Origin of the sequence: Pseudomonas sp. MIS38, from assembly GCF_019891575.1 — a bacterium.
Taxonomy (GTDB): domain Bacteria; phylum Pseudomonadota; class Gammaproteobacteria; order Pseudomonadales; family Pseudomonadaceae; genus Aquipseudomonas; species Aquipseudomonas putida_A.
Genome location: NZ_JAFLXF010000001.1, coordinates 628,156 through 803,054 on the forward strand (window position 1 = coordinate 628,156; position 174,899 = coordinate 803,054).

The window sequence follows — 174,899 nt, forward strand, 5'->3', positions numbered from 1 at the left end:
GCGGTGACAACCAAGACGCCTTCGCGAGCAAGCCCGCTCCCACAAGGATTGTGCTGTCCCCTGTGGGAGCGAGCCTGCTCGCGAAGCTTTTAAGCTCTTGGCTTCACGGTGCCGCAATCCTGACCCAACCACACCGCGCGGGTTTCCAGGCTGCCCTTCTGGTTGATCCCGATCGCATTGAACGTGCCGTTGGCTACCGTGGTGAACTCACGATCACTGAGGAACGTCGCGACACCCGTGCCTTGCGCTTTAGGGCAGCTAAAGCGGAATTTCCAATGGTTGCCCGTGCGTTCGGTGATCTGCTGTTTGCAGCCCGATTGCGGATCGGCCAGCGGAATATCGTTGGTCGCCACTTGCTGCGGCGTCAGGCAGGCACGAATGCCCTTGCCGCCGATGTTGATTCCGTTCTTTTCCAGCGCCGCACGCTGCTGTGGGGTCATCTGGCCTTGCAACTGGCCAAGGATCGATTGCACATCCATGGGCTGGTCATCGACCTTGACGTTGCTTGAGGTCATTTCCCATAGCCCCGGCTGCAGCATTTGCGCCTGCGCAACCACCGGCATTGCCAAACCCAGGCCCAGCGCCAAACCCAGCAGACGAACGTTCATCGAAAAACTCCTGATCAGTAGTGGCCGTTAGACGTCGGCCGATTGCTTCGGTTCATGCACCAATTAAATAGCGACATTCGCCTCGGAACATGGTCTGTTACGCATTGAGTCTTCAGGAGCAAGGCTGCCCCATGGATTATTTTGGACCGCACATTTTTGGTTATCTGATCGCCCTGATACATAGCCTCGGCTTGATCGCCGCCATCCATGCGGTGCTGACCGTACGCACCGCCCAAGGCTCGATCGCCTGGGCATTGTCGCTTATTTTCATTCCCTACCTGACGCTCATCCCTTATCTGGTCTTCGGTCGCAGCACCTTCGACGGCTATATCAAGGCGCGGCGTCAAGCCAACGAACAGATGCGTCAGGCGATCTCCGAGTTGAACTGGCGCCCGTGGGTCGAAGAAGCCCTCACCGCTCGCGCCTCGAATGCCTACGCCTCGCTGCGCGCCATGCCCAAACTGGGGCGCATGCCGTGCCTGGCGAACAACCAGGTGCAACTGCTGGTGAATGGCCACGCGACCTTTGAGGCGATTTTCCAGGCTATCGATCAAGCGCGCGAAGCCGTACTGGTGCAGTTTTTCATCATCCATGACGACCGCCTCGGGCAGCGCCTGCGCGACCTGTTACTGAAGAAGGCCGCGGAAGGTGTGGCAATTCATCTGCTCTACGACCGCATCGGCAGCCACGCCCTGCCCCACAGTTATGTGCAGGCGCTGCGCGATGGCGGTGTCGAGGTCAAAGCCTTCGCCACACGCAGCGGCTGGCTCAATCGCTTCCAGGTGAATTTCCGCAACCACCGCAAAATCGTAGTGGTCGATGGCGTACTCGGCTTCGTCGGCGGGCATAACGTCGGCGATGAATACATGGGCGCGAAACCGCCCCTGGCGCCGTGGCGCGATACCCATGTTCAGGTGCGCGGGCCGGTGGTGGCCTGCATGCAGGAGTCGTTTGCCGAGGACTGGTTCTGGGCAGCACGGACGTTGCCACCGCTGATCCTGCCGGATGTCTACCCGGAAGATGGCGTGCTCTGCCAATTGCTGGCGAGCGGCCCGGCGGATGCCTACGAAACCTGTTCACTGTTCTTCGTCGAAGCCATCCACGCGGCGACGGAACGAGTGTGGATCACCAGCCCGTATTTCATTCCCGATGAGGCAGTATTCGCCGCGTTGCGCCTGGCGGTGCTGCGCGGCGTCGACGTGCGCCTGCTGCTACCCTCGCGTCCCGATCACCGCATCGTCTACGCCGCGTCCAGCCTCTACGCGTTCGAAGCAGTACGCGCCGGCGTGCGGGTATTCCGCTACGAGCCGGGGTTCCTGCATCAGAAAGTGGTGTTGATCGACAGCGAAATCAGCGCCATCGGCAGCGCCAATCTGGACAACCGCTCGTTCCGGCTGAATTTCGAAGTGATGCTGCTGACCGTCGACAGCGAATTCGCCGCCCACGTGGAACAGATGCTCAACGAAGACTTCGAGCAGGCTTATGAAGTCGCCAAAGAAGAAAGCCGGGAGATCCACCGCCTGCAACAGCTCGGCATGCGGATCGCCCGGCTTATTTCACCGATTCTTTGACTGACCGCTCGCTCGAACGAGCGAACGGTCGTCAGGCCTCAGGGGTGATAAATGTCGTCGCGGGTCCAGGGTAGTTCATGGCTGCCATCCGGATGCGCCTTCACCGCAAGAATCTGGTGCAGGTTGATCCAGCCACGCGCGAACGCGTAGGCACATCCAGCCAGATACAGCCGCCAGATACGCAACGCCTGATCCGGTACCAGTTTCCCGGCCGCTTCGAGGTTGTCCTCAAGACGCTCGCTCCAGTGATCCAGCGTGCGCGCGTAATGCAGGCGCAGGCTTTCGACGTCGACGATCTCCAGCCCGGCTTCGCTGATCTCGGCCGAGATCATCGCCAGGTGCGGCAGCTCGCCGTTGGGGAACACGTATTTCTCTATGAAGTCGCCAGCACCGCGTCCCACGGGACGGCCATCGGTGTGTTTGGCGGTGATGCCGTGGTTCATCACCAGACCGCCCTCCTTCACCGCGCCGAACAGGACCTTGCAGTACTCGGCGAGGTTGGCGTGGCCGACGTGTTCGAACATGCCGACGCTGACTACCTTGTCGAAACGCCCGTCCTGCGGCAGATCGCGGTAGTCGAGCAATTGCAGCTCAACCTGATCTTCCAGGCCCTCGGCCTTGACCCGCTCCCGGGCCAGTTCCAGCTGTTCCTTGCTCAAGGTGATGCCGAACACTTTGGCGCCGAATTCACGTGCCGCGTAACGCGCCAGACCACCCCAGCCGCAACCGACATCCAGCAGATAATCACCGGGCTGCAAACGCAGTTTGCGACACAGATGTCGGAACTTGGCCTGCTGTGCCTGTTCCAGAGTTTCACTGCCGGTTTCGAAATACGCGCAGGAATACGCCATGTCGCTGTCCAGCCACAGCTGATAGAACGCGTTGGACAGGTCATAGTGATAGGAAATGGCTTTGGCGTCGGTTTCCTTGTCGTGCACCGCACGCACTGGCTGCGCGCTTTCGCCTTCATCGAGCAAGGCGCTGCTCAATTCGTCGCAGACCCGGATGACCTCGCTGATCGAGCCCTCCAGTTCCAGCCTGCCTTCGACAAACGCCGCCCCCAGCGCGTCGAGACTCGGATGGGTGAACTGGGTGACCATCGTCGGGTCCTTGACCACAATGGTGACGCTGGGCGTCGGCCCCAGGTTGAACTCATGGCCATCCCAGAGTCGCAAGCGAAGCGGAAGCTGCAGATTCTGTAAGGCCGGTGGAAGTTGCGCGAGCATGGAAAATCCCCCTTGTTTCAGACGTCAGATCTGAGGGTAGACCATCCTTGAAAAATAGCAGGCTATCGATTTAATTAGCCGAGGCTATCGTTCCAGGCGCTCCTGCATGCCGTCATGCACCCACTACTGCTTTAGCCCAGGTAACAGCGTGAAGTGTGCGCCCTCTCCATAGATGACTGCCTATTCGGCGCACAGTTCGCTGAAACTCACTTCAGTGATCATCCTTGAGCTTGAGCAATGGCTCCTGAAACCGCAGCAGTCGTCCGGCATTGCCCAACACCAGCAACGTACTGAGGTTGTGCAACAGCGCGGCGATCATCTCCCCGGCGGCGCCGAGCCAACCGAATGCCGCAAACACCACGATCGCCAGGGTCCAGCCCAGACCGATGATCACATTGACCTGCAAGGTTCGACGGCACTGACGACTCAGCCGCACACAGGTGCCGAGGCGGCGTAGGTCGCTGCCGATCAACACGATATCCGCCGAGGCCAGCGCGATGTCGGCACCGCCGGCGCCCATCGCCACTCCGACTACACCGGCCTTGAGCGCCAGCGAATCATTGATGCCGTCACCCACCACCATCGGCCGGAAACCGTTGTCGATTTCCTTGAGCACGCGATTGAGTTTGTCCTCGGGCAGCGCTTGGGCTTCCACCTCTTGCAGGCCGACTTCGCGGGCCAGTGTCTGGGCGACACTCTGGCGGTCGCCGGTCAGCAGCAACTGGCGACCCAGCCCCAGTTCGCGCAATTCAGCGAGGGCTAAGCGCGCTTCCGGTTTGACGCTGTCGGCCAGCAACAGCCAGGCGACAAATTCGCCGTTCAGTGCCAATCCGGCAATCGGCCCGTCGTGCTCGGGAACGATGGTAGTGACGATGCCCAGTTGCGCGAACAGTTCGGGACGCCCCAGCGCCGCCTCGCCCTGTGTGGTCATGGCGACCACCCCAAGACCCTGACGCTCGTGAATATCTGTTAGCGACAGGCTCTGCTCTTGACTCACCAGCCCCGCCAACGCCCGGCTGACAGGATGACTGCTGGCCGCACCGAGACTGGCGGCCAGCGCCATCACCGAGGCCTGATCCAGACGCGGGCTGCTGATCGATTGCAAACGCAAGGTGCCGTAAGTCAGCGTGCCGGTCTTGTCGACCACCAGTGATGTGAGGTCTGCCAACTCCTCAAGGAACGCCGAGCTGCGGATCAGAATACCGTGGCGCGCCGCCACCGCCACTCCGGCAATTGCCGTGGCCGGTGCCGACAGCACCAAGGCGCAAGGACATGCGGCTACCAGCACCGCGAGCATCGCTTGCGCGTCATGGGTGACAAACCAGGTCACCGCCGCCAACAGCAACACCAGCACCATGTAGCTGCCGGCATAGCGTTCAAGCAGACGGGTGATCGGCGGCTTCGAACGCTCGGCGTTCTGCATCAGCGCGATGACTTTGCCCAGCGTCGATTGATCACCGGTGCGGGTCACTTCAATGCGCAGCAAACCGTCGAGGTTGATCGCGCCGCCGAACACCGTCATGCCCACTGCCGTTTCCACTGGCACCGACTCGCCGGTAATTGACGCCGTGTCGAGGCTGGCCTGGCCCAACAACACCCGGCCATCCGCCGGCACCCGATCGCCCGCGCGTACCTCTACAGTGTCACCGGGTTCCAGCGTGCCGTTATCGACTTCGATGATCGAGCCATCTGCCTGAATCTTGCGTGCGTGGCTGCGGGTCAATTGGCCGAGAGCGTGAATCGCTTCCTGCGAGCCGATCACGCTGCGCTCTTCCAGCACGTGGCCGAAGATCATGATGATCGGCAGCAACGCGGCGGTCAGCAGATCGCCAGTCGCCCACGCACCGAGCATCGCCAAAGCAATCAGTTGATCGGTGATGCCGTGCAGGCTCGGATAACGCAAGCTGTACCAAGCAGAGCGCATCACCGGCACCGCTACTAATAAGGAGGCGAAACCCAGCAGCAACTGACTGACACCAGTTTGCTCCGGCACCATCCAGCGCCAGATCAAACCGAGGCCGAGCAAGCCCAAGGCGAGCATTGCCAAAGTCAATTGGCGCGCAGCGCGGCGCTGTTCGGCCGAGGACAACAGGCTCGGTGCAGCGGTGGTCGCAGTCATTTACTGGCTCCCTGAATGATCAGGCGGGAATCGTCTTTCGGATCGACCGTGGTCACCGAACCGGCCTGACCAAGAATTTTCGGCATGCGTTCGCGGTACAGACGCAGGAGCATCTGCGGGTCGGTGCCCTGTTGTTGCGCCTTGGCCAGGCTCATTACCGTGGCAGTGTCGGCAGAGGCTTTTGCCAGCCGTTCGCCGGCCTGAGCATGGGCCACTTGCAGAGTACGGTCGGCTTGTTCGTTGGCGGTTTGGGTGAGTTTTTCCGCCTCGGTGCGTGCATTGGCGACGGCTTTATCGGCCTGCTGACTGGCGGTCAAAACGGCATTGAACGCGCTGACGGCCGGATCCGGCAGACTCGACTGAACGTCGACCCGCGCCACTTCGATGCCGATGCCCTGCCCGCTCGTCTTCAATTCAGCCAAGCGCTTGTTAATGCCTTGCACCAGATCACCGCGCAGACGCTCACGACGTTCAGCCGCTTGATTGTCGGCGCCGATCAACTCCGGCCGAGCGACCAGAATCGTATCCAGATCCCGAGCAGCGGTCAGGGCCACAGCGCTGCGGGTGACCAGCCGATCCAGTGCTGGCAGCACATGATCACCCTGCAGCACGAAGTCATAGGGATCGCTGACTTTGTAAAACACCCGCACATCCAGTTGCACCACGCCGGCGTCGCCGGTCAGCAGATAGCCGGAACCGGCCAGTGCATCGCTCAGTGGCGTGGCGAAGGTTGCTACACGATCAGCCTTGATCGCCTCACTGCTGCGCAGCAGGTTTTCCACTCGGCGCTCGATGACCCGATCCGCTGCCGGCAGCAAAACCACCTGCTCGAACGGCTGCGGCCAGGCCAGCAACAGCCCGGCATTCTGGACGCGTTGCAGTGCGCCAAAGTGCAAGACCACCGCGCGATTTTGCGGATCAATCTGCCGCACATTGGAAAACGCCCACGCCAACGCAGCCAATACCGTCACCGCATATAAGGCGAAAAACGCCAGGCGTCCGGCCTGAATCCACGGACTGCTCAACGAATGTGTTCCACGTGGAACTTCATCACTCATGGCTGCGATCCGAATTTATTTTCAACATTCGGCGGGCCGTCCACGAGCACGCGGAATGGCGCGGCATCGGTACGGAGGATCAGCTTGGTGTCCGGCGTCACGATGGTGCCGAGGGTATCGAGCGAGCGCAGCAGGTTGTACAGCTGCGGCGAGCCAGCGTAGGCACGGCCGTAGATTTGCGCGGCTTCGACCCGCGACTGTGCTTCGATTTCTGCGGCCTTCACCGTGGCATCGGCTTGGACAATTCGCGCATCGCGCTCGGCGGCGGAACGAATTTGCGCGGCTTCTCGCTTGCCAATGGCGGTGCGTTCGGTGGCAATTGTTTCACGCTCGGCGCGCATCCGATCGACTGTGGCGGTGAGCGTGACCGAAGGCAAGGTCAGGCGTTCGATGCCCACCTGCACCACACGCACACCGTAGGTGGCGAGCAGTTGCTGGTCGATCTGCTGACGCAGTTGCGCTTCGAAATCGGCAATACGCACTTTGCTGGCATCGGTGTTCACCAGATCCGCCAGGTCGAAACTGCTGGCGGTGTTCTCCAGCGCCGAGCCGACAAAGGTGCGAATCTGCCGCGCCGCTTCGTCCGGCTGGTTCTGCACCGCGCGCATGAAACGCTGCACATTGTCCGGGTCGCCCTGCACCTGCCACGCCACGTAAGCCTGAACGATGATGCGCAAGCCATCGCGGGTGCCGACATCCTGCAAACCACTCGAGGTGGTACGCAGGCGCAGATCCACCGGGATCGCCGCTTCGAACGGCGCCGGCCAACGCCAGCTCAAACCCGGCTCAAGCAGCACCCGCGACGGATTACCGAAACGGGTGATGACGGTGGCCTCGCCCGAGCGCACCTGGACCAGGCTTGCCGCCGCGATGGCAAACCCCACCAGCAACAACGCCCAGCCCATGCGCCGCCACGGGAATGGCCCCGCCTCTTCCGGCACACCGTGGTGATGATGCCCATGATGATGGTGATGCCCGGCGTGGCCATGATCGTGGCCGCTGTGGTCATGCGAATCGTGAGTGTGCGACTGGCTCAAGGGGCAACTCCTGGTTGAGCGGTAGTGCGCGCAGGCGTCGGATCAGCCGGCAGCGTAAACGTACGCAGATCGATGGTCGGCGCATTGCTGCTGCCGCCTAAACGGTGGTCGAGTACCAGCAGTTTGGCCTTGCTCAGGCCGAGGCTGAGCTGACTCAGATATTGTTCCAGCACGAATGCCTGGCCGGCGCTGGCGTAGGCTTTCTGTTCCGCGCTGAACTTCAGATCCGCCGCCTGCGCTGTGGCGTTGATTTCACGGGCGCTGGCACTGGCCTGATCGCGGGCGAGACGGGCCTGCAATTGCGCCTGATTACTGGCTTCGGCCGCCGCGCCACGCTCACGGGAGATCAACGCCTGCGCGCCGATCTGCGCCGCCTGCACGCTGTGGTAAGCATTGGCAGCACCGGCGGGCGGGTGAATCGCTTCGACCACCGTGGCGAGGATCTCTACGCCGCTGTTGAGTTGCTGCAGATCATTTTGCACCGCGCGGCCGATTTCCTCGCCCAGCCCTACCCGGTCAGCACCGAGTAGACCGTCGAGGGTGCGCGAGGCAAAATCGTGCACCAGAATCCGGCTCGCGGTGCTGCGGATCAGCGTCGGCACATCAGCGTTGTTGTAGGTTGCCGCCAAGGCGTCCTGATCCCGCAGGCCGATGCGATAGACGAAGCGCACGTCCATGTTGACGATCTGGAAGCTCTGCTGATCGCCACGACTGCTGGCGATCACCTGGGATTTGTCGTTGACGTGGCTGGCATCCCACAAGCGGTTGGCAGTCATCGGCGCCGGGCCTTCGGCTGGCTCGGCCTGGATCGGCGCAGGCACATCGCCGACGCTGGTTGCCAACTCGTGCACCACGCCGTTCTCGACGCTCAATACACGGCCCAATGGCCACGGCAGACCGGCGTGCAATCCGGGGCCAAACACTTGCACCGGTTTGCCGAAGCGCTCGTAGATACCGCGCCCTTGCAGCGGGATTTCGTGGATACCGGTCAGTAACCAGCCGACCGCAGCGACCAGCGCCAGCACCGGCAGAAAGGCGCGGCGCATGTAACTGAACGCCCAGATCTGGCGCAGATCGATGCCGAAACGATTGTGCAATTCGTGCTGCAAGGCCAGCAGCGGCTGCGGCGGCCAGCGCAGCATGTCAGCGACAAAACTGCGTGCCAGCAGGGTCGGTTCGAGCTGTTCACGACGAGGACTGAATATCGACAGGACTGCGCGCAATAGCAACTCGATCGCGACGAATCCCGGCAAGATCCCGATCAACACCGCAAGCCGTACTGGCCACACCGAAGCCTCGCTGGCGAACAGCAGGCACAACGCGCCCAGCACCAGGCTGATGATCGCCACCCGCGCCAGTTGCGCGAGAGACCCGGCTTCCGGCCATTGCGCTGGACTCTCCTGAGCCAGTTGCCGCTCCAGCACCAGCAAGCCGAAACCCAACAGCAACATCAGCGCCGCGCCCACCGTGGCCGACAACCCGACCGCAGCGGCAGGCAATGCCAGATTCCACACCTGCCCGACGGCGAGCACCACCAGTACTGACCAGCCGCCCAGCCACAACGTGGCCGCGCCAATCTGACCGAGCAGATGCAGGCCGCACTGACTCAACCGCTCCAGCAGCCGTTCGTACCAGCCATCCGGCGCTACTGGCTCCAGCGCCTCGGTCAGCGCCACCGATACCGGCGGGTCAATCACCCCTGCACGCCATTGCGTCACCCACCACGCCGACTGCAAGCCGGCGACCAACACCAGCAACGCCGCGCCCAGATTCATCAGCAACGCCGGCCATATCGATTGCGCGGCAAACAGTTCGACAAACAGCGCCAGCAGCCACCCTGCCCCGGCCAATCCGCCGAGACCGATGGCCAGACGACGCAAACGTCGCCCCTGCGTGGACGCTTGTTGAAAGCGCGGCAACCCGGTCACTTGCGTGCCATCGACATCCAGATCGACTTGCATATCACCCCAAAGCCATTGATTCACCGGTCTTATCGTTACGATATAACGAAAAGCGTGAAATATTCGTACACAAATTCGCTTATCTAAAGATGCGCAACCTGTCGCTTGCCTGAAGCCTTGACCGAAATGTCCGGAAACGCACATATTACGTTCGTAATTTTATCGACCGACTACTTTTAGCGATCCGCATCCCCAACGAGGAGCAACAGCATGAGCAACTACGACGTGGTCATTCTGGGCGGCGGCCCCGGTGGTTATAACGCGGCGATCCGCGCCGGCCAGCTGGGCCTGAAGGCAGCCTGCGTGGAAGGCCGCGCCACCCTCGGCGGCACCTGCCTGAACGTCGGTTGCATGCCGTCGAAGGCCTTGCTGCATGCTTCGGAGCTTTACGACGCGGCCATGGGTGCGGAATTCGCCAACCTCGGCATCGAGGTCAAACCCACGCTCAACCTCGCGCAAATGATGAAACAGAAAGACGAAAGCGTGAGCGGCCTGACCAAAGGCATCGAGTTTCTGTTTCGCAAAAACAAGGTCGACTGGATCAAAGGCTGGGGTCACATCGACGGCCCGGGCAAAGTCACGGTGACCGACGATCAAGGCAACAAAACCGAGCTGAGCGCCAAGGACATCATCATCGCCACCGGCTCCGAACCCACGCCCCTGCCCGGCGTCGAGATCGACAATCAACGCATCCTCGACTCCACCGGCGCGCTGTCGCTGGGTGAAGTGCCCAAGCATCTGGTGGTGATCGGCGCGGGGGTGATCGGCCTGGAACTGGGCTCGGTCTGGCGGCGTCTCGGCGCCCAGGTGACCGTGGTCGAATACCTCGACCGCATCTGCCCGGGTGTTGATGGCGAGGCCGGCAAAACCCTGCAGCGTGCGCTGAGCAAGCAAGGCATCAGCTTCAAATTGAGCTCGAAGGTCACCAGCGCCACCCCCTCGGTCAACGGTGTGCAGCTCAGCGTCGAACCCGCCGCCGGTGGCAGCGCCGAGTTACTGGAAGCCGACTACGTGCTGGTCGCGATCGGCCGGCGCCCGTACACCAAAGGCCTGGGCCTGGAGAACGTCGGCCTGAGCACCGACAAGCGCGGCATGCTCGCCAACCGCCAGCACCGTACCGAGGCAACCGGCGTATGGGTGATCGGTGACGTGACATCAGGCCCGATGCTTGCGCATAAGGCCGAAGACGAAGCGATGGCCTGCGTGGAACAGATCGTCGGCAAGGCCGGCGAGGTCAATTACGACTTGATTCCCAACGTCATCTACACCCGGCCCGAGCTGGCCAGCGTCGGCAAGACCGAGGAGCAGCTCAAGGCTGAAGGGCGCACCTATAAAGTCGGTAAATTCCCGTTCACCGCCAACAGCCGGGCCAAGATCAACCATGAGACCGAAGGCTTCGCCAAAGTCCTCGCCGACGAACGCACGGACGAGATCCTCGGCGTGCACCTGGTCGGACCGAGCGTCAGTGAAATGATCGGTGAATACTGCGTGGCCATGGAGTTCAGTGCGTCTGCCGAAGATATCGCGCTGACTTGCCATCCGCACCCGACCCGCTCCGAGGCGCTGCGTCAGGCGGCGATGAATGTCGAGGGGATGGCGACGCAGATGTAGGTGGTCACCCAAACCCTGTGGGAGCTGGCTTGCCAGCGATGGCGTCAGTCCTTTAACCGTTGCGGTCGCTGACACACCGCTATCGCTGGCAAGCCAGCTCCCACAGTTGACCGTGTTCCTGCTGGAGGATTGCGGTCGAATGTGGGAGCAACCCGCTCTACAGCGGAAGATGCCCCAACGGCAACGCCCCCGGCGTCTTCACCGTGTGAATCGCAAAGTTGCTGCGAATGTCACTCACCCCCGGCAGCTTCAGCAGGCAGCCGCTGAGAAAGCGGTCGTATGCGCGCAGGTCCGGCACCACCACCTGCAACAGAAAGTCCGATTCGCCCGACACCAGAAACGCCGAGATCACCTCCGGCAGGGCGGTGACTGCCGCGTAAAAGGCTTCGGCCTGCTCATCGTTGTGGCGCTCGACCTTGACCCCGACAAACACCGTCAGCCCCAGTCCCACTTCATCGCGATCGAGGTTGGCCTGGTAGCCACGAATCACCCCGGCCTCCTCCAAAATCCGCACCCGGCGCAAGCAAGGTGACGCCGACAGGCCGATCTCGTCCGCCAGCTCGACATTGCTCAGCCGTCCGTTGCGCTGCAAGGCAGCGAGAATCTTGCGATCAAAAGCGTCAAGTTTCATGTTTGGCAGATCCTGCGGGTCAAGGCGCAAAAAGAAAGCAGGTTATGCCAATCCCAAGGGTTTTTGAAGCTGACTTCGCAAGCACCTGCCCCGCCCTTGCGCCATAGACTTTGCTCACCGAATCGATAACGAAAGGGCTGCGACATGACGAGTTTCTGGCTGTTTTTTCTGGCATTGGCGGTGGTCTTCCTGTTGCCCGGCCCGGACATGATTCTGTTGCTGCAAACCGGTGCCCGCCAGGGTCGCGGTGCGGCGCTGGCAACCGCCGTTGGCCTGGCGATCGCCCGGGGCTGTCACGTGGCATTGGCGGCATTGGGTCTGGCGGCGCTGTTCAAGGCGGCGCCGTGGACGTTTGATCTGGTGCGCCTGGCTGGTGCGGCGTACTTGCTGTGGATCGGCATTCAATGCTTGCGCAGCAGCTTGCTGCCGAACCTGAATACGGCTGCCGTGACTGACACCCAAGGACAATGGCGCGAGGCGATTCGCCGTGGCCTGCTGACCAATCTGCTCAATCCCAAGGCCTTGCTGTTCTGCTCGGTGCTGTTGCCACAATTCATCGTCAATGACGGCGCAGCAGTGCTGACCCAGTTTGCCACCCTCGGCGGGTTGCTGGTGGGCATCGGGCTGCTGTTCGACAGTGCCTATGCCCTGACCGGCGCGGCGCTGGGCCGTTGGCTGCAACACAGTCCAACCGCCCAACGCGTTCAGCAATGGCTGTTCGGCAGCCTGCTGATCGGCTTCGCCGTACGCCTGACGTTTATCCAGCAGGCCTAGGGTTTGCGGGACTTGCGTTGGCGCCGGCTGATCAGCGCCAATGCAACGCCGACCGCCAGTACGATCGCGCCGATCTGTACCGGCCATTTGTAAGGCCGCAGAGCCATGCGCGCGGCATCGGTCACTTGGGTGACGTAACGCTTGTCGGCGTTTTCGAAATCCGGATAGGGGCACTGATTACCGAAGTCCACCGCCCACGGCACGTACGGGCCTTCATTGACGTAGCGTCGATACAGCGCGCTCTGCTCTTCCAGGCTGCTGTTGAAACCCGCAGCGTTACACAACACCGCCGCAAACGCCTGACTGGTGTGCGGCAAATTATCGGCGGCCCGGCTGGCCAGCGCGGTGGCGACAAAACGGTAGTGATAACGCTCATCCGGCTGCGCTTCACTGGCCTTCTGGCGCTGGACTTCAGCCTCGGCCACCAGCGGCCCGACTTTCAGCTCGGTGTTTTCCAGGCTGTAGTTGCCGCCAAACGTGGCGTAGTCCGGCGCCATCTCGTAACCGAGAATGTCCATGCCCCATTCACGCGCGGTCCACGCCGCGTTGTACAAGGCGCTGGCGCGTTTGGTCGGCCACCACGCAGCGTCAGCCTTCATCCGTTGCTCGCCGTACAGACGGGCCTTGTGCTGCAGATCGGGATTGTCGAAATAGCCGACCGCTTCCTCGTAATGCCCTTCACGCAGTAAGCGCCGTCCCAGCAGATTGCGCAGGCTGGCGGCGACCGGCAGCGGCACGTAGTTGTCGCGCTGCTGCTGGGTCAATGCCGGCGGCGCCGGTACGTTGTCATCGACATAGCGCTTGAGCTCATCGACCGTCAGCACGCGCTCGGCCACCGTCGCCGCGTCGAACCAGTAGATGCTGTTGCTGCGATACAACTGCACGAACGCTTGCAGGTATTCGCCACGTTGCAGCGCCAGAATCGCACTTTCGCCCTCGACCCGGCATTTCGGCTGGACGGTTTCGAAGTCCCAGTCAGGGGTGCGCCGGTAGCCCCAATCTTCGCTCTGCGGGAACGCCTGCGCGGCTTTGGCATAGGCGGCAGCCGCGGCATTTTTATCACCGTCACGCACCGCCAGCTTGGCCCGCAACCACCACGCCAATCCGCCGTCACCGGCGTTTTCAAGGAAGGCTTTGGCGCTGGCGTAATCACCCTGTTGATAATTCATCGCCGCCAGTCGATCGGCGTTTTCCAGGCTGCCACGGGTGCTGTCCTGCAGCAGCTTGATCAGTTTCTTCTCGTTCGGCGGTTGTTCGTCGAATGACCAACCCATGCGGCTGATCAACGAAGCGGTAACCAGTTGCTGCACGGCTTTGCGCTCCAGCAACTTGGCCAGTTGCGGCTCGGGCAGTTCGGCCAGCTCATTCATCAGTTGTTTCAGCGAGGTGTAACCCACGGCCGAACCGTGCAGGTTCTGCGCTTCATACAGTTCGATGGCGCCGTTCCAGTCGCCGGCGTTGCGCAGCACCCGCGCCTCTTCACCGAGGCTGGCCACACCGAGTTCCAGCGGATCACTGAAGCCATCGATGCTCAGTTGTCGAGCCTGACGGAAGGCCGCACGTGCGTCCTCCAGCACTTCGATGACATCGCCCGCCTCGGCACTCGTGGCAAACCAGGCACGGCCCAGGGAATACGCCGCCCAGGTGCTGCGCAGCGGGCGCTGATCGGCCGGCAGTGCCAGCACTTTGTTGAAGTATTCGATCGCCAGCGGATGATCGCCAGTGGCAAACGCCACCGCGCCGGCCACGTACAAACGGATTTCCGCCGGCAGACTGGCGCCCTGCGCCTCGACCTGACGCGCATCGCTCAGGCCACGCAGTTGCTTGACCAGCGCCTGTTGTTCGGCGCTCAGACCGACCTGCTCGGCTTTTTCTCGCAGCGCAGCAGGCTCGCTAGCGTCGCCGTACATGTCGTCGGGATTGTGCGTCGCAGCGGTGACGTTCTTCAGCCCGGCAATGGTCTTGCCGAGGCGGCTGATCTCGAAGTTGAAGTTGCCCTCCGGCAAATCGGCCAGGGTTTGCCCGCGATTGTCGAGCAGGCGCATCGGGAAGTCCGGGCCGCAGGCCAGCGCCGAACCCAGCGGCAGGCTGAGGCTCAGGCAGAGCAGATGGCGGGGCCAGTTACGGGTCAACATGCGAACCTCCTTGATCAATAAATGCACAGCGCGCCCAACCGATGGCGCGTTGTCCACCCGCCGGCAAACGACCGTCGCGCAGGCGGGTGAAGGTAAGCAGATCCGCGCTCTGTTGCAACGAGTAACCGGCGAGCGCATCGGCGCCTTCGCAAGCGCTGGCCTTGACGATGATCCGTGCGGGCCAGGCACTGTCGAGGTTTCCGACATTGCGCAGGGCGATGTCCTGCAGGCCATCGTGGTCGCTGAACGCCAGACCGAGCCGGCTGCTCAACGCATCGCCGCGGGCCACGGCGCGCAACGTGGTCAGGCTCCAGGCGCGGCGATCATTGGCCAGCGGCAGGCGAAACCAGATCAGCCCGGCCAGATGTTCCGGCGGGTCCTCGCGCAGCGCTTTTGCAAGTCGGCTCAGTTGCAACGGATCGGCGAGCAGTTCCCGGCGTTGCCCTTCACGTTCGATCGGTACTTCGCTTTCCACCACCGGGGCACCGTCGGCATCCGGCAGCAGCGCCACGCCATAGGCCGGCAACGCCAGATAGAACGGTTTGCTGCTGATTTTGCCCCAGGCGCTGGCCCAGCGCCGAGCCTGCTCGGGGTCGAACAAGCCGCGTCGCGGATCGCTGACGGCGTGCACCTGCAGCACGCTGCTGTCGACTGTGGCCAACAACGCCGGCAGCTGTGAACTGCCGAGCCACGCCGGCAGCGCGGTGATGCTCAGCGGCAACGATGCGGGCAACACGGAATGCAGATGTGTCAGGAACTCGGTGTATTCCGGCAGACGCGCATTACCCGCGTCATGATCGATCTCGACGCCACTCAGGGTCAGCCCCTGCGCCTGCCAGTCGGCGACAACCTGAAGAATCTGCGCCGTGACCTGCGACTGATCCAGACTTTTGAGCTGACCGTCGAGACGAATCACCGCGATCAGAGGCCGGCCATCGTGCTTGAGCAACGGCGCATCGATCCGCGCCCGATGCCAGCCGTCACTGGGGAATGCCTGCAAGGCCAGCACGCGCAAGGTCGAAAAGTCGCTGCGACTGTCTTTCAGCGCGAGCTCATGGGCGGACGTCCATTGCCGTTGCCAGACGTAGAGTTGCTGATCGAGTGGCGCTGCGTCCTGTCGTTCACAAGCACAGAGCAACAACACCGCCAGCATGGCCGACAACCCGACGATAACGCGCATACCTTGCAGATCCCTGAGACATCAGGCTGCAAGGGTACACAAAAGCACTCAAGGCTTGCGGGCAATGATCACCTGACTCTTCGCCACCACGGCGTCCAGCGCCTGCTTGATCTGTGCACCACGGGGCGAATCGAGCACCGCTTGCCAGGTATTGGCCCAATGCTCGAGCAACGGGTGATCGGGGTTACTGAATTCGACCTTGGCTTCCCAGAACAACAGCATCCACATCGACCAGTAAAAGCCGTACTGACTGTGGCTGATGATCTCCAGCCCGGCGTCACTGACCATCGCCTTGAACTGCTCTTCACTGATGATGCGAATGTGGTTGGGTTTCTGGAAATAGTCCGGCGAGGCAATGTCTTTCTGCAAATCTTCCGAGCTGGGATGCGGCACGCTCAGCAGGTACAGCGCTCCCGGCTTGCCGACACGTACCAGTTCGGCGAGAAATTGCGCCGGATCGTCGACATGCTCGATGACTTCGGTGGAGACCACGCGGGTGGCGGTGGCATCGGCAATCGGCAGCGGGTTGCAGTCGGTCACGTGGCATTCGACGCTGCGTGCCGGGGTATCGCTCAGACGCTGGCGGGTGGCCTCGACTTTGGCCGCGTCGATGTCGGCAATGATGATCTTCGCCCCGCGCATGCCGCAGAAATGCACATTACCGCCGTCGCCACAGCCGACATCGAGCAACGTGTCATCGGCGCTCACCCGAAAGCCTGTGAACAGCTCGTCGGTCTCTTGATTGAACCAGCCACTGAGCTTTGCGTCGTACAGGCCGAGCATGTACGGATCAACCTTGTCGGCGGCAGATGGCACAGCAACCGGTGCGGGAGACGTTGCCGTGAGTTTCTTCAAAAGGCTCAGCATGAGGTAGCTCCAGAGGATGGGACGGCGGTTCGCGACGTACCGAGGCGGCGCACCAGCGCGGCGCCGCGATTGCGCATCGGCATTTCGATGAATCGGTAATTCAATTCGCTGAGCAGCGCGATCAGACCGCCGGCGATCAGCACCGTGAGAATCGGGTGCCCGGCCGGACTGGGCAGCCCCGCGTCCTGCAAGCGGAAGATCAATTCACGGACCAGCAGATAGGCCGGAATATGGATCAGGTAGATGCCGTAGGAGCGGCTGCCGATCCACGCCATCAGCCGTTGCAACCTTCCGGGCGGCAGCAGGTAATCGCGGTTGTACGAGGCAATCCACACCAGCAGCGCGCTGAGCACGGCGATCGTGCCGATGCGGTAAGAGGCGAACGTGAAGCGGTCGGTGGCCATGTAACTCAGCAGCAACGCCAGCACAGTCAGTACCGAAACTCCGGCCCACGGCCGCCGCAGGAACCTCGGTTCCCAACGGGAATAACCCGGCTGCGCGCTCCACATCGCCAGCAATACGCCGAGGGCCAGGGCATCGGTGCGCACCACCATCAGCAAGGGGGTGCGCAACGTGAACAGTTGCACCGCGACCAGCGCCAGCAATACCCAGCCCAGATGTCGGCGGCACACGACAATCAGCAGCGGGAACAGCAAGTAGAACTGCTCCTCCAGCGCCAGGCTCCAGTAGACGAAACTGCTGCCGTATTCGTACTGAAAGAAACTGTCGGCAAAACGGAAATTGGCGTACTGCAACACCCCGGCCAGCGTTGCCTGCAGGTTGGCGTGCAGCGTGCCGAACGCACCTGAGCGATTGAGCAAGACACAGGCCAGCAACATCAGCGCCAGCCACAGCCAGGCCGAGGGCAACAAACGAAAGGCCCGGCGCAGCCAGAAATTGCGTGTCTGCTCCCAGCACTGTCGACGGCTCGTGCAGCCTTGCAGCACGGGGATCAGGCTGCGGGCGATGACAAATCCGGAGATCGCAAAAAACAGGTCAACGCCCCACCAGGACTGCGCCCAATGGTGGACTGTTTGCAGCAGCGGCACGGTGTCGGTGAACAGGCTGCCCTGCAGGTGATGAAACAGCACACCGAGCACCGCGATCGCGCGCAGTACCTCGATGTCCATGATCCGTTTGCTGTTCATGCCCCGCGCATCTCGGGGTCTGCGGCAACCCGGCGTTCGAACAACTGCCCCAGAAACACCTGCAACCGCTGCTCGGCCACTGCCTGACTGCAGAAATCCTGCAGGCTGCTCACCGCCTGAGCGGCCATCTGTGCATAACGTTGCGGATCGTTTTTGGCGACCGCATAGCTGGCGCGATAGGCCGTGCACAACGACGTCCAGTTAGTCACATAACGCAGGGTGCGGAAGGCCTTGCGCGGGTCATGCGGCCAGGCCGTGAGCTCGTCGGTGGAGTCGATCAGAAAGGCGTTGTCGGCACTCAGGTAATCGATCATTGCCGTCGTACGTGGCGCCACCGCCGGTTTGCCGCAGGACATGAATTCCATCAACGGCAGGCACTGGCCCTCGCCATAGGACGTGTTGACCACATAGCGGGTCGCCTGCACCAGACGCTCATAATCGGCGTCCGCGAGGTAGCCGTAGATCAGCACGATCCGGCAGCGGTAGGACTGATTCTTGTACAGGTGGTGGAGGATGTCGCTCAGCGCTTCTTCGGCATCGTGGTGCGTCAGTTTCAGCACGAGCGTTGCGTCCTCGACCTCGCGGAACGTCACGCAGAATGCACTGAGCATGTCCTCCCAGTTCTTGCGCCCATCGCCGGGATTGAACACTGAGGTGTAGACCACGCCGTCGAGCAGCAACTCCTGCTCCCTGACCGGCGCATGGAAATCGAGTCCCTTGCCCGTGCGCAAAGGCCGGGGGGCGAATGCGTTCAAGTCAAGTTTGCGACTGTCGGCCACCAATCCCTTGATCTTCAACCGTACCGGTCCATTCGGTGGCTGGCCCTGCAACGGCGCACCGCGGGCGGCAAAGCGATCCCATACCGGCGCAGGCACCGCGACGATCGGGTAATCGCTGTCCATTGCCTCGCGCACCGCGTTAACGGTGTAGCTGGAATGGGTGATCGCCGCTCCGCAAGCCTGCAGCACCGTGCGCCAGTCGTTGCGCGGCTCACCGGCAAACGGCTCATTGGGGATGGTGCTGAACTCCCACGCAAACACCGGCAAAGTCGGACACATCAGGTGTACCGGCGTGCGATGGGGCGGCGAGAACGACAGGAAGACGCACGGCTCGCCACTGGCGCGGCATTCCTCGTAAAGCGCGTCGACTTCGGTCAGTGGATCGGCCACTTCCACCACGCGTCCGAGACGCTCGAGTACCGGGCGATACTCCTTGAGCACGAAGTAATAGCTGTACTCCGAGCGCCCCAGATTCTGGGCAATGGTGTGCTGGTTGGTTTCCGAGTGAATGATGATCAGCATGAGGCGTTTTCCGTCACTGACGCAGCATTGGCGGGATGCGGTGCAAGCCCGAAAAATTCCGCCATGCGCGTTTGCACGGGGGCAAAAGCGCAGTAGTCATGCATGCGCTCGACCGCTGCCGCCGACATCTGCCGGTACCGCTCCGGCTGGTCTTTGGCCATGCGGTAGCTGTCCTCGTAGGCTTGTTTCAGCGAAGCCCAATCCGGGCGGTGGCGCAGGGTGCGGTAAATCAGCCGCGAGTCCTGCGGCCAGATGGCGGGTTCTTCGCTGGACTTGATCACGAAGGCGACGCTGTCGTCGATGTAGTCTTCCATGGCCGTGTGATCCGGGGCGATTACCGGTTTGCCACTGGACATGAACTCCATCAACGGCAGACAGAGGCCCTCACAGCGCGAGGCGTTGACGTAGTAACTGGCAGCAGCGTAAAGCCGGGTGTACTGGGCGTCATCCAGATAACCGTGCAACACCACCACCCTGCAGGCAAAGGGTGAGAGCTGCGCCAACAGGGTCATTAATTCGCTGTAGTAAGACGCCAGGTCGTTCTGGGTGATTTTCAATACCAGCGTCGCATCGGCCGTTTCCCGAAACGCCCAGCAAAACGCGGTGATCAGTTGATGCCAGTTCTTGCGGCCATCTTTGGGGTTGAACACGGTGACGTAGACCACACCGTCGACCGTGGTGTCGACCACCGACGTGGTGTCCGGCAGATCCAGCGGCGGCGGTTCGGCCACTGCCACCGCCTGTGGACCGGCGATACTCGGCAGCTGTCGCTCCAGCCAGGCATGCGCCCTGCGTGAGAAAAGATCACGCAGTCCCTCCCAATACCAGTGATGCAGAAACTTCACCCGCGGCTGTTGCTGTTCGCGGCCTGCATCCAGGCGCCACTGGCGCAGGTAGTGCCGGGCGATGACCAGGCGCCGTTTGAAGGTCAGCGGAGGAGGTCGCTGTGCCTCGATCGCGGCCAGTTGCTCGGCGGTCAGTGGTTTGGGCAGCAGGTCATCGGCTGAGAGCGCCAGCGTACGGCTGTCGAAAATGCAGCCCTTGATCGCCAGCGGCGTGCCTGGATTGACCGGCGCCGGAACTTGCTGCTGACGAATCGCCGCAAAGTTCTCCCACAACGGTGTCGGCAACACCAGTACCGGAAAGTCCTCGCCCAGCGCCCGGCGAATCGCCCGGGCAGTATGGCTGGACAGAGTAATCACCCGCCCTTGTCGGGCCAGCATCTGCGTCCAGTCGTGGCGCGGATCGTTGTCCCAGATCTCGTCCGGGATCGAATCGAACTCCCAGGCAACCACACACAGGGTCGGACACTCAAGATCGGTCGGCGTATTTTGCGGCGGGGTGAAAGAGAGAAACAGGCTGTCTTCGCCCACCTCGCGCAATTGGCGAAAGAGCGGATCAACCTCGGTGATGGCGGACACCACATGCACCCGCCCAAGGCTTTCCAGCACTGGGCGATAAGCCTTGAGCACGAAGTAGTAACTGTATTCGGGACGCCCGAGACTCTGGCTGATGGAACGGTCGTTGACGTCCGAGTAAAGAATGAAGTTCATGGCATCCCACGATGAAGCCGCCATCCCGGCTGCTTCAATCCATGACGGCGAAGCGCTGAATCGTGGTCGGCATGCCGACACTCGTCCTGCATCTTCCAGCCCGTCTTTGTTCTTGTTTTTAGTGGTCGGTCTGACTGGGGCTGAACAACCCCTGTTGAACGCGACGAGGGGCATTCTAAACACATCCGTCGCGGATTCGTGAACCGCCCGGCGAGAATAAATCCGTCTACTCTGACGAGAACTGACCAGTCACGGTTTGCACTGTTGAAATTGCCAAGCATTTGGCACAGATTGGTAACAAACAACTACAACAACGACTTCGCCTGTCATCCTGTCGGCCTTTTTCATGAGGCCTGACAGACTTCCCCTCAAAGCCTGTGGGAAAGTGGCGAATGTTAAAGACCAAGGGGTCGCTGTTTGAAAAAGCGTCTGTTCGTCACGGGCCTCAGTGGGTTCGTGGGACAACATATCCAGTCGCGTCTGGCCCAGCCTGACTCGACGTGGGAACTGCTGCCTGCCACCGCACCCTACGATCTCACGTCAGCGGCGAGCCTCGTCGACCTGTGGCCACAATTGCCCGACGCGGTGATTCACCTCGCTGGTCAGACCTTCGTTCCCGAAGCCTTCCGTGACCCGGCCCGTACGCTCGAGATCAATCTGCTAGGTACCCTCAATCTGTTGCAGGCCCTCAAGGCCCGCGGATTTCGGGGGACCTTCCTGTATGTCAGCTCCGGCGACGTCTATGGGCAAGTCGACGAGAGCGCCCTGCCCATCACCGAACTGCAACCGCCCTGCCCGCGCAACCCCTATGCGGTGAGCAAGCTCTCGGCCGAGTTTCTCAGCCTGCAATGGGGCCTGAGTGAGGGCTGGCCGGTGCTGGTGGCGCGGCCGTTCAACCATATCGGCGCCGGACAGAAAGACAGCTTCGTCATCGCCAGCGCCGCACGCCAGATCAACCGCATCAAGCAAGGCTTGCAGGCAGCACGACTGGAAGTCGGCGACATTGACGTCACGCGCGACTTCCTCGATGTCGGCGATGTGATCGCGGCTTATTTCGCCCTTCTGGAAAAAGGCACACCCGGGCAGGTCTACAACATCTGCTCGGGCCGCGAACAAAGCATCCGCAGTCTGATCGAGCAGTTGGGCGATCTGGCGCAGGTCGAAGTGCAACTGGTGCAGGATCCGGCACGCATGCGGCGCGCCGATCAGCGTCGCGTTTGCGGCAGTCACGCAAAGCTGGTCCAGACCACGGGCTGGGCACCGGCAATCACCACACAACAATCCCTGCGGGCGATCCTGTCCGACTGGGAGCAGCGAGTAAAACAACAATGAAAAGTGCACTGATCACGGGGATCACCGGCCAGGACGGCGCATATCTGGCCAGGTTGCTGCTCGACAAGGGTTATAAGGTTCACGGCCTGGTAGCACGCCGTAGCAGCGATTCGCGCTGGCGCTTGCGCGAGATGGGCGTCGAAGGCGACATCGTCTACCTGGACGGTGACATGGCCGATGCCTGCTCGGTACAACGTGCAGTCATTCAGTCGGCGCCGGACGAGGTCTACAACCTCGCTGCACAAAGCTTCGTTGCCGCTTCCTGGAATCAGCCGGTGACCACCGGCATCGTCGATGGCCTGGGCGTCACCCACTTGCTCGAAGCGATCCGCCAGTTCAGCCCGCACACACGTTTCTATCAGGCCTCCACCAGCGAAATGTTCGGTCTGATCCAGGCCGAACAACAGGACGAGAACACCCCGTTCTATCCGCGCAGCCCCTACGGCGTGGCCAAACTCTACGGTCACTGGATCACCGTCAACTACCGTGAAAGCTTCGACCTGCACGCCAGCAGCGGCATCCTGTTCAACCATGAATCGCCGCTGCGCGGCATCGAATTCGTTACCCGCAAGGTCACCGACGCCGCCGCCCGCATCAAACAGGGCAAGCAGCAGGAACTGGCCCTGGGCAACATCGACGCCAAGCGCGACTGGGGCTTTGCCGGCGACTACGTCGAAGCCATGTGGCTGATGCTGCAACAGGACAAGCCTGACGATTTCGTGGTCGCCACCGGCGTCACCACCACCGTGCGCGAGATGTGCCGCATCGCCTTCGATCACGTCGGCCTGAACTACCGCGACTACGTGAAGATCGACCCGGCGTTCTTCCGCCCGGCCGAAGTCGAAGTGCTGCTCGGCAACCCGGCCAAGGCTCAGCGCGTATTGGGCTGGAAGCCGAAAACCGACCTCGACACCCTGATCCGCATGATGATGGATGCGGATATGAAACGCGTCGCCAAGGAGTAGGTCATGCTCATCCCAGTGATTCTGTCCGGCGGTGCCGGTACGCGTCTGTGGCCGGTGTCCCGCGAGGGCCATCCCAAACCGTTCATGACCCTGCCCGACGGGCAGTCGCTGCTCGGCAAGACCTACCAGCGGGCGGCAGCATTGCTCGACGGCTGGGGCGACATCGTCACGGTGACCAACCGCGAGTACTACTTCCAGAGCAAGGATCACTATTGCGCCGCCCACGTGTCGCGCCATCGCGGGCACTTCCTGCTGGAGCCGACCGGGCGCAACACCGCCCCGGCGATTGCCGCCGCCGCCCTGTCGCTGCAGGCGCTGCACGGCGACGATGCAATCATGGTGGTGATGCCCGCCGACCATCTGATCGTTAATCAGGAAGCGCTCAAGAGCGCCGTCGAACACGCGGTCAATCTGGCGAAGGACGGTTATCTGGTGACCTTCGGTGTGCTGCCGACCGCCCCGGAAACCGGCTTCGGCTACATCGAAACCGGCGCACCGCTGGACGCCAAAGGCGCAGCGAAAGTGCAGCGTTTCGTGGAAAAGCCCGACCTGCAAACCGCCACCCATTACCTGGAAAGCGGCAACTTCCTGTGGAACTCGGGCATGTTCTGCTTCACCACCGCGACCCTGATCAACGAACTGCAATTGCACGCGCCAGAGTTGCTGGAACAGACCCGCGCCTGCATGCAGGCCAGCGCCGCGGTGGAAACCGTCGGCTGTCTGCAACAGGAACTGTCGCCGACACTGTTTGCTGAAATCACCGACATCTCCATCGATTACGCCTTGATGGAGCGTTCGGAGAAAGTCGTGGTGGTGCCCGCCGGTTTCGACTGGAGCGACATCGGTTCGTGGGGGGCCGTGGCAGCGCTGGTACCGGCCGATGCCGACAACAATCGCGCCAGCGGCGAAGCGGTGTTCATCGACAGTCACAACAACTTCGTGCAGAGCGAAGGCCGGCTGGTGGCTGCCGTGGGTGTGGATAACCTGATCATCGTCGACACCGCCGACGCCGTGCTGGTGGCCCACGCCGATCGCGCCCAGGATGTGCGGCGCGTCGCCAAGCAACTCAAGGAAAAATCCCACGAAGCCTATCGCCTGCATCGCACGGTCAGTCGTCCGTGGGGCACCTACACCGTGCTCGAAGAAGGCCCGCGCTTCAAGATCAAGCGCATCGTGGTCAAGCCCGGCGGCAAGCTGTCGCTGCAAATGCATCATCACCGCAACGAACACTGGGTGGTGGTCGAAGGCATGGCCAAGGTCACCAACAACGGCAGCGGCACGCATCTGGTGGCCAAGAACGAATCGACGTTCATTGCCGCCGGCCATCGCCATCGCCTGGAAAACCCCGGCGTGATCGACCTGGTGATCATCGAAGTGCAAAGCGGCGAATACCTGGGTGAAGACGATATCGTGCGCTTCGAAGACCAATACGGCAGGACGGTTTGATGCTGCTTTCCCTGTACCGTTCGCTTTACAGCTATCGAGGATTCATCCTCGGCAGCGTACAGCGAGAGTTTCAAGCGCGTTATCGCAATTCGCTGCTCGGCGCCTTGTGGCCCGTGTTCAATCCACTGTCGATGATCATCGTCTACACCGTGATCTTTTCTCACATCATGCGCGCCCGCCTGCCGGGCGTGGATGACAGCATGGCCTACAGTGTCTATCTCTGCGCCGGGCTGCTCGCCTGGGGAATGTTTTCGGAAATCACCCTGCGCAGCCAGACCATGTTTCTGGATAACGCCAACCTGCTGAAGAAAATCAGCTTCCCCCGCATCTGCCTGCCGGTGATCGTGCTGTGCAATGCGGCGATCAATTTCGCCATCATCATCGGCCTGTTCCTTGGATTTCTATTGATCAGCGGGCGTTGGCCCGGTATGGCGCTCCTGGCGCTGATTCCCCTGATTGCGCTGCAGATGCTGTTCTGCGCTGGTCTGGGCATGATCCTCGGCGTGTTGAATGTATTCTTTCGCGATGTCGGCCAGCTCTTCGCCATCTGCCTGCAGTTCTGGTTCTGGCTGACGCCGATCGTGTATCCGATCACCATCCTCCCGGAGTGGGTCCAGCGGCTGCTGCAACTCAACCCGATGACCAGCCTGATCGGCAGCTATCAGAACCTGTTCCTGTATGGGCAATGGCCGGTCTGGAACTCGCTTTTACCGGTGTTCATCGTCACGGTGGTGATGTGTCTGATCGCCCTGCGGTTGTTCCGCCAGCGCGTCGGTGAAATGGTGGATGAACTCTGATGGGACTTATACGCGTAACGGGCCTGGGCAAGGCTTATAAACAGTATCCGACACGCTGGAGCCGTCTGGCGGAATGGCTGATCCCGTTTTCCCCGGTGCGCCACCGCGAGCATTGGGTGCTGCAGGATGTCGCTTTCGAGATTGCCCCCGGCGAGGCCGTGGGTATCGTCGGCGCCAACGGTGCGGGCAAAAGTACTTTGCTGAAGATGATCACCGGTACCACTCAACCCACCTGCGGCAAAATCGAGATTGAAGGGCGCGTAGCGGCATTGCTGGAGCTGGGCATGGGTTTTCACCCGGACTTTACCGGGCGCCAGAACGCGATCATGGCCGGGCAGTTGCTGGGCCTGCAGGTTGGCGAAATCGAAGCGCTGATGCCTGACATCGAACACTTCGCAGAAATCGGCGAAGCCATCGACCACCCCGTGCGCACCTACTCCAGCGGCATGCAGATGCGCCTGGCCTTCAGCGTCGCCACCGCGCGGCGTCCGGACATTCTGATCGTCGACGAGGCCCTGTCGGTGGGCGACGCCTACTTTCAGCACAAGAGCTTCGAACGCATTCGCAGCTTCCGCAAGGCCGGCACGACCCTGCTGATCGTCTCCCACGACCGCTCGGCCATCCAGTCGATCTGCGATTCGGCGATCCTGCTCAAGGACGGCCACATGGCCATGTACGACAAACCGGAAGTGGTGCTCGACTATTACAACGCCTTGATGGCCGAGCGCGAAGGTCAGATCGTGCGCCAGGAAATGCTCGCCGGCGGCGAAGTGCAGACCGTGTCCGGCACCGGCGAGGCAGGCATTCTGAGTGTGCGCCTGCTGGACGAACAGGACCGCGCCATCGACGCTGCCGAAGTCGGCCAGCCAGTGGTACTGGAAGTGCAGATCGAAGTTCGCCGCGACATTGAACGGCTGGTGCTCGGCTTCATCCTCAAGGATCGTCTGGGCCAGATGATGTATGGCATCAACACCCATCGCCTGAACAAGGCCCTGACCGATCTGCGCGCCGGCGAACGCTTCACTTACCGCTTCGCCTTCGTCATGGGGCTGGGCAAGGGCAACTATTCGGTATCGTTGAGCCTGTCGCGCCTGGACTCGCATCTGGACCGCAACTTCGAATGGCGCGATTACGGTCTGGTGTTTCACGTGATCAACAACCGCCAGGAAGATTTCGTCGGCTGTTCCTGGCTCAATGCCAAGACGACGATCACCCCTCACACCGAGGCAGCGCTGACCGAGCGTGCGCCATGACCCGCCTCTTGGTCGAGTGCACCCACGTCTTCAAACACCCGAAGATCAACTCCGGTATTCAACGCGTGGTGCGCAACGTCATCAAGCAATTGCCGGAGCGGGTGGGTGATGTCGAGTGCCTGCCGGTCATTTCGCTGAGGGGCCGGCTGTATCGGGTCACGCGCCTGGCCCCGCTGGACGCGCCGCTGTTCAACGCCATTGCGACATTCGGCGAACGACTGGAACGCCTTGCGCACCGTTTCTGGCAATGGCATCAGCGCCTCGACAGCCGCCTGCAGGCAAAAACCCCACGACGCCTGTTGTACGTCGGCTATCGGCTGAGCGCTTTCGCGGCATTTGGCGTACCCCTGCGGCTGATCGAGCGGATCAACCGCCAGCAACTGCCAAAACGCTGTGCCCCCTTGCAGCATCAGCCCGGAGACCAACTGGTGCTGCTGGATTCGTCCTGGCACTCGGACTTTTTCTCCCACGCCGAACAGCTCAAGCGCGAGGGTGTCGGTATTGTCGCGGTCATCTACGACTTGATACCGCTGACCCACCCGCAGTTCTACGACACGCGGCTGGTGCAGGTCTTCAGTGAATGGTTCGACTGGATCACCCGCACGGCCGACGGCTACCTGGCCATTTCCGCCACGGTACGCGATCAGGTGCGCGCCGAACTGCAGCAACGGATCGGCACGGTACAGGCCGAAAAACGCTGGTTCGATTATTTTCACCTCGGTTCCGAACTGGATCTGCACAGCGCCGGGGAAACCGTCGAACCGCGCCTGCAACAGCTGTTCAATACACCGGAGCCGCTGTTCCTGATGGTCAGTACCATTGAGCCGCGCAAGAACCACGCATACCTGCTCGATGCCTTCGAACGGGCCTGGACCGCCGGCTCCCCGGCGCGTCTGTGCATCGCCGGGCGCATCGGCTGGAAGTGCGACGCCCTGCTCGCCCGGGTGCGCAGTCATCCCGAACTGAATCGCCGCCTGTTCATGTTCAACGACTTGAGCGACACCAGCCTCGAACATGCCTACGCCCACGCCAGTGCGCTGGTATTCCCTTCGTTTGTCGAAGGCTTTGGCCTGCCGCTGGTGGAAGCCATGCAGCGTGGCTTGCCGGCGATGGGCAGCGACATTGCGGTGTTCCGCGAAATCGGCGGCGAATTCATGGCCTATTTCGATTTGCAGGATCCGCAAAGCCTCGCTGACTTGATCATGCGTTTCCTGCAGAGTGGCCAATTCCCCGCTGCTCGCGATGTGGCGGACTGGCGCTGGATCGACTGGCACGAGGCGAGTGCGCAACTGGCCGAGCGCACCGTACGCAATGCAGTGCAAGCGCCATTGGCGCCAGCGAGGCCGCATGCGCATTGCCCTTAATGCCCGGATCCTGCAGGCACCGCGCACCGGCATCGGCCACTACGTCGCCGAGTTGGTGAATGCGTTGCGCAGCGATACCGATATCGAAATTGAGTTGTTCCACGGCTGGGGCTGGAGTTCGGCCTTGCCGGAGGCGGCGATGCCCGGTTATTCGCGCCTGACGCCACTGCTGCGGCAGATCCCCGGGGCTTATCAGGCGCGGCGCTGGCTGGAACAAAAGCGTTTCGATCAGGCGCGCGCGCATGGCATCGATCTGTATCACGAACCGAGTCTGTGGCCACTGGCCTTCGACGGCCCGACCGTGATCACCCTGCACGACCTGACGCACCTGCATTACCCCGAAACTCAGCCGCCGGCACGTTTGCAAGAGATCGAGCGCCGACTGGCTACCGGCGTACGGCAGGCACAAGTGATCCTCACCGATTCACAAGCGATCGCCGACGAAGCTCAAAGCTGTTTCGGCCTGCCCGCTGAACGTTTCGTGGTCGCTCCCTTGGGCGTGGCCGAGCGCTTTCGTCCGCGCGACGCACACACCATCGACCCGGTACTCAAGGCCCATGCCGTTACGGCGCGGGAGTATTTCCTCTGTGTCGGGACGCTGGAGCCACGCAAGAATCTGCGGCTGGCCCTGCGCGCCCATGCCTTGCTGCCGGAGGCCGTGCGCCAACGCTTTCCGCTGCTGATCGTCGGCATGGCTGGCTGGCAGCGCGAACAGTTCAGCGCCGAACTGCGTCAGGCATTGGCAAGCGGGCATGTGTGCCTGCTCGGCTACTTGCCCGATGAACACCTGGCCCAGCTGTTGGCTGGTGCCCGGGCGCTGATTTTTCCTTCGTTATACGAAGGCTTTGGCCTGCCGGTGTTGGAGGCGATGGCCAGCGGCACGCCGGTGGTACTCACCCGCGCTTCGGCCATGCCGGAAGTCGCGGGCGACGCGGGCAACTATATTGAACCTGACAATGCAGACGGCTTGCGCGACGCGCTGATCCGTCTGCTCGACGATCAGGTGCATTGGCAAGCATGCCGAGAAGCCGGATTGCAGCGGGCGCGGCTTTTTTCCTGGCAGCGCTGCGCACAGGCCACGGCCGGTGCCTACCGCCAGGCCATGGGAGGTTGAATGCGAGTTCTTCATTTTTTCAAAACCTACTTGCCTGACTCGGTCGGCGGTATCGAGCAGGTGATATTTCAGCTGTGCGAAAGCGGTGCGCATCACGGTATCGACGGCCAGGTGCTGACACTCAGCGCCGACCCGACCCCGCCGGTGGTGCAACTGGGTCAACACGAAGTGCATCGCGCCAGACTCGACATTCAGTTCGCCTCCACCGGGTTTTCCTGGAGCGTGTTCAAACAGTTTCGCGAGCTGGCCGCCGAAGCCGATGTGGTCAACTATCACTTTCCGTGGCCGTTCATGGACCTGGTGCACTTTGCCAGCGGCATGAACAAACCGAGCGTGGTGACCTACCACTCGGACATTATTCGTCAGAAGCATCTGCTCAAACTCTACCGACCGTTGATGAACCGCTTCCTCGCCAGCGCCGACCGGATTGTCGCGGCCTCGCCGAACTACCTGCACACCAGCGACGTGTTGCAGCAGTTTCAGAACAAGACCCGGGTGATTCCATACGGTTTGAACAAGGCCGGTTATCCACAGGCCGACAGCGAACGGATGAATCGCTGGCGCCAGCAGCTTGGGGATAAGTTTTTCCTGTTCGTCGGGGTCATGCGTTATTACAAAGGTCTGCACATCCTGCTCGACGCCTTGAAGGACGTGGACTATCCGGTGGTGATCGTCGGTGCCGGGCCGCTGGAACTGGAGTTGCACGCCCAGGCTGCTGCGCTGGGGCTGCGTAACATCCACTTTCTCGGGCGCCTGGGCGATGAAGACAAGGTCGCCCTGCTACAGCTGTGCTACGCCATCGTGTTTCCGTCGCACCTGCGTTCCGAAGCGTTCGGCATTTCGCTGCTCGAAGGCGCGATGTACGGCAAACCAATGATCTCCAGCGAAATCGGTACCGGCACCAGCTACATCAACATCCACAACGAAACCGGGCTGGTGGTGCCGCCGAGCAACCCTCAGGCGTTTCGCGAGGCAATGCGCAGCCTCTGGGAAAACCCCGAACGCGCAGCAGCCATGGGCATAAAGGCCGAGGCGCGTTACCGGCAGTTGTTTACCGCCGATGAAATGGGCCGCAAGTGGACCGAGTTGTATCAGGAGTTGCTCGAAGAGAAAGACCTGTCTTACGCCTGATCCCGTTGCTGAAACACATCACCCTGTGGGAGCGGGCTTGCTCGCGAAAGCGGTCTTTCAGTAAACAATGATGTCGACTGATCTGACGCCTTCGCGAGCAAGCCCGCTCCCACAGGGGGGTGTAGTGATTTCAAATGAGCCGTTAGAGATCTAGCACCAACAACTGCTCACTCTGCGCCGGCACCGCGCAACAAATCAGCACCTGCCCCGCTTCCGGCAGGTCTGCCGGGGGCTGTGGATAATTCACCGCGCCACTGACCAGACGTGTCTTGCAGGTGCCGCACGAACCTCCACGGCAACTGAACTCGGGGCGCAGGCCACGGCTTTCTGCGAGCTCCAGCAGACTGCCGCCGTCCGGCTGCCAGCGCGCCTCTTTGGCCGAACGCTCAAACATCACCGGCACAGACGTGATGGCCGCCGGTGGTTGCTCGATGACCGCCGCATCCGGGTCCGGCTGGCGCTTGAGCGTCGACGGGCCGAAGGTCTCGGCATGGATCCGCGCGTCGCGAATGTCCAGCTCGCGCAGACTGTCGTAGACACTTTGGGTAAAAGCGCCGGGCCCACAGACAGCAAAATCGATCTGGTCGTAATCTTCGACCTCCAGCAGATCACGCAGCAGTGCCCGATCAATGCGCCCATGGCGGTCGAAATCTTCGCCTTCATGCACGTCGGCCTCCGGCTGACTGAGCAGGCGAATCACCCGTACCGCATCGCCAGCACTTTCCAGCACGCGATCGAGTTCCTCGCGAAACGGCTGATCGGCCAGGCTGCGCGAACTCTGCAGCAACCACGTCGGCCGAATCCGCCGGGTGCGCAGACCTTGGTACACCACCTCACGCAGCATCGACAGCAACGGCGTGATGCCAACCCCCGCCGCCAGCAGCACCAGCGGCCGGTGTTCCAGTGGCGCCACCGTGAAGTGCCCCTGTGGCGCCCGTGCCTCAAGAACATCGCCGACCCGGATCTGCTGGTGCAAATGGCCTGAAACCAGGCCCTCGCGTTTCACACTGATGCGCAGGAAATCATCCGATGGCGCACTCGACAGGCTATAAGTGCGAATATGCGTTTCACCATCCAGAGTGAAGCGCAACGGCAGATGCTGGCCAGCCTGAAACACCGGCATCCCTGCGCCATCGTCCGGTTGCAGATAAATCGAGCGGATGTGCTGGCTCTCCCTTTCGATGCGGGTCACCCGCAGCGGCCGCCAGCGGTCACCCAGCGCTTTGGCCTGCAAACGTGCATCGGCCTGGGCCCAGGTGCCGGTCAGCAGACTGGTGGGCGACATGCCGTCGAAGCGCCAGCGCAGGGCCAGTGCCGCCGGGCGCCGCACCAGTCTCTCGACCTCGAATGTCCAGAGGCGCTCGGCGCCCTGGAACGCTTCGATCTGCGGCCCGTCGAGGATGATTTCGGTCCGCCCGCTCAGTTGCAGCACATCGCCTGTGGAAAAGTCGATGAACAGCAGGCCGGCCTTGGGATTGAGCAGCAGGTTGCCGAGCGTGTTGAAGTGCAGGTTGCCGGCAAAATCCGGGATGGTCAGACGATTACCTTCAACCCGGACAAACCCGGCCTGCCCGCCACGATGGGAAACATCCACCGCACGTTGTCCGTCCACATCGACGTAACTGGCGACAAAGAAGGTATCGGCGCCTTCGATCATGGCTCTGGCTGCGTCATCAAGACCGTCGTCGTGCTGCGCTGGCCGCGTCTGCGGATCGCTCAGCGGCACGCGCTGGAACTGGCGCAGTTGAATGTATTGCGGACAGTTGCCGAAAGCCTGATCCACGCTCACCTCGAAACCCTGCACGGTCAGATTGTCGACATGACCGTTGAGGCGATTGCGGCGGCGGGTATGCAATTCAATGCCGAGCAACCCGATCGGCTCGCCATTGCGCAATTGCGCCGGATCATCGGCAGCGGGTTGGCTGGCGAAATGCAGATGCTCGGGATCAGGCGAATGCGCAAACCCCGGCGCGCCTTCGAGCACACTGGCCCAAGGACGCCCGTCGGTATCGACCGCGCCGTACAGCATGAACGGTAACTGCTCATAAAAGGCGCGGTGCTGATCCGGCATCCAGTCACGAATCACTTTTCGGCCGAAGGCCTCCATGCGCTCGGCAACGCCGACATGGGTCTGCAGTTGTTGCTCGCCAGCGTGCCACGGTGAACGTTCCATCACGCATCTCCCCGCGCCGCCGGCGCATTGTGGATAACTCGATCAGATCGGGCCGACCTCTCAGGCAGTCTTTTGCAGACCGGCGACCGTGCGCGGCATGCCGACAAAACCGGGCAAGGCCTCGATATGCGCCAGCCAGGCGCGCACGTTGGCGTAGTCGTCCAGCGACACGTTGCCTTCCGGCGCATGGGCGATGTAGCTGTAGGCGGACACGTCGGCGATGGTCGGCTCGCTGCCGGCCAGATACGGGGTCTTGCCCAGTTCCACCTCCATCACTTTGAGCAGGTTGTGCGCACGGGTAATCGCTTCTTCAGCATTCAACTGTGCGCCAAACACCGTTACCAATCGTGCAGCAGCAGGTCCGAAAGCAATCGGCCCTGCAGCGGCCGACAACCAGCGCTGCACTCGCGCCGCACCGACCGGATCGGTTGGCAGCCAACGGCCGTTGCCGTATTTGAGCGCCAGATACACCAAAATCGCGTTGGAGTCGGCCAGCACCACACCGTCATCGTCGATCGCCGGCACCTGGCCGAAACTGTTGATCGCCAGATACGGCGCCTGCTTGTGCTCACCCTTGGCCAGATCGACCAGGATCAATTCGGTCGGCAATTGCAGCAGGGACAACATCAGTTCTACCCGATGGGCGTGGCCGGAACGCGGGAAGTTGTAGAGTTTGATCGCTTGCATGGTCGACTCCGCTGGAGAGGGCGCCGTTCGGGATGGCAGCGCCGATGGAGGCCATCTTCCACCCATCTTCAAATCAACAGAATCACCAGCAATCGCAATCAATTATTTCACTGGATGAAATAACGCCGCGTTCTGCAGCGCCGGATGTTCTCGCAGCACCTTCACCGCGTGGTCGACAAAACTGCGCACCCGCGCCGGTGCCTTGCGCCCGCCCTGATACACCACATGAATCGGCAGCGGAGGCAGTTCGAAATCGGCGAGGACAATTTCCAGTTCACCGGAAGCCACCTTGCCGGCGACCTGATAGGACAACACCCGGGTCAGCCCCAAGCCCAGGCAAGCCGCAGTAATCGCCGCCTGGTTGGCGGTGACCACCAGCCTCGGTTCTGGCCGCACGCTGATCGCTTCGCCCTGATCCACAAACGGCCAACTGCGCAACTGGCCGATGGCCGAGGTCGCCACCACCGGCGCGCCGGCCAGCGCCTGTGGATGCTCGGGGCGGCCGTACCGGGCCAGGTAGGCCGGCGACGCACAGATCACCCGTCGCACTTCGCCGACCCGGATTGCATGCTGATTGCTGTCCGGCAACTCACCAATGCGCACCGCGACATCGATGCCCTCCTCGACCATGCTCACCACCCGATCGACCAACAGCGCATTGATCGAAACATCCGGGTATTGCGTCAGATAAGCCGCCATCAGCGGTGTGACAAACAGCTCGCCGAACAATACCGGCGCCGTCACCGTCAATTGCCCACGAGGCTGGGCATGACTGCCCGCCGCCGAATCCTCAGCTTCCTGCACCTCGGCGAGAATTCTCCGACAGTCTTCCAGATAACGCTGACCCGCTTCGCTCAGATGCACACTGCGCGTGGTACGGATCAGCAACTGCGTGCCAATACGCTGCTCCAGCGCTGCTACCGCGCGGGTGACACTGGCCGCGGACAAGCCAAGACGCCGCGCCGCTGCCGAGAAGCCCTGCTCCTGGGCCACGGTGGCGAAGATCTGCATTTCCTGGAAGCGGTCCATGGAGGTCCTCGATTCAGATACAAAAATCGCAGCCGAGGCTGCGATTTTTGCGGGTCAATGTCAGCTGTGGATAACTTATTCCACCGTCACCGACTTCGCCAGGTTGCGCGGCTGGTCGACGTCGGTGCCCTTGAGCACGGCGACGTAGTAAGACAGCAACTGCAGAGGGATGGTGTAGAGGATCGGCGAAAGAATGTCGTGGATGTGCGGCATCTGCACCACATGGGTGCCTTCGCCGTTGGTCATCCCGGCTTTCTCGTCAGCGAATACGATCAGTTCACCACCACGGGCACGGACTTCCTGCAGGTTGGACTTGAGCTTCTCCAGCAGTTCGTTGTTCGGCGCCACGGTGACCACTGGCATGTCGTTATCCACAAGCGCCAGAGGGCCGTGCTTCAGTTCCCCAGCCGGATAGGCTTCGGCGTGGATGTAGGAGATTTCCTTGAGTTTCAAGGCGCCCTCCATTGCGACCGGGAACTGCGCGCCACGGCCGAGGAACAGGGTGTGATTCTTCTCGGCGAACAGTTCGGCGATTTTTTCCACCGTGCTGTCCATCGCCAGCGCTTCGCCCAGACGGGTCGGCAGGCGACGCAACTCTTCCACCAGCGTGGCTTCAACGCCTTTGCCGAGCGTGCCGCGTACCTGACCCAGAGACAGGGTCAGCAACAGCAGGCCGACCAGTTGCGTGGTGAACGCCTTGGTCGAGGCTACGCCGATTTCGCGACCGGCCTGGGTCAGCAGCGTCAGGTCGGATTCACGCACCAGCGAGCTGATGCCGACGTTGCAGATCGCCAGGCTGGCGAGGAAGCCCAGCTCTTTGGCGTTGCGCAGCGCGGCCAGGGTGTCGGCGGTTTCACCGGACTGGGAGATGGTGACGAACAGGGTGTCCGGCTGCACCACCACCTTGCGGTAACGGAATTCGCTGGCGACTTCGACCTGGCACGGGATACCGGCCAGTTCTTCGAGCCAGTAACGCGCGACCATACCGGCGTGGTAGCTGGTACCGCAGGCGACGATCTGCACGTTGCGCACTTTGGCGAACAGTTCGGCAGCCTGTGGACCGAAGGCCTGCACCAGCACCTGATTCGGACTCAGACGGCCTTCGAGGGTGCGTTGGACAACGGATGGTTGCTCATGGATTTCCTTGAGCATGTAGTGGCGGAACTCGCCCTTGTCGGCAGCTTCGGCACCATCACTGTACTGCACGGTCTGACGCTCGACGGTTTTGCCATCTACGTCCCAGATCTGCACGCTATCGCGGCGAATTTCGGCGATATCGCCCTCTTCCAGGTACATGAAGCGGTCAGTGACCTGGCGCAGGGCCAATTGGTCGGACGCGAGGAAATTCTCGCCCAGGCCCAGACCGATCACCAACGGGCTGCCACTGCGTGCGGCAACCAGACGATCCGGCTGTTGTGCGTTGATCACGGCCAGACCGTAGGCGCCGTGCAGTTCTTTGACGGTGGCTTTCAGCGCGACGGTCAGGTCAGGCTGATCCTTGAGTTTATGGCTCAGCAGGTGCGCGATGACTTCGGTGTCGGTGTCCGAAGTGAACACGTAACCCAGCGCTTTCAGTTGCTCACGCAGGGCTTCGTGATTCTCGATGATGCCGTTGTGCACCACCGCGATATCACCGGAGAAATGCGGGTGCGCGTTACGCTCGCACGGTGCACCGTGGGTCGCCCAACGGGTGTGGGCGATACCGAGACGGCCGACCAGCGGCTGTGCGGCCAGCGCCGCTTCCAGCTCGCTGACCTTGCCCGGACGGCGCATGCGCTCGAGCTTTTCATCGTTGGTGAAAACTGCCACACCGGCGCTGTCATAGCCGCGGTATTCAAGGCGCTTGAGGCCTTCGAGCAGGATGGCGGTGATATTACGTTCAGCAACTGCGCCAACAATTCCACACATGCTTATTTCTCCTGACTGACAGCCGCGCAAATCACGCTGATACCGCGGGCCTGTATCTGATCGCGGGCCTCTTGTGGCAGGCGATCATCGGTAATGAGGGTATGGACGCTGCTCCACGGCAGCTCCAGGTTGGGAATCTTGCGGCCGATCTTGTCGGCCTCGACCATCACGATGACTTCACGCGCCACGTCGGCCATCACCCGGCTCAGGCCAAGCAACTCGTTGAACGTCGTGGTACCGCGCACCAGATCGATGCCATCGGCGCCGATAAACAACTGGTCGAAGTCGTAAGAGCGTAGTACCTGCTCGGCCACCTGGCCCTGGAAGGACTCCGAATGCGGATCCCAGGTGCCGCCGGTCATCAGCAGCACCGGCTCGTGTTCGAGTTCGCTCAAGGCGTTGGCCACGTGCAGGGAGTTGGTCATCACCACCAGACCCGGCTGCTGGCCAAGCTCGGGAATCATCGCCGCAGTGGTGCTGCCACTGTCGATGATGATGCGGGCGTGCTCGCGGATACGTTTGACGGCGGCGCGGGCAATCGCCTGTTTGTACTTTGAAACGCTTTGGCCCGGTTCAGCGACCAATTCCTGCGGCATGGTGATCGCCCCGCCGTAACGGCGCAGCAACAGACCATGGCTTTCCAGTGCGGCCAGATCCTTGCGAATCGTAACTTCAGAAGTTTCGAAGCGCTTGGCCAGTTCATCCACACTGACTTCGCCCTGCTCATTGAGCAAGGCGAGGATATTGTGTCGGCGCTGGGGTGTGTTGCGTTTCGACATGGCGGCTTAAGTTTCGATTCGAAAGATAACGGAAGCAATCAAAACCTATCGGCCATAAATCGTCAAGCGACAGATCGAAAATTTTAGAAACGACCCAGACGAATGTGGGAGCGTGCTTGCTCGCGAATGCGGAGGGTCAGTCACTGAAATGTGAAACTGAAACACCGCATTCGCGAGCAAGCCCGCTCCCACATTTGGATTCAAGCAATAAGTGCAGCTGTGGATAACTCAGCTTTTCTTGATCTTCTCAGGGCGCTTCCAGCCATCGATATTCTTTTGCCGCGCCCGACCAACGGCCAACTGGGCGTTATCCACATTCTGGGTGATGGTCGAACCAGCCGCGGTGGTTGCCCCGGAAGAGATATCCACAGGTGCCACCAACGAGTTATTGGAGCCGATGAACACATCTTCGCCCAACACGGTTTTCCACTTGTTGGCGCCATCGTAGTTGCAGGTAATGGTGCCCGCGCCAATGTTGGTGCGGGCGCCGATTTCCGCGTCGCCCAGATAGGTCAGATGCCCGGCCTTGGCGCCCTCACCCATGCGCGCGTTTTTCAGTTCGACAAAGTTACCCACATGCGCGCGTGCTTCGAGCACCGTGCCCGGACGCAGACGGGCGAACGGACCGGCATCGCTGCCTTCACCCAGCACCGCACCTTCGATGTGGCTGTTGGCTTTGATCACCACGCCTTTGCGCAGGGTGCTGTCCTTGATCACGCAGTTTGGGCCGATCACCACGTCGTCCTCGATGACAACATTACCTTCGAGAATCACGTTGATGTCGATCAGCACATCGCGACCGACGGTGACTTCGCCACGCACATCGAAACGCGCCGGGTCACGCAGGGTCACGCCTTGCGCCATCAGCCGGCGGCCGGCGCGCAGCTGGTAATGCCGCTCCAGTTCCGCCAGTTGCTTACGATCATTGGCGCCCTGCACTTCCATCGGGTCGTGCGGTTGTTCAGTGGCCACCACCAAACCATCGCTGACCGCCATTTCGATCACGTCGGTCAAGTAGTACTCGCCCTGGGCATTGTTGTTCGACAGGCGGCTCATCCAGTCGGCCAGGCGATTGGCCGGGACGGCGAGAATGCCGGTATTGCCTTCGGTGATTGCGCGCTGGGCTTCGCTGGCATCTTTGTGCTCAACGATGGCTGCGACCTTGCCGTCAGCATCACGCACGATGCGGCCGTAACCGGTCGGATCTTCCAGCTCGACGGTCAACAGGCCCATCTGCCCCGGTACGACGTGTTTAAGCAGGCGCTGCAGGGTTTCGACCTCGATCAATGGCACGTCACCGTAGAGGATCAACACGGTGTCGGCGCTGATGAACGGCACAGCCTGAGCCGTTGCATGACCAGTGCCCAATTGCTTGTCCTGCAGCACGAAATTCAAATCGTCAGCCGCCAGACGCTCACGCACCACATCGGCACCGTGGCCGATCACCACATGAATGCGCTGTGGATCGAGCTGCCGTGCGCTGTGGATAACATGCCCAAGCATGGAATTGCCGGCTACCGGGTGCAGCACTTTCGGCAACGCCGAACGCATACGGGTGCCTTGACCGGCCGCGAGGATAACGATTTCGAGAGACATGACTGGCTACCAATCCTGGGTGGTCAGCAACTGCGACCGGGTTGTAAAAATCGGAAAAGAAAAAAGGGTAGCCGAGGCTACCCTTTTTTATCAATCGCACAACAAGTGGCTGACGGATTAACCGCCAAACTTCTTGCGGATCTGCTGGACGGTGCGCAGCTGAGCTGCAGCCTCGGCCAGACGTGCGGACGCAGCTCCGTAGTCGAAATCTGCGCTCTTCTCGTGCAGAGCAGCTTCGGCAGCCTTGAGAGCTGCCTGGGCTTGAGCTTCATCCAGGTCGGCGGCACGTTGCACGGTATCGGCAAGCACCTTGACCATGTTCGGCTGAACCTCGAGGAAACCACCGGAGATGTAGAACACCTCGGCTTCCCCGCCTTGCTTGATCAGGCGGATCGGACCTGGCTTCAGATTAGTGATCAGCGGCGCGTGACCCAGAGCGATACCAAGATCACCCAGTGCACCGTGCGCAATCACCATCTCGACCAGGCCGGAAAAGATTTCCCCTTCCGCGCTGACGATATCGCAATGGACTGTCATAGCCATCTGATTGCCTCAACCTAAATTAGCGCCCGTTGCCGGGCGCCGGGATTACAGTTTCTTGGCTTTCTCGATCGCTTCTTCGATGCCGCCAACCATGTAGAACGCTTGTTCTGGCAGGTGGTCGTAGTCACCGTTGAGGATGCCTTTGAAGCCAGCAATGGTGTCTTTCAGGGAAACGTATTTACCCGAAGCACCGGTGAAGACTTCAGCCACGAAGAACGGCTGCGACAAGAAGCGCTGGATCTTACGAGCACGGTTAACCAACTGTTTGTCGGCTTCCGACAGCTCGTCCATACCCAGGATCGCGATGATGTCTTTCAGCTCTTTGTAACGTTGCAGAACGTACTGAACGCCGCGAGCGGTGTCGTAGTGGTCCTGACCGATTACGTTCGGATCCAGCTGGCGCGAAGTCGAATCCAGTGGATCTACCGCTGGGTAGATACCCAGGGAAGCGATGTCACGGGACAGAACGACGGTGGCGTCCAAGTGGGCGAAGGTGGTCGCTGGCGACGGGTCGGTCAAGTCATCCGCAGGTACGTATACCGCCTGGATCGAGGTGATCGAACCTTCTTTGGTCGAAGTGATACGTTCTTGCAGAACGCCCATCTCTTCAGCCAGGGTCGGCTGGTAACCTACTGCCGAAGGCATACGGCCCAGCAGTGCGGATACTTCAGTACCGGCCAGGGTGTAACGGTAGATGTTGTCGACGAACAGCAGAACGTCGTTACCTTCGTCACGGAACTTCTCGGCCATGGTCAGGCCGGTCAGGGCTACGCGCAGACGGTTTCCCGGCGGCTCGTTCATCTGACCGTAAACCAGTGCCACTTTGTCCAGAACGTTGGAGTCCTTCATCTCGTGGTAGAAGTCGTTACCCTCACGAGTACGCTCACCCACACCGGCGAACACGGAATAACCGCTGTGCTCGATGGCGATGTTACGGATCAGTTCCATCATGTTTACGGTTTTGCCTACACCGGCACCACCGAACAGACCGACTTTACCGCCTTTGGCGAACGGGCAAACCAGGTCGATAACCTTGATGCCGGTTTCCAGCAGGTCGTTGCCGCCTGCTTGCTCAGCGAACGAAGGTGCTGCGCGGTGAATGCCCCAGCGCTCTTCGGTGTCGATTGGACCGGCTTCGTCGATCGGGTTACCCAGAACGTCCATGATCCGGCCCAGAGTCGCTTTACCGACCGGTACGGAGATGGCTGCGCCGGAATCGGTAACTTCCAGACCGCGCTTCAAGCCCTCGGTGGAACCCATCGCAATGGTACGAACCACGCCGTCGCCCAGCTGTTGCTGAACTTCCAGAGTGGTTTCGGCCGCGCTGACTACTTTCAGCGCGTTGTAGATGCTCGGTACGCTGTCGCGTGGAAATTCCACGTCGATAACGGCGCCGATGATTTGAACGATACGTCCGCTACTCATAGCTGGATCCTCTGAATATTTGAACCGTTAAACCGCGGCAGCGCCGCCGACGATTTCCGAGATCTCTTGGGTGATCGCAGCCTGACGCGCCTTGTTGTAGATCAGCTGCAAATCGCTGATCAAATCACCGGCGTTGTCGGTAGCGTTCTTCATCGCGATCATCCGCGCAGCTTGTTCAGCTGCGTTGTTCTCGACCACCGCCTGGTACACCTGCGACTCCACGTAGCGCACCATCAAGCCGTCAAGCAGCTCTTTGGCGTCTGGTTCGTAGAGGTAGTCCCAGTGGTGCTTGAGTTCTTGATCCGGGGTTGCCACCAGTGGAATCAACTGCTCCACGGTAGGCTGTTGTGTCATGGTGTTGATGAACTTGTTGGATACCACGGACAGGCGATCGATACGGCCCTCCAGGTAGGCATCCAGCATCACCTTGACGCTGCCGATCAAATCATTGATCGACGGCTCTTCACCCAGGTGGCTGATAGCTGCAACGACGTTACCGCCGAAGTTGCGGAAAAAGGCCGCACCCTTGCTACCGACTACACACAGATCAATCTCGACGCCGTTTTCGCGGTTTACCGCCATGTCCTTGACCAGGGCCTTGAACAGGTTGGTGTTCAAGCCGCCGCACAAACCACGGTCACTGCTCACGACGACATAACCGACGCGCTTTACTTCACGGTCGATCATGAACGGGTGGCGGTATTCCGGGTTGGCGTTGGCCAGATGCCCAATTACCTGGCGGATACGCTCCGCATAAGGACGGCTGGCTGCCATGCGCATTTGTGCCTTGCGCATTTTGCTCACCGCCACTTTTTCCATGGCGCTGGTAATTTTTTGCGTGCTTTTGATGCTCGCAATCTTACTGCGAATCTCTTTTGCGCCTGCCATGTAACACCTATCAGGTTAGCAAGCGGGAGCCTTGCGGCTCCCGCTGCGGCTTACCAGGTTTGGGTGGCCTTGAACTTCTCGATACCGGCTTTCATGCCAGCGTCGATTTCGTCATTGAAGTCACCTTTAACGTTGATCTTAGCCATCAAATCGGCGTGATCGCGGTTGAAGAAAGCAATCAGCGCTTGTTCGAAGCTGCCGATCTTGGCGATTTCAATGTCAGTCAGGAACCCACGCTCAGCGGCATACAGCGACAGCGCCATGTCAGCGATCGACATTGGTGCGTATTGCTTCTGCTTCATCAGCTCGGTAACGCGCTGACCATGCTCAAGTTGCTTACGGGTCGCTTCGTCCAGGTCAGAAGCGAACTGGGCGAATGCCGCCAGTTCACGGTACTGAGCCAGAGCGGTACGGATACCACCGGACAGCTTCTTGATGATCTTGGTCTGAGCGGCACCACCCACACGGGATACCGAAACACCGGCGTTCACTGCAGGGCGGATGCCCGAGTTGAACATGGCCGATTCCAGGAAGATCTGACCGTCGGTGATGGAAATCACGTTGGTCGGAACGAACGCGGAAACGTCGCCAGCCTGGGTTTCGATGATTGGCAGTGCGGTCAGGGAACCGGTTTTGCCGGTCACTGCGCCGTTGGTGAACTTCTCTACGTATTCTTCCGAAACGCGGGATGCGCGCTCCAGCAGACGGGAGTGGAGATAGAACACGTCGCCTGGGTAAGCTTCACGGCCTGGTGGACGGCGCAGCAGCAGGGAAATCTGGCGGTAAGCCACTGCTTGCTTGGACAGATCGTCATAAACGATCAGCGCGTCTTCACCGCGGTCGCGGAAGAATTCACCCATGGTGCAACCGGAGTACGGTGCCAGGAATTGCAGCGCAGGAGATTCCGAAGCACTGGCAGCCACGATGATCGTGTTGGCCAGGGCGCCGTTTTCTTCCAGCTTGCGAACCACGTTGGCGATGGTCGATTGCTTCTGACCGATCGCTACGTAGACGCAGAAAATGCCGCTGTCTTTCTGGTTGATGATCGCGTCGATCGCCAGAGCGGTTTTACCGATCTGACGGTCACCGATGATCAGCTCACGCTGGCCACGGCCGACAGGGATCATGGCATCGACAGCCTTGTAGCCAGTCTGTACAGGCTGGTCTACCGACTTACGCCAGATCACGCCCGGTGCAACTTTCTCGACCGCGTCGGTCAAGGTGTTGCCCAGTGGACCTTTGCCGTCAACAGGGTTACCCAGTGCATCGACTACGCGACCCAGCAGTTCCTTACCCACCGGAACTTCGAGGATGCGGCCGGTGCACTTGGCGCTCATGCCTTCAGCCAGACTGGTGTATGCGCCCAGTACAACGGCACCTACGGAGTCTTGCTCCAGGTTGAGGGCCATACCGTAGACGCCGCCCGGAAACTCGATCATCTCGCCGTACATGACGTCGGCCAGACCGTGAATCCGCACGATGCCGTCAGATACGCTGACGACAGTGCCTTCGTTACGGGCTTGGGAGGTCACATCGAGCTTGTCGATGCGGCCCTTGATAATTTCACTTATTTCGGAAGGATTGAGTTGCTGCATTGCTCTGCTGCCCCTTCAAACTCAAGATTTCAATGCTTCGGCAAGTTTCGCGATTTTGCCGCGAATCGAGCCATCGATAACCAGGTCGCCGGCGCGGATAACGACACCCCCTATAAGGGCAGCATCCTCCGCAACTTGCAGGCGCACTTCCCGGTTGAGTCGTGCACTGAGAACCTTGGCGAGTTTGTCTTGCTGTTCTTGGTTCAATGCGAAAGCACTGGTCACTTCAACGTCTACCGACTTCTCTTGTTCGGCCTTGTACAGGTCGAACAGAGCGGCGATCTCCGGCAGAAGCGGGAGACGGTCGTTTTCGGCAACGACATTGATGAAGTTCTGTGCCTTGGCATCAAACTTGTCGCCGCACACGTCAATGAACGTGGCGGCCTTTTCTGCGCTCGTCAGTCGCGGGGCCTTGAGCACGCGCTGCATGGTGTCATCTTGTGACACCGCTGCAGCCAGGCCGAGCATGGCTGACCAATTGGCCAGTTGCTGGTGGGCCTGAGCGTGCTCGAAGGCCGCCTTAGCGTAAGGTCGGGCCAACGTGGTCAGTTCTGCCATGATCGCCCTCGCTTAGATTTCAGCAGCCAGTTGGTTAACCAGCTCTGCGTGCGCGTTTTGATCGATTGTGGCACCCAGGATCTTCTCGGCGCCGCCGACAGCCAGCAAGCCCACTTGGGCGCGCAGCTTGTCTTTGACACTGTTCAGTTCCTGTTCGATCTCGGCTTGAGCCTGAACCTTCACACGGTCAGCGTCGATACGGGCTTTTTCAACAGCCTCTTCAACGATCTGGTTACCGCGTTTCTTGGCTTGCTCGATGATTTCAGCTGCCTGAGCTTTCGCTTCGCGCAGTTGCTGACCCGCTTTCTCTTGGGCCAACTCCAGGTCGCGAGCTGCACGGCTGGCAGCGTCCAGACCATCAGCGATCTTCTTTTGACGTTCGTGCAGAGCAGCGATGACCGGAGGCCATACGAACTTCATGCAGAACAGTACAAAAATCAGGAACGCAACGGACTGGCCAATCAGGGTCGCATTAATGTTCACGCCAACACCTCGCAGTTACGTTGTCCATCACATCAAATTACTCGGAAGAATCCGGGTAATTAGCCAGCGATCTGACCAACGAACGGGTTCGCAAAGGTGAAGAACAGAGCGATACCAACACCGATCATGGTTACGGCGTCGAGCAGACCGGCAACGATGAACATTTTAACTTGCAGCATTGGAACCATTTCTGGCTGACGCGCTGCGCCTTCCAGGAACTTGCCGCCCAGCAGGCCGAAACCAATTGCGGTACCCAGTGCGCCCAGGCCGATCAACAGTGCAACAGCGATAGCGGTTAGACCAACTACAGTTTCCATCTTTCCTCCCGACTTTTACGTCGTATGGTTTAGGTTTTTTAGATTAAAGCGGTAAAACAAATCGTTTCAGAGGCCCGGTTAAGAGCCCCCTCCCGTTTGACCGGGAGGGACATCAGATCAGCCGAGGCTGCTCTTAATGGTTTTCTTCGTGCGCCATCGACAGGTAGACGATGGTCAGCATCATGAAGATGAACGCCTGCAGGGTGATGATCAGGATGTGGAACACAGCCCACGCCCACTGCAGAACAACGCCCAGGCCACTCAGCCAGAGCAGGCCGCTGCCGAACATCACAGCGATCAGAATGAACACCAGCTCGCCGGCATACATGTTGCCGAACAGACGCAGGGCCAGAGAGATCGGCTTGGCGATCAGGGTCACGAATTCCAGCAGGAAGTTCACCGGGATCAGCAGGGCCTGAACGAAGATGTTCTTGCTGCCGAACGGGTGCAGGGTCAGTTCGCCGATGAAGCCGCCGATGCCCTTGACCTTGATGCTATAGAAAATGATCAGTGCGAAAACCGAGAACGCCATGCCCAGGGTCGCGTTCGGGTCGGTGGTCGACACGGCACGGAACGGGATGTGGTGGTCGCCGGTGATCAGGATGGCCAGCTGAGGAATCCAGTCGACCGGTACCAGGTCGACGGCGTTCATCAGGAACACCCAGACGAAGATGGTCAGTGCCAGCGGTGCGATCACCGGGCTACGGCCATGGAAGCTGTCTTTCACGCTGCCATCGACGAATTCGACCAATACTTCAACGAAGTTCTGCAAAGCACCTGGCTGACCCGATGTTGCTTTCTTTGCCGCCATGCGGAAAAGGAAAACGAAGATCAGACCCAGCGCGACCGACCAGCCGAGGGTATCGACGTGGAAAGCCCAGAAGCCCATTTCCTTGGCTTCTGCTGCGGTATGGGCAAAGCCCCAGCCGCCGTTAGGTAGCTGACCGAAGGTCAGGTTCTGCAAGTGGTGCTGGATATAGCCCGAAGCGGTTGTTTCTGCCATGGTTGCCTCAAACGCCCTAAGGTCTCGAAAGTCTTGTTCTCATCAGCAGGGGAGCGAACCAGCTGACCGACTGAGTCAGCACGAAAGCGCCGAATACTGCGATCGGCGCCAATGGCTTCACACCTGCAAACACCAGTGCAAACAGCACTGCCGTCAAAATCAGTTTGCCTGCCTCGCCGGCATAAAATGACCGGACGATGGACTGGGCTGCTCGGGCGCCGGAAAACCGAAATGCCTTGTGAGCGAAATAAACATTGGGCAGCAAGGCTATCAGGCCTCCGCAAAGTCCCGAGTATCCGGCAACGACTCCGTGCCATTGCCAGAGCGCCAAAGCGGCAATGAGCAAAATGACAAATTGAGCCATCAACACCGGAAAAACCGCCAGGCGATGGAACGGCAGGCGGTTTGGCTTGCGGGTTTCCATCACATTTGCTCTCCAATGGTCGGCTGCCAGAATTCAATAACTTGGCATAATTTGTGCCGACAAAATGCGCGCAGAGTATAGGGGCGGTTCTGCCCCTATTCAACTGTCAGGTAGTGATTTCCGACTGCGCGCTACATGAGGAAATGTTTCAGCGGATGTGTGCGAGCACACCTTGAAGCTCATCGAGGGAGTTGTAACCGATCACCAGCTGACCTTTTCCCTTCTTGCCGTGGCGAATCTGCACCGCAGAGCCTAGGCGCTCGGCCAGACGCTGTTCGAGCCGGGCGATATCCGGGTCGGGTTTGGCCGCTTCCACAGGCTCCGGTTTGCCACTCAACCACTGACGAACCAGTGCCTCGGTTTGGCGCACAGTCAGGCCGCGTGCGACAACATGTCGCGCCCCTTCCACCTGCTGATTGTCCGGCAGACCGAGCAAAGCACGGGCATGACCCATTTCCAGGTCACCGTGGGACAGCATGGTCTTGATGACTTCCGGCAGTGCAATAAGTCGCAACAGGTTAGCCACAGTCACGCGGGACTTACCCACAGCCTCGGCCACCTGCTGTTGAGTGAGCTGGAATTCCTGCTGCAGACGCTGCAAGGCGACGGCTTCCTCAATCGGGTTCAGGTCTTCACGCTGGATGTTCTCGATCAGCGCAATGGCGATCGCGGTCTCATCCGGCACATCACGAACCATCGCCGGGATGGTTTCCTGGCCGGCCTGCTGGCTGGCGCGCCAGCGGCGTTCGCCGGCGATGATTTCGAAACGGCCACCGCCAATCGGGCGCACCACGATCGGCTGCATCACGCCTTGCGCCTTGATCGACTGCGCCAGCTCTTCCAGCGCCTGCGGGTCCATGTCGCGGCGTGGCTGGTATTTGCCACGCTGCAGCAGATCCAGCGGCAGGTGTTGCAGTTCACGGGTATCGGCCTGCGCCGCCTGTTCTTCCAGCGCGCTGACGGTCGGACCACTCAGCAGTGCATCCAGTCCACGTCCGAGACCTCGTTTCTTGACGGCCATGGGGATTCCTTAAGTTGGCTGGGCAGCGGCGATGCGTGAATTTTTGCGCTGACGGCGAACCATCTCGCCCGCCAGGGCCAAATAGGCCAGCGCGCCGCGCGATTGCTTGTCGTAGGCCAGTGCCGGCATACCGTAGCTCGGTGCTTCGGCCAGGCGGATGTTGCGCGGGATCACCGTGTCGTACAGCTGCTCGCCAAAGTGTTCCTTGAGCTGCGCCGAAACATCGTTCATCAGGCTCAGCCGCGGGTCGTACATGGTGCGCAGCAGACCTTCGACCTTGAGGTTGGGGTTCAGCAGTTCGGCGATGCGCTTGATGTTATCCACAAGGTCGCTCAAGCCTTCGAGCGCAAAGTATTCGCACTGCATGGGGATAATCACCCCGTCAGCGGCGACCAGTGCGTTCAATGTGAGCATCGACAGCGACGGCGGGCAGTCGATCAAAATGTAATCGTAGTTTTCACGGATCGGCGCCAGCGCGCTGCGCAGACGGCTTTCCTTCATCTGCATTTCCAGCAGAACCACTTCGGCCGCGGTCAGGTCGCGGTTGGCCGGCAGCAGTTGATAACCGCCGTGCTCGGAGTAGTGCATGGCCTGGGCCAGATCGCATTCGCCGATCAGCAGGTCGTAGACCGAGTTTTCCAGGCCATGTTTATCCACACCGCTACCCATGGTGGCGTTGCCCTGTGGATCGAGATCGATCAACAGCACCCGGCGCTTGGTCGCGACCAGGGATGCTGCGAGGTTGATGCAGGTGGTGGTCTTGCCCACACCACCCTTCTGGTTCGCTATCGCGAATACCTTAGCCATTCTTGCTTGTGTTCCCAATCATGCCGTGCGGCGCAGTATCAGCAGATGGCGTTGGCCTTGGCAACCGGGTACGGCCAGGGCGTGTTCGCTATCGAGTTTGAAGTCTGCCGGCAATGCTACCAGCTCATCGGCCGGATGAACGCCCTTCATTGCCAGCCAGCGCGTGTCGGCATCGCCGAGGTGGCGAGTCCAGTTGGTGAAGTTCTCCATACTGCTGAAAGCCCGGGAAATGATCCCGTTGAATGGCTGGGCAGGCTGGAAGGCTTCGACGCGACTGTGGATAACTTGCAGGTTATCCAGTTTGAGTTCGAGTTTGACCTGAGTCAGGAAGCGGGTTTTCTTGCCGTTGCTGTCCAGACAGGTGACTTGCGAGTCCGGATACAGGATCGCCAACGGGATCCCCGGCATGCCGCCGCCACTGCCGACGTCGAGCCAACGGCCGTTTTCGATGAACGACATCACGCTCAAGCTATCGAGCAGATGCCGCGAAACCATTTCATCAGGATCGCGCACTGCAGTCAGGTTGTAGGCCTGGTTCCATTTGATCAACAGGGCCAGGTAACCCAGCAGCAATTCGTGCTGGGCTGCGCTGAGATTGACACCGAGCTCGCGGGCTCCTGTGGATAACTCTTCGGCGTGTTGCGAAGTGACCTTAGAACTCAAGCGCTTTGCTCCAACTGACGGCCCGCGCCGCGTTTTTTCAAATGAATCATCAACAGCGAAATCGCTGCCGGGGTCACGCCCGGGATCCGCGAAGCCTGGCCGAGCGTCTCCGGACGCGTCGCACCGAGCTTGCTCTGAATCTCCTTGGAGAGACCGGAAATGTTGGTGTAATCGATATCCACAGGCAATTTCGTGTCTTCACTGGCGCGCAGACGGGCGATTTCGTCCTGTTGACGGTCGATGTAACCGGCGTATTTGGTCTTGATTTCAACCTGTTCGGCGACCTGTGGATCTTCGGCGCCCTGCCCGGTCACTTCGACCAGACCAGCGTAGTCGATTTCCGGACGGCTCAAGAGGTTGAGCAAGTTGTATTCGTGAGTCAGCGGCGTGCCGAATTTTTCCGCAATCGCATCGCCCTGCTGGGTGCCCGGGCGAACCCAGGTGCTCTTCAGGCGCTGCTCTTCGAGTTCGATGCTTTCGCGTTTCTTGCAGAAGGCCGCCCAACGCGCGTCATCGACCAGACCCAGTTCACGACCTTTTTCGGTCAGACGCAGGTCGGCGTTGTCCTCGCGCAGAATCAGGCGGTACTCGGCACGGGAAGTGAACATGCGGTACGGCTCTTGGGTACCGAGGGTGATCAGGTCGTCGACCAGCACGCCGATGTACGCTTCATCGCGACGCGGGCACCAGGCTTCTTTGCCCTTGGCACGCAGCGCGGCGTTGGCCCCGGCAAGCAAACCTTGCGCACCAGCTTCTTCGTAACCGGTGGTGCCGTTGATCTGACCAGCGAAGAACAGACCGCCGATGACTTTGGTTTCCAGGCTGTATTTCAGGTCACGCGGGTCGAAGTAGTCGTACTCGATCGCATAACCCGGACGCACGATGTGCGCGTTTTCCATGCCGCGGATCGATTGCACGATCTGCAATTGCACGTCGAACGGCAAGCTTGTGGATATCCCGTTCGGGTACAGCTCATGGGTGGTCAGGCCTTCCGGCTCGATGAACACCTGATGGCTTTCCTTGTCGGCAAAGCGATGAATCTTGTCTTCGATCGACGGGCAGTAGCGCGGACCGATGCCCTCGATTTCGCCGGCAGCGGAATACATCGGCGAACGATCGAGGTTCGCCGCGATGATTTCGTGGGTGCGCGCGTTGGTATGGGTAATCCAGCAACTGACCTGGCGCGGATGCTGTTCTTTTTTGCCCATGAACGACATGACGGGGATCGGCGTATCGCCCGGTTGCTCGGTCATGACCGAGAAATCCACAGATTTGCCATCGATGCGCGGTGGCGTACCGGTTTTCAGGCGACCGACACGCAGCGGCAGTTCACGCAGACGATGTGCCAGGGCGATCGATGGCGGGTCACCGGCACGACCGCCGGAGAAATTCTGCAAACCGATGTGGATAAGTCCACCGAGGAACGTACCAGTGGTCAACACCACGGAATCGGCGAAGAACCGCAGACCCATTTGCGTGACAACACCGCGAACCTGGTCCTGCTCGACGATCAGGTCGTCAGCGGCCTGTTGAAATATCCACAGGTTCGGTTGGTTTTCCAGAATTTCGCGGACAGCGGCCTTGTACAAAATACGGTCGGCTTGCGCACGAGTCGCTCGTACGGCCGGACCTTTGCGGCTGTTCAATACGCGAAACTGGATGCCGCCCAGATCGGTAGCCATGGCCATCGCGCCGCCGAGGGCGTCGATTTCCTTGACCAGATGGCTTTTGCCAATGCCACCGATGGCCGGGTTGCAGCTCATGGCACCGAGGGTTTCCACGTTATGCGTCAGCAACAGGGTTTTTGCCCCCATACGTGCTGAGGCCAGTGCTGCCTCGGTACCGGCATGACCGCCGCCGATGACGATCACTTCAAAACGGGAAGGGAAATCCACCACGCACCTCGTGCCTGCTTAAGTCGGTATTCAGGAATAGTTTGAGATCAGGTTTCTGGACCTGGTCGACAAGTATAGGGACTTCGCCCTTCCTAAAGAACCCTTTGCACAAAATTTAACCAGCTGTGGAGAACTCGAGGTTAAAAGAATAAAAAAGAGAGAAATTTATAAAACCTTTGTTTTAATGCTTATTCTTACTGACCGACCTTTCTGTGGATAGATTGCTACAGGCCTTATTATTCAATGTGTACAGAGTTTCAAAACCCTGTTATCAGGTCGCCGGGAGGCCCTTGGATAACCGGTTTAAGCCTGTGGATGAATGGGGTTGTTATCCACAGAGGCAGTTATATCCAGTTTTCACGCCCTGTTATCAACTGACCTCATTGGCAGTTATTCACAGGGCTTAATCCACAGAAATCAGCTGAATGATTGGTTGGCGGGCAAGGGAAATCCGCCCAGGGCGAGAGAGTCTGCCCGGCACTGGAGAAAGGAATTGAGAAATGAGGAGTGCAGACAGGCCGCGAACGGGCCTGTCTGTGAACAGCAGAAGGGTTATTTACCGATGCAGAAGCTGGAGAAGATCCGGCCAAGCAGGTCATCGGAGCTGAATGCCCCGGTTATTTCTCCCAGGGAGTGCTGGGCCTGACGTAAATCTTCGGCCAGCAGCTCACCGGCACCGGCCAACGTCAGCTGTGCGCGACCATGTTCCAGCGCTGCACTGGCATGGCGCAGAGCCTCCAGATGACGGCGACGGGCACTGAAGCTGCTTTCCGAGGTTTGCTCATAGCCCATGCAGGCCTTGAGGTGTTCGCGCAGCAACTCCAGACCATCGCCGGCGGATTTGGCGCTAAGGCTTATGGTCACGTGGCCATCGTCGCTGACTTCCAGGGCAATCGCTTCACCCGTCAGGTCAGCCTTGTTGCGAATCAAGGTGACTTTGGCCGGATCCGGACGGGTTTCGAGGAATTCCGGCCAAAGGGCAAACGGGTCTGCAGCTTCCGGCGCGGTGGCATCGACTACCAGCAGCACCCGATCCGCTTCAGTGATCGCTTTCAACGCACGCTCGACGCCGATCTTTTCCACCTGATCATCGGTATCACGCAGACCTGCCGTATCGACAACATGCAGCGGCATGCCGTCGATGTGGATATGTTCGCGCAGGATATCGCGGGTGGTGCCGGCAATTTCGGTCACGATCGCGGCTTCGCGGCCGGCCAGGGCATTCAACAGACTGGACTTGCCGGCATTCGGACGACCGGCGATCACCACCGTCATGCCATCACGCAACAACGCGCCCTGCCCGGCTTCACGCAGCACGGTGGACAACTCTTCTCGCACCTTGTCGAGCATGCTCAGCACGTGGCCATCGGCGAGGAAGTCGATTTCCTCTTCCGGGAAGTCGATGGCGGCTTCGACGTAGATGCGCAGGCCGATCAGTTGTTCGGTGAGGTTATGCACACGCTGGGAAAACGCCCCCTGCAGGGAGCGCAAGGCATTGCGTGCAGCCTGTGCAGAACTGGCTTCGATCAGGTCGGCAATGGCCTCGGCCTGAGCCAGGTCCAGTTTGTCGTTGAGGAACGCGCGCTCGCTGAATTCACCCGGACGGGCCAAACGGCAACCCAGTTCCAGGCAACGCTTGAGCAACATGTCGAGAACGATCGGGCCACCGTGTCCCTGCAGTTCCAGCACGTCTTCGCCGGTGAACGAGTTGGGGCCCGGGAAATATAGCGCCAGACCTTCGTCCAGCACCTGCCGGTCATCACTGAAAAACGGCCCGTAATGCGCGTAACGCGGTTTCAGTTCGCGGCCGCTGATGGCTTTGGCCGCAACACTGGCCAACGGCCCGGAAATACGGACGATGCCGACACCGCCGCGACCTTGAGCGGTGGCGACAGCAGCGATGGTTTCACGAGGTACGCTCATAAACCGGAATCCAGACAAAAGTGGCAGATAGCAAAACGCCCCACTAGGGGGCGTTTTGAGTGGTGTTATCCACAGAGTAAGTTACGCCTCGGCTTTTTTCGTCGCCGCTTCGATCTTACGCGTGATGTACCACTGTTGGGCAATCGACAGGCAGTTGTTCACAACCCAGTACAGCACCAAACCAGCAGGGAACCACAGGAAGAAGAAGGTGAAGATGATTGGCATCATTTTCATGACCTTCGCCTGCATCGGATCCGGTGGAGTCGGGTTCAGACGCTGCTGGATGAACATGGTCGCGCCCATGATGATCGGCAGGATGAAGAACGGATCCTTGATCGACAGGTCAGTGATCCACAGCATGAATGGCGCTTGGCGCATTTCCACGCTTTCCAGCAGAACCCAGTACAGCGAAAGGAAAACCGGCATCTGCACGAGGATCGGCAAGCAGCCGCCCAGCGGATTGATCTTCTCTTTCTTGTACAGCTCCATCATGGCTTGCGACATTTTCTGCCGGTCATCGCCATGTTGCTCTTTCAGTGCAGCCAGTTTCGGTGCTACGGCACGCATGCGCGCCATGGATTTGTAGCTGGCAGCCGACAGCGGGAAGAAGATGCCCTTGATCAGCATGGTCAGGAAGATAATCGACCAGCCCCAGTTACCCACGATCGCGTGGATGTGTTGCAGCAACCAGAAGATCGGCTGAGCGATGAACCACAGAATGCCGTAGTCGACTGTCAGTTCCAGACCTGGGGATAACTGTTTCAGTACGGCCTGGCTTTTCGGCCCGGCGTAAAGAATGGCGCTGGTTTCAACTTTCGCACCCGGTGCAGCGGTCAGCGAAGGACCGGTGTAACCGATGATGTAGTTGCCTTTGCTGTCCTTACGCGTCTGAACAATGTTGTTTTCGCCCTTCGGCGCAACCCATGCAGTCACGAAGTAGTGTTGCAGCCAGGCTACCCAGCCACCGGTGACGGTTTCCTTGAGCTGACCTTTGTCCATGTCTTTCATGGACACTTTCTTGTACGGCTCGGAACTTGTCCACAGGGCGGCGCCCAGGTAAGTCGCGGTGCCGGTGGCAGTGGTCGACGAAGGGTCGGCACTGGCGTCGCGCTTCAGTTGGGCGAACATCGAACCCGACCAAGGCTGAGCGCTCTGGTTATCCACAAGGTAGGTCACGGTAACGTCATACAGGCCGCGTTTCAGGGTGAAACGCTTGATGTAGTTGACGCCGTCCTTGCTGAACTTCAGGTCGACGACCAATTGGTCCTGACCGTCAGTCAGTTGATAACTTTTCTTCTCCGAGGCGTAAACCGGACGACCGGCCGGGCTTGCGTCCGGACCGTTGGTGCCGATCAGGCCGCTTTGTGCCAGATAAGTACGTTCGCCGCCGTTGTCGAACAGCTGGAACGGTACATCAGGACGATCCTGACGACGTGGATACAGTGGCAAAGTCAGTTGAGCAACGTCACCGCCCTGGGGATCGATCGCCAGATCGAGCACGTCGGTTTTGACCTGGATCAGATCCTTGCTGGCAGCGACCGGGGTTTCCACAGGTGCGCTGGTGTCGCTTGCGGCACGCGGAATATCGTCACTGGCGGAAGCGTTATTGCCAGGAACGGTGTCCGGCAAACCGGATGCAGTCGTACTGGAAGCAACATTCTGAGTCGGCAGGGCAGCCTGGCCATAGTCCTGGTTCCATTTAAGAACCATAACGTAGGACACGATTGCCAGGGCGACGATCAGGATCGTGCGTTTGATATCCATGATTACTCGGCCATCGAAGAAGAACGGGAGGTAGGGATAGGTGGAACCGGGTCATAACCACCGGGATTCCACGGATGACAGCGACCTAAACGACGAAAGGCCAGCCAGCCACCGCGCAGAAGGCCATGATTTTCGATGGCTTCATACGCGTAGCAAGAACAACTGGGGTAGAAACGACAGTGACTGGCCATCAAAGGACTAATGGCGTAGCGATAAAACTGGATCGGAACGAGTGCCAGTTTACGCATCTGGACTGTCTACCCCTACAGTTTCGGTTTTGACTGCTGGAACTGGCTTGTTACGGGCCAGACGCTTCCAGAGTTTGCCGAAATGCTGAATCAATTCGGGGTTTTCTACGTCGCCCAAACCTTTGCGCGCGACGATAACGATATCCCAGCCGACCAGAGAATCCTGGTGCAGACGGAACGATTCGCGCATCAGACGTTTGAGGCGATTGCGCTCAACGGAGAGCTTTACGCTCTTTTTCCCGATAACCAGCCCGAGACGGGGGTGATCAAGATCGTTGTTGCGCGCAAGGAGCAGGAGATTTTTCCCCGGAACCTTGCCGGTAGGGGAGTCAAAGACTGCCTTGAAATGCCGGGGGGTAAGCAGACGCTTTTCCCGACTGAAGTCCTGACTCACCTCCAGTACCGGATTATCAAACTGCCAGACGCGCACGACCTTTGGCGCGACGACGCGACAGGACAGCGCGACCGTTCTTGGTAGCCATGCGAGCACGGAAACCGTGGGTACGAGCGCGTTTGATAGTGCTTGGTTGGAAAGTACGTTTCATGTCGTGTTACCTGGTTCGTCCACAACGGGCCGGAATGGCCCCCGTTTTAAGAGACCGGGGATTCTAGAGAAAGCAAGCCCTCAGGTCAATTTCCAACCAACGTTTCCTTATAAATAGATCTCTGGAGCTTGCGGAAGCGAAATCCTGTTTGCCAGACATAAAAATAAAGAAGGGAATTATTTAAAGCTTTTCTGTAAAGCTTGTAAAAGCTAGGGCAGCCGTCTTCTGTGGATAACCATCTTCAGCCCTTGTAGAGCGTGATGTACAGAGAATGACAACTACAGTGGAAAACCGTGTTCAGCCTGTGCTGCGCTGTCGGATAACCTGTGTGTGGAATGGCCTGTTATCCACAGGCTGGTTATCCACCGAGTTCCACCCCCAGTTGTCCAGTGCCCTCAGAGGCGGTTATCCACAGAGCTTATGCACACACCGTTGGTCGCCTTTTTACCGCTTAACGCATTGATTAATCATGGTCACCACACAACCTGCATGTGGATAAGTGGACGGCTCGCCGCTACAATGGCCGCTTGTTTTTGCCTCACCGGCTTTCAACTTAGGGGATATCCGTGTCAGTGGAACTTTGGCAGCAGTGCGTGGAGCTTTTGCGCGAGGAGCTGCCTGCCCAACAATTCAACACCTGGATCCGTCCACTACAGGTCGAAGCCGAAGGCGACGAGTTGCGCGTCTACGCACCGAACCGTTTTGTGCTGGACTGGGTCAACGAAAAGTACCTCGGTCGCGTCCTTGAACTGCTGGATGAGCACGGCAACGGCATGGCGCCAGCGCTTTCCTTATTAATAGGCAGCAAACGCAGCTCGGCACCGCGTGCCGCGCCGAACGCGCCGTTGGCCGCTGCGCAGGTGTCCCAGGCTCAGGCCAATACCGTGCCGGCCAGTGCGCCAGCACCCGCTCCAAGTGCAGCTCCGGCCAAGCGCTCGACGCAGAAAACCGAGGAAATCAGTGAAGAGCCGTCCCGCGACAGCTTTGACCCGATGGCCGGTGCGGCCTCGCAACAGGCCCCGGTTCGCGCCGAACAGCGCACCGTTCAGGTCGAAGGCGCGCTCAAGCACACCAGTTACCTGAACCGCACCTTCACCTTCGAGAATTTTGTCGAAGGCAAGTCCAACCAGCTCGCCCGCGCGGCAGCCTGGCAGGTGGCGGACAATCCCAAGCACGGTTACAACCCGCTGTTCCTTTATGGCGGCGTCGGCCTGGGTAAAACTCACTTGATGCACGCAGTGGGTAACCATTTATTAAAGAAGAACCCGAATGCCAAGGTTGTGTACCTGCATTCCGAGCGCTTCGTCGCCGACATGGTCAAGGCGCTGCAACTGAACGCGATCAACGAGTTCAAGCGTTTCTACCGTTCGGTGGACGCTCTGCTGATCGACGACATTCAGTTCTTCGCCCGTAAAGAGCGTTCCCAGGAAGAGTTTTTCCACACCTTCAACGCCCTGCTTGAAGGTGGCCAGCAGGTCATTCTTACCAGTGACCGCTACCCGAAAGAAATCGAAGGCCTTGAAGAGCGCCTCAAATCCCGCTTCGGTTGGGGCCTGACGGTTGCCGTCGAGCCGCCGGAGCTGGAAACCCGTGTGGCGATCTTGATGAAGAAGGCCGACCAGGCCAAAGTCGAGTTGCCTCACGATGCGGCGTTCTTCATCGCCCAACGAATTCGTTCCAACGTCCGTGAGCTGGAAGGCGCGCTGAAACGCGTGATCGCCCACTCGCACTTCATGGGCCGCGACATCACCATCGAGTTGATCCGCGAATCCCTGAAAGACTTGTTGGCACTGCAGGACAAACTGGTCTCTGTGGATAACATTCAGCGCACTGTCGCCGAGTACTACAAGATCAAGATTTCCGACCTGCTGTCCAAGCGTCGTTCGCGCTCGGTGGCACGTCCGCGTCAGGTGGCCATGGCATTGTCCAAGGAGCTGACCAACCACAGCCTGCCGGAAATCGGCGATGTGTTTGGTGGTCGCGACCACACGACGGTGTTGCACGCCTGCCGCAAGATCAACGAACTTAAGGAATCCGACGCGGACATCCGCGAGGACTACAAGAACCTGCTGCGTACACTGACCACTTGATGAACTCCAGCGCAGCTTATTAAGGCAAGGGACTAGACCATGCATTTCACCATTCAACGCGAAGCCCTGTTGAAACCCCTGCAACTGGTCGCAGGCGTCGTCGAGCGCCGACAGACCTTGCCGGTACTGTCCAACGTGCTGTTGGTCGTCGATGGCCAGCAACTGTCGCTGACCGGTACCGATCTGGAAGTCGAGCTGGTCGGTCGCGTGCAACTCGAAGAGCCGGCTGAAACCGGCTCCATCACCGTGCCTGCGCGCAAGCTGATGGACATCTGCAAGAGCCTGCCCAACGACGCGCTGATCGACATCAAGGTCGACGAGCAGAAGCTGGTCGTGAAGGCCGGCCGTAGCCGTTTCACCCTGTCGACCCTGCCCGCCAATGATTTCCCGACGGTTGAAGAAGGCCCGGGTTCGCTGACCTGCAGCCTGGAGCAGAGCAAACTGCGTCGCCTGATCGAACGCACCAGCTTCGCCATGGCCCAGCAGGATGTGCGCTACTACCTCAACGGCATGCTGCTGGAAGTCTCGGCCGGTGTGATCCGCGCCGTGGCAACCGACGGTCACCGTCTGGCCATGTGCTCGATGCAGGCCGATATCGGTCAGCCGGATCGTCACCAGGTGATCGTGCCACGCAAAGGCATTCTGGAACTGGCGCGTCTGCTCACCGAGCCGGATGGCAACGTCAGCATCGTTCTGGGTCAGCACCACATCCGCGCCACCACAGGCGAATTCACATTCACCTCGAAGTTGGTCGACGGCAAGTTCCCGGATTACGAGCGCGTTCTGCCGAAGGGTGGCGACAAGCTGGTACTCGGCGATCGTCAGGCCCTGCGTGAAGCGTTCAGCCGTACCGCGATTCTGTCCAACGAGAAGTACCGCGGCATCCGTCTGCAACTGGCCAATGGTCAGTTGAAGATCCAGGCCAACAACCCGGAGCAGGAAGAAGCGGAAGAAGAAGTGGGCGTTGAATACAACGGCGGTTCGCTGGAAATCGGCTTCAACGTGAGCTACCTGCTCGACGTGCTGGGCGTGATGACCACCGAACAGGTTCGCCTGATCCTGTCCGACTCCAACAGCAGTGCGCTGGTGCAAGAGTCCGACAATGACGACTCGGCTTATGTTGTCATGCCGATGCGTCTGTAATCAGCTGATTCTGGATGTCCTTAAGTCGTGTTTCGGTCACCGCGGTGCGTAATCTGCACCCGGTGACCTTCTCCCCCTCCCCCCGCATCAACATTCTTTACGGCGCCAACGGCAGCGGCAAAACCAGTGTTCTGGAAGCCATTCATCTGCTGGGGCTTGCCCGTTCGTTTCGTAGCACGCGGCTGTTGCCGGTCATCCAGTACGAGCAACTCGCCTGCACCGTGTTCGGTCAGGTCGAATTGGCCGAGGGTGGTCACAGTGCGTTGGGGATATCTCGCGACCGTCAGGGCGAGTTCCAGATCCGCATCGACGGGCAGAACGCTCGCAGTGCCGCGCAACTGGCCGAGATCCTGCCATTGCAACTGATCAACCCCGACAGCTTCCGCCTGCTCGAAGGTGCGCCGAAGATTCGCCGGCAGTTTCTCGATTGGGGCGTGTTCCACGTCGAACCGCGTTTCATGGCGACCTGGCAGCGTTTGCAGAAGGCCTTGCGCCAGAGAAACTCCTGGCTGCGGCATGGTACACTTGACGCCGTTTCGCAAGCGGTTTGGGACAGGGAACTGTGCCAGGCCAGCGCTGAAATCGATGAATACCGCCGCGCTTACATCAAAGCCTTGAAACCAGTCTTTGAACAAACCTTGAGCGAACTGGTTGAGCTTGAAGGTTTGACGCTCAGCTATTACCGAGGCTGGGACAAGGACCGGGAATTGAGTGCCGTACTGGCTGGCTCCGTGCAACGGGACCAGCAAATGGGTCATACCCAGGCCGGACCGCAACGCGCTGACTTGCGCCTTAGATTGGGCGCACACAACGCCGCGGACATCTTGTCCCGGGGTCAGCAGAAGCTGGTGGTCTGTGCCTTGCGAATTGCCCAGGGGCATCTGGTGAGCCAGGCCCGACGCGGCCAGTGTATTTATCTGGTGGATGACTTGCCGTCCGAGCTGGACGAGAGCCACCGTCGCGCGCTGTGCCGCTTGCTGGAAGACTTACGCTGCCAGGTTTTCATCACCTGTGTAGATCACGAATTATTGAGGGAAGGCTGGCAGACGGAAACGCCAGTCGCTCTGTTCCACGTGGAACAGGGCCGTATCACCCAGACCCACGACCATCGGGAGTGAAGGCATTGAGCGAAGAAAATACGTACGACTCAACGAGCATTAAAGTGCTGAAAGGCCTGGATGCCGTACGCAAACGTCCCGGTATGTACATTGGTGACACCGACGATGGCAGCGGTCTGCACCACATGGTGTTCGAGGTGGTCGACAACTCGATCGACGAAGCCCTCGCCGGCCACTGCGACGACATCAGCATCATCATCCACCCGGATGAGTCCATCACCGTCAAAGACAACGGCCGTGGCATCCCGGTAGACGTGCACAAAGAGGAAGGCGTTTCCGCCGCCGAGGTCATCATGACCGTCCTCCACGCTGGCGGTAAGTTCGACGATAACTCCTACAAGGTATCCGGCGGTCTGCACGGTGTAGGTGTGTCGGTCGTGAACGCCCTGTCCGAAGAGCTGGTACTGACCGTACGCCGCAGCGGCAAGATCTGGGAACAGACCTACGTCCACGGCGTGCCTCAGGCTCCTATGGCGATCGTTGGCGACAGCGAAACCACCGGTACCCAGATCCACTTCAAGGCTTCCAGCGAAACCTTCAAGAATATTCACTTCAGCTGGGACATCCTGGCCAAGCGCATTCGTGAACTGTCCTTCCTCAACTCCGGTGTCGGCATCGTCCTCAAGGACGAGCGCAGCGGCAAGGAAGAGCTGTTCAAGTACGAAGGCGGCCTGCGTGCGTTCGTTGAATACCTGAACACCAACAAGACTGCGGTCAACCAGGTGTTCCACTTCAACATCCAGCGTGAAGACGGCATCGGCGTGGAAATCGCCCTGCAATGGAACGACAGCTTCAACGAGAACCTGTTGTGCTTCACCAACAACATTCCGCAGCGCGACGGCGGTACTCACCTGGTGGGTTTCCGTTCCGCACTGACGCGTAACCTGAACAACTATATCGAGCAGGAAGGTCTGGCGAAGAAGCACAAAGTCGCCACCACCGGTGACGATGCCCGCGAAGGTCTGACCGCGATCATCTCGGTGAAAGTGCCGGATCCGAAGTTCAGCTCGCAGACCAAAGACAAACTGGTGTCTTCCGAAGTGAAGACCGCGGTCGAGCAGGAGATGGGCAAGTACTTCTCCGACTTCCTGCTGGAAAACCCGAACGAAGCCAAGCTGGTCGTCGGCAAGATGATCGACGCGGCGCGTGCCCGTGAAGCGGCACGCAAGGCCCGTGAGATGACCCGCCGCAAAGGCGCGTTGGACATCGCCGGCCTGCCGGGCAAGCTCGCTGACTGCCAGGAAAAAGATCCTGCGCTGTCCGAACTGTACCTCGTGGAAGGTGACTCCGCGGGCGGCTCTGCCAAGCAGGGACGTAACCGCAAGACTCAGGCGATCCTGCCGCTGAAGGGCAAGATCCTCAACGTCGAGAAAGCACGCTTCGACAAGATGATCTCGTCCCAGGAAGTGGGCACGCTGATCACTGCACTCGGCTGCGGTATCGGTCGCGAAGAGTACAACATCGACAAGCTGCGCTATCACAACATCATCATCATGACCGATGCTGACGTCGACGGTTCGCACATCCGTACCCTGCTGCTGACCTTCTTCTTCCGTCAGTTGCCGGAACTGATCGAGCGCGGCTACATCTACATCGCCCAGCCGCCGCTGTACAAGGTCAAGAAAGGCAAGCAAGAGCAATACATCAAAGACGACGACGCCATGGAAGAGTACATGACGCAGTCGGCTCTGGAAGATGCGAGCCTGCACCTGAACGAAGAGGCTCCGGGCATTTCCGGTGAAGCGCTCGAGCGTCTGGTGAACGACTTCCGCATGGTGATGAAGACCCTCAAGCGTCTGTCGCGCCTGTACCCGCAGGAACTGACCGAACACTTCATCTACCTGCCGGCCGTGAGCCTGGAAATGCTCGGCGACCACGCCAAGATGCAGGACTGGCTGGCTCAGTACGAAGTGCGTCTGCGCACCGTCGAGAAGTCGGGTCTGGTCTACAAGGCCAGCCTGCGTGAAGATCGTGAACGTGGCGTGTGGCTGCCAGAGGTCGAGCTGATCTCCCACGGCCTGTCGAACTACGTCACCTTCAACCGCGACTTCTTCGGCAGCAACGACTACAAGACCGTCGTCACCCTCGGCGCTCAACTGAGCACCCTGCTCGACGAAGGCGCGTACATCCAGCGTGGCGAGCGCAAGAAAGCGGTCACCGAGTTCAAGGAAGCCCTCGACTGGCTGATGGCCGAAAGCACCAAGCGCCACACCATCCAGCGCTACAAAGGTCTGGGCGAAATGAACCCGGATCAGCTGTGGGAAACCACCATGGACCCAAGCGTGCGCCGCATGCTGAAAGTCACCATCGAAGACGCCATTGGCGCAGACCAGATCTTCAACACCCTGATGGGTGATGCGGTCGAACCTCGCCGTGACTTCATCGAGAGCAATGCGCTGGCGGTTTCGAACCTGGATTTCTGATCCTGGTCGGCGGCAAATAAAAAGGCCAACGCTCATGCGTTGGCCTTTTTATTGGCAGATCAAAAGATCGCAGCCTACGGCAGCTCCAGATGGATTACCGGTAGGAGCTGCCGCAGGCCGCGATCTTTTGATTTTTACTCGGATGCAACCGTCACACTCTCCAACCGATACCCATACCCATAAATCGTCAGCAACTGCCAACCCCGATCCGCCGTCAGCCCCAGCTTGTTGCGCAGGCGATAGATGTGCGTATCCAGCGGCCGTGACGACGCCACTTCTTCGTGGGGCCAGAAGCGTTCGTACAGGTACTCCCGCGACAATGGCCGACCCAGGTTACTGAACAGGCAGCGCGCCAGGCGGTATTCACGCTCCGTCATGACCACTGCCTTGCCCTCGCGGGTGACGCTCAGTTCGGCGTCGTCGAAGGTCAGGTCATTGAAACTCAGGACTTCAGCAGCGCTGCTACGTTGCTGGCTGTGCCGGCGCAGTACGGCGGCGACTCGGGCTTTCAGCTCGTTGGGGCGGAACGGTTTGCTGACGTAATCGTCGGCACCGGCGTTCAGCGCCTGGACGATATCGCTTTCGCCGTCGCGGCTGGTCAGCATGATCGCGGCGGGCGGCGCCTCCATGTGTTCGCGGGTCCAGCGCAGCAGCGCCAGGCCGGACAGGTCGGGCAGTTGCCAGTCGAGGATCAGCAGGTCGAAGGTGTCCCGGCGCAATTGGCGCAACAGGTCCTCGCTCCGTTCAAAGCTGTGCAACGACCAAGGCTGGTCTCCCTCCGCAGCCATCTGCTGCAGGGTTTGCTCGACCCGACGCAGTTCGGCGGGTTCATCGTCCAGTATCGCAACGCGCATACGCGTGGGTTCCTTGTTGCTTGAGCAGTGGCCGGCAACCCTGAAGGCTCGGCCTGTGCGGTAAAAGTAAGCAGTCCACCATCGGTCGACGTCCGCTATGATTCTTCGGATCTACATCCTCAGACCTGTGGCCCATGAAACCATTCACTGTCCCCTGCCCTGTTTGTCATGAATAGCCCGCGTCGGCGTGAAAGCCGCGAGCCAAGTCAGGTCCAGCGTCTGTTTCGACGGCTGGTGCGTGAGTGGTTGTGGATAAGTCTAGTGCTGTTGCCGCTGACTGCCTTGTTGTCGTATCGCGCGCAGATCAATCTGCACGACGTGGTACCGATGTGGAGCGCGTTGCTTTCGGTAGGGCTGGTAGCCTGCGTACTCGGATTGCTGCTGTGGCGCCCGCGCTGGGCGATCTGGGTGACATCGTGCGGTGTGGCTTGTGTGCTGCTGGCTAGCGCCGGGCTGGCGGAGGTTCGACACTGGTGGTCACCGACTCCAGCGGCGCTGGGCATGTTGTTCGGCTACCTGATCTGGAACTGGCGGCGCCTGAGTGTGGTGCTGACGTATTTTGGCTGGGAGCTGGCCCGACTGGACCGCGAGCCGAAAGTATTTCCCGAGCGGCGCCGTGCGCAATTCACCAGCGCTGATCAGCTGCAGGGCCAGATCATGGCACTGGAGCAAGCCATGAGCCGCACCCGCGATACCCGGCGTTTCATTGCCGACGGTCTGGAATACCTGCCGGTGGCGACGCTGATCAGCGATCCCAAGGGGCAGATTCTGCTGGGAAACCGCAAGGCCCGGGTATTGTTCGATGACCCGCTGGTCGGTGACTATGTTCTCGAGCAACTGGCCCGCCTCGGTTATCCGGAATTGTCCACAGAACCACGCCCGGCGCTGTCGGACCTGACGCTGCTGGAGTTTCGCGATCACAAGGAACGCAGTTTGCGTCTGGAACGGGCGGCTTTGCTGCCGGTGGATGGCGATACTCCCATCGGCTGGCTGCTGAGCCTCACCGATCTGAGCGCCGAACGCGCCGCAGAAGAACAGCGTGGGGTCTTGCTGCGGTTCCTTTCCCACGATCTGCGCGCCCCGCATTCGGCGATTTTGGCCCTGCTCGATGTACATCGCCATCAAGCCGGCGCGGATTCACCGCTGTTCGAGCAGATCGAGCGCCAGGTACGCCGGGCGCTCGATCTGACTGACGGTTTTGTTCTGCTGGCGCGAGCCGAGTCCGAGGCTTATCAGTTCCAGCCCAGTCTGTTCGCGATGCTGGTGCTGGACGTACTGGATCAGGCGCTGCCCATTGCTCAGCAGAAAAGCATCAAACTGCTGCACACGATGGACGAACAATCCCAGGAGCGTCTGATCAACGCTGACCAGGGCCTGCTGACCCGCGCCTTGTTCAACCTGCTGGAGAACGCCATCAAGTACAGCCCGGTCGGTACCACGATCAAGTTGAACGTCAGTTGCCAGGGTGAGTGGCTATGCTGTGAATTGACCGATCAGGGCAAAGGCATTGCCGCCGAGGAGCTGCCGGATCTGTTCACCCAGTACCGGCGCTTTTCGTCGGCGCAGGGGATTGATGGCGTCGGGTTGGGGCTGTCGATGGTCAAGGCAGTAGTCGACCATCATGGCGGTAACATCGAGTGCCACAGTATCGTCGATCAAGGCACCACGTTCCGGCTGCAGTTACCGCTTATCTGCGAGTGAACAGGCACAAAAAAACCGGCTATATCAGCCGGTTTTTTTACTTCCGAAAAAAACTTATGCACCTTTTACGGTGTTTTATGAGCTTGAGAAATATATAAGTAAATCAATTGGTTACTTTCAATATTCAGGCTTTTTCAACAAAACCGTACACAGGTTATCCACAAAATCTCAGACAGCCACCTGATCATTCGCGGCAGGCGCCTGCGGTGCTGGTGGCAGCGAACCCATTTCGCGCTGGGTCTGTTCGTTCCAGGCCTGTACCCGGTCGTTCAGCTCGGCGATGGCGCGCGGACCAGTGCCTTCGGCATACATCGGCTCGCCGATGACCACGGTGATCACACCCGACGTCTTGCCCCAGCCGATTTTCGGCCAGAACTTGCCGGCATTGTGTGCAATCGGCAGCACCGGAAGCGCCGCATTTACCGCCAACGCGCTGCCACTGCGCGAGAACTTGCCGACAGTGCCGTAGGGAACCCGGGTGCCTTCAGGGAAGATCAAGACCCAGACGTTGTCCTTGAGCAGTTCATCGCCCTTGGCCGCGACTTGTTTGAGCGCCGCTTTCGGGTTGTCGCGGTCAATCGCGATCGGCCGCAGCATGGCCATGGCCCAACCGAAGAACGGTACGTAGAGCAATTCACGCTTGAGCACCTGGCTCAAGGGCGAGAAATAAGCAGAGAGAAAGAACGTCTCCCAAGTGCTCTGGTGGTTCGACTGAATCACGCAGGGCCGGTCCGGCACGTTTTCCGCGCCTTTGATCTCGTAACGAATGCCGAGAAACACCTTGGTCAACCACAAGGCACAACGGCACCAGTACACGTTGATGAAGCGATAGCGCGCCTTGAACGGCAGAAAGGGCGCGATAAAAAAGCTCAGGCTGCACCACAGCAAGGCAGTGGTGCCCAGCAGCAGGTAAAAGAGAAAAATTCTGATGGCCTGCAGTATCGACATGGCGACGTTTACCGTTACGGGCAATGCCCGACTGTTCAAGCGCACTCCCGATCAATCCCTGGTCAGGAACTTCAGAAGCACTCTAGTTGTGGATAAGTTCTGCGGCAATCGCCGCCAGATCGTCAAAAATCAGGGTGCCGACCGGAAGGGTCTTGCCCAGAGTTTTTTCGCCTTTCCCGGTCTTTACCAAAACGGGCTGTGAATCGACGGCTTTGGCGGCCTCCAGGTCACCAAGGCTGTCGCCGACGAACCAGACATTCGTCAGCGCCACGTTGTAATGCGCCGCGATGGTTTGCAACATCCCCGGCTTCGGCTTGCGGCAATCGCAACCCTCGTCCGGACCATGCGGGCAGTACACGATCAGCCCGACTTCACCGCCCTGCTCTGCCACGAGCGTGCGCAGGCGCGTGTGCATGGCGTCGAGGGTGGCAAGGTCGTAATAGCCGCGAGCAATGCCCGACTGGTTGGTGGCGACCGCCACCGTCCAGCCGGCCTTGCTCAACTGCGCAATCGCCTCGATCGAGCCGGGCAGTGGAATCCACTCCTCCACCGACTTGATGTAAGCGTCGGAGTCGTAATTGATCACTCCGTCCCGATCGAGAATCAGCAGTTTCAACAGCAATCCCTCAACCCAACAGCGAAATGTCGGCAACCCCGAGGAACAGACCACGCAGACGCGCGAGCAGCGCGTAGCGGTTGGCCCGGACCTTGACGTCTTCGGCATTGACCATCACCGCGTCGAAGAACGCATCCACCGGCTCACGCAATGCCGCCAGACGCGCCAGCGATTCGTTGTACTGACGCGCTGCGGCCATTGGCTGCACCGCCTGATCCGCTTGCTGAATCGCCGAGTACAGCGAGAACTCGTTGGCGTTGTCGAAGTACTTGGCCTCGACCACGGTCGGCACCGAGCCTTCAACCTTGCTCAACAGGTTCGATACACGCTTGTTCACCGCTGCCAGCGCTGCCGCTTCCGGCAGTTTGCGGAAGGCCTGAACCGCTTGCACACGCTGGTCGAAGTCCAGCGCCGAACCCGGCTTCAGGGCACGTACCGACAGGTAAGTGGCGACATCGACGCCCTCGTCTTCGTAACGCGCACGCAGACGGTCGAAGATGAATTCCAGCACCGCGTCGTTCAGACCGGCAGCCTTGACCTTGGCACCGAACGCATTCACGGCGAAAGCCACGGCGTCGTTCAGGTCCAGATCCAGTTGTTTCTCGATCAGGATGCGCAGCACGCCGAGGGCCGCACGGCGCAGGGCATACGGGTCTTTGCTGCCGGTCGGCAGCATGCCGATACCGAAGATCCCGACGAGGGTATCGAGCTTGTCGGCGATCGCGACGGCCGCACCGGTCAGGGTCGCCGGCAGTTCAGCACCGGCACCGCGTGGCATGTACTGCTCGTTCAGCGCCAGCGCGACGTCTTCCGGCTCGCCGTCATTGAGCGCGTAGTAGTAACCGGCGACACCTTGCATCTCCGGGAACTCGCCGACCATTTCGGTGGCCAGGTCGCACTTCGACAGCAGGCCGGCACGGGCCGCCCACGAAGCGTTGCCGCCGATTCGCGCGGCGATGTAGGCCGCCAGTTTCGAAACGCGCTCGGCCTTGTCGTAGACGCTGCCGAGTTTTTCCTGGAACACCACGTTCTTCAGGCGATCATTGAAGGCTTCGAGTTTCTGCTTCTTGTCTTGCTTGAAGAAGAACTCGGCGTCGGTCAGGCGTGGGCGAACCACTTTCTCGTTACCGGCGATGATCTGCTGCGGGTCTTTGGATTCGATGTTGGCGACGGTGATGAACCGTGGCAGCAACTTGCCGTCGGCATCCAGCAGGCAGAAGTACTTCTGGTTGTCCTGCATGGTGGTGATCAGCGCTTCCTGCGGCACGTCGAGGAAGCGTTCCTCGAACGAGCACACCAGCGGCACCGGCCATTCGACCAGCGCGGTCACTTCATCGAGCAGCGCCGGCGGCACGATCGCGGTGCCTTCCTGACGGGTCGCCAGTTCTTCGGTGCGCTTGCTGATGATCTCGCGACGCTCGTTGGCATCGGCCAGCACGTAGGCGGCACGCAGGTCGGCCAGGTAGCTCGACGGCGAACCGATGCGCACGCTTTCCGGGTGATGGAAACGGTGACCACGGGAGTCGCGGCCAGCCTTCTGCGCGAGGATGGTGCAGTCGATGACCTGGTCACCGAGCAGCATCACCAGCCACTGGGTCGGACGCACGAACTCTTCCTTGCGCGCACCCCAACGCATGCGTTTCGGGATCGGCAGGTCGTTCAGCGAATCTTCGACGATGGTCGGCAGCAGGCTTGCGGTTGGCTTGCCGGCGATGTTCTGGCTGTAACGCAGTTTCGGGCCGCTCTGGTCGATTTCGCTCAGCTCGACGCCGCACTTCTTGGCGAAGCCCAGGGCTGCCTGAGTCGGGTTGCCTTCAGCGTCGAAGGCGGCCTGACGTGGCGGGCCATCCAGGTTGATGCTGCGATCCGGTTGCTGGGTCGCCAGCGCCGTGATCAGCACCGCCAGACGACGCGGTGCGGCGTAGACGGTTTTGCTTTCGTAGCTCAGGCCGGCAGCTTGCAGGCCCTTGTCGATACCGGCGAGGAACGCTTCAGCCAGGGTGTTCAGGGCTTTTGGCGGCAGTTCTTCGGTGCCCAGTTCAACCAGAAAATCTTGCGCACTCATTGTGCAGCCTCCAGCTTGGCCAGTACTTCGTCACGCAGGTCCGGGGTCGCCATCGGGAAGCCCAGCTTGGCGCGAGCCAGCAGGTAGGCTTGCGCAACGGAACGCGCCAGGGTGCGTACGCGCAGGATGTATTGCTGACGCGCGGTCACCGAGATCGCCCGGCGCGCGTCCAGCAGGTTGAAGGTGTGCGAGGCCTTCAGGACCATTTCGTAGCTTGGCAACGGCAGCGGCTGGTCGAGTTCGATCAGGCGCTTGGCTTCGCTTTCATAGAAATCGAACAGTTCGAACAGTTTGTCGACGTTGGCGTGTTCGAAGTTGTAGGTGGACTGCTCCACTTCGTTCTGGTGGAACACGTCGCCATAGGTCACCTTGCCGAACGGACCGTCAGCCCAGACCAGGTCGTAGACCGAGTCCACGCCTTGCAGGTACATGGCCAGACGCTCCAGACCGTAAGTGATCTCGCCGGTCACCGGGTAGCACTCGATGCCGCCGGCCTGCTGGAAGTAAGTGAACTGGGTCACTTCCATGCCGTTGAGCCAGACTTCCCAGCCCAGACCCCAGGCGCCGAGGGTTGGCGATTCCCAGTTGTCTTCGACGAAGCGGATGTCGTGGACCAGCGGGTCCAGGCCGACATGCTTGAGCGAGCCCAGGTACAGTTCCTGGAAGTTGTCCGGGTTCGGCTTCAGCACGACCTGGAACTGATAGTAGTGCTGCAGACGGTTCGGGTTTTCCCCGTAGCGGCCGTCAGTCGGACGGCGGCTTGGCTGCACGTACGCGGCGTTCCAGGTTTCCGGGCCGATGGCGCGCAGGAAGGTCGCGGTGTGGAAAGTGCCGGCGCCTACTTCCATATCGTAGGGCTGAAGTACCACACAACCTTGCTCGGCCCAGTATTGCTGGAGCGCGAGGATCAAGTCTTGGAAGGTACGCACGGCTGGCGTAGGCTGGCTCACGAAATTCACCTGTTTCTTGGGCTGCGATTTAAAGAGCGGGAGTATACCCGATTCGTTGCTGCGCACGCCCCCTGGAGCCTTATGCCACGCTGCTTTTGGTGTACCGAAGATCCGCTGTACATGGCTTATCACGATCAGGAGTGGGGCACGCCGCTACGCGATGCGCAGGGTTTGTTCGAGTTGCTTTTGCTCGAAGGGTTCCAGGCCGGGCTGTCGTGGATCACAGTGCTGCGTAAACGCGAGCGCTACCGCGAGGTGTTGTACGGCTTCGACGTGCAGCGTGTGGCGCAGATGAGCGACGCCGAGATCGATGAACTGATGCTCGATCCGGGGATCATCCGCAACCGCCTCAAACTCAATGCCGCCCGACGCAATGCCCAGGCCTGGCTGGCGCTGGAGGACCCGGTGGCCTTCCTCTGGTCGTTCGTCGGCGGCCGACCAATCATCAATCATTTCAAGGATCGCAGCGAAGTCCCGGCGATCACCCCCGAAGCGCTGGCGATGAGCAAAGCCCTGAAAAAGGCCGGCTTCACCTTCGTTGGCCCAACCATTTGCTACGCACTGATGCAGGCTTCGGGCATGGTCATGGATCACACTCAGGACTGCGACCGCTACGCGCAGCTGGTCAACGGCGGTTAGAATGGCCGCCTCGCGCACAGCACAAAATCAGGAGTGACCTGTGGAAAAGTTTAAAGGCGCCTTGCTGGTAGGCGCTCTTCGGCTGTTTGCCCTGCTGCCATGGCGGGCCGTGCAGGCCGTGGGTTCGGCGATCGGCTGGATCATGTGGAAAACCCCCAACCGCTCCCGCGACGTGGTGCGGATCAACCTTTCCAAATGTTTTCCACAGATGGATCCGGCCGAGCGCGAGCGTCTGGTCGGCCAGAGCCTCAAAGACATCGGCAAGTCCCTGACCGAAAGCGCCTGCGCCTGGATCTGGCCGGCCCAGCGTTCCATCGATCTGGTGCGCGAAGTCGAAGGCCTCGACATCCTCAAGGATGCGCTGGCCTCGGGCAAAGGCGTGGTCGGCATCACCAGCCACCTGGGCAACTGGGAAGTGCTGAACCACTTCTATTGCAGCCAGTGCAAACCGATCATTTTCTACCGCCCGCCAAAGCTCAAGGCTGTGGATGAATTACTGCGCAAGCAACGCGTGCAGCTGGGCAACAAGGTCGCTGCCTCCACCAAGGAAGGCATCCTCAGCGTCATCAAGGAAGTGCGCAAAGGTGGTGCAGTGGGTATTCCCGCTGACCCGGAACCGGCCGAATCCGCAGGGATCTTCGTGCCGTTCTTCGCCACCCAGGCATTGACCAGCAAATTCGTGCCGAACATGCTCGCCGGCGGCAAAGCGGTCGGCGTGTTCCTGCACGCCCTGCGCCTGCCGGACGGTTCCGGCTACAAAGTGATCCTCGAAGCGGCGCCCGAGGCCATGTACAGCACCGATACCGAGGAATCCTGCGCGGCCATGAGCAAAGTGGTCGAGCGTTACGTCGCGGCGTATCCGAGTCAGTACATGTGGAGCATGAAGCGCTTCAAGAAACGTCCGCCGGGCGAAGCGCGCTGGTACTGAGCAAGTTGGCACACTCTGTGGATAACCCGTAGGAGCTGCCGCAGGCTGCGATCTTTTGATCTTGCTTCTGCGGCTTATCCACAACCCCGTTCATTCAAGGGCGCATAAAGATGTCCGAACAACGCAAATCCTTCCGCATCAAGATCACCCACGACAGCTTCGGCGAATGCCTCGGGCAGACGCGCAATCTGTCGGCCACCGGCGTGTATGTGCAGCATCCGCGTCTGGCGTCATTGCCCAAGGGTGCGGTGGTTTATGGCCAAGTGCAGGATTTACCCACAGGCGCGCCGCGGGTGCGAATGGAAGTGGTGACGGTGGATGCCGAGGGCATCGGCCTGCGTTATCTCTAACTTATTGCGCCTGGCGGTCGAGCTTCTTCAGAAACACCGTCATTTCCTTCTCGGCCTGCTTGTCGCCATGGGCGCGGGCGGCTTCCAGACCTTGTTCCCACGCCTGCCGCGCGGCCGCGTGATCGCCCAGTGCAAGTTGCGCCTTGCCCAATAGCTTCCACGCCGCCGAGTACTTCGGGTCGAAACCGACACAGCGCTGGAAATGCTCGGCTGCCTTGGCGTTCTCTCCCAAATCCAGATAACCCTTGCCCAGGCCAAAGCGCAGCAATGAGTTATCCACACCCTTGGCGAGCATTTTTTCCAGGGATTCGAGCATGGGCGGAGTCCTTTTCTGTGGAGTGTCAGGTGTTGATCGGTGTCAGTTACACCGCTTTCGCGAGCAAGCCCGCTCCCACAGGGGAATGCATTCCAAATGTGGGAGCGGGCTTGCTCGCGAAGAGGCCATTACAACCGACGATATTTCTGGATCAGAAGAAGCTCAGACCCACATGAAACAGCTTCTCTACATCACGGATATGCTTTTTATCCACAAGGAACAGAATCACATGGTCACCGGTTTCGATCACCGTATCGTCGTGGGCGATGATCACTTCTTCGTTGCGGATGATCGCGCCAATCGTGCTGCCCGGTGGCAGGCCGATTTTCTCGATCGGCCGGCCGATGACCTTGCTCGACTTCGCATCGCCGTGGGCAATCGCCTCGATGGCCTCCGCCGCACCCCGGCGCAGTGAGTGCACGCTGACGATATCGCCACGGCGTACGTGGGCCAGCAAGGTGCCGATGGTCGCCAGTTGCGGGCTGATGGCGATGTCGATGTCGCCGCCCTGGATCAGATCGACGTAAGCCGGGTTGTTGATGATCGTCATCACCTTCTTCGCGCCCAGGCGCTTGGCCAGCAGCGACGACATGATGTTGGCCTCGTCATCGTTGGTCAGCGCAAGGAAGATGTCGGCGTCGGCAATGTTCTCTTCCAGCAGCAGATCACGGTCCGACGCACTGCCCTGCAGCACCACGGTGCTGTCGAGGGTGTCGGAGAGATAGCGGCAGCGGGCCGGGTTCATCTCGATGATCTTCACCTGGTAGCGGCTTTCGATGGCCTCGGCCAGACGCTCGCCGATCTGCCCGCCACCGGCAATCACGATGCGCTTGTAGGTTTCGTCGAGACGGCGCATTTCGCTCATCACCGCGCGAATATTCTCACGGGCGGCGATGAAGAAGACTTCGTCATCGGCCTCGATCACCGTATCGCCCTGCGGCAGGATCGGCCGGTCGCGGCGGAAAATCGCCGCGACACGCGTCTCGACATTCGGCATGTGCTCGCGCAACTGGCGCAGTTGTTGGCCCACCAGCGGCCCGCCGTAATAGGCGCGCACCGCCACCAGTTGCGCCTGGCCTTCTGCGAAGTCGATCACTTGCAGCGCGCCCGGATGCTGGATCAGACGCTTGATGTAGTTGGTCACCACCTGCTCGGGGCTGATCAGCACGTCGACCGGAATCGCTTCGTTCTGGAACAGCTGTTCTTCGCGATTGAGGTAGGACGCTTCGCGCACCCGGGCGATTTTGGTCGGGGTGTGGAACAGCGTGTGGGCGACCTGGCAGGCGACCATGTTGGTCTCGTCGCTGTTGGTCACCGCCACCAGCATGTCAGCATCGTCGGCGCCGGCCTGGCGCAACACCGACGGCAGCGAGCCGCGGCCCTGAATGGTGCGGATGTCGAGACGGTCGCCGAGGTCGCGCAGGCGTTCGCCATCGGTGTCGACCACGGTGATGTCGTTGGCTTCGCTCGCCAGGTGTTCAGCCAGCGAACCGCCGACCTGTCCCGCACCGAGGATGATGATTTTCATCCAGTCACTCCGTTGAATCCGTTTAGCCGCGCGCGGCAGCGATCTTGATCAGCTTGGCGTAGTAGAACCCGTCATGCCCGCCCTGCTGGGCCAGCAATTGGCGACCATGGGGCTGTTTGATCCCGGCCGTGGTGGCCAGGTCGAGTTCGCGGGCACCGGGCGTGCGCTCAAGGAACGCGGCGATGACTTCGGTGTTCTCGGTCGGCAAGGTCGAGCAAGTGGCGTAGAGCAGGATGCCGCCGACGTCGAGGGTTTTCCACAGGACGTCGAGCAGCTCGCCTTGCAGTTGCGCGAGGGCAACGATGTCGTCCGGCTGACGGGTCAGCTTGATGTCCGGGTGGCGGCGGATCACGCCGGTTGCCGAACATGGCGCGTCGAGCAGGATGCGCTGGAACGGCTTGCCGTCCCACCACGCAGCGGTATCGCGGCCGTCCGCAGCGATCAGTTCGGCGCTCAGCCCCAGCCGCTCAAGGTTTTCCTTCACCCGCACCAGACGCTTGGCTTCCAGATCCACCGCCACCACACCGGCCAGCGCCGGTTCGGCTTCGAGGATGTGGCAGGTCTTGCCGCCCGGCGCGCAACACGCATCGAGCACGCGCTGACCCGGCGCCAGATCGAGCAGATCGGCGGCCAGTTGCGCGGCTTCGTCCTGCACGCTGATCCAGCCTTCGGCAAAACCCGGCAGGCTGCGCACGTCGGTGGCGGCGTCGAGGACGATGCCGTCGCGGCTGTAAACGCACGGCGTGGCGGCGATGCCGGCCTCGCTGAGCAAGCCGAGGTAGGCGTCGCGGCTGTGATAGCGGCGGTTGACCCGCAGGATCATCGGCGGGTGCGCGTTATTCGCCGCGCAGATCGCTTCCCATTGTTCCGGCCAGAAGGCTTTCAGGGATTTCTGCAGCCAGCGCGGGTGGGCGGTGCGCACCACCGGATCGCGCTCCAGCTCGGCAAAAATCGTCTCGCTTTCGCGCTGGGCATTGCGCAGCACGGCGTTGAGCAGACCCTTGGCCCACGGCTTTTTCAGCTTGTCGGCGCAACCGACGGTTTCGCCGATGGCCGCGTGCGGCGGCACGCGGGTGTAGAGCAATTGATAGAGACCGACCAGCAGCAGCGCCTCGACATCGGCGTCGGCAGCTTTGAACGGTTTCTGCAAAAGTTTTTCCGCCAGCGCCGACAGCCGTGGCTGCCAGCGCGCGGTGCCGAACGCCAGATCCTGGGTGAAACCGCGATCACGGTCCTCGACCTTGTCCAGTTGCGCCGGCAGGGAGCTGTTCAGCGAAGCCTTGCCGCTGAGCACGGCTGCGAGTGCCTTGGCGGCAGCCAGACGCGGGTTCATTGCGCGTCCACCACGGCGCCGAGCACGGTGCCAACGGCAAATTTCTCGCGGCGGCTGTTGAACAGGTCGCTGAAGTTCAGCGCCTTGCCGCCGGGCAGTTGCAGGCGGGTCAGGCACAGCGCCTGTTCACCGCAGGCGACGATCAGGCCGTCCTTGCTGGCGCTGAGGATTTCTCCCGGTGCGCCTTTGCCGTCAGCCAGTGTCGCGGCCAATACCTTCAGCGCTTCACCGTTGAGGGTGCTGTGGGTAATCGGCCAGGGATTGAAGGCGCGTACCAGGCGCTCCAGCTCAACCGCCGGACGGCGCCAGTCGAGGCGCGCTTCATCCTTGTTCAGTTTGTGGGCGTAGGTGGCGAGCTCATCGTTCTGCACTTCGCCTTCGAGGGTTCCGGCGGCCAGGCTGGCAATCGCCTGGACCACGGCGGGCGGACCCATTTCGGCGAGGCGGTCGTGCAGCGTGCCGCCCGTGTCGTCGGCGCTGATCGGGGTCACGACCTTGAGCAGCATCGGCCCGGTGTCGAGGCCGGCTTCCATGCGCATCACGGTCACGCCGCTTTCGGCATCACCGTGTTCCACGGCGCGCTGGATCGGCGCCGCACCGCGCCAGCGTGGCAGCAGCGAGGCGTGGCTGTTGATGCAGCCCAGACGCGGAATATCCAGCACCGCTTGCGGCAGGATCAGGCCGTAGGCGACCACCACCATCAAGTCCGGTTTCAGCGCGGCGAGCTCGGCTTGAGCATCGGCGTTGCGCAGGGTCGGCGGCTGCAACACCTGGATATTATTTTCCAGGGCCAACTGTTTGACCGGGCTCGGCATCAGTTTTTGCCCGCGACCGGCCGGACGATCCGGTTGGGTGTAGACCGCGACGATCTCGTAAGGGCTGTTCAGCAGGGCCTTGAGGTGCTCGGCGGCGAATTCCGGGGTGCCGGCAAAAACGATGCGCATTGGCTCAGTCATGAAGGGAGTCTCACAAAAAGAAAAAGGCTTGCCGCAGCAAGCCTTTGAAGAGGGGCATCAAGCGTTCTGGCGGTGCAGCTTTTCCAGTTTCTTCTTGATCCGGTCGCGTTTGAGCGTGGACAGGTAATCGACGAACAACTTGCCGTTGAGGTGGTCGCATTCGTGCTGGATGCACACCGCGAGCAGGCCTTCGGCGATCAGTTCGTAAGGCTGGCCATCGCGGTCCAGCGCCTTGATTTTGACCTTCTGCGGGCGGTCGACGTTTTCGTAGAAACCCGGCACCGACAGGCAGCCTTCCTGGTACTGATCCATCTCGTCGGTCAGCGATTCGAACTCGGGGTTGATGAACACCCGGGGTTCGGTGCGGTCTTCGGAAAGGTCCATCACGACGATACGTTTGTGCACGTTGACCTGGGTCGCGGCGAGGCCGATGCCCGGCGCTTCATACATTGTTTCAAACATGTCATCGACCAACTGACGCACTTCGTCGTCCACTACAGCCACAGGCTTGGCGATAGTACGCAGACGCGGGTCCGGGAATTCGAGGATGTTTAAAATGGCCATAGGCTGATTGCTGCACGTATTGAGTAAAGTCGGGTCGATGGCCTGGCAGGTCCGAAGATGCAGGCTACCGTTGTGAAGCGTAGCTAATGCAATTTGCAGTAGCGAGCCACGGGGGCTCTGACGGTTCACGCGAACGCACATGATAAAGGGATTCGCTGCATGAGGAAAACACTACTCGCCCTGCTGCTTCTGGCTTCGGCCGCGGCTGCGCAAGGGCAAGTGCAACTCAGGGATGGTTTTCCACAGCAATACACGGTGGTTTCGGGAGACACCCTCTGGGACATTTCCGGCAAATACCTGCGCGAGCCCTGGCAATGGCCACAGCTGTGGCGGGCCAATCCGCAGATCGAAAACCCCAACCTGATCTACCCCGGCGACACGCTGACGCTCCGTTACGTCAACGGCCAGCCGCAGCTGACCCTCAATCGCGGCGAGTCACGGGGCACCATCAAGCTGTCGCCACGCATCCGCACCAGCCCGGTGGCCGAGGCGATTCCGAGCATTCCGCTGAAATCAATCAACAGTTTCCTGCTGAGCAACCGCATCGTCGACAAGGTCGAGGACTTCGACAAGGCGCCGTATATCGTCGCCGGCGATGCCGAGCGCGTGTTGAGTGGCACTGGCGACCGGATCTTCGCCCGGGGCCACTTCGATCCGAATCAACCGGTGTACGGCATCTTCCGCCAGGGCAAGGTCTACACCGACCCGCAGACCAAGGAGTTTCTCGGGATCAACGCCGACGATATCGGTGGCGGTGAAATCGTCGCCACCGAAGGCGACGTCGCCACCCTCGCCCTGCAACGCACCACCCAGGAAGTACGTCTGGGCGATCGTCTGTTCAGCGGCGAAGAGCGCTCGATCAATTCGACTTTCATGCCCAGCGCCCCGAGCACCAACATCAACGGCCTGATCATCGACGTGCCGCGCGGCGTCACGCAGATCGGCGTGATGGACGTGGTCACCCTGAACAAAGGCAAGCGCGACGGTCTGGCCGAAGGCAATGTGCTGGTGGTGATGAAAACCGGGGAAACCGTGCGCGACCGGATCACCGGCCAGCCGCTGAAAATTCCCGATGAACGGGCCGGTCTGCTGATGGTGTTCCGCACCTACGACAAGCTCAGTTACGGCCTCGTACTCAACGCATCGCGCTCGCTGGCGGTGCTCGACAAGGTGCGAAATCCTTAGCTGGCTTCACAAGTTACCAACAGAGTTATCCACAGCCTGTTCCGAATGGTTCGGGACTTATAACGATCAAGGATGATCCACGATGCTGTCTGCCTGTACGCCGGTTTCCCCTGCGGAACTGGAAGCGCGTTTGCGCCTGCACCGCTTGCCGGAAATCGGTCCGAAACGTTTTGCCAAACTGCTTGAAGCCTTCGGCTCGGCGTCAAAAGCCCTGAGCGCGCCGGCCAGTGCCTGGCGAGCGCTGGGTCTGCCAGCGGCGTCGGCCGAGGCCCGGCGCAGCCCGCAAGTGCGCGACGGCGCCAGCCATGCATTGCGCTGGCTAGAGCGGCCCGGCCAGCATCTATTGATGTTGGACCAAGCGGATTATCCGGCGCTGCTGGCGCAGATCCCTGACCCGCCACCGCTGTTGTTCGTCGCCGGTGATCCGCTGATTCTGGAAAAACCGCAACTGGCGATGGTCGGCAGTCGCAGCGCGTCGCGCCCGGGAATGGATACCGCCGCCGCGTTTTCCCGCAGCCTCGCCGGGGCCGGTTTTGTCATCACCAGTGGCTTGGCGCTGGGTATCGATGCGGCTGCGCATCAAGCGGCTCTGGACGTCGGCGGGCAAACCGTCGGTGTACTCGGCACCGGCCTGGAAAAGTTTTATCCACAGCGCAATCGTCGACTGGCCGACGCGATGATTGCGTCGGGCAGCGCAGTGGTTTCTGAGTTTCCACTGGACGCCGGGCCAACGGCGAGCAACTTCCCCAGGCGCAACCGGATCATCAGCGGTTTGTCCCTCGGTGTGCTGGTGGTCGAGGCGAGTGTCGCCAGCGGTTCGCTGATCACTGCCCGGCTGGCGGCGGAACAGGGCCGCGAGGTGTATGCGATTCCCGGCTCGATCCATCACCCCGGTGCGCGCGGCTGCCATCAGTTGATCCGCGACGGCGCGGTGCTGGTGGAAACCATCGAACACATTCTCGAAGCACTGCGCGGCTGGCAGCATTTGCCGTTATCCACAGACCCGCCGGATTCCGCGCATCCCTTGCTTGATCTGCTGCACGCCGCGCCGCACACCAGCGAAGCCTTGGTCGAAAGCAGCGGCTGGGCGTTGCCCAAAGTCCTCGCGGCGCTCACCGAGCTGGAAATGGACGGCCGCGCAGTGTGTGAAAACGGTCGCTGGCTGGCGAGGACACGCTAGGTTTTACAGGGAAGATCGGTAAACTGCGCAAAACCTGTTTTCGGAGAGTTTTTTCATGGTCAACAGTTGGCGTGTGCAACAAGCCGCACGAGAGATTCGCGCCGGGGCGGTGATTGCCTATCCAACCGAAGCCGTCTGGGGGCTGGGTTGCGACCCGTGGAACGAAGAGGCAGTGGATCGTCTGTTGGCGATCAAGAACCGTTCGGTGGACAAGGGCCTGATCCTGGTCGCCGACAACATCCGCCAGTTCGACTTCCTGTTCGAAGACTTCCCGCAAGAGTGGCTCGACCGCATGGCCAGCACCTGGCCGGGGCCGAACACCTGGCTGGTGCCGCATCAGAACCTGTTGCCGGAATGGGTGACGGGCGTGCATGACACGGTGGCGCTGCGGGTCAGCGATCACCCGCAGGTGCGGGATCTGTGCTCGATGGTCGGGCCGCTGATTTCCACCTCAGCCAATCCGCAGGGGCGGCCGGCGGCGCGCACGCGGTTGCGCGTCGAGCAGTATTTCCGTGGGCAGATCGACCTGATCCTTGGCGGGCAACTGGGCGGGCGCAAGAACCCCAGCGTGATTCGCGATCTGGCAACCGGCAAGGTCATTCGTCCCGACTGATCCTGCGTCGAAAACCTTTACCGTGAGTCTTCCTCGCCTTGATGGCGAGGAAGACTACGCCTGCCTGCGAATTATCCTGCAATGACGCCGGTTTCCCTGTCGGAAAAGTCGCCAAGTCCCCGGATTCATTGGCTTTTCCCACTTGATTATCAGACTTTCTGGTGTGGCGGAATCGGCAAAAGCAACCATCCTTTCCCTGCACTCGAAACACTTCGATAAGTTAAGGTCTGCGGAGAAAGAATGGACACTACCAATTTGCAGCTCACGGATTACCTGCAGGCGCTTCAGGTGACGTTGAAGAGTCACCATGAGGGTTGTCGCATCGTGATGCTTGAGGCAGGGGCGGATACTCAAGAGTTCGACCGGTTTATCGATCGGCAATTTCGGCTTCGGTTGCAGCATTACATGCTGACTTCACGGGCGCGGATGCTCGAAACCAGACTGGCGATAAAGTCGCGCAGTACCCATTTCCTGCTGTATCGGCACGATCAACTGTTGGCGGTATTGAGAGCGACTCCGGCACCGTTCGAGTGGGTATCGCTGGCGCAGCAACACGTTTCTCCCACAGTAGCGCTGTCGCGCCATGTCGAATTCAGTCGATTGATGTCGTACACACCCAATCAGTTGCCCATTGCGGTCAACGGTCTGCTGGCGGCCGCTACCGAGTGGGCCATTAAACGCGGTTATAACGGGGTAACCGCGTTGTGCAGATCGCAACAGCTGCGCTTCTACCAGCGTTTCGGCCTGATGCCGATCGCCTCCAATGCCCTGCATATCGACCAGCGCGCACGCGGCGATTACTGGGTGCTGTCAGCCGAGTGGCGGCAAATTCTCGCGGCGGTCCAACCGCCTGATCTGGCGGTTGGCCACGTGGTGCAAAAACCGTTGGAGTGTCATCTGCCGAGGTGTTGAACGCGTTCGAACTGACTTGCCAGCCGTGGGTTTGCAACCCTGACTGGCAAGACGCCGAAGGTTTGTCAGGGCAGCAGGATGGTCGAGCCGGTGGTACGCCGGGCCGACAATTCGGTCTGCGCCTTCGCCGCATCAGCCAGTGGATAGCGCTGGCTGATGTCCACCTTGAGCTTGCCGCTGATGATCATCTCGAACAGCTCGTCGGCCATGCGCTGCAGGTTCTCGGCGTTGTTGGCGTAGGTCGCCAGGGTCGGGCGGGTCACGTACAGCGAGCCCTTGGCCGAAAGAATCCCCAGATTCACCCCGTCCACCGCACCGGAGGCATTGCCGAAACTCACCACAAGCCCACGCGGCGAAACGCTGTCGAGCGAGGTCAGCCAGGTGTCTTTGCCGACGCCGTCATAGACCACCGGGACTTTCTTGCCATCGGTCAGCTCCAGCACCCGCTGTGCCACGTTTTCGTGGCTGTAATCGATGGTTGCCCAGGCACCGTTGGCCTTGGCCAGTTCGGCTTTCTCCTTCGAGCTGACGGTGCCGATCAGCTTGACGCCCAGTGCCTTGGCCCATTGGCAGGCCAATGAACCGACACCCCCGGCAGCGGCGTGGAACAGAATGGTTTCACCTCCCTTGAGTTCATAGGTCTGACGCAGCAGGTACTGCACGGTGAGGCCCTTGAGCATGACCCCGGCTGCGGTCTCGAAGCTGATTCCGTCCGGCAGCCTCACCAGATTGGCTTCGGGCAGGGTGTGCAACTGGCTGTAGGCGCCCAACGGGCCGCTGCCATATGCCACGCGATCACCGACCTTGAACCGGGTGACGTCGCTGCCCACCGCATCGACGATGCCGGCGCCTTCAGCGCCGAGGCCGGACGGCAAGGCCGGCGGGGCATACAGACCGCTGCGGAAATAGGTATCGATGAAGTTCAGGCCGATCGCCTTGTTCGCCACCCGCACCTGATTCGGGCCGGGCGCGGCGGGTTCGTAGTCAACAAACTCGAGCACTTCGGGACCGCCGTGGGCGCGGAACTGGATACGCTTTGCCATCTGCCTGCTCTCCTTGGGTCGTTTGTAAGCCCCCTATCCAACTCCCCTGCTTGATCTTCGTCAACTGCGGCGCGCAGGTTTGCGGTGTTATGCTACGCGCCCATTTGCGCCGCCCCCTGCCTGCGGGGCGCCCGCGTAGTTATGCCCGATTCAAGGTGAAGCCATGACGACCCGCACCGACGCCGTAAAGGCCTATCTGCTCGACCTGCAAGACCGCATCTGCGCCGCGCTGGAAACCGAGGACGGCGGCACGCGCTTCGTCGAAGACGCCTGGACCCGGCCTGCCGGTGGTGGTGGCCGTACCCGCGTGATCGAAAACGGTACGGTGATCGAAAAGGGCGGCGTCAACTTTTCCCACGTGTTCGGCAGCGGCCTGCCGCCGTCGGCCAGCGCCCATCGCCCGGAACTGGCCGGTCGCGGTTTCGAAGCCCTCGGCGTGTCGCTAGTGATTCACCCGCACAATCCGCATGTGCCGACGTCCCACGCCAACGTGCGCTTTTTCATCGCCGAGAAGGAAGGTGAAGAGCCGGTCTGGTGGTTCGGCGGCGGCTTCGACCTGACCCCGTATTACGGCAACGAGGAAGACTGCATCCACTGGCACCGCGTCGCCGAACAGGCCTGCGCGCCGTTCGGTGCGGACGTCTATCCGCGTTACAAGGCCTGGTGCGACACCTATTTCCACATCAAGCATCGCCATGAACCGCGTGGCATCGGCGGCCTGTTTTTCGACGACCTGAACGAGTGGGATTTCGACACCAGTTTCGCCTTCATGCGCGCCATCGGTGATGCCTACATCGACGCTTACCTGCCCATCGTGCAGCGCCGCAAGAACGATGCGTTCACCGCACAGCAGCGTGAATTCCAGGAATTCCGCCGTGGCCGCTACGTCGAGTTCAACCTGGTCTACGACCGAGGCACCCTGTTCGGCCTGCAATCGGGCGGGCGTACCGAGTCGATCCTCATGTCGTTGCCGCCGCAAGTGCGCTGGGCCTATGACTTCAAGGCCGAACCCGGCAGTGAAGAAGCGCGCCTGACCGACTACTTCCTGCAAGACCGCGACTGGCTGGCCCAGGCCTGAGGACTGCTGATGGATCGTTACGTCGTTTTCGGTAACCCGATCGGCCACAGCAAGTCGCCGATGATTCACAAACTGTTCGCCGAGCAGACCGGTCAGCGCCTCGACTACAGCACCCTGCTGGCGCCGCTCGACGACTTCAGCGCCTGCGCCATGGCGTTCTTCCAGGACGGTCGCGGCGCCAACGTCACTGTGCCGTTCAAGGAAGAAGCCTTTCGCCTGGCCAATAGCCTGACCGCCCGTGCGCAACGGGCGGGTGCGGTGAACACCCTGAGTAAACTGGCTGACGGTTCGCTGCTGGGTGACAACACCGACGGCGCCGGTCTGGTGCGCGACCTGACGGTGAATGCCGGTTTCAGCCTGACCGGCAAACGCATCCTGTTGCTCGGCGCTGGCGGCGCGGTGCGTGGCGCGCTGGAGCCGTTGCTGGCGGAGAAGCCGGCATCGGTGATCATCGCCAATCGTACGGTGGATAAAGCCGAGCTGCTGGCCGAGCTGTTCTGTGATCTGGGGCCGGTGTCGGCTAGTGGTTTCGACTGGTTGCAGGAGCCGGTGGACGTGATCATCAACGCCACTTCCGCCAGCCTCACCGGCGACGTGCCGCCGATTGCCGCGAGCCTGATCGAGCCGGGCCAGACCCTGTGCTACGACATGATGTACGGCAAAGAGCCGACTGCGTTCTGCCGTTGGGCCAGCGAGCATGGCGCGGCAGTGTCGATGGATGGTCTGGGAATGCTGGCTGAACAGGCGGCCGAGGCGTTTTTCCTGTGGCGCGGGGTGCGTCCGGATACGGCGCCGGTACTGGCCGAACTACGCCGCCAGTTGGCCCTTTAAAAGCTTCGCGAGCAAGCCCGCTCCCACATTGGAATGCGATCAAATGTGGGAGCGGGCTTGCTCGCGAATGGCCGCACCGCCGATCCTGGATCAATCCTCAAACCGGATCGGACACTTTTCCGGCCCTTCGAGCTTCCGCAACTCCTCCACCACCTGCGGCCGCGCCCGGCGCAGGGTCAGGCTGCGATCCTGACGCAGCAGGCGCCGCGCCTCCTGATGCAGCATCTCCACCCCCGAATAATCGATGAAGTTGATCTGCTGCGCCTCGATCACCACCCGCGTACCGTGCAGCCGTTGCAGGCGCACTTGCAGGTAATGGCTGGCGCCGAAGAAGATCGAGCCGCCGACTCGCAGTACGTCCTCCTCACCCTCGCGCGAATGCTGCACTCGCGGTTGCGAGGTGCGCTTGAGGTAGAAGAACAGCGACGCCAGCACCCCGGCATAGATCGCGGTCTGCAGTTCCAGTAGCAGCGTGGCGAGGCAGGTCAGCGCCATGACCACGAACTCGGCACGGCTGACCCGCAGCAGCGAACGAATCCCGCGATGATCCACCAGGCCCCAGGCGATCAGTAGAATGCTCCCGGCCATCGCCGGAATCGGAATGTGTGAAATCAGCCCGGCGCCGAAAATCGCGAACAGCGCGACCCAGATCGCCGAAAACACCCCGGCCAGCGGCGAACAGGCGCCCGCCTCGTAACTCAGGCCTGAGCGGGTGAACGAACCGGCGGAGAGCGATCCGGAAAAGAATGCCCCGACAATATTCGACAAGCCCTGTGCGCGGACTTCCTGGTTGGCATCAAGCAACTGCTGCGAACGTGCAGCAATCGAACGGGCAATCGACAGGCTGGTGACCAGACCGAGCATGCCCACCGCCACCGCGCTCGGCAGCAAGCGCAGCACCAGATCGAGATCCAGCGGCAGCGCACTGAACGGTGGCAGGCGTCCGACAAAGGCGCTGACCAGATGCACGTGGCCGAACATCGCCGGCCATAACCACACCACTGCGCTGCCCAGCACCAGCGTTATCAACAGAGTCGGCCAGCGCGGCAGCAGTTGTCTGAGGACAAAACCGACCAGCACCGTGGCCACACCCAACACCAGTGATGGTTTATCCACAGCCCGCAGGTGTTGCAGCAGGTCCATCAGACTGGCCAGCGCCGTGGCTTTCGCCGGCAGATCCAGCCCCAGCAGATTCGGCAACTGGCCGATGGCAATCACCACCGCCGCGCCGAGGGTGAAACCGAGCACCACCGAGTGCGAGACGAAATTCACCAGTGCACCGAAGCGCAGCAGGCCGAGCAGCCACTGGAAAATCCCCGCCAGAAAGCTCAGCAGCAGGATCAGCGTGATGTAGTCCTGGGATGCGGGTACGGCCAAGGGACTGATGCTGGCATACAGCACAATCGAAATCGCTGCAGTCGGGCCGCAGATCAGATGCCACGACGAACCCCACAGACAGGCAATCAGCACCGGGATGATCGCGGCGTAAAGACCATACTCCGGCGGCAGGCCGGCGATCAGCGCGTACGCGATCGACTGCGGCAACGCGAGAATCGCACCGCTCAGGCCAACGACCAGATCCCGGCCGACGCTGGCGCGGGTTTGCCGGGGCAGCCAGGTCAGGAAGGGAAAGAGTGAATGGCGACTTGGCAGGGCCATGGGTCCTCGCGGGCGGGTTTTGTTCAAGGTTATCAGGGTGCCAGGGTAAAGGCCCTCACCCTAACCCTCTCCCGGAGGGAGAGGGGACTGATCGAGGTGAAAGAGGGAAGTACGCCGACCTGAGATATCCAGTCGAACTCAGGTTCTGAACAACATAAAGATCGGCTCCCTTCCCCCTCGCCCCCTCTGGGGGAGAGGGCTGGGGTGAGGGGGCAAAAATCTCAAGCCGAGCAAAATTCAAAGCCACCCTATGGTCAAAGCTTTGCCTTTACAGCCGCCAAAGCATCCTTGCCATCCACGGTCTTCACCCCCTCCAGCCACTTGTCCAGCACCGCCGGATTGGCCTTGATCCATGCCTTCACCGCATCGGCATTGCTGACTTTCTTGTTCACCACCTCAGCCATGATGCTGTTCTCCATGTCCTGGGTGAACGCCAGGTTGGTCAGCAACTTGCCCACATTCGGACAGGCCTCGGCGTAGCCTTTGCGCGTCAGGGTGTAGACGCTGCCGGTGTCGCCGAAATACTTCTCGCCGCCCTTGAGGTAATGCATCTTCAGCTGCACGTTCATCGGGTGCGGGGTCCAGCCGAGGAAGGTGACGAATTTCTGCTTCTTCACTGCCCGCGACACTTCGGCGAGCATCGCCTGTTCGCTGGATTCGATGAGCTTCCACTGGCCGAGGTCGAAGTCGTTCTTCTTGATGATTTCCTGCAGCGAGATGTTCGCTGGCGCACCGGAGCCGATGCCGTAGATTTTCTTGTCGAACTTGTCGGCGTATTTGTTCAGGTCGGCAAAGTCATGCACACCGGCGTCCCACACATAATCCGGGACGGCCAGGGTGAATTCGGTGCCGTCGAGGTTCTTCGCCAGTTGCGTGACATCACCGGTGGCGACGAACTTGTCATAGAAGCCCTGCTGCGCCGGCATCCAGTTGCCGAGGAACACATCCACCTGACCGTCCTTCAAACCGCCGAAGGTGATCGGCACCGCGAGGGTGTCGACCTTGGCCTTGTAGCCCATGCCATCCAGCAGAAACCCGGTGATGGCGTTGGTCGCGGCGATGTCGCTCCAGCCCGGGTCGGCCATTTTCACCGTTTCGCAGCTTTGCTCGGCGAATGCCGAGGCACTGCCCAGAGCCAGCAGGCTAATCGTCAGTGCTGTGGATAACTTGCGCATGGACTTCCCCTTACATTATTGGTTTTGGCAGGGTTGTGGATAACGGGCCTTGCGTTCCAGATCGTCGAGGTCGATGTGGTTGCGCATGTACTGCTGACTGGCGTCCACCAGCGGCTGGTGATCCCAGCTCTTCAGCTTGCCGATGGTCAGGGCATCGGCGACAAAACGCCGGCGGCGCTGGCTGGCGAGCACCTCGCGGTGAATCGCCGGGATGTCCCACTTGGCCCGCGCTTCGGCGAGAAAATCGTCGAACAGCTGGCGATGTTGCGGCGACTGGCTGAGTTCTTCGAGTTCACGCGGATCGTTGTTTACATCGAAGAGTAGGCACGGGTCGCTTTCACTGTAGATAAATTTGTAGGCGCCGCGACGGATCATCATCAGCGGGCTGACCGTGCCTTCCGCCATGTACTCGCCGAATACTTCGTCATGCCCGCCCTGCCCTTGCAGGTGCGTCAGCAGCGAGCGGCCGTCCAGCGGCAAGTTCGGCTCCAGGCTGCCGCCGGCCAGTTCAACGAAGGTCGGCAACAGGTCGGCGGTGGACACTGCCGCGCTAACCCGGCCGGCAGCGAACTGCCCCGGCGCACTGATCAACAGCGGTACCCGCGCGGCCATCTCGAACCAGTGCATTTTGTACCAGAGGCCCTTCTCTCCCAGCATGTCACCGTGGTCGCCGGAGAACACGATGATGGTGTCATCGATCAGCCCTGTATCTTCGAGGGTTTGCAGAAGTTTGCCGACGTTGGCGTCGATATAGCTGCACGCGCCGAAGTACGCACGGCGCGCATCGCGAATCTTATCCACAGGCAATGGCTTGTCCCACAGGTCATAGACCTTGAGCAGGCGCTGCGAGTGTGGATCGAGGGAATGTTGATCCGGGGTGCTCGGCAACGGGATGTCACCGTCGTCGTACAAATCCCAGAACGCCTTGGGAATGGTGTACGGGTCGTGTGGGTGAGTCATCGAAACGGTCAGGCAGAACGGCTGATCGCCGTCCTCGCGAATGTGATCGAACAGGTATTGCTGGGCCTTGAACACCACCTCTTCATCGAAGTCGAGCTGGTTGGTGCGCACGCACGGCCCGGCCTGCAGCACCGACGACATGTTGTGATACCAGCTCGGGCGTACGTCCGGCTCGTCCCAGTTCACCGCCCAGCCGTAGTCGGCCGGGTAGATGTCGCTGGTCAGGCGCTCTTCATAACCGTGCAACTGATCCGGGCCGCAGAAATGCATCTTGCCCGACAGCGCGGTGCGGTAACCGAGGCGACGCAGGTAGTGGGCGTAGGTCGGAATATCGGCAGGGAAATCGGCGGCGTTGTCGTAGGCGCCGATCTTGCTCGGTAACTGGCCGCTGACCAGAGTGAAACGCGACGGCGCGCACAGCGGACTGTTGCAGTAAGCGGCATCGAACACCACGCCCTGAGCGGCGAGGCGCGAAAGATTCGGCAGTTTGATTGGCGACGGGCCGTAGATTGGCAACATTGGCGCGGCCATTTGATCGGCCATGATGAAAAGAATGTTCTTGCGCTTCATGTGATCGCGGCATTCCATAGTGAATATTTATGCGACATTGCTGCGATCGAGCATGGAGTCCATGCCCCGTCCGGTAAAGCCTGCGCCGGACAATGACTAGGATAAGCACAGCTTATGTATGACGCCCTCGGTAATCTGTCCCTCGATCTGTTGCGCGCCTTCGAAGCAGCGGCGCGTCATCACAGTTTTACTGCGGCGGCGGTTGAGCTGGGCACCACGCAGCCAGCGATCAGCCAGCAGATCAAGCGTCTGGAAGAACAGCTGGGAGTACGACTGTTTGACCGGATCTATCGCGGTATTGAACTGACCGAGGGCGGCGCGATCCTGTTCGAGCAGGTTCAGCTCGGTTTACAGAATATCGACGCAGGATTGAGCGCGATCAGTACGCAGCAGCAACATGAGGTATTGCAAGTCGCCACCGATTTCGCCTTTGCCGCTTACTGGCTGATGCCACGCCTGCACCGCTTCCACGAAGCCAATCCGAACGTCGATGTCAGCCTGGTCACCAGCGAGCGCAGCCACAACATGCTGCGCACCGACATCGATGTCGCGATCTTGTTTGGCGACGGGCGTTTCAAGCAGGGCGAAAGCCATTGGCTGTTCAGCGAGGAAGTGTTTCCGGTGTGCAGTCCGCAATTGCTCAAGGAGCGTGCCCTGCCCTTGCCTGCCCAGGCGTTGCTGGAGTTGCCGCTGCTGCACTTGCGCGGGGAGAACAGCAGCAACTGGTTTGACTGGAGCGGGCTGTTTCGCGAACTGGGCATCAGTACCCCGCCAGCACCGGGCCAATTGCGTTTCGACAATTACACCTTGTTGATTCAAGCGGCGATTGGCGGTCAGGGTGTGGCCATCGGCTGGCGCCACCTTGTGGATAACTTGCTGAGCCAAGGCTTGCTGTGTCGGCCGATCGCCGAGACCACGTTGTCGCGCCTCGGTTATTACGTGGTGCTGCCGCAACGCAAACGCCGGGGCGCGTTGATTCAGCAGTTTGTCGACTGGTTGATGGCAGAACAGGCCAGCAGCGCCGAATCCCTGACGGGAATGGCGCTGCCTTCGATTGCGGTGTAAAACAGCAAAATATCGCAGCCTGCGGCAGCTCCTACAGGGGAGTCGCATTTCAAATGTAGGAGCTGCCGAAGGCTGCGATCTTTTTACGTACCTGAGGTCGCGACAAAATTCACATGCTGCCCCACATGCAGATTCAACCGCAGCTCATCGGCAATCCCCACCGCGACCCGGTTCAGCCGTTCCAGCGGCTCCGCCAGCCCCGGCTCCAGATTGCCGCCCACCTGACTGAAATGCTCAATGGTCAGCCCCGCCACCCCGTGCGGCGCATTCACCAGTGTCCACTGCAGCGGGCTGCTTTGCAGGGCTTCGCGGATTTCTTCGGCGGCGTGGCGTTGCAGCCCGTCGTCCAGCTCAACCTCATCGAGTACGGCAAAATTACCCACCAGAAACAGCCGTGGCACGTTGGCCATTTGCAAACCGTCGACCAACGCATCGACCGCCAAAACCTGTTCCACCGGGCCGAGCACCACGGACCTTTCCACATGGTCGCTGCTGAACGGCAGACCCGGTGCGTCCAACAGACAGATCACTGCCGAGCTGCCGGCTACGCTTTGGTTGACCCGTTCGGCATCGAACAGATCGCCGCTTTTGGTGCGCAGGCCCGGACGTGGTGCGAGTACGTTCAAATCGTCGAGAATCGCGATGACTTCGTGCTGCCGTCGCAGCAATTCAGCCATCAACGCACCGCCCAGGCTGGCCATGGCACCATAGAGCACCACTTTCACCGTCGGGGTTTCGGCATTTTTCATGGCTGATTCCTTTTTGTTGTCCCTCGTATGGCGTGTGACACGCAGCCTGCGCCGAGGGTTCGAACCGATTCAGAGGCTTTCAGATGCACGCAATCAATGGCTATCACGCCCACGTCTATTTCGACGCTGACTCAATTGATCAGGCGCGCGCTTTGTGTGAACAGGCGGCGCAGTTGTTTCCTCTGAAGATGGGGCGCGTCCATGAGCGCCCGGTCGGCCCGCATCCAGACTGGAGCTGCCAGTTGGCTTTCGGCCCGGAGCTGATCGGTGAGGTGTTGCCGTGGCTGGCGCTCAATCGCAAGGGGCTGGTGGTGTTTTTGCACCCCGACACTGGCGATGATTTGCTCGATCACACCGAGCACGCGATCTGGATGGGCGCGATGCGGCCGCTGGATCTGTCTATTTTTTGATCAAAGGGTTTCTTCGGGCTCGCCCGGCAGATGCTCGTCCAGATGCAGCCAGGGCAATTGGCTGTTCGTCCAGATATGCCGCGAGGCTGGTGCCAACTCCGGGTGATCCAGTGAGGCGATGGTCACGTCGATGCTTTCGAGGCTGAGCTGCGTCACCAGCGCCAGTTGCGCGCCGCAATGCGGACAGAAGTATCGCGCGCAACTGCCCGACGAGTCATAGCGCGATGGCGTGCCGCTCAGCCACTGGAAGCTGGCCGCCGCCACGGTAATCCACGTGGTGACAATCCCACCGCTGACTTTGCGGCAGATCGAGCAGTGGCAGTGGGCAATGTCGTGCAACGGCCCGCTGAACTGATAGCGGATGTGTCCGCAGTGGCAGCCACCGCTGTGCACTTCTTCCATGTCCCTGCCCTCCCGTCCCCGAAATGATCGACTCTAGCCGCATCCGACAGCCGGTTGGCCATTCGCCTGAAGCTTTCGTCAGCGAAAGGTAGCTGAAAGGTTGCCCGATTAGGATCGCCGCCACTACCGGCAACAGACCGGTTGGCCAACGCGTGTGATCGCTCGCATGTCAGGCCCAATTAACAACAACAATGGTGATTCTGATGTCCTCTGTAGCCCGCCTTCTCGCTGAAACTCCGCCCGTACGTCTCGTGCTTCCCGTTCTGCGCTGATCCCTTCCGATCCGCTCACTCAATTAGCCGCGCTACGCCTGGAGTAATCCCATGCTGACTTTCCTTGGCTTCGCCATGGTCATCACGTTCATGTTCCTGATCATGACCAAGCGCCTGTCTGCGCTGATCGCCCTGATCATCATCCCGATCCTGTTCGCCCTGTTCGGTGGTTTCGCGCCGAAGATCGGCCCGATGATGCTCGAAGGCATTACCAAGCTTGCGCCGACCGGCGTGATGCTGATGTTCGCCATTCTGTACTTCGCCCTGATGATCGACTCCGGCCTGTTCGATCCGGCCGTGCGCAAGATCCTCAAACTGGTCAAGGGCGACCCGTTGAAAGTTTCGGTCGGTACCGCCGTGCTGGCGCTCGTCGTTTCCCTCGATGGTGACGGCGCGACCACTTACATGATCTGCGTGGCCGCCATGCTGCCGCTGTACAGCCGCATCGGCATGAGCCCGCGGATCATGGCCGGTCTGATCATCCTCGCCGGTGGCGTGATGAACATGACCCCGTGGGGCGGCCCAACCGCCCGTGCCGCCAGTGCGCTGCATGTCGACCCGTCGGACATCTTCGTGCCGATGATCCCGGCGATGGCTGCCGGTGTGGTGGCGATCCTGATCATTGCCTACTTCTACGGCAAACGTGAGCGTGCGCGTCTGGGCGAGCTGCACCTGATCGGCGACGAGATCGATCACAGCGAAATCAGCGTCTCGCAGTTCCCCGATGCCCGCCGTCCGAAGCTGATCTGGTTCAACGGCCTGTTGACCCTGGCGCTGATGTGCACCCTGATCGCCGGCCTGCTGCCACTGCCGGTGCTGTTCATGGTGGCGTTCAGCATTGCGATGATCGTCAACTACCCATGCCTGCAAATGCAGAAGGACCGCGTTGCGGCCCATGCCGGCAGCGTGCTGTCGGTGGTCAGTCTGATTTTTGCTGCGGGTATCTTCACCGGTATCCTGTCCGGAACCGGCATGGTCGACGCCATGTCGAAAAGTCTGCTGGCAGTGATTCCGGACTTCCTCGGCCCGTACCTGGCGGTGATCACGGCGCTGGTGAGCATGCCGTTCACATTCTTCATGTCGAACGACGCGTTCTACTACGGCGTGTTGCCGGTGCTCTCCGAAGCGGCCAGCCATTACGGCATCACCGCGGTGGAAATGGCCCGTGCCTCGATCGTCGGTCAGCCCGTCCACTTGCTCAGCCCGCTGGTACCGTCGACCTACCTGCTGGTGGCGCTGGCCGGCATCGAGTTCGGTGATCACCAACGTTTCACCCTGAAGTGGGCAGTGCTGGTCTGCCTGTGCATACTGGTGGCCGCCTTGCTGCTGGGGACTTTCCCGCTGTTCAGCACGTTGTAACGGCATTCACTCACCATGACGCCAGCTGCTTGCTGGCGTCATGGTTTAACACTCGCTCAAAGGAATACACATGGATTGGCTGACCAACCCCGAAATCTGGGTTGCCTTCTTTACCCTGACCGCCCTGGAAATCGTTCTGGGCATCGATAACATCATCATGATTTCGATCCTGGTCAGCCGCATGCCCAAGCACATGCAGCAGCGCACGCGGATTTTCGGCCTGGGCCTGGCGATGATCACGCGGATCCTGTTGCTGCTGTCGATCACCTGGGTCATGCGACTCACCGCCGACCTGTTCGTGGTGTTCGGCCAGGGCATTTCCGGGCGCGACCTGATTCTGTTCTTCGGTGGCCTGTTCCTGCTGTGGAAGAGCTCGCAGGAGATGTACCACGCGCTGGAAGGCGAAGACGAAAGCGGCGACGAGCCTTCGGGCAAGGGCGGCAACTTCCTTTACACCATCATCCAGATTGCGATCATCGACATCGTGTTCTCGCTGGACTCGGTGATCACTGCCGTCGGCATGGTCTCCCATGTGCCGGTGATGGTCGCGGCAATCGTCGTCGCCGTGCTGGTGATGATGGCGGCCTCGGGCAAGATCAGCGAGTTCATCGACAAGCACCCGTCGCTGAAGATGCTGGCGCTGTCGTTCCTGCTGGTGGTCGGTACCGTACTGATCGCCGAGTCGTTCGACGTGCACGTACCGAAAGGCTACGTCTACTTCGCCATGGCGTTCTCGCTGGCGGTGGAAGCGATCAACATCAAACTGCGCGGCGCGATGGCCCGGAAGAAACAGCAGCAGGATCCGGTGAAACTGCGCAAGGATGTTCCGGGGCAATAACCCGGTAGTCCTGAATCACGCAACACCCCTGTGGGAGCGAGCGTGCTCGCGAAGGCGGCGTGTCAGTCGACGATGATGTTGGCTGACCCAGCGCTTTCGCGAGCAAGCCCGCTCCCACAGTTGTTTAGGGCTACTGAAGAATCCGGGGCAGCGGTAATACCTGTAGGAGTGAGCCTGCTCGCGATAGCGGTCCGTCAGTCAGCAACGATGTTGAAGCTGGTCGCCCTATCGCGAGCAGGCTCACTCCTACAGGGGACCGCGGTGATTTCAGATGAGGTGGATGAACCTGTTTTCATGACACTTTTGTTTCAATCCGCACTTTAGCTGTGCAATGCTGGCGCCCAGTCCGTTAGCCAACTACAGCTTAAGTATCAAAAACGTAGAAACCGCGCGGTACCGTCAACTTGCCCCTTTGGGGCTCTGCAACTACAGGGGGTCTGCATGCTCACCCTGCTCAATTTGCTGTCTGCCGTGGCCCTGCTGATCTGGGGCACGCACATCGTCCGAACCGGCATCCTGCGGGTGTACGGCACCAATCTGCGCCATGTGATCGGCCAGAACATGTCCAAACGCTGGCTCGCGTTCGTCGCCGGCATCGTCGTGACTGCGATGGTGCAGAGCAGCAACGCCACGGCCATGCTCGTCACCTCCTTCGTTGGTCAGGGCTTGATGGCGCTGACCCCGGCGCTGGCGACCATGCTTGGCGCCGACGTCGGTACCGCGCTGATGGCGCGGGTGCTGACGTTTGACCTGTCGTGGCTGTCGCCGCTGCTGATTTTCCTCGGGGTGATTTTCTTTCTGTCGCGCAAACAGACGCGGCTCGGGCAGATGGGCCGGGTCAGCATCGGTCTGGGGCTGATCATTCTCGCGCTGCAACTGATCGTGGAGGCCGCCGCACCGATTACCCACGCCCAAGGGGTGAAGGTGATCTTTGCTTCGCTGACCGGCGACATCCTCCTCGACGCCCTGGTTGGTGCGTTGTTCGCGATGATTTCCTATTCCAGCCTCGCCGCCGTGCTGCTGACCGCGACGCTGGCCGGTGCCAGCGTGATCAGCCTGCCGGTGGCGATCGGTCTGGTGATCGGCGCCAACATCGGCAGCGGCGTGCTGGCGTTCATGAGCACCAGCATGCAGAACGCGGCCGGGCGGCAAGTGGCGCTGGGCAGCCTGCTGTACAAGTTGATCGGCCTGCTGCTGATCATCCCGGTGCTCGATCCGCTGGTGCACTGGATGGACGGCCTGGATTTCAGCCCGCAGGAAATGGTCATCGGCTTCCACTTGCTCTACAACACCGCGCGCTGCCTGATCCTGCTGCCCAGTGTTTCGCCGATGGCACGCCTGTGTGCCTGGCTGCTGCCGGAGCGCCCGGAGGTCAACGGCACCGCCAAGCCGCGGCATCTCGATGCGACGGCGCTGGTCACCCCGAGCCTGGCGCTGGCCAACGCGGCCCGCGAGACCCTGCGCATGGGCGACCTGATCGACAACATGCTCGACGCGATGCTCGATGTGCTGCGCGGCAAGCAGACCGCCATTACCCAGGAAATGCGCCGACTGACCGATGACGTCGAAGCGCTGTACAGCGCGATCAAGCTGTATCTGGCGCAAATGCCCCGCGAGGATCTCGGCGAACAGGACAGTCGGCGCTGGGCAGAGACCATCGAATTGGCGATCAACCTGAAACTGGCCAGCGACCTGATCGAACGCATGCTGCGCAAGGTGCAGCAGCAGAAGACCTCCCAGCGTCGGTCTTTTTCCGAAGAGGGCCTGGAGGATCTGGCCGGGCTGCATCAGCAACTGATCGCCAACCTGCGCCTGGGCCTGTCAGTGTTCCTCAGCGGCGACAAGGAAAGCGCCCGTCAGCTGTTGCGCGAGAAACGTCGCTTTCGCGCACAGGAACGGCGTCTGGCCCATGCCCATGTCAGCCGTTTGCAACGTAAGATCGTGCAGAGTCTGGAAACCAGTTCGCTGCATCTGGAGCTGATTGCGGATATGAAGCGCTTGAATTCGCTGTTTTGCAGCAGTGCTTATGTGGTGCTGGAAACGGCCGATACCGGGGCGCTGGAAGCGGATGATATTGCCGACATTACGCATTCGCCTTGAACGTCTGGGGCTGGGGTCAGTCAGTAACATTGATTCAGCCTTAAGACCTTCGCGAGCAAGCTCGCTCCCACATTTGAAATGCATTCCCCTGTGGGAGCGAGCTTGCTCGCGAATGCCGGCCTGAATAGCGACACGGATCTCCAAATCAGCCGTATGGAAGCCTGTTATGCGTTGCCTGTTGTTCGCCTGTCTGTTGCTCGGTTCCCTGCCCGCCTTCGCCGTTGATCGCTTTCAGGTCGAAGGCTATGCGCTGCCCAACGGTTTGCAGCTGTTGCTCAAGCCCGGCACCGAGCGCGGGCATGTGGCGATTCGTCTGGTGGTGGGCGTCGGTCTCGACGATTTCGACTGCGATGAAAAAGAGCTGCCGCACCTGCTTGAGCACCTGCTGTTCAGCGGCGTCGATGCCACCGGTGAAGGCGGTCTCGAGGAGCGCATGCAGGCGCTGGGCGGTGAGTGGAACGCGTTCACCAGCAACGCCGACACCACGTTCGTCATCGAAGCCCCGGCAAAGAATCAGCGCAAGGTCCTCGACCTGTTGCTCGACCTTTTGACCCAGACCCGCATCGACGACAACGCGATCAACGCTGCCAAACGTGTGGTCGAGCGCGAGGACGGCGGCCATTACACGCGCCTGCAACGCTTTCTCGACCGCCAGGATCTGGGCCACACCGCGAGCAATCAACTGGCGGTGGAATTGGGCCTGAAATGCCCGCAGCGGGCCGAGGTCGGTCACCTGACCCAGAAGCAACTGGAGAAGGTGCGCAAGACCTGGTACGCGCCGAACAACATGACCCTGATCGTCGTCGGTGAACTCGACAAACTGCTGCCGGCCTATCTGGAACGCACCTGGGGCGCGCTTGAAGCGGTGGACCCGGCGGAGCACCGTGAGCTGCCGGACATCCGCACCAGCGCCGCCCATGAACGCAACCTCACCCGCGGCTTCATCGGCGACAGCGCCAAGTTGCACTGGCTGGTGCCGGAGCCGATGCTCGACGATCAGTACGACGAGACCTTCGACATCCTCAAGGACTACCTCGACTGGGCGCTGTACCGGCAGATTCGCCTGAATCACGGCCTGTCCTACGGGCCATGGGCCGAGCGTGAAGTGTTTGGCGGGGTCGGCTTCATGAGCCTCAACGCTGACGTGGATCGCGATGACCTCGCCGAAGCCCAACAGGTGCTGGAAGACCTCAAGGCCGACCTGCTGAAAAACGGCCTCGACCCGGACACCTTCGCCCGGATCAAACAAGCCGCCATCGCCCATCAGGCCTGGGCGGTACAGGGCAACAGTGCGATGGCGGATTACTACTGGAGCGCACTGGGCGATTACGAGGACGGGCGCTTTGCCAACCCGGCCCGCGAGCTGCAAGGCGTGACCCTGGAAACGGCAAACAAGGCCATGCGCGAGTTGCTGTTGCAACCGGGGTATCTGCGGATCGAGAAGCCGTTGCTTAGTGATGATCAAGTGTTGTGGCTGATTGCCGGTGGCCTGGGCGTGGTGTTGCTGGTGCTGATTGGCTGGCGGTTGCACCGTCGTAAGCCAGCCAAACACTGAACCTGTGGGAGCGGGCTTGCTCGCGAATGCGGTGTGTCATTCAGCAATGATGTCGACTGACACGGCCCCTTCGCGAGCAAGCCCGCTCCCACAGGGATCTGTGGTGATTTTACTGACCGGGAGCCTCGCCACGTCGCCCGGCGGACGGTACTCTGTCGAGGTTTTTTCCTACTCAGTCGTGAACCGCCAACATGCAGAAAATCCCCCTCCTGATCCAGCGCATTCTCGAGCTGATGAAGCGCTATCCCGGGGTGATTGCGCTTGGCGGTTTCATCTCCGGGGTCGGCAGTTTCATTCTGGTTGATCGCCAGCAGGGGCTGGCGAGCTGGATCACCGTCATCATGCTGCTGAGCTGGATCTGGCTGATGCTGGAAAACACCCTGACCGGCCTGTTCACGCGCATCTTCAAGCGGGAAATCCCCCAACCGCTGCTGCGTTACGCGACGCAGATGATCCACCAGGAAAGCCTGTTTTTCGTCCTGCCGTTCTTCTTCATCACCACCACCTGGAACAGCGGCCAACTGATCTTCACCGGCCTGCTGTGCATCGCCGCGTTGATCTCGATTGTCGATCCGCTCTATTACAAATGGCTGGCGCCACGGCGTTGGGCATTTCTTGCGTTGCACACCCTGACCCTGTTCGCCGCCCTGCTCACCGCGCTGCCGGTGATCATGCACCTGACCACCGCGCAAAGTTTCAAATGGGCACTGGGCACGGCGGTGGTGTTGTCATTCCCGAGCCTGGCGTCGATCTTCCCGATCCGCACCGTGCGCAACGCGTTGGCCATTCTGTGCATCACCTTCGGCATCGGCGCGGTCGGCTGGACCCTGCGCTCGTGGGTGCCGCCGGCGACGCTGTGGATGACCGACGTGGCGATCAGCACCCAGTTGCAGGATCGCACCCCGGGCGACAGCCTCGAACAGGTCAGCGCCGAGCAGATCCGCAACGGCGGTCTCTACGCCTACACCGCAATCAACGCGCCGCGCGGGCTGGATGAGCGGATCTACCATGTGTGGCAGTTCGACGGCAAAGAGGTCGACCGCATCGCCCTCGATATCCACGGCGGGCGCAAGGAAGGCTACCGGGCGTGGACGCACAAGCAGAACTTTCCCGGCAACCCGGCGGGCAAGTGGCAGGTGCGGGTGCTGACCGAGGACGGTCAGGTGATCGGCGTGCTGCGTTTCGAAGTGACAGACAGCACAGCGATCAAAGAAAAGTAATTCGGTTCGTGCTATTACGTTAGTTCGCTTAATAGCCGGACAAGCACGGAGCTTATGATCAGCAGCTCAATGAGCGGTAATGCCCAACTGGACACGTCAATCAGCCCTGCCCGCCTGCGGGTTTCCGGGGACTGGACGCTTGCCCATTACGCCGACCTCAAGCACCTGACCGAAAAACTGACCGGCCAGTACGACGCCAATACCGTGGTCGACCTCAACAGCCTCGGTGCGCTCGACACTGCGGGCGCTTCGTTGCTGGTGGAACTGCTCGGTTCCGAGCGTCTGGGCAAATCCGCCGAACACCCCGACTGCACGATTTCCCAGGCTGACCGCGCGCTGCTGCAGACTGTGTATCGCTCGCTGACTGATTTCTGTGTGCCGGTCAAAGAGCCGGAAGTCAGTGTCAGCGTGCAACTGCTGACCCGCATCGGGCGCGCGGTGGAAACGGTCTGGCAGGACACCCTGCAAGTGCTGGGTTTCATTGGCCTGATCCTCGAAACCATCGCCCGCAATCTGCTGCGCCCCAAGCGTTGGCGCATCACCCCCGTCGTAGCACACATCGAACAGACCGGTCTCGACGCCGCGCCGATCGTGGCGCTGCTGACCTTTCTGGTCGGTGCGGTGGTGGCGTTTCTCGGCGCCACGGTGCTCGCCAGTTTCGGCGCGACGATATTCACCGTGGACCTGGTGGGCTTCTCTTTCCTGCGTGAGTTCGGCGTGTTGCTCACGGCGATCCTGATGGCCGGGCGCACCGCCAGCGCGTTCACCGCGCAGATCGGTTCGATGAAGGCCAACGAGGAGATCGACGCGATCCGCACCCTCGGCCTCGACCCGATGGAGCTGCTGGTGGTGCCGCGCGTGCTGGCGATGCTGGTGGCGCTGCCGATGCTGACGTTTCTGGCGATGCTCTGCGGGATCATCGGCGGTGGGGTGGTGTGCGCGGTGTCGCTGGGGATTTCGCCGGCGATGTTTCTCTCGCTGCTGCAGAGCGACATCGGCATTCAGCACTTTCTGGTCGGCCTGGTGAAAGCGCCGATCTTTGCCTTCCTGATCGCCACGATCGGTTGCCTGGAAGGCTTCAAGGTCAGCGGCAGCGCCGAATCGGTCGGTGCGCACACCACGTCAGCCGTGGTGCAGTCGATTTTCGTGGTGATCGTGCTCGATGCGGTGGCTGCGCTGTTCTTCATGGAGATGGGCTGGTGAGTCGTCTACCCCGCGCGCCCTCGGAGGCGGTGATCGAAGTCCGTGGCCTGTGCAATCGCTTTGGCAGCCAGAGCGTGCACGAGAATCTCGATCTGGATTTGTACAAGGGCGAAATCCTCGCCGTGGTCGGCGGCTCCGGCAGCGGTAAATCGGTGCTGTTGCGCAGCATTGTCGGTCTGCGTCGGCCCAGCGAAGGCAACGTGAAGGTGTTCGGGCAAAACCTGCCGAGCCTGTCCGAGCATGAGCGTTCGCTGGTCGAGCGGCGCTTTGGTGTGTTGTTCCAGAAAGGCGCGCTGTTCTCCTCGCTGACGGTGACCGAAAACGTCGCCCTGCCGCTGATCGAACACGCCGGCCTGAGCCGCAACGACGCCGAGCATCTGGCGGCGGTGAAGCTGGCGCTGGCCGGGCTGCCGCTGTCGGCGGCGGACAAATACCCGGCGTCGCTGTCCGGCGGGATGATCAAGCGCGCTGCGCTGGCGCGGGCCCTTGCGCTGGATCCGGACATCCTGTTTCTCGACGAACCCACCGCCGGCCTCGATCCGATTGGCGCGGCGCAGTTCGATCAACTGATCCTGACCCTGCGCGATGCGCTGGGCCTGAGCGTGTTTCTGGTGACCCACGACCTCGACACGCTCTACACCATCACCGACCGTGTGGCGGTGCTGGCGCAGAAGAAAGTGCTGGTGGCCGGCCCTATCGATGTGGTTTCGGAAACCGACGACGCGTGGATTCACGAATACTTCCACGGCCCGCGTGGCCGCTCGGCGCTGGACGCCGCCAAATTGCTCAACGAGGTCTGACATGGAAACCCGAGCCCATCATGTGTTGATCGGCCTGTTCTCAGTGATTGTCGTGGCAGGCGCCCTGCTCTTCGGCCTGTGGCTGGCCAAGTCCAGCGTCGACAGCGAGTTCAAGGATTACGAAGTAGTGTTCAACGAGGCGGTCAGCGGCCTGTCCAAGGGCAGCCCGGTGCAGTACAGCGGGATCAAGGTCGGTGACGTGGTCAACCTGCGTCTCGACCCGAAAGACCCACGTCGGGTGCTGGCGCGGATTCGTCTGGGCGGTGACACCCCGGTCAAGGAAGACACCCAGGCCAAATTGGCACTGGCCGGGATTACCGGGACTTCGATCATCCAGCTCAGCGGCGGCACTCCAGAAAGTCCGAAGCTACGTGGGCATGACGGCGAGCTGCCAACCATCGTCGCGGCGCCCTCGCCCATTTCCCGCCTGCTCAACGACAGCAACGACCTGATGACCGGCATCACCGCGCTGCTGAGCAACGCTAACCAGATGTTCTCCCCGGAGAACGTCGAGCGCGTCAGCAACACTCTGGCGCATCTGGAGCAGACCACCGGTTCGATCAACGATCAGCGCGGCGACCTGCGTCAGGCCATGCAGCAACTGGCGAGCGTCGGCAAGCAGGCCGGCAGCATGCTTGAGCAAACTTCGGCGCTGATGCGCAACGCCAACGGCCTGCTCAACGATCAGGGCAAGCAGGCGCTCGGCAGTGCCGAGCAGGCGATGAAGTCGCTGGAACAGAGCAGCGCCACCATCAACGGCCTGCTGAGCAAGAACCAGAACTCCCTCGACAACGGCCTGCAGGGCCTCAATGGTCTGGCGCCGGCGATTCGCGAACTGCGCGAAACCCTGACCTCGCTGCGCAGCATTTCCCAACGCCTGGAGGCCAACCCCAGCGGCTACTTGCTGGGCAGTGACAAGAACAAGGAATTCACCCCATGAAGCTGATTCACTTTGCTCTCCTCGCCAGCCTCGCTTTGACCAGTGCCTGCTCGATCCTGCCCAAGGCCGAACCTTCGGACGTCTATCGCCTGCCTGCCCCGCAAGCGCCTGCCTCGGCCAGTTCAGTGGCGACCCAGCATTGGTCGCTGCGCCTGAACAAGTTGCAGGCCAGCGAAGCGCTGAACCGGCCGAACATCGCGGTGATTCCCCAGGGTGACGTGATCAGCAGCTACAAGGCTTCGCGCTGGAGCGATCCGGCGCCGGTGCTGGTGCGTAATCGGCTGCTGGATGGTTTTGCCCGGGATGGTCGGGTGACGCTGCTCAGCACCGATGACAGCAACTTCGCTGCGGATCTGGAACTGGGCGGCAGCTTGCAGGCGTTTCAGACTGAGTATCAGGGCAATCAGGCCAGCGTCGTGGTGCGCGTCGATGCGCTGCTGGTGCGCGGCTATGACCAGAAGATCCTCGCCAGCCGCCGCTTCGAAGAGCGTCAGCCGTTGAACGATGTGCAGGTGCCAGCGGTGGTGGCGGGGTTTGGACAGGCCAGTGATCGGCTGACGGCCAAGGTTGTCGCTTGGGCTGTTCAGCAAGGCCAGCAATTCACCCAACAACCCAGACCTTAAACCTTATACATAACCCCTGTGGGAGTGGGCTTGCTCGCGAAGGCGGTGTGTCAGTCAATATACAGGTCGACTGACCCGCCGCTTTCGCGAGCAAGCCCGCTCCCACAATGGGGATTCGTGGTTAACCGAAGAACCAGTAGCAGACGCCGATGGCGCCGAGTACGCCGGCCAATTCAGCCAGCAGCGCGCATCCAACGGCGTGCCTTGCGCGCTGAATCCCCACCGCACCGAAATACACTGCCAGCACATAGAACGTGGTCTCGGTACTGCCCTGAATCGTCGCCGCCACCAGTGACGGGAAGCTGTCGACGCCGGAGGTCTTCATGGTCTCGATCAGCATCGCCCGTGCGGCGCTGCCGGAAAACGGTTTGACCATCGCCGTCGGCAACGCATCGACAAAACGCGTATCCCACCCGGCCCACTGCACCAGATGCCGAATGCCATCCAGACCAAAGTCCAGCGCGCCCGAGGCACGCAGCACGCCAATCGCGCAGAGCATCGCCACCAGATACGGCAGCAGGTTCTTGGCGACGTCGAAGCCCTCCTTCGCGCCCTCGACGAACGCTTCGTAAACCTTGACCTTGCGTAACGCGCCGATCACCAGGAACAGCATGATCAGGCCGAACAGCGTCAGGTTGCCAAGGATCGACGACAGCCCGGCCAGTGCCGTGGCCGACATCGTCGCCAGCAGCGCCATGAAGCCGCCGAGGATCAGTGCGCCGGGAATCAGATAGGCCAGCACCACCGGGTCCCAGATACGCAGGCGCTGCATGAATGCCACCGAAAGGAAGCCGACGATGGTCGAGCAACTGGTCGCCAGCAGAATCGGCAGAAACACCAGAGTCGGGTCTGGTGCGCCTTGCTGGGCGCGATACATGAAGATTGTCACCGGCAACAGGGTCAGCGACGAGGCGTTGAGCACCAGGAACAGGATCTGCGCGTTGCTGGCGATGGTCGCGCTGGGGTTGAGCTCTTGCAGCGCCTTCATGGCCTTGAGGCCGATCGGCGTGGCGGCGTTGTCCAGGCCCAGACCATTGGCGGCGAAGTTCAGGGTAATCAGACCGAGTGCCGGATGACCGGCCGGGACTTCCGGCATCAGCCGCAGGAACAGCGGCCCGAGCACCTTGGCCAGCCACTCGACGATCCCGGCCTTCTCGGCGATGCGCAGAAAGCCCAGCCACAGGGTCAGCGTGCCGAACAGCAGCACCATGACCTCGACCGAGAGTTTGGCCATGGCGAAAATGCTTTCCACCATCGCCGCGAAAATCCCGGCGTTGCCACCGACCAGCCACTGCACCAGCGCAGATATTGCTGCCACGACGAAGAAGCCAAGCCACAGGCCATTAAGCATCAGTCAAATCCCCCGGAAGATGCGGCGAATGATAGCGGGGTCGCCAGAAACGACAAACCCCGGATTTCTCCGGGGTTTGTCTGGCCTACTCGGTCCAATGTAGGAGTGAGCCTGCTCGCGATTGCGGTGTATCAAACAACAGAGATGTTGAATATACGGCCCTCATCGCGAGCAGGCTCACTCCTACAGGTTGAGCGTCAGTTCTTGGAAATTTCGCCAGCCGGCAGTTTTTCCTTGCTGCGCCAGTGCGGCAGGGAGTTCCAGTAGCGCTCGCCTTTGGCGTCGTCGTACATGCCTTCCCAACGCGCGATAACCAGCACTGCCAGGGCGTTGCCGATCACGTTCAGTGCGGTACGCGCCATGTCCATGATGCGGTCGACACCGGCGATGAACGCCAGGCCTTCCAGCGGGATGCCGACACTGCCCAGCGTCGCCAGCAGCACCACGAAGGACACGCCCGGTACGCCGGCGATGCCTTTGGAGGTGACCATCAGGGTCAGCACCAGCAGCAATTGCTGGCTGATCGACAGATCGATGCCGTACAGCTGGGCAATGAAGATCGCGGCGATCGACTGGTACAGGGTCGAACCGTCGAGGTTGAACGAATAGCCGGTCGGTACCACGAAGCTGCAAATGGCTTTCGGTGCGCCGTAGGCTTCCATCTTCTCGATCACCCGTGGCAGCACGGTTTCCGAAGAGGCGGTGGAGTAAGCCAGGACCAGCTCATCCTTGAAGATGCGCATCAGCTTGATCACCGAGAAGCCGAACAGCTTGGCGATCAGGCCCAGCACCACGAAGGCGAAGAAGGCGATGGCGACGTAAACCAGGATCACCAGTTTGGCCAGCGGCAGCAGCGAGGCGAAACCGAAGTTGGCCACGGTCACCGCGATCAGGGCGAACACGCCGATCGGCGCGTAGTTCATGATCATGTGGGTGACTTTGAACATGCTTTCCGAGACGCCCTGGAACATCTTCACCAGCGGCTCGCGCAGGTCCGACTGCAGGCTCGACAGACCGAGACCGAACAGCACGGAGAAGAAGATGATCGGCAGCATTTCGCCGCGGGCCATGGCCGCGAAGATGTTCGACGGGATCAGGTTGAGGATGGTCTCGATGAACGCGTGTTCATGCTGCACTTCGGCGGCGGTCGCCTGGTACTTGGAGATATCCACCGTGCCCAGGGTGCTCATGTCGATGCCGGCGCCCGGGTGGAACAGGTTGGCCAGCAGCAGGCCGACGATGATCGCGATGGTGGTGACGATTTCGAAGTAGATGATGGTCTTCAGACCGATACGCCCGAGTTTCTTGGCGTCGCCCACGCCGGCGATGCCGACGATCAGGGAGGAGATGACGATCGGGATCACGATCATCTTGATCAGACGGATAAAGATATCGCCTGCCGGTTGCAGGACGTTGCTGATCCACCAGGCTTTTTCGGCACTGAAGTGGTTGAGCAACGCACCAATTGCAATCCCTAAAACCAGACCGATGAGGATCTGCCAGGCGAGGCTGAGTTTTGCCTTCTTCATTATCTTTACCCTTACTTGCGTTTGACTCAGGCACATGCAGGAACTGGAACGCTCTGTCAGCGGAAAAGTCTGTGCATCTGCCTCCGTATAAGGTGCCCCGAAGCGCGTATTTACGGCTCTTCGGCAGGCGAAAAAAGGCGCAACTATTCCGATGCAAGGTTGCGCCGTCTAATGCCGTAAACGCCTACCCTATGCCGAATCGGCATGAGCTTTTTTAATTGAAACTGGCGTCCCAACCGGTTCGATTACGACATTTCAGCCGGCATAAGTGCCGTGAACCGGCCATTGCAGCGTAGATTGGTTATTTTTTAAACGAGAAATTTCGACGGAAATCTTAAGAAAAAGCCTACGTTTGCAGACTAGATGTCCCACTGTTTAAAGGGACTCTTTCTCGATATACGGTCGCCAGGAAACACCGCGTAATGTTTTCGCGCGCAGTGTGAGGCATAAAAAGATGAGCAGGACGCTCTGGATCAATGTTTTTGCATCGGATAAAGCTCAGCGCAAGTCCGTCGAACCACTGAGGGTCGGCGAACCTGCGTCGCAGCTTTTACCCTGACCCGGCCCTCGCGCAGGCACTCCCTGTACCCGTAGGTCACTCCGACCCTGCAACAGTCAGAACGTCCCGGCCCCTTGGTCATGCGCCGGCCTTCCTCGGGTAGGCGCAATAAAGGGCAGCGGGGCGCTGCCCTCATGTTCGAATCAATACCACTTCGGGTCTTTCTTCAGCGTTTCCATCAACAGGTTCTGCATACCCTCATCCGGTTTGCCGAGGAAGCGGTAGGTGGCATGTCGCGTTGGCGACTTGTCGGCCGGCAGTCCTTCGGGAACATCGACGAGCATGGCGTACGCGTCTTTCTTGTCGAAGCTGAAAGCCACGATCAAGCGGTGGTTGAGGCACTTGTCTGCGGATTCGCAGAGCGGGCCGACCAGGTACTTGTCGCCGTCTTCAGTCACGGCATTCATCTGCTGGTCTGGCGTGCCGGACAGGTTCATCACCCATTCCGGCAGGCGTTCTTCGTGCTTCACAACGCCTTGCCAGGTTTCGCGGTATTGCGGGTCGGAGCTGAGCAGCTCGTTGACCCGCGCCTGGCCATCATTGGCCGCCATCGCCATGGCACTGCCGCCCATAAGCAGGGCGGCTGCCAGTGTCTTCAAAGCAATCATCGTTAACCTCGGCCGCGACGGCCAAAGAAGAAGGAAGCGATGAACATCACCAGGAACACGACAAAGAGAATCTTGGCGATACCCGTGGCGGTGCCCGCGATACCACCGAAGCCCAGTACGGCGGCGATGATGGCAATGATCAAGAATGTAATTGCCCAGCTCAACATGGTGATTCTCCTTACTTCTCTATTTAGGGATATTGCGTGTTCCGGCGCGATGCGCCTGAATTCTTCGGTTCGTCAGAAAACCCAGCGCTCTTCACGTGGCAGTTGATCCAGCGGCTGTGGCTGATCGACATCCATCATGCGCATCGAGGCGCTTTCGGCCTGACTGCTGCTGACGGCGCTGAAGTGCGTCTGCGTGCTGTGTTGAATCGAGATCAGCGGCTCAGGCTTCTGGCTGTTTTCCCAGCTCAGGTATTGCTGGCAGGCAATCAGGGTGATCAACAGTGCAAGTACGCCAAACAGGCCTTGCTGGATATGCAGTGGCGAGATACGCACTTGGGCGGCACGTTGGCGAGTCATCCTGGGTTCCTCACTCTTATTCGGTTGGGGCAGTGGAATCTGCCCGGGCTGAATGAGTTATTGCAGGCTGCATGCCAGTTTTTTATTTGAAAAATATTCAATAAAATCAATGGCTTGCGAGTGAGTTAAATTCAGCGACGGACGCATCCTGCACGATGGGTCATCTACGGTCGTGCGAAATGCATGATTATTTCGTAGGAGATTTCATTCTTATGGAATTGAGAGCACGTCGCGGATGTCAGAAAAGTACGCAGGGAACCCTCTGCAAATCGGTGATTGTTTAAAAACTCAACAAAATCAACGGATTGGCCGTCAAGGCAGGAGAGAGCTACCCTCCCATGGCTCGCATCGTTCAGAATCAACCATGCAACTTGCCCGATTTTTCCGGGACTAACCCAAGATCAATCACTATGGAGCGTAGGAAAAATGGAATCTGCCACTGAGCATCAAGGCCGCATTCTGCTGGTGGACGACGAGTCCGCCATCCTGCGAACCTTTCGTTACTGCCTCGAAGACGAAGGTTATACGGTGGCCACCGCCAACAGCGCGGCTCAGGCTGATGCACTGTTGCAACGCCAGGTATTCGACCTGTGCTTCCTTGATTTGCGTCTGGGTGAAGACAACGGTCTCGATGTACTGGCGCAGATGCGCGTTCAGGCGCCATGGATGCGGGTGGTGATTGTCACCGCGCATTCGGCGGTCGATACCGCGGTGGACGCGATCCAGGCGGGCGCCGCCGACTATCTGGTCAAACCGTGCAGCCCCGACCAGTTGCGTCTGGCCACCGCCAAGCAGCTGGAAGTGCGTCAGCTCTCGGCGCGTCTGGAAGCCCTCGAAGGCGAGATCCGCAAACCCAAGGACGGTCTCGACTCCCATAGCCCGGCGATGAAAGTGGTGCTGGAGACCGCGCGGCAGGTTGCCGGTACCGACGCCAACATCCTTATCCTTGGCGAATCCGGCACGGGTAAAGGGGAACTGGCCCGGGCCATCCACGGCTGGAGCAAGCGCGAGAAGAAATCCTGCGTGATCATCAACTGTCCGTCGTTGACCGCAGAATTAATGGAAAGCGAGCTGTTCGGCCACAGTCGCGGTGCGTTTACCGGCGCCAGTGAGAGCACCTTGGGTCGGGTCAATCAGGCGGACGGCGGCACGCTGTTTCTCGACGAGATCGGCGATTTTCCGCTGACTTTGCAACCCAAGTTGCTGCGTTTTATTCAGGACAAGGAATACGAGCGGGTAGGGGACCCAGTGACTCGCCGCGCCGATGTGCGGATTCTCGCCGCGACCAACCTCAACCTTGAAGACATGGTGCGCGACGGGCGCTTCCGTGAAGACCTGCTGTATCGCCTCAACGTGATCACCCTGCATCTGCCGCCATTGCGCGAACGTGCCGAGGACATCCTGACCCTGGCCGACCGCTTCCTCGCGCGCTTCGTCAAAGAGTACGCACGCCCGGCCCGGGGCTTCAGTGACGAGGCGCGAGAGGCGCTGCTGGGTTATCGCTGGCCGGGCAATATTCGTGAGCTGCGTAACGTGGTGGAGCGGGCGAGCATCATCTGCCCGCAGGAACGCGTGGAAATCAGCCACCTCGGCATGGCCGAGCAGCCGGCGAACAACGCACCTCGAGTCGGCGCCGCGCTGAGCCTCGATGAACTGGAAAAAGCCCACATCGGCGCGGTGCTGGCGACGGCGGGCACTCTGGATCAGGCGGCGAAAACCCTGGGCATCGACGCGTCGACCCTGTATCGCAAGCGCAAGCAGTACAACCTGTGAGCGCCCGACGATGAAGCTGGCGATGAAGTTGCGCACTCGCTTGTTCCTGAGCATTTCTGCGCTGATCACGGTCGCCTTGCTCGGGCTGTTGCTCGGGCTGGTCAGCGTGATGCAGATGGCCGGTACTCAGGAAGCAACGATCCGCAGCAACTTCGTGACCCTCGACCTGGGGCTCAAATTGCGCCAGACCCTCGGCGACCAGTTGGTGCTGATGCTGGCCGAAAAACCCGATCCCGCCGCGTTCGAAGCGTCAAAGCAGCATTACCTGCAATTGCTCGATGAAGGCATTTCGCAGGAGGCCGACGGCGATGGCCGCCAGTACGGGTTTACCCAGGCCAAGGCCGACTATCTGAGTTTTCTCCAGGCGTTCGAGCTGTCGCGTAATCCGGGCAATGTGCTCAGCGGCAACAGCGACCTCAGAGAACGTTTCAACATCTTGCGCAATGGTTTGATTGCCGAGCACAAGCATGCGCTGGACAACATCAACGCGGTGCAGCATGACGCCCGGGAAAGGGCGCTGCTGGTCTCCGGCCTGCTCGGGCTGGTGGGACTGGCAGTGCTGATCATCGGCTTTGTCACGGCACATGCGATTGCCCGGCGTTTCGGCGCGCCGATCGAGGCGCTGGCGCAAGCGGCGGACAACATCGGCCAAGGCAATTTCGAAGTGACGCTGCCGATTTCCTCGGCGATGGAAATGAACCAACTGACCAAGCGCTTCGGGCTGATGGCCGAGGCGCTGCGCGAGCATCAGGCGACCAACGTCGACGAGCTGCTGGCCGGTCAGCAACGCTTGCAAGCGGTGCTCGACAGCATCGACGACGGCTTGCTGATGATTGATCGCGAAGGGCATCTGGAGCACCTCAATCCAGTGGCCCAGCGCCAGTTGGGCTGGGACAGTGATCGACTCGGTCAGGGCTTGGGCACAGCGCTGGAGCGCCCGGAACTCGACGCACAACTGCAACTGGTGTTGCGCGGCGGCACCCTTGAGCGTGCTCCGGAAGATTTGAGCATCGAGGTCGATGGCGAATCACGTCTGCTGACTTACAGCCTGACGCCGGTCAGCCACACCCAGGGGCATATTCTTGGCGCGGTGATGGTGCTGCATGACGTCACCGAGCAGCGCGCCTTCGAGCGCGTACGCAGCGAGTTTGTGCTGCGTGCCTCCCATGAGCTGCGCACGCCGGTCACCGGCATGCACATGGCGTTCGGGCTGTTTCGCGAGCGGGCGAAGTTTCCCCCGGAGTCACGCGAGGCGGACCTGCTCGACACGGTCAACGAAGAGATGCAGCGCCTGATGCAGTTGATCAACGACTTGCTCAATTTCTCGCGTTATCAGAACGGTTTACAGAAACTCACCCTGGCGCCGTGCTCCATCGAAGATTTGCTGACGCAGGCGCAATCGCGCTTCGCGGATGCGGCGGCGGCCAAAGGCATTGCGTTGAACGTCGAAGTGCAGGGGCCGTTGCCGCGCCTGCAGGCCGATCAGGCGCAGCTCGACCGGGTGCTGGATAACCTGATCGATAACGCCCTGCGCCACACTGCCCGCGACGGGCAGATTCGCCTGCAGGCGCGTCGGCATGGCGAACGGGTCATCATCAGCGTCGAGGACAACGGCGAAGGCATTGCCTACGGGCAGCAGGGGCGGATTTTCGAACCGTTCGTGCAGGTAGGGCGCAAGAAGGGCGGCGCCGGCCTTGGCCTGGCGCTGTGCAAGGAAATCGTCCAGTTGCATGGCGGGCGGATGGGCGTCTACTCGCGGCCGGGGCAGGGCACGCAGTTCTACATGGCGCTGGCGGTCTAGGCTTCGTCATCCAGCCGGCGTCCGGCGAGGCGCCGTCCACGGGTGATCAGTTCGATGAACTGCACCGCACTCAAGGCCTGGGCGAACAGCCAGCCCTGACCGAACTTGACCCCCTCACTGCTGAGAAACACGGCTTGCGCTTCGTGCTCGATGCCCTCGGCAATCACCTTCAGATCCAGTGCCTGCGCCATGTGAATGATGTGCGGAGCAACGCCACTGCTGGCCGCGTCATGACCGAGTGCGTCGATGAAGGCCTTGTCGATTTTCAGGCAGTCCACCGGCAATGTCTGCAGGTAGGCGAGGCTGCAATAACCGGTACCGAAATCGTCGATCAACACCTGATGCCCGACATCGCGCAAGGCTTGCAGGTTCTCCCGCGCCACCACCACATCGATCAGCCCGCGCTCGGTGACTTCGAAGGCAATCTGCCGCGCCGCAACCCGGTGCAGGGTCAACAGCCTGGCCATGACCTGGCCGATGCGCGGCACCATCACGTCGCATGCTGCGAGGTTGACCGAGATGTACAGCTGCGGATTGGCGCGCAGCACTGGTCCCAGTTGTTCCAGCAGCCGTTGCAGGACGAAATCGGTCATCTGCCGTATCTGCCCGGTGTTTTCTGCCAATGGAATGAACAGGTCGGGGCTGGTCAGGGTGCCGTCCGGGCGGCGCCAGCGCAGCAGGGCTTCGGCGCCCACGCAATTGCGACTATCGAGGTCGAAGATTGGTTGATACAGGACTTGCAGCTCGCCACGCCGAATCGCACCCTGCAGCTCGGCGTCCAGTGACTGGCGCTGGCGCACCAGCAGAAACACGAAGAAACCGGCAAACGCCCCCAGCAGCAGGCAGGCCGGCACCATCCACCACCAGACGGTCGGGATGTGCATGCCACTGCGCGGGGTGATCAGCACCAACTGATATTCCGGATTGTTGGTTGGCATGCGGTAGATCAGCCGTGACTGGGTGACTTGCAGGGCCTCGCGGCTCTTCGGTGGCCAGGTTTCGCTTGGTGGCCAGGTCTGGGCTGTGCCGAGTACCGGAATCGCTCGCCTGCCATGATCGAGTACCACCAGCAGGCTGCTGTCCGGTGGCAGGTCGACCATGTCGGTCAAATGCCCGCGCGATGTCGCCACACGGAAGTTGCCGCGCCCGAGCATCAGCGCCGCGCGGTTTTCATCGGGTTCGGTGGTGGTGTTGAGCCAGTAGCTGTAAGTCGGGCCCTTGATGTCCGGCGCGCGGACCACCGAAAGCCCTTCTTGCCGGGGGCGGTTGGAGCAGATCCGCGAGCCGTCCATGTAGGCCGCTTCATAGACGAAGCGATAGTTGAACGTGACCTGTTGCAGGGTGGCGATCATTTCCTCATCGCAACTGCGCAACGGCTGCGCCTGGAGGTCGTCGAGACTTTCGCGCAATTGCCCGAACAGCTGCTCAAGGCGGGCCAGAAAACGCTCGCCCTGGGCGTTCATCTCCTGACTCTCGTTCTGCTCGATCTGGCGCATGGCGACGAACATTCCGCCGGCGATCAGCAGGCTTGCACTGAGGACAGCCGCGATCATCGCCAAAAACCACGGGCGATAAAACCAGCTACGCAGCGTCGCTCGGGTAGCAACCATCATGGAATATCCGAAGAATTACCAATGAGTTATAGCTGCTGATTGCGATTTCGCCCTGACCGTCGGGCGGGCGTCATTATTTTGTCTGATTGAGTACCAGCAACAACGCGGCTGTTTGCGCGTCCGGCATACCGTCGAAACGGGAAGGGCGGAAATGCATCTGGAACGCTGCGAGCACATGGCGCGTCGCTACATCCAGCTCGCCGGTTTGCGGGGTGTCGTAACCGACGCGCGCCAGTTGTTCCTGGAACCAGCTGATGCTCGGCAATTCGGCGTTGAACAGCACCTGCTGCCGCGCCACCGCTTGTTCATTAGGCCATACGCCCAAGCCTTCGGCGGCCAGGCGTTTCCATGGGAACAGTGGGCCGGGGTCGAGTTTGCGCAGGGGCGCGATGTCGCTGTGACCGATGATATGGCGCGGGCTGATGCCTTGGCGCTTGCTGATGTCCTTGAGCAGGACAATCAGCGACTGAATCTGAGCTTCGCTATAGGGGAACCACAGGCGCCCGGTCGGCGTGTCCTTGAAGCCCGGATTGACGATCTCGATACCGATCGAGCTGGAGTTGAGCCAGGTGCGGCCCTGCCATTGGCTTTCCCCGGCGTGCCAGGCGCGCTGGTTTTCATCCATCAGCTTGTAGATGGTACCGCCCTTGTCATCGCCGATCAGGTAGTGGCTGCTGACTTCGCCGTGGGTCAGCAGTTGCAGCGAACGCGCGAGCGACGCCGAGGTGTAATGCACGATCACGAACTGCACGCGGCTGTCGTGATTGGCCGAAGGATGGCTGGTGTCGTAACGCGGGCCGCTGGCACAACCGGCCAGAATGAGCAGCGACGCGAGAAGGGTAAAAAATTTCATGGCAAGAGGCAGTACACGCAAGACAGTAATGCAACAGTGTAACGTACTGCCTCGGGTCTCGACGGCCGGCGGGCTGAATTAAACAAAATGGAACAATTACTCAGCCCAGCTCGACCCGGTTGCGTCCGCCATTTTTCGCCCGGTAAAGCGCCTGATCGGCTCTTTTGAGCACCAGATCGCTGTGTTCTCCCGTTTTGAACGACGCCAGGCCCATGGAAATGGTGATCGTCACCCGTTCGCCCTTGAAGTGAAACGGGCAGGCTTCGATCGCCGCGCGCAGGGTCTCCAGCAGTTTGGCGCCCACCGCAGGCGTGGTCGCCGGCAGCAGCAGAACGAATTCCTCACCACCAAAACGGGCAATGAAATCCGCTGCGCGCAGGCGTTTGCGCAGCACTGTGGCGATGATCTTCAGCACCTTGTCGCCGGCCAGATGTCCGTAGTTGTCGTTGATGCGCTTGAAATGATCGAGGTCGAGCATCGCCAGACTCAAGTTGTTGCCGTGTTGCTGCCACTGCTTGATCTCGTGTTCCAGGCGTTCGCTCCAGGCGGCGCGGTTGGGCAGGCCGGTCAGCGGATCGATCAGGGCTTTCTGCCGCTGTTCTTCCAGATGTTCGCGAAAGCCCAAGGCTTCCTGCTCCATGTGCGCCACACGCTCGGCCAGACCCTTGAGGCGTGCCGCCACTTCCTGCTCGCGGGCATCGCGCTGTTTCTGGTGTTGATCCATGGTGCCGAGCAGGCCTTCCAGATGATTCTCCAGCACTTGCTTGAGGTCATCCAGATCGGCCGCTTCCTGCATGCTGGTCTGCAAACCATCGACCTGCTCGCGGATCTGCGTGTCCATCGCCCGCGCCGCCGAGCTGTTGTCGGCGTGGCCTTCGCTGGCGGCCTGCAGGTTGCTCTGGAACGCTTCGAGGCGCTCGTTGAGTTGCTGCAGATAGGCTTCGAATTCGTGCTGGCCGCTGTCGGTGATCGCCAGCATCAAGGTCGCCAGATCGTCGAGAATCGGCAGCAGTTCGTACCAGTTCAGGCCATTTTTCAACCGGTCGCGCATCGCCTCAGCCTGCGGGCGATGGCGCTCGGGCAGGGTCAGGTCGTCGAGCAGCCCGATCAGCGTGTCTTCGATGTGTTTGGCCACTGAACTGTAAGACGGCTCCGGGGAATCGGGCAGGGCGTACAGAATGTCCTGCTCGGGTTGCTCCGGATCGATGGCGGCCAAAGCCTGGGCAATCGGTTCGGGTAGGGGCAGACTATCGAGGAGCAACGGTGCCGGGATGTCGCCCGGGTGGATCAACTCGTCGGGGTTGAACGCGGCAGCAGGTGCTGGCGCCGTGATCGGGGTGGTCGGCCGTTCGGCTTCAGGTTCGGCCGCTGGTACTGCAGGTGCAGCAACGGGTTCGCTGATCGGCTCGGCAGCAATGACCGGAGGCACGAACGCGAACACAGGTGATTCGGACTCGGGCTGCACTGCTGGCGTTTGCTTAAGCTCGGCCTCTGGTGGTTGCGCGATGGCCGCTACGGTGACGGGTGCTGCCGGAATCGGCTCGACCGCTGCGGTTGGCGCGGGTACCGGCTCAGATGCAGGTTCAGCGTTGGCCGGTGTCGGCGTCGGCGCCTGAGGCTGATCCGAAGACTCTGGCACCCCTTCACTGTCACGGCTGCCAAACAGGCGCTGCAAAAAGCCCGGGCGGTCCGGCTCGGGCGGTGTTTCCAGCTGGCTCAACGCCTTGCCCTGCAAACCGCTGAGCTCACTCAGCAGCAGCGGCATTTCCCGCGCCTGGCCGACCCGGCTGTCGAGTTGCTTGGCGAATTTCTTCAGCGGCTGGGCGACTTCCCGGGGCAGCGGCAGCGCTTGTAGCTGGGTGACCAGCGCGGTAAGCGCGGTGCTGACCTGATCGATTCGGGTTTCGCGACGTTGCTCGGAATCGAGCACGGCTTTTTCCAGGCGCGGCAGCAGGGCGGCGAGGCCGGCGTCCATGTCGTCGGTGCGCACCACGTCGCGCATCTCTTTCATGCACTGATCAACGACCTTGTCGGTGCCTTCAGCGGCCAGCGTGCTGCGCACCAGACCGCGGCGCAGCAAGTCGAGCCGGGCGGCCCAGCGACGTTCGAGCTTGTCCTGTTGTTCGATGCTTTTGAGGTACTTCTCTTTCCAGCGCTGGGCGTCGTCGCTCATTCAGGGGTTCCGCGAGGGGCAGGACTCAACGCGGGCAATGCATCGGCCGTGAGCGAACCCGGCAGACGAATCTCTACCGCGACCGGCAGGTGATCGGAAATGGGTTGGGCCAGCACTTCGACCTTTTCCAGGGTCAGGGTCGGGCTGAGCAAAATATGATCAAGGCATCGCTGTGGCCGCCAACTGGGAAAGGTGGCTTGCATCTGCGGGGCCAGCAGGCCGAGATCGCGTAACGGTGACTGTTGTAGCAGATCACTGGCATGGGTGTTCATGTCGCCCATCAATATCTGGTGCTTGTAGCCACTGATCAGGTCACGAATATAGGCCAGTTGCAGGCTGCGCACCCGTGCGCCGAGCGCCAGATGCATCATCACCACCACCAGCGCCTCCGGACCTTCACCGAAGCGCAGCAGGATCGCGCCGCGACCTTTCGGGCCGGGCAGCGGATGATCTTCGATCGCCCACGGCTTCAGGCGACTGAGCACGCCATTGCTGTGCTGGGCCAGTCGGCCGAGGTTGCGATTGAGTTGTTGATACCAGTAGGGGAAGGCGCCGAGGTGGGCCAGGTGTTCGACTTGATTGACGTAGCCTGAGCGCAGACTGCCGCCATCGGCTTCCTGCAGGGCGACCAGATCGAAGTCGCCAAGCAGGTCACCGATCTTCTGCAGATTGCCTGAGCGTCCGGTGTGCGGCAGCAGGTGCTGCCAGCTGCGGGTCAGATAATGCCGATAGCGCTCGGTGCTGATGCCGACCTGGATATTGAAACTGAGCAAGCGCAGACGATGGTCTGCGGGCAGGCCCGTGGACTCCAGGTGATGCTCGTTGACCTGCGGATCATGCAGGCCAACGCTGCGTTCGGTGCCCCAGCGGCGCATGGCGGTTACCGCGCTTAGTTGGCGGCTGCCTTGTTGGCCGCTCGCTCTTTGGCGACCAGTTGATCAGCCAGTTTCAGGGCTTGCTCGGCACCACCGGCAGAGCCGATGTCGAAGCGGTACTTGCCGTTGACGATCATGGTTGGCACGCCAGTGATTTCATACTTCTTGGCCAGCTCACGCGCTTTGACGATCTGACCTTTGATCGCGAACGAGTCAAAGGTGGCGAGGAACTTGTCCTTGTCCACGCCTTGTGTGGCGAGGAAGTCAGCCATGTCGTTCTTGTCGGTCAGCTTCTTGTGTTGTTTCTGAATTGCTTCGAAAACCGCAGCGTGAACCTTGTGCTCGACGCCCATTGCTTCCAGGGTCAGGAACATTTGGCCGTGAGCATCCCACGGGCCGCCGAACATGGCAGGAATGCGTACGAAGTTGACGTCGGACGGCAGTTTTTCAACCCAGGGATTGATCACCGGCTCGAACGCGTAGCAATGCGGGCAGCCGTACCAGAACAGCTCCACGACTTCGATCTTGCCAGGCTCTGCCACTGGCACCGGGTTGGCCAGTTCGACATAAGGGGCAGCGGGTGCTTCGGCGGCCTGGGCGGTCACGCCGAACAGGCTGGCAGCGACGAGAGCGGCGCTGATGATCAGATTACGCATGCTTTACTCCTGGACAATTTTGGTCGCCTCGCGCGACCTGTTTTCAGACAGGTCCTGGCGGGCATGAGTTCTGTAGTGTAACGGCAGCGGCCACAAAAAAGGGCGGCCAAAGCCACCCTTTTTATACTTGCTGCGACGGATTAATCGAGCGTTAACGTTGCAGGAGATGTCCATCACCGTTAACGCTCGATTCAGGGCGGTTAGTGCAGGCCCTGGATGTAGCTGGAGACTGCGGCAATGTCTTCGTCGCTCAAGCGCTTGGCGATGGTCTGCATCGTCATGGTGTCGCCGTCGTTGTTGCGGCCGCCTTCTTCCTTACGGAAATCGGTCAGTTGCTTGGCGATGTATTGAGCGTGTTGACCACCCAGATGCGGGAAGCCAGCGGCGGCGTTGCCGGCGCCATTCGGCGAGTGGCAACCGGTGCAGGCTGGCAGCCCCTTGGCCAGATTACCGCCGCGGAACAAAGCTTCACCGCGAGCGACGATCTTCGGATCGGCTGCGCCGACGCTGCCTTTCTGGCTGGCGAAGTAGGCTGCGATGTCAGCCAGATCCTGGTCGCTCAGGTTGGTCAGCAGGCCGGTCATTTCCAGAACGGTGCGCTTGCCCGACTTGATGTCGTGCAGTTGCTTGGTCAGGTAGCGTTCACCCTGACCGGCCAGTTTCGGGAAGTTTGGCGCCATGCTGTTCCCGTCAGGGCCATGGCAGGCTCCGCAGACGGCAGCTTTCGCCTGGCCGGCGGCGGCATCACCGGCAGCATGGGCGAAGCCTGAAATTCCCACGGTCAACAGCAGACTCACGATCAATTTGTTCATCAGCTAATCCAACTACGGCTAAGGGTTAAGAGTTATGGACCGGGTTTACTCTCGCTCATCCAAAGGATGATGGCCTGGTAATCCTCGGCACTGCAGTCCATGCACAAACCACGCGGCGGCATCGCCTTGAAACCCTGGGTCACGTGTTGCACCAGCGTCTCCATACCCTTCGCCAACCTCGGCGTCCAAGCTGCCTGATCGCCTCTTGCGGGCGCCATGGGTAGTTGGCCGGAATGACAGGCACCACAAACACGGTTGTACACGGCTTCCGGTTCCTGTGTAGCCTGTGCGCCGCAAAGCGGTATCAGGACTCCGGCAGCCAGCAGCCATTTCGTCATAAAACGACCTTTTCAGGGTTGAGAGCGTTCTGCGTTCTGATGCGCAATCAAGGTCTTTGGCTCTCGTGAACTTCATCCTTCGCTGGGACAAAGCACACACAAAATCTGCGGCATTATATACTGGCGTCACTGAAACGGAAGCGACACCGCGTTCCGCGCCCAATCCCGGCGCCGCCCACATCGGAAATCCCATGCAACTCAAGAATCCCATCCTCGGCCTGTGCCAACAGTCCACGTTCATGCTCAGTGCCGCCAAAGTCGATCAATGCCCTGACGACGAAGGCTTCGAAGTGGCGTTCGCCGGTCGTTCCAACGCCGGTAAATCCAGCGCACTGAACACCCTGACTCACGCCAGTCTGGCGCGCACCTCGAAAACCCCGGGTCGCACACAGCTGTTGAACTTCTTCAAGCTAGACGATGAACGGCGTCTGGTCGACCTGCCGGGCTACGGTTATGCAAAAGTACCGATCCCGCTCAAGCAACACTGGCAGCGTCACCTCGAGGCGTACCTCGGTGGCCGGGAGAGTTTGAAGGGTTTGATTCTGATGATGGACATCCGTCATCCAATGACCGACTTCGACCTGCTGATGCTCGACTGGGCCGTTGCGGCCGGCATGCCGATGCATATTCTGCTGACCAAGGCCGACAAACTGACCTACGGCGCCGCCAAGAACACCCTGCTCAAAGTGCAGTCGGAAATCCGCAAGGGCTGGGGCGATCTGGTGACGATCCAGCTGTTCTCGGCGCCAAAACGCATGGGCCTGGAAGAGGCCTACACTGTGTTGGCAGGCTGGATGGAACTGGCTGACAAGGGCGCCGAAGCGGCGACCGAGGCAGAATAAGGGAATATCAAAACTGTCTGTGGTGCTGCCAGGCAAGGCAAAAGTGCAACAAAAAAGCGGAGTTTAGGGGACCTAAATGAGCATTTTTTGTTGCGCTTTTAACGCAGCATGGCTGCGTCACAGGCAGTTTTGAGGCAAAAAAAGCCCCGGACTTCATATGGGGAGGGAGAAGTTCCGGGGTTCAAGTTCCGAACCGCTAGGGCGGGGTTCAGATATCTGCCAACACTTAACACAACATAGGAGCATCGAAGGGCTTCACCAGCCATTCAGTATCTCTGAGTAGTGAGTTGTCAGATTAGTTCAGATTTTTTTCAAAAAGCTTTGGAATAACCGCAAGCGCGTTTCGAAATAAGCGCTTTTCGGCCGTTTGCCGCGTCAGTGTGTCGCGGCAAACGCCCGACCTAGACGCCTCAGTGCGCCTCATCCCAGTTGTTGCCGACGCCGACTTCCACCAGCAACGGCACGTCCAGTTTCGCCGCTTCGCTCATGTGCAGGCGGATTTCCTGACTCACCTGATCGACCAGATCCTCGCGAACCTCCAGTACCAGTTCGTCGTGCACCTGCAGGATGACTCTGGCGTCCAGCCCGGACGATGCCAGCCAGTTATCCACCGCCACCATGGCTTTCTTGATGATGTCGGCGGCGGTGCCTTGCATCGGCGCGTTGATCGCCGTGCGTTCGGCGGCAGCGCGTTCCTGCGGCTTGTTGGAGTTGATTTCCGGCAGATATAGGCGACGACCGAAGAAGGTCTCGACGTAACCCTGATCCGCTGCCTGCTTGCGGGTGCGCTCCATGTATTCGCGCACACCCGGATAACGGGCGAAGTAGGTGTCGATGTAGGCCTTGGCGGTCTTGGTGTCGACGCCGATGTCCTTGCCGAGTTTCTGCGCGCCCATGCCGTAGATCAGGCCGAAGTTGATCGCCTTGGCGCCACGGCGCTGGTCGGACGTCACTTCGCTCAGCTCGACCTTGAATACTTCAGCGGCGGTCGCGGTGTGCACGTCCAGATTGTTGCGGAAGGCGTTCATCAAGCCTTCGTCCTTGGACAAGTGGGCCATGATCCGCAGTTCGATCTGCGAATAGTCCGCTGCCAGCAGTTTGTAGCCTTTGGGCGCGACGAAGGCCTGACGGATACGCCGGCCTTCAGCGGTACGCACCGGAATGTTCTGCAGGTTCGGATCGCTGGAGGACAAGCGCCCGGTCGATGCCACGGCCTGGTGGTACGAGGTGTGGATACGCCCGGTGCGCGGGTTGATCTGCTCCGGCAGGCGATCGGTGTAGGTGCTTTTCAGTTTGCTCATGGAACGGTGTTCCATCAGCACTTTTGGCAAGCGGTGATCGTCCTCGGCCAGTTTCGCCAGCACTTCCTCGGCGGTCGATGGCTGGCCCTTGGCGGTTTTCTTCAGCACCGGCAGTCCGAGCTTTTCGTAGAGGATCACGCCCAGCTGCTTTGGCGAGCCGAGGTTGAATTCTTCACCGGCAATTTCGAAGGCTTCTCGCTCCAGCGCGACCATCTTGTTGCCCAGCTCAATGCTCTGGATGCCGAGCAGTTCGGCATCGACGAACGCGCCCTGACGCTCGATGCGCGCCAGCACCGGCACCAGCGGAATCTCGATGTCGGTCAGCACGCTGGCCAGGCTCGGGATTGCGCTGAGTTTTTCAAACAGGGTCTGATGCAGGCGCAGGGTGATGTCGGCATCTTCGGCTGCGTATGGGCCGGCCTGCTCCAGAGCGATCTGGTCGAAGGTCAGCTGCTTGGCGCCCTTGCCGGCGATGTCCTGAAAGCTCACGGTGGTGTGATCCAGGTACTTCTGCGCGAGGCTGTCCATGTCGTGGCGGGTCGCGGTGGAATTGAGCACGTAGGACTCAAGCATGGTGTCGAAAGCGATGCCGCGCACGGTGATGCCTTCGTTCTGATCACCGCCGATGGCGCAGTTGGCCAGAATGTTCATGTCGAACTTGGCGTGCTGGCCGACCTTGAGTTTGTTCGGGTCTTCCAGAATCGGCTTCAACGCACGCAGCACGGTGTCGCGATCCAGCTGCTCGGGCACGCCGATGTAGGAGTGGGTCAGCGGAATGTACGCGGCTTCGTTGGCTTGCACCGCGAACGAAAGGCCGACCAGTTGCGCCTGTTGCGCGTCGATGCCGGTGGTTTCGGTGTCGAAAGCGAACAGCTTGGCGTTGTTCAGTTTCTCCAGCCAGACGTCGAAACGCGCCTGATCAAGGATGGTTTCATACGCTGCTTCGGTTGGAGCGGCAGGGGCTTCTTCTGCGCGGGGGCTGAACAGATCGCCAGCCGGCGCAGGTTCGGCGGCCGCGCTCAGTTCCTGGCGCTTGGCGTCACGATCGAGGTCGTTCAGCCAGCTCTTGAATTCCAGCAAGGTGTACAGCTCGTAGAGCTTGGCCGGGTCTTCCGCGCCCATCTGCAGGTCATCGAGGCCGATGTCCAGCGGCACGTCGACCTTGATGGTCGCCAGTTGATAGGAGAGGAAAGCCATCTCCTTGTGCTCTTCGAGCTTGGCCGGCAGGGTTTTCGCGCCGCGAATCGGCAGGGTCGGGACGATGTCGAGATTCGCGTACAGCTCGGTCAGGCCGCCGTTGACGCCGACCAGCAGGCCGGAGGCGGTCTTTGGACCGATGCCGGGAACGCCCGGAATGTTGTCGGAAGAATCGCCCATCAGCGCCAGATAATCGATGATCTGCTCGGGTGCGACGCCGAATTTCTCCTTCACGCCCTCCACATCCATCGAGCTACCGGACATGGTGTTGACCAAGGTAATGTGGCCATCGACCAGTTGCGCCATGTCCTTGTCGCCGGTGGAGATGATCACCGGACGATCCGCCGCCGCGCTGCTGCGTGCCAGGGTGCCGATCACGTCGTCAGCCTCGACGCCTTCCACGCACAGCAGCGGGAAGCCGAGGGCGATCACGCTCTGGTGCAGCGGCTCGATCTGCACGCGCATGTCGTCGGGCATGCTCGGGCGGTTGGCCTTGTATTCGGCGTACATCTCATCGCGAAACGTCCCGCCCTTGGCATCGAAGACCACGGCGAACGGGCTGTCCGGGTACTGCTTGCGCAGACTCTTGAGCATGTTCAGCACACCTTTGACCGCGCCGGTCGGCAGGCCTTTGGAGGTGGTCAGCGGTGGCAGGGCGTGGAAAGCGCGGTACAGGTAAGACGAACCGTCCACCAGGACGAGGGGGGCTTGGCTCATGAGCAGAATCAACCTTTTCGGCGGGCCCGGCGCTAGAATAGCGGGACCGTTGACGACAAAGGGACAAGGTTATCATGCGTACGTTAAATCGCTTGCTGCTGGTCGGTTTGATTGCTGCCTCACCGCTGGCCGCGATCGCGGCGGATGATGCGCCGTCGGCAGATCCGGAAGTCACCATCCACACCGAGGGTGACAAAACCATTCAGGAGTACCGGCAGAACGGCTTCCTGTACGCGATCAAGGTTACCCAGAAAGGATTCCCGCCCTATTTTCTGGTGCGTGCGGACGGTACCGATGCAAACTTCATCCGCTCGGATCAGCCGGATATGCTGATTCCGTCGTGGAAGATTTTCGAATGGAAGTAGTCTCTTAAATTAATCGGCGCCGCTGTGCTGGCGGCGCCCGAACTGAGCAGTTTTTAACCATGTCTGTGTTCACCCCCCTGGCTCGGCCCGAGCTGGAAACCTTTCTCGCCCCTTACGGGCTCGGCCGTCTGCTTGATTTCCAGGGGATCGCCGCCGGCAGCGAAAACACCAATTTCTTTATCAGCCTGGAACAGGGCGAGTTCGTCCTGACCCTGGTCGAGCGCGGCCCGGTGCAGGAAATGCCGTTCTTCATCGACCTGCTCGACGTGCTGCACGAGGCTAATCTGCCGGTGCCCTACGCGCTGCGTACCACTGACGGCGTGGCCCTGCGTGAACTGAAGGGTAAACCGGCATTGCTCCAGCCGCGCCTGTCCGGCAAGCACATCAAAGTTGCCAACGCCCAGCATTGTGCGCAGGTCGGCGAGTTGCAGGCGCATCTGCACCTGGCGACCCAGGGCGAGCGCATGATCAAGCGCAAGACCGATCGTGGCCTGGACTGGATGCTGGAGGAGGGCACCGAGTTTCTCTCGCATCTGGCGGACGAGCCGCGTGTGCTGCTGCGCAAGGCGCTGGAAGAAATCACCCTGCAGAAAGACAAAATCCTCGCGCTGCCACGGGCCAACATTCATGCGGATCTGTTCCGCGACAATGCGATGTTCGAAGGCACGCACCTGACCGGCTTGATCGACTTCTACAACGCCTGCTCGGGACCGATGCTCTATGACGTGGCGATTGCCTTGAACGACTGGTGTTCGGACGAGGAAGGCTTGATTGACGGGCCGCGTGCCCGCGCATTCCTCGGTGCCTATGCGGCGCTGCGTCCGTTCACTGCCGCTGAAGCGGAGCTATGGCCGACCCTGCTGCGTGTGGCGTGTGTGCGGTTCTGGCTGTCGCGGTTGATCGCCGCCGAGCAGTTTGCCGGGCAGGACGTGCTGATTCACGATCCGCGGGAGTTCGAGCAGCGCTTGGCGCAGCGGCAGCAGGTGCATACACCGCTACCTTTCGCCCTTTAAATTGTGGCGAGCGAGCTTGCTCGCGCTGGGTTGCGAAGCGGCCCCAAAATTCTGGCAGTCAGCCATATTTTGTGAGTGCTGCGCACTCAAGCGGGAGCAAGCTCCCTCGCCACGGGTCTTGTGGGGTTACAACGATTCCAGGCACCCGGCCAAATCGTTGCCCAGCTTCTCCAGCACCTGCTCATACCCCTGAGCTGTCGCCGGTGTATAGCCGCCCAACGCATCCAGCTCCGCCAGTTTCACCGGCAGGCCCGCCACCAGGGTTTCCGCCAGACGTGGACGCAGCGGCGGTTCGCTGAACACACAGGTCTTGCCGACTTCCTGCAGGCGTTTGCGCATTGCCGCCACATGCTGCGCGCCGGGCTGCACTTCCGCTGCCACACTGAATACCCCGGTGTGCTTCAGGCCGTAAGCGTCTTCGAAGTAATCGAACGCTTCGTGGAACACGAAGTACGGTTTGCCCTCGACATCAGCCATGCGCTTCTTCAAGCGTGCATCCAGTGCGTCGAGGCGCTCATCGAAAGCCTTGGCGTTGCTCTGATAGCGTTCGGCGTTGGCCGGATCGGCTGCGCTGAGGTCGGCAGCCATTTTCTCGGCAATGACCCGAGCATTGACCGGCGATAGCCACAAATGCGCGTCCAGCGTGCCCGGGCGGTGATCGTGATCATGCTCGTCGGCGTCTTCGGCGTGGGAGTGGCTGTCTTCTGCAAAGCGGCGCAACTTCATACCCGGCAGGTCCTGCACGGCGACGCTCGGCAGCGTACGACCGTTCAGCACGCGCGGCAGGAAACCTTCCATATCCGGGCCGATCCAGTACAGCAGATCCACCAATTGCACCTTCCGTACGTCGGACGGGCGCAGGGCGTAATTGTGCGGCGAGGCACCCGGTGGCAGCAGCACTTCCGGAATGGCGATCCCGTCCTGCACCGCCGCGGCAATCAACTGCAGCGGTTTGATGCTGGTGAGAACCCTGACCTCGGCCTGAGCCGAACCGATCAGCAGAAAACTGGCGATAAACGCCACAAAAACAGAAAAAAGTCGGGACACGATGACCACTCAAGGAGGCGAGAACGGGTAACATAATAACGTCTCTATCAAAACGCGTCGCCGCCCATGCCTATTACACCGATTGCCAGCCGTCCCCACGACCACTCTCATTGCGTGCACAGCGCACTGACCGAGGCCGATACCTTGTGCGCCCAGAAAGGCCTGCGCCTGACTGCGTTGCGCCGGCGGGTGCTGGAGCTGGTGTGGCAGAGCCACAAGCCGCTGGGCGCCTACGACATTCTGGCGGTGCTCAGCGAGCAGGACGGCCGCCGCGCCGCGCCGCCGACCGTGTACCGTGCGCTGGATTTCCTTCTGGAAAACGGCCTGGTGCACCGCATCTCCTCGCTCAACGCTTTCGTCGGTTGTGTGCATCCCGAGCATGCGCATCAGGGCCAGTTTCTGATCTGCCGCGAGTGCCACGCCGCGATCGAGCTGGAACAGAAAGCCATCAGCGACGCGATCATCCACAGCGCCAGGGATGTCGGGTTCATCGTCGAAGCACAGACCGTCGAAGTGGTCGGCCTGTGCTCCGGTTGCCAGGGGGCCTGATGAGCAACCCGTTGATCCGTCTGGAGCACGTCGCCGTCACGTTTGCCGGGCAGACCGTGCTGGACAACATCGAGCTGAGCGTCGAGCCGGGGCAGATCGTCACCCTGATCGGCCCCAACGGCGCCGGCAAGACCACACTGGTGCGCGCCGTGCTTGGCCTGCTGAAGCCTGACAGCGGCAGTGTCTGGCGCAAGCCGAAACTGCGCGTTGGCTACATGCCGCAAAAGCTGCACGTCGATCCGACCTTGCCGCTGTCGGTACTGCGCTTCCTGCGCCTGGTGCCCGGCGTAGACCGTCCGCGTGCATTGGCGGCGCTCAAGGAAGTCGGCGCCGAACACGTCATCGACAGCCCGGTGCAAAGTGTTTCCGGCGGTGAAATGCAGCGCGTGCTGCTGGCCCGGGCGCTGCTGCGCGAGCCGGAGCTGTTGGTGCTGGATGAGCCGGTGCAGGGCGTCGATGTCGCCGGGCAGGCCGAGCTGTACAGCCTGATTACCCGCCTGCGCGACCGTCACGGTTGCGGCGTGCTGATGGTGTCCCACGATTTGCATCTGGTGATGAGCACCACTGATCAGGTGGTTTGTCTGAATCGCCACGTCTGCTGCTCCGGGCATCCCGAGCAGGTCAGCGGCGATCCGGCGTTCGTCGAACTGTTCGGCAAGAATGCGCCGAGCCTGGCGATCTATCACCACCATCACGACCACGCCCACGACCTGCACGGTTCGGTGGTCAAGGCGCCCGGTGCGGGCCACACCCACGTTCACGGAGACCACTGCAAGCATGGCTGATTTTCTGTTGTATGCCCTGCTTGCAGGTCTGGCGCTGGCGCTGGTGGCCGGGCCGTTGGGTTCGTTTGTGGTCTGGCGGCGCATGGCCTACTTCGGTGACACCCTGTCACACGCTGCGCTGCTCGGCGTGGCCCTGGGCTTTCTGCTGGATGTCAGCCCGACCGTTGCGGTGACCGTCGGCTGCCTGCTGCTGGCGGTGCTGCTGGTGACCTTGCAACAGCGTCAGCCGCTGGCCTCCGACACGCTTTTGGGAATTCTCGCACCGAGCACGCTCTCTCTCGGGCTGGTGGTACTAAGCTTCATGCATGAAGTGCGGATCGACCTGATGGCCTATCTGTTCGGCGACCTGCTGGCGATCAGCCCGACCGATCTGGCGTGGATCCTCGGCGGCAGCGCGGCGGTACTGGTGTTGCTGGTGACGCTGTGGCGGCCACTGCTGGCGATCACCGTGCATGAGGAATTGGCCAAGGTCGAAGGCCTGCCGGTGGCGGGCCTGCGCATGACGCTGATGCTGTTGATTGCGGTGGTGATCGCGGTGGCGATGAAAATCGTCGGTGTGTTGCTGATTACTTCGCTGCTGATCATTCCGGCGGCTGCGGCACAACGTCACGCCCGCTCGCCGGAGCAGATGGCCGTGGGCGCGAGCCTGCTGGGCATGCTCGCCGTATGTGGCGGGCTGGCGTTGTCATGGTTCAAGGACACCCCGGCGGGGCCGTCGATCGTTGTGACGGCGGCCGCACTGTTTCTGCTGAGTTTTGTTCTGCCCCGTCGAGGGGTGTAGACTTGCTCGCTTTTTGCGCAATTAGAGAGTCGCAGGAATGAAGCCGTTCGCCTCCCGTTATCTGCTCCTTGTCGCATTTTCCGTGCTGCTGGGCGCCTGCCAAAGTACGCCGCCGGTGGCTGAAGCCCCCGACGCGCGGGCCACGGCCATCGCACAGCTGGAGCAAAGCCTGGCCAGCAGCGAACTGGCCACCGCCGAAGACCAACTGGCCGCCTTGCAGGCACAAACCCCCAACGATCAGTCCCTGGAGCAATACCAGCGCCAGTTGGCTGAGGCCTACCTGCGCCGCAGCCAGATCGTATTGCAAAAGGGTGATGTGAACGCCGCAGCCACTGCGCTGAGCCGTGCCCGTGCCCTGATGCCGAAAGCCCCGGCGCTGACCGGTGGCGTCAATGGTGCCATCACCGAAGCGCGCAAAGCCGAGCTGGAGAAAGCCGAAGCGGCGCTGCTGGCGGCCGAAGCCAAGCCGAAAGCCAAGGTCATCGATCCGACTGCCGAAAGCACCACGGTGGCGCTGAACATTAACGATAGCCGCAAGCTTCGCCGGCAACTCGACGCGATCGCCGCCGATGTGGTGAATTATGAGTGTGCCGTGAGCATTCAGGCGCCGCGCACCCAGGATTACCCTTGGCTGGCGACTCTGCTGAGCAAGCGGGTGAAGAAACTGAATCCGGATTTCGAGTTGCGCATCGAGAAGCAGATTCTGCGCACGGTGCCGGCGCAGATGGTCTTGAGCCCGCGTAAACCTTAAAAGCTTCGCGAGCAAGCCCGCTCCCACAGGTACAGCGTGAACCCTGTGGGAGCGGGCTTGCTCGCGAAAGCGTCCTCTCAGCCAGCCAAGAACTTAAGCTGGAATGGCTTTGGCCTTAGGCTCCCGCGCCCAGACCCGATGCTGCCCGATCGCCGCGAAGAACGGCTTGGTCAACCCCGGCACATCCTTGCCCTGCAGCAGTCCTGCATCCGCTTCCAGCTTCAGTAGATCCTGCAACTGCTTGGCCTCGCCGTGCAGCGCAATCGCCTTGAGGTGCTTGTAGGCTTCCAGCAGGTAATGCAGCGCCACGCCGTCGCCACTCAACGCCTTGATCGACGCCGCACCACCGGGCACGAACACCGCATCGAAGATCACTGAAGGCATACCTTCCATGGATGCGTCCACCGGCAGGGCTTTGCCGTCGGCAGTCTTCACCGGTGCCGAAGTCGGGCCGAGCAGCTTGGCGTGCGCACCTTCTGCTTCCAAGGCCTTTTTCATCGCATCAATCGCTGCACCATCGACGCCGTTAGCGGCAAGAATCGCCACTTTGCGGGTTTTGATGTCCTCTGGCAGCAGATTCGCCTGACTCAGCGCTGGCGAATGATCGAACGAGGTTTTACGCACCTCGACCGTGCCTTTGCTTGGCGCTGGCAATCCGAGGTTGGCCGCCACGCGTTTAGCCAGTTCCAGGTCGATGTTGGCGAGAATCTCGTTCACCTGCCGTGCACGGATGAACTCGCGTTCGACCTTGCCCAGCTCGAAGCTGTAGGCGGCAATGATGTGTTCCTTCTCGTGCTCACTCATGCTGTTGAAGAACAGCCGCGCCTGGGAGAAATGATCGCTGAACGACTCGCTGCGCTGACGGATCTTGTTCGCATCGATGCGTTCCGGGTAGCTCTCGAAGCCGCCGTCCTGCGCGGCTGGCGGAGTCTCTTTCGGCCAGCCGCCATCAATCGAGTTCGGCTCGTAGGACGCGCGCCCCTTGTCGATCACCGTGCGGTGCTGCGCGTCGCGCTGGCCGTTATGGAATGGCGCGACCGGGCGGTTGATCGGCAGCTCATGAAAGTTCGGCCCACCGAGTCGGCTGATCTGCGTATCGGTGTAGGAAAACAGCCGGCCTTGCAGTAGCGGATCGTTGGAGAAGTCGATCCCCGGCACGATGTGGCCCGGGCAGAATGCGACCTGCTCGGTCTCGGCAAAGAAGTTGTCCGGGTTGCGGTTCAGGGTCATCTTGCCCAGCGGGGTGATCGGCACGATTTCTTCGGGGATCAGCTTGGTCGGGTCGAGGATGTCGAAATCGAAGTCGTGTTCGTTTTCCTCCTCGATGATCTGTACGCCCAGCTCCCATTCCGGGTAGTCGCCCATCTCGATGGCTTCCCAGAGGTCGCGACGGTGGTAGTCGGTGTCTTTACCGGCGAGCTTCTGCGCCTCGTCCCACACCAGCGAGCAGGTGCCGGCGGTTGGGCGCCAGTGGAATTTGACGAAGCGCGATTTGCCCTCGGCGTTGACCAGGCGGAAGGTGTGCACGCCAAAGCCCTGCATGCTGCGCAGGCTTTTCGGGATCGCCCGGTCGGACATCGCCCAGATCACCATGTGCGCCGATTCCGGCACCAGCGAAACGAAGTCCCAGAACGTATCGTGGGCCGAGCCGCCGGTCGGGATCTCATTGTGCGGTTCGGGTTTTACCGCGTGGACGAAGTCGGGAAACTTGATCGCGTCCTGAATGAAAAACACCGGCATGTTGTTGCCGACCAGATCGAAGTTGCCTTCGTCGGTGAAGAACTTCACGGCAAAACCGCGCACGTCACGCACGGTATCGCCGGAACCGCGCGGCCCCTGCACCGTGGAAAAACGCACGAACACCGGGGTCTTTTTCCCCGGGTCCTGCAGGAAGCCGGCCTTGGTCAGCGTCGAATGGTTCTCATAGGCCTGGAAGAAACCATGCGCGCCAGTGCCGCGCGCGTGAACGATGCGCTCTGGAATGCGTTCGTGGTCAAAGTGCGTGATTTTCTCACGCATGATGAAGTCTTCCAGCAACGACGGCCCACGCGGGCCGGCCTTGAGGGTGTTCTGGTTATCGGCGACCTTTACCCCTTGGTTGGTGCGCAGGGCCTGGCCGGTAGCGTCGGAGCGAAATTTCTCCAGGCTGTCGAGTTTGGCGTTGGTGTTGGCGCGATCCTTGGTATCGGTTCCGGCCAGCTGGCTTTTGTCGGTCGTAGGTTTCTTGCTGCTCATCAGACGTAAACTCCTCGGTTGACCCCGTTTCAACGGGGACTCTTGAGCGTTTCCGGGCACGGTTACCCGGGGTTTCAAGTCGCTTAACTAGTGACCAATGAGCGGGAACCGGCGTTCCTTTTTTATGACCTTTGATCTTGTTATTGCCAAATCGAAGGTTAATTGCGAAATAAATGCTAAGAACCTCTATACGGACAGGCTAAAATGCGCGCCCGGCTAACCGCTGATCCTTTTCTAACGCGCCCCACAAGGTTCGCTACGTGATCGAGTTTCAAAACGTCCACAAAACTTACCGCGTCGCCGGTAAGGACATCCCCGCCCTGCACCCGACCAGTCTTTCGATTGAAAACGGTCAGGTCTTCGGCCTGATCGGCCATTCCGGTGCGGGTAAAAGTACCCTGCTGCGTCTGATCAATCGCCTGGAAGATTCCAGCGGCGGCAAGATCATCGTCGACGGCGAAGAAGTCACCGCGCTGGACGCCAACGGCCTGCGTCGTTTCCGCCAGCAAGTCGGGATGATCTTCCAGCACTTCAACCTGCTCGCCTCCAAGACCGTGGCCGACAACGTCGCGCTGCCGCTGACCTTGGCCGGCGAACTGTCGAGCAGTGAAATCAATCAACGCGTCGCCGAGTTGCTGGCGCGGGTCGGTCTGTCCGATCACGCCAAGAAGTATCCGGCGCAGCTGTCCGGCGGCCAGAAACAGCGCGTCGGCATCGCCCGCGCCCTGGCGACCAAGCCGAAAATTCTGCTGTGCGACGAGGCCACCAGCGCCCTCGACCCGCAGACCACCGCGTCGGTTCTGCAACTGCTGGCCGAGATCAATCGTGAACTGAAGCTGACCATCGTCCTGATCACCCACGAGATGGATGTGATCCGTCGGGTCTGCGATCAGGTGGCAGTGATGGACGCAGGGGTGATCGTCGAGCAAGGTTCGGTGGCCGATGTGTTCCTGCATCCGCAGCACCCGACCACCAAGCGTTTCGTCCAGGAAAGCGAGCAGATCGACGAAAGCGAACAGCGCGATGACTTCGCTCACGTACCGGGTCGCATCGTGCGTCTGACCTTCCAGGGCGAAGCGACCTACGCGCCGTTGCTCGGTACCGTGGCCCGGGAAACCGGGGTCGACTACAGCATCCTCGCCGGTCGCATCGACCGCATCAAAGACATTCCTTACGGGCAATTGACCCTCGCCGTCACCGGTGGCGACATGGAAGCGGCTTTCGCCCGTTTCACCGCCGCTGACGTTCATATGGAGGTGCTGCGTTAATGGAAATGCTCAAGGCTTTCTTCGAAAACATCGATTGGCTGGAAATCTGGCTGGCCACTGGCGACACCATGTTGATGCTCGGTGGTTCGCTGCTGTTCACCGTATTGCTCGGCCTGCCGTTGGGTGTGCTGCTGTTCCTCTGCAGCCCGCGTCAGTTGCTGGAAAACCGTGGCCTCTACGCCTTCATGTCGTTGGCGGTGAACATCCTGCGTTCGTTGCCGTTCATCATTCTGCTGATCGTGATGATTCCGTTCACCGTGCTGATCACCGGCACTTCGCTGGGCGTGGCCGGTGCGATTCCGCCGTTGGTGGTGGGTGCGACGCCGTTCTTCGCGCGTCTGGTGGAAACCGCGCTGCGTGAAGTCGATCGCGGCATCATCGAAGCCACCCAGTCGATGGGCGCGACCACCCGGCAGATCATCATGAACGCCTTGCTGCCGGAGGCCCGTCCGGGCATCTTCGCAGCGATTACGGTGACCGCGATTACACTGGTGTCCTACACGGCGATGGCCGGTGTGGTCGGCGCCGGTGGTCTGGGTGACCTGGCGATCCGTTTCGGCTACCAGCGTTTCCAGACTGACGTGATGATCGTCACCGTGGTGTTGCTGCTGATTCTGGTACAAGTGCTGCAAATGGTCGGCGACCGTCTGGTCGTGCATTTCTCGCGCAAATAACCGGTTTTTTGTAATCAAGAGATGAGCCGGCCATTCGCTGGCAGGCGCCAGACGGGCGCCTCATAAGGAGTTAGCTGAATGAAAAAACTGATCGCTGCTTTCGCTGCCGTAGCCGCTTTTTCGGCCCACGCCGAAACCCTGACCGTTGCCGCCACCCCGGTGCCGCACGCGGAAATCCTCGAATTCGTGAAGCCGGCCCTGGCCAAAGAAGGCGTGGATCTGAAGGTCAAGGTCTTCACCGACTACATTCAGCCGAACGTGCAGGTGGCTGAAAAGCGCCTGGACGCCAACTTCTTCCAGCACCAGCCATACCTTGATGAGTTCAACAAGGCCAAGGGCACCAACCTGGTGGCGGTGACCGGCGTGCATCTGGAGCCGCTGGGCGCCTACTCGAACAAGATCAAGGATCTGAAGGATCTGCCAAGCGGCGCCAACGTGGTGATCCCGAACGATGCCACCAACGGCGGCCGTGCGCTGTTGCTGCTGGCCAAGGCTGGCCTGATCACCCTGAAGGATCCGACCAACATTCTGTCGACCCCGAAAGACATCGCGCAGAACCCGAAAGACCTGAAAATCCGTGAGCTGGAAGCCGCGACCATCCCGCGCGTGCTGACCCAGGTCGATCTGGCGCTGATCAACACCAACTACGCGCTGGAAGCCAAACTCGATCCGTCCAAGGACGCGCTGGTGATCGAAGGCAACGACTCGCCGTACGTCAACATCCTGGTGTCCCGTGCGGACAACAAGGACAGCGCCGCGATGCAGAAACTGGCGGCTGCGCTGCACAGCCCGGAAGTGAAGCAATTCATTACCGAGAAGTACAAAGGCGCGGTATTGCCGGCGTTCTGATTTGGGTTGTTGCAAAAAAAAGGGGGCGCCATGAGCGCCCCCTTTTTTTTTGCCTGAAACACCGTCCTTGTGGGAGCGGGCTTGCTCGCGAATGCGGTGTGTCAGCCAACATTTCTTTATCTGACCCACTGCATTCGCGAGCAAGCCCGCTCCCACAATGGTTCAGTGGTGTTGCTACTTGCGGTTAAGCATCACCGGCAGTTGCGCCACCAGTTTGGCGTTGTTCAGCGGCCCCCGAATAAAACCGCGCTGCGTGCCATCCGGGCCGATCACCGCCAGGTTGCCGCTATGGTCGACGGTGTAATTCGGTTTGCTGGTATCGGCCGGAATGAACGGAATACTCACCGCATTCGCGACCTTCTGCAGTTCTTCGATCGACTTCGGAGTCAGGCCCACGAACTGTGGATCGAAGTAGCCCAGGTACTGCTTCAACTGCTGCGGGTTGTCGCGGTTCGGGTCGACACTGACCAGCACGATCTGCAACTTATCCACAGCATCCTTGGGCAACTCGCTCTTGATCTGGCGCAGCTGGGCGAGGGTGGTCGGGCAGATGTCCGGGCAGAAGGTGTAGCCGAAGAACAGCAGGCTCCACTTGCCTTTCAACTCGTCGATGGCGACCGGTTGGCCGTCCTGATTGGTCATGGTCACGCCCGGCAACGTGCGGCTCTGCGGCAGCAGGATGATACCGGCGTCGATCAGCGCGGTGGGGTCGCCCTGGCCCTTGCCACTCAGCACTTTGTTGACGGTCAGTCCCAGGATCAGCGCGATCACGGCGACGAGGATGAAGACGGTTTTCTGGGTTCGAGTCATAGGTTCAACAGTAAGTAGTGGTCTACGAGCAGGGCGATGAACAACAGGAACAAGTAATAAATAGAGTACTTGAAGGTATTGATCGCCGCGTGCGGCCGAGTGCCACGGTACAGCACCACGGCCCATTGCAGAAACCTTGCGCCCAGCGCGAGGGCGCAGATGAGGTAGAGCACGCCGCTCATGTGGATCACGTACGGCAGCAGACTCACCGCGAGCAGGGCGAAGGTGTACAGCAGAATGTGCACTTTGGTGTAGTGCTCGCCGTGGGTCACCGGCAGCATCGGGATGTCGGCCTTGGCGTACTCCTCCTTGCGATGGATCGCCAGCGCCCAGAAATGCGGCGGGGTCCAGGCGAAGATGATCAGCACCAGCAGCAACGGTTCGGCGCTGACATGGCCGGTAGCGGCGGTCCAGCCGAGCAGCGGAGGGGCGGCGCCGGCAAGACCGCCGATGACGATGTTCTGTGGCGTCGCGCGTTTGAGGAAGCCGGTGTAGATCACCGCGTAGCCGAGTAACGAAGCGAGAGTCAGCCACGCGGTCAGCGCATTGGTGAATGTCAGCAGCATCGCCTGCCCGAGCAGCGCCAGCACCAGCGCAAAGGTCAGCGCCGCTGCTGGTGAAACCCGGCCCTCGGCCAACGGCCGTTTGTGGGTGCGCGCCATCACCGCATCGATGCGCCGGTCGACCACATGGTTGACCGCCGCCGCGCCGCCAGCACACAACGCAATCCCCAGATTGCCGAACACCAGCACCGTCCACGGCACCCCGGCGCGGGTCGCGAGGAACATGCCGACCAGCGAGGTGATCAGCATCAGCACCACCACTTTCGGCTTGGTCAGCTCCAGATAGTCACGCCACAGCGCTTGCGCGGGACGTTCGCCGATCAGAAGCGCCATGGCGTTTCTCCTTTTATCGTGATGGGCGCAGCCGAATGTTTACGCGGGCTCAGACGCCAGCGCGCCAACATCGGCTGTTTGACCCGGACCAGACTGGTGCGCGCGTGATAATTGACCAGCACCATGCTCAGCAGTAGCGCGGCGCCACCGGCGTTGTGGGCCACGGCCACCGGCAGCGGCAGATGGAACAGCACGTTGCTGATGCCGAGGGTGATCTGTGCGCCGAGGGCAATGACGACTAGCCCGGCCAAACGCGTCATGCCGACAGCCCTGAGTTGCCAGGCCAGACCGAGCAGGACGATCGTCACCAGCAGCGCACCGATGCGGTGGGTCAGGTGAATCGCTGTGCGTGCATCGCTGTCGAGTTGGCCGCCGAGATAATTGGGGCCGATGTGCTGGGTCAGGTGAAAGCCGTTGGCAAAGTCCGCCGGTGGCAGCCATTGACCGTGACAGGTCGGGAAGTCGATGCAGGCCACCGCCGCGTAGTTGGAGCTGACCCAGCCGCCGAGGGCAATCTGACCGATCACCAGCAACAGCCCTGCCGTCGCCCAATACTGCAAGCGCTTGGGCACGGTCAACGCCGGCAGCACGCCGGACAATCGCAACGTCAGCAAAAACAACAGACTCAAGGTCGCAAAACCGCCGAGCAAATGCCCGGTGACCACTTGCGGCCAGAGCTTGAGCGTCACCGTCCACATGCCGAACGCCGCTTGGGCGAACACCACCGCCAGCAGAAACAGCGGCAGTTTCAGCGGCTGGCCCGGATGACCACGATTGACCCAGGCACGCCCGGCCAAAATCGCAATCAGCAGGCCGAGGGTGCCGGCGAAGTAACGGTGGATCATCTCGTTCCAGCCCTTGTGCGCCACCACCGGCGAGTCGGGGTAATGCAGTTCGGCATGGGCCAGTTGGGCTTCGCTTTTCGGCACGCTGATAAAGCCGTAGCAGCCAGGCCAGTCCGGACAGCCGAGGCCGGCATGGGTCAGGCGGGTGTAGGCGCCGAGCAGCACGACGATCAGTGCCAGCAGGGTGGCAAACAGCGCGAGGCGAAATCCAGGTTTGGCCATGACGATGCCCTTATCCGATGTTCGACAGTTTCAGCAGGTGGCGCAGGTCGTTGAGCAGATCCTTGCCCTTCACACTCGGGTCGTAGCGCAGCACCAGGTTGCCGTGGGGGTCGATGATCCACAGCTGCGGCGTGGCCTTGTCGCCGGTGGCCTTGCTCAACGCTGCGCTGTCCAGCGGGTAGCGTTGCAGCTGCGGGTATTCGCGGGTCAGCTTGGCTTCGTAGTCGGCGCTCAGCGGCTGTGCAGCGGCGAGGGCGTGGCTGGCGCGCCCGGCATCGCGGCCGAGGCCGATCTGGATCTGCCGGGCGAGGTACACCAGTTGCTGGCAGTCCACCGCGCAATCCTTCGGCGCGGTCACCAGCATCTGCCAGCGCTGTTCGTCGGCTTGCACGCCGAGGTCGGCGCGGGTCTGGCCGTTGCCGATCAGCTCACCGTGATAGCTGCGACCCTCCGGCACCCAGAACTGCAATTTGTACATGCCGGTGGCGAGGATCATCGGGCCGACCACGCCGAGCACAATCAGCAACAGCTGGATCCGTCCACGGCGGCGGGTAGCCGGGGTTTTCGCCTCAGACATGCTGGGTGGATTCATGGCCGTTCCCATGGGTTTTCTCCTTTGCGTTGTGCAATCCCAAATAGATGTAGAGACCGAGCAGGGCGGTGGCCATGGCGAACCACTGCACGGCGTAACCGAGGTGTTTGTCCGGGCCCATGGCCACGACCGGCCAGTCGGCCTCGTAGCTGGCAGGGCCGGGTTCGGCACGAAGTTCGTAGGCGAAGCCGTCGCGATCGAGGGTTTTCCACAGCTTGGCTGGCTCCACGGCGGTGATCGTTTGCGGCCAGGTGCTGCTGGCCGGGTCGGCGTGCAACTGGAAGGTCGCACCGGGGGCGACGTAGACCCAGGCATCCAGGTTGACCGCGTCGGTGGGGGTTGCGAATTGCGGCGTCACCCGGCGATCCGGCCATGGCAGCCAGCCGCGATTGACCAGCAGCCACTGGCCGGTGGCCCGATCCTGAAACGGCTGCAGCAGCTCGATACCGACCTTGCCGTTGCGCTGGCGGTTGTCGAGCAGCAGGCTGTGGGCGCCATCGAACTGGCCGTACAGATGCACACGGCGAAAGGCCGGGTCGGCGCTGTGCAGCAATTCGCTGCTGGCCATCGGCTCGGCGGCGCGGCGCTCGGCGTAAGTGGCGAGCAGGGCGGTTTTCTCCGCCCCCCGGCCCAGTTGCCAGAAACCCAGCGACACCAGCAGCGGCAGCAGCAGCGCCACCACCACGGTCGGTATCACGCCCGGACGGAAGCGCTTCATGGCCGCGCCATAAAGTCAGTCGTCGCGCTCGCTATACTCAACTGCATCGCCTGTCCCCCGGAGTCTTCCCATGCTCAAAGCAGCCATCGTCCTGCTGCTGATTGCCACGGTGATCAGCCTGTTCAGCGGCCTGTTTTTCCTGGTCAAGGACGACAGCAGCTCCAATCGCCTGGTGATCGCCTTGAGTGTTCGGGTGGCACTGGCCGCTGCCACCGTCGGCTTGATCGCCTGGGGCTTCTACAGCGGCCAACTGGTGTCGCACGCGCCTTGGTAATCAGTGCTCAGAGCACGTAAACGAAGACGAACAAACCGATCCACACCACATCGACGAAGTGCCAATACCAGCTCGCCGCCTCGAAGCCGAACTGATGCTCGGCATCGAAATGGCCCTTCATGATGCGCATCAGCATCACGAACAGAATGATCGTGCCGATGGTCACGTGGGCGCCGTGGAAACCGGTGAGCATGAAGAACGTCGCGCCGTAAATGCCCGAACCCAGGGTCAGGCCCAGTTCGTGATAGGCGTGCATGTACTCCTCGGCCTGCAACGCGAGGAAGCCGCAGCCCAATAGAACGGTGATCGCCAGCCAGATTTTCAGTGCGCCGCGATGGCCCTTTTTCAAGGCATGGTGGGCGATGGTGATGGTCACGCTGGAGCTGACCAGCAGGATCGTGTTGATCAGCGGCAGGCCCCACGGGCTGATGACTTCCTTGGGTGGCGGGAACAGTTTCGGATCCGGCGTGTGCAGCAGCGGCCAGGTGAACTGGAAGTTCGGCCAGAGCATGTGGGCGATGCCTTTCGGGCCTTCGCCGCCCAGCGCCGGGCCGGAGATGTGCCGCACGTAAAACAGCGCACCGAAGAAGGCGACGAAGAACATCACCTCGGAGAAGATGAACCAACTCATGCCCCAGCGGAACGAGCGGTCGAGCTGCGGGCTGTACAGCCCGGCACGACTTTCCTTGATCACCGCCCCGAACCAGCCGAACAGCATGTACGCCAGCAACAGCCCACCGACGAAAAAGATGTACGGGCCGTGGGATTCCGGGCGTGCTGCCTTCAGATCGTTGAACCAGGTCGCCAGGCCGTAGACGGTGATGACCATGCCGAAGGTGGCGATGATCGGCCATTTGCTCTGGGCCGGGACGTAATAGTGCTCATGAGTTGCCATTTATTGTTCTCCTTATCGGGCACGCTTAACCGCCAGTGTTTGCAGCCACCGGTGGATGACGGGCGGTGATATCGAACAGCGTGTAGGACAGCGTCAGGTGCTTCACGTCCTTGGGCATGTCGCGGTCAATGATGAAACGCATCGGCATCTCGATCTGCTGACCGGGCTGCAGCACCTGCTGGGTAAAGCAAAAGCATTCGGTCTTGTGGAAATACGCCGCCGCTTCGCTGGGTGCGATACTCGGCACGGCCTGGGCGCTCATCGGTTTGTCGGTGGGGTTGCGGGCGACGAAGATCATCTCGTTTACGCCGCCGGGATGGGTCACCAGTTCCTCACCCTTGGGGTAGAACTCCCACGGCATGTCGGCGTTGTTCATCGACAGAAACTGCACGCGCACCTGCCGCGAGTTATCCACCACCTGCTCACCCTCGTACTGCCCAGCGGTCTTGCCGTTGATGCCGAAGGCCTTGCACATCACGTCGTAGATCGGCACCAGGGCAAAACCGAAAACAAACATTGCCACCACCACACCGAGCAGGCGGGTGACCAGTTTTTTCAGCGAGATCGAGTCAGCCATGGTGCAAGCCCTCAACACGACGAATCCCTGTAAGAATGAGGATCTGTGGCGAGGGAGCTTGCTCCCGCTCGGCTGCGAAGCAGACGCAAAGCTCTTGGGGCCGCTTCGCGACCCAGCGGGAGCAAGCTCCCTCGCCACAATGGCTCGCTCCCACAGGGAGATCTGTGTTCATTTCACTTCCGGCGGCGTAGTAAAGGTGTGATACGGCGCCGGTGACGGCACGCTCCACTCCAGACCTTCGGCGCCGTCCCACGGTTTGGCCGGGGCTGGCGGGCCGCCGCGAATGGTCTTGATCACGATGAACAGGAAGAAGATCTGCGTAGCGCCGAACATGAACGCGCCGATCGAGGAAACCATGTTGAAGTCGGCGAACTGCAGGTTGTAGTCCGGAATCCGTCGCGGCATCCCCGCCAATCCCACGAAGTGCATCGGGAAGAAGGTCAGGTTCATGCCGACGAACGACAGCCAGAAGTGCAGCTTGCCGAGGGTTTCGTCGTACATGTGCCCGGTCCACTTCGGCAGCCAGTAATAGGCCGAGGCAAAGATCCCGAAGATCGCCCCCGGCACCAGCACGTAGTGAAAGTGCGCGACCACGAAGTAGGTGTCCTGGTACTGGAAGTCCGCCGGGGCGATGGCCAGCATCAATCCGGAGAAACCGCCGATCGAGAACAGGATCACGAACGCCACGGCAAACAGCATCGGCGTCTCGAAGGTCAGCGACCCCTGCCACATGGTGCTGGCCCAGTTGAACACCTTCACCCCGGTCGGCACGGCGATGAGCATGGTCGCATACATGAAGAACAACTCGCCCACCAGTGGGATGCCGACCACGAACATGTGGTGCGCCCAGACGATGAACGACAGGAACGCGATGCTCGCCGTGGCGTAGACCATCGAGGTGTAGCCGAACAGCGGCTTGCGCGAGAAGGTCGGGATGATCTGGCTGACGGCGCCGAAGGCCGGCAGGATCATGATGTACACCTCGGGGTGGCCGAAGAACCAGAATACGTGCTGGAACAGCACCGGGTCACCGCCACCGGCGGCACTGAAGAAACTGGTGCCGAAGTGGATGTCCATCAGCATCATCGTCACGCACCCGGCCAGCACCGGCATCACCGCGATCAGCAGGAACGCGGTGATCAGCCAGGTCCAGACGAACAGCGGCATTTTCATCAGGGTCATGCCGGGGGCGCGCAGGTTGAGGATGGTGGCGATCACGTTGATCGCGCCCATGATCGAACTGATCCCCATCAAGTGGATAGCGAAAATGAAGTAGGTGACGCTTTCCGGCGCGTAGGTGGTGGACAGCGGGGCGTAGAACGTCCAGCCGAAGTTCGGCCCGCCACCGGCGGTGAACAGGGTCGAGACCAGCAGCAGGAACGCCGCCGGCAGCAGCCAGAAGCTGAAGTTGTTCATCCGTGGCAGGGCCATGTCCGGCGCGCCGATCATCAACGGGATCATCCAGTTGGCGAGGCCGACGAACGCCGGCATCACCGCGCCGAAGACCATCACCAGGCCGTGCATGGTGGTCATCTGGTTGAAGAACGCCGGTTCGACGATCTGCAGCCCGGGCTGGAACAGCTCGGCGCGAATCACCATGGCGAACGTGCCGCCGAGCAGGAACATGCAGAACGCAAACCACAGGTACAGCGTACCGATGTCCTTGTGGTTGGTGGTCAGCACCCAACGCATCAGGCCTTTGGCGGGGCCGTGGGCGTGGTCGGCATGACCGTGGTCATCGATTACAGCGCTCATGGCCGGTCTCCTTTACGTGAGTGGACGGGGCGGGCCGGGGCGCATTGCCCCGGCCGGTTCACGAAGTTCGCGATAGACCGGCTCATTTGCTTTCCGCCTGTTTGAGCTCCAGCACTTCTTTTGGCGTGACCATGTCGCCCTTGTTGTTGCCCCAGGCGTTACGTTCGTAGGTCACGACCGCTGCAATATCGACTTCCGACAACTGCTTGCCGAACGCTGCCATGGCGGTGCCGGGTTTGCCGAAGTACACGCGGTGCAGGTGGTCGGCTTTGGGCCCGGTGGCAATCGGCGAGCCCTTGAGCGCCGGGAACATCGGCGGCAGGCCCTGGCCTTCGGCCTGGTGACAGGCCACGCAGGTGGTGTGATAGATCTTGTCGCCGCGCTCTTTAAGCTCGTCCAGCGTCCATTCCTTGCTGGTCAGCTCCTTGAGCTGCGCGGCTTCGGCTTTGCGGTCGGCAAGCCACTTGTCGTAGTCGGCCTTCTCTTTGACGTCGACCACGATCGGCATGAAGCCGTGATCCTTGCCGCACAATTCGGCGCACTGCCCGCGGTAGATGCCGGGCTTGTCGATGCGGGTCCAGGCTTCGTTGACGAACCCGGGGATCGCATCGCGTTTGACCGCGAAGGCCGGCACCCACCACGAGTGGATCACGTCGGCGGAAGTCACGAGGAAGCGCACCTTGGCGCCGACCGGCAGCACCAGCGGCTTGTCGACTTCGAGCAGGTAGTGCTCGCCCTTGGCTTCCTTGTTGTGGATCTGTTCGGCGGGGGTGGCCAGGTTGCTGAAGAACTCGACATCCTGACCCAGGTATTTGTAGTGCCACTTCCACTGATAGCCGGTGATCTGGATATCGATATCCGGCTCACTGGTGTCGTACATGCGGATCAGGGTAGCGGTCGCCGGGACCGCCATCGCCACCAGGATCAGCAGCGGCACGACAGTCCAGAGAATCTCGACGGTGGTACTTTCGTGGAATTTTGCGGCGACCTGCCCGGTCGAGCGGCGATGCACGATCATCGACCAGAACATGGCGCCGAAGACGATGATCCCGATCACCACACAGATCCAGAAAATGGTCATGTGCAGGTCGAATACTGCGTGACTGATTTCAGTCGCTCCAGGCGCCATATTCACAGTCCAGGCCGCTTGAGCCGGGCTGAAAATCGACCACAACAGGAGGCCCATCCAGACGTGTGGATGTCGCATCATTGCGGGTTCCCCTTATCGTTCTTGTTATCCCGTAGGCGCAACGCCTTCGGCAAGGGAGCGGCTGCATCAGACTACGAACTTGAATCGCCGGGCCTTGCTGCGTGGGCAGTCGGGCGTCATCAGCTAACTCCATTCAATGGCGAGTATAGACAGCCATCGGGAATTGCAATGTCGACGCGTAAATGATCTGAAACAGCCGGGGCTTGCGCTCAAGGGTACGAATGGAGAAGGATGCAGACGAGTGGTGGCGAACCGATATAACGCTGCTGCATCAAGGATGAAATAATTATGACAAATGCGTCTTAGCATTTTTCGTAAGCCAGCTAAGTTATGTCTTCCCTATTTCATTGCCTTGTTCCCTGGAGTTTTCATGAACACCGCCGCATTGCGCGAGCAGATCCAAAAAGCCCGACAGACCGAAAACGAAACCGGACGGCTCAAGCGTCAGCTGGAAGCCAAGTTGCCTCATCTGCATTCGGCCATTCAGTTGCCGGACGCTAACCGCGAAGACGCGTTGACGAGTTTTGTCACCGCCTATATCGATGAAGTACCAGACATGCTGGACGCAGCCAATGAAGTTGCCAGGGAAGCGGGAATCGAGTCGCAGATCAAACCGGTGCTGAAAATCGCCGAGCAGTACTTCCTCCAGCCGCCGGTCGGCCTGGACAGCCTGCTGGATGAAGCCTATCTGGCGCACCGCTTTGTCGAAGAGGTCAACGACCTGTACATCAAACACCTCGGCCAGCCACTGATCCCCTTGGACATGACGGTCGCCAACCTGATTGCTCACCAATTGCTCGGTGAGGAATTTGCCAATCAACTGGACGAAGTGGTGCATCACGCCATCGACAAGATGCTCGACGACGATAGTTTTGCCCTGGAATCGGTAGAGGCCTACCGCGACAAACTGAGCAGCCCGGATACCGGTGCCGCGTGGAAGCGCTGGCCGTGCATGGGCCGTCGCTTGGGGGTGGGCCTGGAGCTGGATCAGCCAGCCGCCTGATTCAAAGCCCGGTACAAATCCCAATTGTGGGAGGGGGCTTGCTCCCGAAGGCGATGGGTCAGTCAATATCAATATCGACTGATCCATCGCCTTCGGGAGCAAGCCCCCTCCCACAGGGGTTCTTTGCAAGCGGGGGATTTAACCAGCCGCACCGATCCCGGTATTGGTCCGAATCCGTCCCTCAAGCCGTCGCTTCAACCCGCGCGACTCGATCACCAGCTTCGACCCCTTGGCCGCATTCGCCCGGCCCCACTCTTCCAGCAATTCCAGACATGAATGGTCGATGTAGCTCAGGTTATTGAGCGGCACATGCACTGTCGTGCCCTGCGGAATACTGCCCAGCACCTGGGTCAGCGCCGGCACCTTGAGGAACGTCGCCGCGCCCACCAGACGCAATTCCATCTCACCGTCCTGCGGCAGATCGATCAGGCTGATCTTCAATCGCGAAGCCTTGAACGCCAGTTTCAACATCGTCAAACCGAAACCGATCAACACACCGGTCAGCAGGTCGGTGAAGATGATCGCCAGCGCCGTGGCGGCATAGGTGAACATCGGCATCCGCCCGTAACGGCCCAGACCACGAAAGGCCTTGAGGTCCACCAGTTTGAACCCGGTGTACACCAATACGCCTGCCAGGCTCGCCACCGGAATGCTTTGCAGCACGCTCGACAGCAACAGCACGAACGCCAGTAGCCACAGACCATGGAAGATCGTCGAGTAACGGGTGGTTGCACCGGCCTGGACGTTGGCCGAGCTGCGCACGATCACCCCGGTCATCGGCAGCGCACCGAGCAGACCGCAGAGCATGTTGCCGACACCTTGCGCCGACAGCTCACGGTCGAAGTCCGAGCGCACGCCGTTGTGCATGCGATCCACCGCTGCGGCGGACAGCAGCGTTTCGGCGCTGGCGATGAACGCCACGGCAAAAGCCGCAATCAGCAGGGTGGGATCAGCGAGGCTGAGCAAGTCCGCCGGTTTCAGCCAGTCGATGGCCTCGGCCAGATTCTCCGGCACCTCGACCCTTTTTACCTGCAACGCCAACAGCAGGCTGGCGCCCGTGGCCAGACCGACGCCGAGCAGCGCACCGGGAATGAAGCGCAGCGAATGCGGGCGAAATTTCTCCCACAGCCACATCACTGCAATGGTCGCCAAGCCGAGCAAGCCGGCCTGCCAGCCGAACGACGGCAAGGCTTGCGCCACTGCGCCGGGGAACGCCGTGAGGTTATCCAGCCCGGACGGTTGCGGTTTGGCATCGAGCATCACATGGATTTGTGAGAGCACGATCAGCACACCAATCCCGGCGAGCATGCCGTAGACCACCGCTGGGGCCGTCACCCGAAACCAGCACCCGAGCTTCAGGCGCCCGGCCACCAGTTGCAGGAAACCGGCGAGCAACAGAATCGGCCCGAGCATCTCGATCCCGTGCTGGCGCACCAGCTCGAACACCAACACCGCCAGACCGGCAGCCGGCCCGCTGACCTGCAACGGCGAGCCCGCCAGCCAACCCACCACCAGACCGCCGATGATCCCGGTGATCAGACCTTTGGCCGGCGGCAACCCGGAAGCGATCGCAATGCCCATGCACAGCGGCAACGCGACCAGAAACACAACCACCGAAGCCAGCAGCTCCCGTGGTAACACCGCTTTCAATTGAGCAGCACGCATGATGACTCTCCCGAAGCTTTCTTCAGGCGTGGCGAAGCCGGGCCGCTGAACAGCGGCCGGCGTCATGCCACACAGATTTTTAGGAGGATTTAGAAGCGCGCTTTGGGCGTCGCCACCGGAATCGGATGGCTGCCGTCGAGCGGCAGGAAGCGTCCCTGATCCGCGTCGTAAGCTTTGATTTCACTGGTTTCGATGTTGTAGACCCAGCCATGGATGAACAGCTGACCGTTCGCCATGCGTGAGGCTACTGAAGGATGGGTACGCAAGTGCTGCAGTTGGGCGATGACGTTCTCCTCGGTGAGGATCGGCATGCTTTCTTTTTCGTCGGTGCAGTTACAGTTTTCGTGCACCATGGTTTTTGCCACTTCGGCGTGGCGCAACCAGGCTTTGACCGTCGGCATTTTTTCCAGGCTGTCCGGATTGAGCACTGCGCGCATGGCACCGCAATCGGAGTGGCCGCAGATGATGATGTGTTGCACGCCCAGCGCTAGTACCGCGTATTCGATGGCAGTGGAAACGCCACCGTTCATCTGGCCGTAAGGCGGCACGACGTTGCCGACGTTACGGGTCACGAACAGATCGCCTGGCGAACTCTGGGTGATCAGCTCGGGCACGATGCGCGAGTCGGCGCAGGTGATGAACATTGCCCGTGGCGATTGCGCCGTGGCGAGTTTCTTGAAGAGTTCTTCCTGCTGCGGGAAGACCTCATGATGAAAATGCAAAAAGCCGTCAACGATCGTACGCAACGCTGCATCGGCGGATTCCGCCCCAGGGACGGCTTGCGCCGACGCAGCCAACGGCTGTTTATCCTTGTCACTCATGATTCATCCTCTTTGGCGGATTCGGGGAGTCGTTCCCGTGTATTCCGGTATGAAGCCAGTGGCTGTTTAAAACATCCGGGCCATCCCGACCCGTCAGTCACTCGATGAACAAGGTAGCTGCCGAAACTTAACTCAAACTGAATCAAGCGCTCTAGAACGTGTGTTCCAGGTCACAAAAAACGTGACTGGCGTGTTTCGACGCAAGGATTCCAACCCTCAACCATAAGCCGATTGTCGCTGAATCAACGACATGTGGCGACCCGGCGGACAGAAGGCTGCGCGATCAAGCTGAAGAATTTTTTATCTATGTCATTTGATAATGAGGAGGAAGTTAGTATTAGTTGGCTTGAGTCTCATGTTAGTTGTTCTGTTTGTAGTCGACTTTATTATTTTGAAATGACTAAGTTGTTGTGGCTCAATCGTTTTATTCCTATAGTTTTTTGGGCGGGCATAATTGGTGTGTCCGTCTAATTAATTATTCAAGGATTGAAAAGATGACAACTCAAACTACTTTTGTTACTACCATGAATGCACTGCGCGAATTTCATAAGGCAAGTTGCGATCATACGCCTGGGGCGCGCCGCCAAGTTCTGGCCAAACCGGTTTATCCAACCGTTTCTGCGCTCACTTCGCTGACCCCGGAAGAAACCGCGGCAGTTGAAGGCTTGAAAGAAGATTCGCAAAGAAACGGTGCCGTTAACACCAATGAAATTCAGAATCAGATCACCGCGGACACCGAGCGGTTCAAGGAAAGCGGTGGTGGTGACGCTGCCAGCGAGGAGTTCAGGAAGCGTATGGAGGAGAAGCGTGCAGCGCAGAAAGAATCTTCCAACAAAATGATCGATGATATGTTCGATAAGGCTATTGGTATTGGTGAAAAGTATCCGGCGACTCAGGGGGCAATCCTTTCTGTGTCGGACCAGATCATGGCGTTTTTCAGCAAGTTATACAACGAGATCTATTTCTGGGTCAGCAATATTGTTGAGCAGTTTGTCGAGTGGGTGAAAAACGCTTGGGAAAACATCAAGAACACCGCCCGACGCATCGTCGACTGGATCGGTAACTGGTTCAAGTAAATAGCTTCTCCGAATCCGGTAGATCTAATTAATCGCTTGATGGAGCCAGACTCCCTCAGGCGATTTTTTATTGTTTGCGATCTGCCTACAGCAGAGCCATTTGTGCCCCTGGCGGACAGAAGGCCGTGCAGTCGAGGTTATAGCCCTCACGATGGTTTAAACCGAGACGTTTAATGGCTTTGGCGAAACGTTGCGCCAGCAGGTCGGCGAACGGTCCCTCGCCGCGCATTCTCGCGCCGAAACGGCTGTCGTAGAGTTCGCCGCCTCGGCTCTGGCGGATCAGGCTCAGGACATGGGCCGCACGCTGCGGATAGTGCGCCTGCAGCCATTCCTCGAACAGCGGCGCCACTTCCAGCGGCAGGCGCAGCATCATATAGGCGGCACTTTGTGCACCGGCGGCATGTGCCTCGGTCAGCAGGCTTTCGATTTCGCTGTCGTTGATCATCGGAATCATCGGCGAACACAGCACCCCCACCGGAATGCCTGCTTCGCGCATCACCCGGATCGCCCGCAGCCGTGCTTTCGGTGCAGCGGCACGGGGTTCGAGGATGCGTTTGAGTTCATCGTCCAGCGTGGTCAGGCTGATCATCACCGCCACCAGCCGTTGCTGCGCCAGCTCGGTGAGCAGGTCGAGGTCGCGCAGAATCAGCGAACCTTTGGTGACAATGGTCACCGGGTGCCGGTAGCGCAGAAGCACTTCAAGGGTCTGCCGGGTGATCCTGTGCTCGCGCTCGATGGGCTGATACGGATCGGTGTTGGAGCCAAGATTGATCGGCGCGCATTGGTAACCGCGTTTGCTCAACTGTTCCTCAAGCACCTGGGCGGCGTTGGTCTTGGCGATCAGCCGAGTTTCGAAATCCAGCCCCGGCGACATGTCCCAATAGGCGTGGCTGGGTCGCGCATAGCAATAGATGCAACCGTGCTCGCAGCCGCGATAGGGATTGATCGAGCGATCGAAGGGCAGGTCCGGCGAGGTGTTGCGGGTAATGATGGTTTTCGCGGTTTCGATCATCACCTCGGTGTTCTGCGTTTCGGGCACTTCCTGATACCAGCCGTCGTCCTCGGCCACCGAACGGTTCGGCGCAAAGCGGTTGTGCGGGTTGGTCGCGGTGCCGCGGCCGCGCGGTGGCAATGGAGTAGACATGAAAACGCCCCGATACTGTGTGCATATACAGTATCGGGGCGTTGCTCATCTGGCTAGTGCCGTCGGGCGACTGGTCAGTTGTGTTGCGTGACCTGACCGAGGTCATCGCCGGAGGTGTGCTTCATATCCTCCTTACGCAACTCGGCGACGTCAGCGGCTTTCACCGGCGCCCCTTTGTTGCCCCAACTGCCACGGATGAAACTCACCACATCCGCCACTTCCTGATCCGACAACCGCCAGGCGAAACCCGGCATGGTGAAGGTCGAGGGTGCCGTGTGCGTCGCCGGCAAGGTACCGCCCTTGAGCACGATGTGGATCAGCGAGGTCGGGTCTTCCGATTGCAGCACCGGATTGCCCGCGAGCGCCGGGAACACACGGGTGTAGCCATGGCCGTCGGTACGGTGGCAGGCCGCGCAGTTATCGATGTACACCGCTGCGCCACGCTGGCTGTCGTCGCCGTTCCACAGGGCTTTGGCCGCTTTCTCATCGTACTGGTGCGGCTGATCGGCAGGATCATTGGCCGGCAGCGACTTGAGGTAGCGGGCGATCGCGGTCAGGTCGGCGTCGGTCATGTATTGCATGCTGTGGGTGACCACATCGCTCATGCCGCCGAACACTGCACTGCGGTCGCTGCGACCGGTCTTGAGGAATTGCACCAGCTGCTCTTCGCTCCAGCTGCCCAGGCCATCCTTGTGATCACCGCGCAGACTTTTCGCGATCCAGCCTTCCAGCGGCGCACTGCCGGCGAGGAAGTTCTTGCCGTCCGCCGCGCTCAGGGATTTTTCCTGCATGGTCAGCGCCCGTGGCGTATGGCAGGCGCCGCAATGGCCGAGGCCTTCGACCAGGTAGGCGCCGCGATCGATCACCGGATCATCCGAGGTTGCCTTGTAGTCCTCGACCTTCGGCGCGAACAGCCAGCGCCAGCCCATCAGCGGCCAGCGCATGCTCAGCGGCCATGGGATGTCGCTGGCCTTGTTCTCCTGCGCCACCGGTTCGACGCCGTGCATGAAGTAGGCGTACAGCGCCTGCATGTCGGTTTCGCTGACACGGGCGTAGGACGGATACGGCATCGCCGGGTACAAGGTACTGCCGTTTTTCGCCACGCCATGGCGCACGGCTTTGTCGAAGTCCTCAAAGCTGTAATCGCCGACACCGGTTTTGTCCGGGGTGATGTTGGTCGAGTAGATCGTGCCGATCGGGGTTTCCATCGGCAGGCCGCCGGCGAACGGCTTGCCGCCCTTGGCGGTGTGGCAGGCCACGCAGTCACCCGCGCGGGCGAGGTATTCGCCTTGTTTGATCAACGCCTGATCATCGTCGGCGGCGTGTACAGCCGTGCTGCCGAGCAGCGCCAAGATGGCGATAACAAGATTTTTCATGGTCATCGCTCCTTATGCCTGAACCAGCGGGCCGGGGTTTTTCAGGTATTGCTCACGAATCGCCTTGGCCGACCAGTAGGTCAACGCCGCCACCAGCCCGGTCGGGTTGTAACCCAAGCCTTGCGGGAACGCCGACGCACCTGGCACGAATACGTTGTGCACGTCCCAGCTCTGCAGATAACGGTTCAGGGCACTCTTCTTCGGATCGGTGCCCATGATTGCGCCACCGTTGAGGTGGGTGGTCTGGTAGGCCGCGGTGTTGAAATGATCACCGACCTGCTTGCCGATCACCGCGATGGCTTTCGGGCCCATGGCTTGAGCGACCTTGCCCATTTTCTCGACCATGAAGCGGTTCATTTTGATGTCGTTTTCCTGCCAGTCGAAGGTCATGCGCAGCAGCGGCAAGCCGTAGGCATCGCGGTACACCGGATCCAGATCGAGGTAGTTGCCACGGTAAGACTGATGCGCGCCGTGGGCGTCCATCGACACCTGATGGGTGTAGTAATCGGCGGTCGCGCGTTTCCACTGGCTGCCCCAGGCCGGGGTGCCGGGCGGGTTCGAGGTGCCGGCAATCGGGCGGCTGCCCGCCTGGTTGACCCACATTGGCGAGCCACCGACGAAGCCATGCGGGCCGTGGTCGAAGTTGTCGGCGTTGAAATCGTCCAGCGCTACACCGTTACCGCCGGCACCGATGAAGTTGTTGGTGTGGGTGTCCTTGTCGAAGAACGCCTTGATGGTCGCCATGTTCTGGTAGGCGAAGTTACGCCCGACCACGCCTTCGCCGCTGATCGGGTCGTACGGTTTGCCGATGCCCGAGAGCAGCATCAGGCGCACGTTGTGCAGCTGGAAGGCGCCGAGGATCACCAGATCCGCCGGCTGCTCGATCTCGCGGCCCTGGCCGTCGATGTACGTCACGCCGGTGGCCTTGGACTTGGTGCTGTCGAGGTTGACCCGCAGCACATGCGAGTTGGGCCGCAGCTCGAAATTCGGCAGTGGCTTGAGCGCCGGCAGAATGTTCACGTTCGGCGAGGCCTTGGAGTACATGTAGCAAACGTAACCGCTGCAGAACCCGCAGAAGTTGCACGGGCCCATCTGTGCGCCGTAGGGATTGGTGTACGGGCCTGAGGTATTCGCGGAGGGCAGGTTGTAGGGTTTGTAACCGACCTCTGTCGCCGCTTTGCCGAACAGTTGTGCGGAAACGGTGTTCTTCTGCGCTTCCAGCGGGAACGGATTGGAGCGATCCGGTGCGTAAGGGTTACCGCCCTTGCCCTGACCGACCAGTTGGCCCTTCACGGTCCAGGCCTGGCCGGAGGTGCCGAAGACCTTTTCGGCGAAATCGAAGAACGGCTCCAGCTCTTCATAGCTGACGCCGAAGTCCTGGATGGTCATGTCCTTGGGGATGAAACTTTTGCCGTAACGCTCTTCGTAGTGGCTGCGCATGCGTAGCTCGATCGGATCGACGCGAAAGTGCACGCCCGACCAGTGCAAACCGGCGCCGCCGACGCCATTGCCCGGCAGAAACGCACCCAACTGGCGATTCGGCAGGGCGATGTCGTTGACGCTGTGGCGGATGGTGACGGTTTCTTTCGAGATGTCCTGAAAGAGTTTTTTCCGCACGCTGTAGGTGAGTTCGTCGATCACCTGTGGATAGTTGCCGTCGGGGTAGGTGTCCTGCATCGGCCCGCGCTCCAGCGCCAGCACGTTGAGCCCGGCCTCGGTCAGCTCCTTGGCCATGATCGCGCCAGTCCAGCCGAAACCGACGATCACTGCGTCGACCTTCTTCATTACGGTTGCCATGCTCAAGCCCTCTCGCCGCGAATCGAAACTGCCGGGAAGGGGTATTGCTCGTTGCGTTCCACCCAATCCATGAAATCGGCGCGGGCGCCGGGGAAGCCGATCATGGTCCAGCCGACCATGCCTTTATTGCCGCCGTGGATCGGGTCGCAGAAGAACCCTTCCTTGGTGTTTTGCAGCAGCAGGCTGAAGAAAATCTTCGCTGGAACCGCATCGAACTGTGGTTTGCCGGCTTCGAGCTGCTTGAGCAAATCTTCTCGGGTAGCGCTGTCTTGCTCAGCAAATGTTTTACCGTTGAGGGATTTTGCCCACTGATCCGTGGCAGCGATGCCCAGGCGATAGATCTCTTTTGGCACCAGTTTGCTCTGCCAGCCCATCTCCGGCGCGGCGTCGGCGTTGAACGGGCCTTGCATGTACCACAGGGCACCGGCGGCATACGGGGTGTTCATCTGGCGGTCGATGTATTCCGGCACGCCGGCTTCCAGAGCCCCCGGGCCTTGCTCGTCATTGGGGATGAGGTGTGCCACGGCGGCGTTGATGAAGGCCCATTCCTCGGCGGTGAAATAGCTCGGCTGATAAGCGCTGGCGTCAGCTTTGGCCGGTGTGGCTGCGGGCGTCGACGGGGCCGCTTCAGGCGCCGCTTGCAACACGCTGCTGCCCAGACCGCTACCGGCGAGGGTGACCACGGGAATCAGGGTCAGGGATTTGCGCAAGAACTCACGCCGCGGGTTGTCTCGATCTGCGTCAGACATGGGGGTGCACCTCATCAGGCATTGATGGTTGTCCGCCGTTTCTGCGAACGGCGTGAGCATTTTTTCGTCGCGGCGTGGCCCGGTGGTTGACCGGGAAAAGGGGGACGCCTGCAACATCGTGTGACAAATGGTAGCAGGCTATGCATCGGGTTGAACCGATTCAGCGGAAAAAGCTGCGGTTTTTTACCTGAGTGCTCAATGAAATCGCACGGATTCACGATTCTTTGACAAGTGCCTCACAGGGCTTTGACCGTCAGACGTGGAAGCTGCGAGGCCTTTCATTGATGAATTCCGATACGGTCAGCCCAGCATGTCTCGAGTGCGCCTTTTCCCTGCTTTGTGTTTGTCGCTTGTTGCCTTGTTGCACTTGATGCCGGCCCAGGCTGACGCCGCTGCAACATCGCGTCCCCCTGAATGGGCGCAACCGGTTGAAGTGCAGTACAACCTGTTCCAGATGTCGCCAACCCTCTACCGCAGCGCCTTGCCGGATGGCGGCGCAGTGCCGTTGCTGAAGAACCTGAAAGTGGCGACGGTGATCAACTTCCTGCCGGAAGCTGACAGCAGCTGGCTGTCCGAGCCGGGCATCAATCAAGTGCAACTGCCTTATCGCACCAACCATGTCGATGACGCCGATGTGCTCAAGACGCTGCGCGCGATTCAGGCTGCCGAAGCCAATGGACCGGTGCTGATGCATTGCAAACATGGCTCCGACCGCACCGGCCTGATGGCGGCGATGTACCGGATTGTGGTGCAGGGCTGGAGCAAGGAAGACGCGCTGAATGAAATGACGCAGGGTGGTTTTGGTGAAAGCGGCCATTTCAAGGATGGCGTGCGTTATGTGATGCAAGCCGATGTCGACAAACTGCGCACCGCGCTGGCCAACGGCGACTGCAGCACCAGTGCCTTTGCCACCTGCTCGATGAAGAGCTGGTTCCAGTCGGTCAACCTCAAGTAAGCCGCACCCTCCACGGCATTGCACCGTGGAGGGTCATGCGTCGGCTCAGTCTTCGGACTTTTTCTTCAGCTTCGGATTCGGAAAGAACTGCACGGCCTGGACGGTCTTGTCCGGCGCCGGCTTGAGCGCGCTGGTATTGACCCGCGTGCCCAGTTCCTTGGGAACCGACAGCCCTTGCTCGTTCAGCGTATCCGAGTAACCGCAGGCCACGCACTCACGGTGCGGCACGCTGTCCTCGTTCCACATCATCAGTTTGTCCGGCTCGCTGCACGCCGGGCAGACAGCCCCGGCGATAAAGCGCTTCTTGGTAATCACAGGTGCCTCACTCATGCTGCTGCGTCCTCACTCAGGCCGCTATGGCGCAAGAGTGCGTCAATCGATGGCTCACGGCCACGGAAGTCGACGAACAGCACCATCGGTGCCTGCGAGCCGCCACGCGCGAGAATCGCTTCGCGGAAGGCGCGCCCGGTCTCGGCGTTGAGCACGCCGTCTTCTTCGAACCTGGAGAAGGCATCGGCTGACAGCACTTCCGCCCACTTGTAGCTGTAGTAACCCGCGGCGTAACCGCCGGCGAAGATGTGCGCGAAGCTGTTGGGGAAGCGGTTGTACGCCGGTGGACGCATCACCGACACCTCGTCGCGCACGCCTTCCAGCACTTGCGCCACGCTGCGGCCGTCACCGTGAGTGGCGTGCAGTTCGAAGTCGAACAGCGAGAACTCCAACTGCCGCACCATCATCAGCCCGGACTGGAAGTTTTTCGCCGCGAGCATTTTCTCCAGCAGGTCCTGTGGCAGCGGCTCGCCGGTTTCGTAATGACCGGAGATCAGCGCCAGGCCTTCCGGCTCCCAGCACCAGTTTTCCATGAACTGGCTTGGCAGCTCGACCGCATCCCACGCCACGCCGTTGATCCCCGAGACACCTGCGTGATCAACGCGGGTCAGCAGGTGATGCAGGCCGTGACCGAATTCGTGGAACAGGGTGGTCACTTCATCGTGGGTCAGCAGCGCAGGCTTGCCGCTGTCTGCCGGGGTGAAGTTGCACACCAGGTTGGCCACCGGGCTTTGCAGCACGCCGTCAGCGGTACGGCGGCGGTCGCGGGCGCCGTCCATCCACGCACCGCCACGCTTGTTGGCGCGGGCGTAGAGATCGAAGAAGAAGCGGCCGACGTGCTGGCCGTTTTCCTTGATTTCGAACAGGCGCACGTCCGGGTGCCAGGTGTCGAAGCCTTTCAGTTCGGCGATTTCGATGCCGTACAGACGCTGGACGATAGCGAACAGACCGCCGAGGACTTTATCGATCGGGAAGTACGCACGCAGGGTTTCCTGAGCGACGCTGTAGCGTTGCTCGCGGAGTTTTTCCCCGTAGAAACCGCTGTCCCAGCTTTGCAGATCGGCGCAGCCCTGTTCGGCGGAGTAGGCGCGCAGCTGCTGCAGATCCTGCGCAGCGAACGGCTTGCTGCGTTTGGCCAGGTCGCGCAGGAAGCTCAGCACCTGATCGCTGGACTCGGCCATTTTCGTGGCCAGGCTCAGCTCGGAGAAACTGGCGAAGCCCAGGAGTTTTGCCAGTTCCTGACGCAGGTCGAGGATCTCTTCCATGACCGGGCCGTTGTCGTTCTGCCCGGCGTTCGGGCCTTGGTCCGACGCACGGGTGCAGTAGGCCGCGTAGACTTCTTCACGCAGCGCGCGGTCCTGGGCGTAGGTCATCACCGCGTAGTAGCTCGGGAATTCCAGGGTGATCAGCCAGCCATCGAGACCTTTGGCCTGCGCGGCGGCAGCCATTTGCGCCTTGGCCGAATCGGTCAGGCCGGCGAGGGCGGCTTCGTCGGTGATGTGCTTGGTCCAGGCTTGCGTGGCGTCGAGCAACTGGTTAGAAAAACGGCTGCCCAGCTCGGACAGTTTGCTCTGCACTTCGGCGTAGCGCTTCTGTTCGGCTTCCGGCAGGTCGATACCCGACAGACGGAAATCGCGCAGGGCGTGTTCCAGAATGGTTTTTTGCGCCACGTCGAAACCGGCGGCTTCCGGGCTGTTGGCCAGCGCTTCATAGGCCTGGAACAGCTCGCGGTTCTGGCCCATCTCGGTGGAGTAGGCGCTCAGGGCCGGCAGGCACGACTCGTAGGCTTCGCGCAGTTCGGCGCTGTTGCACACGGCATTGAGGTGGCTGACCGGACTCCAGGCAGCGCCGAGGCGATCGTTGAGTTCGTCCATCGCCAGCACCAGGCCGGCCCACGTCGGATTCTGGCCTTGGGTCTTGAGGATTTCGGCGATGGCGGCGCGGTTGTCGGCCAGGATCGTTTCGATGGCTGGCAGCACGTGTTCGGCACGGATCGTGGAGAACGGCGGCAGGTCGTAGGACTGCAGAAGAGGGTTGTTCACGCTCACGGTTGGCACCTTGGCTGGAAGAAACATGCGCCCATCTTAATTACAATCGGCACTCACCGCAGCTATCGGCGACAGAGAGAGAACTTATCGTGCCCGTTCGCAAGTACCAGAATCACACCCCGCAACTCGGCAAGGGCGCGTTTGTCGACGCCTCCGCGGTGGTGATCGGCGACGTCGAAATCGGCGAAGACAGCTCCGTGTGGCCGCTGACCGTGATCCGTGGCGACATGCACCGCATCCGTATCGGCGCGCGCACCAGCGTGCAGGACGGCTGCGTGCTGCACATCACCCACGCCGGCCCGTTCAACCCGGATGGTTTCCCGCTGCTGATCGGCGATGACGTGACCATCGCCCACAAGGTCATGCTGCATGGCTGCAGCGTTGGCAGCCGTGTGCTGATCGGTATGGGCAGCATCGTCATGGACGGCGCGGTGGTCGAGGACGATGTGATCATCGGCGCCGGCAGCCTGGTGCCGCCGGGCAAGCGCCTGGAAAGCGGTTTCCTCTACGTGGGCAGCCCGGTGAAGCAGATCCGCCCGCTGACTGACAAGGAACAAGCCTTCTTCACCTACAGCGCGGCGAACTACGTGAAGCTCAAGGATCTGCATCTGGCCGAAGGCTACGACCAGCTCTGAATCGACCTACACCTGCTCAGGATTTCTCATGCACTACCAGACCGTACTGTTCGACCTCGATGGCACCCTGACCGACCCGCGTGAGGGCATCACCCGTTCCATCCAGTTCGCTTTGAGCAAACTCGGCATCGACGAGCCGGACCTGAGCAGACTCGAACACTTCATCGGCCCGCCGCTGTTGCAGGCGTTCATGCAGTTTTATGGCTTCGACGAGGCCAAGGCCTGGGAGGCGGTAAATTTCTATCGCGAGCGCTTCAAGGTCACCGGCCTGTACGAAAACCGTGTGTTCGATGGCGTCACACCGTTGCTCGAGACCCTGAGCGGCCAGGGGCGGCAGCTGTACATCGCGACCTCTAAACCTTGGGAATTTGCCCGGGAAATCGCCCGGCATTTCGACTTCGCTAAACACTTCAAGGTGATCTACGGCAGTGAGCTGGATGGCACGCGTACCAACAAGGTCGAGCTGATTGCGCACCTGATCGCCGAAGAAGGGCTGGATCCGGCCAATACGCTGATGATCGGCGACCGCAAGCATGATCTGATCGGCGCGCGCAGCAACGGCGTGGACGCGGCGGCAGTGGGCTATGGGTTTGGCAGTTTTGAAGAGTTGAGTGCCGAAGCGCCGGCTTATCACTTTGAGACTTTGGCTGAGTTGCATCAGGCGTTTTTGCGGCGCTGATCAGTCAGTCTTCGCGAGCAAGCCCGCTCCCACAGGAGGCATGCATGTCACCTGTGGGAGCGGGCTTGCTCGCGAAGAGGCCAGTACAGACCGCGAAAAATCAGGCTTCTGCCAATGCTTTGAGTGCTGCCTTACGCTCGATAACCGGCAAATCTCCCAGCTTCTCAACCTCAACATAAAACCGCACCCAATCCCCCCCAACCTGCCTGAACAACGCTGCAAACGCCGGCACCCACTGGTCATACAGCCCGAACGGCAACAATCGCGCATTGTTCAACGGCATATTCACCCACGCGTCGTAACGCTTGTCCCCGGCCCACCGGCGGTCGCGCATCAATCGATATTCGCGGCGAAACTGCTCGAACGTCGCCGCTTTGCGTTCGCGCATCTGCTCGGCTGGCAGCGGCTGAGCGTAGAGCTTTTCCAGGCGCGAGCGCGTTTCCAGCACCAGTTCGATGAACTGATCGCGCTGCTTGAGCCTGGCATCGGTGTCCGGCGGCAGGCCACGAAACGCCCGCCACTGGCGGGTGCCTTCCTGCTCGACAAACGTGGCAAACGACTCATTGAACTCGGTGTCGTCTTTCACATAGAAACGCTGATGCGCCAGTTCATGAAAGATCAGCGTGGCCAGGCGTTCGTCACCCCAGCCCATCATCGAATTGAGGATCGGGTCATTGAACCAGCCGAGGGTCGAATAGGCCTCGACGCCGCCAATCGACACGTCCATGCCTTGCAGGCGCTGAATCGCCGCTTCGCCCCGGGCAGCGCTCTGGCTGTAGTAGCCGCGATAGGCCACGCAACCGGCGATCGGGAAGCAATGGTTCTGCGGGGTCAGGGAAAACTCCGGGGTGGCGAACACGTTCCACACCACATACGGCCGGCCGATGTCGGCGTACAGCCGATAGCTCTGGTTGTCCGGCAGGTGCAGCTGTTCGCTGGCGAAGTCCCGGGCCTTTTGCGACTGGGTCAGGTGCGTGCGCAGGGTTGCATCGCGGCTTGGGTCGGCAATCACCTTGGCCACCGGCTCACGCGCTCGCAACAACTGCAACTGACCGCTGGCCAACTGGCTGTAATAGCTGACGCTGGAACAACCGTTGAGCAACAAAAACATCACCCCCGGAAACAAAATCCGAAAAACGCGATCAAGTAACCCATGGCTTGGAAGCGGCCTGCTCAAAATAAAAATCCTTTGGATAGTCTGCCCGCAAGACTATCCCGCCATTTGGAGCTTCGCTATGCGCATGTTGTTGCTGACAGGAGGCCTGCTGACGCTGGCCGGTTGTGCCGGATTCGGAATGCCCGATCCTGACCCCTCACAAGCCTGGATTGATCTCGATGCCCGGCAACAGGACACGGCGTTGCAAGCGCTGAAAGTCGATGACAAGGCAACTGTCGACAAACGTTATTTCGAAGTGCAGCCCGGCAGCCATGAGTTGAAGGTGCGTTATCAGTTTCCGGTCGAAGCCACCAACATCGGCCCCGACGCCGAACCGCTGTGGCGCGATTGTCAGTTGAAGGTGACATTCAAGGACTTCAACGCCGGTCAGCGCTATCAGTTGCAAGCCGGCAGCATCGGTTTTCGGCCATGGGCCAGGCTTTATGATGAACAGCGCAAAGTCGTAGGGCAGGGCACACCCGCAGGCTGCCAGAAAACCTGATCGGGATTATGCTGGATGTCCAAATCACGGGACATTGATCATGCACAGGTTGACGTTGTTGCTCGCTGCAAGTCTGCTTGCTGGCTGCCAGAGCCCGATGCCGGCAGCCGATCCGGGCAAGGCCTGGGTCGACTTTTCGATGCCGACACCCGGCGGTAAGGTGCTGATGGCTGAACGGCTGGACAACGTGCGCCTGCGGGACGGGCGCTTTTTCCAGGTCGCGCCGGGCAGTCATGAGCTGACGGTGCGCTTCGATTTCGAGATCTTCGGTGGCAGCCAGGGCTTGGACACCGACCCGCAGGAACGCCTGTGTTACATGACCGTGCGCTACGATCATTTCGAAGCCGGGCAACGTTACCGACTTGAAGCCCGGTCGCTGGCGTTCACGCCGAGTGCTCGGTTGATCAATCGCCAAGGGCAGATAGTTGCCGAAGAGCGCCAGATCAACTGCGTGCCTTGAGCGGACTGTCAGATGTCGTTCTTCTGGTAGACGATCGCTTTTGTGCCGTTTTCGCAGGTGCCGACAACCATCGCCACGTCGTGCTTGTCGGCCTCTTCCTTGCTGACAATTTCCAGTGTGTAGGACGGCACTGCATTCGCCTGGATCTTTACTTCGATCTCTTTCTTCAATTCTTCGCAGTCTTTCGGTGCGGCGAGAACCGTTGTGGCCAGTGCACTGCAAAGAATCGCCAAGCCAATACGTTTCATAGATGAAGCTCCCTGATGCAGCGCGCACGGGCGTGTGCTGAAGCTGCTGTCACTTATTCGACCATATTTTTGCGGGGCAGGTTCTGACTTCGCTCACATCTTCAGGAATTGTGGTGATTGTTGGATTGCCATCGCGAGCAGGCTCACTCCTACAGGGGATCCCGATTGTTCACACTTGATGTGTCCGCTGGAGATCGAATGTAGGAGTGAGCCTGCTCGCGATGGCGCCAGTGCAGTTAATGCCTGATCAGCTGACCAGCGAAGCCTCAAGGGTAATCTTCGCATTCAGTACCTTGGACACCGGGCATCCTTCCTTGGCCTTGTTGCTCAGCTCTTCAAACTGCGCCTGAGTAGCACCCGGGATTTTCGCCTTGAGGATCAACTTGATCGCGGTGATGGCAAAGCCACCCTCGACCTGATCCAAGGTGACTTCAGCCTGGGTGTCGATGCTCTCGGCCTTCAGGCCCGCATCACCGAGAATCATCGAGAACGCCATGGAAAAACAGCCGGCATGCGCGGCGCCGATCAGTTCTTCCGGGTTGGTGCCCTTGCCGCCTTCGAAGCGGGCCTTGAAGCCGTACGGCGCTTCTCTGAGGACGCCAGTCTCGGTAGAGATCGAGCCGATGCCGGTTTTCAGATCGCCTGCCCAATGTGCGGATGCTTTCTTCACGATAGCCATGTCTGCCTCCTCAAGATCTGGCGCGGAACGCCGCGCCGTCGTGGTTTTTACTTGCAAGGCTTCTGAGGATAGACGTCGGGACAAAGTTCAGCCCGGCTGAATCGTTGACTTTTTTAGTAGGAAATTTCATCGCGGCTATTGAAACTCGGGTATATGCCCTCATTGCATAAAACACGCTTATGGATTGGGCAGGTTTTCGTTCGCAAAAAAAACCTGCCTCCTCATTCGGAGACGCAGGTTTATGAAGCAACTGTCCGACGTAAAGTTTTCCACCCTCGATCTGGTGCCGGTGCGCGAGAACGGTAGCCCGGCGCAATCGCTGCGCAACTCGCTGGACCTGGCGCAGCACGTCGAGAAATTCGGCTACACCCGCTTCTGGGTGGCCGAGCACCACAACATGGACGGTATCGCCAGTTCTGCCACCTCGGTGTTGCTGGGATACCTGGCCGGCGGTACCTCGACGATTCGTGTCGGCTCCGGCGGGGTGATGCTGCCGAACCACGCGCCGCTGGTGATCGCCGAGCAGTTCGGCACTCTCGAAAGCCTGTATCCGGGACGCATCGATCTGGGTCTGGGCCGCGCGCCCGGCTCCGACCAGATGACCGCCCGCGCTCTGCGCCGCGAACGCTCCGGCAGTGCCGATGATTTCCCGGAAGACGTTGCCGAGCTGGCGCGTTTCCTCGGCCCGCGCACCCCGGACCAACGGGTGATCGCCATGCCCGGCACCGGCACCAACGTGCCGATCTGGTTACTCGGTTCCAGCCTGTTCAGCGCGCAGCTGGCCGGTGAGCGCGGGTTGCCCTACGCCTTCGCCTCGCACTTCGCCCCGCGCTTCATGCATGAGGCGATTCGCGTCTACCGCAACCACTTCAAGCCGTCGGCAGTGCTCGACAAGCCGTACGTGATGCTCGGTGTGCCGCTGGTGGCGGCCGATACCGATGAGCAGGCCGACTACCTGGCGACCTCGGTGTACCAGCGAATTCTCGCGCTGATGCGTGGACAGAGTCTGGTGCAGCGTCCGCCGGTGAAAACCATGGACGGCCTGTGGCTGCCCCATGAGCGCGAGGCGGTGGGAGATTTCCTCGGCCTGGCGATGGTCGGCAGCCCGCAGAAGATCCGCGCGAAGCTGGAGGTGCTGGTCGAGCAGACCCAGGCCGATGAGCTGATTTTCACCTGCGATCTGTATGAGCATGCCGATCGCCTGCATTCCTATGAGTTGCTGGCCCAAGTCATGAAGGGCTGACTCTGGAATACGGCTTCTGTGGGAGCGGGCTTGCTCGCGAAGACGGAGTGTCAGACACCCTGGATGTCGGCTGACATAACGCTTTCGCGAGCAAGCCCGCTCCCACATTGGGAACCAGTGGCCCACAAAAAAGCCGACGCCTTCGCGTCGGCTTTTGCATTTCAATCGCGATCACCCGCGTTTGTAGACGATTTCCTTGGTGCCGCCTTCACAGGTGCCCACAACTTTTCCGCCATTGGCTCCCTTGTCGACAACCTCCAGCGAATACCCTGCAACGCCCTTGGCATCCAGCTTCGCCGCGATCTCGCTTTTCAACTCTTCACAAGGCTTGCCAGCAGCCAACGCGCCACCCGCAAGGCTCAACAAACCTACTGCCAATATGAACTTCTTCATCGGTCGCACTCCCTGGTCGGATTAAAAGAGGCGGGCACCGGCTATGCCGATGCACTCACCTTGTAGCGCTTTGCCATTCCTATGGCACTCGGCCAGCGCGCAAGTTCAGAAGCGTAGCCCAAACTCAGCTGCTGGCAATCCGGAAGCCGACTTTGAGTGTGACCTGGAAATGCGCAGCCTTGCCGTCCTTGATGTGGCCTCGGGTCTCGACCACTTCAAACCATTCCAGATGTTTGATGCTCTTGTTGGCTTCGGCCAACGCGTTGTTGATGGCGTCTTCGATGCTGCTGGTGGACGAGCCGACCAGCTCGACTTTCTTGTACGTATGATGGTCACTCATGGCGATCTCCTTAGCGTTTGGAATTGACGTGTGGAATTGAGACTAGCAGTCAATCTGCACTGTTGATTTCGGCGGCTCAATGCAAGCGAAGTTCAGATTTTCTGCACTTTCTCAAACCGCTGAAGTCCCAACCAACACACGCCACTCATCACCAATGCAGGAGAGCCACCATGGCCAACACCTCTTTACGTAAAGCCTCGTTGCAAAGCATGGAAGCCGAGATCGAGAGTCTGCTCAAATCGTTGGAAAGCCTGAAGGACGACGCGTCCGACGAGTCGCGCAAGACCCTCAAGGCGCTCAAGAGCAACGCTGAAAGCGCGCTGAAACATTCGCGCAGCCTGCTCAGCGATGCCTATGAAGAAGTTAAAGTGAAAACCCGCGAGACCGGCATCGCCACCCGCGATTACGCTCAGGAACACCCTTGGACCACCGCCGGTGTGGCGGTGGGTGCAATCGGTCTGCTCGCCGCTTATTTGCTGTTCAAGCGCGGCGAGTGATCCGTCTGGCGCAGCTCATTCTTGAGCCATTGCGCCAGTTGCCGAGCGCGCCCGTCTGCGGCGCGCTTGGGTAACCACAACGCCAGTTGCGCCGGGGTTTCGCAAAAACCCCACGGTGCAACCAGGCGACCGGCCTTCAAGTCCTCGGCCACCAGCGGCTCCGGCGCGATTGCAACGCCAAGTCCGGCCACTGCGGCTTCCAGCAGATAATACAAATGCTCAAAACCTTGCCCCAACTTCAACGCCTTGGCGTCGAGTTGATTTTGCTGTGCCCAACTCGGCCAGGCTTGCGGGCGCGATGTGGTGTGCAGCAGCGGCTCGCTGAGCAAGGCTGACGCCGGCGCCGCTTGCAGGCGTTGGTAGCCACTGAACAGCGGGCTCATCACCGGGCCGATGCGTTCTGCGGCCAGTTCGTAGACCTGCATGTCTGCCGGCCATGGCGGCTCGGCGAACAACAGCAAGGCATCGAGTCCGGGGCGCCTGGGGTCGAGATCACCTTCACCGGCGGACAGATGCAGTCGCAAATCCGGCAAGTCTGCGTTGAGCCGCCCGAGGCGTGGGATGAACCAGCGCGCCAACAGACTGCCGGAGCAGCCGAGCACGAATGGCGCGTCAGCGGTGCTTTGCGTCAGCTCGGCACACACACTGCGCAAGCGATCGAAGGCCTCACCGCTGGCATCTCGCAAACGAACACCGGAATCTGTGAGTTTCAAGCCGCGACCATCCTTGACGAACAGGCTCACGCCCAGATGCTCTTCGAGCACTTTGAGCTGACGGCTGACTGCACCATGAGTGACGTGCAGCTGTTCGGCCGCCTGGCTGACGCTGTTCAGCCGGGCGGTGGCTTCGAACGCGCGCAAGGCGTTCAGCGGGGGAAGGTCGTGGCTCATGGTATCTGTGAGTTTTCCTGACAGGTTGTGGCGATCTTATCGGTTTTCAGCCTGGAAGGTCAGGGGTAGAGTGGACGCCATTGTCTTCTTACCCGAATTCACCTGGAGCACATCATGACCCAGACTTCGAACACCTCCAACCTGCGTAGCGGGCCTGACGATAACGGCCTGTTCGGCGCGTTTGGTGGCCGCTACGTGGCGGAAACCCTGATGCCGTTGATCCTCGATCTGGCCCGTGAATACGAAACGGCCAAGGAAGATCCGGCATTCAAAGAAGAATTGGCCTACTTCCAGCGTGACTACGTCGGTCGTCCGAGCCCGCTGTACTTCGCCGAGCGTCTGACCGAGTTCTGCGGCGGCGCGAAGATCTACCTCAAACGCGAAGAGCTGAACCACACCGGCGCGCACAAGATCAACAACTGCATCGGCCAGATCCTGCTGGCGCGGCGCATGGGCAAGAAACGCATCATCGCCGAGACCGGTGCCGGCATGCACGGCGTGGCGACCGCTACCGTGGCCGCACGTTTCGGTCTGGACTGCGTAATCTACATGGGCACCACGGACATCGAGCGTCAGCAGGCCAACGTGTTCCGCATGAAGCTGCTGGGCGCCGAAGTGATTCCGGTGGTGGCCGGCACCGGCACCCTGAAAGACGCGATGAACGAAGCGCTGCGTGACTGGGTAACCAATGTCGACAGCACCTTCTACCTGATCGGCACCGTGGCCGGCCCGCACCCGTATCCAGCCATGGTGCGCGACTTCCAGGCGGTGATCGGCAAGGAGACCCGCGAGCAGTTGCAAGCTCAGGAAGGTCGTCTGCCGGACAGCCTGGTGGCGTGCATCGGCGGCGGTTCCAACGCCATGGGCCTGTTCCACCCGTTCCTCGATGATCAGAGCGTCGAAATCATCGGGGTTGAAGCGGCCGGTTACGGCATCGAAACCGGCAAGCACGCGGCCAGCCTCAACGGTGGCGTACCCGGTGTGCTGCACGGCAACCGTACCTTCCTGCTGCAGGACGACGATGGCCAGATCATTGACGCCCACTCGATTTCCGCCGGCCTCGACTATCCGGGCATTGGCCCTGAGCACGCCTGGTTGCATGACATCGGCCGAGTTCAGTACACCTCGGTCACTGACGACGAAGCCCTCGCCGCGTTCCACCAGTGCTGCCGCCTCGAAGGCATCATCCCGGCACTGGAAAGCGCGCATGCGCTGGCTGAAGTGTTCAAACGCGCACCGAAACTGCCGAAGGATCACCTGATGGTGGTCAACCTCTCCGGCCGTGGCGACAAAGACATGCAGACCGTCATGCACCATATGGAACAGTCGAAGCAGGAGAAACACTGATGAGCCGCCTGCAAACCCGTTTTGCCGACCTCAAGCAACAGAATCGCGCCGCGCTGGTGACTTTCGTCACCGCCGGTGATCCGGACTACGACACTTCGCTGGCGATCCTCAAAGGTTTGCCCGGCGTTGGCGCCGACGTGATCGAGCTGGGCATGCCGTTCACCGACCCGATGGCCGACGGCCCGGCGATTCAACTGGCGAACATCCGTGCCTTGGGCGCCAAGCAGAATCTGGCGAAAACCCTGCAAATGGTTCGCGAGTTTCGCGAAGGCAACAGCGACACGCCGCTGGTGCTGATGGGCTATTTCAACCCGATCCACATGTACGGCGTTGAACGTTTCATCGCTGATGCCAAGGAAGCGGGCGTCGACGGTCTGATCGTGGTCGACATGCCGCCAGAGCACAACAATGAACTGTGCGACCCGGCACAGGCTGCGGGTCTGGACTTCATCCGCCTGACCACCCCGACCACTGATGATGCGCGTCTGCCGAAAGTGCTCAATGGCAGCTCGGGCTTCGTTTACTACGTGTCGGTGGCCGGTGTGACCGGTGCCGGTGCGGCGACTCTGGAACACGTCGAAGAGGCGGTCACCCGTTTGCGTCGCCACACTGACCTGCCGATCAGCATCGGTTTCGGCATCCGTACTCCGGAGCAGGCGGCGTCCATCGCTCGTTTGGCGGACGGGGTGGTGGTGGGTTCGGCACTGATCGATCACATCGCCAATGCGACCACGCCGGCCCAGGCTGTCGATGGCGTGCTGGGTCTGTGCAAGGCGCTGTCCGAGGGCGTGCGTCAGGCCCGCGTCAGCTGAAGGTAAAGTTCCTGATACAGAGGAATTAGCGCCTCACAGCACGGCCTAATTGAGCAAGACCGAGGGATTCAGAACCACGTTCTGAATCCCTTTTTGCTGTTGGTGCAGTGAGGAAGACTTGATGAAAATGCCGAAACGTCTGATTGCCGGACTGGGCGTGCTGATGCTCAGCGCGACGCCGCTGCTGGCCAGCGCCGATCCACGCGATGATCATGACCACGGCGGCCCGCAGCAGGGCCACTACGATAACCGTGGTGACGATCACCGTGGCCCGCAGAACGACCACCGAGGCGGCCCGCCACACGACTTCGGCCCGGTACGCCAGACCATTCGCGACAATCACGGCTATTTCGTGCGCGGTGCACCGCCGCCACCGGGCATTCATCTGGAGCGTGGTCGGCCGTTACCGCATGGTTACTACGGCGAGCGGCTGGACGGTCGGGCGCTGAGTCGTCTGCCGGTTTATCCGGGTTATGAGTGGCGCCGCGCCGGGGGCGATATCGTGCTGATCGCAGTGGGTACCGGGATCGTTTACGAAATTCTGGATGGTGTTTTGTACTGATTTGGCACGAGCATCTGTGGCGAGGGAGCTTGCTCCCGCTGGGGCGCGGAGCGGCCCTGAAAATTCGGCATTCGACCGATTTACGACTGCTGCGCAGCCGAGCGGGAGCAAGCTCCCTCGCCAAAAGATTCAGTTCCAGTCTTCTGTCTCAGGGTAGCTCCAGTCCGCCGGACGCCTTGTGCAGTTTGCGCAGATGCTCGCCGATCTGCTTCACGTTGGCTTCGCTGGCGGCAATTTCGGCCGCTCGCTTGGGTTCCAGCAACTTGCGCACTTCCTTGTCCAGATCGCCGCTCAGCGCCAGCAGTTGTTTCTGGCGTTGGGCGCTTTCGTCCTGCAGGCGCTTGAACTCGCTTGGTTGCGGCAGCCCGTAGCCACGGCTGTCGAGCAGTTCTGCCGGACGACTGAGGAAGCCGCTGTTGGCGAGAATTTCCTGCAGGGTGGCGTTGGCCTTGTCCATGCCGCCGTTTTCCAGCTCCCGGGCGCCGAGGTAGCGCTGCTTGACCTCGTCCTGGGCCAGCAGCAACTGGCGGCGATAACTCGCCTGTTCCAGCAGGAGCAATGCAGCGCTGGTGCGCAGGTCTGCACGTTCGAACCACTGGCGACGTTCTTCGGCAGACAGCGATAGCCAATCTTCGACGCTGGTTTGCTTGATCGGCAGCTGCTTTTTCAACACATCGAACATCGCCTGATAGCGATCGCGGAACGAATCGAAGCGATAGCCCAGGCGCAGGGCTTCCTTGGGATTGTCGAGCACGCTGGAGTCGGCCAGCCCCCGGCCTTTGAGCACTTCGAGCAAGCCGTTGGGCATGATGCTGTCGAGGCCGACGAGTTGCTTGTTGTTGCTGCCGCTGCGCAGCAGCTTGAGGCCTTCCACCGCGCAGTTGTTCGACAGGAAGAAGTAGTTGCCGTCATAACTCCAGTGCATTTCGGCAGCGTGTTCGACCACGCCTTCGATCTCGTCGCGTGACAGATTCAATGGCACCGAGGCGAGGCTGCGCAATTCAGTCTTGGTGTATTCGTCGATGACCTGCGCAAGCGGCAGGACGAACAGGCGTGATGGATATTTGCCGACCAGTCCGTCCCAGCTCGACAGCTGCACGTCGCCGACAAAGGCGCGGTAGGACAGCACCAGGTGCTGGTCGAGGTCGAGCCGGCAATCCGGGCCCCGTGGTCGACCCGGCGCGCAGATCACCAGGCGCAGCATGCTGTGGCCCCAGCGGCTGACCCAGTTCTGGTTGGCTTCGGCCAGCAGATAATCGACGGCATACACCCGCTCAGGGTCGACCTGCCCCAGGGGTTGCTTGGCGAAATCGTTGCCGGCGTTGAGAAAGGCGAAAGTGTTGCTGCAAGTGTCCTTGGCCGGTGGTGCCCAGCCGAAGCGCGCCTTGTAATAGCGATAGAGCGTCGGACGGCGACACGCGTAGCTCGGGTCGAGGAGGAAATACTCCATGTTGACCGCGACAAACTCTTTCGGACTGGAGATTTCGTACAGGTCCGGACTGCGAGCGACCTGACGGTTGTGCTGTTCACGCTCGCCGCGGCGCCCTACGTACTGTTGCCAACCGGCGAGGTCGAGCAGGCGCGGGTCATCGCTGAGGGTAAAGCGTCGTTCAGTCTGGCCACGGCACTCATCGGGAATGCCGACCAGGCCGGCGCTGTTACTGCGGCGAGTGCAGCGCTGAATCAGCGTGCGCTCGGCGGCGGGCCACAGGCGCGCGCGGTCATAAATGTGGGTGAGTTCATGCAGCACCGTTGCCAGCAGTTCCTGGCGCACAGTGCCATGGGGGCGATTGGTTTTCTCTGTGGCCGCGCTGCCGTCGGTGAGACCGGCGAGCAGTTTGCGGTTCAGGTCTAGCTCGGCAACCAGGGTCGCCTGGCCGTAGGCGTTACCGGGCATGTCGTCGGTCCAGCCGACATCGATGCGCCGGTCCAGTTGTTCGACGAAGCTGGGCGGCAACTTGTGCATGGCTTCATCGAGCAGCGCCTGGCTGGCCTGCTGCTGAGCGGGGCTCAGGCCGTCGGTCTTGAGCCGCAATTGCAGGCTGGCGTGGGCGCTGTTGCCAAGCAGCAACAGTGCCCCGGCCAGCAGCCAGGCGCCGAGTGACTTCACAGGGCGAGGATGGCTTCGGCGAGCACCTGATCACTGGCGTCGCGAGCTTCCGGCACGCGCGTGCGCAAGGTGTTGAGGGCGGCTTCCAGGTGCGCACCGCGGATATCGCCGTTGGTGGCAACGAAGCTGGCCGCATCGTCGTGGGCTTCGCGGATGATTTTCGAATCGCGAATCGACGTCGTGGTATCGGAGGTGAAATCGATGGTGCGCTGGGAGGCACGAACGATGATGTTACTGGTGGCTACCAGGGTGTGTGCCTGGGCCACGTCGGCCAACAAAAACAGGCCAAGGGCGGCAGCAATCAGCGGGCTACGCATGGAACGACTCCGGAGGGCAATGTTAACGAGGGATCATGATTACTATTGGACGAGAATTGCCTGTGCCAGTTCAAGGTCGCTGACATGAAGTTTTGGTCGGGATTTGCGCAAGTAATGCAGGGCGGATTCGAGCTGCGCGCCGCGCAATTGACCGTCACTGGCGACAAACGCCGCCGCGTCATCGTGAGCGGCGATGATCAGTTTACGGTCGAATGGTGCGGAAGACACCATTCCGGTCGCCCAAACGCTGACCACGGTGTTTTGTGTGGAGACATCAAAGGCATCGACCGAGGTCGCCCAGAAGGCACTGACCAATACGCAAGGGAAAAACAGTCTGAATAAACGCATGAGACTCGGTAACGGTTAACGAGCTTCAAGGCTAGCGCAAATGCCCGGGCCAGAGCCAGCGGCGAAACATCGGGACACGACTGGCGTGCCCCGTCCGGCAATGGCGGATCAGATCGCGAGGATGGCTTGCGCCAGTTGGAAGTCGGTCGCGTTCAGTTGCGGTGCCTGATGACGGATCAGGTCCAGAGCACTTTCCAGTTTCACGCCACGGATCTGGCCTTCACTGGCGACGAAGCTGGCAGCGTCGTCACGGGCGGCGATCACGACTTTGTTGTCACGCAGCGAAGAGCTGACATCGGAGGTGGCGTCCGAGGAGGATTTCAGCGCGCCAACCACGGCATCGGTGGTCACAATGAAGCTGGAGGCACTGGCGTTGGCAGCCACGGCCAGCAAGGCGGCAGCGCTGAGCAGGCGAAGACGGGACATGGTGGATCTCCTGATAGTAAACCGTATTGAGAGGTGGCTTGTGTCTGATGAGTCAGACGCGGGTTACAGAAGATTCGCCACGTTCTGGCGTGGATATTAGGCCTGCGCGCGAGGTTCGGACAGTGGGCAGAATGCTAGCGCCAGAAGGGTTTCTCCAGTTCTCTGAGCCGATCGGCATGGCTGAGGCCCAGATCCGCTAGGTCGCGCTGGTCCAGTTGAGCCAGCAGGCGCCGCGTCCTGGCGCGCTCCAGTCCTTGCCACAGGGGTCGAAACAGGCGCCGCAGCAGGTGCGAGTGAGCGCGGGGTAGAGTCGAAGCTGTCGAAACATCCTGTAAGCCTTTCATGGCGTTTTCCTTAAACCGAGGAGGGTTAAGGACATGCTGCGCCCGATGCAGTTTGGCGAGCAGATACACTCATGAAAAATTGTACTGGTTCAGATTTTGTTTATTGAGAACTGTACCTGTACTTTGAATATTCTGCTGTACGGGCATTTTCGAACCCTGAAACGACAAAACCCGTCGCGGTTTCCCGCGACGGGTCTTGTGTGTTCAATTCGGGTTGCTGGCGGTGGGTCTGACGACCAGAGCCAGCGACGCTACTTAGCGCCAGAACGGCTTGCTCAGCTCTTCGTAGCGTTGTGCTTCGCTTATACCGGCGTCAGCCAGCAGACGCGAATCCAGACGAGCCAGTTGGTGGCGGCTGGAGATGCGGCGCTGCCACAACATCAGGTTAGCGATAACGCGCAGAGGCAGGGAAGCCTGGTTTTTTGCAGCTTTGTCTTCGAAGAACAGTTCGGAACTGAGTGTACGTTCCATGGTTGACATCCTTCCGCTTGTGGCGGGATCAGGTAGTGGTTTAACTGGTGCCCATGATCCTCTCGTTTGCCTAGTCTCTCTAGATACAGTTCAACTGTATTGTGAGTGACCAGTTAACTGTTTATAGGGGGTGTACGGGTCGAAATTGAGCAAACTGTACCTGTCAGCACTAATGTGGTGCGTTTTTGCTCAATTCGAGGAAGGAGGTAGGCAAAATCTGTAGGAAACAACCGGTACAGCAGTACAGTTTTTGCCAGATGTGGCGGGTTAAAAAATCCGCTGACACAAATTGTGTTTGCATCAGCGGTTTGACTGTGTGAATTACACCGCCAGCATGTGCCCGGTTTCTTCCAGGTTTATGTGCCAGCTCAAGGCATCACGCAGAATGTGCGGGGTGTGGCCACCGATGGCGCACGCTGCGGTGAAGTAGTCGTTCAGCGCCTGGCGATAGTCCGGGTGCACACAGTTGTCGATGATCACCCGAGCGCGTTCGCGTGGGGCCAGGCCGCGTAGGTCAGCCAGACCGACTTCGGTCACCAGAATGTCGACGTCATGCTCGGTGTGGTCAACGTGGCTGACCATCGGCACCACGCTGGAAATCGCCCCGCCCTTCGCGATCGATTTGGTCACGAACACCGCCAGGTGCGCGTTGCGCGCAAAGTCCCCCGAACCGCCGATACCGTTCATCATCCGCGTGCCGCAGACGTGGGTGGAGTTGACGTTGCCGTAGATATCGAACTCCAGCGCGGTGTTGATGCCAATGATACCCAGACGACGCACCACTTCCGGGTGGTTGGAGATCTCCTGCGGGCGCAGCACCAGTTTGTCCTTGTACTTCTCCAGGTTGCCGAACACGTCGCTGTTGCGCCGCTCCGACAAAGTGATCGAGCTGCCCGACGCAAAGCTCAGCTTGCCGGCGTCGATCAGGTCGAAGGTCGAGTCCTGCAGCACTTCGGAGTACATGGTCAGGTCTTCGAACGGCGAATCGATCAGGCCGCACATCACCGCGTTGGCGATGTTGCCGATCCCGGCCTGCAACGGGCCGAGCTTGTTGGTCATGCGCCCGGCATTGACTTCCTGCTTGAAGAAGGTGATCAGGTGCTCGGCGATGGCATTGGTGTCGACATCCGGGGTCGACACCGTGGACGGCGAATCCGCCTGCTGAGTGATGACGATGGCGACAATCTTCTCCGGCGGGATCGGGATCGCGGTGCTGCCGATGCGATCGTCGACTTTCACCAGCGGGATCGGCGTGCGCGTCGGGCGATAGGTGGGGATATAGATGTCATGCAGGCCTTCGAGGTTGGCGTTGTGCGCAAGGTTGATCTCGACAATCACCTGCTTGGCGAAAATCGCGAAGCTCGCCGAGTTGCCCACCGAGGTGGTCGGCACGATGTGGCCTTGCTCGGTGATGGCCACGGCTTCGATCACTGCGATGTCCGGCAGCTTCAGTTGCTGGTTGCGCAGTTGCTCGACGGTTTCCGACAGGTGCTGGTCGATGAACATCACTTCGCCGGCGTTGATCGCCTTGCGCAAGGTGCTGTCGACCTGGAACGGCATGCGCCGCGACAACACGCCGGCCTCGGTCAGTTGCTTGTCGAGGTCGTTGCCCAGGCTCGCGCCGGTCATCAGGCTGATCTTCAGCGGCGTGACCTTGGCTCGCTCGGCCAGTGCGTGAGGGACAGCTTTGGCTTCGCCCGCGCGGGTGAAGCCGCTCATGCCGACGGTCATGCCGTCTTCAATCAGCGCGGCGGCGTCGGCGGCGCTCATCACTTTATCCAACAACGAAGGCAGGCGAATACGGTCACGGTACATGGATTATTTTCTCGGGAAGCGAGTAGCAGGATGCGCAGTCTAGTGAATTTCGCGGGCGCCTGTCCCGCTACCAAGGTCGCAAACGAGGCGTCTATTTAGCGGGTTTCAAGTAAAACACCGTTACCGGATCTGCAACAACGCGGCAAATTGTCCGACGCTGTGCGCAAACAAAAACGCCCCGACAAGTCGGGGCGTCCGGTGCAGCTGCGGAGGATTACTCGACCGCTTTGACCATGTCTTCGATGACTTTTTTCGCGTCGCCGAACACCATCATGGTCTTGTCCAGGTAGAACAGTTCGTTGTCCAGACCGGCATAACCGCTGGCCATCGAGCGCTTGTTGACGATGATGGTCTTGGCCTTGAACGCTTCGAGAATCGGCATACCGGCAATCGGCGATTTCGGATCGTTCTTGGCGGCCGGGTTGACCACGTCGTTGGCGCCGAGTACCAGCACCACGTCGGCCTGGCCGAACTCGGAGTTGATGTCTTCCATCTCGAACACCTGGTCGTAAGGCACTTCGGCCTCGGCGAGCAGGACGTTCATGTGCCCTGGCATGCGACCGGCCACCGGGTGGATCGCGTACTTCACGGTCACGCCGCGATGGGTCAGTTTCTCGGTCAGCTCTTTCAATGCATGCTGCGCACGGGCCACCGCCAGGCCGTAACCCGGGACGATGATCACGGTGTCGGCGTTGGTCAGCAGGAACGTTGCGTCGTCGGCCGAACCGGACTTCACCGGACGGGCTTCTTTCGCACCGGCAGGTCCTGCGTCGGCCGTGTTGCCGAAACCGCCGAGCAGTACATTAAAGAAAGAACGGTTCATCGCCTTGCACATGATGTACGAGAGGATCGCGCCGCTCGAACCCACCAGCGAGCCGGCAATGATCAGCATCGAGTTGTTCAGCGAGAAGCCGATACCTGCTGCCGCCCAACCCGAATAGCTGTTGAGCATCGACACCACCACCGGCATGTCGGCGCCGCCAATCGGGATGATGATCAGCACGCCCATCACGAACGCCAGAGCCAGCATCAGCGCGAACGCGGGGAGGTTGCCGGTGAGCATGAAGGTCACGCCCAGCACCAGTGTCGCCAGACCGAGTACCGCGTTCAGCTTGTGCTGACCGGCAAACTGTACTGGCGCGCCCTGGAACAGGCGGAACTTGTACTTGCCCGACAGCTTGCCGAAGGCGATCACCGAACCGGAGAAGGTGATTGCACCAATCGCCGCGCCGAGGAACAGCTCCAGACGGTTACCCGCCGGGATCGAGTCGCCCAGTTGCTTGACGATGCCCAGCGATTGCGGCTCAACCACCGCAGCAATGGCGATGAACACCGCCGCCAGACCGATCATGCTGTGCATGAACGCGACCAGCTCTGGCATCTTGGTCATTTCGACGCGCTTGGCCATGATCGAACCGGCGGTGCCGCCGATCAGCAGGCCGACGATCACGTAACCGATACCGGCAGTCGCCAGTTCCGCACCGAGCTTATAGATGAGGCCGATGGTGGTGAGGATGGCCAGCGCCATGCCGAGCATGCCGAACAGGTTGCCGCGCCGCGACGTGGTCGGGTGCGACAGGCCTTTAAGGGCCTGGATAAAGCAGATCGACGCGATCAGGTAGAGCGTCGTGACGAGATTCATGCTCATTACTTCGGCGCCTCTTCTTTTGCTTTCGGGGCTTTCTTCTTGAACATCTCAAGCATGCGGCGGGTGACCAGGAAGCCACCAAACACGTTGACCGCAGCCAGTGCCACGGCGAGGGTGCCCATGGTCTTGCCCAGCGGCGTGACGGTCAGCGCAGCAGCGAGCATGGCGCCGACGATCACGATTGCCGAAATGGCATTGGTCACCGCCATCAACGGCGTGTGCAGCGCAGGTGTAACGTTCCAGACCACGTGGTAACCGACATAAATCGCCAGCACGAAGATGATCAGGTTGTAGATACCGGGGGAGATAAGCTCTTCCATCGTCTGAATCCCTGCTTAGGCGTTTTTGCGGATGACTTGGCCGTCGCGGCACATCAGGCACGCGGCGACGATGTCGTCTTCGAGGTTGACGTCGAACTGGCCTTCTTTGGTGAACACCAGCTTGAGGAAGTCCAGCAGGTTGCGGGCGTACAGCGCCGAGGCGTCTGCAGCGACTTCACCGGCCAGGTTGGTCGGGCCGACGATGGTCACGCCGTTCTCGACCACGACCTGATCGGCGACGGTCAGCGGGCAGTTGCCGCCCTGCGCAGCCGCGAGGTCGATGACCACCGAGCCCGGCTTCATCTGCGCCACGGTGTCTGCGCTCAACAGTGTCGGCGCCTTGCGGCCCGGGATCAGTGCGGTGGTGATGACGATGTCGGCCTGCCTGGCGCGTTCGTGCACAGCCTGGGCCTGACGTTGCATCCAGCTCGCCGGCATCGGGCGAGCGTAACCGCCGACACCGACCGCGCATTCACGCTCTTCGTCAGTCTCGTAAGGCACATCGACGAACTTGGCGCCGAGGGATTCGATCTGTTCCTTTACCGCCGGACGCACGTCAGACGCTTCGATCACCGCACCCAGACGTTTCGCCGTGGCAATCGCCTGCAACCCGGCCACGCCGGCACCCAGAATCAGCACGCGCGCCGCTTTCACGGTGCCCGCAGCGGTCATCAGCATCGGCATGAAGCGCGGATAGTAGTGCGCGGCCAGCAACACAGCCTTGTAGCCGGCAATGTTTGCCTGCGACGACAGCACATCGAGACTCTGCGCCCGAGAGGTACGCGGCGCCGCCTCCAGGGCGAACGCAGTAATCCCGCACTCGGCCATTTTGGCGATGGTGTCGTTATTGAAGGGGTTGAGCATGCCCACCAGCACCGTGCCGCGCTTGATCAGCGCCAGTTCGGCGTCGCTGGGGGCGACCACTTTGAGAATCAGCTCGGCGCCGAACGCAGCGTTGGCACTGCCAATGGTCGCGCCCGCCGCTTCATAGGCACTGTCGACAACACTGGCTTTAACGCCGGCGCCGGTTTGCACAGTGACCTTATGGCCTTGGCTGATCAGCTTTTTAATGGTTTCCGGGGTTGCAGCAACCCGTGTTTCACCGGTCTGGGTTTCGAGAGGAACACCAATGTGCACGTCAAATCTCCTGCGTGATCTTATTGAGTAAACCCAGGCACTGCGGATGGTGCGACTGGGGCGGCCGATCAGCACGATCCCGCCAAATCAGGGCGGGGCGCGGCATTTTGCAGGCGAACTTTATGCCCTTCAAGGGATTATGACGGGTGACGGAAAATTAACTACAAGTCATCCCGTGACCGAATGTCGCAGATGACCAGTTGAATCCCTTGCAGGCCGTGCCTTGCAAGGATTCTGGCTGAATTTGAAAAAATTTCTCATCGGTGGCGTGAATAGGCCGTAATGAGTCGTGGATGAAGGCTCAAAGCCACGTCTTCAGGCGCTTGTGGGACGTCTGTACGACTTTCGGATACAGTCTGTGATTTTGCGACAAATACTTATATCTGTAGGGCTTTGATTTTCCTGACTACCGGGTTAGTAATCGCTGTAAGCCTTTATCCTTCTAGGCTGTAGCTGTTTGCCTGATTGACCAGCCAATCGCGAAAAGCCTTGAGTGATGCCGATTCGACCTTTCGCTCCGGAATCATCAGGTAATACGCCTTGATGCTGGAGAGCGCATTCGGGTTGGCGACCACCAGGCGTTTCTCGGCCAGTTCGCGCTGAATCAGAAACGGTGGAATCAGCGCGATGCCCATGTCGTGCATGGCCGCCTGAGCCAGCATGGAGAATAGCTCGTAGCGCGGGCCTGTCATGTCGCGTGGGATGTTCAGGTGCTGTGAATTGAACCATTGGCGCCAGGCGTAGGGACGGGTGGTTTGCTGCAACAGAGGCAGCTCGGCAATCTCGTTGGGTGTCAGATGTTTCTTGCTGCCGAGGAGAGCGGGGCTGCATACCGGCATCGGATTTTCGCCCATCAGCCTGTGGGATTCGGTACCCGACCAATCGGCGTCGCCAAAGTAGATTGCCGCATCGAAATCAGTGTCGGCAAACAGGAACGGGCGGGTGCGGTTGGTCAGGTTGACCGTTACTTCCGGGTGTTTGAGCTGGAAGTCCTTGAGCCGTGGCAGCAGCCATTGCGTGCCGAAGGTGGGCACCACCGCCAGTTCGATCACATTTGTGCCCTGCTGGCCCATCACCGAAAGCGTGTCGCGCTCGACGGCGTCGAGCTGCGTGGCCACCCGACGGCTGTAGGAAAGTCCCGCTTCCGTCAGCTTCACTCCACGTCGCGAGCGTCGGAACAGTTCCACACTGAGGAACTCCTCAAGGCTGGCGATCTGTCGGCAAATGGCGCCCTGGGTGAGGGAAAGTTCTTCGGCAGCCTTGGTAAAGCTTTCGTGGCGGGCGGCGGCTTCGAAGCTGATCAGGGCCGTGGTGCTGGGTATCTTCCTGCGCATGTACGTCAACCTCACTAATGCGCCGCATAAAAGGCATTCAGCGACGTTTCGGAGTGAGAAATTAGCACAACAGGATGCGAAATCCTCGTTTGCCGCGCTGGCCAACCGGGCCTAGGATCAATGCCACGTTAATTCACCGATTTGCGAGGACTCACTCATGGGCGGTAAAGCTAGCTTCAACTGGATCGATCCCCTGCTGCTGGATCAACAGCTCACCGAAGAGGAGCGCATGATCCGCGACACCGCCGCCCAATTCGCTCAGCAGAGCCTGGCGCCACGCGTGCTTGAAGCTTTCCGCCATGAGAAAACCGACCCGGCAATCTTCCGCGAAATGGGCGAAGTCGGTCTGCTCGGTGCGACCATCCCTGAACAATACGGTGGCAGCGGTCTGAACTACGTCAGCTACGGGCTGATTGCTCGCGAAGTCGAGCGTGTCGACTCTGGCTACCGTTCTATGATGAGTGTGCAGTCCTCATTGGTGATGGTGCCGATCAACGAATTCGGCACTGAAGCACAGAAACAGAAATACCTGCCGAAATTGGCTTCCGGCGAATGGATCGGCTGCTTCGGTCTGACCGAGCCAAACCACGGCTCCGACCCGGGCGCGATGATCACCCGTGCGCGCAAAGTCGACGGCGGCTACAGCCTGACCGGCGCCAAGATGTGGATCACCAACAGCCCGATCGCCGATGTGTTCGTGGTCTGGGCCAAGGACGATGCCGGCGACATCCGTGGCTTCGTCCTGGAGAAAGGCTGGAAGGGCTTGAGCGCTCCGGCGATTCACGGCAAGGTCGGCCTGCGCGCCTCGATCACCGGCGAAATCGTCATGGACAACGTGTTTGTGCCGGAAGAAAACATCTTCCCGGACGTGCGCGGCCTGAAAGGCCCGTTCACCTGCCTTAACTCCGCACGCTATGGCATCTCCTGGGGCGCATTGGGCGCTGCCGAGTTCTGCTGGCACACCGCTCGCCAGTACACCCTTGATCGTCAGCAGTTCGGGCGCCCATTGGCTGCCACCCAGCTTATTCAGAAGAAGCTGGCCGACATGCAGACCGAGATCACTCTGGCGCTGCAAGGCTGTCTGCGCCTGGGTCGCATGAAGGATGAGGGCACTGCCGCGGTCGAAATCACTTCGATCATGAAGCGCAACTCCTGTGGCAAGTCGCTGGATATCGCTCGCATGGCCCGTGACATGCTGGGTGGTAACGGTATCTCTGACGAGTTCGGTGTGGCCCGTCATCTGGTCAACCTGGAAGTGGTGAATACCTATGAAGGTACCCACGACGTTCACGCGCTGATCCTCGGTCGCGCGCAAACCGGTCTGCAGGCGTTCTATTAACAGGAGAGCGACCATGGGCGCGCTGTCGCATCTGCGGGTACTGGATTTATCGCGCGTGCTGGCCGGGCCGTGGGCCGGGCAGATTCTCGCCGACCTTGGCGCCGAGGTGATCAAGGTCGAGCGCCCGGGCAATGGCGATGATACGCGCGCCTGGGGGCCGCCGTTCCTTAAGGATGCTTATGGGGAAAACACCAGCGAGGCGGCCTATTACCTGTCGGCCAACCGCAACAAGCAATCGGTGACGATCGACTTCACTCGGCCTGAAGGGCAGAACCTGGTACGGGAGCTGGCGGCGAAGTCGGACATTCTGATCGAGAACTTCAAGGTCGGTGGGCTGGCTGCCTATGGGCTGGACTACGAGTCGCTGAAGGCGATCAATCCGGATCTGATCTATTGCTCGATCACTGGCTTCGGTCAAACCGGGCCGTATGCCAAGCGTGCGGGTTATGACTTCATGATTCAGGGGCTGGGCGGGTTGATGAGCCTGACCGGTCGCCCTGAAGGTGATGAAGGCGCCGGGCCGGTGAAGGTGGGAGTGGCGCTGACGGACATTCTTACGGGGCTGTATTCGACCGTGGCGATACTGGCGGCGCTGGCTCATCGTGATCACGACGGTGGCGGGCAACACATCGATATGGCTTTGCTGGATGTGCAGGTCGCATGTCTGGCGAATCAGGCGATGAACTATCTGACTACCGGCAATGCGCCGAAGCGTCTGGGTAATGCACACCCGAACATCGTGCCTTATCAGGACTTCCCGACGGCCGACGGTGATTTCATTCTTACCGTTGGCAATGACGGCCAGTTCCGCAAGTTTGCCGAGGTGGCGGGCCAGCCGCAGTGGGCGGACGATCCGCGATTCGCGACTAACAAGCTGCGGGTGGCTAACCGCGCGGTGTTGATTCCTCTGATCCGCCAGGCGACGGTATTCAAGACTACCGCCGAATGGGTGGCTCAGCTGGAGCAAGCGGGTGTGCCGTGTGGGCCGATCAATGATCTGTCCCAAGTGTTTGAGGATCCGCAGGTGAAGGCGCGTGGGTTGGCGATAGAGCTTCCGCACGCATTGGCGGGGATGGTCCCGCAGGTGGCGAGTCCGATCCGGCTGTCGCAGACGCCGGTCGAGTACCTTCGCGCGCCTCCTTTATTGGGCGAGCATACGTTGGAGGTTTTGCAGCGGGTGCTGGGTCTGGGCGCTGGCGCGGTAGAGGCACTCAAGGCTGATGGAGTGCTTTGAGTATCGCTTCTATATAGAAGAAGGCTGTTTCCTGCCTATATATAGATGGATTTGTGCGTTTTTTAACCGATCTGTAAGTTGTTGAAAGAAAACTGAAATTAACGGTTGACGGCAGATTCAGGAGGTCTATAATTCGCCCCACTTCCGGCGCAGTCGAAACGGAAAACTCCTTGAGATTCAATGAGTTACGCAGTTTTCGGCAGCGCTTGCTTCAGTTCATCGAAGCCTGGAAGGAGTTGAAAGAGCGGTGATGTTTGGCTCTTTTGACGGTTCGATCTTCTCGGTCGAAAGCGGAG

At 60.6% G+C, this 174,899-nt stretch carries 166 protein-coding genes (1 of these 166 running past the window's edge); 64 read left to right on the forward strand and 102 right to left on the reverse strand.

Annotated elements, in window-relative coordinates; translation table 11 throughout:
- Window positions 1-7: the 3' portion of a dihydroorotase gene (locus J1G18_RS02800; protein WP_223007055.1), read on the forward strand. 1,325 nt of this gene lie to the left of the window's left edge; the window shows 7 of its 1,332 coding nt (coding positions 1,326-1,332); its start codon lies beyond the left edge, outside the window; the stop codon is at window positions 5-7.
- Between the two features lie 82 nt (window positions 8-89).
- Here the strand turns inward: J1G18_RS02800 and J1G18_RS02805 are convergent, their stop codons facing one another.
- Window positions 90-608: a DUF3617 domain-containing protein gene (locus tag J1G18_RS02805; RefSeq protein WP_223007056.1), complete on the reverse strand. Its 519-nt coding sequence runs from the start codon at window positions 606-608 to the stop codon at window positions 90-92.
- 131 nt (window positions 609-739) lie between these two features.
- On the opposite strand from J1G18_RS02805, the gene cls reads away from it, so the two are divergent.
- Window positions 740-2,179 carry a cardiolipin synthase gene (gene cls / locus J1G18_RS02810; protein ID WP_223007057.1) on the forward strand — a complete coding sequence of 480 codons (1,440 nt, stop codon included), beginning with the start codon at window positions 740-742 and terminating at the stop codon, window positions 2,177-2,179.
- 38 nt (window positions 2,180-2,217) lie between these two features.
- On the opposite strand, the gene cfaB is transcribed toward cls, so the two are convergent.
- From cfaB to hflK (J1G18_RS02835), 5 genes are all read right to left on the reverse strand, one after another.
- On the reverse strand, window positions 2,218-3,405 hold the full coding sequence (cfaB, locus tag J1G18_RS02815; protein ID WP_098966378.1) for a C17 cyclopropane fatty acid synthase CfaB: 1,188 nt from the start codon (window positions 3,403-3,405) through the stop codon (window positions 2,218-2,220).
- A 211-nt stretch (window positions 3,406-3,616) separates the two neighbouring features.
- Window positions 3,617-5,524: a heavy metal translocating P-type ATPase gene (locus J1G18_RS02820; RefSeq protein ID WP_223007058.1), complete on the reverse strand. Its 1,908-nt coding sequence runs from the start codon at window positions 5,522-5,524 to the stop codon at window positions 3,617-3,619.
- Window positions 5,521-6,582 (reverse strand): protease modulator HflK, encoded by a 1,062-nt coding sequence (gene hflK / locus J1G18_RS02825; protein ID WP_223007059.1) that lies wholly within the window; start codon window positions 6,580-6,582, stop codon window positions 5,521-5,523. Before hflK (J1G18_RS02825) ends, J1G18_RS02820 begins: the two co-directional genes overlap by 4 nt.
- Window positions 6,579-7,619 (reverse strand): protease modulator HflC, encoded by a 1,041-nt coding sequence (hflC, locus tag J1G18_RS02830; protein ID WP_223007060.1) that lies wholly within the window; start codon window positions 7,617-7,619, stop codon window positions 6,579-6,581. The genes hflK (J1G18_RS02825) and hflC overlap by 4 nt, the downstream gene beginning before the upstream one ends.
- A complete protein-coding gene (gene hflK, locus J1G18_RS02835) occupies window positions 7,616-9,580 on the reverse strand; it encodes a protease modulator HflK (protein ID WP_223007107.1) in 1,965 nt (654 codons plus the stop codon). The genes hflC and hflK (J1G18_RS02835) overlap by 4 nt, the downstream gene beginning before the upstream one ends.
- A gap of 210 nt (window positions 9,581-9,790) precedes the next feature.
- On the opposite strand from hflK (J1G18_RS02835), the gene lpdA reads away from it, so the two are divergent.
- Complete coding sequence (gene lpdA, locus J1G18_RS02840) at window positions 9,791-11,191, forward strand: dihydrolipoyl dehydrogenase (protein ID WP_135296885.1); 1,401 nt, start codon at window positions 9,791-9,793, stop codon at window positions 11,189-11,191.
- 157 nt (window positions 11,192-11,348) lie between these two features.
- Here the strand turns inward: lpdA and J1G18_RS02845 are convergent, their stop codons facing one another.
- Window positions 11,349-11,822 carry an Lrp/AsnC family transcriptional regulator gene (locus J1G18_RS02845; RefSeq protein WP_210556256.1) on the reverse strand — a complete coding sequence of 158 codons (474 nt, stop codon included), beginning with the start codon at window positions 11,820-11,822 and terminating at the stop codon, window positions 11,349-11,351.
- A 144-nt stretch (window positions 11,823-11,966) separates the two neighbouring features.
- On the opposite strand from J1G18_RS02845, the gene J1G18_RS02850 reads away from it, so the two are divergent.
- Window positions 11,967-12,596 (forward strand): LysE family translocator, encoded by a 630-nt coding sequence (locus tag J1G18_RS02850; protein ID WP_041073815.1) that lies wholly within the window; start codon window positions 11,967-11,969, stop codon window positions 12,594-12,596.
- Here the strand turns inward: J1G18_RS02850 and J1G18_RS02855 are convergent.
- Genes J1G18_RS02855 through J1G18_RS02880 form a run of 6 tightly spaced genes read right to left on the reverse strand, consistent with a single transcriptional unit; the run spans window position 12,593 to window position 20,780 of the window.
- Window positions 12,593-14,731 (reverse strand): hypothetical protein, encoded by a 2,139-nt coding sequence (locus J1G18_RS02855; RefSeq protein ID WP_223007061.1) that lies wholly within the window; start codon window positions 14,729-14,731, stop codon window positions 12,593-12,595. The two genes, J1G18_RS02850 and J1G18_RS02855, sit on opposite strands and share 4 nt — an antisense overlap.
- Window positions 14,718-15,911, reverse strand: a complete 1,194-nt coding sequence (locus J1G18_RS02860; protein WP_223007062.1) for a DUF3142 domain-containing protein — start codon at window positions 15,909-15,911, stop codon at window positions 14,718-14,720. The genes J1G18_RS02855 and J1G18_RS02860 overlap by 14 nt, the downstream gene beginning before the upstream one ends.
- Window positions 15,912-15,959: 48 nt before the next feature.
- The gene (locus J1G18_RS02865) at window positions 15,960-16,778 is read right to left on the reverse strand and encodes a class I SAM-dependent methyltransferase (protein ID WP_027610312.1); all 819 of its coding nucleotides are present in this window, start codon (window positions 16,776-16,778) and stop codon (window positions 15,960-15,962) included.
- Complete coding sequence (locus tag J1G18_RS02870) at window positions 16,772-17,926, reverse strand: acyltransferase family protein (protein WP_223007063.1); 1,155 nt, start codon at window positions 17,924-17,926, stop codon at window positions 16,772-16,774. The genes J1G18_RS02865 and J1G18_RS02870 overlap by 7 nt, the downstream gene beginning before the upstream one ends.
- Window positions 17,923-19,227, reverse strand: a complete 1,305-nt coding sequence (locus J1G18_RS02875; RefSeq protein WP_223007064.1) for a glycosyltransferase — start codon at window positions 19,225-19,227, stop codon at window positions 17,923-17,925. The genes J1G18_RS02870 and J1G18_RS02875 overlap by 4 nt, the downstream gene beginning before the upstream one ends.
- Entirely contained in the window at window positions 19,221-20,780 is a 1,560-nt protein-coding gene (locus tag J1G18_RS02880; RefSeq protein WP_262415491.1) for a glycosyltransferase, read from the reverse strand. The genes J1G18_RS02875 and J1G18_RS02880 overlap by 7 nt, the downstream gene beginning before the upstream one ends.
- A 417-nt stretch (window positions 20,781-21,197) precedes the next feature.
- On the opposite strand from J1G18_RS02880, the gene J1G18_RS02885 reads away from it, so the two are divergent.
- Genes J1G18_RS02885 through J1G18_RS02920 form a run of 8 tightly spaced genes read left to right on the forward strand, consistent with a single transcriptional unit; the run spans window position 21,198 to window position 30,182 of the window.
- On the forward strand, window positions 21,198-22,112 hold the full coding sequence (locus J1G18_RS02885) for a GDP-mannose 4,6-dehydratase (protein WP_027610308.1): 915 nt from the start codon (window positions 21,198-21,200) through the stop codon (window positions 22,110-22,112).
- Window positions 22,109-23,077 carry a GDP-mannose 4,6-dehydratase gene (gene gmd / locus J1G18_RS02890; RefSeq protein ID WP_027610307.1) on the forward strand — a complete coding sequence of 323 codons (969 nt, stop codon included), beginning with the start codon at window positions 22,109-22,111 and terminating at the stop codon, window positions 23,075-23,077. Before J1G18_RS02885 ends, gmd begins: the two co-directional genes overlap by 4 nt.
- 3 nt (window positions 23,078-23,080) lie before the next feature.
- Entirely contained in the window at window positions 23,081-24,523 is a 1,443-nt protein-coding gene (locus J1G18_RS02895; RefSeq protein WP_210556252.1) for a mannose-1-phosphate guanylyltransferase/mannose-6-phosphate isomerase, read from the forward strand.
- Complete coding sequence (locus J1G18_RS02900; RefSeq protein ID WP_098966401.1) at window positions 24,523-25,320, forward strand: ABC transporter permease; 798 nt, start codon at window positions 24,523-24,525, stop codon at window positions 25,318-25,320. Before J1G18_RS02895 ends, J1G18_RS02900 begins: the two co-directional genes overlap by 1 nt.
- A complete protein-coding gene (locus tag J1G18_RS02905; RefSeq protein ID WP_223007066.1) occupies window positions 25,320-26,573 on the forward strand; it encodes an ABC transporter ATP-binding protein in 1,254 nt (417 codons plus the stop codon). Before J1G18_RS02900 ends, J1G18_RS02905 begins: the two co-directional genes overlap by 1 nt.
- Window positions 26,570-27,937 (forward strand): glycosyltransferase family 4 protein, encoded by a 1,368-nt coding sequence (locus tag J1G18_RS02910; protein ID WP_223007067.1) that lies wholly within the window; start codon window positions 26,570-26,572, stop codon window positions 27,935-27,937. Before J1G18_RS02905 ends, J1G18_RS02910 begins: the two co-directional genes overlap by 4 nt.
- Entirely contained in the window at window positions 27,921-29,051 is a 1,131-nt protein-coding gene (locus J1G18_RS02915; protein WP_223007068.1) for a glycosyltransferase family 4 protein, read from the forward strand. Before J1G18_RS02910 ends, J1G18_RS02915 begins: the two co-directional genes overlap by 17 nt.
- The gene (locus J1G18_RS02920) at window positions 29,052-30,182 is read left to right on the forward strand and encodes a glycosyltransferase family 4 protein (RefSeq protein ID WP_223007069.1); all 1,131 of its coding nucleotides are present in this window, start codon (window positions 29,052-29,054) and stop codon (window positions 30,180-30,182) included.
- Between the two features lie 142 nt (window positions 30,183-30,324).
- On the opposite strand, the gene J1G18_RS02925 is transcribed toward J1G18_RS02920, so the two are convergent.
- The 24 genes from J1G18_RS02925 to rpmH form a co-directional block, all read right to left on the reverse strand.
- On the reverse strand, window positions 30,325-32,355 hold the full coding sequence (locus J1G18_RS02925; protein WP_223007070.1) for a pyridoxamine 5'-phosphate oxidase family protein: 2,031 nt from the start codon (window positions 32,353-32,355) through the stop codon (window positions 30,325-30,327).
- Between the two features lie 60 nt (window positions 32,356-32,415).
- Window positions 32,416-33,042, reverse strand: coding sequence for a glutathione S-transferase family protein (locus J1G18_RS02930; RefSeq protein ID WP_210556242.1), 627 nt, complete (start codon window positions 33,040-33,042; stop codon window positions 32,416-32,418).
- A 102-nt stretch (window positions 33,043-33,144) separates the two neighbouring features.
- A complete protein-coding gene (locus tag J1G18_RS02935; protein WP_223007071.1) occupies window positions 33,145-34,071 on the reverse strand; it encodes a LysR family transcriptional regulator in 927 nt (308 codons plus the stop codon).
- Between the two features lie 75 nt (window positions 34,072-34,146).
- Window positions 34,147-35,979, reverse strand: a complete 1,833-nt coding sequence (gene glmS / locus J1G18_RS02940) for a glutamine--fructose-6-phosphate transaminase (isomerizing) (protein ID WP_098966411.1) — start codon at window positions 35,977-35,979, stop codon at window positions 34,147-34,149.
- A 2-nt stretch (window positions 35,980-35,981) separates the two neighbouring features.
- Window positions 35,982-36,758 (reverse strand): DeoR/GlpR family DNA-binding transcription regulator, encoded by a 777-nt coding sequence (locus tag J1G18_RS02945; protein WP_098966413.1) that lies wholly within the window; start codon window positions 36,756-36,758, stop codon window positions 35,982-35,984.
- 228 nt (window positions 36,759-36,986) lie between these two features.
- Window positions 36,987-38,354, reverse strand: coding sequence for a bifunctional UDP-N-acetylglucosamine diphosphorylase/glucosamine-1-phosphate N-acetyltransferase GlmU (gene glmU / locus J1G18_RS02950; RefSeq protein WP_098966415.1), 1,368 nt, complete (start codon window positions 38,352-38,354; stop codon window positions 36,987-36,989).
- 117 nt (window positions 38,355-38,471) lie between these two features.
- Window positions 38,472-38,897 (reverse strand): F0F1 ATP synthase subunit epsilon, encoded by a 426-nt coding sequence (locus J1G18_RS02955; RefSeq protein ID WP_007954164.1) that lies wholly within the window; start codon window positions 38,895-38,897, stop codon window positions 38,472-38,474.
- 45 nt (window positions 38,898-38,942) lie between these two features.
- Window positions 38,943-40,322, reverse strand: a complete 1,380-nt coding sequence (atpD, locus tag J1G18_RS02960; protein ID WP_027610292.1) for a F0F1 ATP synthase subunit beta — start codon at window positions 40,320-40,322, stop codon at window positions 38,943-38,945.
- A 27-nt stretch (window positions 40,323-40,349) separates the two neighbouring features.
- Entirely contained in the window at window positions 40,350-41,210 is an 861-nt protein-coding gene (atpG, locus tag J1G18_RS02965) for a F0F1 ATP synthase subunit gamma (RefSeq protein WP_010565870.1), read from the reverse strand.
- A gap of 50 nt (window positions 41,211-41,260) precedes the next feature.
- Window positions 41,261-42,805, reverse strand: a complete 1,545-nt coding sequence (gene atpA, locus J1G18_RS02970; RefSeq protein ID WP_047596971.1) for a F0F1 ATP synthase subunit alpha — start codon at window positions 42,803-42,805, stop codon at window positions 41,261-41,263.
- A 21-nt stretch (window positions 42,806-42,826) separates the two neighbouring features.
- On the reverse strand, window positions 42,827-43,363 hold the full coding sequence (locus J1G18_RS02975; protein ID WP_007911956.1) for a F0F1 ATP synthase subunit delta: 537 nt from the start codon (window positions 43,361-43,363) through the stop codon (window positions 42,827-42,829).
- A gap of 12 nt (window positions 43,364-43,375) precedes the next feature.
- Window positions 43,376-43,846: a F0F1 ATP synthase subunit B gene (locus J1G18_RS02980; RefSeq protein ID WP_011336718.1), complete on the reverse strand. Its 471-nt coding sequence runs from the start codon at window positions 43,844-43,846 to the stop codon at window positions 43,376-43,378.
- A 59-nt stretch (window positions 43,847-43,905) separates the two neighbouring features.
- Complete coding sequence (gene atpE / locus J1G18_RS02985; RefSeq protein ID WP_003097235.1) at window positions 43,906-44,163, reverse strand: F0F1 ATP synthase subunit C; 258 nt, start codon at window positions 44,161-44,163, stop codon at window positions 43,906-43,908.
- Window positions 44,164-44,296: 133 nt separating this feature from the next.
- A complete protein-coding gene (atpB, locus tag J1G18_RS02990; RefSeq protein WP_007960779.1) occupies window positions 44,297-45,166 on the reverse strand; it encodes a F0F1 ATP synthase subunit A in 870 nt (289 codons plus the stop codon).
- Window positions 45,167-45,182: 16 nt separating this feature from the next.
- Window positions 45,183-45,590, reverse strand: a complete 408-nt coding sequence (locus J1G18_RS02995) for a F0F1 ATP synthase subunit I (RefSeq protein WP_003229783.1) — start codon at window positions 45,588-45,590, stop codon at window positions 45,183-45,185.
- A gap of 148 nt (window positions 45,591-45,738) precedes the next feature.
- Window positions 45,739-46,611: a ParB/RepB/Spo0J family partition protein gene (locus tag J1G18_RS03000; protein ID WP_007960777.1), complete on the reverse strand. Its 873-nt coding sequence runs from the start codon at window positions 46,609-46,611 to the stop codon at window positions 45,739-45,741.
- Between the two features lie 9 nt (window positions 46,612-46,620).
- Window positions 46,621-47,418: a ParA family protein gene (locus J1G18_RS03005; protein WP_003229787.1), complete on the reverse strand. Its 798-nt coding sequence runs from the start codon at window positions 47,416-47,418 to the stop codon at window positions 46,621-46,623.
- Window positions 47,419-47,436: 18 nt separating this feature from the next.
- Window positions 47,437-48,081, reverse strand: coding sequence for a 16S rRNA (guanine(527)-N(7))-methyltransferase RsmG (gene rsmG, locus J1G18_RS03010; RefSeq protein WP_003229789.1), 645 nt, complete (start codon window positions 48,079-48,081; stop codon window positions 47,437-47,439).
- Window positions 48,078-49,976: a tRNA uridine-5-carboxymethylaminomethyl(34) synthesis enzyme MnmG gene (gene mnmG, locus J1G18_RS03015; RefSeq protein WP_210556217.1), complete on the reverse strand. Its 1,899-nt coding sequence runs from the start codon at window positions 49,974-49,976 to the stop codon at window positions 48,078-48,080. Before mnmG ends, rsmG begins: the two co-directional genes overlap by 4 nt.
- A 552-nt stretch (window positions 49,977-50,528) precedes the next feature.
- Window positions 50,529-51,899 carry a tRNA uridine-5-carboxymethylaminomethyl(34) synthesis GTPase MnmE gene (mnmE, locus tag J1G18_RS03020; protein ID WP_210556215.1) on the reverse strand — a complete coding sequence of 457 codons (1,371 nt, stop codon included), beginning with the start codon at window positions 51,897-51,899 and terminating at the stop codon, window positions 50,529-50,531.
- 81 nt (window positions 51,900-51,980) lie between these two features.
- The gene (yidC, locus tag J1G18_RS03025) at window positions 51,981-53,663 is read right to left on the reverse strand and encodes a membrane protein insertase YidC (RefSeq protein ID WP_134785066.1); all 1,683 of its coding nucleotides are present in this window, start codon (window positions 53,661-53,663) and stop codon (window positions 51,981-51,983) included.
- 2 nt (window positions 53,664-53,665) lie between these two features.
- On the reverse strand, window positions 53,666-53,911 hold the full coding sequence (yidD, locus tag J1G18_RS03030) for a membrane protein insertion efficiency factor YidD (RefSeq protein WP_080761984.1): 246 nt from the start codon (window positions 53,909-53,911) through the stop codon (window positions 53,666-53,668).
- Window positions 53,904-54,305, reverse strand: coding sequence for a ribonuclease P protein component (rnpA, locus tag J1G18_RS03035; RefSeq protein ID WP_011336726.1), 402 nt, complete (start codon window positions 54,303-54,305; stop codon window positions 53,904-53,906). The genes yidD and rnpA overlap by 8 nt, the downstream gene beginning before the upstream one ends.
- Window positions 54,306-54,321: 16 nt before the next feature.
- Window positions 54,322-54,456, reverse strand: coding sequence for a 50S ribosomal protein L34 (rpmH, locus tag J1G18_RS03040; protein WP_003213577.1), 135 nt, complete (start codon window positions 54,454-54,456; stop codon window positions 54,322-54,324).
- 566 nt (window positions 54,457-55,022) lie between these two features.
- Between rpmH and dnaA the strand changes: the two genes are divergently transcribed.
- Genes dnaA through gyrB form a run of 4 tightly spaced genes read left to right on the forward strand, consistent with a single transcriptional unit; the run spans window position 55,023 to window position 61,230 of the window.
- Window positions 55,023-56,546, forward strand: coding sequence for a chromosomal replication initiator protein DnaA (gene dnaA, locus J1G18_RS03045; protein WP_223007072.1), 1,524 nt, complete (start codon window positions 55,023-55,025; stop codon window positions 56,544-56,546).
- A gap of 39 nt (window positions 56,547-56,585) precedes the next feature.
- Entirely contained in the window at window positions 56,586-57,689 is a 1,104-nt protein-coding gene (dnaN, locus tag J1G18_RS03050; RefSeq protein WP_003220202.1) for a DNA polymerase III subunit beta, read from the forward strand.
- A 14-nt stretch (window positions 57,690-57,703) separates the two neighbouring features.
- Window positions 57,704-58,807, forward strand: coding sequence for a DNA replication/repair protein RecF (gene recF, locus J1G18_RS03055; RefSeq protein WP_003220208.1), 1,104 nt, complete (start codon window positions 57,704-57,706; stop codon window positions 58,805-58,807).
- A gap of 5 nt (window positions 58,808-58,812) precedes the next feature.
- The gene (gene gyrB, locus J1G18_RS03060; protein ID WP_007960764.1) at window positions 58,813-61,230 is read left to right on the forward strand and encodes a DNA topoisomerase (ATP-hydrolyzing) subunit B; all 2,418 of its coding nucleotides are present in this window, start codon (window positions 58,813-58,815) and stop codon (window positions 61,228-61,230) included.
- A gap of 134 nt (window positions 61,231-61,364) precedes the next feature.
- Here the strand turns inward: gyrB and J1G18_RS03065 are convergent, their stop codons facing one another.
- Window positions 61,365-62,084 carry a response regulator transcription factor gene (locus tag J1G18_RS03065; RefSeq protein WP_210556213.1) on the reverse strand — a complete coding sequence of 240 codons (720 nt, stop codon included), beginning with the start codon at window positions 62,082-62,084 and terminating at the stop codon, window positions 61,365-61,367.
- Window positions 62,085-62,252: 168 nt separating this feature from the next.
- On the opposite strand from J1G18_RS03065, the gene J1G18_RS03070 reads away from it, so the two are divergent.
- Complete coding sequence (locus J1G18_RS03070) at window positions 62,253-63,785, forward strand: sensor histidine kinase (protein WP_098966423.1); 1,533 nt, start codon at window positions 62,253-62,255, stop codon at window positions 63,783-63,785.
- Between the two features lie 168 nt (window positions 63,786-63,953).
- On the opposite strand, the gene J1G18_RS03075 is transcribed toward J1G18_RS03070, so the two are convergent.
- The 4 genes from J1G18_RS03075 to glyQ form a co-directional block, all read right to left on the reverse strand.
- Window positions 63,954-64,733, reverse strand: a complete 780-nt coding sequence (locus J1G18_RS03075; RefSeq protein ID WP_098966425.1) for a lysophospholipid acyltransferase family protein — start codon at window positions 64,731-64,733, stop codon at window positions 63,954-63,956.
- An 82-nt stretch (window positions 64,734-64,815) separates the two neighbouring features.
- Complete coding sequence (gene gmhB, locus J1G18_RS03080) at window positions 64,816-65,355, reverse strand: D-glycero-beta-D-manno-heptose 1,7-bisphosphate 7-phosphatase (RefSeq protein ID WP_167734075.1); 540 nt, start codon at window positions 65,353-65,355, stop codon at window positions 64,816-64,818.
- Window positions 65,356-65,359: 4 nt separating this feature from the next.
- A complete protein-coding gene (gene glyS / locus J1G18_RS03085; protein WP_098966429.1) occupies window positions 65,360-67,414 on the reverse strand; it encodes a glycine--tRNA ligase subunit beta in 2,055 nt (684 codons plus the stop codon).
- Window positions 67,411-68,364 (reverse strand): glycine--tRNA ligase subunit alpha, encoded by a 954-nt coding sequence (gene glyQ, locus J1G18_RS03090; protein WP_003187265.1) that lies wholly within the window; start codon window positions 68,362-68,364, stop codon window positions 67,411-67,413. The genes glyS and glyQ overlap by 4 nt, the downstream gene beginning before the upstream one ends.
- Window positions 68,365-68,445: 81 nt before the next feature.
- Between glyQ and J1G18_RS03095 the strand changes: the two genes are divergently transcribed.
- The 3 genes from J1G18_RS03095 to J1G18_RS03105 all read left to right on the forward strand — a co-directional run bounded on the left by J1G18_RS03095 (window position 68,446) and on the right by J1G18_RS03105 (window position 70,281).
- On the forward strand, window positions 68,446-69,003 hold the full coding sequence (locus tag J1G18_RS03095) for a DNA-3-methyladenine glycosylase I (protein WP_098966431.1): 558 nt from the start codon (window positions 68,446-68,448) through the stop codon (window positions 69,001-69,003).
- Between the two features lie 40 nt (window positions 69,004-69,043).
- Entirely contained in the window at window positions 69,044-69,931 is an 888-nt protein-coding gene (locus J1G18_RS03100) for a lysophospholipid acyltransferase (RefSeq protein WP_047596996.1), read from the forward strand.
- Between the two features lie 110 nt (window positions 69,932-70,041).
- Complete coding sequence (locus J1G18_RS03105; RefSeq protein WP_007960749.1) at window positions 70,042-70,281, forward strand: PilZ domain-containing protein; 240 nt, start codon at window positions 70,042-70,044, stop codon at window positions 70,279-70,281.
- 1 nt (window position 70,282) lies between these two features.
- Here J1G18_RS03105 and J1G18_RS03110 read toward each other — a convergent pair whose 3' ends face one another.
- From J1G18_RS03110 to def, 5 genes are all read right to left on the reverse strand, one after another.
- Window positions 70,283-70,597 (reverse strand): tetratricopeptide repeat protein, encoded by a 315-nt coding sequence (locus J1G18_RS03110; RefSeq protein WP_027610275.1) that lies wholly within the window; start codon window positions 70,595-70,597, stop codon window positions 70,283-70,285.
- A gap of 151 nt (window positions 70,598-70,748) precedes the next feature.
- Window positions 70,749-72,125, reverse strand: a complete 1,377-nt coding sequence (gene trkA, locus J1G18_RS03115) for a Trk system potassium transporter TrkA (RefSeq protein ID WP_003220233.1) — start codon at window positions 72,123-72,125, stop codon at window positions 70,749-70,751.
- Window positions 72,126-72,147: 22 nt separating this feature from the next.
- Entirely contained in the window at window positions 72,148-73,458 is a 1,311-nt protein-coding gene (gene rsmB, locus J1G18_RS03120; RefSeq protein WP_135294652.1) for a 16S rRNA (cytosine(967)-C(5))-methyltransferase RsmB, read from the reverse strand.
- Window positions 73,455-74,414 carry a methionyl-tRNA formyltransferase gene (gene fmt / locus J1G18_RS03125; RefSeq protein ID WP_135294653.1) on the reverse strand — a complete coding sequence of 320 codons (960 nt, stop codon included), beginning with the start codon at window positions 74,412-74,414 and terminating at the stop codon, window positions 73,455-73,457. The genes rsmB and fmt overlap by 4 nt, the downstream gene beginning before the upstream one ends.
- A gap of 57 nt (window positions 74,415-74,471) precedes the next feature.
- On the reverse strand, window positions 74,472-74,978 hold the full coding sequence (def, locus tag J1G18_RS03130; RefSeq protein ID WP_027610272.1) for a peptide deformylase: 507 nt from the start codon (window positions 74,976-74,978) through the stop codon (window positions 74,472-74,474).
- A 159-nt stretch (window positions 74,979-75,137) separates the two neighbouring features.
- On the opposite strand from def, the gene J1G18_RS03135 reads away from it, so the two are divergent.
- The 4 genes from J1G18_RS03135 (at window position 75,138) to J1G18_RS03150 (ending at window position 78,868) form a co-directional block, all read left to right on the forward strand.
- Window positions 75,138-76,163, forward strand: coding sequence for a LysM peptidoglycan-binding domain-containing protein (locus J1G18_RS03135; RefSeq protein WP_135294654.1), 1,026 nt, complete (start codon window positions 75,138-75,140; stop codon window positions 76,161-76,163).
- An 82-nt stretch (window positions 76,164-76,245) separates the two neighbouring features.
- Window positions 76,246-77,343: a DNA-processing protein DprA gene (gene dprA / locus J1G18_RS03140; RefSeq protein WP_134785073.1), complete on the forward strand. Its 1,098-nt coding sequence runs from the start codon at window positions 76,246-76,248 to the stop codon at window positions 77,341-77,343.
- Window positions 77,344-77,398: 55 nt separating this feature from the next.
- Window positions 77,399-77,956 (forward strand): L-threonylcarbamoyladenylate synthase, encoded by a 558-nt coding sequence (locus tag J1G18_RS03145; RefSeq protein ID WP_003220243.1) that lies wholly within the window; start codon window positions 77,399-77,401, stop codon window positions 77,954-77,956.
- A gap of 240 nt (window positions 77,957-78,196) precedes the next feature.
- Complete coding sequence (locus J1G18_RS03150) at window positions 78,197-78,868, forward strand: hypothetical protein (RefSeq protein WP_223007073.1); 672 nt, start codon at window positions 78,197-78,199, stop codon at window positions 78,866-78,868.
- A 65-nt stretch (window positions 78,869-78,933) separates the two neighbouring features.
- On the opposite strand, the gene J1G18_RS03155 is transcribed toward J1G18_RS03150, so the two are convergent.
- Window positions 78,934-79,911: an NADPH:quinone reductase gene (locus J1G18_RS03155; RefSeq protein ID WP_223007074.1), complete on the reverse strand. Its 978-nt coding sequence runs from the start codon at window positions 79,909-79,911 to the stop codon at window positions 78,934-78,936.
- Between the two features lie 163 nt (window positions 79,912-80,074).
- Here J1G18_RS03155 and hemF point away from each other — a divergent pair, with 163 nt between their 5' ends.
- A complete protein-coding gene (gene hemF / locus J1G18_RS03160) occupies window positions 80,075-80,989 on the forward strand; it encodes an oxygen-dependent coproporphyrinogen oxidase (protein WP_123585996.1) in 915 nt (304 codons plus the stop codon).
- A gap of 9 nt (window positions 80,990-80,998) precedes the next feature.
- On the forward strand, window positions 80,999-81,820 hold the full coding sequence (gene aroE / locus J1G18_RS03165) for a shikimate dehydrogenase (protein WP_223007075.1): 822 nt from the start codon (window positions 80,999-81,001) through the stop codon (window positions 81,818-81,820).
- Window positions 81,821-81,910: 90 nt separating this feature from the next.
- Here aroE and J1G18_RS03170 read toward each other — a convergent pair whose 3' ends face one another.
- The 3 genes from J1G18_RS03170 to betC form a co-directional block, all read right to left on the reverse strand.
- Window positions 81,911-83,479: a SulP family inorganic anion transporter gene (locus J1G18_RS03170; RefSeq protein WP_135294655.1), complete on the reverse strand. Its 1,569-nt coding sequence runs from the start codon at window positions 83,477-83,479 to the stop codon at window positions 81,911-81,913.
- A gap of 254 nt (window positions 83,480-83,733) precedes the next feature.
- Window positions 83,734-84,654, reverse strand: coding sequence for a choline ABC transporter substrate-binding protein (gene choX, locus J1G18_RS03175; RefSeq protein WP_223007076.1), 921 nt, complete (start codon window positions 84,652-84,654; stop codon window positions 83,734-83,736).
- A 15-nt stretch (window positions 84,655-84,669) separates the two neighbouring features.
- Entirely contained in the window at window positions 84,670-86,184 is a 1,515-nt protein-coding gene (gene betC / locus J1G18_RS03180) for a choline-sulfatase (protein WP_223007077.1), read from the reverse strand.
- Window positions 86,185-86,298: 114 nt separating this feature from the next.
- Here betC and J1G18_RS03185 point away from each other — a divergent pair, with 114 nt between their 5' ends.
- A complete protein-coding gene (locus J1G18_RS03185) occupies window positions 86,299-87,249 on the forward strand; it encodes a choline sulfate utilization transcriptional regulator (RefSeq protein WP_223007078.1) in 951 nt (316 codons plus the stop codon).
- Between the two features lie 83 nt (window positions 87,250-87,332).
- Here the strand turns inward: J1G18_RS03185 and J1G18_RS03190 are convergent, their stop codons facing one another.
- Window positions 87,333-87,998 (reverse strand): NAD(P)-dependent oxidoreductase, encoded by a 666-nt coding sequence (locus J1G18_RS03190; RefSeq protein ID WP_223007079.1) that lies wholly within the window; start codon window positions 87,996-87,998, stop codon window positions 87,333-87,335.
- A gap of 83 nt (window positions 87,999-88,081) precedes the next feature.
- On the opposite strand from J1G18_RS03190, the gene J1G18_RS03195 reads away from it, so the two are divergent.
- A complete protein-coding gene (locus J1G18_RS03195; RefSeq protein ID WP_098966448.1) occupies window positions 88,082-88,408 on the forward strand; it encodes a DOPA 4,5-dioxygenase family protein in 327 nt (108 codons plus the stop codon).
- Here the strand turns inward: J1G18_RS03195 and J1G18_RS03200 are convergent, their stop codons facing one another.
- Window positions 88,409-88,810: a GFA family protein gene (locus J1G18_RS03200; RefSeq protein ID WP_223007080.1), complete on the reverse strand. Its 402-nt coding sequence runs from the start codon at window positions 88,808-88,810 to the stop codon at window positions 88,409-88,411.
- Between the two features lie 323 nt (window positions 88,811-89,133).
- On the opposite strand from J1G18_RS03200, the gene J1G18_RS03205 reads away from it, so the two are divergent.
- The 9 genes from J1G18_RS03205 to J1G18_RS03245 all read left to right on the forward strand — a co-directional run bounded on the left by J1G18_RS03205 (window position 89,134) and on the right by J1G18_RS03245 (window position 99,720).
- Window positions 89,134-90,441 carry a CitMHS family transporter gene (locus J1G18_RS03205; RefSeq protein WP_007954069.1) on the forward strand — a complete coding sequence of 436 codons (1,308 nt, stop codon included), beginning with the start codon at window positions 89,134-89,136 and terminating at the stop codon, window positions 90,439-90,441.
- Between the two features lie 70 nt (window positions 90,442-90,511).
- Window positions 90,512-91,279: a TerC family protein gene (locus tag J1G18_RS03210; RefSeq protein WP_027610258.1), complete on the forward strand. Its 768-nt coding sequence runs from the start codon at window positions 90,512-90,514 to the stop codon at window positions 91,277-91,279.
- A 441-nt stretch (window positions 91,280-91,720) separates the two neighbouring features.
- Window positions 91,721-93,379, forward strand: a complete 1,659-nt coding sequence (locus J1G18_RS03215) for a Na/Pi cotransporter family protein (RefSeq protein WP_096797619.1) — start codon at window positions 91,721-91,723, stop codon at window positions 93,377-93,379.
- A 166-nt stretch (window positions 93,380-93,545) separates the two neighbouring features.
- A complete protein-coding gene (locus J1G18_RS03220) occupies window positions 93,546-94,934 on the forward strand; it encodes a M16 family metallopeptidase (protein ID WP_223007081.1) in 1,389 nt (462 codons plus the stop codon).
- 191 nt (window positions 94,935-95,125) lie between these two features.
- Complete coding sequence (locus J1G18_RS03225; protein WP_027610255.1) at window positions 95,126-96,154, forward strand: DUF5924 family protein; 1,029 nt, start codon at window positions 95,126-95,128, stop codon at window positions 96,152-96,154.
- A gap of 54 nt (window positions 96,155-96,208) precedes the next feature.
- Window positions 96,209-97,357, forward strand: coding sequence for an ABC transporter permease (locus J1G18_RS03230; protein ID WP_098966456.1), 1,149 nt, complete (start codon window positions 96,209-96,211; stop codon window positions 97,355-97,357).
- Entirely contained in the window at window positions 97,354-98,157 is an 804-nt protein-coding gene (locus J1G18_RS03235) for an ABC transporter ATP-binding protein (protein ID WP_041073657.1), read from the forward strand. Before J1G18_RS03230 ends, J1G18_RS03235 begins: the two co-directional genes overlap by 4 nt.
- Window position 98,158: 1 nt before the next feature.
- The gene (locus tag J1G18_RS03240) at window positions 98,159-99,097 is read left to right on the forward strand and encodes an MlaD family protein (protein ID WP_223007082.1); all 939 of its coding nucleotides are present in this window, start codon (window positions 98,159-98,161) and stop codon (window positions 99,095-99,097) included.
- Complete coding sequence (locus J1G18_RS03245; protein WP_223007083.1) at window positions 99,094-99,720, forward strand: ABC-type transport auxiliary lipoprotein family protein; 627 nt, start codon at window positions 99,094-99,096, stop codon at window positions 99,718-99,720. Before J1G18_RS03240 ends, J1G18_RS03245 begins: the two co-directional genes overlap by 4 nt.
- 121 nt (window positions 99,721-99,841) lie before the next feature.
- On the opposite strand, the gene J1G18_RS03250 is transcribed toward J1G18_RS03245, so the two are convergent.
- The 5 genes from J1G18_RS03250 to J1G18_RS03270 form a co-directional block, all read right to left on the reverse strand.
- Complete coding sequence (locus J1G18_RS03250; RefSeq protein WP_025112290.1) at window positions 99,842-101,071, reverse strand: nucleoside recognition domain-containing protein; 1,230 nt, start codon at window positions 101,069-101,071, stop codon at window positions 99,842-99,844.
- 197 nt (window positions 101,072-101,268) lie between these two features.
- The gene (gene gltP, locus J1G18_RS03255) at window positions 101,269-102,600 is read right to left on the reverse strand and encodes a glutamate/aspartate:proton symporter GltP (RefSeq protein WP_096797613.1); all 1,332 of its coding nucleotides are present in this window, start codon (window positions 102,598-102,600) and stop codon (window positions 101,269-101,271) included.
- A 702-nt stretch (window positions 102,601-103,302) separates the two neighbouring features.
- Complete coding sequence (locus J1G18_RS03260; protein ID WP_096797612.1) at window positions 103,303-103,767, reverse strand: inhibitor of vertebrate lysozyme family protein; 465 nt, start codon at window positions 103,765-103,767, stop codon at window positions 103,303-103,305.
- Between the two features lie 2 nt (window positions 103,768-103,769).
- The gene (locus tag J1G18_RS03265; RefSeq protein WP_003177151.1) at window positions 103,770-103,934 is read right to left on the reverse strand and encodes a DUF1328 domain-containing protein; all 165 of its coding nucleotides are present in this window, start codon (window positions 103,932-103,934) and stop codon (window positions 103,770-103,772) included.
- 72 nt (window positions 103,935-104,006) lie between these two features.
- Window positions 104,007-104,291: a hypothetical protein gene (locus J1G18_RS03270; protein ID WP_047297449.1), complete on the reverse strand. Its 285-nt coding sequence runs from the start codon at window positions 104,289-104,291 to the stop codon at window positions 104,007-104,009.
- A 426-nt stretch (window positions 104,292-104,717) separates the two neighbouring features.
- On the opposite strand from J1G18_RS03270, the gene algB reads away from it, so the two are divergent.
- Together algB and J1G18_RS03280 are read left to right on the forward strand one after the other, a co-directional pair.
- Window positions 104,718-106,064 (forward strand): sigma-54-dependent response regulator transcription factor AlgB, encoded by a 1,347-nt coding sequence (gene algB, locus J1G18_RS03275; RefSeq protein ID WP_223007084.1) that lies wholly within the window; start codon window positions 104,718-104,720, stop codon window positions 106,062-106,064.
- Between the two features lie 10 nt (window positions 106,065-106,074).
- On the forward strand, window positions 106,075-107,865 hold the full coding sequence (locus J1G18_RS03280) for a KinB sensor domain-containing domain (RefSeq protein ID WP_223007085.1): 1,791 nt from the start codon (window positions 106,075-106,077) through the stop codon (window positions 107,863-107,865).
- Here the strand turns inward: J1G18_RS03280 and J1G18_RS03285 are convergent.
- The 7 genes from J1G18_RS03285 to J1G18_RS03315 form a co-directional block, all read right to left on the reverse strand.
- Window positions 107,862-109,475, reverse strand: a complete 1,614-nt coding sequence (locus tag J1G18_RS03285; RefSeq protein WP_027610245.1) for an EAL domain-containing protein — start codon at window positions 109,473-109,475, stop codon at window positions 107,862-107,864. The genes J1G18_RS03280 and J1G18_RS03285 overlap by 4 nt on opposite strands.
- A 76-nt stretch (window positions 109,476-109,551) precedes the next feature.
- Window positions 109,552-110,331, reverse strand: a complete 780-nt coding sequence (locus J1G18_RS03290) for an N-acetylmuramoyl-L-alanine amidase (protein ID WP_139055017.1) — start codon at window positions 110,329-110,331, stop codon at window positions 109,552-109,554.
- A gap of 100 nt (window positions 110,332-110,431) precedes the next feature.
- The gene (locus tag J1G18_RS03295) at window positions 110,432-112,504 is read right to left on the reverse strand and encodes a diguanylate cyclase (protein ID WP_223007086.1); all 2,073 of its coding nucleotides are present in this window, start codon (window positions 112,502-112,504) and stop codon (window positions 110,432-110,434) included.
- On the reverse strand, window positions 112,501-113,379 hold the full coding sequence (locus J1G18_RS03300; protein ID WP_027610242.1) for an endonuclease/exonuclease/phosphatase family protein: 879 nt from the start codon (window positions 113,377-113,379) through the stop codon (window positions 112,501-112,503). The genes J1G18_RS03295 and J1G18_RS03300 overlap by 4 nt, the downstream gene beginning before the upstream one ends.
- A gap of 14 nt (window positions 113,380-113,393) precedes the next feature.
- Window positions 113,394-114,035 carry a thiol:disulfide interchange protein DsbA/DsbL gene (locus J1G18_RS03305; protein ID WP_027610241.1) on the reverse strand — a complete coding sequence of 214 codons (642 nt, stop codon included), beginning with the start codon at window positions 114,033-114,035 and terminating at the stop codon, window positions 113,394-113,396.
- 200 nt (window positions 114,036-114,235) lie between these two features.
- Window positions 114,236-114,847: a c-type cytochrome gene (locus J1G18_RS03310; protein WP_016986443.1), complete on the reverse strand. Its 612-nt coding sequence runs from the start codon at window positions 114,845-114,847 to the stop codon at window positions 114,236-114,238.
- A gap of 32 nt (window positions 114,848-114,879) precedes the next feature.
- Window positions 114,880-115,185 (reverse strand): c-type cytochrome, encoded by a 306-nt coding sequence (locus tag J1G18_RS03315; RefSeq protein ID WP_027610239.1) that lies wholly within the window; start codon window positions 115,183-115,185, stop codon window positions 114,880-114,882.
- A gap of 191 nt (window positions 115,186-115,376) precedes the next feature.
- On the opposite strand from J1G18_RS03315, the gene yihA reads away from it, so the two are divergent.
- Complete coding sequence (yihA, locus tag J1G18_RS03320; protein WP_003220309.1) at window positions 115,377-116,027, forward strand: ribosome biogenesis GTP-binding protein YihA/YsxC; 651 nt, start codon at window positions 115,377-115,379, stop codon at window positions 116,025-116,027.
- Window positions 116,028-116,437: 410 nt separating this feature from the next.
- Here the strand turns inward: yihA and polA are convergent, their stop codons facing one another.
- On the reverse strand, window positions 116,438-119,242 hold the full coding sequence (polA, locus tag J1G18_RS03325; protein ID WP_223007087.1) for a DNA polymerase I: 2,805 nt from the start codon (window positions 119,240-119,242) through the stop codon (window positions 116,438-116,440).
- 74 nt (window positions 119,243-119,316) lie between these two features.
- On the opposite strand from polA, the gene J1G18_RS03330 reads away from it, so the two are divergent.
- Together J1G18_RS03330 and J1G18_RS03335 are read left to right on the forward strand one after the other, a co-directional pair.
- Complete coding sequence (locus J1G18_RS03330) at window positions 119,317-119,607, forward strand: DUF2782 domain-containing protein (RefSeq protein WP_134785088.1); 291 nt, start codon at window positions 119,317-119,319, stop codon at window positions 119,605-119,607.
- Window positions 119,608-119,666: 59 nt separating this feature from the next.
- The gene (locus J1G18_RS03335; protein ID WP_223007088.1) at window positions 119,667-120,620 is read left to right on the forward strand and encodes a homoserine kinase; all 954 of its coding nucleotides are present in this window, start codon (window positions 119,667-119,669) and stop codon (window positions 120,618-120,620) included.
- A 126-nt stretch (window positions 120,621-120,746) separates the two neighbouring features.
- Here J1G18_RS03335 and J1G18_RS03340 read toward each other — a convergent pair whose 3' ends face one another.
- Window positions 120,747-121,667, reverse strand: coding sequence for a zinc ABC transporter substrate-binding protein (locus J1G18_RS03340; protein WP_223007089.1), 921 nt, complete (start codon window positions 121,665-121,667; stop codon window positions 120,747-120,749).
- A gap of 66 nt (window positions 121,668-121,733) precedes the next feature.
- On the opposite strand from J1G18_RS03340, the gene J1G18_RS03345 reads away from it, so the two are divergent.
- Genes J1G18_RS03345 through J1G18_RS03360 form a run of 4 tightly spaced genes read left to right on the forward strand, consistent with a single transcriptional unit; the run spans window position 121,734 to window position 124,533 of the window.
- Window positions 121,734-122,216 (forward strand): Fur family transcriptional regulator, encoded by a 483-nt coding sequence (locus J1G18_RS03345; RefSeq protein WP_097090199.1) that lies wholly within the window; start codon window positions 121,734-121,736, stop codon window positions 122,214-122,216.
- The gene (gene znuC, locus J1G18_RS03350; protein ID WP_139055013.1) at window positions 122,216-123,001 is read left to right on the forward strand and encodes a zinc ABC transporter ATP-binding protein ZnuC; all 786 of its coding nucleotides are present in this window, start codon (window positions 122,216-122,218) and stop codon (window positions 122,999-123,001) included. Before J1G18_RS03345 ends, znuC begins: the two co-directional genes overlap by 1 nt.
- On the forward strand, window positions 122,994-123,782 hold the full coding sequence (znuB, locus tag J1G18_RS03355; protein ID WP_098966476.1) for a zinc ABC transporter permease subunit ZnuB: 789 nt from the start codon (window positions 122,994-122,996) through the stop codon (window positions 123,780-123,782). Before znuC ends, znuB begins: the two co-directional genes overlap by 8 nt.
- A gap of 37 nt (window positions 123,783-123,819) precedes the next feature.
- Complete coding sequence (locus J1G18_RS03360) at window positions 123,820-124,533, forward strand: PA5502 family lipoprotein (protein ID WP_098966478.1); 714 nt, start codon at window positions 123,820-123,822, stop codon at window positions 124,531-124,533.
- 93 nt (window positions 124,534-124,626) lie between these two features.
- Here the strand turns inward: J1G18_RS03360 and katE are convergent, their stop codons facing one another.
- Complete coding sequence (katE, locus tag J1G18_RS03365; protein ID WP_098966480.1) at window positions 124,627-126,768, reverse strand: catalase HPII; 2,142 nt, start codon at window positions 126,766-126,768, stop codon at window positions 124,627-124,629.
- Window positions 126,769-127,028: 260 nt separating this feature from the next.
- On the opposite strand from katE, the gene J1G18_RS03370 reads away from it, so the two are divergent.
- The 3 genes from J1G18_RS03370 to J1G18_RS03380 all read left to right on the forward strand — a co-directional run bounded on the left by J1G18_RS03370 (window position 127,029) and on the right by J1G18_RS03380 (window position 129,559).
- Window positions 127,029-128,036 (forward strand): methionine ABC transporter ATP-binding protein, encoded by a 1,008-nt coding sequence (locus J1G18_RS03370; protein WP_027610230.1) that lies wholly within the window; start codon window positions 127,029-127,031, stop codon window positions 128,034-128,036.
- Window positions 128,036-128,710 (forward strand): methionine ABC transporter permease, encoded by a 675-nt coding sequence (locus J1G18_RS03375; protein ID WP_027610229.1) that lies wholly within the window; start codon window positions 128,036-128,038, stop codon window positions 128,708-128,710. The genes J1G18_RS03370 and J1G18_RS03375 overlap by 1 nt, the downstream gene beginning before the upstream one ends.
- Window positions 128,711-128,788: 78 nt before the next feature.
- Window positions 128,789-129,559 (forward strand): MetQ/NlpA family ABC transporter substrate-binding protein, encoded by a 771-nt coding sequence (locus tag J1G18_RS03380; protein ID WP_223007090.1) that lies wholly within the window; start codon window positions 128,789-128,791, stop codon window positions 129,557-129,559.
- 174 nt (window positions 129,560-129,733) lie between these two features.
- On the opposite strand, the gene J1G18_RS03385 is transcribed toward J1G18_RS03380, so the two are convergent.
- Genes J1G18_RS03385 through J1G18_RS03405 form a run of 5 tightly spaced genes read right to left on the reverse strand, consistent with a single transcriptional unit; the run spans window position 129,734 to window position 133,642 of the window.
- Window positions 129,734-130,369, reverse strand: coding sequence for an SCO family protein (locus J1G18_RS03385; RefSeq protein WP_223007091.1), 636 nt, complete (start codon window positions 130,367-130,369; stop codon window positions 129,734-129,736).
- Window positions 130,366-131,265, reverse strand: a complete 900-nt coding sequence (gene cyoE, locus J1G18_RS03390) for a heme o synthase (protein ID WP_003220336.1) — start codon at window positions 131,263-131,265, stop codon at window positions 130,366-130,368. The genes J1G18_RS03385 and cyoE overlap by 4 nt, the downstream gene beginning before the upstream one ends.
- Window positions 131,253-132,332: a COX15/CtaA family protein gene (locus J1G18_RS03395; RefSeq protein ID WP_135294667.1), complete on the reverse strand. Its 1,080-nt coding sequence runs from the start codon at window positions 132,330-132,332 to the stop codon at window positions 131,253-131,255. The genes cyoE and J1G18_RS03395 overlap by 13 nt, the downstream gene beginning before the upstream one ends.
- A gap of 10 nt (window positions 132,333-132,342) precedes the next feature.
- Window positions 132,343-132,936 carry a hypothetical protein gene (locus J1G18_RS03400; RefSeq protein ID WP_134785094.1) on the reverse strand — a complete coding sequence of 198 codons (594 nt, stop codon included), beginning with the start codon at window positions 132,934-132,936 and terminating at the stop codon, window positions 132,343-132,345.
- On the reverse strand, window positions 132,902-133,642 hold the full coding sequence (locus J1G18_RS03405) for an SURF1 family protein (RefSeq protein WP_223007092.1): 741 nt from the start codon (window positions 133,640-133,642) through the stop codon (window positions 132,902-132,904). Before J1G18_RS03405 ends, J1G18_RS03400 begins: the two co-directional genes overlap by 35 nt.
- Window positions 133,643-133,712: 70 nt before the next feature.
- On the opposite strand from J1G18_RS03405, the gene J1G18_RS03410 reads away from it, so the two are divergent.
- Window positions 133,713-133,916, forward strand: a complete 204-nt coding sequence (locus J1G18_RS03410) for a twin transmembrane helix small protein (protein ID WP_003220344.1) — start codon at window positions 133,713-133,715, stop codon at window positions 133,914-133,916.
- Between the two features lie 7 nt (window positions 133,917-133,923).
- On the opposite strand, the gene J1G18_RS03415 is transcribed toward J1G18_RS03410, so the two are convergent.
- From J1G18_RS03415 to coxB, 4 genes are all read right to left on the reverse strand, one after another.
- Window positions 133,924-134,811 (reverse strand): cytochrome c oxidase subunit 3, encoded by an 888-nt coding sequence (locus J1G18_RS03415; protein ID WP_134785096.1) that lies wholly within the window; start codon window positions 134,809-134,811, stop codon window positions 133,924-133,926.
- 25 nt (window positions 134,812-134,836) lie between these two features.
- On the reverse strand, window positions 134,837-135,388 hold the full coding sequence (locus tag J1G18_RS03420; protein ID WP_003220348.1) for a cytochrome c oxidase assembly protein: 552 nt from the start codon (window positions 135,386-135,388) through the stop codon (window positions 134,837-134,839).
- 168 nt (window positions 135,389-135,556) lie between these two features.
- Window positions 135,557-137,143, reverse strand: coding sequence for a cytochrome c oxidase subunit I (ctaD, locus tag J1G18_RS03425; RefSeq protein ID WP_007962785.1), 1,587 nt, complete (start codon window positions 137,141-137,143; stop codon window positions 135,557-135,559).
- A gap of 82 nt (window positions 137,144-137,225) precedes the next feature.
- Window positions 137,226-138,353, reverse strand: coding sequence for a cytochrome c oxidase subunit II (coxB, locus tag J1G18_RS03430; RefSeq protein WP_139055005.1), 1,128 nt, complete (start codon window positions 138,351-138,353; stop codon window positions 137,226-137,228).
- 370 nt (window positions 138,354-138,723) lie between these two features.
- On the opposite strand from coxB, the gene J1G18_RS03435 reads away from it, so the two are divergent.
- Window positions 138,724-139,356, forward strand: coding sequence for a hypothetical protein (locus tag J1G18_RS03435; protein WP_210556169.1), 633 nt, complete (start codon window positions 138,724-138,726; stop codon window positions 139,354-139,356).
- A gap of 138 nt (window positions 139,357-139,494) precedes the next feature.
- Here J1G18_RS03435 and J1G18_RS03440 read toward each other — a convergent pair whose 3' ends face one another.
- Together J1G18_RS03440 and J1G18_RS03445 are read right to left on the reverse strand one after the other, a co-directional pair.
- Complete coding sequence (locus J1G18_RS03440; protein WP_223007093.1) at window positions 139,495-141,021, reverse strand: SulP family inorganic anion transporter; 1,527 nt, start codon at window positions 141,019-141,021, stop codon at window positions 139,495-139,497.
- Window positions 141,022-141,110: 89 nt separating this feature from the next.
- Window positions 141,111-141,842 (reverse strand): carbonic anhydrase, encoded by a 732-nt coding sequence (locus tag J1G18_RS03445; protein WP_098966495.1) that lies wholly within the window; start codon window positions 141,840-141,842, stop codon window positions 141,111-141,113.
- Between the two features lie 494 nt (window positions 141,843-142,336).
- Between J1G18_RS03445 and J1G18_RS03450 the strand changes: the two genes are divergently transcribed.
- Window positions 142,337-142,918 carry a hypothetical protein gene (locus tag J1G18_RS03450; RefSeq protein WP_223007094.1) on the forward strand — a complete coding sequence of 194 codons (582 nt, stop codon included), beginning with the start codon at window positions 142,337-142,339 and terminating at the stop codon, window positions 142,916-142,918.
- Window positions 142,919-143,003: 85 nt separating this feature from the next.
- Here the strand turns inward: J1G18_RS03450 and J1G18_RS03455 are convergent, their stop codons facing one another.
- The 4 genes from J1G18_RS03455 to J1G18_RS03470 all read right to left on the reverse strand — a co-directional run bounded on the left by J1G18_RS03455 (window position 143,004) and on the right by J1G18_RS03470 (window position 147,984).
- Window positions 143,004-144,062 carry a PA0069 family radical SAM protein gene (locus tag J1G18_RS03455; protein WP_134785099.1) on the reverse strand — a complete coding sequence of 353 codons (1,059 nt, stop codon included), beginning with the start codon at window positions 144,060-144,062 and terminating at the stop codon, window positions 143,004-143,006.
- 74 nt (window positions 144,063-144,136) lie between these two features.
- The gene (locus tag J1G18_RS03460) at window positions 144,137-145,438 is read right to left on the reverse strand and encodes a c-type cytochrome (RefSeq protein ID WP_135294671.1); all 1,302 of its coding nucleotides are present in this window, start codon (window positions 145,436-145,438) and stop codon (window positions 144,137-144,139) included.
- Between the two features lie 12 nt (window positions 145,439-145,450).
- A complete protein-coding gene (locus J1G18_RS03465; RefSeq protein ID WP_047597066.1) occupies window positions 145,451-147,235 on the reverse strand; it encodes a GMC family oxidoreductase in 1,785 nt (594 codons plus the stop codon).
- A 2-nt stretch (window positions 147,236-147,237) separates the two neighbouring features.
- On the reverse strand, window positions 147,238-147,984 hold the full coding sequence (locus tag J1G18_RS03470) for a gluconate 2-dehydrogenase subunit 3 family protein (RefSeq protein ID WP_027610213.1): 747 nt from the start codon (window positions 147,982-147,984) through the stop codon (window positions 147,238-147,240).
- Between the two features lie 310 nt (window positions 147,985-148,294).
- Between J1G18_RS03470 and J1G18_RS03475 the strand changes: the two genes are divergently transcribed.
- Complete coding sequence (locus J1G18_RS03475) at window positions 148,295-148,939, forward strand: dual specificity protein phosphatase family protein (RefSeq protein WP_027610212.1); 645 nt, start codon at window positions 148,295-148,297, stop codon at window positions 148,937-148,939.
- Between the two features lie 45 nt (window positions 148,940-148,984).
- On the opposite strand, the gene J1G18_RS03480 is transcribed toward J1G18_RS03475, so the two are convergent.
- The gene (locus tag J1G18_RS03480; protein WP_007962808.1) at window positions 148,985-149,269 is read right to left on the reverse strand and encodes a YheV family putative zinc ribbon protein; all 285 of its coding nucleotides are present in this window, start codon (window positions 149,267-149,269) and stop codon (window positions 148,985-148,987) included.
- Window positions 149,266-151,344 carry an oligopeptidase A gene (prlC, locus tag J1G18_RS03485; protein WP_223007095.1) on the reverse strand — a complete coding sequence of 693 codons (2,079 nt, stop codon included), beginning with the start codon at window positions 151,342-151,344 and terminating at the stop codon, window positions 149,266-149,268. The genes J1G18_RS03480 and prlC overlap by 4 nt, the downstream gene beginning before the upstream one ends.
- A gap of 62 nt (window positions 151,345-151,406) precedes the next feature.
- Here prlC and J1G18_RS03490 point away from each other — a divergent pair, with 62 nt between their 5' ends.
- Both J1G18_RS03490 and J1G18_RS03495 read left to right on the forward strand, forming a co-directional pair.
- A complete protein-coding gene (locus J1G18_RS03490) occupies window positions 151,407-151,952 on the forward strand; it encodes a gamma carbonic anhydrase family protein (RefSeq protein WP_003220373.1) in 546 nt (181 codons plus the stop codon).
- A gap of 28 nt (window positions 151,953-151,980) precedes the next feature.
- The gene (locus J1G18_RS03495) at window positions 151,981-152,631 is read left to right on the forward strand and encodes an HAD family hydrolase (protein WP_223007096.1); all 651 of its coding nucleotides are present in this window, start codon (window positions 151,981-151,983) and stop codon (window positions 152,629-152,631) included.
- A 100-nt stretch (window positions 152,632-152,731) separates the two neighbouring features.
- Here J1G18_RS03495 and J1G18_RS03500 read toward each other — a convergent pair whose 3' ends face one another.
- On the reverse strand, window positions 152,732-153,808 hold the full coding sequence (locus J1G18_RS03500) for an aminopeptidase (protein ID WP_223007097.1): 1,077 nt from the start codon (window positions 153,806-153,808) through the stop codon (window positions 152,732-152,734).
- 58 nt (window positions 153,809-153,866) lie between these two features.
- On the opposite strand from J1G18_RS03500, the gene J1G18_RS03505 reads away from it, so the two are divergent.
- Window positions 153,867-154,289, forward strand: a complete 423-nt coding sequence (locus J1G18_RS03505) for a hypothetical protein (RefSeq protein WP_134785104.1) — start codon at window positions 153,867-153,869, stop codon at window positions 154,287-154,289.
- Window positions 154,290-154,329: 40 nt separating this feature from the next.
- Window positions 154,330-154,749 (forward strand): hypothetical protein, encoded by a 420-nt coding sequence (locus J1G18_RS03510; protein WP_027610206.1) that lies wholly within the window; start codon window positions 154,330-154,332, stop codon window positions 154,747-154,749.
- An 8-nt stretch (window positions 154,750-154,757) separates the two neighbouring features.
- On the opposite strand, the gene J1G18_RS03515 is transcribed toward J1G18_RS03510, so the two are convergent.
- Window positions 154,758-154,997 (reverse strand): DUF1161 domain-containing protein, encoded by a 240-nt coding sequence (locus J1G18_RS03515; RefSeq protein WP_027610205.1) that lies wholly within the window; start codon window positions 154,995-154,997, stop codon window positions 154,758-154,760.
- Between the two features lie 247 nt (window positions 154,998-155,244).
- Complete coding sequence (locus J1G18_RS03520) at window positions 155,245-155,676, reverse strand: OsmC family protein (RefSeq protein WP_007962818.1); 432 nt, start codon at window positions 155,674-155,676, stop codon at window positions 155,245-155,247.
- A gap of 241 nt (window positions 155,677-155,917) precedes the next feature.
- Here J1G18_RS03520 and J1G18_RS03525 point away from each other — a divergent pair, with 241 nt between their 5' ends.
- The gene (locus J1G18_RS03525) at window positions 155,918-156,919 is read left to right on the forward strand and encodes an LLM class flavin-dependent oxidoreductase (protein ID WP_047297487.1); all 1,002 of its coding nucleotides are present in this window, start codon (window positions 155,918-155,920) and stop codon (window positions 156,917-156,919) included.
- A gap of 171 nt (window positions 156,920-157,090) precedes the next feature.
- Here the strand turns inward: J1G18_RS03525 and J1G18_RS03530 are convergent, their stop codons facing one another.
- Window positions 157,091-157,312, reverse strand: coding sequence for a DUF1161 domain-containing protein (locus J1G18_RS03530; protein ID WP_139054997.1), 222 nt, complete (start codon window positions 157,310-157,312; stop codon window positions 157,091-157,093).
- 124 nt (window positions 157,313-157,436) lie between these two features.
- Window positions 157,437-157,652: a dodecin gene (locus J1G18_RS03535; RefSeq protein ID WP_027610201.1), complete on the reverse strand. Its 216-nt coding sequence runs from the start codon at window positions 157,650-157,652 to the stop codon at window positions 157,437-157,439.
- Between the two features lie 170 nt (window positions 157,653-157,822).
- On the opposite strand from J1G18_RS03535, the gene J1G18_RS03540 reads away from it, so the two are divergent.
- Window positions 157,823-158,149 carry a YqjD family protein gene (locus J1G18_RS03540; RefSeq protein WP_003220391.1) on the forward strand — a complete coding sequence of 109 codons (327 nt, stop codon included), beginning with the start codon at window positions 157,823-157,825 and terminating at the stop codon, window positions 158,147-158,149.
- Here J1G18_RS03540 and J1G18_RS03545 read toward each other — a convergent pair.
- Window positions 158,122-159,039, reverse strand: coding sequence for a LysR family transcriptional regulator (locus tag J1G18_RS03545; protein ID WP_202369334.1), 918 nt, complete (start codon window positions 159,037-159,039; stop codon window positions 158,122-158,124). The two genes, J1G18_RS03540 and J1G18_RS03545, sit on opposite strands and share 28 nt — an antisense overlap.
- A 114-nt stretch (window positions 159,040-159,153) precedes the next feature.
- Between J1G18_RS03545 and trpB the strand changes: the two genes are divergently transcribed.
- The 3 genes from trpB (at window position 159,154) to J1G18_RS03560 (ending at window position 161,760) form a co-directional block, all read left to right on the forward strand.
- A complete protein-coding gene (gene trpB / locus J1G18_RS03550; protein ID WP_103483941.1) occupies window positions 159,154-160,386 on the forward strand; it encodes a tryptophan synthase subunit beta in 1,233 nt (410 codons plus the stop codon).
- Complete coding sequence (gene trpA, locus J1G18_RS03555) at window positions 160,386-161,198, forward strand: tryptophan synthase subunit alpha (protein ID WP_139054995.1); 813 nt, start codon at window positions 160,386-160,388, stop codon at window positions 161,196-161,198. Before trpB ends, trpA begins: the two co-directional genes overlap by 1 nt.
- Window positions 161,199-161,319: 121 nt before the next feature.
- Window positions 161,320-161,760: an anti-virulence regulator CigR family protein gene (locus J1G18_RS03560; RefSeq protein ID WP_027610197.1), complete on the forward strand. Its 441-nt coding sequence runs from the start codon at window positions 161,320-161,322 to the stop codon at window positions 161,758-161,760.
- A gap of 148 nt (window positions 161,761-161,908) precedes the next feature.
- On the opposite strand, the gene J1G18_RS03565 is transcribed toward J1G18_RS03560, so the two are convergent.
- The 11 genes from J1G18_RS03565 to J1G18_RS03615 form a co-directional block, all read right to left on the reverse strand.
- On the reverse strand, window positions 161,909-163,870 hold the full coding sequence (locus J1G18_RS03565) for a DUF4105 domain-containing protein (protein WP_223007098.1): 1,962 nt from the start codon (window positions 163,868-163,870) through the stop codon (window positions 161,909-161,911).
- A complete protein-coding gene (locus J1G18_RS03570) occupies window positions 163,867-164,187 on the reverse strand; it encodes a DUF2388 domain-containing protein (protein WP_007911662.1) in 321 nt (106 codons plus the stop codon). The genes J1G18_RS03565 and J1G18_RS03570 overlap by 4 nt, the downstream gene beginning before the upstream one ends.
- A 42-nt stretch (window positions 164,188-164,229) precedes the next feature.
- Complete coding sequence (locus J1G18_RS03575; protein ID WP_098966511.1) at window positions 164,230-164,535, reverse strand: DUF2388 domain-containing protein; 306 nt, start codon at window positions 164,533-164,535, stop codon at window positions 164,230-164,232.
- A 108-nt stretch (window positions 164,536-164,643) separates the two neighbouring features.
- Complete coding sequence (locus J1G18_RS03580; RefSeq protein ID WP_007962831.1) at window positions 164,644-164,961, reverse strand: DUF2388 domain-containing protein; 318 nt, start codon at window positions 164,959-164,961, stop codon at window positions 164,644-164,646.
- Window positions 164,962-165,095: 134 nt separating this feature from the next.
- Window positions 165,096-165,305, reverse strand: coding sequence for a DUF1127 domain-containing protein (locus J1G18_RS03585; RefSeq protein WP_098966513.1), 210 nt, complete (start codon window positions 165,303-165,305; stop codon window positions 165,096-165,098).
- 255 nt (window positions 165,306-165,560) lie between these two features.
- On the reverse strand, window positions 165,561-165,776 hold the full coding sequence (locus J1G18_RS03590; RefSeq protein ID WP_007962833.1) for a DUF1127 domain-containing protein: 216 nt from the start codon (window positions 165,774-165,776) through the stop codon (window positions 165,561-165,563).
- Between the two features lie 321 nt (window positions 165,777-166,097).
- The gene (locus J1G18_RS03595) at window positions 166,098-167,591 is read right to left on the reverse strand and encodes an acetyl-CoA hydrolase/transferase family protein (RefSeq protein WP_223007099.1); all 1,494 of its coding nucleotides are present in this window, start codon (window positions 167,589-167,591) and stop codon (window positions 166,098-166,100) included.
- Window positions 167,592-167,805: 214 nt separating this feature from the next.
- Window positions 167,806-169,239, reverse strand: coding sequence for an NAD(P)(+) transhydrogenase (Re/Si-specific) subunit beta (locus J1G18_RS03600; protein WP_135294679.1), 1,434 nt, complete (start codon window positions 169,237-169,239; stop codon window positions 167,806-167,808).
- The gene (locus J1G18_RS03605; RefSeq protein ID WP_003220416.1) at window positions 169,239-169,559 is read right to left on the reverse strand and encodes an NAD(P) transhydrogenase subunit alpha; all 321 of its coding nucleotides are present in this window, start codon (window positions 169,557-169,559) and stop codon (window positions 169,239-169,241) included. Before J1G18_RS03605 ends, J1G18_RS03600 begins: the two co-directional genes overlap by 1 nt.
- Window positions 169,560-169,574: 15 nt before the next feature.
- Window positions 169,575-170,696: a Re/Si-specific NAD(P)(+) transhydrogenase subunit alpha gene (locus J1G18_RS03610; protein WP_223007100.1), complete on the reverse strand. Its 1,122-nt coding sequence runs from the start codon at window positions 170,694-170,696 to the stop codon at window positions 169,575-169,577.
- 434 nt (window positions 170,697-171,130) lie between these two features.
- A complete protein-coding gene (locus J1G18_RS03615; RefSeq protein ID WP_097090188.1) occupies window positions 171,131-172,030 on the reverse strand; it encodes a LysR family transcriptional regulator in 900 nt (299 codons plus the stop codon).
- Window positions 172,031-172,187: 157 nt separating this feature from the next.
- Between J1G18_RS03615 and J1G18_RS03620 the strand changes: the two genes are divergently transcribed.
- Window positions 172,188-173,369 carry an acyl-CoA dehydrogenase gene (locus J1G18_RS03620; protein ID WP_003220420.1) on the forward strand — a complete coding sequence of 394 codons (1,182 nt, stop codon included), beginning with the start codon at window positions 172,188-172,190 and terminating at the stop codon, window positions 173,367-173,369.
- Window positions 173,370-173,382: 13 nt separating this feature from the next.
- Window positions 173,383-174,603, forward strand: a complete 1,221-nt coding sequence (locus tag J1G18_RS03625; protein WP_098966520.1) for a CaiB/BaiF CoA transferase family protein — start codon at window positions 173,383-173,385, stop codon at window positions 174,601-174,603.
- The last annotated feature ends 296 nt before the right edge of the window (window positions 174,604-174,899 follow it).

Coding starts and splice junctions, on each gene's coding strand:
- dnaN (WP_003220202.1), top strand. CDS start 56,586: ATGCATTTCACCATTCAACGCGAAGCCCTGTTGAAACCCCTGCAACTG.
- cfaB (WP_098966378.1), bottom strand. CDS start 3,405: ATGCTCGCGCAACTTCCACCGGCCTTACAGAATCTGCAGCTTCCGCTT.
- J1G18_RS03260 (WP_096797612.1), bottom strand. CDS start 103,767: ATGATTGCTTTGAAGACACTGGCAGCCGCCCTGCTTATGGGCGGCAGT.
- glyS (WP_098966429.1), bottom strand. CDS start 67,414: ATGAGTGCGCAAGATTTTCTGGTTGAACTGGGCACCGAAGAACTGCCG.
- J1G18_RS03405 (WP_223007092.1), bottom strand. CDS start 133,642: ATGAAGCGCTTCCGTCCGGGCGTGATACCGACCGTGGTGGTGGCGCTG.
- J1G18_RS03250 (WP_025112290.1), bottom strand. CDS start 101,071: ATGCTTAATGGCCTGTGGCTTGGCTTCTTCGTCGTGGCAGCAATATCT.
- J1G18_RS03515 (WP_027610205.1), bottom strand. CDS start 154,997: ATGAAACGTATTGGCTTGGCGATTCTTTGCAGTGCACTGGCCACAACG.
- J1G18_RS03495 (WP_223007096.1), top strand. CDS start 151,981: ATGCACTACCAGACCGTACTGTTCGACCTCGATGGCACCCTGACCGAC.
- rpmH (WP_003213577.1), bottom strand. CDS start 54,456: ATGAAACGTACTTTCCAACCAAGCACTATCAAACGCGCTCGTACCCAC.
- J1G18_RS03360 (WP_098966478.1), top strand. CDS start 123,820: ATGAAGCCGTTCGCCTCCCGTTATCTGCTCCTTGTCGCATTTTCCGTG.
- J1G18_RS03105 (WP_007960749.1), top strand. CDS start 70,042: ATGTCCGAACAACGCAAATCCTTCCGCATCAAGATCACCCACGACAGC.
- J1G18_RS03560 (WP_027610197.1), top strand. CDS start 161,320: ATGAAAATGCCGAAACGTCTGATTGCCGGACTGGGCGTGCTGATGCTC.
- J1G18_RS03145 (WP_003220243.1), top strand. CDS start 77,399: ATGGTCAACAGTTGGCGTGTGCAACAAGCCGCACGAGAGATTCGCGCC.
- J1G18_RS03400 (WP_134785094.1), bottom strand. CDS start 132,936: ATGGGAACGGCCATGAATCCACCCAGCATGTCTGAGGCGAAAACCCCG.
- J1G18_RS02925 (WP_223007070.1), bottom strand. CDS start 32,355: ATGGAACGTTCACCGTGGCACGCTGGCGAGCAACAACTGCAGACCCAT.
- atpA (WP_047596971.1), bottom strand. CDS start 42,805: ATGCAGCAACTCAATCCTTCCGAAATAAGTGAAATTATCAAGGGCCGC.
- J1G18_RS02850 (WP_041073815.1), top strand. CDS start 11,967: ATGACGAGTTTCTGGCTGTTTTTTCTGGCATTGGCGGTGGTCTTCCTG.
- J1G18_RS03230 (WP_098966456.1), top strand. CDS start 96,209: ATGATCAGCAGCTCAATGAGCGGTAATGCCCAACTGGACACGTCAATC.
- J1G18_RS03385 (WP_223007091.1), bottom strand. CDS start 130,369: ATGACTCGAACCCAGAAAACCGTCTTCATCCTCGTCGCCGTGATCGCG.
- J1G18_RS03285 (WP_027610245.1), bottom strand. CDS start 109,475: ATGGTTGCTACCCGAGCGACGCTGCGTAGCTGGTTTTATCGCCCGTGG.
- J1G18_RS03445 (WP_098966495.1), bottom strand. CDS start 141,842: ATGAGTGACAAGGATAAACAGCCGTTGGCTGCGTCGGCGCAAGCCGTC.
- gltP (WP_096797613.1), bottom strand. CDS start 102,600: ATGAAGAAGGCAAAACTCAGCCTCGCCTGGCAGATCCTCATCGGTCTG.
- J1G18_RS03475 (WP_027610212.1), top strand. CDS start 148,295: ATGTCTCGAGTGCGCCTTTTCCCTGCTTTGTGTTTGTCGCTTGTTGCC.
- J1G18_RS03200 (WP_223007080.1), bottom strand. CDS start 88,810: ATGGAAGAAGTGCACAGCGGTGGCTGCCACTGCGGACACATCCGCTAT.
- J1G18_RS03605 (WP_003220416.1), bottom strand. CDS start 169,559: ATGGAAGAGCTTATCTCCCCCGGTATCTACAACCTGATCATCTTCGTG.
- hflK (WP_223007107.1), bottom strand. CDS start 9,580: ATGCAAGTCGATCTGGATGTCGATGGCACGCAAGTGACCGGGTTGCCG.
- J1G18_RS03170 (WP_135294655.1), bottom strand. CDS start 83,479: ATGGCCCTGCCAAGTCGCCATTCACTCTTTCCCTTCCTGACCTGGCTG.
- J1G18_RS03415 (WP_134785096.1), bottom strand. CDS start 134,811: ATGGCAACTCATGAGCACTATTACGTCCCGGCCCAGAGCAAATGGCCG.
- trpA (WP_139054995.1), top strand. CDS start 160,386: ATGAGCCGCCTGCAAACCCGTTTTGCCGACCTCAAGCAACAGAATCGC.
- J1G18_RS02945 (WP_098966413.1), bottom strand. CDS start 36,758: ATGTCGAAACGCAACACACCCCAGCGCCGACACAATATCCTCGCCTTG.
- J1G18_RS03075 (WP_098966425.1), bottom strand. CDS start 64,733: ATGTCGATACTGCAGGCCATCAGAATTTTTCTCTTTTACCTGCTGCTG.
- J1G18_RS03295 (WP_223007086.1), bottom strand. CDS start 112,504: ATGAGCGACGACGCCCAGCGCTGGAAAGAGAAGTACCTCAAAAGCATC.
- mnmE (WP_210556215.1), bottom strand. CDS start 51,899: ATGAGCGTACCTCGTGAAACCATCGCTGCTGTCGCCACCGCTCAAGGT.
- J1G18_RS03460 (WP_135294671.1), bottom strand. CDS start 145,438: ATGAAAAATCTTGTTATCGCCATCTTGGCGCTGCTCGGCAGCACGGCT.
- J1G18_RS02995 (WP_003229783.1), bottom strand. CDS start 45,590: ATGGAAACCCGCAAGCCAAACCGCCTGCCGTTCCATCGCCTGGCGGTT.
- J1G18_RS03300 (WP_027610242.1), bottom strand. CDS start 113,379: ATGCGCCGCTGGGGCACCGAACGCAGCGTTGGCCTGCATGATCCGCAG.
- algB (WP_223007084.1), top strand. CDS start 104,718: ATGGAATCTGCCACTGAGCATCAAGGCCGCATTCTGCTGGTGGACGAC.
- J1G18_RS03315 (WP_027610239.1), bottom strand. CDS start 115,185: ATGACGAAATGGCTGCTGGCTGCCGGAGTCCTGATACCGCTTTGCGGC.
- J1G18_RS03205 (WP_007954069.1), top strand. CDS start 89,134: ATGCTGACTTTCCTTGGCTTCGCCATGGTCATCACGTTCATGTTCCTG.
- hemF (WP_123585996.1), top strand. CDS start 80,075: ATGACGACCCGCACCGACGCCGTAAAGGCCTATCTGCTCGACCTGCAA.
- J1G18_RS03065 (WP_210556213.1), bottom strand. CDS start 62,084: ATGCGCGTTGCGATACTGGACGATGAACCCGCCGAACTGCGTCGGGTC.
- J1G18_RS02955 (WP_007954164.1), bottom strand. CDS start 38,897: ATGGCTATGACAGTCCATTGCGATATCGTCAGCGCGGAAGGGGAAATC.
- J1G18_RS03215 (WP_096797619.1), top strand. CDS start 91,721: ATGCTCACCCTGCTCAATTTGCTGTCTGCCGTGGCCCTGCTGATCTGG.
- trpB (WP_103483941.1), top strand. CDS start 159,154: ATGACCCAGACTTCGAACACCTCCAACCTGCGTAGCGGGCCTGACGAT.
- J1G18_RS03520 (WP_007962818.1), bottom strand. CDS start 155,676: ATGGCTATCGTGAAGAAAGCATCCGCACATTGGGCAGGCGATCTGAAA.
- J1G18_RS03435 (WP_210556169.1), top strand. CDS start 138,724: ATGAACACCGCCGCATTGCGCGAGCAGATCCAAAAAGCCCGACAGACC.
- J1G18_RS03395 (WP_135294667.1), bottom strand. CDS start 132,332: ATGGCCAAACCTGGATTTCGCCTCGCGCTGTTTGCCACCCTGCTGGCA.
- lpdA (WP_135296885.1), top strand. CDS start 9,791: ATGAGCAACTACGACGTGGTCATTCTGGGCGGCGGCCCCGGTGGTTAT.
- J1G18_RS03000 (WP_007960777.1), bottom strand. CDS start 46,611: ATGGCCGTCAAGAAACGAGGTCTCGGACGTGGACTGGATGCACTGCTG.
- J1G18_RS02900 (WP_098966401.1), top strand. CDS start 24,523: ATGCTGCTTTCCCTGTACCGTTCGCTTTACAGCTATCGAGGATTCATC.
- dprA (WP_134785073.1), top strand. CDS start 76,246: ATGCTGTCTGCCTGTACGCCGGTTTCCCCTGCGGAACTGGAAGCGCGT.
- J1G18_RS03335 (WP_223007088.1), top strand. CDS start 119,667: ATGTCTGTGTTCACCCCCCTGGCTCGGCCCGAGCTGGAAACCTTTCTC.
- J1G18_RS02895 (WP_210556252.1), top strand. CDS start 23,081: ATGCTCATCCCAGTGATTCTGTCCGGCGGTGCCGGTACGCGTCTGTGG.
- betC (WP_223007077.1), bottom strand. CDS start 86,184: ATGAAGCGCAAGAACATTCTTTTCATCATGGCCGATCAAATGGCCGCG.
- glmS (WP_098966411.1), bottom strand. CDS start 35,979: ATGTGTGGAATTGTTGGCGCAGTTGCTGAACGTAATATCACCGCCATC.
- def (WP_027610272.1), bottom strand. CDS start 74,978: ATGGCCATTTTAAACATCCTCGAATTCCCGGACCCGCGTCTGCGTACT.
- J1G18_RS03465 (WP_047597066.1), bottom strand. CDS start 147,235: ATGGCAACCGTAATGAAGAAGGTCGACGCAGTGATCGTCGGTTTCGGC.
- J1G18_RS03525 (WP_047297487.1), top strand. CDS start 155,918: ATGAAGCAACTGTCCGACGTAAAGTTTTCCACCCTCGATCTGGTGCCG.
- J1G18_RS02920 (WP_223007069.1), top strand. CDS start 29,052: ATGCGAGTTCTTCATTTTTTCAAAACCTACTTGCCTGACTCGGTCGGC.
- J1G18_RS03535 (WP_027610201.1), bottom strand. CDS start 157,652: ATGAGTGACCATCATACGTACAAGAAAGTCGAGCTGGTCGGCTCGTCC.
- J1G18_RS03150 (WP_223007073.1), top strand. CDS start 78,197: ATGGACACTACCAATTTGCAGCTCACGGATTACCTGCAGGCGCTTCAG.
- J1G18_RS03545 (WP_202369334.1), bottom strand. CDS start 159,039: ATGAGCCACGACCTTCCCCCGCTGAACGCCTTGCGCGCGTTCGAAGCC.
- J1G18_RS03375 (WP_027610229.1), top strand. CDS start 128,036: ATGGAAATGCTCAAGGCTTTCTTCGAAAACATCGATTGGCTGGAAATC.
- J1G18_RS03575 (WP_098966511.1), bottom strand. CDS start 164,535: ATGCGTTTATTCAGACTGTTTTTCCCTTGCGTATTGGTCAGTGCCTTC.
- J1G18_RS03440 (WP_223007093.1), bottom strand. CDS start 141,021: ATGCGTGCTGCTCAATTGAAAGCGGTGTTACCACGGGAGCTGCTGGCT.
- J1G18_RS02905 (WP_223007066.1), top strand. CDS start 25,320: ATGGGACTTATACGCGTAACGGGCCTGGGCAAGGCTTATAAACAGTAT.
- choX (WP_223007076.1), bottom strand. CDS start 84,654: ATGCGCAAGTTATCCACAGCACTGACGATTAGCCTGCTGGCTCTGGGC.
- J1G18_RS02935 (WP_223007071.1), bottom strand. CDS start 34,071: ATGGACCGCTTCCAGGAAATGCAGATCTTCGCCACCGTGGCCCAGGAG.
- cls (WP_223007057.1), top strand. CDS start 740: ATGGATTATTTTGGACCGCACATTTTTGGTTATCTGATCGCCCTGATA.
- yihA (WP_003220309.1), top strand. CDS start 115,377: ATGCAACTCAAGAATCCCATCCTCGGCCTGTGCCAACAGTCCACGTTC.
- cyoE (WP_003220336.1), bottom strand. CDS start 131,265: ATGGCGCTTCTGATCGGCGAACGTCCCGCGCAAGCGCTGTGGCGTGAC.
- J1G18_RS03380 (WP_223007090.1), top strand. CDS start 128,789: ATGAAAAAACTGATCGCTGCTTTCGCTGCCGTAGCCGCTTTTTCGGCC.
- prlC (WP_223007095.1), bottom strand. CDS start 151,344: ATGTTTCTTCCAGCCAAGGTGCCAACCGTGAGCGTGAACAACCCTCTT.
- J1G18_RS02870 (WP_223007063.1), bottom strand. CDS start 17,926: ATGAACAGCAAACGGATCATGGACATCGAGGTACTGCGCGCGATCGCG.
- katE (WP_098966480.1), bottom strand. CDS start 126,768: ATGAGCAGCAAGAAACCTACGACCGACAAAAGCCAGCTGGCCGGAACC.
- J1G18_RS03195 (WP_098966448.1), top strand. CDS start 88,082: ATGCACGCAATCAATGGCTATCACGCCCACGTCTATTTCGACGCTGAC.
- J1G18_RS03070 (WP_098966423.1), top strand. CDS start 62,253: ATGAATAGCCCGCGTCGGCGTGAAAGCCGCGAGCCAAGTCAGGTCCAG.
- J1G18_RS02855 (WP_223007061.1), bottom strand. CDS start 14,731: ATGTTGACCCGTAACTGGCCCCGCCATCTGCTCTGCCTGAGCCTCAGC.
- J1G18_RS03505 (WP_134785104.1), top strand. CDS start 153,867: ATGCGCATGTTGTTGCTGACAGGAGGCCTGCTGACGCTGGCCGGTTGT.
- J1G18_RS03595 (WP_223007099.1), bottom strand. CDS start 167,591: ATGTACCGTGACCGTATTCGCCTGCCTTCGTTGTTGGATAAAGTGATG.
- J1G18_RS03570 (WP_007911662.1), bottom strand. CDS start 164,187: ATGCGTAGCCCGCTGATTGCTGCCGCCCTTGGCCTGTTTTTGTTGGCC.
- J1G18_RS03410 (WP_003220344.1), top strand. CDS start 133,713: ATGCTCAAAGCAGCCATCGTCCTGCTGCTGATTGCCACGGTGATCAGC.
- atpE (WP_003097235.1), bottom strand. CDS start 44,163: ATGGAAACTGTAGTTGGTCTAACCGCTATCGCTGTTGCACTGTTGATC.
- J1G18_RS02915 (WP_223007068.1), top strand. CDS start 27,921: ATGCGCATTGCCCTTAATGCCCGGATCCTGCAGGCACCGCGCACCGGC.
- J1G18_RS02975 (WP_007911956.1), bottom strand. CDS start 43,363: ATGGCAGAACTGACCACGTTGGCCCGACCTTACGCTAAGGCGGCCTTC.
- J1G18_RS03155 (WP_223007074.1), bottom strand. CDS start 79,911: ATGGCAAAGCGTATCCAGTTCCGCGCCCACGGCGGTCCCGAAGTGCTC.
- recF (WP_003220208.1), top strand. CDS start 57,704: ATGTCCTTAAGTCGTGTTTCGGTCACCGCGGTGCGTAATCTGCACCCG.
- coxB (WP_139055005.1), bottom strand. CDS start 138,353: ATGATGCGACATCCACACGTCTGGATGGGCCTCCTGTTGTGGTCGATT.
- J1G18_RS03310 (WP_016986443.1), bottom strand. CDS start 114,847: ATGAACAAATTGATCGTGAGTCTGCTGTTGACCGTGGGAATTTCAGGC.
- J1G18_RS03585 (WP_098966513.1), bottom strand. CDS start 165,305: ATGAAAGGCTTACAGGATGTTTCGACAGCTTCGACTCTACCCCGCGCT.
- J1G18_RS03220 (WP_223007081.1), top strand. CDS start 93,546: ATGCGTTGCCTGTTGTTCGCCTGTCTGTTGCTCGGTTCCCTGCCCGCC.
- J1G18_RS03280 (WP_223007085.1), top strand. CDS start 106,075: ATGAAGCTGGCGATGAAGTTGCGCACTCGCTTGTTCCTGAGCATTTCT.
- J1G18_RS03620 (WP_003220420.1), top strand. CDS start 172,188: ATGGGCGGTAAAGCTAGCTTCAACTGGATCGATCCCCTGCTGCTGGAT.
- J1G18_RS03225 (WP_027610255.1), top strand. CDS start 95,126: ATGCAGAAAATCCCCCTCCTGATCCAGCGCATTCTCGAGCTGATGAAG.
- J1G18_RS03240 (WP_223007082.1), top strand. CDS start 98,159: ATGGAAACCCGAGCCCATCATGTGTTGATCGGCCTGTTCTCAGTGATT.
- J1G18_RS03245 (WP_223007083.1), top strand. CDS start 99,094: ATGAAGCTGATTCACTTTGCTCTCCTCGCCAGCCTCGCTTTGACCAGT.
- J1G18_RS03420 (WP_003220348.1), bottom strand. CDS start 135,388: ATGGCTGACTCGATCTCGCTGAAAAAACTGGTCACCCGCCTGCTCGGT.
- J1G18_RS02865 (WP_027610312.1), bottom strand. CDS start 16,778: ATGCTGAGCCTTTTGAAGAAACTCACGGCAACGTCTCCCGCACCGGTT.
- J1G18_RS03005 (WP_003229787.1), bottom strand. CDS start 47,418: ATGGCTAAGGTATTCGCGATAGCGAACCAGAAGGGTGGTGTGGGCAAG.
- J1G18_RS03185 (WP_223007078.1), top strand. CDS start 86,299: ATGTATGACGCCCTCGGTAATCTGTCCCTCGATCTGTTGCGCGCCTTC.
- J1G18_RS03530 (WP_139054997.1), bottom strand. CDS start 157,312: ATGAAGAAGTTCATATTGGCAGTAGGTTTGTTGAGCCTTGCGGGTGGC.
- J1G18_RS03135 (WP_135294654.1), top strand. CDS start 75,138: ATGAGGAAAACACTACTCGCCCTGCTGCTTCTGGCTTCGGCCGCGGCT.
- J1G18_RS03110 (WP_027610275.1), bottom strand. CDS start 70,597: ATGCTCGAATCCCTGGAAAAAATGCTCGCCAAGGGTGTGGATAACTCA.
- J1G18_RS03600 (WP_135294679.1), bottom strand. CDS start 169,239: ATGAGCATGAATCTCGTCACGACGCTCTACCTGATCGCGTCGATCTGC.
- J1G18_RS03590 (WP_007962833.1), bottom strand. CDS start 165,776: ATGGAACGTACACTCAGTTCCGAACTGTTCTTCGAAGACAAAGCTGCA.
- znuB (WP_098966476.1), top strand. CDS start 122,994: ATGGCTGATTTTCTGTTGTATGCCCTGCTTGCAGGTCTGGCGCTGGCG.
- polA (WP_223007087.1), bottom strand. CDS start 119,242: ATGAGCCAAGCCCCCCTCGTCCTGGTGGACGGTTCGTCTTACCTGTAC.
- fmt (WP_135294653.1), bottom strand. CDS start 74,414: ATGACTGAGCCAATGCGCATCGTTTTTGCCGGCACCCCGGAATTCGCC.
- J1G18_RS02845 (WP_210556256.1), bottom strand. CDS start 11,822: ATGAAACTTGACGCTTTTGATCGCAAGATTCTCGCTGCCTTGCAGCGC.
- J1G18_RS02860 (WP_223007062.1), bottom strand. CDS start 15,911: ATGCGCGTTATCGTCGGGTTGTCGGCCATGCTGGCGGTGTTGTTGCTC.
- yidD (WP_080761984.1), bottom strand. CDS start 53,911: ATGCGTAAACTGGCACTCGTTCCGATCCAGTTTTATCGCTACGCCATT.
- J1G18_RS03305 (WP_027610241.1), bottom strand. CDS start 114,035: ATGCGTAATCTGATCATCAGCGCCGCTCTCGTCGCTGCCAGCCTGTTC.
- J1G18_RS03510 (WP_027610206.1), top strand. CDS start 154,330: ATGCACAGGTTGACGTTGTTGCTCGCTGCAAGTCTGCTTGCTGGCTGC.
- J1G18_RS03265 (WP_003177151.1), bottom strand. CDS start 103,934: ATGTTGAGCTGGGCAATTACATTCTTGATCATTGCCATCATCGCCGCC.
- znuC (WP_139055013.1), top strand. CDS start 122,216: ATGAGCAACCCGTTGATCCGTCTGGAGCACGTCGCCGTCACGTTTGCC.
- trkA (WP_003220233.1), bottom strand. CDS start 72,125: ATGAAAATCATCATCCTCGGTGCGGGACAGGTCGGCGGTTCGCTGGCT.
- rsmB (WP_135294652.1), bottom strand. CDS start 73,458: ATGAACCCGCGTCTGGCTGCCGCCAAGGCACTCGCAGCCGTGCTCAGC.
- J1G18_RS03210 (WP_027610258.1), top strand. CDS start 90,512: ATGGATTGGCTGACCAACCCCGAAATCTGGGTTGCCTTCTTTACCCTG.
- atpB (WP_007960779.1), bottom strand. CDS start 45,166: ATGGCAGAAACAACCGCTTCGGGCTATATCCAGCACCACTTGCAGAAC.
- aroE (WP_223007075.1), top strand. CDS start 80,999: ATGGATCGTTACGTCGTTTTCGGTAACCCGATCGGCCACAGCAAGTCG.
- glmU (WP_098966415.1), bottom strand. CDS start 38,354: ATGTCTCTCGAAATCGTTATCCTCGCGGCCGGTCAAGGCACCCGTATG.
- J1G18_RS03615 (WP_097090188.1), bottom strand. CDS start 172,030: ATGCGCAGGAAGATACCCAGCACCACGGCCCTGATCAGCTTCGAAGCC.
- J1G18_RS02875 (WP_223007064.1), bottom strand. CDS start 19,227: ATGCTGATCATCATTCACTCGGAAACCAACCAGCACACCATTGCCCAG.
- J1G18_RS03270 (WP_047297449.1), bottom strand. CDS start 104,291: ATGACTCGCCAACGTGCCGCCCAAGTGCGTATCTCGCCACTGCATATC.
- J1G18_RS02930 (WP_210556242.1), bottom strand. CDS start 33,042: ATGCAAGCGATCAAACTCTACAACTTCCCGCGTTCCGGCCACGCCCAT.
- J1G18_RS03625 (WP_098966520.1), top strand. CDS start 173,383: ATGGGCGCGCTGTCGCATCTGCGGGTACTGGATTTATCGCGCGTGCTG.
- J1G18_RS03290 (WP_139055017.1), bottom strand. CDS start 110,331: ATGAAATTTTTTACCCTTCTCGCGTCGCTGCTCATTCTGGCCGGTTGT.
- ctaD (WP_007962785.1), bottom strand. CDS start 137,143: ATGAGCGCTGTAATCGATGACCACGGTCATGCCGACCACGCCCACGGC.
- J1G18_RS03470 (WP_027610213.1), bottom strand. CDS start 147,984: ATGTCTGACGCAGATCGAGACAACCCGCGGCGTGAGTTCTTGCGCAAA.
- J1G18_RS02880 (WP_262415491.1), bottom strand. CDS start 20,780: ATGAACTTCATTCTTTACTCGGACGTCAACGACCGTTCCATCAGCCAG.
- J1G18_RS02805 (WP_223007056.1), bottom strand. CDS start 608: ATGAACGTTCGTCTGCTGGGTTTGGCGCTGGGCCTGGGTTTGGCAATG.
- J1G18_RS02820 (WP_223007058.1), bottom strand. CDS start 5,524: ATGACTGCGACCACCGCTGCACCGAGCCTGTTGTCCTCGGCCGAACAG.
- J1G18_RS03095 (WP_098966431.1), top strand. CDS start 68,446: ATGCCACGCTGCTTTTGGTGTACCGAAGATCCGCTGTACATGGCTTAT.
- J1G18_RS03580 (WP_007962831.1), bottom strand. CDS start 164,961: ATGTCCCGTCTTCGCCTGCTCAGCGCTGCCGCCTTGCTGGCCGTGGCT.
- gmd (WP_027610307.1), top strand. CDS start 22,109: ATGAAAAGTGCACTGATCACGGGGATCACCGGCCAGGACGGCGCATAT.
- atpD (WP_027610292.1), bottom strand. CDS start 40,322: ATGAGTAGCGGACGTATCGTTCAAATCATCGGCGCCGTTATCGACGTG.
- hflK (WP_223007059.1), bottom strand. CDS start 6,582: ATGAGTGATGAAGTTCCACGTGGAACACATTCGTTGAGCAGTCCGTGG.
- J1G18_RS03345 (WP_097090199.1), top strand. CDS start 121,734: ATGCCTATTACACCGATTGCCAGCCGTCCCCACGACCACTCTCATTGC.
- J1G18_RS02910 (WP_223007067.1), top strand. CDS start 26,570: ATGACCCGCCTCTTGGTCGAGTGCACCCACGTCTTCAAACACCCGAAG.
- yidC (WP_134785066.1), bottom strand. CDS start 53,663: ATGGATATCAAACGCACGATCCTGATCGTCGCCCTGGCAATCGTGTCC.
- J1G18_RS03190 (WP_223007079.1), bottom strand. CDS start 87,998: ATGAAAAATGCCGAAACCCCGACGGTGAAAGTGGTGCTCTATGGTGCC.
- atpG (WP_010565870.1), bottom strand. CDS start 41,210: ATGGCAGGCGCAAAAGAGATTCGCAGTAAGATTGCGAGCATCAAAAGC.
- J1G18_RS03330 (WP_134785088.1), top strand. CDS start 119,317: ATGCGTACGTTAAATCGCTTGCTGCTGGTCGGTTTGATTGCTGCCTCA.
- J1G18_RS03450 (WP_223007094.1), top strand. CDS start 142,337: ATGACAACTCAAACTACTTTTGTTACTACCATGAATGCACTGCGCGAA.
- J1G18_RS03455 (WP_134785099.1), bottom strand. CDS start 144,062: ATGTCTACTCCATTGCCACCGCGCGGCCGCGGCACCGCGACCAACCCG.
- J1G18_RS03540 (WP_003220391.1), top strand. CDS start 157,823: ATGGCCAACACCTCTTTACGTAAAGCCTCGTTGCAAAGCATGGAAGCC.
- J1G18_RS03480 (WP_007962808.1), bottom strand. CDS start 149,269: ATGAGTGAGGCACCTGTGATTACCAAGAAGCGCTTTATCGCCGGGGCT.